General features: G+C 39.5%; 183 protein-coding genes and 3 tRNA genes (1 of these 186 cut by a window edge). 105 read left to right on the forward strand and 81 right to left on the reverse strand.

Going from position 1 to position 230,686, the window contains the following annotated elements:
* The 4 genes from ACE1ET_RS18755 to ACE1ET_RS18770 form a co-directional block, all read right to left on the reverse strand.
* The coding region (locus ACE1ET_RS18755; protein WP_375729960.1) for a LamG-like jellyroll fold domain-containing protein at positions 1-5,813 on the reverse strand (5,813 nt) is incomplete at its 3' end.
* A gap of 611 nt (positions 5,814-6,424) precedes the next feature.
* Complete coding sequence (locus tag ACE1ET_RS18760; RefSeq protein WP_375729961.1) at positions 6,425-7,897, reverse strand: sodium:solute symporter family protein; 1,473 nt, start codon at positions 7,895-7,897, stop codon at positions 6,425-6,427.
* Positions 7,898-7,923: 26 nt separating this feature from the next.
* Positions 7,924-8,850 carry a dihydrodipicolinate synthase family protein gene (locus ACE1ET_RS18765; RefSeq protein WP_375729962.1) on the reverse strand — a complete coding sequence of 309 codons (927 nt, stop codon included), beginning with the start codon at positions 8,848-8,850 and terminating at the stop codon, positions 7,924-7,926.
* Between the two features lie 33 nt (positions 8,851-8,883).
* On the reverse strand, positions 8,884-11,646 hold the full coding sequence (locus tag ACE1ET_RS18770; protein WP_375729963.1) for an alpha-L-rhamnosidase: 2,763 nt from the start codon (positions 11,644-11,646) through the stop codon (positions 8,884-8,886).
* Between the two features lie 316 nt (positions 11,647-11,962).
* On the opposite strand from ACE1ET_RS18770, the gene ACE1ET_RS18775 reads away from it, so the two are divergent.
* From ACE1ET_RS18775 to ACE1ET_RS18825, 11 genes are all read left to right on the forward strand, one after another.
* On the forward strand, positions 11,963-13,564 hold the full coding sequence (locus ACE1ET_RS18775; protein WP_375729964.1) for a CTP synthase: 1,602 nt from the start codon (positions 11,963-11,965) through the stop codon (positions 13,562-13,564).
* Between the two features lie 9 nt (positions 13,565-13,573).
* Positions 13,574-15,454, forward strand: coding sequence for a membrane protein insertase YidC (yidC, locus tag ACE1ET_RS18780; RefSeq protein WP_375729965.1), 1,881 nt, complete (start codon positions 13,574-13,576; stop codon positions 15,452-15,454).
* Positions 15,455-15,469: 15 nt separating this feature from the next.
* Complete coding sequence (locus tag ACE1ET_RS18785; protein WP_375729966.1) at positions 15,470-18,124, forward strand: 4-alpha-glucanotransferase; 2,655 nt, start codon at positions 15,470-15,472, stop codon at positions 18,122-18,124.
* A gap of 449 nt (positions 18,125-18,573) precedes the next feature.
* Positions 18,574-19,530: a PorP/SprF family type IX secretion system membrane protein gene (locus ACE1ET_RS18790; protein WP_375729967.1), complete on the forward strand. Its 957-nt coding sequence runs from the start codon at positions 18,574-18,576 to the stop codon at positions 19,528-19,530.
* Between the two features lie 38 nt (positions 19,531-19,568).
* Positions 19,569-21,557 (forward strand): OmpA family protein, encoded by a 1,989-nt coding sequence (locus ACE1ET_RS18795; protein WP_375729968.1) that lies wholly within the window; start codon positions 19,569-19,571, stop codon positions 21,555-21,557.
* Between the two features lie 21 nt (positions 21,558-21,578).
* Positions 21,579-22,223, forward strand: a complete 645-nt coding sequence (locus tag ACE1ET_RS18800; protein ID WP_375729969.1) for an SPOR domain-containing protein — start codon at positions 21,579-21,581, stop codon at positions 22,221-22,223.
* A 9-nt stretch (positions 22,224-22,232) separates the two neighbouring features.
* Complete coding sequence (locus ACE1ET_RS18805) at positions 22,233-23,051, forward strand: hypothetical protein (RefSeq protein ID WP_375729970.1); 819 nt, start codon at positions 22,233-22,235, stop codon at positions 23,049-23,051.
* Between the two features lie 17 nt (positions 23,052-23,068).
* Entirely contained in the window at positions 23,069-25,096 is a 2,028-nt protein-coding gene (locus tag ACE1ET_RS18810; protein WP_375729971.1) for a dipeptidyl-peptidase 3 family protein, read from the forward strand.
* Positions 25,097-25,318: 222 nt separating this feature from the next.
* On the forward strand, positions 25,319-25,795 hold the full coding sequence (locus ACE1ET_RS18815; protein ID WP_375729972.1) for a nucleoside deaminase: 477 nt from the start codon (positions 25,319-25,321) through the stop codon (positions 25,793-25,795).
* Positions 25,796-26,024: 229 nt separating this feature from the next.
* On the forward strand, positions 26,025-27,749 hold the full coding sequence (locus ACE1ET_RS18820; protein ID WP_375729973.1) for an FISUMP domain-containing protein: 1,725 nt from the start codon (positions 26,025-26,027) through the stop codon (positions 27,747-27,749).
* A 30-nt stretch (positions 27,750-27,779) separates the two neighbouring features.
* On the forward strand, positions 27,780-28,304 hold the full coding sequence (locus ACE1ET_RS18825; RefSeq protein ID WP_375729974.1) for a GNAT family N-acetyltransferase: 525 nt from the start codon (positions 27,780-27,782) through the stop codon (positions 28,302-28,304).
* Positions 28,305-28,316: 12 nt separating this feature from the next.
* Here the strand turns inward: ACE1ET_RS18825 and ACE1ET_RS18830 are convergent, their stop codons facing one another.
* The 4 genes from ACE1ET_RS18830 to ACE1ET_RS18845 form a co-directional block, all read right to left on the reverse strand.
* Positions 28,317-28,760 (reverse strand): nucleoside deaminase, encoded by a 444-nt coding sequence (locus tag ACE1ET_RS18830; RefSeq protein WP_375729975.1) that lies wholly within the window; start codon positions 28,758-28,760, stop codon positions 28,317-28,319.
* Between the two features lie 4 nt (positions 28,761-28,764).
* Positions 28,765-28,989: a plasmid mobilization protein gene (locus tag ACE1ET_RS18835; protein ID WP_375729976.1), complete on the reverse strand. Its 225-nt coding sequence runs from the start codon at positions 28,987-28,989 to the stop codon at positions 28,765-28,767.
* A 93-nt stretch (positions 28,990-29,082) separates the two neighbouring features.
* Positions 29,083-30,444, reverse strand: coding sequence for a histidine--tRNA ligase (hisS, locus tag ACE1ET_RS18840; RefSeq protein ID WP_375729977.1), 1,362 nt, complete (start codon positions 30,442-30,444; stop codon positions 29,083-29,085).
* 7 nt (positions 30,445-30,451) lie between these two features.
* Positions 30,452-30,814, reverse strand: coding sequence for a sulfite exporter TauE/SafE family protein (locus ACE1ET_RS18845; RefSeq protein ID WP_375729978.1), 363 nt, complete (start codon positions 30,812-30,814; stop codon positions 30,452-30,454).
* Between the two features lie 260 nt (positions 30,815-31,074).
* On the opposite strand from ACE1ET_RS18845, the gene ACE1ET_RS18850 reads away from it, so the two are divergent.
* Positions 31,075-32,163: a DUF1573 domain-containing protein gene (locus ACE1ET_RS18850; RefSeq protein ID WP_375729979.1), complete on the forward strand. Its 1,089-nt coding sequence runs from the start codon at positions 31,075-31,077 to the stop codon at positions 32,161-32,163.
* Positions 32,164-32,344: 181 nt separating this feature from the next.
* Here the strand turns inward: ACE1ET_RS18850 and ACE1ET_RS18855 are convergent, their stop codons facing one another.
* The 4 genes from ACE1ET_RS18855 to ACE1ET_RS18870 are packed head-to-tail and all read right to left on the reverse strand — an operon-like array spanning position 32,345 to position 38,035.
* Complete coding sequence (locus ACE1ET_RS18855; protein WP_375729980.1) at positions 32,345-33,892, reverse strand: OstA-like protein; 1,548 nt, start codon at positions 33,890-33,892, stop codon at positions 32,345-32,347.
* Positions 33,893-33,905: 13 nt separating this feature from the next.
* Positions 33,906-35,252 carry a peptidylprolyl isomerase gene (locus ACE1ET_RS18860; protein WP_375729981.1) on the reverse strand — a complete coding sequence of 449 codons (1,347 nt, stop codon included), beginning with the start codon at positions 35,250-35,252 and terminating at the stop codon, positions 33,906-33,908.
* A complete protein-coding gene (locus ACE1ET_RS18865) occupies positions 35,239-36,108 on the reverse strand; it encodes a peptidylprolyl isomerase (protein WP_375729982.1) in 870 nt (289 codons plus the stop codon). The genes ACE1ET_RS18860 and ACE1ET_RS18865 overlap by 14 nt, the downstream gene beginning before the upstream one ends.
* Positions 36,098-38,035 carry a peptidylprolyl isomerase gene (locus tag ACE1ET_RS18870; RefSeq protein ID WP_375729983.1) on the reverse strand — a complete coding sequence of 646 codons (1,938 nt, stop codon included), beginning with the start codon at positions 38,033-38,035 and terminating at the stop codon, positions 36,098-36,100. Before ACE1ET_RS18870 ends, ACE1ET_RS18865 begins: the two co-directional genes overlap by 11 nt.
* Positions 38,036-38,276: 241 nt before the next feature.
* On the opposite strand from ACE1ET_RS18870, the gene ACE1ET_RS18875 reads away from it, so the two are divergent.
* Complete coding sequence (locus tag ACE1ET_RS18875) at positions 38,277-40,175, forward strand: RecQ family ATP-dependent DNA helicase (protein ID WP_375729984.1); 1,899 nt, start codon at positions 38,277-38,279, stop codon at positions 40,173-40,175.
* On the opposite strand, the gene ACE1ET_RS18880 is transcribed toward ACE1ET_RS18875, so the two are convergent.
* The 11 genes from ACE1ET_RS18880 to ACE1ET_RS18930 form a co-directional block, all read right to left on the reverse strand.
* Positions 40,172-41,233 carry a PorP/SprF family type IX secretion system membrane protein gene (locus ACE1ET_RS18880; RefSeq protein WP_375729985.1) on the reverse strand — a complete coding sequence of 354 codons (1,062 nt, stop codon included), beginning with the start codon at positions 41,231-41,233 and terminating at the stop codon, positions 40,172-40,174. The genes ACE1ET_RS18875 and ACE1ET_RS18880 overlap by 4 nt on opposite strands.
* A gap of 366 nt (positions 41,234-41,599) precedes the next feature.
* Positions 41,600-49,603 carry a PKD domain-containing protein gene (locus ACE1ET_RS18885; RefSeq protein WP_375729986.1) on the reverse strand — a complete coding sequence of 2,668 codons (8,004 nt, stop codon included), beginning with the start codon at positions 49,601-49,603 and terminating at the stop codon, positions 41,600-41,602.
* 111 nt (positions 49,604-49,714) lie between these two features.
* Complete coding sequence (gene yidD / locus ACE1ET_RS18890; RefSeq protein ID WP_375729987.1) at positions 49,715-49,957, reverse strand: membrane protein insertion efficiency factor YidD; 243 nt, start codon at positions 49,955-49,957, stop codon at positions 49,715-49,717.
* Positions 49,950-50,330 carry a ribonuclease P protein component gene (rnpA, locus tag ACE1ET_RS18895; protein ID WP_375729988.1) on the reverse strand — a complete coding sequence of 127 codons (381 nt, stop codon included), beginning with the start codon at positions 50,328-50,330 and terminating at the stop codon, positions 49,950-49,952. The genes yidD and rnpA overlap by 8 nt, the downstream gene beginning before the upstream one ends.
* A gap of 23 nt (positions 50,331-50,353) precedes the next feature.
* Entirely contained in the window at positions 50,354-51,103 is a 750-nt protein-coding gene (locus ACE1ET_RS18900) for a uroporphyrinogen-III synthase (RefSeq protein ID WP_375729989.1), read from the reverse strand.
* Positions 51,104-51,130: 27 nt separating this feature from the next.
* Positions 51,131-51,793: a DUF4271 domain-containing protein gene (locus tag ACE1ET_RS18905; protein WP_375729990.1), complete on the reverse strand. Its 663-nt coding sequence runs from the start codon at positions 51,791-51,793 to the stop codon at positions 51,131-51,133.
* 8 nt (positions 51,794-51,801) lie between these two features.
* A complete protein-coding gene (locus ACE1ET_RS18910; protein ID WP_375729991.1) occupies positions 51,802-53,442 on the reverse strand; it encodes a S41 family peptidase in 1,641 nt (546 codons plus the stop codon).
* Positions 53,435-53,875: a deoxycytidylate deaminase gene (locus ACE1ET_RS18915; RefSeq protein ID WP_375729992.1), complete on the reverse strand. Its 441-nt coding sequence runs from the start codon at positions 53,873-53,875 to the stop codon at positions 53,435-53,437. Before ACE1ET_RS18915 ends, ACE1ET_RS18910 begins: the two co-directional genes overlap by 8 nt.
* Before the next feature lie 80 nt (positions 53,876-53,955).
* Positions 53,956-54,945: a calcium/sodium antiporter gene (locus ACE1ET_RS18920; protein ID WP_375729993.1), complete on the reverse strand. Its 990-nt coding sequence runs from the start codon at positions 54,943-54,945 to the stop codon at positions 53,956-53,958.
* A gap of 6 nt (positions 54,946-54,951) precedes the next feature.
* Positions 54,952-55,656, reverse strand: a complete 705-nt coding sequence (locus ACE1ET_RS18925; protein ID WP_375729994.1) for a phosphoadenylyl-sulfate reductase — start codon at positions 55,654-55,656, stop codon at positions 54,952-54,954.
* A gap of 108 nt (positions 55,657-55,764) precedes the next feature.
* Positions 55,765-56,451: a hypothetical protein gene (locus ACE1ET_RS18930; RefSeq protein ID WP_375729995.1), complete on the reverse strand. Its 687-nt coding sequence runs from the start codon at positions 56,449-56,451 to the stop codon at positions 55,765-55,767.
* Between the two features lie 297 nt (positions 56,452-56,748).
* On the opposite strand from ACE1ET_RS18930, the gene ACE1ET_RS18935 reads away from it, so the two are divergent.
* Together ACE1ET_RS18935 and ACE1ET_RS18940 are read left to right on the forward strand one after the other, a co-directional pair.
* Positions 56,749-57,927 carry a GHMP family kinase ATP-binding protein gene (locus ACE1ET_RS18935; protein WP_375729996.1) on the forward strand — a complete coding sequence of 393 codons (1,179 nt, stop codon included), beginning with the start codon at positions 56,749-56,751 and terminating at the stop codon, positions 57,925-57,927.
* Position 57,928: 1 nt separating this feature from the next.
* Positions 57,929-58,669, forward strand: a complete 741-nt coding sequence (locus ACE1ET_RS18940) for a nucleotidyltransferase family protein (protein ID WP_375729997.1) — start codon at positions 57,929-57,931, stop codon at positions 58,667-58,669.
* Positions 58,670-58,671: 2 nt separating this feature from the next.
* On the opposite strand, the gene ACE1ET_RS18945 is transcribed toward ACE1ET_RS18940, so the two are convergent.
* Positions 58,672-59,505 carry a phytoene/squalene synthase family protein gene (locus ACE1ET_RS18945; RefSeq protein ID WP_375729998.1) on the reverse strand — a complete coding sequence of 278 codons (834 nt, stop codon included), beginning with the start codon at positions 59,503-59,505 and terminating at the stop codon, positions 58,672-58,674.
* Positions 59,489-60,976 carry a phytoene desaturase family protein gene (locus tag ACE1ET_RS18950; RefSeq protein ID WP_375729999.1) on the reverse strand — a complete coding sequence of 496 codons (1,488 nt, stop codon included), beginning with the start codon at positions 60,974-60,976 and terminating at the stop codon, positions 59,489-59,491. Before ACE1ET_RS18950 ends, ACE1ET_RS18945 begins: the two co-directional genes overlap by 17 nt.
* 190 nt (positions 60,977-61,166) lie before the next feature.
* Between ACE1ET_RS18950 and crtD the strand changes: the two genes are divergently transcribed.
* The 9 genes from crtD (at position 61,167) to ACE1ET_RS18995 (ending at position 69,784) form a co-directional block, all read left to right on the forward strand.
* A complete protein-coding gene (gene crtD, locus ACE1ET_RS18955) occupies positions 61,167-62,648 on the forward strand; it encodes a 1-hydroxycarotenoid 3,4-desaturase CrtD (protein ID WP_375730000.1) in 1,482 nt (493 codons plus the stop codon).
* Positions 62,649-62,659: 11 nt separating this feature from the next.
* Positions 62,660-63,325 (forward strand): carotenoid biosynthesis protein, encoded by a 666-nt coding sequence (locus ACE1ET_RS18960; protein ID WP_375730001.1) that lies wholly within the window; start codon positions 62,660-62,662, stop codon positions 63,323-63,325.
* Between the two features lie 3 nt (positions 63,326-63,328).
* On the forward strand, positions 63,329-63,955 hold the full coding sequence (locus ACE1ET_RS18965; protein WP_375730002.1) for a 1-acyl-sn-glycerol-3-phosphate acyltransferase: 627 nt from the start codon (positions 63,329-63,331) through the stop codon (positions 63,953-63,955).
* Complete coding sequence (locus ACE1ET_RS18970; protein WP_375730003.1) at positions 63,952-65,046, forward strand: glycosyltransferase family 2 protein; 1,095 nt, start codon at positions 63,952-63,954, stop codon at positions 65,044-65,046. The genes ACE1ET_RS18965 and ACE1ET_RS18970 overlap by 4 nt, the downstream gene beginning before the upstream one ends.
* Positions 65,046-66,356 carry a cryptochrome/photolyase family protein gene (locus ACE1ET_RS18975; RefSeq protein WP_375730004.1) on the forward strand — a complete coding sequence of 437 codons (1,311 nt, stop codon included), beginning with the start codon at positions 65,046-65,048 and terminating at the stop codon, positions 66,354-66,356. Before ACE1ET_RS18970 ends, ACE1ET_RS18975 begins: the two co-directional genes overlap by 1 nt.
* Entirely contained in the window at positions 66,353-67,081 is a 729-nt protein-coding gene (locus tag ACE1ET_RS18980; protein WP_375730005.1) for a tetratricopeptide repeat protein, read from the forward strand. Before ACE1ET_RS18975 ends, ACE1ET_RS18980 begins: the two co-directional genes overlap by 4 nt.
* A 4-nt stretch (positions 67,082-67,085) precedes the next feature.
* Positions 67,086-67,703, forward strand: a complete 618-nt coding sequence (locus tag ACE1ET_RS18985) for a LysE family translocator (protein ID WP_375730006.1) — start codon at positions 67,086-67,088, stop codon at positions 67,701-67,703.
* Between the two features lie 222 nt (positions 67,704-67,925).
* Entirely contained in the window at positions 67,926-68,282 is a 357-nt protein-coding gene (locus ACE1ET_RS18990) for a hypothetical protein (protein WP_375730007.1), read from the forward strand.
* 176 nt (positions 68,283-68,458) lie between these two features.
* On the forward strand, positions 68,459-69,784 hold the full coding sequence (locus ACE1ET_RS18995) for a sigma-54-dependent transcriptional regulator (RefSeq protein ID WP_375730008.1): 1,326 nt from the start codon (positions 68,459-68,461) through the stop codon (positions 69,782-69,784).
* Between the two features lie 25 nt (positions 69,785-69,809).
* On the opposite strand, the gene ACE1ET_RS19000 is transcribed toward ACE1ET_RS18995, so the two are convergent.
* Positions 69,810-72,305 carry a hybrid sensor histidine kinase/response regulator gene (locus tag ACE1ET_RS19000; RefSeq protein ID WP_375730009.1) on the reverse strand — a complete coding sequence of 832 codons (2,496 nt, stop codon included), beginning with the start codon at positions 72,303-72,305 and terminating at the stop codon, positions 69,810-69,812.
* 329 nt (positions 72,306-72,634) lie between these two features.
* On the opposite strand from ACE1ET_RS19000, the gene ACE1ET_RS19005 reads away from it, so the two are divergent.
* From ACE1ET_RS19005 to tsaB, 8 genes are all read left to right on the forward strand, one after another.
* A complete protein-coding gene (locus ACE1ET_RS19005) occupies positions 72,635-72,886 on the forward strand; it encodes a hypothetical protein (protein ID WP_375730010.1) in 252 nt (83 codons plus the stop codon).
* A 183-nt stretch (positions 72,887-73,069) separates the two neighbouring features.
* On the forward strand, positions 73,070-74,197 hold the full coding sequence (hemW, locus tag ACE1ET_RS19010) for a radical SAM family heme chaperone HemW (protein ID WP_375730011.1): 1,128 nt from the start codon (positions 73,070-73,072) through the stop codon (positions 74,195-74,197).
* A 34-nt stretch (positions 74,198-74,231) separates the two neighbouring features.
* On the forward strand, positions 74,232-74,666 hold the full coding sequence (locus tag ACE1ET_RS19015) for a rhodanese-like domain-containing protein (RefSeq protein WP_375730012.1): 435 nt from the start codon (positions 74,232-74,234) through the stop codon (positions 74,664-74,666).
* On the forward strand, positions 74,644-75,015 hold the full coding sequence (locus ACE1ET_RS19020) for a hypothetical protein (protein WP_375730013.1): 372 nt from the start codon (positions 74,644-74,646) through the stop codon (positions 75,013-75,015). Before ACE1ET_RS19015 ends, ACE1ET_RS19020 begins: the two co-directional genes overlap by 23 nt.
* 49 nt (positions 75,016-75,064) lie before the next feature.
* Complete coding sequence (locus tag ACE1ET_RS19025) at positions 75,065-75,286, forward strand: RNA-binding S4 domain-containing protein (protein WP_375730014.1); 222 nt, start codon at positions 75,065-75,067, stop codon at positions 75,284-75,286.
* A 19-nt stretch (positions 75,287-75,305) separates the two neighbouring features.
* A complete protein-coding gene (locus ACE1ET_RS19030; RefSeq protein ID WP_375730015.1) occupies positions 75,306-75,779 on the forward strand; it encodes a DUF6452 family protein in 474 nt (157 codons plus the stop codon).
* On the forward strand, positions 75,754-76,500 hold the full coding sequence (locus tag ACE1ET_RS19035) for a DUF6048 family protein (RefSeq protein WP_375730016.1): 747 nt from the start codon (positions 75,754-75,756) through the stop codon (positions 76,498-76,500). The genes ACE1ET_RS19030 and ACE1ET_RS19035 overlap by 26 nt, the downstream gene beginning before the upstream one ends.
* Before the next feature lies 1 nt (position 76,501).
* Entirely contained in the window at positions 76,502-77,197 is a 696-nt protein-coding gene (gene tsaB / locus ACE1ET_RS19040) for a tRNA (adenosine(37)-N6)-threonylcarbamoyltransferase complex dimerization subunit type 1 TsaB (protein ID WP_375730017.1), read from the forward strand.
* A 181-nt stretch (positions 77,198-77,378) separates the two neighbouring features.
* Here tsaB and ACE1ET_RS19045 read toward each other — a convergent pair whose 3' ends face one another.
* The gene (locus tag ACE1ET_RS19045) at positions 77,379-78,326 is read right to left on the reverse strand and encodes a phosphoribosylaminoimidazolesuccinocarboxamide synthase (protein WP_375730018.1); all 948 of its coding nucleotides are present in this window, start codon (positions 78,324-78,326) and stop codon (positions 77,379-77,381) included.
* Positions 78,327-78,519: 193 nt separating this feature from the next.
* On the opposite strand from ACE1ET_RS19045, the gene ACE1ET_RS19050 reads away from it, so the two are divergent.
* Positions 78,520-80,538 (forward strand): alpha amylase C-terminal domain-containing protein, encoded by a 2,019-nt coding sequence (locus ACE1ET_RS19050; protein ID WP_375730019.1) that lies wholly within the window; start codon positions 78,520-78,522, stop codon positions 80,536-80,538.
* A 174-nt stretch (positions 80,539-80,712) separates the two neighbouring features.
* On the opposite strand, the gene ACE1ET_RS19055 is transcribed toward ACE1ET_RS19050, so the two are convergent.
* From ACE1ET_RS19055 to ACE1ET_RS19085, 7 genes are all read right to left on the reverse strand, one after another.
* Entirely contained in the window at positions 80,713-81,516 is an 804-nt protein-coding gene (locus tag ACE1ET_RS19055; protein WP_375730020.1) for a prephenate dehydrogenase/arogenate dehydrogenase family protein, read from the reverse strand.
* A gap of 58 nt (positions 81,517-81,574) precedes the next feature.
* Positions 81,575-82,645, reverse strand: coding sequence for a bifunctional 3-deoxy-7-phosphoheptulonate synthase/chorismate mutase type II (locus tag ACE1ET_RS19060; protein ID WP_375730021.1), 1,071 nt, complete (start codon positions 82,643-82,645; stop codon positions 81,575-81,577).
* Between the two features lie 11 nt (positions 82,646-82,656).
* Positions 82,657-83,814 (reverse strand): pyridoxal phosphate-dependent aminotransferase, encoded by a 1,158-nt coding sequence (locus ACE1ET_RS19065; RefSeq protein ID WP_375730022.1) that lies wholly within the window; start codon positions 83,812-83,814, stop codon positions 82,657-82,659.
* A complete protein-coding gene (locus tag ACE1ET_RS19070; protein WP_375730023.1) occupies positions 83,798-84,667 on the reverse strand; it encodes a prephenate dehydratase in 870 nt (289 codons plus the stop codon). The genes ACE1ET_RS19065 and ACE1ET_RS19070 overlap by 17 nt, the downstream gene beginning before the upstream one ends.
* A gap of 271 nt (positions 84,668-84,938) precedes the next feature.
* On the reverse strand, positions 84,939-85,877 hold the full coding sequence (locus tag ACE1ET_RS19075; protein ID WP_375730024.1) for a T9SS type A sorting domain-containing protein: 939 nt from the start codon (positions 85,875-85,877) through the stop codon (positions 84,939-84,941).
* A 5-nt stretch (positions 85,878-85,882) separates the two neighbouring features.
* Positions 85,883-86,857, reverse strand: a complete 975-nt coding sequence (locus ACE1ET_RS19080; RefSeq protein WP_375730025.1) for a hypothetical protein — start codon at positions 86,855-86,857, stop codon at positions 85,883-85,885.
* A 265-nt stretch (positions 86,858-87,122) separates the two neighbouring features.
* Positions 87,123-87,197: transfer RNA gene (locus ACE1ET_RS19085), tRNA-Val, on the reverse strand.
* Between the two features lie 331 nt (positions 87,198-87,528).
* Between ACE1ET_RS19085 and purH the strand changes: the two genes are divergently transcribed.
* The 6 genes from purH to rodA are packed head-to-tail and all read left to right on the forward strand — an operon-like array spanning position 87,529 to position 94,762.
* On the forward strand, positions 87,529-89,115 hold the full coding sequence (gene purH, locus ACE1ET_RS19090; protein WP_375730026.1) for a bifunctional phosphoribosylaminoimidazolecarboxamide formyltransferase/IMP cyclohydrolase: 1,587 nt from the start codon (positions 87,529-87,531) through the stop codon (positions 89,113-89,115).
* A gap of 14 nt (positions 89,116-89,129) precedes the next feature.
* Positions 89,130-90,149, forward strand: a complete 1,020-nt coding sequence (locus tag ACE1ET_RS19095; protein ID WP_375730027.1) for a rod shape-determining protein — start codon at positions 89,130-89,132, stop codon at positions 90,147-90,149.
* 35 nt (positions 90,150-90,184) lie between these two features.
* On the forward strand, positions 90,185-91,015 hold the full coding sequence (gene mreC / locus ACE1ET_RS19100) for a rod shape-determining protein MreC (protein WP_375730028.1): 831 nt from the start codon (positions 90,185-90,187) through the stop codon (positions 91,013-91,015).
* The gene (locus tag ACE1ET_RS19105) at positions 91,008-91,529 is read left to right on the forward strand and encodes a rod shape-determining protein MreD (protein ID WP_375730029.1); all 522 of its coding nucleotides are present in this window, start codon (positions 91,008-91,010) and stop codon (positions 91,527-91,529) included. Before mreC ends, ACE1ET_RS19105 begins: the two co-directional genes overlap by 8 nt.
* The gene (gene mrdA, locus ACE1ET_RS19110; RefSeq protein ID WP_375730030.1) at positions 91,522-93,360 is read left to right on the forward strand and encodes a penicillin-binding protein 2; all 1,839 of its coding nucleotides are present in this window, start codon (positions 91,522-91,524) and stop codon (positions 93,358-93,360) included. Before ACE1ET_RS19105 ends, mrdA begins: the two co-directional genes overlap by 8 nt.
* Positions 93,341-94,762 (forward strand): rod shape-determining protein RodA, encoded by a 1,422-nt coding sequence (gene rodA / locus ACE1ET_RS19115; RefSeq protein WP_375730031.1) that lies wholly within the window; start codon positions 93,341-93,343, stop codon positions 94,760-94,762. The genes mrdA and rodA overlap by 20 nt, the downstream gene beginning before the upstream one ends.
* A 66-nt stretch (positions 94,763-94,828) precedes the next feature.
* Here the strand turns inward: rodA and ACE1ET_RS19120 are convergent, their stop codons facing one another.
* Positions 94,829-95,200 (reverse strand): YraN family protein, encoded by a 372-nt coding sequence (locus ACE1ET_RS19120; protein ID WP_375730032.1) that lies wholly within the window; start codon positions 95,198-95,200, stop codon positions 94,829-94,831.
* A 659-nt stretch (positions 95,201-95,859) separates the two neighbouring features.
* On the opposite strand from ACE1ET_RS19120, the gene tnpA reads away from it, so the two are divergent.
* Entirely contained in the window at positions 95,860-96,321 is a 462-nt protein-coding gene (gene tnpA / locus ACE1ET_RS19125) for an IS200/IS605 family transposase (protein ID WP_375730033.1), read from the forward strand.
* A 298-nt stretch (positions 96,322-96,619) separates the two neighbouring features.
* Here the strand turns inward: tnpA and ACE1ET_RS19130 are convergent, their stop codons facing one another.
* The 8 genes from ACE1ET_RS19130 to ACE1ET_RS19165 form a co-directional block, all read right to left on the reverse strand.
* Positions 96,620-98,947, reverse strand: coding sequence for a GH92 family glycosyl hydrolase (locus tag ACE1ET_RS19130; RefSeq protein WP_375730034.1), 2,328 nt, complete (start codon positions 98,945-98,947; stop codon positions 96,620-96,622).
* Positions 98,948-98,971: 24 nt separating this feature from the next.
* Positions 98,972-99,892: a S66 peptidase family protein gene (locus ACE1ET_RS19135; protein WP_375730035.1), complete on the reverse strand. Its 921-nt coding sequence runs from the start codon at positions 99,890-99,892 to the stop codon at positions 98,972-98,974.
* Positions 99,889-101,022, reverse strand: coding sequence for a glycerate kinase (locus ACE1ET_RS19140; protein WP_375730036.1), 1,134 nt, complete (start codon positions 101,020-101,022; stop codon positions 99,889-99,891). Before ACE1ET_RS19140 ends, ACE1ET_RS19135 begins: the two co-directional genes overlap by 4 nt.
* A gap of 11 nt (positions 101,023-101,033) precedes the next feature.
* On the reverse strand, positions 101,034-102,710 hold the full coding sequence (locus tag ACE1ET_RS19145) for a sugar phosphorylase (RefSeq protein ID WP_375730037.1): 1,677 nt from the start codon (positions 102,708-102,710) through the stop codon (positions 101,034-101,036).
* A 16-nt stretch (positions 102,711-102,726) separates the two neighbouring features.
* Positions 102,727-103,938 carry a glycosyltransferase family protein gene (locus ACE1ET_RS19150; RefSeq protein WP_375730038.1) on the reverse strand — a complete coding sequence of 404 codons (1,212 nt, stop codon included), beginning with the start codon at positions 103,936-103,938 and terminating at the stop codon, positions 102,727-102,729.
* Positions 103,939-103,949: 11 nt separating this feature from the next.
* Positions 103,950-104,855, reverse strand: a complete 906-nt coding sequence (locus ACE1ET_RS19155) for an HAD family hydrolase (protein ID WP_375730039.1) — start codon at positions 104,853-104,855, stop codon at positions 103,950-103,952.
* Between the two features lie 155 nt (positions 104,856-105,010).
* On the reverse strand, positions 105,011-106,213 hold the full coding sequence (locus ACE1ET_RS19160; protein WP_375730040.1) for a hypothetical protein: 1,203 nt from the start codon (positions 106,211-106,213) through the stop codon (positions 105,011-105,013).
* 778 nt (positions 106,214-106,991) lie between these two features.
* Positions 106,992-107,357 carry an endonuclease domain-containing protein gene (locus ACE1ET_RS19165; RefSeq protein WP_375730041.1) on the reverse strand — a complete coding sequence of 122 codons (366 nt, stop codon included), beginning with the start codon at positions 107,355-107,357 and terminating at the stop codon, positions 106,992-106,994.
* Positions 107,358-108,524: 1,167 nt separating this feature from the next.
* Here ACE1ET_RS19165 and ACE1ET_RS19170 point away from each other — a divergent pair.
* Together ACE1ET_RS19170 and ACE1ET_RS19175 are read left to right on the forward strand one after the other, a co-directional pair.
* On the forward strand, positions 108,525-111,080 hold the full coding sequence (locus tag ACE1ET_RS19170; RefSeq protein ID WP_375730042.1) for a T9SS type A sorting domain-containing protein: 2,556 nt from the start codon (positions 108,525-108,527) through the stop codon (positions 111,078-111,080).
* 100 nt (positions 111,081-111,180) lie between these two features.
* Positions 111,181-111,253: transfer RNA gene (locus ACE1ET_RS19175), tRNA-Thr, on the forward strand.
* Positions 111,254-112,064: 811 nt separating this feature from the next.
* Here ACE1ET_RS19175 and ACE1ET_RS19180 read toward each other — a convergent pair.
* Positions 112,065-112,430 carry an endonuclease domain-containing protein gene (locus ACE1ET_RS19180; RefSeq protein ID WP_375730043.1) on the reverse strand — a complete coding sequence of 122 codons (366 nt, stop codon included), beginning with the start codon at positions 112,428-112,430 and terminating at the stop codon, positions 112,065-112,067.
* A 449-nt stretch (positions 112,431-112,879) separates the two neighbouring features.
* On the opposite strand from ACE1ET_RS19180, the gene ACE1ET_RS19185 reads away from it, so the two are divergent.
* The 21 genes from ACE1ET_RS19185 (at position 112,880) to ACE1ET_RS19285 (ending at position 142,583) form a co-directional block, all read left to right on the forward strand.
* Positions 112,880-113,398 (forward strand): hypothetical protein, encoded by a 519-nt coding sequence (locus ACE1ET_RS19185; RefSeq protein ID WP_375730044.1) that lies wholly within the window; start codon positions 112,880-112,882, stop codon positions 113,396-113,398.
* 42 nt (positions 113,399-113,440) lie between these two features.
* Positions 113,441-113,962, forward strand: coding sequence for a hypothetical protein (locus ACE1ET_RS19190; protein WP_375730045.1), 522 nt, complete (start codon positions 113,441-113,443; stop codon positions 113,960-113,962).
* A gap of 38 nt (positions 113,963-114,000) precedes the next feature.
* Positions 114,001-114,525 (forward strand): hypothetical protein, encoded by a 525-nt coding sequence (locus ACE1ET_RS19195; RefSeq protein WP_375730046.1) that lies wholly within the window; start codon positions 114,001-114,003, stop codon positions 114,523-114,525.
* Between the two features lie 128 nt (positions 114,526-114,653).
* Complete coding sequence (locus ACE1ET_RS19200; RefSeq protein WP_375730047.1) at positions 114,654-115,106, forward strand: very short patch repair endonuclease; 453 nt, start codon at positions 114,654-114,656, stop codon at positions 115,104-115,106.
* Positions 115,103-116,737, forward strand: a complete 1,635-nt coding sequence (locus ACE1ET_RS19205) for a DNA cytosine methyltransferase (protein WP_375730048.1) — start codon at positions 115,103-115,105, stop codon at positions 116,735-116,737. Before ACE1ET_RS19200 ends, ACE1ET_RS19205 begins: the two co-directional genes overlap by 4 nt.
* Complete coding sequence (locus tag ACE1ET_RS19210; protein WP_375730049.1) at positions 116,721-118,205, forward strand: ATP-binding protein; 1,485 nt, start codon at positions 116,721-116,723, stop codon at positions 118,203-118,205. The genes ACE1ET_RS19205 and ACE1ET_RS19210 overlap by 17 nt, the downstream gene beginning before the upstream one ends.
* A 2-nt stretch (positions 118,206-118,207) precedes the next feature.
* Positions 118,208-121,012, forward strand: a complete 2,805-nt coding sequence (locus tag ACE1ET_RS19215) for a Z1 domain-containing protein (RefSeq protein ID WP_375730050.1) — start codon at positions 118,208-118,210, stop codon at positions 121,010-121,012.
* Positions 120,981-121,982 (forward strand): PD-(D/E)XK motif protein, encoded by a 1,002-nt coding sequence (locus ACE1ET_RS19220; protein ID WP_375730051.1) that lies wholly within the window; start codon positions 120,981-120,983, stop codon positions 121,980-121,982. The genes ACE1ET_RS19215 and ACE1ET_RS19220 overlap by 32 nt, the downstream gene beginning before the upstream one ends.
* Positions 121,983-124,349: an AIPR family protein gene (locus ACE1ET_RS19225; RefSeq protein ID WP_375730052.1), complete on the forward strand. Its 2,367-nt coding sequence runs from the start codon at positions 121,983-121,985 to the stop codon at positions 124,347-124,349.
* A gap of 726 nt (positions 124,350-125,075) precedes the next feature.
* Complete coding sequence (locus tag ACE1ET_RS19230) at positions 125,076-125,555, forward strand: hypothetical protein (protein WP_375730053.1); 480 nt, start codon at positions 125,076-125,078, stop codon at positions 125,553-125,555.
* A 1-nt stretch (position 125,556) separates the two neighbouring features.
* Entirely contained in the window at positions 125,557-125,964 is a 408-nt protein-coding gene (locus ACE1ET_RS19235) for a helix-turn-helix domain-containing protein (protein ID WP_375730054.1), read from the forward strand.
* Between the two features lies 1 nt (position 125,965).
* Positions 125,966-126,424 carry a hypothetical protein gene (locus tag ACE1ET_RS19240; RefSeq protein WP_375730055.1) on the forward strand — a complete coding sequence of 153 codons (459 nt, stop codon included), beginning with the start codon at positions 125,966-125,968 and terminating at the stop codon, positions 126,422-126,424.
* A 1,430-nt stretch (positions 126,425-127,854) separates the two neighbouring features.
* Entirely contained in the window at positions 127,855-130,809 is a 2,955-nt protein-coding gene (locus tag ACE1ET_RS19245; protein ID WP_375730056.1) for a hybrid sensor histidine kinase/response regulator transcription factor, read from the forward strand.
* Positions 130,810-131,299: 490 nt separating this feature from the next.
* Positions 131,300-131,551 carry a hypothetical protein gene (locus tag ACE1ET_RS19250; RefSeq protein WP_375730057.1) on the forward strand — a complete coding sequence of 84 codons (252 nt, stop codon included), beginning with the start codon at positions 131,300-131,302 and terminating at the stop codon, positions 131,549-131,551.
* 646 nt (positions 131,552-132,197) lie between these two features.
* Positions 132,198-135,341, forward strand: a complete 3,144-nt coding sequence (locus ACE1ET_RS19255) for a T9SS type A sorting domain-containing protein (RefSeq protein ID WP_375730058.1) — start codon at positions 132,198-132,200, stop codon at positions 135,339-135,341.
* Between the two features lie 333 nt (positions 135,342-135,674).
* Entirely contained in the window at positions 135,675-137,744 is a 2,070-nt protein-coding gene (locus tag ACE1ET_RS19260) for a CotH kinase family protein (protein ID WP_375730059.1), read from the forward strand.
* A gap of 1,072 nt (positions 137,745-138,816) precedes the next feature.
* Positions 138,817-139,287: a single-stranded DNA-binding protein gene (locus ACE1ET_RS19265; protein WP_375730060.1), complete on the forward strand. Its 471-nt coding sequence runs from the start codon at positions 138,817-138,819 to the stop codon at positions 139,285-139,287.
* A gap of 37 nt (positions 139,288-139,324) precedes the next feature.
* Positions 139,325-140,680, forward strand: a complete 1,356-nt coding sequence (gldE, locus tag ACE1ET_RS19270) for a gliding motility-associated protein GldE (protein ID WP_375730061.1) — start codon at positions 139,325-139,327, stop codon at positions 140,678-140,680.
* A complete protein-coding gene (gene gldD / locus ACE1ET_RS19275; RefSeq protein WP_375730062.1) occupies positions 140,661-141,242 on the forward strand; it encodes a gliding motility lipoprotein GldD in 582 nt (193 codons plus the stop codon). The genes gldE and gldD overlap by 20 nt, the downstream gene beginning before the upstream one ends.
* Complete coding sequence (locus tag ACE1ET_RS19280; protein WP_375730063.1) at positions 141,242-141,874, forward strand: 4'-phosphopantetheinyl transferase superfamily protein; 633 nt, start codon at positions 141,242-141,244, stop codon at positions 141,872-141,874. The genes gldD and ACE1ET_RS19280 overlap by 1 nt, the downstream gene beginning before the upstream one ends.
* Positions 141,864-142,583, forward strand: coding sequence for a phosphoglycerol geranylgeranyltransferase (locus tag ACE1ET_RS19285; RefSeq protein WP_375730064.1), 720 nt, complete (start codon positions 141,864-141,866; stop codon positions 142,581-142,583). Before ACE1ET_RS19280 ends, ACE1ET_RS19285 begins: the two co-directional genes overlap by 11 nt.
* A gap of 106 nt (positions 142,584-142,689) precedes the next feature.
* Here the strand turns inward: ACE1ET_RS19285 and ACE1ET_RS19290 are convergent, their stop codons facing one another.
* Positions 142,690-143,601, reverse strand: coding sequence for a proline dehydrogenase family protein (locus tag ACE1ET_RS19290; RefSeq protein WP_375730065.1), 912 nt, complete (start codon positions 143,599-143,601; stop codon positions 142,690-142,692).
* Positions 143,602-143,814: 213 nt separating this feature from the next.
* Here ACE1ET_RS19290 and ACE1ET_RS19295 point away from each other — a divergent pair, with 213 nt between their 5' ends.
* Positions 143,815-144,678 (forward strand): phosphatase PAP2 family protein, encoded by an 864-nt coding sequence (locus ACE1ET_RS19295; RefSeq protein WP_375730066.1) that lies wholly within the window; start codon positions 143,815-143,817, stop codon positions 144,676-144,678.
* Between the two features lie 188 nt (positions 144,679-144,866).
* Entirely contained in the window at positions 144,867-146,120 is a 1,254-nt protein-coding gene (locus ACE1ET_RS19300) for an arginine deiminase (protein WP_375730067.1), read from the forward strand.
* Positions 146,121-146,246: 126 nt separating this feature from the next.
* Here ACE1ET_RS19300 and ruvC read toward each other — a convergent pair whose 3' ends face one another.
* Positions 146,247-146,804 (reverse strand): crossover junction endodeoxyribonuclease RuvC, encoded by a 558-nt coding sequence (ruvC, locus tag ACE1ET_RS19305; protein WP_375730068.1) that lies wholly within the window; start codon positions 146,802-146,804, stop codon positions 146,247-146,249.
* On the reverse strand, positions 146,805-147,116 hold the full coding sequence (locus ACE1ET_RS19310) for a DUF4286 family protein (protein WP_375730069.1): 312 nt from the start codon (positions 147,114-147,116) through the stop codon (positions 146,805-146,807). It abuts the gene before it with no gap.
* A 58-nt stretch (positions 147,117-147,174) separates the two neighbouring features.
* Here ACE1ET_RS19310 and ACE1ET_RS19315 point away from each other — a divergent pair, with 58 nt between their 5' ends.
* Complete coding sequence (locus ACE1ET_RS19315) at positions 147,175-148,146, forward strand: aminodeoxychorismate synthase component I (RefSeq protein WP_375730070.1); 972 nt, start codon at positions 147,175-147,177, stop codon at positions 148,144-148,146.
* Here the strand turns inward: ACE1ET_RS19315 and ACE1ET_RS19320 are convergent.
* Genes ACE1ET_RS19320 through recR form a run of 4 tightly spaced genes read right to left on the reverse strand, consistent with a single transcriptional unit; the run spans position 148,141 to position 150,912 of the window.
* Complete coding sequence (locus ACE1ET_RS19320; RefSeq protein WP_375730071.1) at positions 148,141-149,316, reverse strand: glycosyltransferase family 2 protein; 1,176 nt, start codon at positions 149,314-149,316, stop codon at positions 148,141-148,143. The two genes, ACE1ET_RS19315 and ACE1ET_RS19320, sit on opposite strands and share 6 nt — an antisense overlap.
* Before the next feature lie 42 nt (positions 149,317-149,358).
* A complete protein-coding gene (locus ACE1ET_RS19325; RefSeq protein ID WP_375730072.1) occupies positions 149,359-149,808 on the reverse strand; it encodes a BT0820 family HAD-type phosphatase in 450 nt (149 codons plus the stop codon).
* Positions 149,809-149,810: 2 nt separating this feature from the next.
* Positions 149,811-150,269 carry a hypothetical protein gene (locus tag ACE1ET_RS19330; RefSeq protein ID WP_375730073.1) on the reverse strand — a complete coding sequence of 153 codons (459 nt, stop codon included), beginning with the start codon at positions 150,267-150,269 and terminating at the stop codon, positions 149,811-149,813.
* A 19-nt stretch (positions 150,270-150,288) separates the two neighbouring features.
* Positions 150,289-150,912 carry a recombination mediator RecR gene (gene recR / locus ACE1ET_RS19335; protein WP_375730074.1) on the reverse strand — a complete coding sequence of 208 codons (624 nt, stop codon included), beginning with the start codon at positions 150,910-150,912 and terminating at the stop codon, positions 150,289-150,291.
* A 587-nt stretch (positions 150,913-151,499) separates the two neighbouring features.
* Between recR and ACE1ET_RS19340 the strand changes: the two genes are divergently transcribed.
* Positions 151,500-151,937 carry a hypothetical protein gene (locus tag ACE1ET_RS19340; protein ID WP_375730075.1) on the forward strand — a complete coding sequence of 146 codons (438 nt, stop codon included), beginning with the start codon at positions 151,500-151,502 and terminating at the stop codon, positions 151,935-151,937.
* Positions 151,938-151,985: 48 nt separating this feature from the next.
* Here ACE1ET_RS19340 and ettA read toward each other — a convergent pair whose 3' ends face one another.
* Entirely contained in the window at positions 151,986-153,671 is a 1,686-nt protein-coding gene (gene ettA, locus ACE1ET_RS19345) for an energy-dependent translational throttle protein EttA (RefSeq protein WP_375730076.1), read from the reverse strand.
* Positions 153,672-153,921: 250 nt separating this feature from the next.
* Here ettA and ACE1ET_RS19350 point away from each other — a divergent pair, with 250 nt between their 5' ends.
* The gene (locus tag ACE1ET_RS19350) at positions 153,922-155,034 is read left to right on the forward strand and encodes an aspartyl protease family protein (RefSeq protein ID WP_375730077.1); all 1,113 of its coding nucleotides are present in this window, start codon (positions 153,922-153,924) and stop codon (positions 155,032-155,034) included.
* A 164-nt stretch (positions 155,035-155,198) separates the two neighbouring features.
* Here the strand turns inward: ACE1ET_RS19350 and purD are convergent, their stop codons facing one another.
* Genes purD through lpcA form a run of 4 tightly spaced genes read right to left on the reverse strand, consistent with a single transcriptional unit; the run spans position 155,199 to position 160,774 of the window.
* Positions 155,199-156,473: a phosphoribosylamine--glycine ligase gene (gene purD, locus ACE1ET_RS19355; RefSeq protein WP_375730078.1), complete on the reverse strand. Its 1,275-nt coding sequence runs from the start codon at positions 156,471-156,473 to the stop codon at positions 155,199-155,201.
* A gap of 3 nt (positions 156,474-156,476) precedes the next feature.
* Positions 156,477-157,091: a polysaccharide deacetylase family protein gene (locus ACE1ET_RS19360; RefSeq protein WP_375730079.1), complete on the reverse strand. Its 615-nt coding sequence runs from the start codon at positions 157,089-157,091 to the stop codon at positions 156,477-156,479.
* A gap of 6 nt (positions 157,092-157,097) precedes the next feature.
* A complete protein-coding gene (locus tag ACE1ET_RS19365) occupies positions 157,098-160,163 on the reverse strand; it encodes a protein O-mannosyl-transferase family (RefSeq protein WP_375730080.1) in 3,066 nt (1,021 codons plus the stop codon).
* 23 nt (positions 160,164-160,186) lie between these two features.
* Positions 160,187-160,774: a D-sedoheptulose 7-phosphate isomerase gene (lpcA, locus tag ACE1ET_RS19370; protein WP_375730081.1), complete on the reverse strand. Its 588-nt coding sequence runs from the start codon at positions 160,772-160,774 to the stop codon at positions 160,187-160,189.
* 133 nt (positions 160,775-160,907) lie between these two features.
* On the opposite strand from lpcA, the gene ACE1ET_RS19375 reads away from it, so the two are divergent.
* Entirely contained in the window at positions 160,908-161,177 is a 270-nt protein-coding gene (locus ACE1ET_RS19375) for a LysO family transporter (protein ID WP_375730082.1), read from the forward strand.
* Positions 161,174-161,773 carry a LysO family transporter gene (locus ACE1ET_RS19380; protein WP_375730083.1) on the forward strand — a complete coding sequence of 200 codons (600 nt, stop codon included), beginning with the start codon at positions 161,174-161,176 and terminating at the stop codon, positions 161,771-161,773. Before ACE1ET_RS19375 ends, ACE1ET_RS19380 begins: the two co-directional genes overlap by 4 nt.
* Before the next feature lie 245 nt (positions 161,774-162,018).
* Here the strand turns inward: ACE1ET_RS19380 and ACE1ET_RS19385 are convergent, their stop codons facing one another.
* The 3 genes from ACE1ET_RS19385 to ACE1ET_RS19395 all read right to left on the reverse strand — a co-directional run bounded on the left by ACE1ET_RS19385 (position 162,019) and on the right by ACE1ET_RS19395 (position 170,736).
* Positions 162,019-164,391, reverse strand: coding sequence for a type IA DNA topoisomerase (locus ACE1ET_RS19385; RefSeq protein ID WP_375730084.1), 2,373 nt, complete (start codon positions 164,389-164,391; stop codon positions 162,019-162,021).
* Between the two features lie 175 nt (positions 164,392-164,566).
* Positions 164,567-165,646 (reverse strand): winged helix DNA-binding domain-containing protein, encoded by a 1,080-nt coding sequence (locus ACE1ET_RS19390; protein ID WP_375730085.1) that lies wholly within the window; start codon positions 165,644-165,646, stop codon positions 164,567-164,569.
* 101 nt (positions 165,647-165,747) lie between these two features.
* Positions 165,748-170,736, reverse strand: a complete 4,989-nt coding sequence (locus tag ACE1ET_RS19395) for a carboxypeptidase-like regulatory domain-containing protein (protein ID WP_375730086.1) — start codon at positions 170,734-170,736, stop codon at positions 165,748-165,750.
* 253 nt (positions 170,737-170,989) lie between these two features.
* On the opposite strand from ACE1ET_RS19395, the gene ACE1ET_RS19400 reads away from it, so the two are divergent.
* The 4 genes from ACE1ET_RS19400 to ACE1ET_RS19415 all read left to right on the forward strand — a co-directional run bounded on the left by ACE1ET_RS19400 (position 170,990) and on the right by ACE1ET_RS19415 (position 175,395).
* Positions 170,990-171,547, forward strand: coding sequence for a cob(I)yrinic acid a,c-diamide adenosyltransferase (locus tag ACE1ET_RS19400; RefSeq protein WP_375730087.1), 558 nt, complete (start codon positions 170,990-170,992; stop codon positions 171,545-171,547).
* Between the two features lie 67 nt (positions 171,548-171,614).
* Positions 171,615-171,836 (forward strand): DUF2795 domain-containing protein, encoded by a 222-nt coding sequence (locus tag ACE1ET_RS19405; protein WP_375719610.1) that lies wholly within the window; start codon positions 171,615-171,617, stop codon positions 171,834-171,836.
* A gap of 142 nt (positions 171,837-171,978) precedes the next feature.
* The gene (locus ACE1ET_RS19410; RefSeq protein ID WP_375730088.1) at positions 171,979-174,477 is read left to right on the forward strand and encodes a TonB-dependent receptor; all 2,499 of its coding nucleotides are present in this window, start codon (positions 171,979-171,981) and stop codon (positions 174,475-174,477) included.
* Between the two features lie 48 nt (positions 174,478-174,525).
* Positions 174,526-175,395, forward strand: coding sequence for a VIT1/CCC1 transporter family protein (locus ACE1ET_RS19415; protein ID WP_375730089.1), 870 nt, complete (start codon positions 174,526-174,528; stop codon positions 175,393-175,395).
* A gap of 40 nt (positions 175,396-175,435) precedes the next feature.
* On the opposite strand, the gene tyrS is transcribed toward ACE1ET_RS19415, so the two are convergent.
* Positions 175,436-176,728, reverse strand: a complete 1,293-nt coding sequence (gene tyrS / locus ACE1ET_RS19420; protein WP_375730090.1) for a tyrosine--tRNA ligase — start codon at positions 176,726-176,728, stop codon at positions 175,436-175,438.
* A 264-nt stretch (positions 176,729-176,992) separates the two neighbouring features.
* Here tyrS and ACE1ET_RS19425 point away from each other — a divergent pair, with 264 nt between their 5' ends.
* On the forward strand, positions 176,993-177,688 hold the full coding sequence (locus ACE1ET_RS19425; RefSeq protein ID WP_375730091.1) for a response regulator transcription factor: 696 nt from the start codon (positions 176,993-176,995) through the stop codon (positions 177,686-177,688).
* Positions 177,689-177,922: 234 nt separating this feature from the next.
* On the opposite strand, the gene ACE1ET_RS19430 is transcribed toward ACE1ET_RS19425, so the two are convergent.
* Positions 177,923-178,534, reverse strand: a complete 612-nt coding sequence (locus ACE1ET_RS19430) for a hypothetical protein (protein WP_375730092.1) — start codon at positions 178,532-178,534, stop codon at positions 177,923-177,925.
* The gene (rpoN, locus tag ACE1ET_RS19435) at positions 178,534-179,979 is read right to left on the reverse strand and encodes an RNA polymerase factor sigma-54 (RefSeq protein ID WP_375730093.1); all 1,446 of its coding nucleotides are present in this window, start codon (positions 179,977-179,979) and stop codon (positions 178,534-178,536) included. Before rpoN ends, ACE1ET_RS19430 begins: the two co-directional genes overlap by 1 nt.
* Positions 179,980-180,430: 451 nt before the next feature.
* On the opposite strand from rpoN, the gene ACE1ET_RS19440 reads away from it, so the two are divergent.
* From ACE1ET_RS19440 to ACE1ET_RS19510, 15 genes are all read left to right on the forward strand, one after another.
* On the forward strand, positions 180,431-181,408 hold the full coding sequence (locus tag ACE1ET_RS19440; RefSeq protein WP_375730094.1) for a DUF6624 domain-containing protein: 978 nt from the start codon (positions 180,431-180,433) through the stop codon (positions 181,406-181,408).
* 71 nt (positions 181,409-181,479) lie between these two features.
* The gene (locus tag ACE1ET_RS19445; protein WP_375730095.1) at positions 181,480-182,772 is read left to right on the forward strand and encodes an alpha/beta hydrolase-fold protein; all 1,293 of its coding nucleotides are present in this window, start codon (positions 181,480-181,482) and stop codon (positions 182,770-182,772) included.
* A gap of 92 nt (positions 182,773-182,864) precedes the next feature.
* Positions 182,865-183,425: a Crp/Fnr family transcriptional regulator gene (locus ACE1ET_RS19450; protein ID WP_375730096.1), complete on the forward strand. Its 561-nt coding sequence runs from the start codon at positions 182,865-182,867 to the stop codon at positions 183,423-183,425.
* A gap of 58 nt (positions 183,426-183,483) precedes the next feature.
* On the forward strand, positions 183,484-183,714 hold the full coding sequence (locus ACE1ET_RS19455) for a 4Fe-4S dicluster domain-containing protein (RefSeq protein ID WP_375730097.1): 231 nt from the start codon (positions 183,484-183,486) through the stop codon (positions 183,712-183,714).
* A gap of 11 nt (positions 183,715-183,725) precedes the next feature.
* Positions 183,726-184,241 (forward strand): DUF4405 domain-containing protein, encoded by a 516-nt coding sequence (locus ACE1ET_RS19460; protein WP_375730098.1) that lies wholly within the window; start codon positions 183,726-183,728, stop codon positions 184,239-184,241.
* A 244-nt stretch (positions 184,242-184,485) separates the two neighbouring features.
* Positions 184,486-185,526 (forward strand): serine hydrolase domain-containing protein, encoded by a 1,041-nt coding sequence (locus ACE1ET_RS19465; RefSeq protein ID WP_375730099.1) that lies wholly within the window; start codon positions 184,486-184,488, stop codon positions 185,524-185,526.
* A 439-nt stretch (positions 185,527-185,965) separates the two neighbouring features.
* Positions 185,966-186,499: an exosortase K gene (gene xrtK, locus ACE1ET_RS19470; RefSeq protein ID WP_375730100.1), complete on the forward strand. Its 534-nt coding sequence runs from the start codon at positions 185,966-185,968 to the stop codon at positions 186,497-186,499.
* Entirely contained in the window at positions 186,483-189,308 is a 2,826-nt protein-coding gene (locus ACE1ET_RS19475) for an MSEP-CTERM sorting domain-containing protein (protein WP_375730101.1), read from the forward strand. Before xrtK ends, ACE1ET_RS19475 begins: the two co-directional genes overlap by 17 nt.
* A 163-nt stretch (positions 189,309-189,471) precedes the next feature.
* Positions 189,472-190,539 (forward strand): hypothetical protein, encoded by a 1,068-nt coding sequence (locus tag ACE1ET_RS19480; protein WP_375730102.1) that lies wholly within the window; start codon positions 189,472-189,474, stop codon positions 190,537-190,539.
* A 209-nt stretch (positions 190,540-190,748) separates the two neighbouring features.
* Positions 190,749-191,297 (forward strand): hypothetical protein, encoded by a 549-nt coding sequence (locus ACE1ET_RS19485; protein ID WP_375730103.1) that lies wholly within the window; start codon positions 190,749-190,751, stop codon positions 191,295-191,297.
* A 264-nt stretch (positions 191,298-191,561) separates the two neighbouring features.
* Entirely contained in the window at positions 191,562-192,752 is a 1,191-nt protein-coding gene (locus tag ACE1ET_RS19490; protein WP_375730104.1) for a low temperature requirement protein A, read from the forward strand.
* A 306-nt stretch (positions 192,753-193,058) separates the two neighbouring features.
* Positions 193,059-193,694 carry a hypothetical protein gene (locus ACE1ET_RS19495; RefSeq protein ID WP_375730105.1) on the forward strand — a complete coding sequence of 212 codons (636 nt, stop codon included), beginning with the start codon at positions 193,059-193,061 and terminating at the stop codon, positions 193,692-193,694.
* A gap of 96 nt (positions 193,695-193,790) precedes the next feature.
* Positions 193,791-194,921 (forward strand): DUF819 family protein, encoded by a 1,131-nt coding sequence (locus ACE1ET_RS19500; RefSeq protein ID WP_375730106.1) that lies wholly within the window; start codon positions 193,791-193,793, stop codon positions 194,919-194,921.
* 1 nt (position 194,922) lies between these two features.
* Positions 194,923-196,155, forward strand: a complete 1,233-nt coding sequence (locus ACE1ET_RS19505; RefSeq protein ID WP_375730107.1) for a 3-deoxy-D-manno-octulosonic acid transferase — start codon at positions 194,923-194,925, stop codon at positions 196,153-196,155.
* A gap of 90 nt (positions 196,156-196,245) precedes the next feature.
* Positions 196,246-197,127, forward strand: a complete 882-nt coding sequence (locus tag ACE1ET_RS19510) for a MerR family transcriptional regulator (protein ID WP_375730108.1) — start codon at positions 196,246-196,248, stop codon at positions 197,125-197,127.
* Positions 197,128-197,301: 174 nt separating this feature from the next.
* Here the strand turns inward: ACE1ET_RS19510 and recQ are convergent, their stop codons facing one another.
* The 7 genes from recQ to rsmA all read right to left on the reverse strand — a co-directional run bounded on the left by recQ (position 197,302) and on the right by rsmA (position 205,358).
* Positions 197,302-199,485 carry a DNA helicase RecQ gene (gene recQ / locus ACE1ET_RS19515; RefSeq protein ID WP_375730109.1) on the reverse strand — a complete coding sequence of 728 codons (2,184 nt, stop codon included), beginning with the start codon at positions 199,483-199,485 and terminating at the stop codon, positions 197,302-197,304.
* A gap of 97 nt (positions 199,486-199,582) precedes the next feature.
* A complete protein-coding gene (gene clpX, locus ACE1ET_RS19520; RefSeq protein WP_375730110.1) occupies positions 199,583-200,800 on the reverse strand; it encodes an ATP-dependent Clp protease ATP-binding subunit ClpX in 1,218 nt (405 codons plus the stop codon).
* A 19-nt stretch (positions 200,801-200,819) separates the two neighbouring features.
* Complete coding sequence (clpP, locus tag ACE1ET_RS19525; RefSeq protein WP_375730111.1) at positions 200,820-201,503, reverse strand: ATP-dependent Clp endopeptidase proteolytic subunit ClpP; 684 nt, start codon at positions 201,501-201,503, stop codon at positions 200,820-200,822.
* A 110-nt stretch (positions 201,504-201,613) separates the two neighbouring features.
* Positions 201,614-202,963, reverse strand: a complete 1,350-nt coding sequence (tig, locus tag ACE1ET_RS19530) for a trigger factor (protein ID WP_375730112.1) — start codon at positions 202,961-202,963, stop codon at positions 201,614-201,616.
* Positions 202,964-203,040: 77 nt separating this feature from the next.
* Positions 203,041-203,122 (reverse strand) — tRNA-Leu (locus ACE1ET_RS19535).
* A 103-nt stretch (positions 203,123-203,225) separates the two neighbouring features.
* On the reverse strand, positions 203,226-204,572 hold the full coding sequence (gene mgtE / locus ACE1ET_RS19540) for a magnesium transporter (protein WP_375730113.1): 1,347 nt from the start codon (positions 204,570-204,572) through the stop codon (positions 203,226-203,228).
* A gap of 12 nt (positions 204,573-204,584) precedes the next feature.
* Positions 204,585-205,358 (reverse strand): 16S rRNA (adenine(1518)-N(6)/adenine(1519)-N(6))-dimethyltransferase RsmA, encoded by a 774-nt coding sequence (gene rsmA, locus ACE1ET_RS19545; protein ID WP_375730114.1) that lies wholly within the window; start codon positions 205,356-205,358, stop codon positions 204,585-204,587.
* Positions 205,359-205,458: 100 nt separating this feature from the next.
* Here rsmA and ACE1ET_RS19550 point away from each other — a divergent pair, with 100 nt between their 5' ends.
* Together ACE1ET_RS19550 and ACE1ET_RS19555 are read left to right on the forward strand one after the other, a co-directional pair.
* Positions 205,459-206,463 carry a lysylphosphatidylglycerol synthase transmembrane domain-containing protein gene (locus ACE1ET_RS19550; RefSeq protein ID WP_375730115.1) on the forward strand — a complete coding sequence of 335 codons (1,005 nt, stop codon included), beginning with the start codon at positions 205,459-205,461 and terminating at the stop codon, positions 206,461-206,463.
* Positions 206,450-207,415: a hypothetical protein gene (locus ACE1ET_RS19555; protein ID WP_375730116.1), complete on the forward strand. Its 966-nt coding sequence runs from the start codon at positions 206,450-206,452 to the stop codon at positions 207,413-207,415. The genes ACE1ET_RS19550 and ACE1ET_RS19555 overlap by 14 nt, the downstream gene beginning before the upstream one ends.
* Here the strand turns inward: ACE1ET_RS19555 and ACE1ET_RS19560 are convergent.
* Both ACE1ET_RS19560 and ACE1ET_RS19565 read right to left on the reverse strand, forming a co-directional pair.
* Positions 207,363-209,267 carry a polysaccharide biosynthesis protein gene (locus ACE1ET_RS19560; protein ID WP_375730117.1) on the reverse strand — a complete coding sequence of 635 codons (1,905 nt, stop codon included), beginning with the start codon at positions 209,265-209,267 and terminating at the stop codon, positions 207,363-207,365. The genes ACE1ET_RS19555 and ACE1ET_RS19560 overlap by 53 nt on opposite strands.
* A 52-nt stretch (positions 209,268-209,319) precedes the next feature.
* Positions 209,320-210,363, reverse strand: a complete 1,044-nt coding sequence (locus ACE1ET_RS19565) for a 6-phosphofructokinase (RefSeq protein ID WP_375730118.1) — start codon at positions 210,361-210,363, stop codon at positions 209,320-209,322.
* Positions 210,364-210,521: 158 nt separating this feature from the next.
* On the opposite strand from ACE1ET_RS19565, the gene ACE1ET_RS19570 reads away from it, so the two are divergent.
* The 9 genes from ACE1ET_RS19570 to ACE1ET_RS19610 are packed head-to-tail and all read left to right on the forward strand — an operon-like array spanning position 210,522 to position 216,407.
* Positions 210,522-211,064 (forward strand): RNA polymerase sigma factor, encoded by a 543-nt coding sequence (locus tag ACE1ET_RS19570; RefSeq protein WP_375730119.1) that lies wholly within the window; start codon positions 210,522-210,524, stop codon positions 211,062-211,064.
* Positions 211,051-211,605: a hypothetical protein gene (locus ACE1ET_RS19575; protein WP_375730120.1), complete on the forward strand. Its 555-nt coding sequence runs from the start codon at positions 211,051-211,053 to the stop codon at positions 211,603-211,605. Before ACE1ET_RS19570 ends, ACE1ET_RS19575 begins: the two co-directional genes overlap by 14 nt.
* Positions 211,606-212,304, forward strand: a complete 699-nt coding sequence (locus tag ACE1ET_RS19580; protein WP_375730121.1) for a hypothetical protein — start codon at positions 211,606-211,608, stop codon at positions 212,302-212,304.
* On the forward strand, positions 212,301-213,179 hold the full coding sequence (locus ACE1ET_RS19585; RefSeq protein WP_375730122.1) for a hypothetical protein: 879 nt from the start codon (positions 212,301-212,303) through the stop codon (positions 213,177-213,179). Before ACE1ET_RS19580 ends, ACE1ET_RS19585 begins: the two co-directional genes overlap by 4 nt.
* Before the next feature lies 1 nt (position 213,180).
* On the forward strand, positions 213,181-213,870 hold the full coding sequence (locus ACE1ET_RS19590) for a hypothetical protein (protein WP_375730123.1): 690 nt from the start codon (positions 213,181-213,183) through the stop codon (positions 213,868-213,870).
* Between the two features lie 2 nt (positions 213,871-213,872).
* A complete protein-coding gene (locus ACE1ET_RS19595) occupies positions 213,873-214,460 on the forward strand; it encodes a hypothetical protein (protein ID WP_375730124.1) in 588 nt (195 codons plus the stop codon).
* An 11-nt stretch (positions 214,461-214,471) separates the two neighbouring features.
* Positions 214,472-214,975 (forward strand): LVIVD repeat-containing protein, encoded by a 504-nt coding sequence (locus ACE1ET_RS19600; RefSeq protein WP_375730125.1) that lies wholly within the window; start codon positions 214,472-214,474, stop codon positions 214,973-214,975.
* Positions 214,972-215,742: an LVIVD repeat-containing protein gene (locus ACE1ET_RS19605; RefSeq protein ID WP_375730126.1), complete on the forward strand. Its 771-nt coding sequence runs from the start codon at positions 214,972-214,974 to the stop codon at positions 215,740-215,742. Before ACE1ET_RS19600 ends, ACE1ET_RS19605 begins: the two co-directional genes overlap by 4 nt.
* 14 nt (positions 215,743-215,756) lie before the next feature.
* Entirely contained in the window at positions 215,757-216,407 is a 651-nt protein-coding gene (locus ACE1ET_RS19610) for a hypothetical protein (protein ID WP_375730127.1), read from the forward strand.
* Positions 216,408-216,445: 38 nt separating this feature from the next.
* Here ACE1ET_RS19610 and ACE1ET_RS19615 read toward each other — a convergent pair whose 3' ends face one another.
* Positions 216,446-217,147: a Crp/Fnr family transcriptional regulator gene (locus ACE1ET_RS19615; protein WP_375730128.1), complete on the reverse strand. Its 702-nt coding sequence runs from the start codon at positions 217,145-217,147 to the stop codon at positions 216,446-216,448.
* 121 nt (positions 217,148-217,268) lie between these two features.
* Complete coding sequence (locus tag ACE1ET_RS19620) at positions 217,269-219,458, reverse strand: glutamine synthetase III family protein (protein ID WP_375730129.1); 2,190 nt, start codon at positions 219,456-219,458, stop codon at positions 217,269-217,271.
* A gap of 391 nt (positions 219,459-219,849) precedes the next feature.
* Between ACE1ET_RS19620 and ACE1ET_RS19625 the strand changes: the two genes are divergently transcribed.
* Genes ACE1ET_RS19625 through ACE1ET_RS19635 form a run of 3 tightly spaced genes read left to right on the forward strand, consistent with a single transcriptional unit; the run spans position 219,850 to position 223,121 of the window.
* Entirely contained in the window at positions 219,850-221,208 is a 1,359-nt protein-coding gene (locus tag ACE1ET_RS19625) for a glutamine synthetase family protein (RefSeq protein WP_375730130.1), read from the forward strand.
* A 9-nt stretch (positions 221,209-221,217) separates the two neighbouring features.
* Positions 221,218-222,261: a hypothetical protein gene (locus tag ACE1ET_RS19630; RefSeq protein ID WP_375730131.1), complete on the forward strand. Its 1,044-nt coding sequence runs from the start codon at positions 221,218-221,220 to the stop codon at positions 222,259-222,261.
* 5 nt (positions 222,262-222,266) lie between these two features.
* A complete protein-coding gene (locus ACE1ET_RS19635) occupies positions 222,267-223,121 on the forward strand; it encodes an HAD-IIA family hydrolase (protein ID WP_375730132.1) in 855 nt (284 codons plus the stop codon).
* A gap of 77 nt (positions 223,122-223,198) precedes the next feature.
* Here the strand turns inward: ACE1ET_RS19635 and ACE1ET_RS19640 are convergent, their stop codons facing one another.
* A complete protein-coding gene (locus ACE1ET_RS19640) occupies positions 223,199-224,218 on the reverse strand; it encodes a glutamine synthetase beta-grasp domain-containing protein (protein WP_375730133.1) in 1,020 nt (339 codons plus the stop codon).
* 515 nt (positions 224,219-224,733) lie between these two features.
* On the opposite strand from ACE1ET_RS19640, the gene ACE1ET_RS19645 reads away from it, so the two are divergent.
* A complete protein-coding gene (locus ACE1ET_RS19645; RefSeq protein ID WP_375730134.1) occupies positions 224,734-225,156 on the forward strand; it encodes a PKD domain-containing protein in 423 nt (140 codons plus the stop codon).
* Positions 225,157-225,159: 3 nt separating this feature from the next.
* On the opposite strand, the gene ACE1ET_RS19650 is transcribed toward ACE1ET_RS19645, so the two are convergent.
* The 7 genes from ACE1ET_RS19650 to ftsH form a co-directional block, all read right to left on the reverse strand.
* Positions 225,160-226,722 carry an Rne/Rng family ribonuclease gene (locus tag ACE1ET_RS19650; protein ID WP_375730135.1) on the reverse strand — a complete coding sequence of 521 codons (1,563 nt, stop codon included), beginning with the start codon at positions 226,720-226,722 and terminating at the stop codon, positions 225,160-225,162.
* 232 nt (positions 226,723-226,954) lie between these two features.
* Positions 226,955-227,239, reverse strand: a complete 285-nt coding sequence (locus ACE1ET_RS19655) for an HU family DNA-binding protein (protein ID WP_375719651.1) — start codon at positions 227,237-227,239, stop codon at positions 226,955-226,957.
* Positions 227,240-227,358: 119 nt separating this feature from the next.
* The gene (locus ACE1ET_RS19660; protein ID WP_375730136.1) at positions 227,359-228,108 is read right to left on the reverse strand and encodes a CDP-alcohol phosphatidyltransferase family protein; all 750 of its coding nucleotides are present in this window, start codon (positions 228,106-228,108) and stop codon (positions 227,359-227,361) included.
* A gap of 2 nt (positions 228,109-228,110) precedes the next feature.
* A complete protein-coding gene (locus ACE1ET_RS19665) occupies positions 228,111-228,767 on the reverse strand; it encodes a phosphatidylserine decarboxylase family protein (RefSeq protein ID WP_375730137.1) in 657 nt (218 codons plus the stop codon).
* A 4-nt stretch (positions 228,768-228,771) separates the two neighbouring features.
* Positions 228,772-229,581, reverse strand: a complete 810-nt coding sequence (locus ACE1ET_RS19670; protein WP_375730138.1) for a phosphatidate cytidylyltransferase — start codon at positions 229,579-229,581, stop codon at positions 228,772-228,774.
* A 3-nt stretch (positions 229,582-229,584) separates the two neighbouring features.
* Positions 229,585-230,226, reverse strand: coding sequence for a LutC/YkgG family protein (locus ACE1ET_RS19675; protein WP_375730139.1), 642 nt, complete (start codon positions 230,224-230,226; stop codon positions 229,585-229,587).
* Positions 230,226-230,686 carry the end of an ATP-dependent zinc metalloprotease FtsH gene (ftsH, locus tag ACE1ET_RS19680; RefSeq protein WP_375730140.1) on the reverse strand. The gene runs 1,666 nt beyond the window's last position, so the window shows 461 of its 2,127 coding nt (coding positions 1,667-2,127); the start codon falls outside the window, past its right edge; the stop codon is at positions 230,226-230,228. The genes ACE1ET_RS19675 and ftsH overlap by 1 nt, the downstream gene beginning before the upstream one ends.

The following is a 230,686-nucleotide window of genomic DNA, read 5'->3' on the forward strand; positions in this document are numbered from 1 at the left end:
GGATCAACTACCAGATACGGAGAATCTGCTACTTCTGCTACGCCTCCTGTGGCTCCTCCACTGAAAGCTTTACCATCCTTCAATGCATATACTTTATTATATACAAACGGAACAGGAATATCAGAAAGTCCAAGTACATTACCTGGTTTCCATACAGCATCTCCTGAACCAAAGGTTTCCTGTGCTACTACAACATCGTATCCACTAAGATCTGTGGTACCGTCTGCTGCCAGCTGAATAACTGTTACTTCAAAGTTATCATCTGCATTCAGCATTTCCACGATCGGATCATTATATGGATCGGCTGCTGTAGAGACTACAGTTTTGCCTTCTTTCTGTACGTAAGCAACCTGTTTTGGTTTTGGAATGAGTTCATCTGCTCTGGCAGCAACAGTAGCTGCATCCATCTCACCTTCGTAAATATTCAACAGGTCTACTGTACCATTCCATAATGGATCACCTGAATAAACAGATTTACCAATGTACGCTGTATCAGCGCTAACATTTGCCAGGGAGTTATCACCGGTTAATGCATCGGAACCAATTTTTACACCATCCATGTAATACTTAATAGAGTCCGCAGTAACAACGACTACGACATGGTGTGTTTGGGTATCTTTGATTTCATTACCCATAACACCATTTTCTGTATTCCATGGGTCACTGGTATTCAGACAAGAGATTGAAACTCTACTCTGGTCACCGTCATTTCTGGTTGGCTGACAAATTATATAGTTAGCACCAACTGTACCACTTGTCTGACCAAAATTGCACAGAACGGTAAATCCGTCGAGACCAGCAGTCTGAGTGAATACCGATTCAAAGGTTAAACCTTTATATACCGGCACATTGATTTCCTTACCAGGTAATGATACAAAACCGCTTCCTGAAAGTGTTACAACACCATCTGCAACAGATGCATCACCTTGCAAAACACCATCTGCTCCGGCTATTACATCCCTTGCGGTACCATCATCAAATGGATATGAGTGATGTAATGTTAACGGAACTATTACAGCTTCCAACATAAACTCACCATTACTTCCAACAGCCTGAGCCGGCTTGTCACAATACAGATTTGAACCACTGGTTACATCATCTGTACTCAGATAACTTTTTGCTACACCAATGTTTTCAAGGTTATCAACCAATTGTAAAGTGATACTTGACAGATCGGATCCGTTCAAAATCCATTCTGAAAGTAATCCGTTTGTACTTTCTGTAAGAAGTGTAGTCCAGTTATTTGTACCTGCCTTACTTAAGTACATGCCTGCTTTATTTTGAATATTATAAGTATTCAATTTACCGGCAACAGGTATAAACTGGAATAACTGATCGTCAGCACCTGTAGGAGTCATAACTGCAGGTTGAGTCACCGGATCAGTATCCGCACCAAATACAAGACCTGAATTCTTCTGAATGATATTATAATAAACACCATCCTTAACGATTGGAGTAGTATATTTCAGTGCCCAATCCAATGAATTCAGTAACAATGGTTTAAAGTCGTCAGTCATATACAATAAACCATCGTTAAATGCATACAACAATACAACATTACTTGTAGTTGTTACATGTTCGTATGTATCATAATCTCCATTCATAGAACGTACATCAGATCCCATAGGAACAGCCCACATCGTTGGATAAAGAGAAGCTTCATTGAACGTTGCCAGTGGTATAGCACCAGGAATACTGTCACTCAGGTTGTACGACTTAACCTCTTTTGGCCAGTCAGCTGAATCAGGTGTACCATCAGACCATGTAATAAGCTGGTCAACGTCATAATCTGCAGTAATAGGATGCATATTGTCAAGAATCTTCATCTGAGCTGTTTCAACAGTGAAATCACTGAATTTAGCAAACTCTGTAGCTTTCTTGTCATTCACCCATCCCCACTTGTTATTTTTAGGTCCGTCATTCTGCATGCTAACACAAGGTATCGGATAGTTGCGTTTTGCATAGTCATTCACATTGGACGAACTTTCTCCGCCACCAATCACCATGCCGGCATAAGGTGTGTAGTCAAACGGTACAATACCATCAGGTGTCCATTCAAAAATAGCACCTTTTTTGGCGAATGTTACAGAATAACCACCTTCAACCAATGCATCATAAACATTTGTATCAAAGGCTTTCGCATTTGCATATACACCTGAAGAAGCTGATACATACAGAATTTCTACCTCAGACTGTACATGTACATATACTTTAAATAATACAGAATCCATACCGATTGTATACACATACATATCGTATTCTGCATTCATGCCATCAGATAATCCGTCGATCACAGGAAGTTTGGCACCTATTCCGGTCACATCAGCCATCAGGTCAACAGATGTAGTACCCTTCGGAACTGTAACCTGGAATGAACCATTACCTGAATCTTTAGCTACCATACCCTCAGCTACAGACAGATCAACATCTGCAGTGTTCACTATTGGGTCTGTCGGTACCTCTAAACCTGCAGCCACATAGAACGCATTTCTCCACATTGTAAGGTTAGCATCTGTCATGTTGCCATCTTTACAAATAGCACCGTAGTTTTGAGATATCGCAATCATCTGTGCTTTAATAGTATCCTGTTCTCCAATGAGAGTTCCTGCAGGAATAATGTTTACACAAACTTTTGCAGTTGCATCTGTTATTCCGGTTATTAAACCTAACATAGAAGTATCGTTTGCAACATTACCCGGGCCAACAATGTCAAGATTTGTAACATATTGCATTGCTTTTGAACCAGCACTACCATCGTCCGCAGCCCCTTCTTTGAATAATAATACTGAATCACCATCAAATGTAATTCCTGTAAACAATGGGTTTGACTGATTATCAGTAGAAACGCTCAGATACGGTAAGAATCCTGGATCAACTGCTGCAGGTTTTGGATCTGTTGCATCAGTAATTGCTAAACCATTTCTCAACGCATAAGCTTTATTATAAATAAATGGTACATTGATGTTTTCAAGACCTAATACGCCACCTGGTTTGTAAATTGCAGCACCAGAACTAAATGTTTCTTGAACAACGACCATATCGTAACCGGAAAGATCCACAACAGAATCCGCGGCAATTACCATGACGTCAATGTCAAAATTCGGATCCATCTTCATCATCTGAACAATCGGATCATAATCCACCTGATTGGTTGATGCCATACCCTGATCTTCATTAACATAAGCTACAGAGACAGGTGCTTCATATAATTCCCAGTTATCGATATAACATAAAGTATTGTTTAAACCGTAGTTATTGAAGTACATTACAGCACCACCAGGAATAGTTGCCTGAGTAGTGAATGTAACATTGATTTCTTCCCACTGATCATTAGTTGTTGATCTGGTTTCAAACGGATCAGGATTAAGAATATTTCCTCCAATACCTATCTGGCATTGACCTGAACCCACTGCTTTAACCATAGCACGTACAACATATTTTGTATTTGGCTTCAGCACATCTGCCAAACCAACATCAATTGATCCACCGTTATTGCCTACAACCTTACCACTACTTGGTCCGCAATAAGCTTCCGGCCCATATAAAATAGATCTGTTACCCCATCCGTTAAACATAGAAATGTTAGTCAATTCCGGATCTGGGACAAGATTTTCAAGATTATACATTGGTGTAAAACAATCCCCACCTTCTACCATAGTGTAAACAGTGTAATCCTGTGAAATTTCACCATTTGGAGAAACCACGTTGATTACTGCAGTATCAGGATCACTTTCTATCGTAAATTCTCCTGCCCCGCTTACCGTTGCTTCAGACATAGATGCTGTAGCTGACAAATTAACAGATGCAGTTCCTGCAGGAATGCTTAGAACATATGTAGTTGTCAGCGAACCAAAATCAGGAAGTAAAGTCCCAGCATCGCTTGATAAATCCGATAACGTTGCCGTAAATGCATCTGTATGTGCTTTAATCTCATCCGGAGTTAATACACCATCATAAATATTAAATTCGTAAATTAATCCCTGCCATGTTGGATCTGCCCATGCATCTGATCCTTTACCTAAGTAGTTTTGCGCCACATCAATTGTGAATCCATTAGTAATGGCTCTTTGATCATAACGTACACCATCACGGTATAGCAGTAACGAGTCTTTAGTTAAGATAGAAACAATGTGGTGTAAATTACCATCATTCTGGTAAACATCATTTCTTAAAATTTCCTGACCTGAGTAGGTTGTACGCATTTCTCTACCCCAATGACTTAAAGCAGTATAAAATGCATCGGTTCCTGCATTACCTCCAAAGTAGCTTGTCCAGGTCCAGCCTGTATTAGCCGTTGTTGAACCTTTGAAAATATATTCTGTGGTAATAGCAGTATAGGAATTCAAATCGAGTGCACTACCATCAAATGATAAATAATCTCCATTTTCATCCAGTACTAATGCTCCTCCTGCCACGGATGCATTTCCGTTCACTACACCATCAACATTTCCAACAGCATCATCCATATTGCTGTCAAAGGGATACGAATGCATTAATATTGGTGCAGATTGATCGGCAATGGATACATCTAACCAGATTCTAGTCCCGCAATCCAGCTCCAGTCTGCCAACTTGAGCCATACCTTCAACCGGAGTTGCTTTCAAGTAGAACATTAATGTGTCACTGGTTACTTCTACAGGGGCATCAACAGTAATTTTTGATTTCCCCCATAAACCAGAACCTGAATCATAAGTTCCTTCTTCAAATGTATAAGGAACATCCACAGTATAATCACCACTGGCATCTTTTGCTTTCAAAGCACCCGTTGCCAAAAATGTGAAAAGTGGAGTCTGTGTGTTATCCTGCAGATCGTTTGTAATCGTCAGGCTTGATATTCTGTTTTTAGTCTGTAAAGGAATAGCAAATGTTGTTTCAACACCGGCATCACCTCTTCTTGCATCATGTAAAATTGCATTCCCCTGAATACCGGCAGGAGGCATAATCCATGCAGGTGAATTGTAAACAACTTTCAAATCGTCGAAAACAATAACAGGATCAAAGGAATCATCGGCAATGGCAGTTCCCGTTCCTGTTGTGGTCAGAAACCAGTATAAATCTGCGTTTGTAAATTCTGAAACCTGAATACCTGCATCAGCTGCCAGTGAAACATTTTTCACCCCACTGCCAGTTACATAAAAGTCAGGAACCGTGGCCACAAGATTTGCATCACCTGTACCCCCAATATAAACGGTCAGTTCATAAGAAGCAGTCTGCCCGGTATTCCCTTCATCATAAGTATCAATACTAAACGTAATGTCACTATCAACAGAGAGTCCATTAAATTTTACATGATACCCATATTCGACCTTTTTGAGTTTGCCGGGCCAGGCACCAAAAGCCTGATCATCATCAGCCTGATCAAATAAACAATGCGCAGGTAATTGCCTTGACTTTGTTGTTGAAGGATCATTAACTGCAAAAGCATCCAGTATGGATACCAGTGAATCAATACTTGCAACGCGAACTGGATTACGATAATTATTATAATCTCTGCATTCAAAATCGCTGTTATAAACTGCAGCATCAGATTCATCAAAAACCTTTACCTGGAATCCTTTGTTCGTTGTACACTTCTGTATACTAATGTCATAATAGGTTTTACCTTCTGCAGCACTGTCTGCATTCAAAACCATAGAACTTACAGATTTGTCAGTGTTGAAGCTAAGATCAAGAACAGAAACTCCGGTGCTGTTATCTACCGTAAGTGTCTGACCAACTGAAGATCTATCTCCAAACTTTAACTGACCAAAACTCAGGCTTGTTACCAGAAGCATACAAGCCATAACATACAATTTGATGTCGATTTTCTTCATATGCACTAAATTTTAGTTAGAAATTGGATTAATCAATATATTAGTTAAATAAATTCGGGATTTTCTTAAATTGCCTGTACCGATTATTTTCAATCAAATAGTACAGGATTAAAAGTTCTTCTCAAAACGCCTAACCTCCTCTTTTAAAATATATTATCAGATTATTTTATATAATACACCCCCGTTTTAATCTGTTAATTCCAAAGTGATTTTCACATTTTATACAGAGAAAAACTTTTCAAATGTAAACGTTTCCATAAAAAAAAACAAATTTATGAGCCTATATTAAAACCCATCTGTATTTAGTTTATATTATCAAAATATTATGCCGGGAACACTTTATACTATAAAACACCTCGCCCAAAACCACTAATTACTGAATAACTGACACTTACAATGTTAACAAACTATAAAATACAACAAAAATCAAATACTGATAATATAAATTATTCGACATTTTTATATTACAAAACATATTTTCAGAATTCAATAATACGCACGCAAATTATGTTGTATAACATCCTGCTTTATGAAAAATAATTACATAATAAATGATATCGTTTTCATAAAATTTTAATGGCTATTGTGTCAGATTATTAAACAACAATGCATCATTTTTTTGAGGATAATTTCAAAAATGTGAATAAAAAACCGGTAATAAAAATTACAATTGTACCCAATACAATGGATAAATAACTATGAAGGTGATTTGTGAATTTTTCAAACGGCGTACCGGGGAAAACCAATGGGGACAGACTCATCCATGCAATCATAATGACCCCGGCTATGACTCCGGCTATGGCCGAAACATTGGTAACACGTTTTGAAATATAACCCAGCAAAAACAGGCCAAGCATACCACCACTAAAGATAGATGCCAGTTTCCACCAGGCGTCCAAGGCACTTTGAACGTTAATCATGGCAACAGCCACACCAATTCCCAATACACTGAAAATGAATGACGCCATGTATAATATTCGCATGGAACGTTTATTGTTTTTCGGATCTGTCCCGGAGAGTTTAAAAAAATCGGTTAAAATAACAGTCGCCGAACTATTTATACTTGTCGAAATTGTGCTCATACCAGCTGCAAATACTGATGCGATTAAAAATCCGGTTAACCCGACTGGTAACTGGTTCACAATAAAATGAGGAAAAACCTTATCTGCCTGTATCCCATCAGGAAGTAAACCAGGACTGGCCTTGTAATATGCAAACAGCGCTGTTCCTATAAAAAAGAAAAGTGCAGATACTGGTACATACAGCAGCCCACCAAACAATGCTGAATTTTTGGCCTCTTTATCTGAACCCGACGTCATGTACCGCTGAATATAATTCTGGTCAATCCCGTAGTTCTGAAGATTAATAAATATACCGTAGATAAGTACGACCCAAAAAGTTGAATTTTTCAGACTCAGGCCAAAACTTCCCAGACTGAACTTATCATTTTGCGCTGCAATTTCGAATATTTGCGACGGACCTTCCGGCATTTTTACCATGATTGTAATAACTGTTATTACTGCACCGGCAATTAAGATGATCGCCTGAATGGCATCGGTCCAAACAACCGCCTGAATACCTCCAAGCAATGAATAAATCATCACACTGAATCCTGTAACTATGATAATTGTAGAAATATTCCAATTCAGTAATGTATGTAAGAGAATTCCCAACAAAAATAATATGGTCCCGGCCCGCATTAACTGGGTCAATAAATACATCACAGAAACGTAGGTCTTTGCCCACGGCCCAAAACGCTGTTCCAGATAGGTATATGCAGACGGACTATTCACAGACCGGTAGAGCGGTACAAAAAATTTCACCGCCATAAATGAAGCAAAAGGTATAGACAGGCTAAATGCAAATGCATTCCAGTTAGTTAAATAAGCCTGTCCGGGCAATGCCAGATAACTGATACTGCTTACAAACGTTGCAAATATTGACAATGAAATTACCCACGAAGGCAGGCTTTTATTTCCAAGCGTAAATGATGATGATGTTTTGTTTTTACGATAAAACGACAGGCCAAATAAAACAATACCCAATAAATATGCTATGAAAATAAAAATATCTAATTTACTCATCTACAACTCCTTTAAAGCGATACCTTTTAACGTAAATCTTTATAATTCAGTTCCTCTAACGCTAGTATTATCCTGTCACGCTCCGGTTCCTTAAACCGGTGAAAAGGTTCGGCCATAAAATCGCTGCAAACACCTAATACATTTAATGCACATTTCAAACCTTTCAAATAACTTGAGCCATATTTCCCTACATTATAAATCGTGGTACTGATTTGCATTACTTTTTCGTGTAGAGGCAGTATTCTTTCAAAATCCCTTTCTACGGAAGCATTATAAAGGTCAACATAAAGCTTCGGAAACATATTGGCACCACCGGTTACACCGCCGTGACCGTTAAGCAAAACAAACTGTGAAATTAACTCTTCGGTTCCCACCATAAATGTAAACCCGGGTCGGTCTTTCAGTAAATAGTTAATCTGATTAAAGTACGCAAGATTAGCCGAACTATCTTTCATCCCGACAATTCCCGGAATATCTGCGGCAGATCTGACGGTTTGAGGTGCAAACATAACCTTGGTATGAACCGGCATATTATAAATAAACAGTGGCAAAGGCATCTGTTTCATAATACGCTCAAGGTATTCCAGCAATTCAGGTTGACTGGCCTCGAAATAATATGGCGGTGTGATAACAACTGCATCTGCGCCATATTGGGCTGCCTTTTTTGCCAGATTCAGACTTTCGGTAAAAGCCGAATCAGATATACCTACCAACACAGGGAGGCGACCATCGACAAACCTGCATGTCAGCTTTATTAATTCTTCTCTTATTTTGTATGATAAACTGGCGAATTCACCTGTAGTTCCTAAAATAAATATACCGTGAACTCCGCCTGCAATAACCCTTTCAATAAGGGTTTCCAGTCCTTTGACATCCAGCGTATCATTATCAATTAATGGCGTCACCAACGGAGGTACAATTCCACGCAATGGGGTTTTAAAATTCGGTGTCATCTGTTATATAATTTATTCTGATTTATTTACAACTTATAATTTTGACTCAAACCTGTATTCTCCTGAACTTATTTCCAGCAGAGCCCTGTTATCATTAAATTCCACAACTTTTACCTCCTTATTTTCAGTAATTTTATCCTTACCTTCTTTTATAGAATTCAACGATTTTGCCGGCACATAGATCCGGGCACCGGAATTAGCCGGAACCGTAATGTTCCAGGTAAATTTTTGCTTACTTCTTGTCCAATTACTTTTTATTTTACCATACGGTGATTCGTAGCTTGCATTCACATAATCCAATCCATCCTGCAGTTCTGGTTTCATAATAATGTTTTTGAAACCCGGATCCTCCGGATCAGACTTAATTCCTGCCAGGTTTTCATAAAACCAGATGATCAAATCGCCCAGCATCATTACATGATTATACGAATTCATATTAGGTGCAGCCGTATTTCCATTCCACAATTCCCAAATCGTAGTAGCTCCGTTTTCAACCATGTAGCCCCAGCCCGGATATGTTTTATTGGTGGCGATCCGGTACGCCAGATCACTTCTGCCATTTTCTGATAATGTCCGCATCAGCCACTGGGTTCCAATAAGGCCCGTACTTAAATGTCCATCGTTTTTTACCTGAATAACAGTAACAATTGTATTCAATACATCATCCCGTTTATTCTCAGGAACCAAACCAAACTGTAGGGCCAGCAGATTATCGGTGAGCGTATTATCGCCGTATCCCATCTGATCTTCCCTGAAAAACACCTGATTAAACCCGGCCTTTATCTTTTCGGCCAGATTTGAATAATATTCCATATCATCATCACATCCGGTTATTCGGGCAAATTTCTGCATTAAACCGGAGTAATAATAGTAATAAGCCGTTGATATAAGTTTGCTGGGATGCTTCACATTGGCACTTTTACCTCTGCCTTGCTCAATGGTTGCAGGTGGTGCGCACCAATCGCCGTAACTATCTTTTGTAAGAATATAATCTTCGGTCATATAGCGGTCCTTCATATAGTCCAACCAACTTTTCATTGAGGCATAATGAGTTATCAAAGGTTCTGTGTCGCCATACTGCCTGTAAAGCATATCAGCTACCATCAGGTAAGTTCCGGGCCAGGTCATGTTGTCGCTATAATACCGCCAGAACGCCGGTGCCACATCAGGTATAGTACCGTCACTTTTTTGCGCATACCCTATATCATCCACCCATTTTGTGTACAAGGTTGAGTTATCGTAAACAAAACTTTCTCCATAGCATCCTGTAGACCTGTCGCCCAACCAGGGCTGACGTTCGTTTCTCTGGGGACAATCTACCGGCATGCCTTTATAGTTACCCTTTATGCTCCAGGTGGCATTTTTATAGATTTTATTTATTAAAGAATTTGACGTTGTAAAAGATCCGGCCTGAGGAATTGCATCATAAACCACTTCTCCAAGAAAATCATCAACCGTGGGGACACCGGGAAAACCTGTAATTTCAACATACCTGAAACCGTGATATACAAAACGCGGCGCCCACTCTTCAATTCCATTGCCTTTCAGCGTATAAATATCAGTACACATGGCATCCCTAAGATTTTCAGTCGCTATTTCACCCTTGTCATTCAGAATTTCAGCAAACCGCAACTTCACCTTTTCTCCTGCATTACCTTCTACCCTTATTTTCAACCATCCTACCATATTCTGCCCCATGTCCAGAATATATTTACCACCAGAAAGTTTTGTGATCCCAACAGGTTTAATTGTTTCCATAACCTTCATATTCGGATTCATCTGTGCTTCATATTTACCATCGGGCTGATCCACATAGTCAACCTGGATCCAACCGTTGTCATTAAAATTCACAGTACTCCAGCCGGGTATTTCTTTACGCGCATCATATTCTTCGCCATCGTATTCATTATTGGTGATGAGTGGTCCGTTTGCAGTACCTTTCCATGAATTATCTGTTTTGATAATCTGTTTTGAACCATCGGCATATTCAATTTCCAGCTGTAGTAATAATTTAGGAAATCCAAAATTCTTTATCTTATACGGCTTATAGTGTTGTCGCATCGTATGATATCTCCCGTTTCCAAGAATCACACCCACTGCATTTTCACCTTCATTTAAAGCACTGGTGACGTCAAACACATTATACTTTATATTTTCATGATAATCTGTTGGTGCCGGAGCCAAAACCTGATTTCCAATTCGATTCCCGTTAAAATAAAGCTCATACATTCCCAGCCCCATCAAATATACCTTAGCCTGCTTTACCGGTTGATCAGCCTTAAACACTTTACGCAGGTAGCGAGCCGACAGGCGTGAATGGAAACTATCATCATCCCATGGGAATGCATAATCAAACCCGATCCATCTGCCATACCAGTCTTTATAATGCAAAAGCCCCATCGACCAGTAAGCTGTTTCACTCCATTCCGATTCCCCTTTATTGGTTATAACCTTTACCTTCCAGTAACAATCTTTCCTGCTTTTTAATTCCGCTCCTTTATATTGCACCAGGTGCGATTGATCCGATTTCACGTCACCCGAATCCCACAGATCGCCAATATTATTATCCAGTCTTTCTTCGGAAGATGCCACAAGTATACGATAAGAAATCTGATACACAGATCTTTCTTCAGAAATAATCTTCCAGCTTAATTCTGGATTTTTAACATCTATTCCAATTGGATTTTCAAGCATTTCACACCTAAGTTCTACAGGCTCTGATATGCCCAAAGCCGGAAGGCTAACAAGAACAATCAGATTAAAAATGAAAGATATTTTTTTACAGACGGTATTCATGTAACAAAAGTTTGCTAACGAGATTTTTGCAATATCAATTTTAAAGTCTTAATTATCTATCATTAAATTTAATATGTACAGATTTAAGACTATCCACAAATATATGAAAACGTTTTCATAAATTAAACAGCCAGCACCAAAAGACCTGTTGAACCGTTGTAACTCCCTCCAAACCAGAGGAAGGTAAAACGTTAAAATCCATATAAATTCAACATCACACGTAATACTAAAAAATCCAACCTTTTAATTCGGTTTTTATTACTATTTTTGTGGACTTTAAAACGAAACGAATTTAAATTCAAAATCTAGGTTTAAAGTGGATACAAAATATATTTTTGTCACAGGGGGTGTTACTTCTTCACTCGGAAAAGGAATTATATCAGCATCATTAGGTAAGTTATTGCAGGCAAGAGGGTATAAAGTTACTATTCAAAAGCTTGATCCTTATATTAATGTTGATCCGGGAACACTTAACCCTTACGAGCACGGGGAATGTTATGTTACCGTTGATGGTGCCGAGACGGATCTTGACCTTGGGCACTACGAACGGTTTCTGAATATTTCAACCACTCAGGCAAATAACATTACCACTGGCCGTGTATATCAGAATGTCATCAACAAGGAAAGGCGTGGTGACTTTTTGGGAAAGACGGTTCAGATTATTCCTCATATTACAGACGAAATAAAACGAAATATCAAATTGCTGGGAAGCAAAAAGCAATTTGATTTTGTGATCACCGAAATTGGAGGTACTGTTGGTGACATCGAATCATTACCTTATATTGAATCTGTTCGTCAGTTGCGTTGGGAACTCGGGAAAAACAGCCTGGTTATTCATTTAACTTATGTACCATACCTGGCGGCATCCGGGGAACTAAAAACAAAACCAACCCAGCACTCTGTTAAAGCGTTGCTCGAAGAAGGAGTTCAACCTGATATTTTGGTATTGCGAACTGAACATGAACTTACCCCTGATATCAGACGTAAAGTATCTTTATTTTGTAATGTCGATCAAAAATCGGTCATCCAGAGTATTGATGTGCCTACAATTTATGAGGTTCCAGTAAAAATGCAGGAAGAAGGTTTGGATACTACCGTGCTCGAGAAGCTTGGACTGCCTGCTGAAGGCGAAGCCAAACTCCGGGAATGGAAAGCGTTCCTTTCTAAACTCAAAAAAGCGCAGAAAACCGTTAAGATTGGTTTGGTAGGTAAATATGTTGAACTGGCAGATGCCTATAAATCAATCATTGAATCGCTGATACATGCAGCTGCATATAATGACCGTAAATTAAAACTTCAATTGATCCATTCTGAAAAGCTGAATGAAAGCAACATGGATGAAACACTGAAAGGCATGGACGGCATACTGGTTGCACCGGGATTCGGTCATAGGGGAATTGAAGGGAAAATTCTGGCATGTAAATATGCCCGCGAAAACAACGTGCCGTTTTTAGGAATTTGCTTAGGTATGCAATGTGCGGTTATCGAATTTGCACAAAATGTACTCAAATTTGAAGATGCCAATTCAACCGAAATGGATTACAATACAAAATATCCCGTAATTGACCTGATGGAAGAACAAAAGGGTGTTTCTGAAATGGGTGGAACTATGCGTTTGGGAGCTTATGAATGCAGCCTCCTGAACGGAAGCAAAGTACATGAAGTTTACGGCGAATCTACCATATACGAGAGGCACAGACACAGATACGAATTTAACAGCGAATATCTTGAAACATTTGAAAATAACGGAATGAAAGCAGTTGGGATCAACCCTGATACAGACCTTGTGGAGATTGTTGAATTACCAGAACATAAATGGTTTGTTGGGGTACAGTTCCATCCGGAATATCGCAGTACTGTTGTAAATCCGCACCCGCTTTTCAAAGGTTTCATTAAAGCAGCATTAAAAGAAGAATAATCAAAAATCATGGATAGAAATAATTTAATTGGATTCAGTTTAATTGGATTAATATTAGTTGCATTTTACTTTTATAATAAACCATCTCAGGAAGAACTGGACAGAATTCAACATCAAAGGGATTCCATTGCCCATGTGCAGCAGGAACAACAACGTTTAAACAGTGCTGCCGAATCAGCGATATATCCGGCTCAAAACGATTCAATTGTAAGCACTGTAAACGATAACGGAAATACAACCGCAAACACAGCAGAACTTTATGGTGATTTTGCTCCTGTGATGACAGGTGACGAAGAGTTTATCACACTCGAAAATAAATATCTCGATATAAAACTGTCAACCCTGGGAGGACGTGTATATTCGGTGGTACTTAAGGATTTTCTGACATACGACAAAAAGCCTCTGGTATTATTTGACGGCGATGATTCTGAATTCGGGTTCAGCTTTTTCACGCAAACAAACAGGCAAATTTCCACAAAAGATATTTATTTCAAAGTTACTGAAAACAATACATTATCAGACGGAACTCAAAAAATCGTACTGACAGCTGATTTGGGTGATGGCCGTTCCATCAGTAATATTTATACCCTGGCTCCTGAAGATTACCTGGTAAATTATAGCTTCAAGGTGGACGGTGTGGATAAAATCCTGCCGCGTTCAGTCAGTAATTTCGATTTGCACTGGCAGGTATTCATGCGTCAGAATGAAAAAGGTGCGACCTTTGAAACCCGTTACTCAGGATTATATTATAAATATTACCAGAATGACGTAGAACATATATCAGGAAATAAATCTTCAGAAGAAACACTTACTACCCGTGTGAAATGGGTTGGTTATAAAGATCAGTTTTTCTCTTCAGTACTTATAGCAGATAACTTCTTTACCTCTGCAAATGTCAATCTTGAAAAGCTTGAAAACGTGGATGGCTATCTGTTCAATATGACATCAGATCTTTCCATCCCGGTTTCACAGGACATTAATTTTAAATACTATTTTGGCCCGAATAATTATAAAATTTTACAGAAAACGGGATACGAACTTCAGAAAGTTGTCAATCTGGGATGGCCGGTTGTTAGTTGGTTCAACAAATATGTGGTCATTAACGTATTTGATATATTGAACAAACACATTGCCAATTATGGTATAATCATTCTGATACTGACAGTGTTTATTAAACTGATCATCTTCCCGTTCACTTTTAAGTCTTATATCTCAACTGCCAAAATGCGTGTATTGAAACCGCAGATTGATGAGATAAATAAAAAAATTCCAAAGGATAAAGCCATGGAGCGACAACAGGCTACCATGGCACTTTACCGAAAAGTAGGTGTAAGTCCGATGGGCGGATGTTTGCCAATGGTATTTCAATTTCCTATATTAGTGGCAATGTTCTACTTCTTTCCTGCTTCTATTGAGTTACGTCAGGAAAGTTTCCTCTGGGCAAAGGACCTCGCATCTTACGACTCGATTTTCTCATGGCAAACGCAGATTCCTGTTTTATCAAATATTTATGGAAATCACGTAAGTTTATTTACCCTGTTAATGGCTATCGTAAATGTGTTTTACACCAAGATAAACTCAGAAATGACCGCATCAACCAATCAGATGCCTGGTATGAAAACCATGATGTACATGATGCCGGTTATGTTTCTTTTCTTCTTTAACAACTACTCAGCAGGTTTGAGCTACTACTATTTCCTTTCAACATTAATCACTGTAGGGCAAACTTTCATAATGAGACGTTTTGTTGATGAAGATGCGCTTCTTGCAAAACTCGAAGCGAATAAAAAGAAACCTGCAAAAAAATCCAAGTTTCAGGAGAGACTGGCTAACATGCAGAAACAACAGCAGGCCCAGATACGCCAAAATGCGAAAAACAAAAAAAGGTAATTAAACTAATTTTTTATGCTGAATGTATTTATTGCAATCCACTATAATACTCAATGGGGAGAACAACTATTTGTAGAAGGAAACTTTAACGGCTCAGAGAACCGTGAAAAAATACCTTTAGTTTATAATCCCAATGGCCTGTGGACTTTAAATACAACTGTTAAACAAAATTTGCTGATTAACTATCAGTATATTCTCCTGACTTCAGACGGCATCAGCAAAAAGGAGCCTGTTAAGAGATATTTTACTGCAGAAGGTAAAAACGATATTTATATTTATGATCAGTGGCTTAGTCCTGATACCGACGACAGTATTTTATACCGTTCCATTTCTAAAAATGCGATTTTCAAAAAAGATGATCTTTCAGGATCCTTAAAAAATAACATTGCAGACGGAATCTATTTCCAGATCAGTGTTCCCCGCGTTAAAAATGGATATAAAATTTGTGTAACGGGAAATATTCCGGAACTCGGCAACTGGGATCAATACAAACCACTGTTACTGGAAAGTGCTGAATTTGCGAATTGGTTTGGTGGATTCGCCAAGATGCCTAAAACCGGTTCTATAGAATATAAATATGCAGTTTACGACCTGCAAAGCAAACGCATCGTTGAGTGGGAAGCAGGAGAAAACAGGAAACTGACTGTAAAGAACCAGAATTGTATTCTCAAAGGGGATTCAGGTTTCAGATTCTCATCCCCGTGGAAGGGCAGTGGTATAGCCATTCCAGTATTTTCAATCCGTACAGAATCAGGACTGGGAATAGGTGAGTTTAACGATTTAAAAACCTTTGGAGACTGGGTGGCAAAAACAGGAATGAACCTGATCCAGATCCTTCCTATCAACGATACCATTTCAAAGTTTGACTGGACCGATTCATATCCATATAATGCAATTTCTGTTTATGCCCTGAATCCTATTTACATCAACCTTGACGAACTTTTTAAGCACGATAACACGGCATTATCTTTTCTTAAAAATAAGAAAAAAGAATTGAACGCTTTTGCTGAAATTGACTTTGAAGCTGTGCTGGATTTAAAAATGGAATATCTTCACAAGGCGTTTGATTTTCACAAAGGGAGTCTTGAACAGGACAAGGATTTTCAGTTTTTCCTTGAAAAAAACGGATTCTGGGTTAAGGCATATGCCCTATTCTGTTGCTTGAGAGACCGGTATAAAACAACGGATTTCAGGCAATGGGGCCAGCATGCAGAGTATTCCGAAGAGATGCTTGATAAATGCTGTGAATCAGGAGAAATTGAAATGTGCGATGCTATGTTTTATGTTTTCATACAATATCATCTTGATAAACAACTTGCATCATCTATTGAATATTTACATAACCATGGCGTTGCTTTAAAAGGCGATATTCCAATTGGAATAAACCGTGAAAGTGTAGATGCCTGGGCGTCTCCTGAACTGTTTCATTTTAACCAGCAAACAGGTGCCCCACCGGATTATTTCTCGACTGTGGGACAAAACTGGGGTTTCCCAACCTACGACTGGGAGCAAATGAAGAAGGATGATTATGAATGGTGGCAGAATCGTTTCAGAAAAATGGCCGATTACTTCGATGCATACCGCATCGATCATATTCTAGGCTTTTTCCGTATCTGGGAAATTCCGTTCAGATTCCAGGAAGGATTAATGGGACACTTTAGTCCTGCCCTTCCATATACTACAGAAGATTTATGGTTCAACAAACTTCCTTTTGACCCCAAATGGTGGTGTACACCTCATGTTTATAAATACGAATCGTATATTTTTGGAGATTATACGGATGAGATCCTTGAACATTTTTTTGAACAGGAAGGCGATCTGTATTACCTTAAAGAAGAACATAACGAAACCAGACAGCTGTTCAGTAAATGTCATGAACTTGGCATTGTGGATGATAATATCATATACAAACTCCGTGATGTTATCTGTGATGTTCTGTTCATGGAAGACGAGAGACAGAAAGGGTACTATCATCCTCGCATAGAATTACAGCGGACCAGAAAATTTCACCGTCTTGCCGATGATGTGAAACATAATCTCATGCTGCTTTATAATGACTTTTTCTATAAACGTCATAATCAGTTCTGGAAAGATAAAGCACTGGAAAAACTGCCGCGTCTCATTCATACTACTAATATGCTGGTTTGTGGTGAAGATCTTGGAATGATACCTGATAATGTACCTGAAGTAATGAATCAGCTGAATATACTGACACTGGATATTCAGAATATGCCAAAAATAAACACCATTGAGTTTTCTGATCCCCGTTGGTTCAAATACTATTCCGTTTGCACGACCTCTACACACGATACTCCGACATTACGTGGCGTGTGGAAATATGACCCTGAAAAAGGTAAACGAATGGTGAATTTATTATGCCATGAAGATGTGCAAACATTTGCTGATTGTCCGGGATGGCTATGTAAAAAAATCATCGAAGTAAACCTTCAGGCTGGTTCAGCACTGACCATTCTTCCGCTACAGGACTGGTTATCCATCAATGAGCGACTGCGTTATCCTGATCCACATGCAGAGCGGATCAACAAACCTGAATATTCGAGGCATTACTGGCGCTACAGAATGCATATTCCGGTAGAAACTCTGCTGAATGAAGATGAACTAACTGATGAAATTCATGAAATGATACGGAATTCTGACCGTATTAGTTAAAAAATCAAACTTTTTTTAACATTATATTTAAAGATATTTATAACAAATTAGTACATTTGTTACATTATTACGCACATTGCTTAATAATATGATAACATTTAAACTTAATCTACTTGTATAATATCTTAAATATCACATGTCCTAAAATTCTTTAAGTCAACTGTATTTCAGCTGGTTAAAAAAGCACAATCTGCATAGAAGTGTTTGCCGGCAGAATAAAGGAAGGCTAAAAAGAACATTTTAACATATGAATGGCAGATGCAGTTAAGTTTAAATCATCTGTATTTTTAACGAAAAGTATTATAACAGGATTCTTAGATAATATAAAATATTTTGCCACATTTGAGCAGAATACAACTAACAGACAAAAAGTACTTCTGTGCACTTGTATATGATAGGTAAAATATGATTAAGTTTTGTTGAATATGACTGGTAATCACAATAAAAAAATGCATAGAACAATAAAACGAATTCTTTTTGTTGTAACGCTTGGGCTGATGACCAGCCTGACCTTTGCGCAGGATTTTCAACAATATACGCAGTATGTCAATATGCAAGGGCTTATTAATCCGGGCTACACCGGAAGCCGCGGCACATACAGCGGATTGATGAACTACAGAAATCAATGGGCAGGATTCGGAGCAAGTCCTAAAACTTTAGGGTTTAACTTCCACGGACCGGTTCCGGTAAATAATCTTTCTGCAGGTCTTGTGGTCATGTCAGAAAGTATAGGTTTGAATTCCAATGTCGATCTGGCAGTAGCATCAGCATATGCAGTCAATATTACACGCGATTTGAAATTATCCATGGGTTTACAGCTGGGATTTAGTTCGCTACAGTTTGATGCAGCATCACTGAACCTGAATTCTGCCAATGATCCGGTTTTCGAAAAATATGCCAACGGCTATTTCAGACCCAATGTTGGCGTAGGTGCTTTTCTGTACAGCGATAAATATTTTGCCGGTTTCTCCATGCCAAAAATGCTGACCCATTCACCTGAAGCCAATACCGAATCCATCAAAACATCTTTCAGCTTTAAAACCATGCATATGTTTCTGTATGGAGGTTATGTAATTGATGTTGATAATGACTATAAGATTAAGCCAACCCTGTTGATGAAAACAATATATGGTGCTCCGCTGACGTTTGATCTGGGAGTACATGGTTTTTACAAGGATTGGGGTTCCGTGGGACTTATCTTCAGAACAGGTTCTGATATCATATTTGCAACCGAGGTAAGGGTTTGGGAACAACTTTATGTTGGATACTCGTTTGACTACCCTATAACGAAACTTAGTAAAGTATCGTACGGTTCACACGAAATAAGCCTGAGAATTGATCTTGAAGATTTACATATCGGTAAAGCACCCGCTTCTCAGGGAGTTAAGAGTATCAGGTATTTTTAAAAATTGGTATATTTACATGTTAGTATAATACAACAGGAATGAAAACAGGCTCACTGATATATATTTTTTTAATCTCATTTAGTTTTCTTTTTGGGAATAAGGACCTTAAACAAGCAGACAAAGCCTATAAACAGGAAAATTACAGCAAGGCGGTCATTTTATACGAAAAATATAAATCTGAAGAAGAGGGACAGCGTGTTGATCCGGAGACAGCTATCCGTATGGCAAACTGTTATTATTTCCTGAATGATTTTGAGAATGCAAAAAAGAATTTTGAACTTGCAGGAGAATCAAATTTAAAAGGTGAAGACCGCATTACATATGGAAAGTTGCTTTTCCTTCAGGGCGATTACGATAAAGCTAAAACATTTTTTCAGGCAGACACTGAATCAACTATCCCGGATCATTACATAGAACAGATCAACTGGATGAAAAGCAGGACAAACGACACGTCATCTTACTCCGTTAAAAAGACAGATATCAATACCTTTGGTCAGTCATTTGGGGTGCAGTATTACCAGGGAGGAATCGTGTTTTCATCATCATCCAATGATGCCAATGTACTGGATTATCATTCCAACCTGAATTCCGAAAAAAAAGTAGACCTTAAAGGACTGGAATTTTTGAATCTGTATTATTCTCCGGTCATAAATAATGGAGAAATCGGACGTCCGGTTTTATTCTCTGAGAACCTGAAATCTGATTATCATATTGGAGCCGTTACGTTTACACCGGATTATAAAACCATGTACTTTACAAAGGTTGTCAAACTTCCGCAGGAACAAACAGTATTAAAAATCTACAGGTCCGACTATAAATCAGGCATGTGGCAGCAAGGCTTTCCACTTCCATTTAATAACGACAACAGCTACAGTTGTGCTCATCCGGCACTGAGCATAACCGGGGATACATTGTATTTTGTATCAGATAAGCCCGGCGGCAAAGGTGGAAAAGACATCTATTTTTCAAGAAAATCCGGTTCTTACTGGCTGGCACCGCAGAATCTTACCGTTGTTAACACCAGTGGCGATGAGCTGTTCCCTTTCGTGTCATCAGACAATATATTTTATTTCGCTTCAAATGGTTATCCGGGTTACGGTGGACTTGATGTATACAAAGTTGATCTGAAATCAAAAGACAAGGAAATCGTTAATATGAAATACGGTATAAACAGTCGTTTTGATGATTTTTCATACGTCGTGAATCCTGAAAACACCAAAGAAGGATACCTTTCTTCCAACAGGACAACAGGTGGCAGATACGATAATATTTACCGCATTATGTATGAAGAACCCAAAGAAATTGTAGAAGATACTGCCAGTATTGAAGTGATTGACACAGTTCCTGAAGTTGAAGAAATTCCGGTTGTTGACATGGCCGTTCAGGTTTCCAATGCCCTTTCAGGAGTACCGATTCCGGAAGTTGTAGTTGTAATGACTGATGAATCGGATAATTCACTCTTATTTGAAGGTGTTACCGATGAGCTGGGTAAAACAGGCTTTAAAATTGAACGCTCAATGATTGATCCGACAACAGACATTCATGTATCAGCAAGAGCTAAGGGGAAATACGAGCCCTATGAACGTACTTTGAAGGGCGAGGATTTCATTAATCTGAACTCAGCTTACACCGATATAAATATCATCCCTGTAATTGAAGAGACGCAAACCATCACCATTCCCCAAAATAAACTTAAATTTGCATTGAACAGCTACGAATTGTCGTACGATGCAAAGAAAATTCTGGAACGCTGGTATGAATACCTCAAATCAAAACCCAATATTCGGTTGCGTTTGAATGCTCATACCGACTCTCAGGGAGATCTGGATTACAACCTTGAATTGTCACAAAAACGAGCTGATAATGCCAAAGCTTATCTGGTTCAGCGAGGCATCAATTCTAACAGGATTGTTGCCAGAGGATATGGAGAACGCTACATTTTGAACCATTGTAAAGATGGAGTAGATTGTACAGATGCTGAACATGAGGTAAACCGACGCATTGAAATTATTGTAATTGTAGATTAGAAAACCCTCAAAATTATTGAAATGAAAAAAACAGGAGTTTTAATGTTTATTATTGCTGTTGTTATATCCTTCACCCAGGCATTAACGGCGCAGGATAAGGTAACGAAACCTGTAGATGCCGAATTCTTTACCATTCAAATCAAAGCATTATCGAAGGAAGTGCCAACCTCATTTTTCAAAGGCCTGGAAGGTGTATGGTCCAAAAAGAATGATGATGGTTTATATAAATATTATTACGGAAGGTATCCAAACTACCAGGCAGCACGTACGGCAATTGAAGATATCAGAAAAAAAGGATATCCGGATGCTTTTGTGGTTTCATCACGGAAAATCATAAAAAATAAGGTTTGGCAGAATGTGGTGGAAGAAAAGTCCACAGAAAAGAAGACAGAAACCAAAGTGAACAAAAGTAGCGTCATAAAAGGAGAAGTTGTGGTTTATACCATTCAGCTTTCGGCTTTTAAATATCCTGTATATAAAGATTTCTTTGCACCACTGACCGGGATCATGGAGTTTCAGCTTGAGGATAAACTGTTTAGATATTGTATAGGCAAATACCTGACTAAGGATGAAGCCGAGGTGGCTCTTGAGAAGTATAAAAAAATGGGCTACGATAAATCCTTTGTTGTGGAGTACGATAAATACGAACCCTACGCGATTGAATAATTTTTTAATATGACATTTCACAAAGTTTTACGGTTGACCCAAACAGCTGTAATATTTTTCTGTATACATTCATTATTTGCCCAGTCACCGTTTGACACTGATTTAAACAGACAATTTAAGGTGCTTGGATCAGAGGCAACGGGTGTACAGAAAAAGGCCGCAAGCGATTCAGTAGAATTTCTTCTGTCATCGTTTTTAAACCAGCCCCAATCGTTTGCGGTCAAACCACAGGTGGAACATTTGGGAAAGATAGCGGCAAGCGATGGCAAACTTAATGTTTATTCATGGAATTATCAGGGGGACGATCTGCTATACCACTACGGATGTATTATTCAGCACAAAACAGATAATGGGATACAACTTACAGTTTTAAAAGACACACGAAATGATATTCCTGTAAATGAAGTGCTGAAACCGGATGAATGGTACGGATGCCTCTATTATGCCGTGATCGTAAAAACAAAACGTAAAAAAACATATTATACGTTGCTGGGATGGGATGGACATAATAATGTCGTGGCCAGAAAAGTTATAGATGTCCTGCTTTTTAAACCAAACAATGAACCTGTTCTCGGAGCATCTGTTTTTAAAATGGACAGAGGAACTCAGAAACGTGTGGTATTCAATTTTTCCGGCACAGGTTCAATGGTACTGGTGTATGATCCCGATTACAAACGCATCATTTTTGATCATTTAAGTCCTGCAAAACCGGAACTGGAAGGACAGTATCAGTATTACGGTTCAGACTTCAGTTATGATGGTTTTAAATTCAGAAGAGGAAAGTGGGAATTTGAAGAAATGCTGGATCCAAGAAATAAAAATGACTAACACAAACACACACTAATATGAGACTCTTGATTTTAACTTCACTTTTAAGCGTTTTTATAATGAACGGATGTACAGATAAAAAAGTAAACGAAACGAAAAACGACACATTTAATTACAATGTTGAGAAATTTGCTGATCTCAAAATCATGCGCTACAAAGTGCCGGGTTTTGATAATCTGAGCCTGAAACAGAAAGAACTGGTCTATTATCTGAGCCAGGCTGCTATTGAAGGAAGAGATATTCTTTTTGATCAGAATTACAAATACAACCTTCCTATTCGTCAGACGCTTGAGGCAATTTATGAAAATTACACCGGCGATAAGGAAAGCGACGATTATAAAAACTTTGTGATCTATCTTAAACGGGTTTGGTTCTCTAACGGAATACACCACCACTACTCCATGGATAAGTTTAAACCGGGTTTCAGTCAGAATTTTTTCGTGACACAGGTAAACGAACTACCCAGTGACAAACTTCCGATGGTAAATGAAGAATTATTGAAAACTCTGGTTCCGGTTATATTTGACCCAAACATAGCTAAGAAACGTGTAAGTCTTGCAGAAGGACAGGATCTTATAAAAGCATCTGCCAATAATTATTACGAAGGTGATTTGTCGCAGGACGACGTAGAAGAGTTTTATGCGCAAATGAAGGACCCGAACGATAAAGAACCAGTTTCTTACGGTTTGAATTCTACGCTGGTCAAGGAAAACGGAAAGATAAAAGAAGACGTATGGAAGATTGACGGGAAATACGGCCCGGCTATCAAACATATTGTTATGTGGCTGGAAAAAGCTGCAACTGTAGCTGAAAATGACGACCAAAAGAATGTGATCAACCTGCTGATTGAGTTCTATAAAACAGGTGATCTGAAGACATTTGACAAATACAATGTAGCCTGGTTAAAAGATCAACAGTCGCGTGTTGATTTTGTAAACGGTTTTATTGAAACCTATGGCGATCCACTTGGATTGAAAGCAAGCTGGGAAAGCGTTGTTAACTTTAAAGATCTGGAAGCCACACACCGCACCGAGATCATCAGCAGCAATGCCCAGTGGTTCGAAGATCATTCCCCTGTTGATGACCAGTTTAAAAAGAAAAAGGTAAAAGGTGTTTCTGCAAAAGTGATTACAGCTGCCATGTTGGGCGGAGACTGTTATCCGGCAACGCCCATTGGTATTAACCTGCCAAATGCGGACTGGATTCGTAAGGAATATGGTTCAAAATCGGTAACGCTTGAAAATATTACTTATGCCTACGACCAGTCGGCAAAAGGAGATGGTTTCCTGCAGGAATTTGCGTATGATCAGGCTGAAATAGATCGGGTTGAGAAATATGGATTTTTGACAGGAAACCTGCATACCGACCTGCATGAATGCCTGGGGCACGGTTCGGGTCAGTTATTACCGGGAGTTGCCGGCGACGAACTGAAAGCATATGGTGCTACCATTGAAGAAGCCCGCGCCGATTTGTTTGGTCTGTATTTTATGGCTGATCCTAAACTGGTGGAGCTTGGATTGCTTCCGAATAAAGATGCATTTGAAGCCGAATACGATTCTTATATCCGCAACGGATTAATGACCCAGCTTACCCGTATTAATTTGGGCGACAACATTGAAGAATCACACATGCGTAACCGTCAGTTAATTGCAAGCTGGGTATATGAACATGGGAAAGATAACAATGTGGTTGAAAAACTTGAGCGTGACGGGAAAACCTACTTAAAGATCAACGATTATAAACAAATGCATAAACTGCTGGGAGACCTTTTGGCTCTGATTCAGAAAATAAAATCAACAGGAGATTATGCAGGAGCTAAAGATCTGGTAGAAACCTATGGCGTAAAAGTTGATCAGCATTTATTAAAAGAGGTCAAAGAACGTTATGCCAAACTGAACCTGGCTCCATATGGCGGCTTTATTAATCCAGCTTATAAACTCATTGAGAAAGACGGTAAGATTACAGATGTGGAAATTAGTTATACGGATGGTTACGTACAGCAAATGCTTGATTATTCCAAAAGCCATGGCTGGCTAACTAATTAATTATGAATTACGAAAGAATGAATCCTTCGCATAAAGCTACGGATCACAAAGGAATTACGAATTATAATTTCTTATAAATCTAATAAAAACAGGTTTCCGTTGGAAGCCTGTTTTTTATTGTAGATTAGTCCCCGGGAGAATCTAACAAAAGCTACTATTATTCACCCGTTGACTAATATTTTGTAACTTCGAAATAAGAAAATCACACGACAAATTATAATCATGACTGAAGCTGATAAACAGTTTATGCAAAGAGCGATAGAAAAGGCAAAAGAGGGAATGGATGCCAATGCCGGCGGCCCGTTTGGTTGTGTTATCGTTAAAGGCGATGAAATAATTGTGGAAAGTCATAACAGGGTAACTTCGACCAACGACCCTACGGCCCATGCTGAAATAGTCGCTATTCGGGAAGCCTGTCAGAAGCTGAACTCGTTTCAGCTGGAAGGATGTAAGATATATACGTCCTGTGAACCCTGTCCCATGTGTTTGGGTGCCATTTACTGGGCAAGGCCCGATGTAGTTTACTATGCTGCCTCTAAAACCGATGCAGCAAAAATCGGATTCGATGACCGTTTTATTTATGAAGAACTCGATAAACCAATTTCTGACAGAAAAATTAAGTTTATAAAAATGCTTCGTGAAGAGGCCCTGCCCGTTTTTGAGCAATGGAATACCAAAAAAGATAAGACGGAATATTAATTTGATTATTCACCGGGTGAATACATACAAAAACATAAGAGACAGCAAATATTACTGTTAAAGCCTATTTACATGTATAAAATCAATTTTTTCAATTGTTTGCGTTTTTAACAGATAGTATTTACATTTACTAATTGAATTATTGTATATACCTGTTTAAACTTTCGATCAAGTAACCATTAACAACACTTCATAACTCAACAAATAAGAACCTAAATCATATCATAACATGAAAAACCTTAAAATTCTCCTCTGGGTACTGGTAGCAATTATCACCTTTTCCTATTGTAAAAAAGAAGAAAACAATACTGCTGTATTAATCAATATTTCGGTAAAGTCTGCACCTGAGAAGATTAACTATTATATTGGAGATACTTTAGACCTAAACGGCCTTGAGGTAACTCTGGTTTTTGATAATGGAACAACAGAAACAATTAGGAGTGAAGATTTTTCTTCCTTAGGTCTCATTTGTTCGCCTGAAAACGGTATAGTGATTAACTCTATTATTAATGAAATTAAAATAACAGATTTAGAAACAAGCATTACGGCAAGTCAGACAATAAAGGTAAATCCTGTAACTGTTAAATCTATTTCGATTAAGACACCTCCTAATAAAATAGATTATTATGAAAGAGACACCTTGGATTTGACCGGGATGGAGATTAAACTTACAATGAATAATGATAAAACGGAAGATATTCCATTTTCTGATTTTCTTGATAGCGGTATATTGTGTTCAATACCTAATGGCACCATATTGAGTTCCGAAATGACATCCATAGCAATTATTCATACTTCATCCGGTTTAGGAACGATTCAGACTATAACTATTAATAATATTATTATATCTGAAATAACATTGATAAACGCACCTCAAAAAATAGAATATTTTGAGGGTGACTCTTTAGATCTTACAGGTTTGGAAGTTGCTGTTATTATGAATAATGCAACATCAAAAAACATACCCTTTTCCGATTTTATAACGAATGAGATTACATGTTTCCCTCAGAATGGTTCTATACTTGATAAAACATCTTCCTCTGTTAATATATCAATTTTAAACTCTGACCTGAATACAACATTTGACATCTCGGTACAAGAGATTTTGATAACAGAAGTTTTAGTAATTAATCCTCCAAATAATATTTTATATGCTACAAACGAGGCTTTGAATTTAGAAGGATTAATAATCAGATTAGTTAAGAATAATAATTCTTATCAAAATGTCTTGTATTCAGATTTTGTTACTGAAGGAATAGTATGTTACCCCCAAAACGGTACATTACTTACTGAATCCAATCTTTCTGTTAAAATTACGCATGAGGAATCAAATAAAAGTGCATATCAGGAGATATTTGTGAAGAACGGACTATACGACATGGATGGAAATTTTTATAATACAGTGAAAATTGGAAATCAAGTATGGATGAAAGAAAATCTTAAAACTACCAAATTCAATAATGGTTTACCGATTGCCAATGCAAGAGTAAGTATTGAATCACCAGAAATAGACACCGCATCATATTGTTGGTATGAGTTTAAAAATGAAAATAAAGCTATTTATGGTGCTTTATATAATTGGCATGCTGTTAAGAGCGGTAATTTGTGCCCTAATGGCTGGCATGTCCCTTCAGATGAAGAATGGTCAATTTTAGTAGAGTTCCTCGGTGGTGAAGATATTGCCGGGGGCAAACTTAAATCAACCGGAACATTGTATTGGAAAAGTCCTAATACCGGAGCTACAAATGAAAGTGGTTTTTCTGCGTTACCGGCAGGAGATCATAGTGCAGATGGTCAATTTTTCAATCTTGGTACAAATTGCAAATTTGCAACCAGTACTCTATATAGAAGTGGAATAATTTGGCAAAGGACATTAAGTCGTTACAGTTCAAGTATTCTACGTGGTAACGGTAGCGATAAAGACGGAATCTCAGTACGTTGCATAAAAAATTAAAAACATTACAGTCGTCTACCGTAAAACCAAATGGGTCGCTACAAGACATATATAACTACCAGGTTACTTATCAGACCTGTTCAGATTGAAGATGCAGATTTTATTCTGGCCTTACTGAATACGGAGAAATTCATTCAATACATTGGTGACAGAAATGTCAGAAGTATAGAAGATGCAGAAAAATACATCAGGGATAAAATGTCAGGCCAGTTTGAAAGACTTGGATTTGGAAACTATGCGGTAATCCGCAAAGAAGATCATAAAAGAATCGGTACGGTCGGATTGTACGATCGGGAAGGTTTGGATGCTGTGGATATCGGCTTTGCTTTTTTACCGGAATATGAAGGCCAGGGCTATGCCCTTGAAGCGGCAGAGAAAATACTGCATGCTGCTTTTTATGACTTTAATCTGCCTTTTGTGTGTGCCATTACTACGAAAGACAATTATGCCTCACAGAAGCTCATTGAGAAACTGGGTTTGAAATATATCGGCACAACTGAAATACCTAATGATGATGAAGAACTGCTGCTGTATGAATTGAAAAAGCCAGATTGATTGGTGATATACCTACCGTTTCCCTTTAAAAAAATCTATCAGTAAATCGGCACATTCATTTTCAAGTACGCCGCCTTTTAGTTCGGTTTTGGGATGAAGCAGTTGGTTCCCGATTTTTGTAAAACCACGTTTTTCGTCGTAAGCGCCAAAGACCACTCTTGAAATCTGTGCCCAGGAAAGGGCTCCGGCACACATTACACATGGCTCAAGTGTCACATAAAGCGTACAATCAGTCAGGTATTTACCGCCCAGAAAATTTGCAGCGGCGGTAATTGCTTCCATTTCAGCGTGAGCCGTAACATCGTTCAGCGTTTCGGTATGATTGAATCCACGAGCTATAATCCGGTTATTCATCACGATAACCGCACCAACCGGTACCTCTTCTGCATCCAAAGCCCGTTTGGCTTCGGCCAGCGCTTTCTGCATAAAATATTCATCGGAGAAAAGTTCAGCCATTGGATCAGCGTTTAACGATCATACGATCCATCTCATCTTCGTCAAAAAGCGTGGGATAATCCAGTTCGAACTTATAAATGAGCTTTGAAAATATGGACTCACGGATGAAGCTTGATTTATTACGCACACCATAATCAGAGCAAAAGCGGGTAAACGATTTCATCTCTTCCTCATTCAGCATGAAAGAGATTCGGTGCTTTCTTTTTAGCGTTTCGCGTTTACGGTCCATATCTGTTTCAAACTTATTAATTTCCTATTTATACAGCTAATAAATAACCTTTTGCTTATTCACAAAATATGAACGTAACCCGTAATCTATCACCTATTTAAGTCTCTCAATTAATTCTTCTGATGAAACCAGCGTCTGCTCACCGGTTTCCATATTCTTCAGTGTGAATTTTCCGGCTTCCATTTCAGATTCTCCGGCAAGAACAACAAAAGGAATAGCTTTACGATTGGCATAAGTCATTTGCTTCTTCATCTTTGTATCATCGGGATAAAGCTCGCAGTTAACACCTGCAGCCCTCAGTTTCCGAAGACCGTTCAGACAATATGCAGCCTCTTTCTGACCAAAATTTATGAATAAAACTTTTGTGGATGCCGAACTTTCTTTCGGATATGCATCAAGCTGATTCAGCACATCATAAATACGATCTGCTCCGAATGAAATCCCTACACCGGAGACACCCGGCAAACCAAAAATGCCGGTGAGGTTATCATAGCGGCCTCCACCACATATTGAACCGATTTCCACATCGTTGGCTTTTACCTCAAAAATAGCACCGGTATAATAATTCAAACCACGGGCAAGCGTCAGATCCAGTTCAACCGGAAGCGTTAGCTTCAATCCGCTGATCCATGAGAATATCTCTTCCACCTCATCCACACCTTTCATAGCAGTTTCAGATCCCGACAAAACATTTCGCAACGTATTTATTTTTTCATTGGCTGAACCGGACAACAGGATGATAGGCTGTAGCTTTTCAATGGCCATATCCGAAACACCTTTCGACTGCAATTCCCTGTTGACATTCTCCAACCCTATTTTGTCCAGTTTATCAATCGCAACGGTTATATCCACAATTTTATCCGCTTCACCAATCACTTCAGCAATACCAGACAATATTTTGCGGTTGTTCAGTTTTACCGTCACATTCACATCAAGTGCACCAAACACGTCACTGATAATCTGGATCAGCTCCACCTCGTTCAGCAACGATTCGGATCCAACTACATCCACATCACATTGGTAAAATTCACGGTAGCGTCCTTTTTGTGGTCTGTCAGCACGCCACACAGGCTGAATCTGGTACCGCTTAAACGGAAATGATATCTCACTCTGGTGCTGTACCACAAAACGGGCAAAGGGAACCGTTAAATCATAACGCAGACCTTTTTCTGTAATTTGATTTGCTAAGCTTAACGAATCATTTTCATTTAAGTTCTCTGAAGCTACTTTTGATAAAAAATCCCCGGAATTAAGAATGCGGAACAACAGTTTGTCTCCTTCCTCCCCGTATTTTCCAAGTAAGGTGGACAGGTTCTCCATAGCCGGTGTTTCGATGGGCAAATACCCATACCGTTGAAAAATTGAACGTATTGTATCAAAAATATAGTTCCTGCGAACCATTTCTTCGGGGATAAAATCTCGTGTACCTTTAGGAATGGAAGGTTTTTGTGCCATTTATTGTTTATTTACTGAATATCATCTTGAGTGCTGCAAGCAGCATAAAAATTCCGAATAGTTTCCTTAACACTCTATCGGGTATATTTACAGAAATCAACGACCCCAAATAAGCTCCCACGACAAAAATAAGGCTGAGGATGATTGCGTTTCTCCAGTTGACATAGCCCATTCTGGAATATTTTAGCGCGGCAAGGATTCCTATTGGCGGAATCATTATTGCCAGACTGGTCCCCTGTGCTTCATGCTGTGAATATCCCAGAATGAAAACCAATGCAGGTACAATTAATACGCCACCACCAACTCCTAAGGTTCCGCTTAAGATGCCTGCGAGCAAACCGATGGCGAGTAATATTAATAGTTCTGACATCCTCATACAGAATTTTGTGCAAAAATAGTCAAGATTATTTATAAATCAGAATCAAACATATTTCCTTAAGCTAAATTAAGTGAACATGTCAATCATAAACATATTTCTTTATTCTAACCTACTGAGTTTTCAGGCAAATCTATATTAAACCATGCTCAATTAAAGAATTTAGGGCTCAGACGTTAAAAAATCTTTAATTCACTGCGAAATTTACATATTTTCAGCTAATTTTGATTTCCTAATCGAAAGAATAGCAGGATATGAAAAAATTCGGACGTACTTCAATTTTATTGACTCTCATCGTATTTACCTCATCTTTAGTTGCTCAGACACTTAGTCCTAAAATTGCGTTTTCTGAAACAGATCATGATTTAGGAAACATTAAGGAAGATGGAGGAAAGGTTGAAACCGTGTTTGAGTTTCGTAATCTGGGGCAGGAACCCTTGATGATTAAAAATGTAACGTCATCCTGTGGATGTACGACACCAACATATTCAAAAGAACCAATTCTACCTGGCAAAAGCGGCCAGATCAGGGCAGTTTTCGACCCAATGAACAGACCAGGTAAGGTACTGAAACATGTCACAGTATATACCAATGCAAGCGCTGAACCGGTAGTACTTACACTGACCGGAAACGTTGAAAAGAAAGAGCCGACCATATTAGATAAGTACCCTTACAGCTTCGGTGATGTTCGGTTGAACAAGTCACATGTGTCATTTCTGAAAATGAACAAAAATGAAGTAAAAGAGTCTACGGTTGATGTTATAAATACAAACCAGTCGAAACCTGTTAAGATAGAATTCGTTCGTGTACCTGAATTCATTACGGTTACAACTGAGCCACAGATACTACAACCTAATCAGAAAGGATTGATACACATAAAATATGATGCATCAAAAGTGAGTGACTGGGGATTTGTACTGAGTGGCATGTTTATGAAACAGAATGGTCAGGTGGATTACAATCATAAGTTATCGGTAAGTGTTACCATTGAAGACGACTTTACAAAAATGACCCCTCAGGAACGCGCCCAGGCACCTGATATCGTTTTTGAGAATACCACATTTAATTTCGGCACAATAAAGCAGGGACAAAAAGTGGAATATGAATTCCCGTTTTCAAATACAGGAAAATCGAACCTCATCATAAGAAAAGTAAAAGCTTCCTGCGGTTGTACTGCTATAAAACCAGAAAAAACAGTAATTGGCGCCGGGGAGAACTCTTCAATTAAGATTGAATTTGATTCAAGGGGAAAATCGGGCAGACAATATAAAACGGTTACAGTAATCACAAATGCACCCAATCACCCAACTGTTGTGCTTAAAATTATCGGAACTGTAAATTAGAATAGTAAAGATAAAAATCTACGTGACCGTTTTTCACACTATGTGGGAGAAGCGATAGCTATCTTCACTTAAGACCTAGAATTCCCATTTGTAATAAAGAAACCTCAAATTACCTAAAAACACAAAGAAATTGAAAAGAGGCGTACATGTCATATTGTGACAAATAAAAATTAAATGGGATTTAAAGTTTTTTCTCTACGGTAGGAACAAGAAGCGGATCCGGTTTAAAAATTTCCCAAGGCGTAAACGGTCGTTCATTTATGCGCCATTTAAAATTCTCCAACGTAAGTTGTCCAGGTGTTACCTTGGTTGGGTCCAGTATTTGCCCTATGGGTTTTGGAGACATAATCACCTTTTCAATCTTATTCCCCTTCATATAAATGGTCAGATACGGACTTTCGGCTTTATTGATACCCACAATATATGGCCCGTCAATCAGATAATAAAGACTTTCTGTATTACCGTCCACATATATTTTACGTAACATATTCCTCTCAATATACCCGCTTATTTTTTTCCCTTTTATCTGGTTGAACCGGATGGAATCCACACGCGAAATTAAAAAGGCGTCGCCAACCATATCTATCTGCTCTACATGGTTATTTTTACTGATCACATGTATTTCATTACCTGTCATCTGGTTATTAAGCGACCACATAATCGGGTTTTTATACATATTTATCACAGAATCATACGTAGAATAAACAATAGAATCGCACTTACCCTGGATATCAAACCTGAAGAATTTCACGTTGTGATAGGCTTTCATCAACCTGAAATCATTGGTGTCTGGCTCAAACGATAAAGTATCAGCATGTAGAAACAATGAATCAAATCCGGAATACTGAATAAACAAAGCAGAATCAGTTACAAAGGCATAATCCGTTGCTTCAGTAAATTTTCCACGTTTTCCTTTTATCTTAATTTGTTGTAATGTGTCAGTAATAACTACCCATTTAAAAGCTTCGCCCTTTTTATCTGTTCCGTCATAAACCAGATGTTCCCCTTCGATTATTTGTGCACCTTTTTGTATAAACGAGTTGTGCTTCAATTCTGAATAATTATTTCTGGGATCATGCCATCCATCCTCAGAGTACAGATGTACGCTGTCTGTGTATATATTGGTTGGCCCCAAAATCGAAATAATTTCTGTATTGGTATCGTACAACAGTGTATCGGTAAAGATATCCGAACCTGAAGTTTTTACTTTTACGTCATTTTTAAAATTTACGATCCCTGTATTAACAAAGTAATATCCTTTAATACTGTTCAATACAAAAGACGTATCGGTAACAGTTCCTCCATCAAAATAAAATCCGATATCGGTATTCAGGTCATAGTCCAGTTTTTCCGTTTCTATGGTAAGCTGACTGTTTTTATTTATCAATTTTACGTTCCTTCTTAGTCTGGCCAATTTGGTATTGCCATCATACAACAGTTCATCGCCATAAATATTAATGCTATCTGCCTTAATTATGTGTACATTCCCGTACGCATTGAACGCATTTTTTTCAGTAAACTGCCGGGCACTGTCACAATACATGGTGGCATCACCATCTTCAAATGATACATTTCCAATCAGGTCTCTAACACCGGGGTTATTGATTTTATCTTCTACCCACCGATCACAATATTTCAGTGTTACCATCTTGCCTTTACCATTTTTCTGGGCAAAAGAGACGGATATTACAAACAGAAACAATGTAACAATCAGATATCTGAGACTCATTTGCAGGTTGGTATTATTTTACCCATCCAGGGTATTCGAATTCACAGTTCCTCCATTTTTCATCAATGGAGATATACGTATCCAGCTGTTGTTCCTGTACCCACTCTTTCAGCTTTTCTTCTTTCTTCTTAGCCAGAACCTCTTCTTTTAAAACCTGATAATCATCTTTTAAGTTTGCCTTATGTGCGTCAATTCTGGATTTAAGTCTGATGATCAGGTAAACCTCCTGTTCCTTGTCATTCATCATTTTAAAAGGTTGTGAAATGCTGTCTACCTGAAGCGTCTGTACCATTTTAGCTATTTCCTGTGGAAGTTGGGTTATTTCAAATTTTGATGCACCTGTCGCTGGATTCGCCATCAGTCCACCGTTACTTCTTGTAGCATCATCTTCTGAATAATACAACGCAGCTTTTTCAAAATTAAATTTCCCTTCATGAATAAAATCTGCGATACTATCCAGACGCAGAATTGAATTTTTCCTTGCTTCATCCGAAATCTGTGGTTTAAGCAATATATGTCTCACATTAACGCGGTTTCCCGTACGTTCTATCAACTGCATAATATGAAATCCATACTCTGTCTCGACCACTTTAGATACTTTATTCGGATCACGAAGATTAAATGCCACATTGGCAAACTCAGGAACAAGCTCGCCTCTGCCACGTAAGCCAAGTTCACCACCTCTTCTTGCGCTTAATTTATCCTGCGAATATAAGATTGCCAGTGTACTGAAGTCAAAACCGTTGTTTACACGATCACGGAACTCCCTTAACTGAGCCTTAACTCTTTCTATTTCTTCCTTTTCAATTTTTGGCTTTACCTCTATTTTCTCTACTTCATACTGAGCCGGAATAACCGGGATGCTGTCTGACGGAAGGCTGTTGTAAAATTTACGAATTTCGGAAGGTGTTGTTGTTATGTTCTCTGTGAGCTTGTTCTGCATCTGACGCGTAAGATCCTCTTCACGCATTACATCACGAAGATCTTCCTTAATCTGTATCGTAGATTTATCAAAATATTCCTCCAGTTTTTCCTTTGAACCGATTTGTGAAATATAGTAATTTACCTGAGCATCAGCCCGCTCTATAATTGCCGATTCACTGACCTCCAGACTGTCCAGTTTGGCCTGATTTAGTAACAATTTCTGAATCATCCTGTCCTCAAGCAATTTACATTTCAGATCTCCGGAATAAGATACACCCTGCGCCTGCAGTCGTTTAAACTGTTCCTCAATATCGGATTTTAATATCGGGTCAGCACCAACAACAGCAATAACTTCATCAATTACATTGTCCTGTGCCTGAAGTGTCATCAAGCCAAAGAGCAGTCCAAGGGTAATAAAGAGTTTATTTATCTTCATAATATATTACTTTCTTATTTTCAATTGCATCATTTAAAATATCTCTTTTGAATGTGGCAATATATTCCAGTCGTTTTTTATGTTGCAGAATCTTAATAATTTGTGGTTGTACATAGATGAGTGGTGCTGTTTCTCCTGCATCCTTTTCATCAAACACCACGAGATAGTACCTCGATAACGAATCTGACTGCTCAATAGTTACACCTTTTATGAGCGCACTATTATTCAGCGCATCAGGCAGATACTTTTCAAGTACCGATGCCGGCAACCATTTTTCGGAAAAGTCTTCATATTTGGAGGCATTCTGAAAACAATAATCTTCAAGCTCCAGCAAGTCATCTTCCGTCCTGTCTTTCATCCAGGATTTTAAATCATCAATACGCGGAGCATCCAACGGAATTTGCAAAAAAATGCCGTTAATGATCTCTTCATTCAGCTTAAAATTCTCAGGGTTGCGGTTATAGAACTCAGCTATTTCAGTTTCACTGATTTCAGTGGAGGCTTTCTGATCTACGAGGAGTTCCATATACTTACTAACAATAAGAGAATTTCTGTAATCCTCCACCATCTTCTCAATGGAAGGATTAGTGCCAACATTAAGTTTTGCCTTTTGAAGAATCAGCTCTTTGTTAACCCACTCCTGAATATATCTGTCCACAATATCGGCACTGTCTGTCGCTTTTGTATTTTGGGGAACCAATGTTTCTATATCCGATTTTCTGAGTACTTTATCATACACTTTCACAATAACATCACCAGATGCTTCGGGTTCGTTATTGCAGGAATAAAATGCTGTAGCAATAATTAACAAAACAAACCATTTCCCAATATCATTTAAAATGGTTTTATTTATCACCGGCCACTTCTTTTAGTACACTTTTATTGACCTTTATCTTGTATTTCTTTTTGAGCGATTTAACCCATTTATCTTCCAGCTCATTCTGATAATCTGAAGTTACTGCACCACGACATTCATTCAGCTTTTTAAGTTCGCCAGCCGGATACGTTTTTCCATCTACGAACACTACGGGAAATTTCTTGTCTGGTTCAACCTTTTCACCATCCCATATAAACTGGTCTACCAATTTATTCTGCCCTTTTGTGAATGAACCCGGTTCGTATTTAAAATTAAGTTTCTTTTCGTTCAGTTTTTTAAATGCATCACGGATTGGCATATCCTCTGCCAGCAACAATTTCACAGAGTCCATCACTGTATCTGATTTACAGTAAATAATATTCCCGCTGAAATGAGGCTCATCCCATTTATAATCTTTTTTGTGCTTTGCGTAGAATTTTTCCAAACCTGTTGTATCCTGAGATGCTTTATCCCAAACCTCCTGAGAACTGATATCAAATAACAGAATTCCATCGTGATATTCTTTCATCAGGTAACGGAACTCCGGATATTTTTTCTCAAGCTGACCGTTTTCATAATCCACCAGTTTTTTATCGTAAAACTGTGCCCACTTTGTTTTAATCCTGTCACTTACATTTGGACTCTCACCTCTGGGATTTGCGATAAGGTAATCTGCAAAATCCTTCTGAGTGTAAATGCTGTCTTCAATTTTAAGCACCGGTTGATCCATACTTCTGGTATCAGCTTTAAACAGACTGTCAGTGTATGCATATTTACCAGACATTGCTACAAACGGCTTAATATTATCGTTGTAAACTTCAATATTATATTCCTTTTTAAGCTTATTAAGAAAACTTTCATGAGCTTTATTTCCCCTGTCATCTTTCAACAGACGCGCCTTAATCTTATCTTTAAGTTCATTGAACGGCTGCACATCTCTTTTATCAATCAACTTAATTATATGCCAGCCAAACTGAGTCCTGATTGGTTTGCTAATGTCGCCCGGTTTCTCCAGAGCAAATGCTGCGGTTTCAAAAGGCTTAACCAGTTGGCCTGTTGAAAACCAGTTTAAACGTCCTCCATTACTTGCTGTTGAATGGTCATCAGAATTCTTTTTTGCCAGATCTTCAAAGTTCTTTCCATCCAATAACTGCTCATAAATTTCATCAATCTCCTCTTTTTTCTGTGCCTTAACATCTGCCGGATCATCATCCCTTGCCACCTTCATGATATGTTCCACCAAAACCTCACCAGGAGACGGCCTTTTATCCGTTACCTTAATGATGTGATAACCGTATGTTGTTCTGATCGGCTTGCTGATTTCACCAACAGGTGTATTGTATGCTGCATCCTCAAAAGGGAAAATCATCTGGAACCCTTTAAAATATCCAAGGTATCCACCATTTTGCTGAGCCGAAGGATCAGCAGAATATTTTTTTGCCAGTTCTGCGAAGTCTGCCCCATGTTTCAACTGATCAATAATATCCAGAGCTCTATTATATGCTTCCAGTGTATCCGCCGGTGTTTTTCCGTTCTTTATGTCAATCAGAATATGGCTTGCCTCAACTTCTTCATTTAACCTGTCATAAGCCTGTTTAATGTAAAATTCATCCACATCGCGGTCAGTCAGGTATGGTTTGGCCAACTGTTCTCTATAGCCACTCAGTTCTTTAACGAATTCCGGTTTCTGATCCATCCCCCTGTTTTCGGCCTCAATTACTTTAAGTTTAAATTTTTCGAAGAGGTCAAGATAATCTTTTACGTCCTTATACGTAATACTGTCCTTATCGTTGTTTTTGTAAAATAAATATTCAAATTCCCCTTTGGTAATATCCTGATTACCAATAGTCATTAATACTTCATCAGACTGGGCATAGCTATTTATCAACAATCCACAGGTAAATAAAACTAAAAGGAATTTCTTCATAATTCTAAAATATTAATATCAAAGTTTAACTTACAGTTTTCAAAAAACGATGACGCGATTAAAATCGTATGATCCGCCAAAAATAAAGCCAAGTAGCCAATTTTTTTTATCTGAGCAAAAGTACAAAATATGTTGAAATAGCAAATTAAAAAGTGTTTACAATCATTAATAGAATAGAAGCTGTTTACAGAACAGTTCAGGAATTAAAAACTGAATTGAAATTATCACCTATATTTGCAGTATGGCATACCCGTTTAAAGAGATATTGCAACGCTTTTGGGGATATAACTCTTTCAGGGATCTCCAGGAAGATATCATCGAATCTGTTTACCTTAAAAAAGATACGCTGGGGCTGATGCCAACAGGTGGCGGAAAATCCATCACATTTCAGGTTCCTGCCCTTGCCATGGATGGAATCTGCATTGTGGTAACTCCACTTATTGCTTTGATGAAGGATCAGGTGCATAACCTTCTTAAAAAGGGTATTAAAGCTGCAGCCATTTACTCCGGAATGCGCCGCGAGGAAATTGCAATTACGCTGGATAACTGCATTTACGGAAATTATAAATTTTTATACCTTAGCCCTGAACGTCTTGAAACAGAGCTTTTTCTTTCAAAACTGGAACATCTCAACGTATCATTTATTACGGTGGATGAAGCACACTGCATTTCGCAGTGGGGTTACGACTTCCGTCCTTCCTATCTTAATGTGGGGAATATCCGTAAACTGAAACCGAATTGTCCGGTGCTTGCACTAACAGCTACCGCAACACTACTCGTTGTAGATGACATCCAGGAAAAGCTGGGCTTTAGCAAGAAGAATGTCTTCAGAAAAAGCTTTAAAAGGGAAAACCTGGCTTACAAGGTTGAATACTCTGAAAATAAATTCAACAGGCTGGTAGAATTGCTTGTGCAACATTCAGGATCAGGCATAGTGTACGTCAGGAACCGGAAAATGACCAAAGAACTGGCCGAATTTCTGACACTAAATGAGATACCTGCTTCGTTTTATCATGCTGGACTGGATAGCTTCGTAAAAGACAAACGGCAAAAAGCGTGGACAGAAAATAAAAGCAGGATCATGGTTTCCACCAATGCCTTTGGGATGGGAATTGATAAACCGGATGTACGCATCGTGGTTCACTTTGATATACCGGATTCGCCTGAAGCTTACTTTCAGGAAGCTGGACGCGCAGGCCGGGATGGAGAACCTGCCACTGCCTTTCTGCTGTATTCCAGAACTGATGTGAGTAACCTGAAAAAAAGTTTCACGAATGCTTTCCCCGAAAAGTCGTTTATAAGAACCGTCTACCATCATCTGATGAATTATTTGCAGGTTGCCATTGAGGATGGAATCGGCAGAACCTTTGATTTTGAGCTTGGAAAATTCTGTAAAGCTTTTGCACTGAATGTGGTTCAGGCTAATAATGCACTTAACATTCTGGAAAGATCAGGCCTCATTCAGAACACGGATACCCGCGAAAATAATTCCAGATTATACTTCCTGGCCGGAAAGGAAGAATTATTCGGTTTTCAGAATCAGCGACAGGAATATGAGGAACTGATAAAAACCATTCTCCGTTCTTATTCAGGATTATTCAGCTCTTATGTTTACATCAGTGAACAAACCATTGCAGGAAGAACAGGGCTAAGCAATGAACAGGTATATCAGTATCTTGTAAATCTTGACAAAGTGGGACTGGTTAAATATATCCCCCAGAAAAAAACACCTACCATAACACTTCTGAAAGACCGTGTTCCTGAAAATATCATAACCATCTCCAAAAGCATATATGAAGAACAGCAGGAACGCATGAAGAGACGCGTGGATGCCATGCTGTACTACATTTCTTCAGATTTAATATGCAGGAGCCAGATACTACTGGCGTATTTCGGGGAGAAAAAAAGTAAGCCTTGCAAAATATGCGATATCTGCACATCAAACAGTCAACAAAAAGACCTGTCCGGTTCAATCCGTAAAGCGGTACTGGATAAACTGAATCTTACAGGATCAATAGATATAAATGAACTGATTAAGGACCTGACATATGATAAAGAAAAAAGCATGGAAGTGATCCGGTTCATGGCGGATAACGGAGATATTCTTTTAGAAGACAAGCAAATAAAAATAAATTCCTAGAAGCGCGTACGCTTACGCACCCGTGTTGAATACCTTCCGTCGCTTCCTTTCGGGAAACAGGCCACGGGATTTTTACCCAGCTTTTTAAATAATCCAATATTACTTAATTCATACGTCAGTGACACCTCATGGCTTCCGTATGCATGTGACGATAAATTGGAAATCGTTATATCATAACTGTATCCGATCTGTAATCCGTCAATTTTATATTTTAAGATAAATACGATGGCATCCCTGTTCAGCCTGGCACTGATCTCATCGCTGAAGTTTGGCACTGCCCTAAGCCAGACACCAAAGTCAAGCGAAGTATTGTAAATATAAGCACCAAGATCTATCTGATCAAAACCTCCCTGATGCATGTAACGGAAATTGGCATCAATTGAACGAACCGGGCCGCGGTTACGATCTGCTGTTTTCCATACATTCATTCCACCGAACGTTACAATCTTCATCGGTAACTTAGACTCCTGGTTCGCAAACGACTGGTTAGGCTGACTAATATGATCTACTGTCACACCAAGCCACATATCGTTGGAATACAGGAAAGCAGAGGCGCCAAAATCGAAATAATTCTTATTCTGAAGGCCATTCATGTAAAGTTCGGAAGTTCGCGCAGATGTATTAGATACATAATCGTTCAGCAAAGCATCGGCAAATTCAAATTTTGAAAAGTCAATGCTGTTCTGACAATAGGCTGCCTGCAAACCAGGAATGATCTGCCATTTGGAATTCATCTGTAAGCGATAAGAATACTGCACTGAAAAATTAGTTTGGGCAAGATCGGTTGAACCGGCTCTGTCTTTAAGAACCATAAAACCAAGACCACTGTTGTAATCATCAAGATACATGTCGTAAGACGCAAGCATTGTTTCGTAGACGGTTCCAATTCCAGGCCATTGATTTCTGTAGTTCAGGGACATTCTGGGCTCACCGCTGGAACCTGCAAGAGAAGGACTTAAATAAGAGGTTGTGGCATAATATTGCGAGAAATGAGGATCCTGACACCAGGCGTGGTATCCGGCAAATAACATTAATATAACAAATGTCAACTTTTTCATCCTGCTTGCCTTCGAAGATCAATTGAAATAAGATGGTCGGCATAATTGCTTTAATTAATGGTTTCGAAACATCAACACATCTTATCACACTTCAAATTTAATGTTTATTTTACATTTAGACAAATTAAGTTAACATTTTATTGCGCCATATTTAATGTTTTCAAACATTTTTATAAAGATATATTTACATTAATTGCAATAATATTTTCAATCGTACGTTTATAAGGGGTTTAAATTCATCATATTTAAGTAAATAAGCTCATAGGGAATGTAAAATAATTTACATTAAGGAAATATTCAGACGCAATAAAAAAAACCTGCCGGAGACTATTGTCCTGACAGGTTTATCATCTTTAAAAATATATACTATTTCAACAACGTTACATCGCCTGTTTTAACAACTTCGTTGCCATCTTCAAATTCTGCATCCACCTTCCACACATAAACACCCTGCTGGCACAATTTACCGTTGTAATATCCATCCCAGCCAACATTCACATCACGGGTTTCAAATACCATAAGTCCCCAACGATCAAAAATGGTTAATCTATATGTCTTTAACATGGATTTATCTACCAGAGGATAAAAGATATGCGTATCGCCGTCGGTATAGGTACCTCCCTGCGCACCACTTTTTATTGGCATAAATACGTTTGGATACCTGACATTATAAACATCAGAAACTTCAAGAGCACTTTTCTGCAACATGGTGTCTCTACATCCCTCCTGAGAGATGACAATCAGACTTATATCATATATTCCTTCATGAGAATACCGCTTTTTAGGCTCGAATTCGTGAGACACATCCCCGTCGCCAAACGACCAGATATAGTCGTAACCGTTTTGCGAGAAGTTACTAAAGGAAATTTCCTGAGAGAATGAATGCACCACATGAGGCGTCATCAGGAAGTCAGCCTTAACACCGTCGTAAACATTAACCCTGCGCACCAAAGTATCTGCATGGCCTACATCATTAAATACGGTCAGCTTAACATCATAGGCACCTGGTCTGTAATAGGTATGACTTGGATTTTCGTCTGAAGAGAGGGTACCATCCCCAAAATCCCACAAGCTGGCCACCATTCCCTGTGAATGGTTCACAAACGACATGGTTACTGGTGTACATCCCACAGTCGGTCCTGTAAATTCCGCAATCGGAACCGAAGGATTAACAACTACGCCCTTCACCTGCAGATCAGAACAACGATCGTCTGTTATATCAACTTTAACGTTATAATTACCCCAATTGTCATACGTATGAACTCCAGGACTCAGACTATCAGAAACTGTACCATCTCCAAAATCCCATACAAACCGCCAGGGACCTTTATTTGCAATACTGGCATTTATTGTTACCTCTGCAGAAGGCAGCGTAACTTCTGCCGGAAGTATCTCGAACGAGAAATCCGGTTCAGGATACACAGCAATGCGTTTCATAAATGTATCGGTACAACCGTAACTTGTTTTCGCAATCAGAATTACATATTCACGAAAATCTTCTGATGTTTTGTTCACATATTGTTTTATCGGCATGGCATCCATGGTTGTTGTTCCATCTGCCAGATCCCAGAAATATTCTGATGCATTCACCGACTTATTCCTGTATGCAATCGTGAACGGACTACATCCCGCCGTATCACAATCAAATTTAGCAACCACGCCCGGCAGTACCTCCAGAGCCTTCTGTGTTCTGCTTGAACAACCATAGCTATTAGAAATTCTGACCGAAAGATTATGATATTCCGGCATCGTTGTCATGTTCTCAAAAGTCTTGCTAAATACAGAATCGCTGCTTTCGAACAAAGTTTCTTCACCCAATTCCCATTGCATTGTACCTGCGCCTTTACACTCATTTGTAATCACCAGATTAACAGGAGAGCAGCCGGAAATAATATTTGCCTTGAAGCCCGAAACCGGAGTCGGATATACTTCAATTACCTTAACAGCGGTATCAGCCATGCCATACTGAGAATAAGAAAGCAGTTTCACCGTAAACTGTTTTACATCGTTCAGTGATTTATTTTCGAACGTATGAGTCGGATTGGAAGCAACCGAAACCGGTGTTCCGTCACCAAAGTCCCATTCAAAATGGGTAGCACCCTGTGACAGGTTTTTAAAGTCTACCGAAAGTGGAGAACAACCGTTTCCTGTATATTCAAATTCTGCTTTTACCAGCGGATACACATCCACCGACTTACTCATTTCTCCCTTACAGCCAAAACTGTTTTCAGCCAGCAGGTTAACCTTTCGTACTGACGGAGCCAGCGTTTCATTAATATAGGTATGTGCAAGATCAGAGTTATCATTCTTAACCACAGGATCACCTTCACCCAGATTCCATGTATAGGTTTGGGCATGATCCGAATAGTTTTTGATCATCACATTAAGCGGAGAAAATCCCTGAGCCGGCTGTACTTCAAAATCTACAATTGGCTCAGGTGAAACCAGTAATGTTTTATTGATAGAATCGGAACATCCATAAGCAGATACAGCCACCAGTTTTATGCTGTGCGAATCGATATTTTCTGTCATATTTTCGAACGGCAGAACCGGATTCTGACGATAATCAGCAGCACCATCAATATACCATACAAAATCGTTGGCATTTTTCGATTTATTCATATAAATGGCTGTCAACGGGCTACACCCAACAGTATCGCCTCCAAAATCAGCTTTTATCTGCGGAAACACCTCAATAATATCGGTTGAGTGTGAAGAACATCCGTAGCCATTGGCTACCTCAAGCCGTACCTCAAAGTATTTAGGCAGAAAAGATGTATTCTCCAATGTCTGTTTAAAATCTGTCACTCCTGAAGTGAAAGTATTATCACCAATAGTCCACACGGATATGCTCTGTCCCTGGGATTTATTTTCAAAATTAACCGTTAATGGTGCACAACCTTCATTGGCGTCCAGTGTAAATTCTGGTATCGGAACCGGATGTACCGTAATATCTTTATACGCTGTATCGGAATACCCGAATTGAGACAGGGCTACCATCATTACACGGTAAACAACAACACTATCCGGATAAGGATTTTCAAATACGTGCACAGGGATTGAACTTTCCAGAATATCGGATCCATCACCAAAATCCCACTTGTACCTTAATGCACCATTTGATGTATTTCTAAACGCTACTGTCAACGGAGTACAACCAACACTGTCGCATTCAAAAGCAGCATTAATAGGAGGAAATACATTTACAGTCTGACTCATTGAATCAAAACATCCATAACTATTCTGTACCAGCTGTACCACATTATGACTCAACGGTGCTGCCGTATTATTAAGATAAGTATGTGTAAAGTTCAGTCCCGGATCATTTAACATATCTCCGTCACCCATATTCCAGACCACACTTACTGCATCTTTGCTCTGATCAGTAATATATGCTTCCAGCGGAGAACCACCCTCAGGAGTAATATCAAACAATGCGTATGGTGATGGATTAACAGTAATTACTTTTTTAACGGTATCGATAAAACCATATTTGGACTGCCCTATCAACTGGACTTCATATTGAACCGGAACCTTAGTATCGTTTTCAAACCGATGGAATGCATTTCGGCTCATCCATTTTCCACTACCGTCACCGAATGTCCAGATAAACAGATCAACGCCGGAAGAAAGATTGGTAAAGTCCACATCAAATGGCGAACAACCAACAGAATCACATTCAAAATCGACCTTCATTGCCGGATAAACCATTACCGTTGACAAAGACGAATCCTCACAACCTTCCGGGGAAATAATATTCAACGTAACATCATAAGCTTCCGGTGCTGCGGCAGCCAGATATTCATGTGCTGTACTCTGTGCACCTGCAAGTATCTCATCAGGACTTACATCACCAAAACTCCAGTGCGATTCCAAAGCATTAACAGAATTGTTTGTCAGCACAGATGTAAACGGAGACATTCCACCAGAAGTGGCATCAAACACAGATTTCACCATCGGCTTGATCCGGATAGTTTTGGTCATTGTATCCCGGAATCCGTAAGCAGATTCAACACTTAACCTTACATTATAAAACTTATCTGCCAGTGTTTCGTTCTTAAATTCGTAATTCAGAATTTTACCGTAGAATGTATTCACACCTTCTATGGTCCATTCGTAAAACAAACCACCAACAGACTTATCAACAAAGGAAACCTGTAATGGAGGACAACCTTCCAGCGGACAATCAAAATCCGCTTTCACTTCAGGATATACGATAACCATTTCCGAAGTGGAATCCACACAACCATAACTGTTTTCTGCTTTCAAATCCACAGAATTAGCCACAGGAAGCTGTGTATTATTTATAAATGAATAATTAACATTGTTGGTTGTATTCATCAAAACAGAATCCGTTGCGCCAAATACCCATACATAAGCATCGCCATTAACAGATTGATTTTCCAGAATAAGATCCAAAGGTGATTTATCATTCAACACCCCTGCCATCCTGGCTACAGGAACCGGATAAACGGTCAGATCCTTGGTAATCTGATCCTGATCACCATATACAGAACGAGCTTTAAGAGTCAACTGATGAACCTGAATCGCGCCTGTATTATTCTCAATCTCGACCGGGAAATGCACATCACCTCTCACAAACGTACCACCATCAAGCGACCATTCATAAAATACTGCACCCGTAGATGTACTTGTTGCAACGGTGCTCATTGGCGAACAGGATACTGAATCAATATCGAAGTCCGCAATAAGTATCGGGTTCACCGTTACATTATCGTAAATAGAATCACGACATCCGTAAGCATTCACTGTCGTAAGACTGATATTTTTGGTAACCTGTTCAGGATTCACATTACCAAACCACTTAATTTTAGTAGTTAATGCATACGTCGTGTCCAGATCGCCATCATCCATATCCCAGTAGTACACATCACCACCGGTGGTTATATTTTCAACATACACTGTGTCATCAGGATTACTTGTAGCCGTAATATTCCATGCAGCTTCAGGAACGGGGAATATAATTATATCCTTATATATGGTATCCTTAAATCCCCACATCGAAGTTCCTGTCAGGCGAACGGTAAATGTATCCGGTTCACCGTTTGACTTGGAATTAACAAAGTTATGAATTGGAAAAAGACGGGTTTCTATTGGCGATCCGTCACCGAAATCCCATTCAAATGTACCGGCAGGTGTTGATGTATTTGCAAACTGAACCTCCACCGGCGAACATCCGTTTGCAGGCATATTAAAGTCCACGAAAAATTCAGGATATACCCTCACCTGCATCCCGGTAGAATCAAAACATCCTGCTTCTGATTCAACAATATAAGTCAGATTAAACAGTTTAGGGAAAAAGTCTTTGTTTTCGTATAAATGCGACACCGGAAAATCATCGTCTATTTCCAAAGAATCAATATTTCCATCACCCCATTTTATATACACGTATTCACCGTTCTTACTATCATCTGTCAGTGTCAGTTTCAGTTTTCCTGCCACCTGATCCTGATCATCAATAAATCCGGCAATAACAACAGGATGTACTGCCAAACTATCCCTGTAGTTGCTACTACACCCGTAATATGAAGTTGCATCAAGATTTACAACAAATGTTGTGTCCGTTATACCATTATTAAAATACTCTGCATAAACAGTTGGATTAGCACCGGAAGCCAGCGTTCCGTTACCGAAGTCCCACTTATATTCCTTGGCACCGCCATCAGCAAAAATGAGCACATTCGAGCTTTCACAAACAGGATTACCTGAGAAATTAAATTCAAAATGAGCCTCGGGATAAACCATCATATATGTGAATGCAGTATCTGTACAGCCATAGCTGTTCTCAGCCACCAGGTTCACCAAAAAACTCTCCACCTGATTGGTGACCGAAGTATTAACAAACTGATGCGTCACATCAGATTTATCCAACAAAACTTCCGAATTTCCATCACCATAATCCCATGTATATTTTACTCCTCCTGCTGAACCATTTTCCAACGTGATATCAACCGGACTACAGGCGGGTTTATATGCCGTGTTTATTTTTGCAATAGGATTTGGATTTACCAGCAAGGGTTGACTGGTTGAAGCTTTACACCCTGCCCCGGAAGTTACCTCAAGTTCTATTACAAAGGTGGTATCTTTATCATCAGGCAGATCAAAACTGTAATCAGGTTCAAATTCATTGGAATAAGATGCACCCTGAAAATGCCATAAATATGTTGCACCACCTACAGAATTATTTTCAAAATGCACGTCCAAAGGCGAACAACTCCCGTTGTGATCCATATTAAAATCAGGCACAGGCACTTTGTTAAATGTAATAGCAACGGTATCTGTTGCCACACAACTGTTATTATCTTCTCTCCAGACCAGCTTATAAGTTCCGTAAGTTGCAGCTGTCACTTCTGTCTCTTCATCAAACTGATCATCAAAAGTCAGCGCCCCGGGTCCACTGGCAATAGTCCAGCTTCCTGTTCCAACACTTGGTTGAGCATCAAGTATAATTTTATTATCACATACCGAAGCGTCATTACCTGCAAAGGGATCCGGATTCTTAGTAAAATCAATCTCAACCTCGTCATATCCATTACAACCATTTTCCTCTTCGCTGAACCGGAATATGTACACGCCTTCCTTATTGACTCTTACTTCCGTCATGTTACTACCAAGATCACCAAAGTGAACATTCCCCGGTCCACTTACCTTGGTCCATGTAAGCACACCTCCTCCCGAAGAAGTTTCAACATCTGTAGTAAGTCCGCAAATAATACGATTTCCACCAACAATAACAGGATCGGGCTTTTTATTTACTCTGATAGTCACAGAATCGTTCATATCACACCCATTGCCATCAATAACACGGCAATACAGCTTAAATGATCCTGTATCAGTAGCTGTGAATAATGGTTTAGAATCCGGGCCACTTAAATAAGCAATATCACCGGACCATACATATGTATATGAACCCGAACCTCCACTTACATTAGTATTAAGTTCGCTGCTTTCACCTTCACATAAGGTCAATTCGTTAATGGCAAAATCAATATCCACATCTGACACAACTATATTCCTGTTGCGCACAGCAGAACACTGATTATTATCCACAACCCTTAGCCGCAAACTGTAAGTATCCGGAATATTGGTCGTAAACTGGGGATTTAAAACATCTGTAGCTGACAAAGGATCAGTGTCATTCTCCCATGTATATGTATATGGTGCTGTTCCTCCCATGACCGTGTTGTTGAATGTAAAACTGGTGCCCGGACACAAATAAGTCGGATCGCCCGTTGCCACAAAAATGGAAGGATTAGGATAAACAGTTACAAATGCCCTGGCCTCTGCAATACAATCCCCGGTTCCCACATAAGTATAAATCATCTCATGCACTCCGGGGCCGGAGATATTGGTATTGAAATTACCAACATTAGGATTTGAAAAACCTCCTGAGGGAGAGCTCCAGACTCCTCCACCCGGATGACCTGTAACCCTGACGGTTGCTCCGAGACAAACATCGGTATCAGCAGGTGTATTAAATGTAATTGACGCGGTAGGAATATCCACCACGACAATTCTTGCTGTTTGCGAAACCGGATCATTCCCGGGATACTGGTTACAGTAGTTCCAGTTATTCAGGGTGACCTCAAATTCCTTACCTACGTCGCCTGCATCTGTAGGCGGCACATAAATCGTTCGCGAACGACTATACGGCAGTTGCGGTTCGGTAACCGGACCAGGCAGTTTGTTTACAGCATCAGAAAAAGTTCCGGCATATGGCACGCCATCAATAAATACATCGGTGAGTGTTGTGGCACCCGTTCCGTATTCCCACTGAATCCATCGGCTCTGGTTGTTAATGTTATCTTCTTCCTCTGGCGGAACACAGTTCCAGTCACTCACATCCCTGAATACTACGGTAGTATCTTCACCAACACAAACATAAATTACCCGTTCAACGATATTCAGTTCACCACCATTGGCATTATCCACATCCCAAACCGTAACGTTCTGCTCCTGCACACTACTGCTACATAAACGGCCATCAATTCGTAACCACACCCTGGGCTGATAATTACAAGATCCATCCACAGCATCAGGATAAATATGCTCAATAGTTGCCTGATAATCATCCCCGCCGATATTCTGAACCATTCCCGGCCCTGCCCCATACGGAATATTAACAACCGTTCCGTCTCCCCAGTCCACATCAAATGTTACAGTAGTCGGATCAGCAACTCCCATTACGCCCCGATAAGTAATTTTCCAGTCCACATGAACCGGAGCACAATATTTATCCGGTGTAATATCGTTTGCTTTGGATAAAACATTACATTCCTGAGCCTGAACTTTGAAGGTGAGTATCAGGATAGAGAAGAGAAGCACACCATATTTAATGGCTTTTTTCAATTTTGATAAGTTAAAATTTAACAATATACTTAAATTATTTAAACTTATGTAAACACAAATTTAAACAAAAAGCGAAAATTACCAAAATTTATGTTAACTTTTTATTGATTTTTATGGTACAGGGTCATACCCGGATCCTCCCCAAGGATTACACCGCAGAATGCGTTTCACAGATAGCCAGAGGCCTTTGAATGGCCCATATTTTTTTAAGGCCTGTACAGAATATTCAGAACAGGTAGGCGTATACCGGCATGAAGCGGGAATTAATGGAGAGATAACATACTGATAAAATTTAACCAGCAGTACAAGAATACCAGTCAGCAACTTCTTCGGTATGTTTAAAACCTTATTCATTTCCCTCTGCCATTTTATCTAAGAGCTTTTTCATTTTTGATCGAATAAAATCAAAGCTATGAATCTCTTTGGATATATAAACCAATCCCACGTCATAATGTTTGTCATTTAAAAGAGCTGCCATTTCAGGTTTTAATATCCGGTAGGCTTCCCGTATTCTTCTTTTTAAAAGATTTCTGTGAACTGCTCTTTTATAATTTTTCTTGGAAACTGTAATCAGAATTCTGTTTTCAGAAAGATTCACAGACGGGTCATGAGAAATATAATAAACAAGAAATGGGTGTAAAAAGAACGACTTCCCGGAAGTAAATAATTTGCTTACAGCTAGTTTACCGGAAAGTCGTTCTTCCTTTTTAAATGTTTTATCTAACATTCTGATCTGAGTTTAACCTCAGTCTATTTCTTTTTGTTGTATTCAGTAATAAACTGATCGAGAGCCATTGCCATAGATGGAGCCTGAGGATTCGGAACCTGTATATCCAGTCTTAATCCGGCTTCCTGCACTGCTTTGGCAGTAGATGCACCAAAACTGGCAATTTTTGTTTCATTCTGTTTAAATTCCGGAAAGTTCTTAAGCAAGGATGCTATTCCCGACGGGCTAAAAAATACAAGAATATCATAATTTACATCAGCCAGGTCAGACAAGTCACTGCTAACCGTTTTGTACATGATGGCCTTGGTATAATTAAATCCGTTTGCGTTAAGCAGTTCCGGTATCTGCGGCTTGTGAATATCGGATAGTGGAACCAGAAATTTTTCATCTTTATGCTTTTGCATCACCTCTACCAGATCCGGAAATTTTCCTGTGCTGTTAAATATTTTCCGTTTCCTGTAAACAATATATTTCTGCAGATAAAATGCAGCGGCTTCCGAAATGCAGAAATACTTCATGGTATCCGGAATAGTCAAACGCATTTCCTGGGCAATTCTGAAATAATTATCGATGGCTGTTCTGCTTGTAAAAACTACAGCAGTATGGTCCAGAATTGACACTTTCTGACTTCTAAAATCCTTTGCTGAGACAGGTTCAACCTGAATAAAAGGTCGAAAATCTATTTTAACACCGGTTTTATCGGCTAAATCGTAGTAGGGCGATTTTCCCGTTGCTGGCTCTGGCTGTGAAACTAATACCTTTTTGATCTTCAAGACTTTATTCCTTTATATTAGACATCTTCACCCACTGTTTAAGGCTAACTTTACGGCTAGCATTAATGGCAAAATTTCGAGGACACAAAAATACAAAATCACATAGATAAATGAACTTAAATTGCTAAAAAAAATATTAACACTCCTGACAAGCAGGACAACAAGGTAAATTGCGAGTAAAAAAATCCCGATATTAAGCCCGGTTTCCATACCCTTATAGGTATACGTAATAACAACAACAACCGGTAAAAGCAAAAGCCCCAAAATCATATTAAAGACCTGGTAACTTTTCAGCCATTCTGAAGTCTTATCCTCCGACCCCAACAGATAGTTCCAGTATCTTACTATTCCAATCTTCAATACATGGTACGTCAAAATCAACACACACAGTTCAAGATAAAATACAAGTCCGCCCCCTACATTAAAGTAAACCGCAAGATGATGCAAAAATAATCCGGTGATTAACACATGAACAATACTAAGAACCAGGCCCATACGAAATTCACTGACGGTATTACTTGCGAACAGACTTTTTCGGTTATGCCCATGCATAACCTCCAACGAACGTTGCTCGAGAAAGCCGCCCGCATTCCGCCACACACTCCAGATAAAAAAACCGGACAATAAAATCACAACCGTCATCCAGTCAGAATGATACAATGGAGCAGCTATGTTATTATCAACCGGCATTTACCGTATTATTTTGCAGTTAATATTGCATTATATTGTACACCCGGTTCATTCAGAACAGCTACTGCAGTATCAATAGTGGCATCCAGCGTATTGAATATCGGATAGAACCCGTCGTTATCAAAAATATTCCGTGCAATATAGGCCTTTACCTGTGTCTCTATTAAACGACCGGAAACCTTTAAATCTTCCGGTTTTATTTTAACGTGCCATTCATTTTTTGCCATGTCCAGAAACATCTCCATCACCGGATGATCCTTGTAATAATCCAAAAGAGCATCCACGTCAGCCAGCTTATTAAGCTCCTGACGATGTTCATCTGTATACCTGAACGCAAATTTATATATCAGGCCTTTTCTAACAAGGTTTTCAAAAAGTGGCGTAATCCCCGTTGTGTCCACCGGGACAAATATATCGGGCATAATACCTCCGCCACCATATACCAGTCTCCCGTTTACAGTGTGGTATTTTTCCGCTTTATTCAGATGGATGCTGTCTTCGCTGTTCATTTCCCCATTCTGATAGCGCTCCATGATATCTTTATAGTAATCTTTATTCCCGTTTTTATAGCTTTTCTGAATACATCTTCCCGATGGCGTGTAATACCTGGAGATAGTTAATCTGACCGCCGAACCGTCTCCAAGGCCCATCTGGGTCTGAACCAAACCTTTACCAAACGACCTGCGTCCTATAATTACGCCTCTGTCATTATCCTGTATCGCCCCGGCAAAAATCTCACTGGCCGAAGCCGACCATTCATCAATAAGAACTGCAAGACGAACACTCTTCATACTACCATGACCATCAGCTCTGTAATCAGTTCGCGGAAATGCTTTTCCCTCAGTATAAACAATCAGTTCACCCCGCTGTAAAAACTCATCAACCATACGATTTACAACTTCCAGATATCCACCCTGGTTTCCTCTTAAATCAACAATTACGGATTTACAACCGGCATACTGAACCTTGGCCAATGCGTTTAAAAACTCTTCGAACGTATTTCTGCCAAAATTCCTGCTCACTTTAATATAACCTGTGGTTTTATTAATCATGTACGATACATCAACACTATAAGTTGGTATATCGCCCCGGATGATCTCAAAGTCAATAACACCATCCATTCCCGGTCTGACAACACCGATTTTTACTTTTGTCCCCTTCTCTCCTCTTAAGGTATTCATTACCTTGGTATTCGATATTTTATCACCTGTAAAAGAAGTGTCATTTACCATTACAATTCTGTCTCCGGCCATTATACCCACTTTTTCAGATGGTCCTCCTGAAACTACCTGGATGACCATAACCGTATCATCCTGTATATTAAACTGCACACCAATACCGCCAAAACTTCCGTTTAACTCTTCGTTTACAGATTGAAGATCCTTTGCAGGAATATATACGGAATGCGGATCCAGCTTATCTAAAATATCAGGTATAACTTCCTCAATAATTTCCTTCTTATTCACTGTATCCACATACTCTTTATCAATCATTTCTATCAGGGTACTCAGTTTATTACCCTGAGACAGGTTAATCAGAGACGCTGGTCTGCTTTCCGAATTTCCGGCCATTCTGTTTCCCAAAATAATCCCAATCACAATTGCGATAGCAATGTAAACCGGCCAGAGTTTTTTTAATACGTTATTCATTTTCCTTTGTATCTATATCAATATATTTTACCTCGATTCCTGCTCTTTTCAACAGGTTGATGCCATCTTTCAGCCTGTATTCTTCCGAATAAATGACCCGCGTTATACCGGCCTGAATAATAAGTTTAGCACATTCAATACATGGAGAAGAAGTCACATAAAGCGTGGCTCCGTCACTGCTGTTATTGGATCTTGCGACTTTCGTAATCGCATTGGCTTCAGCATGTAAAACGTAAGGTTTTGTTGTATTGTTCTCATCTTCACATTTATTCTCAAACCCCGACGGTGTGCCGTTGTATCCGTCTGAAATTATCATCTTCTCCTTTACAAGCAAGGCTCCAACCTGACGCCTTTCACAATAGGAGTTTTCAGCCCAGATACCTGCCATCCTAAGATACCTTCTATCCAGCAATTCCTGTTTTTTTTCTTTCATATTATTATTAGAATCAAGTATCAAGACACAGGAATCAAGATATTTTCATCTTGCGTCTTACATCTTATGTCTTATGTCTTTTAAAAAAGCATTGCAATATAAACGATGTAAAGCAAAAACAACATCACTCCGCCCCAAAAAGATAACATGCCATTTCTTAAATCCGATAAGATTTTGATGTCTCTGTCTGCTTTCCATGCTGTAAGATTTGCCTTGAACGGATAAATAACCAGCATTAGTAATATTCCGAGGATGGCCATCCACAACAAATCAATCCTGAATGCCATATAATCTACCGGTATCGGATGAATGACAGATGTTATGCCGAGTACTACAAGAATATTAAACAGATTAGAACCTACAATATTGCCCACTGATATTTCTGTTTCCTTTTTAAACGCTGCTACCAGAGATGCTGTCAGTTCCGGAACACTGGTCCCGAATGCTACAACTGTAACTGATATCACCCGTTCACTTACGCCCAGTGAAGAAGCTATGTCAGAAGCAGATTTAACCAGCAAATCGGCTCCCCATGCCAGTCCTGCACATGCTACCAGCACAATGACTATTGCCAGCCATACAGGGTATGTTTTATCAACTTTTTCTTCTTCAGTTTTATTTCTTGACATGGATGTTTTGATGGCACGCCAGGTAAATATGATAATGGCCACTACCATAATTACACCCTGATATCTTTCTATGGTTCCGCTTTGAAAAAACAACCACAAAAAGAAATAACTGATCATCATAAACAACCAGTCCGAAAACAATCTTTTTGATACTACAGGAAGTGCAATGACTATCGCTGTCAATCCTAGCACCAGGGCAACATTGGCAATATTAGATCCTACCACATTACCCACAGCTATATCAGGATGCCCATCTATTGCCGCCCTCAGCGAAACAATCAGTTCTGGTGCTGAAGTGCCAAATGCCACAATTGTCATTCCTATAACCAGCGAGGATATATGAAATCTGGAAGCAATGCTTACACTGCCTTTAACCAGTCCGTGTCCGCTAATGATCAGAAGGGCTAAACTTGAAATCAGGATCAGGATTGAAGTAAACATACAAAACTACCGTTTATGCAAACCACATTCTTTTGTTTCGGGATTCTCCCACCACCATCTTCCGGCCCGGATATCTTCACCCTCTGCAATGGCTCGAGTACAAGGCTGACAGCCAATACTGGGAAAGCCTTTATTGTGAAGTGCATTGTACGGCACCCCATTCTTTTTAATATAATTCCAAACATCATCTTCAGTCCAGTTTGCAAGGGGATTAATCTTTAATAATCCGTTGGGTTCATCCCATTCCACCACCTGAATGTTTTGTCGTGTAACTGACTGAGAAGCTCTCAAACCACATACCCAGGCATCGAGTGTTTTAAAAGCCCGTTTTAATGGTTCAATTTTTCTTATCCCACAACACAGTTTACGGTTTTCAATACTGTTATAGAAAAGGTTGATCCCTTTTTCCTTCACCATCTGTTCTACAGATTTATAATCCGGAAACATGACATCAATTTTAATGCCGTATTTGTCGTTTGTTCTTGAAATCAGACTATATGTTTCGGGAAATAACCTTCCGGTATCAAGCGTAAATATTTTCATTCCTCCTGCATGGTGCACAACCATATCCGTCAACACCTGATCTTCTGCACCCAGACTGGATGACAATGCAATTTTGTCCCTGAATTCGTTATAAAAAAAAGATAACACCTCTTGTGGAGTCTTATCTTTCAAAACTTCATTATAATACGTTACCTTGTCTTTTAACATGCAGTTTTTGTTTGAAAAAACAAAGATAACAACTTTTTGACAGGTACAGGTTTAATTAAGATTTGTTATAAAGAGTACTCCTTTTATTTTGGGTTCTTCTCTTAAATCTTAAACCACCATATCATTATTCCACAGTTTTTTCTGCCATGCGGCATAAAGATCCAGGGAATATGTTTTTGCATTGCCTTCGCAGCTTACCAGAAACCTGCGCTGAGCCACTAACACCGAAGAAGAAACCAAACCAAATTTATAATCCAAAGGGGTGATGGAAATGCATAAAATGTTGTATTTCAAAAGTTTTATCTTTAGCCCTTCCAGCTTACCGTAATAATCCACAAGCAAACCAATGTTATACTCGCTCAATAGATCTGACAACTGTAATAATTTCTTTTCCAGACCTTCGATACTTATCAAAGGAAGAATCAGATAGCGTAAACTTTTATTTGCTGCCAGAAACCGTTCAAGTTCTTTTAGCTCCGGTATCTGTGAATCAGCGGAGTACAATTCTTTAAAATGAACCTTATTTATAGCTGCGATCTGCTTCACAAACGTTCCCCTTGATGAATTATTGACAACTGCCAGGCTCTGATCGAAGGATGTACAGGACGTAATCAGTGATTCAATGGCGAGAGATGACACCCCGGAGAAATTCAACACTTCCATTCCAATACTATCTCTTACCGTACATGCTTCTCTAACCTCCTCTTCAAGTTTTTCCACTGATATCATATTCTCTTTGTCAGAAGACAACTTAATCTGCTCCCCCGTATTCCATATTCTGTTTAATCTGTCCATAGCTGTAATTTTATATGCAAATTATTAGTTCAGGATTATAATAAGGTTAAAACGGCATTAAATTGGTATTACAGAAAAAGAATCGGGTACCAGGAATCAAGTATCAGGATAAAAGATTTATTGGTAACTCCTGACCTGTAACCTGTAACACGTAACCTGTAACCTGTAACACGTCACGCATGGTTTCTGAGTATATCGAAGCACAATTTATCATATGGAAAATACTTACACCTTAAAGTAAGATAATGCAACCGTTTTTTACTTTATTTGTACTCACCTGTGTAAAAACAGAACGTTATGAGAAAGACATTTCAAACTCTATTCCCGGATACAGATGAGTCCATTATTCGGCATGCATACAGTCCATACAGGATTTGCCCCGTAGGTGCACATGTAGATCATCAGCACGGCCATGTTACCGGTTTTGCCCTGGATCACGGTGTAGATCTGTACTATATTCCAACAAAAAACGGCATAATTAACCTTTTCAGCCGCGATTTTGAGGGACAGGTTCTGTTTACAATGGACGACCTGGGCGAAAAACCAACCACGTGGGGACGTTATGTCAAAGCAGCCATATATTCCCTCTCAAAAAACTACGAACTTGAGAACGGAATTCAGGGCCTTATTTCAGGATCCCTTCCTGTTGGAGGTCTTTCATCATCAGCAGCAGTGTTGTTGTGTTATATTATGGCGCTGGCTGATGTCAATCACATTTCACTCAGCGAAAAGGAATTGATCCAGGCTGCATTTGAAGCAGAAAAAGAATATATCGGACTGAACCTCGGAACGCTGGACCACAGTTGTGAAGTATTATGCAGGAAAGATAACCTGCTATATCTTGATACACGGGATAACTCATACAAACTGATCCCATCACCGGAAAACATGCCGGAATTTGATCTGTTTATCTTTTTCAGCGGGCTAACCCGGACATTAATCAATACAGGCTACAATACCCGAACTGATGAATGTAAAGTGGCTGCATTTAGTCTTTACGCCTACGAAGGTCTGCCATATACCGTGGTGAAAGATATGCGGCTTCGCATGGTACATAAAACAGTATTTGAAAAGTGGAAAGATAAACTCCCTGAGCCTTTGTCAAAAAGGGCTGCTCATTTTATGTCGGAACACGATCGTGTGGACGATGCGGTGAGAGCTTATGCAGAAGGCGATATCGCAAAGCTGGGAAAAATCATGTTTGAATCGGGCTGGAGTTCGATCACACAATGGGAATCGGGCTGTGAAGAAACCATTGAACTGTATAACATTATGAAAACCACACCGGGAATTTATGGTGGCAGATTCAGTGGCGCCGGATTTAAAGGATGTTGTATTGCCATCGGTGATCCGGCTAAACGGGACGAAATAACAGAATCCGTGTCAAGAAGATACCTGGAGAAGTTCCCTGAACTTACCGGAAAGTATTCGGTTCATGTATGTAAAACAGCCGATGGCGCCAGAAGGATTAAATAATATGGATGCACTGATACTTGCTGCGGGATATGCCACACGCCTCTACCCTTTAACAAAAAATTTTCCAAAACCGTTATTAAAAGTTGGCGGGAGAAGCATTCTGGACAGGCTGGTTGACGACCTGGACCAAATTGCAGAAATCGACCGGATTATTGTAGTTTCCAATGATACGTTTTATCAGCATTTTGTAGACTGGAAAACAAAATCCGGATCCCCAAAAGAAATCCTATTGCTGAACGACGGGACCACCAACAACAATAACCGTCTCGGAGCAGTAAAAGATATACTGTTTACCATCGAAAAACTTCATGAGGTTAAGGATCTCTTGGTTTTGGCAGGCGACAACGTGGTGGATTTTTCATTCGGTGAATTTATCCGGTATGCCATATCAAAAAACCGGAGTTGTATTTGTTGTCACCATGAACCTTCGGTTCCGGCCTTACAAAAAACCGGAGTGCTGGAAGCAGATAATGATTTCAAGGTTATCAAGCTTCACGAAAAGCCAGAGAACCCTCCATCTCACTGGGCGGTTCCACCATTTTATGTATATATGAAAAAAGATTTCCCCTTAATTAAAACTTCTGTGGACAACGGTTGCAAACCTGATGCTCCGGGGAACCTTGCGGGCTGGCTAAGCTCTCAAACAGATGTGTACGCCTGGCCAATGACCGGATCGAGATATGATATTGGAGACCTTAAATCGTACGAAGCTGTGGATGCCATTTTTACAAATAAGGCTTAATATCAGATACTATAAATCTGGTTCTTTACTAACACTTTAAACAGCAACCACATTTTGTATTGATCCGAAATCCTGCAACGCTTGTTCATGATTGCATGTGCCGGTGTTCTCTTAATTTTGATTAACAGTTCATTGTAATATGTATATGCAAGTAAAACCCCAAGCCTGACTGAGGATTGTAATGCCAGAATTCCCTCAAATGCTTCATCGAACTCTTGCTGAATTTCAGTTTCCAACCTGTGTTTGAGATCATCATCGAATCGATTAAAATCCACTCCGGGGAAATAATTACGCCCCCTGTCTTTGAAGTCGTCTTTCAGGTCGCGTAAAAAGTTTATCTTTTGAAAAGCTGAGCCGAGTTTGCGGGCAGGACTGACCAGTTTGCTAAACTTTTCGCGGTCACCGGCACAGAATACACACAAGCACATCAACCCCACAGCCTCAGCGGATCCGTATACGTAAGTATCGAACGAGTTCTTGTCGTGAACGGTCATTTTCAGGTCCATCTCCATGCTTTTCAAAAAGGCATCAATATATGCCTGATCGATATCATATTTGTGAACCACCCACTGAAAACTGTGTAATATCGGATTGGTGCTGAAAGACGCTGTAATAGCTTCATCAGTCTGTTGTACAAAATCACTGAATACAGCTTCCTGATCCTGATCGTAAAAGGTATCAACAATTTCATCTGCGAACCGTACAAAACCATATATAGCATAAATAGCTTTCTGCGTTTCATAGTCGAGAGACCTGACACCCAAAGAAAAAGAAGTGCTGTAATTAAGCGTTGTTTTCCGGCTGCAATCCAGAGCGTTTTTAAGATAAAGATCCATAACGTTTGTCAATTTGTTCAACGGTTAGCGCGGAGCTGATTAAAGTCATTGGCAACCCGGTGCCCGGAATGGTAGATGCACCGGTATAAAATACATTCCTGAATTTCTCATCCCGATTGGCGGGACGCATCCAGGCCATCTGGCTGATTTTATGCCCAAGACCAAGACCACTCCCTCTGAACAGATTAAACTGCCTCTCCCACTCCTCAGGCGAGTAGATGGTCCTGGTTTTTATATGTGGCCGGATATCATATCCGGTTTGTTTTACAAAATCATCTATAATACGATCGGCAAATTGCTCTTCATCTGTCCAGTCGTTTTTGAATCTTAAATCAGGCACAGGACATAAAAAGAACAATGCCTGATGTCCCTCTGGTGCAGCCGTAGGATCACTCATGGATGGGACATTTACATAATAATATGGCTGCTCCCCGTTAAATGCAGATGTAAAGACGGTATCAGCATAATCCCTGAAATCCTGCCCCAAAAAGTAATTATGTTTTTCCAGTCCGGGAACCTCTCCTTCAATACCAACATAGATGGTAAACGGAGCCATGGTCCATTGCTTTTTCACCAGCTTTTCTTCAGAAAATCCGGATCGTTTAAAGACCTGCCCTCTGAAGGCTGCTGCATCGGAATTTACAATCATCAGATCGGCTTCCCATGCTTTTCCGTTCTGATCTACGAACCCATGAAGATTTCTGCTTCCATTGGCTTGATAATCCACGATTTCAGAATTGTATACAATTTCCACATTTAACTTCCTGAGTTCCTTTTCTATCGCCTCTACCAAAGCGTACATTCCTCCTTTTATCCCAAAGTATCCATCGTGCTTAAACTCAGAATAAGACAATATGGAATATAAGGCAGGAGTGTCAAACGGCGTACCGCCCAGAAAAAAAGACACAAGTGAAAAAATCTGCTTAATTTCCTTCGATTCAAACCGCCGGTCCACCTCTTCCCAGAAACTGCGCCTTAACTTAGGCAAATGTTTGGGCGGAACACGTAACAGTCCTATCGCATAAGCTAAGAACGAATTGAAATTCCTTTTAACAATAACATCGAAGGTATCGTGGAATAATTCACCCGTATCCTCCAGGTATTTAATATATTTTTTTTCGAAATCAGGCTCCAGATGTCCGATAGACTCAATCATCTTTTGAGGATCCTTATAGAGTTTATACACCGCTTTTTCATTTCTGAACCGAACTGTATAAAGCGGATCCAAAGGAAACAGTTCAACATCAAGCTGAACACCGGTGTCTTTTTCAAATTCCTTCAGCACGTAGCTCATACTAAAAAATGTCGGTCCGGTATCAAACCTGAAACCATCAACCTCCAAACGATTTAAACGCCCTCCGGCCCGACTGTTTTTCTCAAGAATCTTAACATCATACCCTTTAGATGCAAGACGTAATGCTGATGCCAGTCCAGCCAAACCACTACCTACTATTAATACTTTTTTACTCATATAAAGGTTTTGCTGTTGTAATAAACACTCATATGCACACCTTTGTTAAATCCACAACTTACAATATATCAAATATTTGTAAAATTTGCACCATGTTTTGCAACTATTATGAAATGTTCGGAATTCCTTAAACAAACTTCCAGTATTTTCATCTGTTAAATGTTTATATTTGGATGTCAATCGTAACCTTATGCAAAAAGCACTCGTCATTGGTGGTGGAATAGGGGGCCTTGCCGTAGCCCTGAGACTTAAGAAGGCCGGTCTGGATGTAGAACTTTTTGAAAAGAACTCAACCATTGGGGGTAAAATGGGAGAAATCCGGTCAAAGGAATTTCGATTTGATACAGGCCCGTCGCTTTTTACACTTCCCGAATTAAGTGATGAACTGTTTGAACTTTTTGGTAAAAATCCCCGTGATTACTTTTCGTATACAAAACTTGAAAACTCCTGCCGTTATATTTTTCAGGACGGCACAGTTGTAAATGCATGGGCCGATACTGACCGGTTCAAGAATGAGGTGCACAATGTTTTAAATGAGCCGGAGGAAAATCTAACAACTTATCTGGAACGCTACCGAAAGCTTTTTAAGACTGCTTCTCCGGTTTTTTTGTTCAATGCCTTTCAACGCTGGAAGAATTTTACAAAAAAAGAATTCAGGGGTATGCTATTTCACCTGCATGAGCTGGATTCGATCAAAACCATGCACACGCGCAATAAAAAGGCTTTTAATTCCCCAAAACTTGTACAGATTTTCGACAGGTATGCTACATACAATGGTTCTGACCCATTCAGAGCACCAGCCACTTTAAACATGATAGCCCATTTGGAGCATAATCTTGGCGCATATTTCCCGGACAGAGGCATACGATCGATCGCACTTTCACTGGAAAAACTGGCAATTGAAGTAGGGGTAAGAATTCATACAAACACCCCGGTCGAAAAAATTCTGACCGAAGGCAAAAGTGTATCAGGAATTGTATGCAAGGATCAAAAAGTAGATGCAGATATTATTGTCAGTGATGCAGATGTCAGAACGGTATACATGAATATGTTTGAAGGAATCAGACCACCAAAATCAATTATTAATAAAGAATTGTCCTCGTCGGCGTTAATCTTCTATTGGGGAGTTGATTTTGAAAGCAATCTGGATGTTCACAACATCCTGTTTGCAGAAGACTACAAAGCTGAATTCAAAGCAATTTTCAAAGACAAAACCTTGTATCACGATCCTACGGTTTACATCTTTATCAGTAAAAAAGTTGTCAATGACGATGCTCCTCAAGGCTGTGAGAACTGGTTTGTAATGATCAACGTTCCGGCTAATCAGAATCATAATTGGGATCAATTAAGAGAGGATGCCAGAACAATGATTCAAAAAAAAATTAATAAATTGCTACACGTGAACATAAGCGAACATATTGTGACTGAAAACATTGCCGATCCGGTAACTATTGAACGTAACACCTCTTCTTTCAGGGGGGCGCTTTACGGAAACAGTTCCAACAGCATGTTTGCAGCATTTAACCGGCATGCAAATTTCAGTACGCAGTTCCAAAATTTATGGTTTACCGGCGGAAGTGTTCATCCGGGTGGTGGCATCCCCTTATGTATTGCTTCTGCAAAGATTGTAGCCAGTGAGGTAGAGACATATTTCATAAATCAAAGCATTTAACCAATTTAGTTATGGATGTAAAACGAATAGCTCTTCCGAGACCGGAACCATCGAAGGCCATCCGATCCATTTCATCAGTTTTACTGGTGGGAATAATTGGATTTGCCATCCCTTTTTCCAGACCTGTCTTTCAGGCAATGACACCGATCGTTATCCTGCTGGCAGTTATTGGTTCAATACGCTATCACGATGGAGACCGGAACCTTAAAATGATTTTAGTCTCACTGTTTATACTGCTTGCGGGTTTTAGTATTGAAGTAATAGGAGTGAAAACCGGCATTATTTTCGGAACTTACAGTTACGGAAAAGTATTGGGTCCGAAACTAATGGGAACCCCTGTGATCATTGGATTAAACTGGTTACTCCTCATCTATACTGCCCGTGCAATGGTTGAATACTGGGATACATCGGAATGGATTAAAGTACCTGTTGTTGCCATATTGGTTACAGCATTCGATATTGTGCTTGAACCGGTGGCCATAAAACTTGGCTTCTGGAGCTGGGAAGCCATCCAGGTTCCGCTTCAGAATTATTTGGCATGGTTTGGTATTGCCCTGATATTTTCATCGCTTATGACCTTATCAAAAGTGAAACTGATGAACGAAATGGGTGGTCCGCTCTTTTTTATGCTTTTCCTTTTCTTCCTGGTACTGAATATTGTAATTCTTTTTATCTGATCCATGATAGAAGCCCGTCATCATAAACAATATGAACAATTTTTTAAGTGGTATCTTAACCGCATTCTAAAAAAAAACTTCCATCAGGTCAAATATCTGGATTGCGGATATAGCAGACAAAGTGCGCCCACACTCGTTATTGGAAATCATTTTAGCTGGTGGGACGGATTCTGGATGTTGGAATTAAACCGTAAAAAGCTGCAGAAAAAATTTCATATTCTGATGTTGGATGAGCAGCTTAAACCGCGTATGTTTCTGAATAAACTTGGAGCTGCAGGGATTACGAAAAACAGCAGGGATATCATTACAATGTTGGAGTACTGTTCCAAACTGATGCATGACCCGGAAAATATCCTCTTCTTTTTCCCGGAAGGAGAGATCAGACCACAAAACCAGAACAAATTGCATTTTGAAAAAGGAATTATGCGCATCATTGAACGGTCACCGGATTATCTTCAGTTGATGTTCGTGGTCAACCTGACAGAGTATTTTTCACATAAAAAGCCAACCTTATTCTCCTTTTACAAAAGCATTGAAGCAAAATCGTTTTCTGATATTCGTGCGATGGAAGATGCTTACAGCAGCTTTTTGGCAGAATGCAAAAACCAACTAAAACTATATAATGTATGATTGCTGTAGCTGTAATCATATTATTCTATCTGTTGATCCGCAACGTGGTTGTACTGTATAATTTTGCCGTACAACCCTACCTTATTCGCCTTGTTCCCGAAAATGAACCGCTGATTTCCATTCTGATACCTGCACGAAATGAAGAAGACAACATTGGTTCGCTACTGAAACTTTTAACTTTACAAACATACAGAAGCATGGAAATTCTGGTGTATGATGATCAAAGCGATGACAGGACAGCAGAAATAGTTACCGGTTTTTTAAAAGCTGACAACAGGATAAAACTGATAAAAGGACAAAAACTAACTGAAGGATGGCTGGGAAAAAATCATGCGTGCTATCAGCTTGCCAAAGCCTCCAATGGAGATTATTTAATGTTTATAGATGCCGATGTACGTCCTGAAGCTTATCTGGCCTCCAGCGCTGTCGGCTATTTACAGCACAAAAAAGCAGGCTTGTTATCCATTTTCCCACATCAGATTAAAAAATCCATCGGTGAGCAGTTAACAGTTTCTTTGATGTACGATATACTGTTAACACTGCTCCCCCTTGCTTTTGTCAGGAAAAGCAGACGCCCTGTTTTTAGTGGTGCAAACGGCCAGTTTATGTTGTTTGAACGATTGGTTTACATGGAACACCAGCCACACTGGTGGAAAAAAGATCAGCCTGTGGAAGACATAGCCATTATGCAGCTGTTTAAAAAGTTTAATATTCCCTGCATTACCTTATTGGGTGGAGAAGATATTGCCTGCCGTATGTACAATAACGGAACAGGAGCCATCAACGGATTTGCCAAAAATGTCATCCGTTTTTTTGGCAACAGCATTCCGTTTACCGTGTTCCACGCACTGGTTACAACATTTGGACTTGTTGTCATGTTGATGATGCCTGATTTCAGGTTTTTGTCGATGTACCTCATTGGAGTTCTGGTTTACAAAGCTGTAGTTGGAAGAATGTCACGGGAAAGCATATTAAAAGCATGGCTTCTGATCATTCCCCGCCAGCTTATGTTTATCATAGTCGTGATCCGGGCTCTGATATTCAGGCTCCGTCAAGATTATTCATGGAAAGGGAGAAACATTAAAATCTGATGACACAACAACAAAATATTGCGATATTCTGGTTTCGCAGAGATTTGCGTTTACACGACAACCATGGCCTCTTTAAAGCTCTCAGGTCTGGCTTACCGGTAATGCCACTGTTTATTTTTGATACTGATATTCTGGAAAAACTTGATAACAGATCCGACCGACGTGTAGCGTTTATTCATGAAAAAATAACTGAACTCAAGGCAAAACTGAACAAGGCCGGCTCGGATCTGCTTGTAAAACACGGGAAACCGGTTGAAATTTACAGGGAGCTGTTCAGGGAATATAACATCAGATCAGTTTGGTTCAACCGCGATTACGAACCGGATGCCATTCAGCGAGACAAGGATGTAAAAGAACTTGCAAAGAATAACGGAGCTGAAGTTTTCTCGTTTAAAGATCAGGTAATTTTTGAAAAACAGGAGGTGGTAAAAGATGACGATGCCCCCTATACTGTTTTCACACCTTACAGTAAAAAGTGGTTATCAAATCTGACAGATACAAACCTGGAATCTTTCCCTTGCGAAGACCATACGGATTCATTTTTAAAAATTGAACCAACACCTCTGCCGTCTTTGCATGATATTGGTTTTGAAGAGACTGATCATTTGGTTCTGCCAGCTCATATTGATGAAGATATTATAGGTGGTTATGATAAAACGCGTGATTTTCCTGCGCAGGACGGAACATCGCGGGTTTCAGTTCATCTCCGCTTCGGAACCATAAGCATCCGTGAACTTGCCGGGACTGCTCTGCGATTAAATAAAACATATCTGAATGAACTTATATGGCGTGAGTTTTATATGATGATTTTATGGCATTTCCCGTATGTGGTTGACGGCGCCTTTAAGCCGGTATACAACCATATTCCGTGGCGTAACAATGAAAAAGAATTCGAAGCGTGGCGTAACGGAAAAACAGGTTATCCCATCGTAGATGCTGCTATGAACCAGATAAACCGTACTGGCTATATGCACAACCGGGCCAGGATGATTGTTGCCAGCTTCCTGACTAAACATCTTTTAATTGACTGGCGATGGGGAGAAGCTTTTTTTGCAGAAAAGCTGACAGACTACGAACTTTCGAGCAATAATGGTGGATGGCAGTGGGCGGCAGGAACAGGATGTGATGCAGCGCCCTATTTCAGAATCTTTAACCCTGAATCGCAAACGAAAAAATTTGATCCTGACGGGAAATATATTGAACAGTGGTTAGGTGATGATACATATATGGTTCAGCCAATTGTGGAACATAAGGTAGCCCGTGAAAGGGCTTTAAGAGTATACAAGGAAACACTTGATAAACTAAGATGAAACAGATAACTGCCATATTCCTGCTTTTATATTTTACGTCGTTTCTGAAATCCCAAAATTTCAAAGCTGAGATTTACAACGCTTACATTTCAGGCGATATGACAAAATGGGAGCTTGTTTTAAGTACTATGGAAAAACAATATAAAGCCCAGCCTTCTTACACATTACTTGAAAACATTGTTGAGATTCAGTATGGCTTAATTGGTTATCTGATTGGTGCAGAGCAGGATGATAAAGCCGAACAGATTCTGGAAGTTGCTGAAAAAAATCTGGACCTTTTAATGAACCGAAATGATAAAATTGCCCGGTACTGGGCCTACAAATCGGCTTTTACAGGGTTCAAAATTGGTATTGCTCCCTACAAAGCGCCTTTTCTTGGTCCACGCAGTTTTTCGTATATCAAAGAAGCGATGGTACTGGATGAAAATAATCCGTATGTCCTGATGGAATATGCCAACGGCAAATACTATGCACCTGCTTTTTCCGGAGGAGATAAACCTTTGGCTTTAAAGGCATATGCCAAAGCTATCCTTATTTTGGAAAAAGATACTCTGAACCTGAAAAACAGCTGGTATTACCTTATGGCTAAAACAAATTACGGGACAGCCCTGCTTAAAAAAGGTGATAATTCTGATGCAATTCGTATTTTTGATGAGATTCTTGACTTTGAACCCCGTTACAAGTGGGTCGCAGAAGAATTGAAACCAAATGCATTAAAAAACTGATCTGATGTTCGACCTCGCTTCCCTGCTCTTCTTTTTAGGATCTTCAGTTCTTATAACACTGGCTCCTGGTCCTGATATTATATTTACCATTACCCAGGGATTGTCGAACGGTAAAAAAGCAGGCGCTACAACGGCCATAGGCCTTGCGAGCGGGAACCTGGTTCATACAACAGCAGCGGCATTAGGATTGTCGGTTTTATTTAAAACTTCGCCGCTTGCATTCTGGATTCTGAAAATTGCCGGCGCATTATACCTGCTCTACCTGGCCTTTCAAAGTATCAGACACCGAAACGATACCCTGAATATATCCGCAGCAAATGGGAAAAAAGAGAATCTGTTCTGGCGTGGATTCCTTATGAATATTATGAATCCCAAGGTTGCCCTGTTCTTTATTGCTTTCCTTCCACGTTTTGTTGATCCTGATAATGGCAGGGTTATGCTTCAATTTATTGTGTTAGGACTGATTTTTGCAGTTCAGGTAGTATTTGTGTTCGGTGCAGCCGGTTATTTTGCAGGAGCATTTGGTGAAATGCTTCGAAAACATAAGGGATTTTCACGCTACATGAACATCATTTCTGCAGTCGTCTTTACCGGAATAGCCGTTTCACTCCTATTTTTCTGATCCGGAATTTTTAAGCTGCTTCCTGTAGAAATTATCTACAGGATCATGATGAATCTACAACTGATTGGTTTTTTCTGTATGCCATAAAGACTTCATCAAATAATTTTTAATCCATTGATTTATTACAATTTAATCTCTGCAAGAACCTGAACACTAATTTATGGCACATGCTTTTCATATACCTGATCAAAGAATAACAATTACTAATTAAAAATTTGAGTTATGAAAAAATTAATGATTTTAACAGCAGCTGTGTTAACCCTTGGATTATCAGTACCAACTATAAGCAACGCAATGATTGATGAAAATCCTGTAGCTACCGCACCGGATGAAATAACCTATCAGGAAATTACTAAAGATGATGTTCCTGAAGTTATAACAACGGCATTAAGCGAAAAATTTTCAAACTTCACCATAGATAAATATTATCTGGGAAGTGACGGAAATTACAAAGTTGATGTAAGTAAGGAAGATGCAAAATGGGCCCTTTATTTTGATAAAGAAGGGACAGTTTTTAAGAAAGAAGATTTGAATTCGGATAGTTCTGAAGAAGAACAATCAAACCCAACAGAAGAGTAAACTTCATAAAAAGTACCCAAATCATCTTAATTATCATCAGGATAACAGGTATCCATGACCTCTGACCGGAGCCCTCCGGCAGAGGTTTTTTTGTTAAATAGTGTACAACTATAAATACATATTGTTCTTCTGAACCAATATTCCTAAATTGGTGCATTCTTTATGACCGATACTATATGGCAAATATTTTGATAATTGATGATGATGTTACGTTTTGTTTAATGCTCAAAACCTACCTTGAAAAGCATAAACATAAAGTCACCTCCGTTTTTTCACCCTCAGATCTTAAACAGCTTATTACAAAAACTTTCTTTGATGTTGTTCTCACGGATCTTCGTTTGCCGGACATAAGCGGAATGGAAGTCATCAAACTCATAAAAAGCACCTCTCCCAAAACGCAGATTATCATGATGACGAGCTATGCCAACTATAATACTGCCATTCAATCCATTAAGGAAGGAGCTTTCAATTACATTCCAAAACCATTTTTGCCTGATGAAGTACTGAAACTAATAGCTGAAGCCCTCGAAACTGTAAAGCACGATAAGGTAAGTAAGCCTGAAAATCATAAACCCGACAAAGAATTTATTGAAGGTACAAGTCCTGCATCCAAACGTTTGAAACGATACATTGAACTAGTGGCTCCCACACCTATGTCAGTCCTGATAATTGGGGAGAGCGGAACCGGTAAGGAATTAGTGGCGAGAACAGTTCATAACCTGAGTGAACGAAAAGGGAAGCCTTTTATAGCCGTGGATTGCGGTGCCATTCCGAAAGAACTTGTGGCCAGTGAATTTTTTGGACATATTAAAGGTTCGTTTACCGGAGCAGTGACGGATAAGGTCGGACAATTTGAGGCTGCCAATGGAGGAACTTTATTTCTGGATGAAATTGGTAACCTCTCGTATAATTCGCAGGTTCAGTTGCTTAGAACGATACAGGAACGTGTTATAAAGCCCGTGGGAAGCACAAAGGAAATTAAAATTGATGTGCGCATTGTTGCCGCGACAAACGAAGATTTACGTGAAGTCTGCGAAAAAGGAGATTTCAGGGAAGATTTATTTCACCGCCTGAACGAATTCATGATCGAAGTTCCGGCCTTGAGGGAACGACAGGCTGATATAATGACTTTTGCCAATCATTTTCTGGATCAGGCCAATGCATTTTTAAACCGTAATGTAAGTGGTTTTGATGATGAGGTCAGGGATATTTTCATGAATTATGACTGGCCGGGAAATCTCCGGGAAATGCTGAATGTAGTAAAAAGAACCACTTTGCTAACGGAGGGAGGTATAATAACCAGGGTAGATATCCCCGATGAATTGTATCAAAAACCTGACAGTGAATCAGCATTTTCATTGTACAACAGTCAGAATGAAAAAGAACTGATACTGAAAGCGTTGGATGCAGCCGGGAATAATAAAAGTCAGGCCGCAAGATTACTTAAAATAGATAGAAAAACGCTTTATAATAAACTTAAGCTTTACAATATTGAACCCTGAAAACAAGACTCTGGCAATACCAAATTCAGATGCCTTCATTTTCCCGGATCGATTGAAGCAGGAGATTCATCTTACGGATTCCTTCAAACGTGAGTTCTAATATTTCTTGTTCTGACAACTTAAGTTTTTCATAATTTTCAAGTGAACTGAAAATCTGAATTAATTCCGTTATTTCCATCTGCCTCAGGAAATTCAGCATTTTATGAGCTACCTCCCCTATTTTTACAAAATTTCTTTCTGCAGCATATGACTCCAGGAATGTTATGTGTTCTTTACTTGCAGAAACGAAGGAAGTCAGTAATTCCCGCAAGCTATCTTTATCCTCTCCAACAAAGCTTTTTATCTTATCCAGAGAATATTCGATTTCCGTCTTAAGGCGCGTCTCGTCCTTTTTTATTTTATCCAGGTTTTGATAAATTATCTGCAATAAACCATCGGGGTCAAAAGGTTTCTGAATAAAGGCCAGAAACCGTTCCACTATCTTTTTATTCTCAGACTCGTCCTTTCCCGACATGGCTACTGCGGGGAATTTACCTCCGGACTTTTGCTCGATCATTTTCAGTAATTCCGGGCCATCCAAACCAGGCATCTGGATATCTGTTATTAAAAGATCTGTTGCACCGGTCTCAAACGCATCAGCTGCCTGAACCGGATCATTAAAAGTTTTTACGCTTGCATGTTTTGCTTTAAGGACAGCTTTCAACATTTCGAGCATAATTTCATCATCATCAACAACCCAGATCCGTATTCCACTAATATCCTGCTTATAGCCAGATTCCGAATCTAACTTAACTTTTTTACTGTATTCAGGAGCCTGATCTGTTCTTTCAAGAGGAAAGCTTACCTTAAAATGACTGCCCTTCCCCGGTGAACTTGTTATATCAATTTCGCCTTTTAACAGGTCCACAAGCTTTTTAGTAATTGCAAGGCCCAATCCGGTTCCCTCGAACGCCGCCTTATTAGCTTTCCCTCTCGTAAACTCATCAAAAATGTGCAGCAATTCATCTTTGTCCATCCCAACTCCCGTGTCGATTACATCCAGTGTTATCGTATCAAATGATTCATCCAGTTTATCTTGCTCCACATTTATTTCGACCGAACCCACATTGGTGAACTTTATAGCATTGGATATCAGGTTCACTAAAATTTGGGTTAATCTAACCGGGTCACCTATATAATTTTGATCCGGAAGAATATTATTGTGTACTGTAAAAGCAACGTTTTTATTGGATGCACCGGGCCGGTAATTTTCTGTAACCTCTTCGATCAGTAAGTTTAAATTAACCGGAACCGGATTCATGTTCAGTTTTCCCTGCTGCAAACGGGCCAGATCAAGGAGACTGTTTACCAGTTTTAAAATATGTTTCGAGGATTGATCAATATTTGTAATATACCGTTTAACTTTTGGATTTGGTTTCTCTCCTGCAATAAGGCTTGTGAAACCTGAAATGGCATTCAGGGGAGATTTAAGATCATGCGTTAAACTCAGCATAAACTGTTCTTTACTTTTCAAAACCTTTTCAGTTTCATTTTTAGCCGTTTCAAGACTTTGTCTGTAATGCTGACTTTTAGATACATCGCGCAGTATATTGATTGAAAAAAACAATATCGTAAACAACGACAACATTCCAAGAATAACAATATAGCGCGTGATCATTCCATTATGCTCCTGCTGTTCGTATACTTTAGTAAATGAACGCATTAACTCTTCATTCTCAATCACAGATAAAATCTCCTTAAGCTGCAGCGTAATCGTATTGTCACTTTCCAGAATTTCCTTTTCCTTAAGGCTTATCTGCTTTTCTGCATTCGTGCTTCTACTCTTGATTTCCTTTGCAATGGAATTAAGTAATGCAGCCACAGAATCAGCAGGATTCATATCATTATACAGACTATCTCTCTGAATATATTTGCTTATTTTAACCTGCAAAGATGAATCCTTTGGAGTCGGATCACTAAAAAGACCAAATAAGCGATTAAAAAATTTAGGTCTTTCCTGCTTCACATAGGTTGTATCGTACTTTGTTGTTTGTCGCTGATTGATGGTAAAATAATTAATGATGGAGTCTCTGTTGACTTCCAGATCTTTCAGCGTTTTTTCATAAAGTGCATTAGCCGAATAATTCTCCTTGAGGTATTTAAGTTCCTGGATATTTTTCTTTTTATTCTCCAGAAGGCTCAAAATTGTGTCGGCATGAATCTTTTGTAACGCACTGAACATTAACGTATTTAATGAATCAATTTGTGTTTTAACACTGTCCATTAATTCCAGGTAGCCTGAATAATATTTGTAATCACCCGTTTGTAAGAGATTCCTTTCAAGTCCTTCGGCTGTATACAAATTGGAAAGTATTCCGTTTATGTAGATAATTTTTTCATTTGCAGGACTTAATTCCACATTTTCCTTATCCGACCGTACAAGTTCTGAATATACAAGCCACCCTGTTAAACCTGTAATAATTACAAGAATCAGATAACCCAAAAAAAGCTTAACTTTTATATCCTGTAACGGATTTCTCATATTCTTAATTTTCCTGTTTAACTTTAGAATAAAAGATATAATACTATTAAAACAATCCTATTCAAAAAAAACGTATTTCAAACTTATTCTAACTACAACAAAACCAATACCAAAATATTTTATTCGTTATAGAATGTAAAATCATATTCTCTCACAATAAAATATAACCTACTTATTATGTGTTTTTTATATCCTACTTATTACGTATCATATATAGAATTATATTTGCTTCAAAAATTTTAACAAAATAAATTGCAAATTATATTGACTAAGTCTAAATAAATGTTTTATATTTGCAATAGACATAATCAAAAAAGTAAAAACAAAACATGAAAAACAGCATTAAATTTTTAGCCGCATTCGTTCTTTCGATGATGCTTATGGTTCCGGCAAATGCAGCTGCAACTGTACTAAACGGGGATGAAATCGTAGTTGTTCAGGCACCTGAAAAAGACAAGAAAGAGAAAAAAGAAAGTGCTGACAAAAAAGCATGTGAAAAGAAGTGTTGCGACAAAGAAAAAAGTTGTGACAAGAAAAAAGAAGAATCCAAAGAAGAAAAAAAAGCTGAAAAAGCTAAATAATATTTAAAGCATTGCAGGTTGGAGAGTCCTGCAATAATTGCAAGTGAGTAATAGTGGGGTAAATTGAGGTCTTTTTGACTTGGGGCTAATCGAGAGGTTAGCCCTTTTTTATTGCCATATTTTAACCTCCATTCTTTTCATCTTTCATGCATAGTAATTAATTTCACGCACATTTTATCACCAATGGCAGGACTGTACATTCATATTCCGTTTTGTAAGACCCGGTGTGGGTATTGTGACTTTCATACATCCACCGGTCTGAACCTGATGAAACCAATCACTTCTGCTATTATTACGGAAATAAAAAACAACAAACAATTTCTTAAGGGGGAAACATTGAAAACCATTTATTTTGGTGGTGGAACCCCGTCCCTGCTTTCGGACGAGTATCTTATAACTATTTTTGATACCATCTATTCCGAACTGAAAGTCGATACAGAAGCAGAGGTAACCATGGAAGCCAATCCTGATGATCTGACACCTGAAAAACTAAAGTTCTTGAAAACCTTGCCGGTTAACCGCTTCAGCATGGGAGTACAATCGCTGAACGACGACGAACTGAAATTTATGAACCGGAGGCACAACGCACAGCAGGCAGTTACTGCAATTGAAAATGCGTACAAAACAGGCTTCGAAAATCTTACTATCGACCTTATTTACGGCATACCGGGTCAAACTATGGACAGCTGGACTAATACACTGAATCATGCCCTGAAGCTACCTGTGAAACACCTGTCTTCCTATAGCCTGATGTACGAAAAAGGAACCTTATTTTATAACCTGGTTCAAAACAACAGGATGCACCCCATGGCTGACGAGTCTGTTCTGGAGATGTTCTCTCATTTAATTGAAAGAACCAGTGAAGCAGGACTGGATCAGTATGAAATAAGCAACTTTGCCATACCCGGTTGGGAATCCCAACACAATTCATCATACTGGAATGGAAGCATCTATTGGGGAATCGGGCCGTCTGCCCATTCGTATAATGGAAAGGTGAGGCAATGGAATATAGCTGATAATGCGGGATATGTAACGGCGATTAATAATGGTGATCCGTTTTTTGAATTGGAACATCTGGATGAAGATACACGGTATAATGATTTTGTGATCACCCGCATGAGAACGATGAAAGGATGCAGCCTTGAAGAGTTAGAGCAACAATTCGGGACGCAAAAACGGGACTATTTTGTTAAAAATGCCCAAAAATTTATTCAATCAGGGAATTTGAGCGTTGATAATCAAGTTATCAGACTGAATAAAAGCGGCATTTTCATTTCTGACCATATTATGTCGGAAATGCTTTTCGTTTAAGCATTTATTTACAAATCTTATATATTTGCAGACCATGAAATTTTTAAAAATATCAATCCTTTTATTGTTTGTCATTGCTCCGTTATGTCATGCGCAGGAAGAGGCGGCAGATACTACAAAAGCCATAACAACCCTTTTGCCTGATACATATTATGCCAAACTACAGGAGGTGGCAGATCCGGTAATTATTGATGTGCGTGATATGGGACATTACAAAAAATATAAGCTGTCCGGATCGGTTCATGCAGCCACGAAACAGGACCTGTACAATGCGATGGACACACTGGATAAGGAAGAACCTGTATTTGTTTACTGCGAGGTTGGTTTCAGATCAAATCAGGCTACAAAACTGATGGCAAAAGAAGGATTTACAAATATTTACAATTTAAAAAAAGGAATCAGAAACTGGAAAAAGGAGCATTTTCCGGTAGAAAAAATAAGCCGGCATGAGCGAAAAAAGAATGAATGAAGAAGAACTCCATTTTCTGGGGATAAAGGTAGTTTATAAAGATCTGGTGGATAAAGGACATAAAGTTTTAAACGTCAGAAAAGAAATGGATATTAATCCTCAGATTCTGGCAGAAATTGACGGAAACAAAGCCCTGATTGTGGTTCGAACAGCCAGATATCCACATATGGGTGTTATTCCACCTCATGTTGCCGCCCAGGTTCAGGAACTGGCAGTTAAACACAAAGCAAATATGTACTTTGCCAGTGTTGGCATTGCCAATGCTAACGGGGAAAACGATGAAGAAATGGCACTGCCTGTAGTGGATGGAGAATATTATATTAATTATAAAGGATTAACAAAATTCTGATTTAAACTAAAGGACAGAACCACTATCTTTGCAAATCAAAATTCTGCACATGCTTACATTTCAGTTAAAAACCGAGTACATAGAACTGATAAAGTTGCTTAAGGTAATGCAGTGGGTTCAAACCGGTGGTCATGCTAAAATTGTTGTCGAAGAAGGAGAGGTAATGCTTAATGGTGAGACTGAATACCGTAAACGGGCCAAACTCAGGGATGGAGACATCGTTGAATTTGAAGGACAAAAAGTTAAAATAATTGGTGCGCCTGAAACGTGAATTTCTATCTTTACACCTGATGTTGAAAAAAAAGACACACATATTTTTTGTTGCCGGGATTATTGCCCTGCTGCTGTCGTGTAATAAAACCGACGAATGCAACCACAGTACGGTAGCAGGTGTAAATTATGCCTTGCAAAAAAATTCAACCAGCATAGTCAACACCATTTACATTGCACCGGTAGAAAACCCGGAAGACACACTGTATTACTCCGGTTCTGCATCGAGCTATATTAAAACACTGCCGTTGTCGCTTTCTTCAGATACAACCGCATTTTTATTTGTAGCCGGCGACTCCATTGATACAGCCACAGATGTAATTGTTTTTTATCATTCCATGAAACTGGATTTTCTGGATGAAGCCTGCGGTTTCGTGCCGGAATTTAAGCTGGATAGTGTAAAATATACGGCTCAGAAAATTGATTCACTTTACTGGTTAAACAAAGCCGTAACAACAGATATTGAAATTGAGAATATTAAAATTACATATTAGCCTTTCGTTATTTATTTTATTTTCTTTTCAGCTGTTTTCTCAGGAAATAATGAATTCAGGGACAGGTGACGAAAAAGGAAAGGAAGAAGAGCAACAAAATGAGCGCCCGAAATATGTTGTTCCAGAAGGCAGAACAAGATATCTTAGAATAAGCTTTGATCCAACCCGGTATGTTTATCCATATATAGATGGTATAGCACGTGGCGGAATGGAAGCCAGCATTGACACCGAAGTAAAAGGACGCTACTTTCCTGTATTTGAACTTGGCCATGAATTTGTATCTCTGAATCAGACCAACTATAATCTGAATACTAATGGTCTCTTCTTTCGATTTGGAGTGGACAACAACTTTTTGCAATATGCTGATAAAGATGACCGTGACATGTTCTTTATGGGAATACGGATAGCCTATGCAAATTTCACACAAAGTGCCGACAATATCATTCTCAATAACACGGGGACAGATGTAACATTTAACTTTCCTGACCAGAATTTTCATTCGGTTTGGGGAGAACTCACGGTAGGCGTAAAAACGGAGATTGCAAAAAATCTTTTTCTGGGATGGACTGTCAGAGGCAAAAGAATGATTAAAACATCTTCCAGGGACGTAACACCATATCTGGTTCCCGGGTTTGGAAAATACAGCAATAATGTGAATGTGGCAGCAAACATATATTTATCTTACGCGTTACCTATAAAAAAAGGTTCAGTAACAGAATAACATGGCAAATATTCTTTCAATTGATACTTCTACAGAGGTTGGTTCAGTAGCATTCAGCAAAGATGGAAATGTAATTTTCAATCGTGAAAGTTTTGAAGATCGGTCGCATGCTGTAAAAACCGGTGTTTATGTTGATGAAGTACTAAGTGAAGCTGAAAAGGCTGGATTGAAGCCTGATGCTGTTGCTGTTTGCAGTGGTCCCGGATCCTATACCGGCTTACGAATTGGCGTTTCGCTGGCAAAAGGTTTGTGCTACGGATACAATATTCCATTAATAGCAATTGATACGCATACCGTACTAACTCAGGGATTAATTACCGAAACCACGATATCAGGAAATCCTTTGTTTTGCCCAATGATTGACGCCCGCAGAATGGAAGTTTATTATGCTGTTTTTGATGCAGCCCTGAACCGGATCAAACCAACTGTTGCAGAAGTAATAGATTCGGAATCACTTTTGGAGTATCGGGACAATGAAGTATATTTTTTTGGGAATGGAGCTGAAAAGTGTATGAATGTTCTGTCACTACCTAATATGCAGTTTGTGGATGGTATTCATCCAATGGCAAAATATCTTGCTGTGCTTGCAGAAAAGGCTTTCAACGAAAAACAGTTTGAAAATGTGGCTTATTTTGAACCGTTTTACCTGAAAAACTTTGTTGCCACAATTTCTACAAAAAATGTATTAGGAAAATAATTGTGTTTTTTAATATTTCTCGCGGATTTCCGCAGATGTTTACGCTAAGTTTCGCAGATTTATTGGTGTATCCTAAAGGATTTAATATGGCTTTCTCCTTCCTTTCCAAATCACAGAAAAAAATAGCACGAACCGTATTCCGTGCTATCAATCTTATGTCTTGATTCTTATATCCAGGAGATCACATTCCTTTGATAAAATCGGTCACATTCTTTTCAATACGCGCAGCCACGTCCTCCACTTCCGCTTTTTTGAATTTCTCACCAACAATATGCTCGTAAAGTTCAATGTAACGATCTGAAACCTGGTTCACGAATTCCTCGCTCATTTCCGGTACCTTCTGACCTTCCTGCCCCTGAAATCCGTTTTCGATAAGCCATTGACGCACAAACTCTTTAGAAAGCTGCTTTTGTTTCTCACCATTCTTCAAACGGTCTTCATAGCCTTCAGCATAGAAGTAACGGGATGAATCCGGTGTATGAATCTCATCAATCAGGTAAATCGTATCATCTTTTTTACCAAATTCATATTTGGTATCTACCAGGATCAATCCTTTTTCAGCAGCAAGCTCTGTCCCTCTCTGAAATAATGCCTTAGTATATTTCTCCAGCAAATTATAATCTGCCTCTGAAACAAGTCCCTGTGCCAAAATTTCCTCCCGGCTGATATCTTCATCATGTCCTTCATCAGCCTTGGTGGTTGGCGTAACAATTGGTTCCGGGAATTTTTGGTTCTCAACCATTCCCTCAGGTAAAGGGACACCACAAAGTGTACGTTTTCCTGACCGGTATTCACGCCAGGCATGTCCTGTAAGATAGCCCCTAATGACCATCTCAACCTTAAACGGGTCGCATCGATGACCTACAGTTACAGATGGATCGGGAGAAGCAATTTTCCAGTTTGGAACGATATCCTGAGTTGCATCAAGGAAACGTTCTGCTATCTGATTTAAAACCTGTCCCTTAAAAGGTATACCCTTGGGCAATACCACATCAAATGCTGAAATTCTGTCTGAAACGATCATTACCAGGTATTCACCATTGATATCATATACGTCTCTGACTTTTCCATGATAGACACTCTTCTGTCCGGGGAAATTATAGTCGGTTTTAACCAGTGCTTTACTCATTTTTTTACAGTTTTATTGATTCACACAAAAATAAAAAAAATTGACCTATGAAACGGGATTTTAATATGTATAAAATCTAAATAAATGTAAACAGATCAATATGATTTTTGATCACATATAATCCATAAATCTTTTCAGGATGTATAAACTAAAGTAAAAAAATCTCACTATTTTTATAAAAAATAACAGCATTATGCATTTACCAGGCTTATTAAAACTCGATCCGTGGCTTGAACCGTTTACAGATACCATTGTAGGACGCCACGAACGGGTTATATCCAAACGACTAGAGCTGATACACAAATACGGCAGTCTTCAGAATTGTGCAGCCTGGCATAATCTGTTGGGTTTACATCCAATGAACGATGGATGGGTATTCAGGGAATATGCCCCTAATGCTACAGGGATCTACCTGATTGGTACGTTTAATGACTGGAAGGCATTACCCGAGTACCAGATGAATGGCGTTGGAAACGGTATCTGGGAAATCATACTTGAAAAGGATAAACTCAACCACGGTGATTTGTATAAAATGCTTGTCAACTGGGAAGGCGGACAGGCTGAACGTCTGCCTGCTTTTGCAAAGCGTGTGGTTCAGGATGAAAACACATATATATTCAGCGCGCAGGTATGGCAACCTGAGGACCGGTTTGAATTCACAGCACCCCAACCTTCTCTTAACGGGAAATCGCCATTTATATACGAGTGCCACATTGGAATGGCTACAGAAATGGAACGGGTCGGGTCATTTAATGAATTCAGGGAAAAAACGCTGCCGCGTATTGTTGATCTCGGATATAACGTGATACAGTTTATGGCTATTCAGGAGCATCCGTATTATGGCTCTTTCGGGTATCACGTCAGTAACTTTTTTGCCGTTTCCAGCCGTTTTGGCACACCAGAAGAGCTGAGGCGACTCATTGATGCGTGCCACGAAAATGGGATCCTGGTTATCATGGATATTGTACACAGCCATGCCGTAAAGAATGAAAATGAAGGTATAGGCAAACTGGACGGATCTGGCAAACTTTATTTTCACGAAGACGTGAACAGAAGAGAACACCCTGCATGGGATTCCCTCTGTTTCGATTACGGGAAAGAAGACACCATGCGTTTCCTGCTTTCCAACTGCCGCTACTGGATTGAAACCATTGGCTTCGATGGATTCCGGTTCGACGGCGTAACCAGTATGCTCTATTACGATCATGGACTTGGAAAGGCTTTTACCTCATATTCAGATTATTACAATGGCGGTCAGGATGAAGACGCCATTACGTATCTGGCACTTGCCAATGAACTGATCCATGAACTAAAACCGGAAGCTATAACTGTAGCCGAGGAAATGAGCGGTATGCCGGGTTTGGCCTATACAACAGCCGAAGGTGGAATCGGATTTGATTTCAGGCTGGCCATGGGAATACCGGATTACTGGATTAAAATTATTAAGGAAGTGCAGGATGAAAACTGGAATGTTGGCGGTATCTTTCATGAGCTGACGAATCACCGATCAGAAGAACGAACCATCAATTATGCTGAATCTCATGACCAGGCCCTGGTTGGTGACAAAACCATTATTTTCCGCCTTATCGATAAAGAGATGTACTGGCATATGCAGGTTTTTGATCAGAACCTGACCGTGGACCGTGGTTTAACCCTGCATAAGATGATAAGGCTGATTACTGCATCAACAATCAATGGCGGTTATCTGAATTTCATGGGTAATGAGTTCGGCCATCCCGAATGGATCGATTTTCCACGGGAAGGAAATAACTGGTCCTTTAAATATGCCCGCAGGCAATGGAGTCTTGTGGACAATGAGAATCTGAAGTATAAATTCCTTAATTCATTTGATAAAGCCATGATTCAGCTGCTATCATCTGAAGATGAATTTGCAAATGCCTATACAGGTGTACACAGCAGCAATGAAAAAGACCAGATTCTTATTTTCCAACGCAAGGACCTGATTTTTGTCTTCAACTTTAATCCTAACGAATCCTTTACGGACTATGGGATACAGATTGATCCGGGACGCTACAAAATTATCCTGAATACGGATTCGACAGAATTTGGTGGCTTCAACAGGATTGATGATAAAATGACTTATTATACTTCGGCCCCATCCAGGCTGGAAAAGAAACACTGGCTCCGTTTATATATACCATCACGCATAGCCTTTGTTATGAAGAGACAGGAAACAAAGAAATTGTTCTGATAAAAAAGAGGCTGTCCCAAAAGTAATATCAGGATTATCTTTACTTACGGATTGTGAGTAGTTTTTACAAAATCACCCCTAAATCCCCTGAAGGGGACTTAAAGTCTCCCACTTTAGGGGAGGTTTGGAGGGGTAAAAGAAAGATTGCTTACAATTTATAAGTTCAAAATATTTTTATTTGTCTTTTTGGACAGTCTCTTTTTTATAATTGATATTATTCCGAACCTTTGACAGGAAGGCTTTCATCTTTTCAGAATCCTTATCCTTTATAATATCCAGAAGATACCGGAGTTCCTTCCGTATATTTTCAACCTGCTCATAGGTATATTCATTGAACAGAATTTCGGATAACAGATAATCATCCTCTGAAAGCAATCCCTGAGCAATAGCCATATGTTTTTTAAATGTGGTTCCCGGCGCCTCGATATTTTTCATGCAGGCGGCAAACACCAGCGTTGAAGAAAAAGGTATCGATAAGGAGTATGCCGTAATTTCATCATGCTCCTTAAAGGTGTATTCGTAAATTTTTAGTCGCAGACTTCCGTAAAAATCCTTAAAGAAAGCCTTTCCAAGATGGTCTGATTCAGAAATAATTACGGCATTCTGAGTAGAAAGATCCTGAATATTGGCAAAAGTAGGACCGAACATCGGGTGTGTGGATACAAACCTGAAACCTTTGTTCTTATAATAATCCTTTAGTCCGTTTTTAACCGATGCGATATCGGATAATATACAGTTTTCGGGCAAATATGGAATCACAGTTTCAAATGCCTCAATGGTGTACTTTAAGGTCACCGCATTAATTACCAGCTCCGGTTTAAATGCTTCAATTTCCTTTGGATCAGTCATACGGATTGTATTGAATACAAACCGTAGTTTTTTGTGATCCGGATCAAAAATTGCCACTTCATGATCAAAGCAGAGGCAATCGGTAATCCATGTGCCCATTTTACCGGCACCCAATACAAGGATTTTCATCCGTTTAAAATTTTCAAGTTATTAAAATCTAATATTTTAAACTTCTAAGCGCACATAATCAGTCTTTCGCATTCATTACATCTACCTGATGACGAATGGATTCTTCGTGAACACCTTTTAAAAGTTTAATCATAAAATCGCTACTCAGTCCAAGTTCACTCCCCTGTTCTACTCTTTTCTGTAAAATCTCATCGTAGCGTGCTGTCTGTAAAATAGTCATATTATTCTCTTTCTTAAACTGACCTATTTCACGTGATATCCTCATGCGTTTGGCAAGTACTTCCAACAACTGATCATCCAGCTCATCAATGTTACGACGAAGAATGGATAAATCCTCAGTGGTTTTTTTTGCGTCACGTAATACAAGGGTCGAAAGAATTTCGAATAGTGCTTCCGGAGTTACCTGCTGAGCGGCATCACTCAACGCTTTTTCAGGACAAATGTGACTTTCTATGATCAACCCGTCAAAGTTCAGGTCCATCGCCTGCTGAGAAATCGGAGCAATTAAATCACGCTTCCCACCAATATGACTGGGATCGCAAATAATAGGCAATTCACGTACTTTCCGTCTCAATTCAATTGGAATATGCCATTGAGGTAAATTCCTGTAAATACGTTTATCATACGAACTGAATCCGCGATGTATAGCGGCAAGCCGTTTGATACCCGCCTGATTAATGCGCTCCAGGGCACCAATCCATAATTCCACATCGGGATTTACCGGATTTTTAACCAGAACAGGAATATCCACTCCGTTTAATGCATCAGCAACTTCCTGCACTGCAAAAGGGTTTGCAGATGTTCTTGCGCCAACCCAAAGTACATCTATACCCTGCTTTAAAGCTTCGTATACATGTTTTGCTGTAGCAACTTCGGTGGCAACATACATGCCGGTTTCCTCCTTAACATGTTTCAGCCATTTCAAACCTTTCTCGCCAACGCCTTCAAACATGTTCGGACGGGTTCTCGGTTTCCAGATGCCTGCACGGTAAATCTGAACGCCTCTTGATGCCAGTTCTTTTGCTGTTGCCATAACCTGATCTTCAGTTTCAGCACTGCAGGGGCCGGCAATAACCAATGGTCTTTCTGTATTCAGACCCGGTAACGTGAATTTTTCTAAATCAAGCATTTTATTTCTGTTTACATATTTTTATCAATTCTTCTTAATGCCTCTTTCAGCATGGTCTCAGAGCTACATAACGATATACGGATATATCGTTTCCCATTTTCTCCAAAGATGAAACCCGGTGTAATAAATACATGAGCTTTCATCAGGATTGAGTCGGCAAAATCGGCGACACATTCTATGTGATCCGGAATTTTTGCCCATATGAACATTCCGGTCTGTTTTTCATCATAAGTACATTCCAGGCGATCCATAATGGCATAGGCCAGCTTTTTACGCACTTCGTATGCCGAATTGTTGGAATCGTACCATTCTTTTGGCGCTTTCAGGGCTTCGGCAGCTGCAAGCTGTAACGGTTTATACATTCCGGAATCCACATTGCTTTTAACCCTGATAATATAACTGATCAAGGTGGCATTAGCCGCAGCCATTCCAACACGCCACCCCGCCATATTATGGCTCTTTGACATGGAATTCAACTCAATGCACACATCTCTGGCACCATCAATCTCCATGATACTCATGGGATTGTCGTTCAGGATAAAGCTGTAAGGATTATCGTTCACTACCAGAATATCATTACACTTTGCAAATGCCACAATATCTTCAAACAACTTTTTTGTAGCAGGTGTGCCCGTTGGCATGTTCGGGTAATTGATCCACATTATCTTTACCTTCTCCACACCTTCCGTTTCAAGCTGATCCAGATCAGGGAACCAACCCCTCTCCTCTTTCAGATCGTAAGTCCTTATTTTGGCACCCACCAATTCACTCACAGAACTGTATGTAGGGTAACCCGGATCAGGCACCAACACTTCATCGCCTGGATTTAAAAAAGCCAGCGAAATATGCGTAATACCTTCCTTACTACCTATTAATGGAAGAATTTCAGAGTTCGGATCAAGCGTAACCCCATACCATTTTTTATACCATTCGGCAAAAGCTTTACGTAGTTCGGGAATCCCGTTATAACTCTGGTAACCATGGTCACCATCTTTCGATGAAGCCTTGTGTAATGTTTCAATCGTTGCATCAGAAGGTGGCAAATCAGGATTTCCAATGCCAAGATTAAGAATATCTGTTCCTTCGGACCGCATTTTTGCGATTTCCTTCAATTTTACCGAAAAGTAATACTCCTTAACGTTACTAATTCTTTCAGCTGGTGAAATCATCGTGTGATTGTTTTCCTTGTTTATATTCTCCTAATATTTTCATGTTTTTAGTCAGCGGCTTAATGGCCTCCAGTGATTGCTGATAACGGATGTAATCGTTAAAAGTCAGATCCACATAAAACATGTATTCCCATTCACGGCCTAAAACCGGCAGGCTCTGAATTTTTGTAAGGTTAATGCCATAGAACGAAAGTATGGTTAACACTTTAGAAAGACTTCCTTCCTCATGCGGCAATGCAAATACTACCGACGATTTGTTTACCACTTCTTTTAACGCGAAATCGGCGGAAAGGTTCCACGGGTCACCGATAATCAAAAAACGGGTGAAGTTTTTCTTGTTGGTTTCAATGCTTTCGGCCAAAATATTCAACCCGTAAGTACGGGCCGCCAGATCACTGCAGATTGCCGCCGCACCTGACATTTTATCTGATTGAACATTCTTAGCACTCAAAGCAGTATCATCGGATTCAATCAGGCGCATAGCCGGATACTGATCCAGATAGTCCTCGCATTGCATTAATGCCATCGGGTGTGAATAAACCTCACGAATATCTTCAATTTTCTGCCCCGGCAATGCACAAAGGTTGTGTTTGATTCTGAGTTTGTATTCTCCAATAATACTAAAGTTTGATTCCCTTAGAAGATTGTAGTTTGGAAGCAAACTGCCTGCCAGCGTATTCTCTATCGCAATAATGCCGTAAACAGAACCATCCTTTCTCAGTGTGTTGAACACATCTTTAAAGGTAATACAGGGAATTATATCCACATCGTCGTTTTCGAAATAAGCTTTTGCCGCAATTTCGTGAAATGCTCCTGCAATTCCCTGAATGGCTACCTGTTTTGTTTTTACCATCTTTTATTTTGTATTTACTGTTACAAAAAAAAATCCCGCTTTTCAGCGGGATTCTGTATTATTATATATGTTCAGTTCAATGTATACAAAATCCCACCACCTTTTTAAAGTAGAAATAAAAATAAAAGTTAAAAAAGTAACCGGATTTCATTTTTCCTATTTTTTGTTTGCGCAAATATAACCAATTTTTAATTGATCAAACACAAATACAATAAAAATGTGATTTTTTGTATTAAATCATTAACAAAACTAAACTTTATCATTTTTAATACTAATGATTTATCACCATCGCACGAATCGTTATTCCCTTACTGCTTTTAACAGACATCAGATATAAACCATCAGGCAAATCCGATATGTTCATTTCTGTTACAGAACCGGAGGCTGATTTCAAAACCTTGCCTTTTAATGACAACACAGCCACACTTTGGATAACATCATCTGAATCAAACCGGATTACCTCTGAAGCAGGATTTGGATAAACCTTCAGTCTCATGTTCTCCGGATCATTTATAGCGGATGGACCAACATAGAAATTCTCGCTCCACACCTCACTTAAAGTTCCTTCGGTATTCTGAACCCAAATATGTATGACATGATCTCCGTTGCCAAGAGAACTGATATCAATATCAAAATCTTCATCAACCTCCCACAATTCAGGATTAAGATTCAACTGATATAAAGATTCTTCATCATCAAAAGAATAGAGAACGGCATTTAGTTTTGGAGTCAACGTCTTATAAAATGGATGCCGGAATGTCTCACCCCATGATCCTTCATCCTGCGAGCGGTAAAATAATACGTGATAGCCCGGTTCAATATTTTCCAGTGAAATAACCGAATTGATATCAACTACATCAGCCGAACCTTCAAAAAGACTGATTCCGTTTCCATAACCGGGATCAGCATCGATAAAATACTCCATGCGTGTAATATTCTGGACAGGTAATGACACAAACACATTCTGATAAAAAGTTTGCCCCCAACCATTCACATCATCCTTTAACCTGTAATACAAGGTGTGGAACCCCGGAGAAATAGTCTCAAGTGAAAATTCTGAGGCCAGTGTCAGCGACTCTGTTGGCGTAAAATTCATTAAGTAGCCGTTTCCGTATCCCGGATCATTATCTACAAAATACTCTCCCTGTGTTAGTGTTTGTCCGAAACACAACAACGGGAATACCAGAAAAATCAAACATAATTTTTTCATAGCGCTTATTTTTGACTTCTGGCATTAATTTTTACAACCATACTTCCGGTTGCAGTTGAAGGAATTTCAACATTATAAATAAACGGCATTGGTGGCAAGCCGGACAAAATATACTGATCGTCTCCTCCGAATGGTCCACAATCGACACTACCTTCTCCAGCCTCTTTAGCTACAGAATTTTCAGATAACACATATCTCCCGTCAGTAGATGTATCACCTGTCACAAAAAGATCATCCCATACAACATTTCCAACATTACCTGTTCCTGCCGGAGCATCATGACTTACAACATTAAACTGATATGTGGATCCATCCCTGACGTTCAGGTAACCTGATATATTATTTTTGATAACTGAATTTACTGCAAGGATGTCATTACCTGCCAAATTATTTGTAATCGTTGCAGTTGTTTTAGCATTGAAACCAATTGACCCTGTGGCAATATTATTTGTTATAATTAAACCTGTAGCAAATAAAGTCTCTGAACTCCAACGAGTGTCAATACTGGCCAGGTAGTTTTTTGAGACAATACAGTTTTGAACAGCTTTTTCATAACAGAATGCAATTGTACCATTAATATGATTTCTTTCAATTATCAGGTCACTTGCATCCACTTGCAGTGCATCGAAACCTCCTACGATTGACATCCCAATAATGACAGATCCCCGACCTGCAGAATCCACGTATAGTACACCTAGTTCAGCAGGAAGAATATTATCATTTCCAATTTCATTTTCACCAAGAAAATAGCCAGGACCAATTATTACAAGCTTCTTATATAAAGTATCTTTATCCCCATAGGCTAAATTTGAGCCTTCGAACATTAAGGTATCTCCCGGAGTTGCGGCATCATGTGCTTCCTTAAATGAGGTAAAATCTGCATCAATACCAACCGTATTATTGACCCGCCATTTTGTGGCATTAGAATTAAAACTAAACAAAAGAAATAGAATTAGTGAGGTAAAAAAAAGTCTTTTCATGATCATATAAAATTTAAATGAGTTAAACGTATAATTTCGTACCTAATGGCTTGTAAAAGGTTTAATAACAAATAAAATGACTAGGGACTGAGAACGCTAAATATACGAACTTTAAAATGATATGTCTATTAAAAAATTCTGAATAATGAATTATTTTATTAATAATATAAATTTAAGCTGAACAGGGTTTTGGCTGAAAAATGCTGAATCTCTGTAAGTAAATATTAAGGGCATAAAAAAAGCTTCACATTTTAGTGAAGCTTCGTGGGCGGTGAGGGATTCGAACCCCCGACCCCTTGGGTGTAAACCAAGTGCTCTGAACCAGCTGAGCTAACCGCCCGTGTTACATTTTTTCAAATGCGGTGCAAATATATGCTAAGTTTTTATTCCTGCAAAAAAATTGATGAAAAATATTGCGAATCATCAAATTTAATTCCAATATACAGCGAATGAGCTATGTTTATACTATTGCATGTATGCATTCTCATTTCAGTAATGCACAAAAACACACATACAACCCTTATTTACTGACACTTAACACCAATCATCCGCACATACCAATAATTTCAACAATAAAAAGTTAATAATTCAAAGCACAAAAAAATTAAACAAGTTGAATCAATTGGCTATTTTTTATATTTTTGCATTTAATTATTTTAACAACAGTGTAAATGTCTGAAAATAAAAAAATTAAATCTGCTCTCATTTCTGTATTCCACAAAGAAAATCTGGACGAAATTATTACCAAATTACATAGCGAAGGTGTTAAGCTCATAAGTACCGGGGGAACAAGAAGTTTTATCGAATCTCTGAATGTCCCGTGTACAGCGGTCGAAGACCTTACTTCTTACCCTTCAATACTAGGTGGTCGCGTTAAGACTTTACACCCCAAAATCTTTGGAGGGATACTTTCAAGAAGAGATAACAGCGGAGATAATGACCAGTTAAACGAATACGACATACCGGAAATTGATCTCGTTATTGTGGATCTTTATCCGTTTGAAGATACTGTTGCTTCAGGAGCAGCAGAACAGGACATCATAGAAAAAATTGATATTGGCGGAATTTCATTAATCCGGGCTGCTGCCAAAAATTTCAAAGATGTCATTATTGTTCCTTCTCAGGCACAGTATGGCAAACTACTTGATATCCTGAATTCAAAAGGGGCACAGAGCTCTATTGAAGAAAGAAAATCTTTTGCCCGCGATGCTTTTGCTGTTTCTTCACATTATGATACAGCCATATTCGGATACTTCAATCAGGATGCCGATACCAAACGTATTAGTCTGAATGACGGACACGTGCTGCGATATGGAGAAAATCCGCATCAGAGTGCCACATTTTTTAAGTTCAATAATGTAGACGAAGGAGCTTCCCTGGCAAATGCAAAAATACTTCAGGGTAAAGCACTTTCGTATAATAACCTTCTGGATGCAGACGCTGCATGGAAATCAGCCAGTGATGCTTTTCATTCTGTATCACATCTCAACGTCAAATCGGCAGTTTCTGTCATTAAGCACCTGAATCCCTGCGGATTGGCTGTCACTGACAATATTATGAAGTCGCTGGAGCTGGCCTGGGCCGGTGATCCGGTCAGTGCTTACGGAGGTATTATTTGTTTCACCGGAGAGGTCACAAAGGAGGTGGCAGAATGGTTCAGTAAAAAATTTATTGAAATTATCATTGCCCCTTCATACAGCGAGGAAGCCAAAGAGGTTCTGGCAAAGAAAAAGAATTTGAGAGTTCTTGAAATTCCGGTAAAACCTGAAACAACCGGCGAAAAGCTGTACCGTTCCATCAGCGGCGGAATGTTGGTGCAGGATGAAGATGAAGGAATGGACAGCGACTTTACACAGGTAACCAAGGTAAAATTTGAAGATAACAAAATGAATCTTGCCCGTTTTGGAATTACAGCATGCAAACATTTAAAAAGCAATGCCATTGCAATTGTAACAGAACAGGCAGACGGATCATTCTGGCTGACAGGTGCCGGTATGGGGCAACCCAACCGACTTGACAGTCTGAGACATTTAACAATGCCCCGTTTTAACCTCAAGGAAGGCGTTGAAATAGAACAATCTGTTCTGATCTCTGATGCTTTCTTTCCTTTCAGGGACAGCATTGAAGCTGCCAACGAATACGGCGTAAAATACATCGTTGAGCCGGGTGGAAGCATCCGCGATAACGAAGTTATTGAAGCATGTGACGAATTTGGAATTGCAATGTTATTTACCGGCAGACGCCACTTTAAACATTAAAAAACAAACTTAACATGGGATTATTTTCCTTAACTCAGGAAATTGCAATAGACCTGGGGACTGCAAACACAATTATTATTCACAACGACAAAATCGTTGTGGACGAGCCTTCGGTAGTAGCACTGGACAGAAGGGACGATAAGCTTATTGCTTTAGGCGAAAAGGCCCGTCAGATGCATGGGAAAACACATGAAAACATAAAGGTTATCCACCCGTTGCGCGATGGCGTTATTGCAGACTTCTATGCTGCAGAACTTATGATCAGGGGGATGATTAAAATGATCAATAAAAAACCTCGGCTATTCTCCCCTTCGTTGAAAATGGTGGTTTGTATTCCATCCGGAAGTACAGAGGTTGAGATCAGAGCTGTACGTGACTCCTCGGAACATGCAGGTGGCCGGGAGGTTTATATGATTTACGAACCAATGGCGGCAGCAATCGGGATCGGTATTGATGTGGAAGCACCGGAAGGAAGCATGATCGTCGACATTGGTGGTGGAACAACGGAGATCGCCGTAATTTCACTGGGCGGTATCGTATCCAACAAGTCCATTCGTATTGCAGGTAATGACCTGACACAGGATATTATGGAATATATGCGTCGCCAGCATAACATTAAAGTAGGTGAGCGTACTGCCGAGTTCATTAAAATAAATGTGGGAGCAGCATTAACTGACCTTGAAGATCCACCACAGGATTATATTGTTCGCGGACCAAATGCAATGACAGCACTCCCGATGGAAGTTCCTGTTTCATATCAGGAGATTGCCCACTGCCTTGAAAAGACACTCTCTAAAATTGAGGCTGCGGTTTTAAGTGCATTGGAACAAACACCTCCGGAATTGTATTCCGATATTGTAAACAAAGGGATATTTCTGGCCGGTGGTGGAGCCCTGTTAAGAGGATTGGATAAACGCCTGAGCGACAAGATAAATATACCGGTTCATATTGCAGATGACCCGTTGCATGCCGTTGCCAGGGGCACAGGTATTGCGCTTAAAAACGTGGATAAATTCCAGTTCCTGCTTCGTTAAACTGCCACAAGGCAACAAATATGGGATACTGATTTATGCGGAATTTGATCCGTTTCTTCATACGGTTTCAGAATATTTTCCTCTTTATTTTTCTTGAGGCCGTAGCTTTTTTGCTCATTTTTAACAACAATCCTTATCAACGTGCCACCTTTCTGAACTCCGGAAGCGATATAGCAGGTTACGTTTATGACCAGTCAAAATCTATAAGTAATTATTTCCAGCTGCAAAAGGAAAATAATGACTTATCAGTTGAAAATGCTGCATTAAAGAATCTTTTGTTCTATAACAAAAAGGATTCAGCCTACGTTTCATATTTCAATGATTCCATGCCTCAAACGGAATTTTACTTCATTCCTGCACGTGTTGTTAATAATTCGGTTCACCGCAGAATGAATTACATAACGATAGATAAAGGATGGGCAGATGGAGTGAAAGCAGAAATGGGAGTAACATCTGCCAGAGGACTGGTTGGATCAGTTAAAGGCACCTCGAAGCATTACGCCATTGTAACACCTATTCTGAATACACAACAGGCTATAAGTTCCAAAATAGGGCAAACCGGATTTTTCGGTTCTCTGGTCTGGGACGGTACAGATTATCAGTATGCCAAACTGAAAGCTATTGAAAACCATGCTGATGTGGCTATTGGCGACACAATATTTACTTCGGGATTCGGCTCAATTTTCCCTGCGGGATTAACAGTAGGATACATTCATGATATTGTTTCAGACGAGGATGATGATTTTTATGATATTACGGTTAAACTTGCTGTAGACTTTAAGTCATTATATTTTGTGGAAGTAATAGGAAATGAATTCAAGTGGGAAGTTGATTCATTAAAAGTGCTGGAGGAAAGAGATGATTAGACTCATAGCAAAATATGTTATCTATTTTATTTTCCTGGTTCTGTTGCAGGTAACGGTACTGAACCATATTAATTTTATGGACCATATTAATCCCTATCTGTACATACTTTTTATCCTGGCCCTTCCATTCAGCGTATCAAAATCAGGTGTTCTGCTACTTAGTTTCCTGATGGGTTTCACGATTGATATGTTTGTGGGAACACCAGGAATAAATACTGCAGCTACAGTATTTATGGGGTTTCTCAGAAATATATTACTTCCCTTTCTGGAACCAAGGGATAACTACGAACCCGGAACGCATCCTTCGGTGGCAGAATACGGCTGGGCATGGTATATGCGATACGCGGTTATTCTGGTTGTACTTCACCATGTTGCGCTCTTCTTTCTGGATGCTTTTTCCATGGAAAATTCAGGGATAACCCTACTCTACAGTTTATACTCTTCGGTATTTACACTGATCCTGATAATTTTATCACAGTCGAGCACCTCAAAACGAACTTTGCTCAGTGAATAGTTTCAGAGATACAGATAGCAGAAAATTCATTCTGGGGGGAATCGTATTAATTATTTCCCTTACGTTCATCATATCCTTGTTTAACCTGCAGGTAGTGGACGAAACAGCCAGATTATCGGCAGATGATAATACTATCCGGACTGAGATTGTCTACCCGTCACGTGGAAAGATCTTTGACCGAAACGGTAAACTTTTGGTCTATAATAAGGCGGCCTATGATTTAATGGTTCTACCACGGAAACTGGAAGCTTTTGATACACTAAAACTTTGCAATGCCATAAATGTAACACCTGAGGCGTTGGAAAAACAGATGACAAAAGCTAAAAACTGGTCATGGAACCGGGCTTCCATTCTGTTCTCACAACTCTCAGCGAAAGATTATGCCTTTCTTCAGGAGATACTGTATCAATTCCCGGGATTTTACGTACAACAGCGCACTATCAGAGCTTATAACTATCCAAATGCAGCTCAGGTTCTGGGGTATCTGGGTGAGGTAACGCCTGAAATGATCAAAGATGATCCCTTCTATAAATCCGGTGATTATGCCGGCATGAGCGGCATCGAAAAAACCTATGAAGAATTCCTCAGAGGAGAAAAAGGACAACGCCTGATACTGGTGGATCGCTTCGGAAGAGAAAAAGGATCATACAAAAACGGAGCTTATGACCAGCCTCCGGTGACAGGATCAGACATCACCCTGTCGATCGATATCGACCTGCAAATCTATGCAGAAAAACTGATGCAGAACAAACTTGGCAGTATTGTAGCCGTTGAACCCAAAACAGGAGAAGTTCTGGCCCTTGTTTCAGCACCAACATTTGATCCGGCAGTTTTAACAGGCAGGTTACGTTCAGATGCATTTATTCAGCTCAATACAGACACTCTCAAACCTCTTATAAACAGAGCCATACAAGGAAATTATTCCCCTGGATCAACGTTTAAAATGGTGGTTGGAGCCATTGCACTTCAGGAACAATCCATAAATCAGTACACCCTTTTCAGTTGTCAGGGTGAAGCCTCTAAACCTATTGGATGTTCTCATTCTCACGTATCACCGCTAAATGTAGTTACAGCTATAGAACTTTCCTGTAATCCTTTCTTTTACAAAACGTTTTACCAGACCATAGAAAGGCCTACTCTGGACGAAGTAAAGTCTCAGTATATAAAATGGGCTGATTATGTAAGAAGCTTTGGTTTCGGTAAAAAACTGGGGATTGATTTACCTTACGAATATAACGGCTCTGTTCCCGAAGCTTCTTACTATGACAAAGTCTACCGAAAAGTATGGCGTGCTAACACCATCCGCTCACTGGCAATAGGCCAGGGAGAATTGCTGGTTACGCCTATTCAGATTGCCAACGAAGCGGTTGTAATGGCCAACAGTGGCAAATACTACATCCCTCACATTGTAAAATCAATCGGACATGAAAAATATGTTCGGGAGAAATATACGGAATTGCACTACACAAAAGTTGATTCATCAAATTTCAAACTCATCAGGGAAGGCATGAGAGAAGTTTATTCCGGTGAAGATGGTACTGCAAGATGGTACAGGAACAGATCGATGCAGATGGGAGGGAAAACAGGGACAGTAGAAAACTCACAGGGTGAAAACCACTCTGTGTTTCTTGCATTCGCGCCCTTTGATAATCCACAGATTGCCATATCTACCCTGGTGGAGAACGCTGGATTTGGCTCAACTTACGCAGCTCCGATAACGACATTACTGCTGGAGAAATACATTACCGACAGCATTCCTCCATATCATAAAGCCAAAGAACAAGAGATGTTTGATGCAAACCTGATTGAACATGGACAGGAGACAGAGTAGCATACGGTCACTGGACTGGATAACCATTGCGTTATTCCTGTTTTTCATTGCATTCGGATGGATCAGTATTTTTGCATCCAGCCTTGGTGATGAGCCTTCCATGACTATAGGCCTGGACACGCGAGCGGGAAAGCAATTATTATGGATCGGAGCGTCAGTGGTTCTTGCTCTGGTTGTATTAATTACAGACAGTAAATTTTTTGAAGCTTTTGCATATCCCATATATGCAGCTATTTTGCTGTTACTCGTGGCCGTTCTGCTGGTTGGAGTAGAGGTTAAGGGAGCTACTTCCTGGATTGCCATCGGATCGTTCAGACTTCAACCCGCTGAATTCATGAAGTTTGCCACGGCATTGGCCCTGGCCAAAGTTCTGTCCCGGTTCAATTTTAGTTTTAACCGACTTAAAGATCTGGCTCTGGCCTTTTTTATTACTTTTTTCCCATCTGTACTGATCCTGCTCCAAAACGATACCGGATCAGCACTGGTGTATGCATCTCTTGTTCTGGTAATGTACCGCCAGGGGTTATCCGGAATTTTTCTTACCGCCGCCATTCTGGCTGTTTTGTATTTTATTCTATCTCTTATCTACTCACAAAGCCTTGTGCTTATCATGATATTAGCGTTGGCTGTAATTGGAATTCTGGCTCAGAGAAAATATAAAGTTCTGCTGGGAATAGGGATTACAGCAGCCTCAACAACCGGAATTCTTTTACTCCTGAATGTATTTGGTTTTTATAAACCGGATCTTAAAATTATTCTCTCCATAGTTATAATTTTAAGTGCGTTATATCTTTTCTTCAGAGCACTGGTTGATAAATCAAGGACTTATACACTTGCAGGATTGTTCCTGATAATTTCCATTGGCTACACCTTGTCCACAAACTATGTTTTTGAAAAAGTTTTGGAAGATCATCAGCGCACAAGGATAGAAGTGCTGCTGGGGATAAAAAGTGATCCGAGCGGTGCCGGTTATAATGTCAAACAGTCCCGGATCGCCATTGGATCAGGTGGATTCACAGGCAAAGGATTCCTGAACGGAACCTATACAAAATTCAAATATGTGCCGGAACAAAGTACCGACTTTATTTTTTGTACCGTTGGTGAGGAATGGGGCTTTATGGGAACATTCACTGTTATTGCACTTTTTTCCTTCTTCCTTATCCGTTTGATTTTTCTAGCCGAACGACAACGAAGCATGTTTTCTAAAATTTACGGGTATGGGGTATTTTCAATTTTCCTGTTTCACTTTATCATTAATATTGGCATGACCATCGGTCTGGCACCTGTCATTGGAATTCCACTGCCATTTTTCAGTTATGGGGGGTCATCGTTATGGGGCTTTACCATCCTGCTGTTTATCTTCTTAAAACTGGATTCAAACCGAATGCAGATCTTAGCTTAACGTAAGACACAAGAATCAAGACACAGGAATCAAGACTTTGAGTTACAGATTTTCATGCGTTTACATTTACCAGATGGGGGAAATAAACGCATCCTCAAAATGTTCAATTTCAGGTGCTTTACCGGGCTGAAACAAGACCGCTATGACATCAAACCGCACCTCCATTTCCACGTCATACGTTTCGAGGTACGCTTCAGTAGCATCAATAATCATACGGATTTTCTTTTTTGATACGGCATCCTCGGGATTTTCAAAAATATCAGTGGTCCGGCTTTTCACCTCCACAACCACCAGTAAGTCATCTTTTTCAGCAACAATGTCGAGTTCTTTATGTCCAAACTGCCAGTTGGTATGAAGGATATGATATCCGTGTTGTTGCAGGTGTATCCGGGCCAGTTCTTCTCCCCTGTTGCCTTTTTTACGGTTGTTCTGTGTCATCTGGTTTGAGTTTAAGGAATTATAAAGATACGAAAATTCATAATTGTATAACAGTATCAAGTAATACCACCCGTTCCGGGTTTACAGTACAGTATATTAACTGTCCTTTTTACAATATTGACATCCCTTCGGGATTAAACCAAATTTACAGACCGGCAATAATTACACAACAAAACCCGGAGGGTTGATATTTTTGTAACTGTTATCATACACTGATGAAGGAAAATCCTGAAAGGATGACAGAGTAAACTTTATGTATTCCTGTGAAATTGAAACACACATTTTATAATGCAAACTGTTCTGGGTTTACGATACAGTATATTGGCTGTCTTTATTACAATAATGGCATCTCTTCGGGATTGCGTGCCCCACACGGTTTGCGATCAGTTATGCTACGGGATTATAATAATGAAAGGTAGAGAACAGGTCCATCACTAGCCTTTTATAATAAACCCGAAGGGTTGATATTTTTATAGCTACGATCATGTCCTAATGAAAAAAAATCCCGAAGGGATGACAGAACCCTAATTGACAATATAGGGATAGAATACATTAAATTAAATCAGAGGAGTTATAATAAATTTTCATAATTTTATTATTGATTACTATTGTACTAAACATAATAATTTTAATTACAACAAACCTAAAACGTATAACAAATGCCTGGCACATACTCAAAAATTTACGTGCAATATGTATTTGCAGTATCGGGAAGACAAAACCTTCTCCATAAGAAATGGAGAGCAGAATTATTTAAATACATTGCAGGAATCATTAAAGGGAAAAACCAAAAACCAATCATAGTCAACGGCTATTTGGATCATGTTCATGCATTTGTTGGACTACAACCATCAATGCCAATATCTGACTTGGTAAGGGATATCAAAAACAATTCATCTAATTTTATTAATAACCGAAGGTATGTCCCGGGAAGGTTTAGATGGCAGGAGGGATATGGTGTTTTCTCTTATTCCCATTCGCAAATTGAAAATGTTTATCATTATATCGAAAATCAGGAAGAACATCACAAGATCAGGACTTTCAGAGAGGAATACATAGAATTTCTAAAAGAATATGGAATTGAGTTTAATGAAAAGTATCTATTCAACTGGTTAGAATAATATCACCCGTTCCGGGTTTACGATAAAGCATTTGGGTCGTCTTTTATTACAATAATAGCATCCCTTCGGGATTAAAAAACACCAGCAGATGATCTAAGCTACTAAACCCGAAGGTTGATATTTTTGTAACTGTTATCATACATGGATGAAAAAAAATCCTGAAAGGATGACATAGTAAACTTAAGTATTCCTTTAAAAATTGAAACACACATTTTATAATGCAAACCGCTGGCTTTGGGTTAATATTTCACATGCATTGTACATTAATACTATCCCTTCGGGATTACTGTTGATAATATTATTCAACAATACCCCAATTCTTATTTGGAATTCTATCCAGGTAAATCTCCAGACGACCACCTTCCTCGAATAACCTATGCGGGAACCTGAAATTGTTCCATTCCTTTCCTTTGAGTCTGGCTGACTGAATGTAGATGTTATCGGTAGCGTTATTATGTGTAATTATTTCAAACTTATCTCCAGGATAATAATCCCGATTCAACATAATTTCAATTTTATCGAATATTGGAGATGTAATCTCATATTCTGAATCAACTGAAGCTCCACCGTCTGTCTGAAACAAACCGATGGCCATCAGTACACCCAGTGCTCCCATCTGTCCCTGATCCTCATCCCCATTGTACCCGCCATACGGAGTTACATCACCAAATGTCTCACTTTTAACTGCTCTCACCCATTTCTGGGTCAGCCATGGTGCCCTGCAATAACTAAACAGATGCGCCATCTGACAGGAAGGTTGATTTTCATAATCCACCCAACTCTGAGCATGTTTACCATGAGATGCCACAAATCTGTTTGGCTGAGCCTTTTCAAACGAACTTTCAAGAAAATATCTGTAGCTTTTATCCCCACCAAACAGATTGATTAAACCAGCCATATCATGCGGTACAAAATTTGTGTATATGGCTGCATTGCTTTCGCAAAATCCCACTGTATTAAACCCTTCTCCAACCGGCTTAAAATTCTCTGTCCAGTCACCACCCAAAGTTTTAGGATGGATCAGCATATCTTTTTTATTCCACAGATTTCTGTAATTCAGGGAACGCTTTTTAAAATTCACTTTATCCGAATCCTTCCCAAGCGATTTGGCCAACTGCGACAGGCACCAGTCCTGATACGCATACTCCAGTGTCATTGATGCGCCATCCTGATGATAACCGGTTGTTTCGATACCTTCAGGAACATATCCCCTTTTTATATAGAAGTTCATACCTCCGCCTGTAGGATCCGGACCTGACTCATAACCCGCCCTGTCGCGAATTCCTCCCGGGAATGCATTCTTACGCAATCCCTCATATGCCAGCTTCACGTCATAATTCCGAATACCTTTATTATAGGCTGTTGCAAAAAAAGAAGTTGCCGGGTCACCAATCATTACATAGGTATAGTTTCCCCCGGATGGGCCACGGGGAATCATCCCTCCATCCTTATACATATTCACCATAGAATTGCAGAATCCATCCATAATTTCAGGATATGCCATAGACCACAGGATATTCAGATTCCACTGGCTGCCCCACAACGCATCAAAGTTATACTGAGGGAATACAGGCTGATTATTTTCATCCAGTCGGATTTGTTTTATTTGCGGTATATCACCAGTCATATCACAGTACTGTCCGTTCACATCGCTTACAATCCGACGTCCCAGAAGTGCATGCCACAAGTCGGTATAAAATTTTATGCGCTGATCCTCAGAGCCACCCTCCACACTTATTCCGGACAACATGTTATTCCATTCAATGCGAGCTGCTTTTGCTGTAGCGTCAAAATCCCAGCCAGGCAGTTCCTCCCGCATATTGTTGCGCGCATTTTCTATACTTGTATAGGATATGGCTACCTTCATCAATACAGGTTTCCCATCTGCCTTCATCCTTACGAATGCGCCAATGCTTTTACCGCGTATTTCCTTTTCAATGTACAGCAAACTACTATCCCTCCATCCACCAAATTCTATTACAGGATGATCCAGTTTAGCCACAAAATACACATATGTTGGTTTTTTACGGCGAACGGTGCCGCTCATCACAGAGAAACCCTCAAGCTCATGTGGGTTTATCAGTTTTACATAAGAAGAGTCCACTCCTCCATGTGCAAGAAAAGCTCCTGTGTAAAAACTGATATAAGCACTATCTGTGTCAGGGAAGGTATAGCGGTGAAAACCGACACGTGTGGTTGATGTCAATTCAGCTTTTATATTATACCTGTCCAGTATCAGCTTATGGTATCCAGGCTCGGCAATTTCAGTATCATGTGAAAATGGAGATTTTGCTGCCTCCATGCCCATATTTCCATGGAAGGATCCTGTTGTTGGCATAACCGGAATACCTGCCATCTGCCAGGCATGTATATGACTAAAACACCTTACATATAACGAATCGTACAAATAACCACTTTGCCAACTCCCATTTGTCCAGGTATCCGGACTCAGATTCACCATACCGAACGGCATACTCGCTGATGAAAAGAAAAACCAACGGCTTTTGTGGGTATCAATAAAAGGATTGACATAATCGACCGGCTGTTTTTTAGTGCAACCGGATACAGTAAGTAATCCTATAAATAAAACCAGAATGTTGTTATATCTGACTTTTAGTTTGATCATACCAAAATGAAAGCGTTGACGGAATTAAGTTATGCCAAGAATATTATGCAGGTTATTTATTCCATTGTCACGCATTAAAAGCATCCTCACCCCAAACGGCAATGGATAATTTGGTTTCTGGTGACCAGCCTGAAAACCAAATACAACCGGAATATCTGAATCTTTTGTGACATCCAGTATAATCTCATGTATGTCTTTTCCAAAAGGTGGATCAGAGTCTTTCATATTGGTAAAAGCACCGACAAGTAATGCATTGATACGGTTAAATATGCCTCCCAGTCTAAGATTCTGCAACAAACGATCTGCATGATACAGGTTCTCGTTCAAATCCTCCAAAAACAGGATTTTACCATCGTAAAAAGGTTCATAAAGCGTACCTCTTAAACCAGCCATAACAGACAGGTTTCCTCCCACCAGTTCTCCGCTTACCGTAAATTCGTTATGCGTTGATTCACCCTTCCAGGAATATTCAATACTGCCCTCAAAAAGTAACTGCCTCAGGTATTCCAGTGATTTATCCTCTCTATCCGTAATCAGCGCTTCAAAATTTTTTGGCATAGGCCCGTGAATGGTTGCAATACCACTCCGGTTCAGCATGCTATGCAAAACCGAAATATCACTGAAACCAACCACCCATTTCGGGAAATCACTGATCTCTGAAATCGAAACCCGATCAATATACTGTACTGCTCCGTAACCACCACGCGCACAAAAAACAGCTTTAATGTCCGGATCATCCATGGCTGATTGCAGATCGTTTATACGTTCATCTACTGTGCCGGAGTAAATATGATGTGATCCTGCAGCGTGTTTTCCTGTTCTTACCTCCAATCCCCATTCCGTTAAAAACGATTCGGCTAATTCCAGAATATCTTTTTCAATTCGTCCTGAAGGCGATACCAGGGCTACGGCATCACCTTTTTTAAGTCTGTCAGGGATAATCATTGTATTGTTTTTATTAGTCTGAATATGCGTTCTCCCAGACTTTCGAGGAGTTCCGGCGCCCGCCTGATCGAGTCTTCCACACTTCCCCGTCCGTCGCTAATTGTAAAGATACCACCAAATCCAAACGAAAACAAATCCCTGTAACCATCTCCCAGCTGACCTGCGATGGCAATAACCGGTTTAGTGTATTTTTGAGCCAGCTTTGTAACGCCATATGGTGTCTTCCCGTTTTTTGTCTGTCCGTCCAGTCTTCCTTCTCCGGTGATCACAAAATCAGCCTGTGCAATTTTCTCTTCCAGCTTAACAGTTTTACTGACCAGATCGAAACCTGGAACCAGCTCTGCGCCGGTAAACAGGTATAATCCTGCGCCTATCCCGCCAGCAGCTCCCCCACCTTCAATATGCAAAATATCTGTATCCAAATCATTTTTTACGATGCCGGCAAAATGAGCCAGGTTAGCATCCAGTTGCTGAACCATTTCGGGTGTTGCTCCCTTTTGAGGACCGAAAACTGCTGATGCACCATTTATCCCTGTCAGTGTATTGGTCACATCGCAAGCCACACTGACTTTTACATTTTTCAATCGCTGATCCAAACCGGATATATCAATCCTATGCAATTTGGCAAGTTCGCCTCCCCCCTGAGGAAGTTCAACACCTTCCTGATCGAGAAATTTTGCGCCTAATGCTTTTGCCATTCCTGTTCCGGCATCGTTGGTTGCACTTCCGCCAATGCCCAGTATCATTTCCCTACATCCTTTATCTAAAGCAGCCTTCATCAGCTCACCGGTTCCGAATGTGGTGGTAAGCATCGGGTTGCGCTCGTTTGCGGTCAACCGTTCAATACCCGAAGCCATAGCCATTTCAACTACCGCCAGTTTGCGCTCTTCGTGCCAACCTATTGCTGCCATAACCGGGCGCATCAACGGATCATGTACCTTAACAGGGATTTTCTCTACACCCAAAGACAGGCACATGGCATCCAGCGTTCCCTCGCCACCGTCGGCAATCGGAATTTCATGAATAAGCGCATCGGGATAAACCTTCCGGATCCCGGCAGCAACACGTTCTGCCACGCCAGCTGATGATAAACAATCTTTAAACGAATCGATAGCAATAACGATGTTCATGGTTATTCGTTTTATACCAGCCAAACCGTCTGGTAAGGTTTTAGTACAATCTCCTGTGATCCTATGGACTGGCGGCTCAGCAGATCGTACTTATAATGCTGAATATCTTTTACAGCGACTATTCTGCGTTCTCCGGGTGTAATGTTTGAAATGCACAAAATATGCTGTCCTGTTTCTGTGTTAGAACGAATGAAGGCGAAAAATGACATGCCAATATCAAGGATTTCCTGTCCTGCATCCGGATGGAAAGCCGTCTGTTCTTTTCTGAGTTTAATAAAATGCTGTAACGATCCAAAAACACCAGCCTGATATGATCTGCCTGAAATCAATGATTCAATTTCATATAACCAGTATTTTCTGCGGTTAATGGCCCGGTTTTTAATCTGCATGGCAGCTGCATTGTAGTCGTTCGGTGTTCCAAACATGGAGTGAATATAAAAAGCCGGCACACCTTTCAGGCTCATCATAATCAGCTGAGAACAGAGGAAACGGTCCACCTGGAAATTATCCGGTTTATTGCCGATACCTTTCATGGCATCAAAATAAGTAATATTGATCTCATATGGCTCTTCAGTTCCATCCGATCGTCTTCTGTTAGAGATCAGCGCACCAAAATTGATCATATTATCTACCATGCCATTGATCTCCGCACGGCTCACCAGACCTTCCAGCGGACGAACACCGATGCCATCGTGTGATGCCGTGAAGTTGAACCATGTGCGGTTTTCACCCGGATCTGACAATGATGAGGCCCAACGGGTTAGCGCACCTGCATTGCCCATATTCATGGTAAACAACAGTAGTGGAGGTAGCGGAAACTGATAGACCATGTGTGCTTCATCACCCCGCCCGAAGTAGCTGATATTTTCCAGATGCGGCACATTGGTCTCCGTGATCAGAATCACATCCGGTGCACAGTAATCGATAACCTGACGCAGCAACTTAATGATCTCATGCGTCTCGAATAAATGCACACACGGCGTTCCACTGGATTTCCAGATAAACGCAATGGCATCAAGCCGGATCACCCTGGCACCGTTTTTAATGTACCAAAGCACAATTTTTACAACTTCCAGCAACAACATCGGATTATGATAATTCAAATCCACCTGATCTGCGCTGAAGGTCGTCCAGGCTCTTTTTACACCGTTTACCGACTGGTAGTTTGTAACAAGCGGAGTACTTCTGGGTCTTACAACAAGCCGGCTGTTAAAATCCTCCTCCGGCACAAAAAAATAGTCTTTTCCCGGTGCCTCTCCCATCAGAAATTGCCTGAACCAATCACTCTGACTGCTGGCATGGTTCACCACCAGATCGGCCATGAGTCTGAAATCGTTACTGATCTTTTGTATATCTGACCAGTCACCAAGCTCCGGGTTCACTTTGTAGAAATCCTTTACTGCAAAACCGTCGTCGCTGCTGTAAGGGAAAAAAGGTAAGATATGAACCGTAGAAAATATATTTTTAAAATGCCTGACAAGAAAATAATGCAGGGTTTTAAGTGGTATCTCTTCTTCCTTCAGAAACGTATCACCATAGGTTATCAGAAAAATGTCCTTTTCATTCCACAACTCATTCCGTTCCCTGTCAATCCGGGTCTGATCAATGAGATCCTCAAATAATTTAAAATAATTGTCGTCCACAGCCGCCCCGTACACTGCGTACAGATGCGCCTTCATCTCCTCCATCAACATATTATTTCTCTTAAGCGTTATCTTCCTCTACCGCATCGTAAAACATATCTGAAAATTCCGGTATCGCACTGATTACCCGCTTCCATGAAGGGATATAAGGAACCAGATCAGGATAATCGAGAAACTCAATACCGGCACGGTAAATATTTTGTGCAAACAAGTCAACCGTCTGTTCTTCGGCGTCACGATCGATGGACAATCCGTTAATGACCGCATCGGCAGTATACCGTTCTACAAAATCGATGGCGATACGTGTATAGGTCGCTTTTATGGAACGGAACGTCCCTTTAGTGAAAATGCGGCCGTTAATAGCCATTTTCACGAACAGATTACGTGCAATATCAAAACTCATTTTTGAAAGACCACTGTTCGGGTTATCCTGTGATACAGGCTGATGTTTGTGATCATATGAGTCTGCAATCTCAACCTGGCAGATCCTGTTAAATGAGTTATTGCGCTGAACCTCTGATAAAATACCAACTTCCAGTCCCCAGTCGAACGGAATACGAACCGTTTTCATAACGTCTGCACGCATGGAGAATTCACCTGAAAGAATGTAACGAAAACTATCCATAAATTCCAGATACTCATCATCGGGAAAGAACTTTTTCAGGGTCCGGATCAGTGGTGTAACCAGTAAACGCGTAGCTCTGCCGTTTATCTTTTCGTCATCAGCCCTGAAATAATACCCTTTACAGAATTTGTAATTAAATGTCGGATCGGCTACCGGATAATACAAACGGGCCACCATGTCGCGCCCATAAGTAATGATATCAGCATCATGCAATGCTACAGCTTCCGATTTTCCTGAAGCTATCATATACCCAAAGCAGAACCAAACATTCTGGCCCTTTCCGGCATCACCATAATGAATTTTTTTACTGATCAGCATTTTACGCAATTCCTGCAACCTCGGACCATGATTCCACAGGATACGGTGATGCTGAGGCAGTACACTGAAATATTCTTTCGCATGTTCAAACTGCTTTTTATCTGCAGCATCCAAACCAATCACAATTTCCGAGATATACGGTATATCTTTCAGTGTATCCACAATCTTAGCCAGTGCAGGTTTTTCCAGTTCCGAATAAAGAGCCGGAATAATAAGGCCCATGGGACGGCGTTTTGCAAATTTCACCAGTCGTTTTTCCAGTTCTTCAACCGGTGTTTTTCTGAAATTGTGCAGGGTTGTTACATAACCGTCCTGATAAAAATCGCCCATAACGTAAAATTTTAAATTATTTCGAGTAATTGAGTTAACGATGTGATAATATGATCCGGTTTGGTCAGTGATGCCTGGGGATGATCTTCACGCAAACGGTAAGCCCGTTGATCGCCTGCATAAAACACAGTTTTAAACCCCACCTCGTTGGCCGGCCAGATATCTTTCAGCATGTCGTTGCCCACGTATAATATTTCTGAAGGTTTGATACCCTGTTCTTCCATTCCGGGAAATAGTGCTTTATATATGGCTGTATCAGGCTTTCCTTTCAGAAGCTTATACGAAAACACCGATAATTCCTCATCAAACTTATCGAGAAAAGGCTTCCCTTCTATCTTGTGGTACAAAAAATAATTCATGATGACCGGCGTATAAAACTGTGCATTGGAAACGATTCCCATTTTATAACCTTTCTTCCTTATTCCTTCCAACGCTTCCTTTAATCCCGGCATTGGCCACACTTTATTGCTTTTCAATTCGAACACAAATATAAACGCGCGCAAATCGTAGGTATCATTAAGTTTTATTAGGCCAATCTGATCCGCATCAGCGAGTACATCCGTCCATACTTTTTCAATATCAACCTCAGGGAAAGGAATACCTTTTTTACGGCTTCTCTCTTTGTGAACCTTAACCATGAGTTCGTAAATATCGTGCATGTAGATCAGTGCCTCATCCTCGTTGGTAGTGATTTCAATTCCTGCTGCAATACAGGCGTCCTTATACATATCGGCCGAATATTCAGCCTGCATCACATCACCGGATGCAGACATGATCAGAGTCCCGTAAATATCAAATACCACGGCCTTTATTCCCTCCTCCTTTGAATAGGACGGCTCAGCACCGGTAGGACGTAGTTCAAGAGGTTCAATACGTTCCAGCCAGGATTCAATCTTCTCCAAATACGGTTCTGTCATGTTTATGCTTTTAAAATTTTTGTTCCAATAAAGAAACAAGCTAAAAATAACAAATGTTCTCCAATTGGCAAAACTAAGTTTTCAATATGACAGAATTATTGATGTTTTACTTCAATTATGTTAATATTATTGCGACTTTATTTTTAAGAAGTTAGTTATTCCTGTTTAGTATGGTATTTCTGTTCATAAAAGAATTTGTACTGCTGATATTTCCCGTTTGAAAAATTCCAGCGGATACTTTCAGGAAAACCATTTGAATTCGGAGTAAACATTATTTCAGCATCCGGACCTTCTTCGCTTTTGAAAATTCCGGTTTTCAACCATCCCGCTTCATCAACCTTAAAGATTACATTGCCAGTTAACCAGCCATCAAAATTTCTCAAATAAGCTTTGGTCAGCATACCATCAGAATCATACAGGTAAGCTTCATATGCTATAAGGGAATCTCTGTCATAACAATTCCGCATTATCAGATGATTATCCTCATCATATTCGTAAGTGAACCTTAAAGTCTTTCCTGTTGCATATTGCCGGGTAGATGCAACCAGTTTTTTGTCAGCATCATATGTGTAATTTGTGATCGTTTTAAGGCCATCGCTTCGCGTAAATACCTTTTCCTCCAGCAATCCATCGCTGTAAAAATATTCGGATGGTCCTCCGGTTTCGTTGTTGTACGTATAGTCTTCCCTTATTATTTTATCTGGTGATCCGGATAAAAACGGACTGGCATAATAATATACAGGGCGGTTCTTATTTTCGTAACTATACGTAAATGTCTGACTCCATTTCCCGTTAAAATCCCAAATCTCGCAGATCAGATTTCCTGCTTTATCGTAGGAATAGCTTATCGTTCCAATCTCTTCGTCACTACGGGATATATTAGCTTTTTGTCGCTTGCCATTTACATAAATATAGGTAACATCACATTTTAACCAGCCCTTATAATTTTTATAACCGGCACTCTGCAGTATTGTATCATCATATGTGTATTCTGCTGATCCGGTTTTTCCATCAGAGCGGGTGAATAGCTCAAACATCTTATTTCCTGATTCATCGTAAGAGAATTTTTCAAATGAGGTAAGATTATCGGAAAAATCCCTGAACGCAGAAACAAGGTTCCCGTTGTTATCGTACTCATAATAATTTACGGAATAACGCGAACTGTCATCCAGAGTCCAGAAAGCCTTATACATAGTACCCTTATGGTTGTAAAGAAATACAGTATGAGCAAATTCACCTGAACTGTTTTCGTAGTTCTGACGAACAATACGGTAATCCGGCGCTGCATCGCCAAACGGCTGAGCAACTAAAATGGTATGCAAAAACACAAATGCAATTGAAGGAATAATGGTTTTCATAATAATGTTTTAAATTCATACGTTAACACAAAATCAGATCATATTCTTTTAAAACATTGAACGGGAAGGATGATAACAAAGATAATAAATTATTGAGTCCTATGCGTATGCTCAAAAGTAAGATATTAAGAAAAGGACTAAAATATAACAGGGGTATATTTGCAGAAAAGAATTTCTTATACTTTTTGCATTGAAAATGCCATGGCCTGGAATTTAGATGTATCCTAAACCTCAATAAATATTTTACGTATTTCGACTTATCACCAGAAGCCGACAACAACGCCCATTCATACATCAACTTTTGTGCGCGGCTTCGGATTTACATGACTTATAAACCCATGGCCTCGCCATGGGCTGAATTGCTATTTGCCTTTCAGGCAAATTATTTTCCGTAACCTAACAAAAATCATTTGTCAAATCACCCTCCATGGGCACGCCCCCGATGAAGTCGGGAGAAGTATTTAGGGAGGGCTGTTAATCTGAAATTTGCAGGTTTGCCAAAAGCCAGGGAGGGTCATGAAATTTGACTCACCCCAGTTCACAGTTCCTGCCCGTTCCTTTCAAAATAACCCTCTCTTTCACTGCGTGACAAAGAGGGACAGTTTGGACCAGCAAATTTGATTCAATCACATCCCAAAGAAAATCACTTGTCAAATACCCTCCATGGAACCGATTGAAAATCGGGTTTAGGGAGGGCAGTAAATCAGTAGCTTGCAAGTTTGAAAGAAGCAAGGGTGGGTCATGAAAGTTTGACTCATGCCAACCTGTATTAATTGCCTTAGTTATTCAGGAATTCCTGAATTCGTTCAATCAGCTTGTTAATATCCTCAACTTCATCATTTTTAAACCTGATAACTTTATAACCTCTTTTTTGCAATTCGAAATCTCTAAATACATCCCAATCCTTTTGGGTCTCATGAATACCTCCGTCAATTTCAACGACAAGCTTTTTAGCGGCACAATAAAAATCTACGACAAAAAATTTTACAGGTGTTGCAGATGCATCATATATAATTGGATGTTGTCTCAAAAACTTTACTCCCAGTTTCTTATTTCTAAGTTCATCCCAAAGAATTCTTTCTGATGGAGTCATGTTTTTTCGTAATTCACGGGCAACCTGTATAGGTGTAAGTCTTTTTTCCATAGGGTTTTATTTCAAATTTAAGGAAAATTGGTTTATTTGACTCACCCCAGTTCACAGTTCCAGCCCGTTCTTTTCAAGACAACCCTCTCTATCACTTCACTGCATTCCGTGACAAAGAGGGCCAGTTCAGACATGTAAACCGATTAATTCCAATTACAAAAACCTGTTCAAAGCACCCTCCATGTCCCGACCGTAGAGTCGGGATAGGGAGGGCAGTTACTCCGGAACTTGCTGGTTTGAAAGAAACCAGGGAGGGTCATGTATTCATAATTGCCTCAACGTGCGGCCTCGTATGATTTCTTTCATCAGCAGATTCGTTCTCCGGCCTTGATTTGCATGGCGCTTATAGCCCGGGGTTGCATTCACTACGTTCATTTACCCCGGGCTACCAATGTAGCACCCCTCCGGGGTTAATTTCCATCATGCAACAGGGTTTTGCTTCGCTTAAGGTTGTTGAAAAGTCCAAATGGTCAAAAGGTCATCCACCTTCGCTTAAGCTATGGCTGACAAAGAAAGTCGAAAACTATCTCCAGCATACCGTTAGAATTTAATCGTCCATTTTTCATTCCTAATTCCCTTGTGCCCCGAAGCCTTAAGTGAAGGGGCAGTAATTCGTAATTGATTAGCCAGAGTGGATCATGTATTATTTGACTCACCCCAGCTCTCAGTTCCAGCCCGTTCTTTTCAAGACAACTTCTCTATCACTACACCGCATTTCGTGACAAAGAGGGCCGGATTCCACATGTACACCGATTAATCCCAGTTACAAAAACCTGTTCAAACACCCTCCCTGGGAACGACCGAAGAGAGTGTTTAGGGAGGGCAGTTACTCCGGAACTTGCTGGTTTGAAAGAAACCAGGGAGGGTCATAAAGTTTGACTCACGCCAATTCTCAGTTCCAGCCTGTTCTTTTCAAGATAACCCTCTCTATCACCACACTGCATTCCATGATAAAGAGGAAATCCGTATGAAAATATTCTCTTAACATCTGATGCTTACAAATTTGATACAAATACTTCCGCAATTTTGCAATTTCAACTTTTTATACGAAATTTGAATATACTACTGAAGCGGTTGCATTTTATCCTCCTGACTAAAGACTGTTTGCTGATTCGTTCATTTGCAAAAGACAAACTATCATAACTTATTAATTTAAACTCATTAACTATGAAGATGAACTTTACTCATAAAATTGCATTCCTGTTTGTTTTGGTGGCCTTCTCTGCCGTTGGTGTTGTATCGGCCCAGCCTATTATCCCGAACGGAAGTTTTGAAAACTGGTCAACAAATACACTGTTCTCTGCACCCGAAGTGTGGTTGAGTTCTGCAGAGACTGACGGTTCCCTTATGTCGACAGAAAAAATAACGGATGATGCTACAGACGGGACCCAATCCATCAAACTTTTAACAGTAGTGGATAACGGAGAATTATCCGAGGGGCTTGTTATACTGGGCGAACCAAGCGATGAGGGTGTAAATGGCATCCCGTGGACACAAACGTTTACAAACCTGCATGCCTCACTAAAATACAATATCCCGGAAGGAGATGCGGGCGTTATTTTATGTGATCTGTACAATGCAGATACAATATCAGCAACACTGTTTTACCCGGTGACAGGTAGCGCTGCAGAATGGGTGGATATGAACCTCCCCCTTGTATTTAAAGGTGATGGAATACCGGTTCAGCCCGAAAAAATGTTCGTGGCTTTTGTCAGCAGCTATCCTGATGATATTCCACCTGAACTTGTTGATGATTCTTACGATCCTGAAGCATACACCGGTACCGAAGGCAGCTGGCTAATTGTAGACAATGTGTATTTTACCAATGGAGATGCTCCTGATAATATTTATCCCGAAAATTTTAGTTTTGAGAACTGGTACGAGGCTGTCCTTTCTGACCCGGACAACTGGCAGAGCAACAACCGCGATTTTTTGAACGGAGACAACAAACCTGTGTTACGTTCGGAAGATGCTGCTGATGGAACTTACTCAGCCAGACTTGAGGTAATGAATGCCTGGGGATGGAGTGAAGCCTGGTTGAGCCTCGGTTCACCCGATACAGGAATTGTATTTACAGAAAAGCCCAGGGCGGTTACTTTCTCTTATAAATATGTTCCCATAGATGGCGATATGGGTGGAATGAATCTTAATTTCAGAGGTACCATTGATGGCGTTTTCTCTGATTATTTTGGAGGAACCGGGTACCAGTTTGCCAAGGCGACGAATGGTTGGGTCGATGTATTCCGGACACTGGATTACGATTATGAAGGCCTTTTTCAACCCGACCATATGAGGCTTCATTTTATGGCAGGCAATAAAGATGGATCTGTGCTATACATCGACAATCTGAAATTCGTAGATGTAACGCCAACTTCCATCATTGTAAGAGACAGTGAAACAGGCAACCCGGTGAATTATGCCCAGGTTACCATCAGCGGATTTGAATACAACATTCAACTGGATGAAAACGGTATGGCAGAAGTATCGCTCCCCGATGGAGACTTTACATATAAAGTTGCGGCTCAGGGCTACAATACGTCTACAGGAAGCTTTACGGTTCCGGCAAATGGGGATTCTATTAGTATTCAACTTTCTCCTTTTGTTCCTGATCCGACAAAACCGGTACTAAACATTATTGATGACGATGAGGATAAAGTTTACTTTGACGGTGATACCTTATCTGTGGAGATTAAGTTACCGGATTCCTATCCGATACCTAACGGTTTGCAGGTTATGGTAACGCAATATTTGTATCCTGATGGCTCAACAACACCAGAGCCTTACGCTATATTCCGCGAAGGAACAATGGAGGTATCAACGGTAACAAATAATACCGTAATTGTTTCCGGAACCGTTGGTGTGATCGGCAAACCCGGTATAATAGGCCTTAATGCAAAAGTGAACATCGGTGTGGAATATGATATAGGAACCTATCCTGTCATTGACACCTATCGGTTTAATCCGGATCTCAGCAGTTACGGACAGGCTCTTGCAGGTATTTCCATTCCTGATGATGCCGGCATAACTACTGAACCGGAGCTTAGCAAACTTAGCAATCTCTTTGGGTTTTCCTCTGATCCCGAAAATGATGTACCGATTGCTTTTGTAAAAGATGGTCAGGGGTACATCCTGTACAATCCAGGACTTAATTTTATCGATCACAGAGATGAACTGAATAACCTTAAAGATGGTATGCATATCATGGCATCACCGAAAACAGGATACTATGCAGAGGTTAATCCCGTAATGCTGCCGTTCCTCAGCAACACACCGGCGACCGTGACACTGGAAAATATTCCGGATGGCATCCCGGCTTCTGAGATTGAGATCGTACAAACAAATTTCGGCATCATGCCAGATGAATATTCATTCGGTTACACTGATGGTTCAGCCAGCATTGTAAACGGAGCATTTACCTTTAATGTTTGGGGATTCAGCCGCTATTCGTTAAGGCATGAAGGTTTAATGGCTACACTAAAACAGCATGTGGACAGACCATCGATTCAGATTTATCCTAATCCTGCCGGTGATTATCTCAGTATTTCAGCACCGGATAATATTCTGTCTTTATCTGTTGTTAACCTTAGCGGACAGCAGATTATTGAAGAAACCAGAATCAATAATCAGTCCCTGGATATTCGCGCATTACCTTCGGGATACTACCTGCTGAATATCACAACTAAAGACGGAGATAATATCATAATGCCGTTTATTAAAAAATAAAAGAATTTATTATAAATTAGCCCCTTCAGAAATTCTACCTCTGAAGGGGTTTTTAATGCAGAATACTTCAGCTTAATAACTGATTCAGGTTGTGAGTTTTGCCACCTTAGCTCAGTCGGTAGAGCAACGCATTCGTAACGCGTAGGTCGTGGGTTCGATTCCCATGGGTGGCTCATTTTTAGTGAGGGTGCGACTTCTGGTTGTGCCCTTTTTGTTTATTTAAACCCGCCCTGGTTGATATTATATGACATAACCGGTCTTTTATTTGACTCTCCCCGGTTCTCAGTTCCAGCCCGTTCTTTTCGAGACAACCCTCTCTATCACTTCACTGCATTCCGTGACAAAGAGGGACAGTTCATACATGTAAACCGATTAATCCCAATTACAAAAACCTGTTCAAAGCACCCTCCATGTCCCGACCGTAGAGTCGGGATAGGGAGGGCAGTAAATCAGTAGCTTGCAAGTTTGAAAGAAGCCAGGGTGGGTTATGTATTATCTGACTCACCCCAGTTCTCAGTTCCTGCCCGTTCCTTTCAAGACAACCCTCTCTTTCACTGCGTGACAAAGAGGGACAGTTTGGACCAGCAAATTTGATTCAATCACATCCCAAAGAAAATCACTTGTCAGAATACCCTCCATGGACACGAACGAAGAGAGTGTTTAGGGAGGGCAGTAAATCAGTAGCTTGCAAGTTTGAAAGAAGCCAGGGTGGGTCATGTATTATTTGACTCACCCCGGTTCTCAGTTCCAGCCCTTTCATTTCAAGATAACCCTCTCTTTCACTGCACTGCATTCCGTGACAAAGAGGGCCGGATCATATATATAAACCGATAAAATCCCAATTACAAAAACCTGTTCAAAGCACCCTCCATGTCCCGACCGTAGAGTCGGGTTTAGGGAGGGCAGTAAATCAGTAGCTTGCAGGTTTGCCAAAAGCCAGGGTGGGTCATGAAATTTGACTCATGCCAACCTGTATCAATTGCCTTAGTTATTCAGGAATTCCTGAATTCGTTCAATCAGCTTGTTAATATCCTCAACTTCATCATTTTTAATCCTGATAACTTTATAACCTCTTTTTTGCAATTCGAAATCTCTTAATACATCCCAATCCTTTTGGGTCTCATGAATACCTCCGTCAATTTCAATGACAAGCTTTTTAGCAGCACAATAAAAATCAACGACAAAAAATTTTACAGGCGTAGCTGAAGCTTCATAAATTATCGGATGCTGCCTAAGAAACTTTACTCCCAGCTTCTTATTTCTAAGTTCATCCCATAGAATTCTTTCTGATGGAGTCATGTTTTTACGCAATTCACGGGCAACCTGTATAGGTGTAAGTCTTTTTTCCATAGGGTTTTATTTCAAATTTAAGAAAAACTGATTTATTTGACTCACCCCAGACTCCAGTTCCACTCCGCTCTTTTCAAGACAACCCTCTCTTTCACTGCGTGACAAAGAGGGACAGTTTGGACCAGCAAATTTGATTCAATCGCATCCCAAAGAAAATCACTTGTCCGAATACCCTCCATGGAACCGATTGAAAATCGGGTTTAGGGAGGGCAGTAAATCCGAAACCTGCAAACTTGGAAGGAGCCAGGGTGGGTCATGAAGCCGGGTGGGTCATAATATAAATTCCGTATAAATAACACCTCCCCGGATTTTATTACCTGCCTTTTTCTTACTTTAGCGAGTTGTTTGATCAGTGAGACTATAATTACAGGAACTATTGAACTGTAATTATTCAGACGAACTGATCCCGACCGTAGCGTCGGGATAATTAAACCTTTAATTTTACCTGTATGAAAAAGCAATTCTTATTTATCCTGGTATTATCAGGTCTCTTTCTTACATCTGTATGGTTAAATGCACAAACAAAACCGTCACGCAGTAATATGACATTATATTATGAATTATGGGGTAACGGACTGACCAGTACCATTAATATGGACCTGCTGTTCCGGATGGATCACGACCTTGTTATTGTGCCCCGTATAGGTATTGGCACCAAAGATAATTTTCTGGGCAGGGGCTATACTATTATATCTGTGCCTATGGAATTTACAGCCATGATGAACCTGAATAAAACCCGGCATTTTCTGGAAGTAGGGCCCGGTCTTACCCTGGCAAATATGGATGGTACAAACGTTGGATTTATGACAGTTCGTGCAGGATACCGGTATCAACCCGAGAGAAGCTGGTTTGTATTTCGTGCCGGTATCATTCCCATGCTGGACTTCTATTCCAGTCGTCCCGGTATAATAAATCCACATCATTCATGGAACCTGATGGCCGGACTAAGTGTAGGTGTAGCACTATGAAAACAGAAAGGATGGAGTAATAACGGATTTAAAACACAATAAATGAAAAGACTTGTACTATATCTACTGATCAGTGCAATTTCTGCAACGGGGTCATATCTGCATGCCCAATCATTGCTGCCAGAATGTAACAACAGTATTTACGTGGAACTTGGCGGAAACGGCATGACCTACACATTTAATATGGACCACTGGTTCAGGATGGAATCCGGAGTAGCCATTGCGCCACGTGCAGGCTATGGTTACACACCATCAAAACTATTTAACGGTGAAGACAGCTTCTTTGCGTTCCCGTTTGAGCTGTCCTTTTTAATGCCCTTTAAAAACTATAACAATTACCTGGAAGTAAGTCCCGGAATTACATTTATAAGAGCCTTTGGAGAGTACCTTACCAACGATAAAATGAAAGCCCTGACCATACGGGCGGGGTACCGCTATCAAAAACCGGAAGGCGGATTTCTTTTCAGGGCAGGCCTGCTTGGTATTTACAATTTTTATACCGGCAGCTCAGGCCGAAGCAACTGGCAACCCTGGATCGGACTTAGCTTTGGCTATGCCTTTTAAATCTGAGTTTTCATAATAAATAAAAACAAAACACTTTTATGAAAAAACTAACATTACTATTTATCTTCTTAACTATTTTAATAACCTGTGCAAGATCATCCTTTGCACAACCCCGCATTTATGAAACCAATTCGGCGTACTATCTTGAAGCCGGTGGTAATGCCTATTCCTATTCCATAAATGTGGATCACATGTTTCGCATAAATCCAACCTTTGCCATTGCACCACGCATTGGGTTTAGTTACACACCCAATTTACTGGATAAGCACTATGGCATAAGCTCTTTTCCGTTTGAGCTGAATGCTCTTATTCCGGTATCCGGGCGTAGCCATTATTTTGAGCTGGGACCCGGTTATACCTACCTGCTTATTTTTGGCCGGACCAATATGAAAGACAATGGCGGCATGCTGACCTTCCGGCTGGGTTACCGCTACCAGAGAACTGACGGCGGAATGGTATTCCGTGCCGGACTGCTCTATCTGACCAATCGCAGTGGCGACTTTAGCTTTAGCGGCAAATCTTCGCTAATCTGGCCGGGAATAAGTTGCGGCTTCGCATTTTAAGACGGGATAGTTTGGATTGCGTTTAAATTAATTAGGCTGTTTTACAAGTGCAATAATTTTGTAAATTAGCTGAGTTTTTGACCTGTTTTAAGATGTTTAAAAAACCATCATCAGAAAAAATTATTTAAATGGCTGATGTTCATGATAAGAAAACCAGAAGTTATAATGCTTCTCGCATAAAGGGTAAAAATACAACTGCTGAATTGATTGTTAGGAAATTTCTTTTTGCAAATGGTTTTCGTTATCGTTTACATGCTAAAAAATTAGATGGAAAAAAAATCAATGGAAAGCCTGATATAGTATTGTCAAAATATAAAACAATAGTTGATGTAAGGGGCTGTTTCTGGCATGGACACGAAAATTGTAAATTCGGAGCAAGTACAGATTCTAAAGGATATCAAAAAAGAATTGCTGATGCTAAAAAACGTGATGCCCGCAACATCATTGAATGGGAAAAGGCTGGATATAAAGTTTTAGTTATCTGGGATCGATGTCAGTTGGAAGATAAAAAGAAGAAATCAACAGTTAGAAAAAAAACACTTTTAAAACTTAAAGAAGATATTTTGAATAGCATACCATGAGTATCCCGATTATAGATTTATTTGCCGGACCCGGAGGATTGGGTGAAGGGTTTTCTTCAATATTTGATGAAGATGGCAAGAGGGTTTTTGATATAAAACTCTCAATAGAAAAAGATGAGCATGCTCACAAGACCTTAAGATTAAGAAGTTTCTTCAGACAATTTCCTCCTTCAAAAGTTCCTGAATTATATTATGATTATGTAAAAGTGAATGAAGTAGAGAAGCAGAAAGAATTACTCGAAGAAATAAAGGTACAATATCCAAAAGAATGGAAGGCCGCTGAAGAAGAAGCATGGCATTTCGAGCTGCCATATCCGCTTGAGACAAAAAGAAGAGGCGAAAAGTATTATACGATTGGTTACACAGATGAACAAATTATACAAAGACACAATCTAATTGATGAAAGAATAGAAAAGAGTTTGAAACGCATAAAAGATTTTTTACTCATAGGAGGACCTCCCTGCCAGGCCTATTCCGTAGTTGGCAGGGCAAGAAACAAAGGAATCTCGAAGGAAGATCATCGGGTACATCTTTATAAGGAATACCTACGAATCATTGCAAAACATCAACCCGCAGTTTTTGTAATGGAAAACGTAAAAGGTTTATTATCTGCGGAAATAGATGACGTTAAGGTTTTTGATTTAATTAGGGCGGACCTACAAAATCCTGACAGAGTCTTTCCTGATCTGAAATCAAAGGAATATAAAATATTCTCTTTTGTTAAAACCCCTGATGAGTTTGATGAAAAAGGATTTCCTGTTTATAAAAACAATGCTGGTTATCTCATCAAAACAGAAAAATTCGGAATTCCACAAAGAAGACATAGAGTCATTTTATTAGGTATTAGAAAAGATATTGATCTTAATGATTATACAACTCTTCAAAAACAAAAAACCGAAACTACACTCAGACAGGTCATTGGGGAACTTCCAAAATTAAGAAGTGGTATTGGTAGAGAAATAGTCGGCACAAATAAAAAGGGAAATCATATTTACGGTAAACTCGACAATAATTATAGTACCTGGAAAAATTCAATTAGTGAATATCAAAAAAAATTTAACAAAGAAATTGTCAACACCTTTGTTGGTCTTACAGATACGGACATCCAGGGGGATAATTATCTCAAAATAAAGTTGAAGGAAAGTTCTAATCCATTATTTGAAAACTGGTATAAGGACAAATATCTGGAAGGGGTTTTAAACCATGAAGCCAGAACCCATCTGAAGGAAGATCTTGGTAGATATCTATTCTCGTCACTTTACTTGAAAACAAAAGGAGAATTTCCCCGATTACCTGATTATCCTGAATGGTTATTGCCAAAACATAAAAATGCTAAAGATGGAGATAAATTTGCTGACCGTTTCAGAACTCAAAAACCCGATCAGGCAGCTACAACTGTTACCAGCCATATATCAAAAGATGGGCATTATTTTATACATTATGACCCTTCACAATGCAGGAGTCTAACTGTAAGAGAAGCAGCACGTATCCAAACATTCCCGGACAATTACTATTTCTGCGGAAGCAGAACACATCAGTATCATCAGGTTGGAAATGCAGTTCCACCATATTTGGCAAAGCAATTAGCTTTAATAGTAAATGAAATTTTAAATAATGTCAAATTTAAGTAACTATATATCAGAGGAAACGCCACCAAAAGCCAGTGCAATGATTAATACATTCAGGGCTTTTGGTTATAATCTACAAACTGCAATTGCTGATATAATTGATAATTGCATTTCTGCAAAAGCTCAAAACGTTTGGGTAGATTATGCATGGAAAGGCTCGGAATCGTTGGTGTGTATTTCAGATGATGGTATAGGTATGGATAAAGAAACACTTGTTTCTGCCATGACACCAGGTAGTAAAGACCCAAATGAAGAGCGTGAATTAGCAGACCTTGGAAGATTTGGTTTAGGACTTAAAACTTCTTCTTTTTCTCAATGCAAAAGACTAACTGTCGCAACCAAAAAGCAAGACTATTCTATTCTTAAACGTTGCTGGGATTTGGATTTTGTAAATGAAACTGGGAAATGGTCATTACTTGATTATATTTCAAACGAAACATTAATTGAAAAACTTAATGAATTAGCCAGTGGCACTATTGTATTATGGGAAAATCTTGACAGACTTGTTGGCAATTCGCATATTGAGAATGAGGCAGCAAGAAAAGTATTCCTTGAAGAATTTGCATTAGTAGAAGAACATCTTAGCCTGGTTTTTCATAGATATATTGATAAACAAAAGATAAAGATTTTTATAAATGGCATTGAAATAAAGCCATGGGATCCATTTATGAAAGAATATATCGGACAAGGTGGACAGCTTTTGTGTACTGAAAAACTTGATGATGATTCTGTGAGTGTTAAATGCTATGTACTTCCTCATTTATCTAAAATTCCTGTGGATAAAAGAAACTCAGCAAAGACAGAAAAATGGTATGGACTTCAGGGGTTCTATGTTTACAGGAATGAAAGGTTGCTGTTATATGCTGATTGGTTGGGTTTATTTAATAAAAATGAACATTATAAAAATGCCAGGATATTAATTGATATTTCTAACCAGTTAGACCATGAATGGAAAATTGATATAAAAAAGGCTACGGCATCTCCATCTCTTGCAGTAAGAAAGGATTTAATCCGATTGGGGAAAATGACAAGACTTGCAGCTGGTAATGTTTATCGTTTTAGAGGAAACCAGGTAATGCTCGATGATTCAATAAAAAGCTTTGATTTTCAGCCTGTATGGAAAGCCACAAAAAAAAGAGATGGAGCTTTTGACTACTACATAAATGAAGAGCATCCAATTTTAAATAATATTCTAAGCAAGGATGTAATTGAAAAAAAAGATTTAAAATCAATCTTTAAGCTCATTGGTGAAACAACTCCTGTTGAAGCTATTATCCAAAATTATAGTGAAAATCCTGAAAGCGTCGAACTTCGAGATGAACATAAAGAGCTGGAACAAGGTACAATTCAGTTAGCAAAATTAATGTATGACTCATTGTTACAGTCAGGAATTTCAAAAGAAATCGCTGTAAAACAAATCCTGAACATTGAACCCTTTAATGAATATCCTCAACTAATAGAATATTTCTAATTATGGACATATATAAAAGCGCATATCAAATTGCTCATGGATTACTAGCAAAATATAAAAAAAGAGATGATGTAACTACGGAAATCATAGAAAAGGAGATTTCAAATATATATTTGATGCCTGGGTTTGATACTGTAGATAAAGAAGAGCTATTAGCACAGTTAGAATCAGATTTCGGTGTTAGAGACCCTAAAGCTACTCAATTAACAGATGATGTCGAACCTTGGTTGTATAAAACACAAATTGACTATAAATATTGGAGTCGTTATGAAAGCTTAATTCGTGTAGAAAAGCCTTCTTTCCCAATCATTGGTCTTGATGACAAAACCAATCAGATTTTGGACAATTGTATGAATCCAAAAACATCTGGTAGTTGGGCTAGTAAAGGAATGGTAGTCGGAAATGTACAATCTGGAAAAACTGCAAATTATATAGGTTTAGTTAATAAAGCTTTAGATGCAGGATATAAATTGGTTGTAGTTTTTGCTGGTATCCATAATACTCTTCGAGCTCAAACTCAGGATAGAATAGATGAAGGAATTATAGGAAGAAAAAGTGTTGATTTAATACAGAAAAGACCTACTAATAAATACGGTGTAGGTTATTTCTCAAAAGAGAATACAAAACCAATTTATGCATATACTTCAACCCCGTATTTTGTCAGGGAGGGAGCTAAAGCAATGAAACATGGTGATTTTGACATAAATAAAGCCCGAGAATTAAATGTTCCAATTGATGGAGATTCTCCAACCATATTAGTTATCAAGAAAAATAAAGCTATCCTTGAAAACCTTATTACATGGTTAGCTCCATTTTGTAACAGCAATATTGATGGCGTGAATAAAATATCGGGAATTCCATTATTTGTAATTGACGATGAGGCGGATAATGCTTCTGTGAACTCTGGCGATAAGTATGATATAAAAACAATTAATAAACTAATAAGAACCCTTATTAATCTGTTTAATCAAAGTACTTTTATTGGATACACAGCAACTCCTTATGCTAATCTATTTATTCCAGAAGATTGGGTAGAAGAACAAATGGTTAATATAAAAGGGCATAATTTCCAGATTGGGCCTGATATTTTCCCAAGAAATTTCATTGTTAATATACACCCTCCTTCAAATTACGTTGGAGCGCTTAATATATTTGGATTTGAAAATCCAATTACAGGGGAAATTAAAGAGCCATTAGATTTAATACGTATAGTAAATGACCAAGAGCCTTGTTTTCCTACTAAATTAAACAGCAATAACAAAGACAATATTCCTGAAGATATTTTTGATTTGCCTTACTCTCTTAAAGAAGCGGTTAAGTCATTTATATTAAGTTGTGCTATAAGAGAAGTTAGAGGGCAAACCAAGAAAGATAATTCAATGTTAATTCATGTTGCAAGATATGTAAAATGGATTGATAGAGTTGCGAGCATTGTAAATGAACTTATGTATGATTATAAAAATCAAATAAAATCAAAACAAGGGTTTTTATTAGAGGAACTAAAACAACTTTTTTTAACTGATTTTGAACCAACAACAATAGATGTAAAACAAAACCTTAATTATACCGACCCTAAAATATCTACTTGTTCTTGGAGTGATGTTGAAAAGCGACTTCGTTTTGTTGCAGAGAGAATTAAAGTAAAAGCTGTTCATGGTAGTAAAAAAGGATTAGAATATGAAGACTATGGTGATATTAATTATAATGATTATGATGAAGGTTTGTATGTGATTGCTGTTGGTGGAGATAAACTAGCCAGAGGATTAACACTTGAAGGATTGACAATCAGTTATTTTTTAAGAACTTCAAGAATGTATGATGCATTAATGCAGATGGGACGTTGGTTTGGATATCGTCCTGGATATGTTGATTTATGCAGATTGTATACAACTGAAGAAATTAGATTATGGTATAGACATATCACGATGGCAACAGAAGATATGAGAGCTGATTTTGATGAAATGGTACAATACAAAATGAAACCATATGAATATCAACTAAAGGTTATGAGCCATCCAGGTATGCTTTCAATAACTTCAGCAAATAAAATGAGAGAACATACTAAGCTCACCGTTGGTTATTCAGGGAAATTAATTCAAACATATTCTTTTTCAAAATCTAATGAATACCTGCAAAACAACTGGAATAGTTTCAACTCATTCATTAAACAGCTTGCTTCACCAAAGAAAAATCGTGTTAGTAATAGAATTAAAGATTTATTCTGGGAAAATATAAATTCAAAATTTATTATTGAATTTATCAATAGCTATATGTCAGATCAGCCATTGAGACTTGATACTATAACTTCCTACATTGTGTTGCAAAATAATACTGGTAAACTGTTAGATTGGGATGTCTCAATAATAGCTAATTCCAGAAAAACAGTTATAGTAAAAAGAATATCAAATACTGAATCGGTTGATGTTTATACTAAAAAACTAATATGTGAAGATATTGAAATAGGTTTGCCAGTTAGAAATATGATTGATGTTGGTAATCATATTGAGGTTGGTGGAAATAAAATGGCAATTTTAGATAAGCATGCTCGAATGATTGGCTTAGGTATAGATGACAGCCAGTTGAAAGAGAAAGAAATTGAAAATCGAAGAGCGGAACTAGGTAGGCCACTTCTAGTAATTTATCCTATTGACCCTAGGGTTATTCAAAATAACGATATACCAATTCTTGGCTGGGGTATTGTTTTTCCAAAGTTTGAGAATGAAAATAAGGTCGAATATGCTTTACGACCAATTCCTGACTTATTTGAAAACCCACATGAAACAGACGAAGAAGAAGATGAAGAATAATCAATTAAATACTATTTGGTTCAATGAAGATGCTTCTTCTGAAAATATCTATTATAAGCGAATTTCTTCTATTGCAAATTTATCTTGTTATGCTGGTAAGATTACATATACTGATACTAAATTCTTTACCTTAAGGCTTAATGGCTATACAAAGTTGTCAGATAGGTATATAAAACGCTTTTCAGGTGTTGAGATTCAGTATATGCCATTAACTTCTGAAGAAGTTGAGTTAGTAGTCCTGTTGTCAGAAAATGATTTGTTGGATATTTTCACACTCTTTATTGAAGATTTAATTGCATCACTAATGTCGATTTGCGAAGTCGAGGAAGCTTTAACGGTTATTTCTTTAAGAATATCTTATTGGAGGACATTATTTGGTAAAATAATAGGGGGCTTATTGACATCGCAACAGCAACAGGGTCTATATGGTGAATTATTAATTCTTGAATTTTTATTGAAAGAAACAGACAACAATGCAAAAATAATTGAATCCTGGCAGGCTCCTGCCGGAACAAATCAGGATTTTTATTTTGGAAAAACCGCTATTGAAGTTAAAACATCAAAATCAAATCATCCATCAATAAAAATATCTAATGAATTTCAGTTGGATTTCAGCATGTTTGATAATTTATTCGTTGCTTTTATTCGTCTTGCAGAACAACAGGGAGGAACAGATACTTTATTACAGAAAATAAATGATATAAGGGAGATTCTTCAATTACAACCTTTGTTAGTTGATGATTTTAATTTAAAATTATCATATTTAGGTGTTACACCGGATTTAGAAAGCGATTATGATAAAACTTCATATAAAATTAGGTGTGTTAAATATTTTCAAGTTACCGATGATTTTCCAAAGATAATTCCATCAATGGTTAATACGGCTGTAACACATATTTCTTATGAGATAGCACCAAATGAATGTTCTGAATTTGAAGTTTCTTCTGAAGATGTTTTAAAAAAGTTATAGATGCAAAATAACAATATTGACTTTGAACTGGATGCTTTTATACAAAACCTCTATCATGAGGTTCAGTCTCTGGTTTATGCTGATGAAAATGGTGATTCCAAAGAAAATAAGTTTACAGAATATGTAATGGAAACTCTTGCTGAAGCAGGAGAAACAGAGGGAATCAGACTTTGTAATTACATAAAAGAAAATAAAAACGAAAATATTCAGTTCAAGATAAATGGTTATGCCTTGGAAGAAGGCTACGAAAACATTGATATTTTTATTTCTTCATATAAAGATACGAATCAGTCATATCGTTTAGCAAAAGCTGATTTTGATAAATTAATTAAGTGGTCGACAGGTTTTATAAATGCAGCATTAAAAGGGTATCTTGAAGATATTGAACCATCAACTGAAGCTTATGGTTTAGCTTCAATTCTACATAAAAACAGAAATGATATAATCAGAGTGAATATTTTTATTCTATCCAATGGTGATATTCCTCATGAACCACCAAGCAACTTCAAATTAAAGAGCCTTGATGAAATTCTAATTTCTTTTAAGATTTGGGATATTGAAAGATTGCATAGATTAAACCAATCTCAAGGAAACAGAGAACCAATAGAAATTGATTTTGAAGAATTAATGGGGGAGGTAATTCCATGTCTCGAAATGCCAACTCAAAATGAACGCTACGAATGTTATCTTGCAATTGTACCAGGTACTATTCTTGCAAATCTGTATAGAAATTATGGGACTCGTCTTCTTGAAAGTAACGTTCGTGCTTTCCTTCAACAAACAGGGAAGGTAAATAAAGGGATTCGTGATACTATCAGGTTTGAACCTTATATGTTTTTGCCGTATAATAATGGATTGGCTACAACTGCACAGGAAGTAAAAACAAAAATAAATGGGAATGGTCATAAAGTTATTTCAGCAGTTAAAGATTTTCAAATAGTTAATGGAGGTCAAACCACTGCTTCATTGTTTCATACAGCAAAAAAATATAAAGAGGCTGATCTTTCAGATGTTTATGTTCAAATGAAGCTGACAGTAATAAAAGACGAAGAAAAGAAAAATGAGACTGTCCCTTATATATCTCGTTATGCAAATAGTCAAAATAAAGTTTCTGAACTTGATTTAACATCAAACAGCCCATTCTTACAACGATTGGAGGAACTTTCAAGAACTACTTATTCAATTGATCCTGAAGATAGAAATAAACAAACAATCTGGTTTTTTGAACGTGTAAAAGGTCAATATAAAGAAGCCTTTAATAAAGAACCAACAAAAAGTAAACAGAATGCGTTCAAATTAAAATATCCGCGTAATCAACTAATTATTAAGTCTGATGTAGCTAAATTTATTAACATTTGGCATTTGAAACCATTTCATGTTGCTAAAGGTTCACAAAAAAATTACACATCATTTATGCGTGATGTAGAGAAAGATTTTTCAAAAAAGAAACCAGGCAGGGTATATTGGGAAGATATTATTGCAAACGCAATATTATTTCAGACAGCAGATAAGATATTTGGTCGTAAAAACCAAAATCCAATTGGAGATACAAATATTAAAGCCCAAACCGTTGCGTATTCATTGTCATATTTTCATAGTCTAACAGAAAATAAACTCAATCTGGGTCAAATATGGAATAGGCAACTTATTGAAGAAGATTTACAAAACGAACTTAAAAAACTTCTCATTTTTGTATATAGTTACTTTACAAATCTGGATGTTGCCCTAATAAGTGAAGCTGCAAAGAGTGAAAAAACCTGGAAACAATTACAACAGATTACCCCTTGTCCAATTAATATGGATATCGTAAAAAAATATTTAATATCTAAACAAGAATTTAAAAAAAGGTATGAAACTGATGTAGATGAGGTTGAAGAATTGAATAGATATAATAATGTACAAAAAATTACATCGTTAGGAATAAAGTTCTGGGATGGACTATGGTATTATTCAACTCGCATTAAAGGTTTGACTCCACATGAGCAAAATTATGTTATTGCAATAAGTAAGAATCTTATTAATAATGGTAATTTGACAACTTCTGAAATAAATAATGGGATAAGAATTATTGATAAAGTTAGAAATGCTGGAATTGATTTTTCTGAAGTTGAAAAGTTTAGTAATGTTGAGGATCTTAATATTATTGATCCGACAGTAATATATAATAGGATAAAAATAATTGATATTGAAACTTGGAAAAGAATAATCGCATTAGGAGAACAAACAGGAAAATTAGATACTAAACAGATCAGTGTAATAAAAACTGTCATCCAGAGAATTCATAAAAAAGAAAATATAGATCTTAGGAGATTACAGATTGTTGACGATTGTTTAAACAAAATTAGAAAGTTCGGAATAGGTGTATAACTTACTCTAGTAGCCAACTACGCTTCCCCATATGCTATTTTAGACAACCTAGCAAGACCGATTGTCATATATACTTATAATTTTCATGCATGAAATACAATCTCAAATCAGAGTGGGCTGCCCTGCCCCTTTTCTCCCCTCCCGGTGCCAGATTTTTAACTTTCTGCGCCTGATTAACCCGGCCTGCGGGGAAATTTTTTCGATTTTGCAGCATTTTTCGGCGGTCTGCGGGTCTGTATTGCAGTTCTGTGCGGCAGGACATCAAAATTATATTGCAGGGAGGTTTCAGAAGTAAAAGGATGGGATAAAAAAAGTAGCCACAACAGGAATCACAATACAAACGCAAATTTTCCAAAACACATCGTATTCGGGGAGTATTACACCAATTGTTTTTCAAAATGAGCCTTAAGCGATATTTTGAGATTACAATGGTTAATGCCGATAGACAATTGACAAGGCTTAAAGAGTGAAACGATTTTAAGACTCAATTCAATTGCTAATCGGTATTACTACGCAAAACAGACGAAATCCAATAATCAATTAAAAATTACGTATCTTTGAATCTGCCCGAAGTATTCAGAATACTACTTGAACATTATGAGAAAAACACAGTAATAGATTCGAAATAAATATTTTAGTCAAAATCCTTATTACAAACTTTGTTAATAAGTTTTGAAATATTTTGGCAGGAAAAAAAAATCCGTTTAATTTGTAATTAACTTATAAGTGAAGTTAAAACTTAAAATAGAGCTTTTTGAACAACATGATGAAGTAAACTTTTATACTTTACGTTTTGAAAAAGATGAAACTGAGGTTGATAAGTTTTTAAATAAATTCCCGGAAGGTTGTGAATATGACGAAGACATCGATATTTTAATTAAATGGATTGATCAAATCGGAGGAAAAGGAGCTTTAGAAAGATATTTCAGACCTGAGGGGAAATACACAGATTATGTATATGCAATTCCAATTGAAACCTGTAATTTAAGACTATATGTGATTAGACTTTCAGAGAATGTGGTAATTCTAGGAAATGGTGGAATTAAAACTACTAAAACATATAATGAGGATAATGAATTAAACACTCATGTCGAACTATTACAAGAAATTAGCGGTTATATTAGAAACAGATTGATTAATAAAAAGATAGTCATCCACAATAAAACTTTAAGTGGAAATCTATCATTTTACCTAAGTCAAAAATAAAATGAAAAACAGACGTCTCGAAGAGAGAAGAAAGAAGATATCAAAGGATATTGATATCTTCGTTAAAAGATCTTTTGATATTGTTGACAGAATCTATGAGATTCTCGAAAAACAAGGTAAAGAACAAAAAGATCTTGCTTTTGCATTAGGGAAAAAAGAAAGTGAGATTAGCAAATGGATGACAGGAACACACAATTTTACAATCAAAACAATAAGTAAAATAGAATCAGTGTTGGGAGAATCTATACTAAATGTATCAAATCATAAAAAAGCGGGGCAATCTACTGTCATTTATATCAGAGAGCGAGGAATAACCTTTGAATCAGAACCAGATTCAGCCTGGGTACATCCCAAGTCAAATATGAAATATGTTCCACATTCTTTCACACAAGGAAAAATTCTGAATTAGAATGGAAAAATCTCCGGAAGTATATGTGAGTATTGAAAAGATAAAAGAAGTTTCATTTTCTTTTAAACCTTTTCCGCTACCTATGGAAGAAATAACACTTGGAGATAATCTTAGTTTAGGATTAAGTTTCTCATTTAAGATTGATAAGGAAGCTGAGCTTTTTTTCATGCAAACAACAGTAAATTATATCTTTAAAAATGAGGAGGACCCATCGTTAGAATTTACAAATGAAATTACTTTTAATGTAAAAAACCTTAAAGAGGTAGTTACAGAAAAAGAAAATAATGGTTTGGAAATTAAAGATGAATTTGTGGTAATGCTAGCGGGCATTTGTATAGGAACAACAAGAGGTCTATTAAGCTCAAATACCAAACGAACCGATTGGGATTGTTTCCCACTTCCATTACTTAATCCAAAAGAAGTTGTAGATAGTATGAATGCAAATTCTGAAGAGGAATAAATATTTCATATGTCCAGATTGCAATTCATAATTCGTAATTGATTTTGCATGCTCTTCTATCATTTACCCCGGGCTACAAATACCACCCCTCGTGGTTAATCATTCATTGTTCATTGTTCATCTTTCATCGATTGTCACCCGTAACCTGTCACCCGTAACACGAAACGTTCAGCGTAGGGGCAATAATTCGTAATTGTCTTAACGTGCGGCCTCGCATGATTTCTTTCATCAGGAGATCCGTTCTCCGGCCTTGATTCCCATGGCGCTTATAACCCGGGGTTGCATTCACTACGTTCATTTACCCCGGGCTACAAACATACCACCCCTCCGGGGTTAATTATTAATTGTTCATTGTTCATCTTTCATCGGTTGTCACCCGTAACCTGTCACCCGTAACACGAAGCGTCAAAAGAGTCCAATGGTCAAAAGGTCAAAAAGTACTTTCAGTGTATCGTAGAGTTTAATTGTTCATTATTAATTTTTAATTGTTAATTGAAAAACGTGCGGCCTCGCATGATTTCTTTCATCAGGAGATCCGTTCCCCGGCCTTGATTCCCATGGCGCTTATAACCCGTGGTTGCATTCACTGCGTTCATTTACCCCGGGCTACAAACATATCACCCCTCCGGGGTTAATCATTCATTATTCATTATTCATTTATAATTCCTTATCATTGATGTCCAGACAAAAAATCAATTCTACTTAAAGATTCTTCGCTTCATTTCATTACGCTCAGAATGACAGTCTTTAGGTTCATACGGGGCTGGAGGATGGGTAAGTTTGTGAATCTGTCGCAAACCAACCCAACCTCCAGCCTAACAGCCAGCAAATGCCTGTCATTCCGAGTGCAGCGAGGAATCTCTGAAGCTATAACCGGACATTAGACACAAGAACCAAGACGCAAGACACAAGAATTTCAAATTGTTCATTATTCATTGTTCATTATTCATCAATTTCACCTGTAACCTGTAACCCGTAACTTGTAAACCTTATCACGAAGCGTCAAAAGAGTCCAATGGTCAAAAGGTCAAAAAGTACTTTCAGTGTATCGTAGAGTTTAATTGTTCATTATTAATTTTTAATTGTTAATTGAAACAACGTGCGGCCTCAATATTATTTATTTGACACAAGAACCAAGACGCAAGACACAAGAAATTCCAAATTGTTCATTATTCATTGTTCATAGGTTGTAACCCGTAACCTGTAACCCGTAACCTGCAACCCGTAACACGAAGCGTCAAAACAGTCCAATGGTCAAAAGGTCGAAAAGTACTTTCAGTGTATCGTAGAGTTTAATTCTTCATTGTGCATTGTTCATTATTAATTTTTCACTATTCATTGGTAATTCGTAATAAATCTAAACAACACTCACCTGCCAGTTGTTTTAACTATACTCTCCACAGATTAATAAAAATCATCACCAGTTAGACATGCAAAAAACATTACGGATTAGTATTGTATATCTGTTTCTGGCACTGGGATTCAGCGCATTCGGACAGTCTGCCATTACTGACAGCCTGAAGACCGGATTGCAGCATGCCAAAACCGATTCCATGCGTATTGTCTACCTGATGGCCCTTTGCGATCATACCACCTATACCAATGGTGAGGAAGCGCTGGGTTACTGTCGCCGGGCCCGTGATCTGGCCATAAAAAACAACTTTGATCTGGCCCTGGCCCGCACCTGGGAACGCGAGGGCAGCGCCCTGTTTCACATGGGCAAAAAGGACGAAGCCCGCCAGAGTTATCTGAAAGCCTACGAAGCCAATCAAAAACCACAGAACTACGAAATTTTCGGATCGGTATACTATAACCTGGGCAACATCTATTACGAACTCAGCAAGTTCGATTCCACCCTGTATTATGCCGATAAGGCGGCTGCCCTGTTTTTAAGTCACGGTGATTCCATCGGGTATGCGGCCACGCGCTACCTGATTATTGGCATGTATGCCGATCTGGGTCAGTACACCAAGGCCATGGAAACCGGATTGGAGGCACTACGCATCTTTCAGCGGCATCATGTGCAGCAGTGGGAGATGTTCACCCTGAATAACCTGGTGGATATTTACAGTCTGAAGGGCGAAAAAGAGAAGGCGCTGGAGATGATCAATACCGTGATCGCCAACTATGAGCGCTCCGACAACCAGAAGTTTCTGGCCGTGGCCTACCGTTATAAGGGAGATATTCTGAATGACCTTGAACGCTACGATGAAGCCGATACGGTGCTGAACCGCTCGTACCGGATAGCCCTGGATGGGAATTTTGTGCCCGAACAGGCCAAGACACTGTTGTCGCTGGGAAACCTCCGGTTCAACATGAAAGATTATGTGCAGGCCGAAAAGGACTACCGGCAGGCCCTCCGGATCAACCGTGAACAGAAGGATCGTTATTATACCGGAACCAACCTGCTGGGCATGGGAAAATCGGAGTACGAACAGGGGAAGCTGCGTGAGGCTAAAGCCAACCTGACGGAGGCCAATACTATCATGAAGGAGTTCGATGAGGATAGCTACATGAAGGACATCACCGGTTACCTGGCAAAGGTTTACGAGGCTGAGAACGATTTTAAAAATGCGCTGTCCTGGTACAAACTCTATGCGGCATACAGCGATTCGGTGACCAGCGATGAGAAGTCGAAAGAGCTGGCCGAGGTGACCGCAAAATATGAATCTGAAAAAAACAGGGCCGTCATTCAGCAGCTTCAGACCGAGAACGAACTGGCTGGTAAAAACCGCCGCAACCTGCTGCTTATTGCCATTCTAGTGGTGACCCTGACCCTTGCCGTGGTGGTGATGCTGTTTATGCGGAACCGGAAAAACCGGCAGCTCGTACAGAAAAGTGCAGAGGTGGACCGCATGAAGACCCGCTTTTTTGCCAACATATCGCACGAGTTCCGTACACCTTTAAGCCTGATCCTGAGTCCGCTGTACGAGTTGAATAAGGAGATGGAACTGAAGAAATTCAAACCGCTGCTGTCAGTGATCGAACACAACGCGCGGCGCCTGCTGAGCCTCATCAACCAGATCCTGGACCTGGCACGGCTGGAGTCCGGAGGCGTGAGCACGCGGGTGGTCCGTCAGGATCTTGCCGTGTTCCTGAACCGCATTACGGCATCGTTCCGTTCCCTGGCCGAATCGCGGAATATCGCCTTTGAAACCGATACCCCAACCGACAAAACACTGTTCAACTATGATCCGGAAAACCTGGAGGTGATTCTGAATAACCTGCTGTCCAATGCCTTTAAAAATGAACCGGACAACGGGAAAGTCATTTTCAGTGCAGCTGTTCCGGGCGACGCACAGAAAGCAACCTTCCGGGTGAGAAATACCGGATCCTACATTCCTCCGGAACGGATCGCGCAGATCTTTAACCGCTTTTATACCGGAACCGAAACGGACAACGGCAGTCACAGCAGCGGTACCGGCATCGGACTGGCACTGACCAGCGAACTGGTGAACCTGGCCAAGGGAAGGATTACCGTGGAAAGTAGCGAAGCCGATGGCACGACCTTTATCCTGGTTCTGCCACTAAACGAAGTAACCGAGTATTCGCCGGTTGAAGTTCCGGCTCAGGAACGGCAGGAACTGGTGGGTCCAACCACCATTCCGGAAAATTCCAGAACACCGGAACATGCCGAAACGGCGCTCATCATCGAAGATAACCACGAACTAAGGTCTTTCATTAAGTCGTGCCTGACTCCATCGTTTAAAGTCATCGCTGCAGAAGATGGCATTAAGGGTGTGGCCACAGCACTGGAGCAGATTCCCGATATCATTGTGTCGGATGTGATGATGCCCGGGATTGATGGCATGGAAGTCTGTTCCACTTTGAAGAACAACGAAAAGACTTCGCATATTCCGATCATCCTGCTGACCGCCAAAGCATCCCAGGAGAGTAAACTGGAGGGCTTAAAAGCCGCTGCGGATGATTACCTGCTGAAGCCCTTTCAGCCCGATGAGCTGGTACAACGCATGCAGAACCTGATCGCTATCCGGGCTCAGCTCCGCGAGAAATTTTCCAAAGACCTGCTCTACAAACCCGGCGAAAACAGTGTAAGCTCGGTGGATGACCGCTTCTTCCAAAAGCTGACCCGCATTATCGAAGAGAATATTTCGAACGAAGCCCTGAGCATCGAAGAGCTGAGCAGTGCCGTTAGTATGAGCCGCAGTCAGCTGCACCGCAAACTGCATAACCTCACCGGGCTCTCTGCCAGTCAGTATGTGCGCAACTACCGGCTGAAACGCTCCAGGGAGTTTCTGTCCAACAAAGCCGGAACCGTATCAGAAATCGCCTATATGGTTGGCTTCAGCAGTCCCGCCTATTTCAATAAATGCTTCAAAGCCTATTTTGGCATTACCCCCGGCGAACTTGCCCACCCGGTGTAAATGACTCAGCCCGGACCTCAGTATCTCTATGTCAATCTCAAGACAACCCTCTCTATCACTACACTACATTCCGTGACAAAGAGGGACCGTTTAGACCAGTAAATTTGATTCAATCGCATCCCAACGAAAATCACTTGTCCGATCACCCTCCATGAACACGACCGAAGAGAGAGTTTAGGGAGGGCAGTAAATTCGAAACTTGCAGGTTTGAAAAGATCCAGGGAGGGTCAGGAATTATATATTTGACTCACCCCAGTTCACATTACCTCTCCGTCAATCGCAAGACAACCCTCTCTTTCACTGCACTGCATTTCGTGACAAAGAGGGACAGTTTAGACCAGCGAATTTGATTCAATCGCATCCCAACGAAAATCACTTGTCCGATCACCCTCCATGGACACGACCGAAGAGAGGGTTTAGGGAGGGCAGTAAATACGAAACTTGCAGGTTTGAAAAGATCCAGGGAGGGTCATGAAATATTAATTTCAACATGCTACAAAAAGCCGACATAAACGATCTTCAATTTTTCAACTGCTCTGCGCGGCTTCGGATTTACATGACTTATAAACCCATGGCTGCGCCATGGGCTGAATTGCGGTTTGCCCTTCAGGCAAAATATTTCCTGCATCCCAATGAAAATCACTTGTCCGATCACCCTCCATGGACACGACTGAAGAGAGTGTTTAGGGAGGGCAGTAAATACGAGGCTTGCAGGTTTGAAAAGATCCAGGGAGGGTCATGAAATATTAATTTCAACATGCTACAAAAAGCCGACATAAACGATCTTCAATTTTTCAACTGCTCTGCGCGGCTTCGGATTTACATGACTTATAAACCCATGGCTGCGCCATGGGCTGAATTGCGGTTTGCCCTTCAGGCAAAATATTTCCTGCATCCCAATGAAAATCACTTGTCCGATCACCCTCCATGGACACGACTGAAGAGAGTGTTTAGGGAGGGCAGTAAATTCGAAACTTGCAGGTTTGAAAGAAACCAGGGAGGGTCAGGAATTATATATTTGACTCACCCCAATTCACATTACCTCTCCGTCAATCGCAAGACAACCCTCTCTATCACTGCACTGCATTCCGTGACAAAGAGGGACAGTTTATACCAGCAAATTTGAGTCTAGCACATCCCAACAAAAACCACTTGTCCGATCACCCTCCATGAACACGACCGAAGAGAGGGTTTAGGGAGGGCAGTAAATACGAGGCTTGCAGGTTTGAAAAGATCCAGGGAGGGTCAAAAAAAAACCACTTCCCCTCGCTGTAAATGCAGTGCATTAAACCAAATTGCAACATAATTACAACACAATGCAACATACGATCAACCCATTTATTTAATCTCATTCTAAATTTGTAAGAGGTCGTTAAAAATAAAATATCATGAAAAATTTTCTACGTTTTACAACATTGTTCATCTGTCTGGGATTTATGGCCGAGGGAACCTCGAGTGCTCAGGGACCCATCACACCTACAGACGGATTTATAGGTAAGAGCGAAATGGCTGTTATTTGGGAAAACAGCGGGTACAATAACAATGGTAAAGGCATTACATTCACGCACAGTGCGTACCGCCTGAAAGATGACTACGAGCTGATTAGTGATGTTAATCTGCGCCTTAATGAAGGGGACACCTCTAATGTGATGGATAACCTGGGGAACGCCATTATCACCGGTACGGAAGGTGATTTTGATGGTGACGGCGATATTGAGTATATCGTGTTCAGTCACGGTGAAGGCGATACCATTCACTATGCACTGCCCGGTCTTACAGGTCTTAAGTACGACACCGTAGTTACCGGTACATTGAACGAGGGACCGGTGAGTAATCTGGGTGATGATTTTAAAAATCATATCTACACCTCATCCGGTGATCTGGATGGTGATGGCAAAGCAGAGTTTGTGATCACCTATGCTGATAAGGATAATAACATCGTCAATTCTGTCTATACAATTAATGCCATGTATGAACCGGAATTACTGCTCACATTTTCGGATGAAAAGCTCAGCATGAACATGAATTCCGAAATGCTCAGCAGCAAACTGGCAGATCTGAATATGGATGGGAACTCCGAATTGCTTTCCCTGTTTTATTCAGAAGATCCCAGGCCCGGATTATATCTGAAGATTTACTCATTCATGGCTGATCCCGATCTGATGGTAACGCCCCATGCCCGGCAGCTACTGGATACGGCTGTTACAAAAAACTATGTCGACAACGAGATCGATATGACAGTGGATGTCACTTCAGGTGACTTCGACGGCGATTCCATTCAGGAGGTGGCTGCAGGCCTTTCTGTTTACAATGAACCAGGCGCATTGTATGTGTTTCCTGCCAAGGTGGGTGATGATCCGGAAACAGATTTCGATGATCCGTTTGAGGTCATCATGTACGATGTAAAAAATATGTTTTACATGGAACAAAACTGGAATGGTATGAAACTGAATATGGTTTCCGGTGATTTAAGCGGTAACGGGAAAGATGAAATTGTAACCACCGGAACCGAATGCCAGATTCTGCATCTTGACAATGACACTTCACTGATGTTCACCACCACTTATCTGGATTATATCTGGGGAAATGTAGCCAGATACGTGAACATTGCAGAGATCAATAACAATACAGCCGATGGAAAAGAAATCGTATTACTGCACGATATTTCCAGCGATTTTGTGTTGTCAGTCTACAAGGTGGATGAAAATAACAATCCGACCATGATCGTGGAACACTATCTGAACCTGTGGGGTAAAAATCCTGGATCAGCCTACCTGGCAGTGGGAGATTTCGATGGGGACATGTTCCGGATCGGTCCGGGTAAAAAATATACCAAAACAGATGTGGTTCAGCCTTTGGTGATCCTTAATGCACCGCCCACCCATTTCGATATGTTCGATGAAATACCGTACGATGTGAACAATTGTCACGAAGGAGATGGCTGTGAAAGTTATGCCAATTACACGACCTCCTCATCCACCGAAGTGGCTGTAAGCACCACAGTGCAACAAAGTTGGGCTGTCAGTGCCAAAGCAAAAGCCGGAGGCAAAATTTTTGGCGCCGGAGTAGAAGGTTATGTGGAAGGCAAATACGGTAAGCATTTTGAGAAAACTACAGGAAGTTCACAGACGGTAATGATCACACAGTCCGTTACGGCTACCTACGATGACCAGATCTATGCCACCGTATGTGATTACGAAATATGGGAATATGTGGTTTACAATGTGCAGAATAAACCCACCGGCAATATCATTACACTGAAACCAAAACTGACAGAAAACCGTTGGTTCCCGAGTAAGGAACAGAGCGCATCCGGATACATCCCCAAACACGAAGTGGGCAACATCCTGTCCTACACACCATATAAAGATCTGATCAATCCCGACGGTGAAGACAAAGTACGCGGTTCATACGGAAGTGACAGTTATGATCTTGACGGCAACACCGATGTCACCTTTTCTGTGAACCTGAGTAACACCTTCAACGATGAAGTAGTCGAAGAACGCGAGGTGGGTGTGGAAGTCGGAGGCAGCATCAGTAACTGGGGTATTGAGCTAAGTGGTACAGCCAGTTATGATCGCAATGATCTGAGCACGCATTCGGTATCTGTGGGAAAGGCCCTGGACATTACTGTCCATCTTGGTGGCGTGAACCGTTCCATCGGTGAAACCGGTTATAATGTAACACCATATATTTACTGGTCTAAAAATGGTGCGCTTGTTGTTGACTATGCAGCACGCCCCATCATGCCCGAACCGGGAGGAACAGATACCTGGTGGAGCTCCAACTACGACATTCCTGATCCTGCATTCATATTGCCATGGCGCCTTGATCCTGAAAAAGGACTTAAGCTTGAAGATGAAACCAAACGCACACGGACTAAATCCATTACCTTCTCTCCGTCTGACCCGAAAGCCGGTGATGTAATTACCGTAAAAGCAGTTATCAACGATTTCAGTCCGTATCCTACTGCTGGAAAAATTCCGGTGAGCTTTTATGTGGGTGATCCGATGAATGGCGGTCAGCTGATTAAAGATATCAACGGAGAATCGCTGTTTTACACTGACGATCTTATCACTGAGCAATCCTTTAAAACAGTCAGCATGAAATGGAAAGTGCCGGCCGGACTGGCATCATTCCCACGCATTTATGCCTACATCGATCCGCAGAATGTACTGACCGAGGTTCATGAAGAGAACAACATCGGTTGGGCCATCCTCGGAAAATCGGAAGAAGGCGGTTCTACTCCGGTTCAGGATCTGCAATATGAGACAGGGATGCGCACAGTCATCTATCCGAATCCGTTCAGCAATACCGTTGCATTGAACTACAGTCTGGACAGATCGTCGGATGTCCGGGTCAGCATATACGATTTACAGGGACAAATGGTCTATACAACTACAAAATCAGCAGTGGTTGCAGGTGATCATGATTTACAGTTACCACTGAATGACCTGAGTGCAGGCATGTACCTTTACAAGGTTAAAACAGCGGAATTCACCGAGACCGGCAGATTAGTTAAAACGGAATAACACATCATCCTGACAATCTGTATACAAGCTAAGGGTCCCTTACATCTCCCCTGAACGCAGGGGAGATGTATTCTGATGGTTAAGAAAAATAACGGATAACTTTTACGTCATTGCGATCCTCTGCAGTAAAGCCTAACAATGACTGCGGTAAAACTGCTGCTTACGGGCCGGATTAACGACCTTATTCAGGGTGCTCCGTCAGGAGGGTTGCAATGGCGTTTTAAAAAAGTTTTTTTCAATTTAAAATGAAAATAATCCCTGTGTATTGCGTCCCCAAAGGGACTTCAATGTGTTCTGTTCGACATCAGTTTACCGATATTACATCCCTCCGGGATGGCCAATTTAAAAGAAAATCTCCGGCAAAGAGTAAGAGATCAAAATCAAATTTCATCATTTCATGCAGTGAAACTTAAATTTCTCATATCAACTTTCCTATTTGCCTTGTGGAGCTTTACCACATCTACCCAAACCGTGGTATGCTCTGTCAATGGGGGAATCTACGCCGAACCGGTAAGCGTCAGTCTGACTTCCACCGATCCGGGAGGAACCATTTATTATACCACAGACGGATCAAAACCCGATGAAACAGACAAACTTTACACCTCGCCTTTAACTATTGACAGTACTGTAATTTTGAAGTCTGTTACAGTAAGTACCGAAGGAATGCATTCTTCAGTTACAACCAACTCCTATCTGTTTACCGGCAGGCACCATACGATTCCGATCCTTTCTCTTTCTGCTGATCCGGAAGATCTGTTCGGCGATTCCACCGGAATTTATGTGGTCGGCAAAAACGGCATCACGGGGTATTGCAATAACCAGATCAAACGAAATTTTTGTCAGGATTGGGAAAGGGCGGCGTTCTTTGAATATTTTGCACCGGATGGCTCTCTTCCGTATAAAGCCAATGCAGGCCTGAAAATCCACGGCAACTGCAGCCGGAACTTTCCGCAAAAATCCTTTGCGCTGTATGCCCGTAAAAAATACGGCGATAAGAATTTTAAATATCCGTTCTTTACATCCAAAACCATTGGAAAATTTGAAGCATTCATTTTACGAAACTCAGGCAATGATAACGGACATTCCATGATGCGCGATGGTCTGATGAGCCGTCTCATAGAAGATGATTCGGGTGTTGATTACCAGGCTTACGAACCCGTGACCGTCTATCTGAACGGAGCATACTGGGGTCTGTACAACATGCGGGAGAAGCTTAACGAGCACTATACGGCTGAAAATCACGGTACAGATCCGGATAACATCGACATGCTGGAAAATCTGGATGAAGTGAAACATGGTGATACCATCAACATTACTCAACTGATCGGTCTGGTTAAATCATCTGACCTAAATGATTCCCTGAACTGGCAAAACCTAGAGCAGCAAATGGATGTGGATGAGTTTATCAGGTACATGGTGGCGGAGATCTATAGTGGAAACACCGACTGGCCCGTCAACAATGTACGCTACTGGCGGGAACGTTCTTCGGATGGCCGGTGGCGCTGGATTTTGTACGATACCGACTTCGGCTTTGCCTTCCGTCCGGGCGGCGAAGGCAACAACCTGTTTACAAAACTTCAGTCCATATATGATGATCCGGATATCAATACGTCCAACACCGTTTTGCTGTTTATGAAGCTGATGAAGATCCGGACATTCCGGGAACAGTTCACCGACCGTCTCTTTTATGAACTGAATACCCGGTTTTCTGCATCACATGTGCAATCTGTGATCACAGCCACAGCAGCATCAATTGCGGATGAAATGCAATGGCATGCCGGTCGTTGGAACATGGATTATGCAACCTGGGAAAACGATATTAACCGCATGAATTATTTTGCTGAAAAAAGGGCAGACTTCGTCACACAACAGTACCGTGAATTTATGGCAGACTACCAACTCTTTGAATTAGCTTTAAAAAATGATTCTCTTCATCCTCTCGCGCTTTATATCAATGGGAAACCATTCAGCGGAAATACATTTGAAGGACTTTATGAAATGGGATCTGAAGTGAAGCTTACAATTGATTCTGCGTTGGCGGATACCTTCGATCACTGGGAAATTAACGGAGTGTATTACAGCAATACCCTGACCCTGAAACTGAAGGTCACCAGGAACATGATTATACAACCGGCTTTAAAAGCAACAAGCACCAATACAATCCAACCCGGAACTGAAAATGTATGCCTCTACCCTAATCCGGCACAAAATGCGTTGAATATCCAGGCACCCGAACGGATTCTTTCAGTCACGCTGACTAAGCTGAATGGCAAACAGGTCCGTGTTTTTGATCTCAGTCAAACCAATACAATTAATCTTGATAATCTGGATACGGGAATGTACCTGGCACATATTAAATTTTTCAGTGGAAAAACCACTACGAGGATATTACTTAAGAATTAGAACTGATCCCTGGTTGTTACAAGGGTGCTTTATTCAGAATTTATAATTCCGTTTATTTGAACCTACATTAAGAATTCAGACCTACGCCTACTACTCTTCGATTCCTTAAAGGGAAGACTGAACTTGCAGGTTTGACAAAAGCCAGGGTGGGTCATGAAACATTAATTTCAACATCCTTCAAAAAGCCGACAAGAACGATCTTCTATATATTAACTGCAATGCGCGGCTTCGGATTTACATGACTTATAAACCCATGGCTGCGCCATGGGCTGAATTGCTGTTTGCCCTTCAGGCAAATTATTTCCCGCGTCCCAATAAAAATCACATGTCAAGGCACCCTCCATGAACATGACCGAAGAGAGTGTTTAGGGAGGGTAGTAAATACGAAGCTTGCAGGTTTGAAAAGATCCAGGGAGGGTCATAGATTTTATTTGACTCACCCCAGTCCACATTACCTCTCCGTCAATCGCAAGAAAACCCTCTCTATCACTGCGCTCCACTACGTGACAACGAGGGACAGATTAGACAAGCAAATTTAATTCAATCGCGTCCCAATAAAAATCACATGTCAAGGCACCTTCCCTGGGCGCGATTGAAAATCGGTTTTAGGGAGGGCAGTAAATTCGAGGCTTGCAGGTTTGAATGAAACCAGGGAGGGTCATGAATTTTATTTGACTCACCCCAGTCCACATTACCTCTTCGTCAATCGCAAGACAACCCTCTCTATCACTGCACTCCATTTCGTGACAACGAGGGACAGCAAAGACAAGTAAATTTGATTCAATCGCGTCCCAATAAAAATCACATGTCAAGGCACCCTCCATGGTACTGACCGAAGCGTCAGTATTAGGGAGGGAAGTAAACATGAAACTTGCAGGTTTGATATATCCTTGGGAGGGTCATGAAGCAATCAGGTAAGGTCATGAATTCTATTCAACTCACTCTGGATTGCCATTGCGACTTCCTCCTGTACTCTCGCTAAAACCCTCAATAACGTTTTTTAAACTTTAAAAAATTTCAAAGCCATTAAAAAATACGTATTTTTACAACCAATCATTTTAAACCTCAGATTATGTCAGTTAATAAAGTTATTCTTGTAGGAAACGTGGGTAAAGACCCTGATATCAGATACATCGATCAGGACCTTGCTGTTGCATCATTTTCACTGGCTACTACCGAACGCGGTTTTACAAGGAGAGACGGTACACAGGTACCTGATTCCACCGAATGGCACAATATTGTAGCCTGGCGTGGACTGGCAAAGCTGGCGGAAAGCTATATTGTTAAAGGAACCCAACTTTACATAGAAGGTAAATTACGTACCCGTTCGTATGACGATCAGAACGGTGTAAAGAAATATACGACTGAGATTGTAGCAGATACCATTCAGCTTCTGGGTCGTAAGGCTGATAATCCTGCCACAGACTCAGGATCAACATCTGCACCGGCACAGGCCAAACAGACAGCCGGAAATTCTTCTCAGCAGGAAAATTCCCAGCCTTTCGAGGCAGACGATTCCTCTGAAGATGATTTGCCCTTTTAATGTTTAAGGGCATATGTTGAATTTAAATTGATAACCGTTGGAACCAGACCCTTTTAGTTGCCATTCAATTTTACTACTTACGGGAACCATTCATCTGCACCCGCTGACAGTCAGCGCTGTTATTAGTCTTTTGCTATCCATTGTTCTTCTTGGCATGTCAGCACTCATTTCGGGTTCTGAAGTAGCTTTTTTTTCACTTGAACCAAGAGATATTGAAAAGCTGAGAGTAACTGATACAGATTCAAAGAACAGGCAGATTCTTGATTTTCTGAAACTGCAGGACCGATTGCTGGCAACCATACTTATCGCCAATAATTTTATAAACGTAGGCATCGTTATTCTGCTCTCCTACTTTAGCAACAGAGTGTTCGATTTTTCATCGGCACCCATCCTTGGATTTATACTCGAGGTAGTGGTCATCACCTTTTTACTGTTATTGTTTGGAGAGATTATGCCCAAAATCTACGCCACCAAACATGGCATGAAGATGGCAAGGTTTATGGCTCTTCCTCTCAGGTATACCGAAAAAGGATTCGGCCCTTTTGTCTCCTTTCTGGTAAATTCAACAAATTTTGTCAATAAACGCATGGCGCGTAAGTCAGGAAATATCTCTATGGATGATCTGTCTTCTGTTCTTGAGCTTACCTCTGAAGAACTGACGGAAGATAAGGAAATGCTGGAAGGCATAATAAAATTCGGGAATATATCGGTAGAAGAAATCATGACTTCCCGGATCGATATGATTGATCTGGATATAAAAAGCAACTATAATAAGGTACTGGCAGTAATTGTGGAATCAGGTTTCTCCCGTATTCCGGTATATCATAATTCTCCGGATAAAATAAAGGGGATCCTATACATCAAGGACCTGCTGCCTCACTTAAGTAAAAATGAAAATTTCCGTTGGCAGTCACTGATCCGGGCGCCCTATTTTGTTCCGGAAACCAAAAAAATAAACGATTTGCTGGAGGAATTTCAGACCAATAAAATACACATGGCCATCGTTATTGATGAATACGGTGGTACTTCCGGACTGGTAACACTGGAAGATATTCTGGAAGAGATAGTGGGTGAGATCAGTGACGAATACGATGAAGATGAAACATCATTCACCCAGGAAAGTGACGGGTCGTATATTTTTGAAGCTAAAACACTGCTGAATGATTTCTTTAAGATTACAGGTGTCGATGAAAGTTATTTTGAAGATGTTCGTGGTGAAGCCGATACGCTGGCGGGTCTGATCCTGGAAGTAAGAGGTGAGATCCCTGATAAAAATGAAGAAATAAGTATTGCACACTGCAGGTTTAAAATATTGTCAGCTGATGACAGGAGAATCAAAAAAATCAGGGTCTATATTGAACTGGAGGAAGAGGATGAAAAGAACGAAGATTAGTATTTTTATTCTTTTACTTTTGACAGTAATGGCGTCCTGCAAGGATAATCCTGTTCCACGTCAAAGGGGGATTCTTAGGATCGATGTTCCTTCGGATCATGTGTACAAGGAAACTACAGTTCCTACGCTCTTTTCATTTGAATCATCGGATTATGCATCAGTCACTGATCCTAAAAAGAAAGGATCCGGTACATGGCTCAACATCAATTATCCGGAGTGGAAAGGACGAATCTATCTGACTTATTTTACTTTGAATGATACCAGCCTGCAACCTCTGACCGAGGATGCAAGGCGTTTTGCGTACAAGCATGCTGTATTAGCTACATCCATTGATGAATCAGTTTTTGGATTCGCCGATAAAAATGTATACGGCATGTTGTACGATATCGGGGGAAATGCCGCATCAGCAGTGCAGTTTTTTGCTACCGACAGTACCAATAATTTTTTACTGGGCTCACTCTATTTTAATGCGGTACCGGACCGCGACAGTCTGAATCCTGTCATAAATTACGTGAGACAGGACGTGCTTCATCTGATAGAAACCCTTAACTGGGAAAACTGATGGCTCTTTGTTTCAAACATAAGGACGACCATATAAATCTGACGCTCTGGAAGATAGAAGAGCCGGTCCAGTATTTTCTGGAACGGATTATTCTTTTCCCAAGTGAAGTTGAACTGTTCCTTAGTCTGCAAAGTGACAGAAGGAAGCTAGAGTATGCTGCTGCGCGCTTTTTACTTCGTGTGATGACTGGCAAAAGGGAGCCACTGCTTTATGAAGAGTCTGGCCGGCCTGTTTTAAATACAGGAAATCAAATCAGTATTTCTCACTGCGAAGGGTATATTGCAGTTATGCTGACCGAAGAAGGACAGCCCGGTATGGATGTGGAAATGATATCTCCGCGTGCCGGAAGGGTAAAATCGAAATTCCTGAGCATAAAAGAACTGGAACTGGCAGGAAACGACGATAAGTTGCTGACTCTCTTATGGAGTGCCAAAGAAGCACTGTTTAAAATGTGTATCCGACAAGGCATCAACTTTAAAACTAACCTTTCTATTGAATCGGAAAACATCACGGATTCAGGCACGTTAAAAACTGCCATTAAAAAAGAAGATCAGGAAGCAGACATTGCTCTGTCCTATAAAATATTTGAAGATATCGTACTGGTTTGGGGAGTTAATAATAATGATATTTGAACTGATAAATGATAAAATAAAAGCCGGCAAAAAGCAGGTTGCAGTGCTGGTTGATCCTGACAAATTCTCAGGGGAACAGCTTAATGCGCTGCAGTGTCATGAAAAACGGATCGATCTGATCTTTGTGGGAGGCAGCTTCACATTCAAGCATATCGGAGATGTGATTGCCCGTATAAAAGAAATGGTCAGCATTCCGGTTATACTTTTCCCGGGAGACGTCACCCAGCTTTCTGCCAACGCCGATGCCATGCTAATGCTCAGCCTTATCTCTGGCAGAAATCCTGAATATCTCATCGGCAACCACGTACTGGCCGCACCCCGCATCATGGAGTATGGCCTGGAACCTATACCTACCGGGTACATTGTATTAAATGGCGGTAAAAAAACTGCTGTTTCCTATATCAGTAATACGAATCCGATCCCTTCGGAACAACACGATATTATTGTGGCTACTGCCCTTGCTGGGAAATACCTCGGATTGAAAATGATCTATCTGGAAACCGGAAGTGGAGCCACACATACGGCATCTCCCGAATTGGTAAAAAAAGTAAAATCAACAGTAGATCTTCCTTTAATAGTTGGCGGAGGCATAAAAACAGCGGATCAGCTTACATCCCTGTTTAATGCCGGAGCTGATATTGCTGTAATCGGCACACTATTCGAAAATAATCCGGATGCGCTGCAGAATATTTTAGACAGAATTCATTAGAAACACATCGGCCAGATCAGCAATTACGGGTGACATTAAATGAATAATGAACAGTGAAAAATGTATCTTGATTCTTGTGTCCTGGATCTTGTGCCTGTATTTTTTACTACCCTTTTACAAAAATCCCTTTTATGATGTCGCTTGTCATTTTGGGATTTTCTTTCAGGCGCCGGGTACAATAGCCAAACCAATCCTGACCATACGGAACATAGATCCGCATTCGGTTTCCGTTAGCCACAATTTCGTCCCTTAAATTTGGTGTCACACCATACAGCATCTGAAATTCATACGCTGTTTTGGGAAGCTTATATTTGTCAATCAGATTAATCGCACCTTCTACCAGGTAACGGTCGTGAGTTGCAATGGCAACATAATTACCAGCCTTAATCATTTGTTCCAGCAATGCCAGATAATTATCGCGGACCCTTTGGTAGTCCTTATAGGCTATTTTTTCCGGTTCAACATAAATGCCCTTACACAACCGAAAATTTAACGGCGTGCCGTTCATCTGTATATCCTGTAATGCCAGAACATCATTTGTGGTACGCTTCAGATAAGCCTGCACTACCAGTCCTACATCTTTGGGAAACTCGGCCTTAAGTTTTCTGAATAATTCAATTTCATCCGTTGTACATTCAGAATCTTCCATATCAATCCGGACAAAACATGATCGTTCTGCGGCATATTTGACGACATTGCGGATAAGCGTATAGCTCTCCTCCTTATCAATAGTAAGTCCGAAGAATGTTGGTTTCAATGAAACACCACCTTTAATCTTATTGGTCGTTATTGCGTCAATAATACCGTAATACGATGTTTCATGGTCCCTGGCCTCATTCATATTTTTGATAAACTCTCCCAGCATATCAATGGTTACCATCATGCCTTTTTCATTTAATTCCCGGGAAACCTGCATAGCTGTTTCAAGTGTTTCACCTGCCACGTATTTTTTAGAAAATTGCCATATAAATGGTTTCGGAAACCATGGAATTATATTTGCTATGAGTTTGTTTATCATTGCTTTTATGATTTAGCATAGGCTAAAATACGGCACGATATGACCTTGAAAAAATGAGAATTCTCACAAAAAAACGGTCAATTCCATGATTTTTATCACAACGAAAACCGACTATATAAACCTTGAATTTATTGTAAATCAATCCGGTTCATGCGGTATTTGATTTGTTTTAAATGATATATTCCATACTTTTAAGCCACAATTTTGCTGACTATGACAAGAGGAATTTTAGCTATCGTATTACTCTGGTTTTCTGTTAATGTACTTTCCGAAGATCCAACACGTAATGACACCACAGTTAATGTAAAGGCAGACGTTTGTTTGAATAATAGCTTATCATTCCGGCTCAATGACCTTCACTCTCCCCTGAATATTTATCGTAAATCACTTTCTGATTTGGGGCAAATCTTTGCCTCACCGTTTCAATGGAATAAAAGTCAGTTCCTAAAAGCAGGTGTTATTCTGGCAACAGGCGTTACAATTTACAAACTTGATGAACCGATTTATACCTTCATCAACCGAAACAAAACACCATTTACAGAATTTACATCCAAATATTTTCTTGAGCCACAGGGTAACTATGCCACATTTGCATTGCTGGCCGGAATGGCCGGTTACGGACTGGCATTTCATAAGGAAAAGCCTGTAACAACTGCTGTCCTTGCTGCAGAGAGTTATCTGATAACAGGTGTTTTTACGTTGATCCCCAAAACACTGGCAGGTCGCGTCAGACCCTATCATACCGATCCGTTGAACCCAAATGTATGGAATGGTCCTTTTGGAGGTCGCTCGTTCTGGTCAGGGCATACCGCCACGGTATTTGGTGTAGCATCTGTAATTGCAGAAATGTACAAGGATCATAAAGCAATTCCGATCATCGCATATACAAGTGCTACGCTTACAGGGTTATCAAGAATCCATGACGGGAAACACTGGCCTTCTGATGTTTTCTTCGGCGCCGTGGTTGGAACCGTTATTGGAAAAATGATCGTAAAAAGTTATCAATCAGCCAATCTTAGTTTTATTCCGGTTTTCACACCTCAGTCACAGGGCTTTCATCTAGCCTATACGTTTTAAACTTTGGTGCTGGTATAAATCCGGATTATGACATGATTAAATTTAGCATTTATATCTTGCCTTTTCCGTATATTTGATAGCCGATTTATTAGACACACAAAACAATAACAATACTCAGGATCACAGACAAAACTTATGCTTGCATCTGATGTTTCGGATCTTAGAACAAAATCAAAAATTAAATGCAAATGAACAAACGCCTGACAATAAACGTCAACTCTGAAATTGGGAAATTACGCGGGGTTATCCTTCATAAGCCGGGTCATGAAGTGGAAAACATGACGCCTGAAAATGCACAACGTGCTTTATACAGTGACATTCTGAACCTTTCTGTGGTTAACGAAGAATACAAGCAGTTCGAAGATGTACTGAATCATGTGACCGACGTATATTACGTAAAAGATTTGCTATGCGACCTTTTGCAGGAAGATGCCATAAGAAAGGATCTTGTTAATGATATTCTCACTGCAGAACGGGCACCTCAGTACCGCGATGAATTACTGGATATGACCCCGGAAAATTTATGCAACACGCTGATTGAAGGATTACCGTTAAAAGATAACAGCCTGACAAACTACCTGAGTAAAGAGAAATTTGCATTGCAGCCACTACACAATTTCTTTTTCACCCGCGATGCTTCCGTGAGTATCTGGAACAATGTGCTAATCTCTAAAATGGCCAATAAGGTTCGTGAACGTGAAACGCATATCATGAACTCCATTTTTAACCATTCCTTTTCAGCACGGGTCGTTAATTCTGCCAAAGGCATTACCCCGAATTACTGTATGAATATTGAAGGCGGTGACGTCCTTATAGCTTCCGATAATGTTCTGGTGATCGGTATCGGAAAGCGAACTTCCACAACAGGTGTGGATAACCTGATCAGTCAGCTGACGGCATCAAAAGACCGCACATGGCATGTTATTGTTCAGGAGCTACCGGATAGTCCAGAATCTTTTATCCATCTTGATATGGCATTTACCTTTTTAGATGAAGACAGGTGTATGGTATATGAACCGTTGATCCTGAAGCGCAATAAATACCAGACTATCCATATAAAAATAGATCCGGATGGTTCCAAAAAAATAGAAACCGTAGAAAACCTGGTTTCCGCATTGAATTCCATCGATTTTGACCTTAAACCACTGTACTGCGGAGGACGGAAAAACTCATGGATCATGGAGCGTGAACAGTGGCACAGTGGGGCCAACTTCTTTGCCTTGGCCCCGGGGAAAGTTATCGGTTATGCCAGAAACTCCTATACAATGGAAGAACTGAGCAATGATGGTTTTGAAATCCTGAGTGCCGACAAAGTAATTTCAAGCAGTCAGTATCCAACGGATTATAAGAAATGTATGGTAGCGCTCGAAGGCAGTGAACTTGCCCGAGGTGGCGGCGGTGCACGTTGTATGAGTATGCCGGTACTGCGTGATCCGTTGTAAAATAACGCCTTTTAAATTTTCATGAGAGCGCGGGTTTAAGCCACACACTCACCTGTTGATATTGTTACAAACAAGAATCATGTGTCTTGATCCAAAAATTATCGGGACTATGTCTTTATTTACCAGCTACTTTTTAACCCGGTTCGGGTTTTTATTCATGAAGTCTTTCCAGCTGTTATAGGACTTGTCCTTTTTTAACCCCTGATTCTGAAAAAAGTGACAAACCGCAGCTGCCAGGCCATCTGTCGCATCAAGGTATTCAGGCACATCGGTGAGACTAAGATAGTTTTTTACCATATAGGCTACCTGTTCCTTGCTGGCTTTACCGTTCCCTGTAAGTGCCATTTTAATTTTCAAAGGAGCATACTCAAAAATTGGTATATCGCGCGATAATGCGGCTGCCATAGCCACCCCCTGGGCCCGGCCAAGCTTGAGCATACTTTGTACGTTCTTCCCATAAAAAGGGGCCTCAATAGCAAGCTCATCGGGTTTATACTGGTCAATTAGCTGAACCGTACGTTCAAAAATGCGCCTGAGTTTTACATAATGATCCGAAAGCTTTTTTAGGTCGAGTACACCAAGTGTGAGACATTCCGCTTTTCGGCCGTTTACCTTAATAATGCCGTATCCCATGATGGTGGTTCCGGGATCAATGCCTAATATGATGCGTTCTTCGCTGTTCAATTAATCCAGTGTTGTCTCTTTTAAAGGAGTGGCAAATACAACTACCTGCTCCCCAAATGTATGAATAAGTTCATCCTGAAAATCGGGGAAAATTTCTCTGAGGTAATTATCAACTTTAATAGGATTCTCTGACATGAACTGAACACTGTATGTTTGTGCGCCCATTTCCTCATCCACAAGAACCTTTATAATTTTGTACTCAGAAAATCCACCATCTTTCATGGACTGGGGAATAAAATACTTTGTCACATATTTTCTCCAGGTTTCAAATACCTGAATTGAAGCGTTAAATGTGATATTTACTATAAACATGGATGATGTTAGTTAGTCTAATCCGTACAAAATTAATCTTTTTATATAATTTTACGGCATGTTTCGAAAGTACGATGAGATAAGATCGAAAATGAATGAGATGGGTCGAACAGCTCCTTTCCTGTTTATTTTGGATTTTGAACTTGAAAAGCCCGTCATGTTTTATCTTGACGAGATAGACAAAAACCAGCTCCTGTATAATTTTGATGGCATTAAAAATTATCCTGATGAAGTAAAGGTTAAGCCTAATCACTCATTCCACAGAGCACCGATTTCGTATGAAAAATACAGAAGTGCTTTCGATATTGTGATGCAGAATCTGGAATACGGAAATTCCTATCTGTGCAACCTTACAATGGCAACTGCTGTTTCAACAGATATCAGTCTGAGGAATATCTTTTTTAAAAACAGGCAAAAATTCAGGTTATGGATGAACCGTAACTTTGTGGTCTTTTCGCCGGAAATCTTTGTAACGGTTAAGGATGGCTACATTCATTCCCACCCCATGAAAGGAACCATTGATGCGAAGGTCCCTGACGCGTTGCACCGGATCATGAGCAATAAAAAAGAAGAAGCTGAACATGCTACCATTGTAGACCTTATCCGAAACGATTTGAGTATGGTTGCCAGTGAAGTTACCGTTACAAAATACCGCTATGTGGATGAAATAAATACCTGGACGCACGACCTTCTGCAGATCAGTTCTGAAATAACGGGGAAGCTGCCTTTAGACTGGAAAGACAATGTTGGTGATATATTGCTCCCGATGCTTCCCGCGGGCTCAGTGAGTGGCGCACCAAAGAGACAGACGGTTGACATTATCAGAAAAGCTGAATTTGGTCCGCGAGGATATTACACGGGCGTTATGGGAATCTTTACAGGAGAAGAACTGGTTAGTTCTGTAATGATCCGGTTTATAGAAGACAACGACGGGAAAATGTATTACCGTAGCGGTGGCGGCATTACTCATATGAGTAATTGCGAAGACGAATACAACGAAATGCTGGCAAAAGTGTATTTGCCTTTATGATTCAGTATCTTTTAACTGCCATACTTTCCCTGGGAAATCTTTATTCGGACTATCAAGAATAAAACTTCTGTCGCCCGACATGAAAAAGAATTTAGCTTTGGTAGCATTGTTCGATACCCAGTTGATCACATCCTTATAGGCCAGACGAGGTGAAAATATGATGCCTTTCCCTTCATCCTTAAGTTTTAATCCATCAACAGATTGCACTTCTTCAAAAGTATGATCTTTTGAAAATGTATTTTTTATTAATTCAATTTCTCCGGGGCTCCCGCCACATATAACCAGACTCTTCGGCAATTCGGAACTAACCGGTTCTGAACGCCGGATAATCAGTTTTTTCAGAACTTTTTTTGTTTTAATGCCCCAATGAATCAAACCGTTGATCCAGACTGACATACTACCTGAAAAATGTTTCTGATAAAAAATCTCCATAGCGCCAAAAAAGCTGTTCAGATATTTATCGCTTTGCTTGCTGGTACTTTCTCCTTTAAAATGAATAATGGAAGCCAGGCCAAAATAGCTGTTGGTAAAACCTCCTCTGTCAATCCGGTACGAAAGGTCAATATCTTCTCCATACATGAAATAATCCTCGTCCAGCAATCCACAGGTGTCGAGTGCAGTTTTTCGGATCATCATAAAAGCTCCGGCCAGAATAGGCACTTCTGCATTCCGGTTATTTACAAGATGCCCTACATAATAGCGCGCAAATATTTTTGATTTTGGAAAGATATATGACAATCCGGCAGCCCTGAAAATAGCTGTCATCGGTGTTGGCAAGCCGCGTTTCGATTCCCTCAGGTACTCACCACTCCCATCAACCATACGAATTCCGAGTGCTCCCACATAATCATTTTCATCCAGGTACAGCAAACATTGTTCATACGTATCTTCAGCCACAATGGTATCAGGATTCTGAAGCAAAACAAACTGTCCCTTCGCTTTCTTTATGGCAATGTTGTTGGCCTTTGAAAAGCCGCAATTCTCCTTATTTTCGATCAGGTTTACCCAGGGAAATTTCTCCTTAACCATGCTCACAGATGTGTCTGTTGACGCATTATCTACCACTATAACTTCCGTATCGATGCCCTGCATTGCCCTTTTTACAGACTGAAGACAAAGATCCAGAAAATATCTGGCGTTGTAGTTCACAATGATTACGGAGAGCTTCACGTATTTTTGTTTTTATAGATTTATCTAACGGATGAATCTTTATTATTGTTCTCTTTCAGTATTTACATCACCCTTTAAACGCTCCATTTTTTCTCCCAAACGGATGAGCCAGTTTTTACGCTCGACAGCCTGACGCATTTCAAAATCCATCTCACCTTTACCTGTAATGAGCTGGTAAATAACACCCCAGTCCGGAAGGCCGCCAACATTACGGTCGTCAATATAAATATCTGCTAATATTTTCCGACTGTTATATGCATCCACTTCATCACCCGGATAAGCTGCATTGACAGCATAAAATTCTAATCCCTCGCTTTTGCAGTAGTCCACTGCTTCATCCAGCTCCTTTCCTGCCCTGTAGGTCCACAATACCAGATCATGCCCCTCTTCCTGCAACTTTTTCAAGGTTTCAATGGCAAACGGGATCTCCTTACCTATGGCAGGATAATCGTGTTCAACAATGGTTCCGTCAAAATCAACAGCAATCAGCATACTTACAGTTTTGGAAAATCGTTTAATTCATTCTTTAATGTATTTGCCGATGGACGACAGTACATAAAAACAAATGCTGCAATGGCTACCATAAACGCCATAGACTTATCTATAATTAATATATATGCAGTAACAACAAATACAAGCACAATAAAAACAACCAAAGCCCTAATCTTCCAAACTTTTTTATAATTTTTAAGTTTTTCTTCTTTCCCTTCCACGACTTTAAATTTCCTTACCTTCATGGTATACCACCCAAAAACCGCAGGAATTGTTGCCAGCAATAAAATTGTAACCGCCGTTTTGATATAATCACTCACGGGACTAACGAAAATTGCAGTTCCGTCAAAGACTGTCAAAAGCAATACTGCCGTATATCCGAGAAGAATCAGCCACAACAGATTAAAAAAACGTCTTAGAGGTTTTATGTCAGTGCTTGTAAATTCTACAATCTCATTCATTATCTTTGGTTGATATGTTTCAGTTAAAATTATCTTCAAAAAGGGTCCTGTTCTTTAAAGAACGTCCCAGAGTAACCTCATCAGTATATTCCAGTTCGTCACCTATTGAGACTCCTCTGGCCAGTGTTGTTATCTTTACGCCAGTTTCTTTCAACTTTTTGTAGATGTAAAAATTGGTCGTATCCCCTTCCATTGTGGTTGGTAAAGCCAGAATTAACTCGCTAATACTCCCTTCCTCTACCCTTTGTAACAATGACCCCAATTCTATATCATTCGGACCTATACCGTCAACCGGAGATATGATACCACCCAGCACATGATAAACGCCAAAATACTGCATCGTATTTTCAATGGCCATTACATCCTTTATGTTTTCCACCACACAAACGATAGAATGGTCTCTCTTTGGATGTGCACAGATGCCACACACTTCAGTATCCGAAATATTATGACAGTGTTTGCAGTAACAAACTTCATCTTTTAACCGGATCATGGCATGGCTAAAAGCCTTAACCTGTTCTGAATCACGCTTAAGCAGAAATAGCACAAGCCGCAACGCAGTTTTCCGGCCTATTCCGGGTAACTGTGCAAACTCATTCACTGCCTCTTCCAACAATGCCGAAGGGAATTGTGCCAAATTCATGCTTTAAAAAAATTTCCTCAAAGATAAGAATTATTAAAGCCCTGCAACAGAAGAGCCGCTTAAATATGCCGATCCTAAAAACATGAACGGGAAGATTAGTTAAAACAGAATAATTACAAATTCAATTGAAAATCCATTTTTTCGGACAAAATTTTCGCTCATTATTAAAACAATGAACCTAATTAAAAAAAGTAGCAACTTTTATAATTTTTTTACGCAATTCTTTGTCCTCATAAAAACCTGTAATACTGCACATTACGGTTCAATATGTCTGAATTTATTGATTATTTTAGCATAATTATATGTTTTGTAACATATTTTTAACATCAAAAGCTTGTTTTATAACATATTTTCGACTTATCTTTGCAGTGAGGTTTTTTTCATAGGTATTGGTAATTTAGTTAATTAATGTTGTGGTAAAAAGGATGGCTCCCGCCGTCCTTTTTTTTATTTACTTACTCTAAAGCTTTATTTAAGCTGCTTAACATATATCCAAACAGTATTTCACACGCCTTATTTTTATTTATTCTTTTTTAAGATAATTTTTATTCCTAATTTTAACACATTATTAATTAAAATCTTTCATCATGAAAACTATCGTTCTCTCATTAGTCTTCATGTTTACCCTCTCTCTCGCGTACTCTCAGGATGAACCACCCAAACCCGAAAAATGGAAAGATGTAACCTGGCACGAAGTAGTTATGGTTAAATACCAGGCCGGAACATTTAAACGTGTCAATGAAATATTGGATATGTTCAAGGAAGCCGGTAAAAAGTCCATGAGTGAAGGGCCAAAAATTTATTGGATGATGTCCGGGGAATATGATGCTATGTTTATCTGGCACCTCAAAAACGGACCAGCAGATCTGGAGTGGAAGCGTACCGAAGATGGCATTAAATGGTGGAAAGCCTTTATAGAGGTTGCAGGTTCTAAAGAAAAAGCAGAGGAACTCAATAAAGAGTACTCCTCGTATGTAACCAATTCAACCAGTTACATATCCATGAAAGAAATGAATAAAATGTAAATGAGAATTTATTTATGACAAAAAAACAGGCTTTAAAGCCTGTTTTTTTTATTTGGTAAGTTTTTTATACTTAATGCGTTTCGGACCTTCGTCGCCCAAACGTTTTTTACGGTTGACCTCGTAATCGGAATAACCACCTTCAAAATATACAACCGACGAATTCCCTTCAAAAGCCAGAATATGTGTTGCAATACGATCCAGAAACCATCTGTCGTGAGAAATAACCACCGCACAACCGGCAAAATCCTCCAGACCTTCTTCCAGGGCACGTAAGGTATTTACATCAATATCATTGGTTGGCTCATCGAGAAGTAACACATTGGCTTCAGATTTCAGGGTCAGGGCAAGATGTAACCTGTTGCGTTCACCGCCGGATAACACACCACACTTTTTCTCCTGATCCGAACCGGTAAAGTTGAACCTGGCCAGATAAGCACGCGCATTAATCTCACGTCCACCCATGCGAATAAATTCGGCTCCACCGGAAACAACCTGAAATACAGACTTAGCCGGATCAATATCTGCATGAGCCTGATCGACATAGCCAATTTTTACCGTTTCGCCCACATTGAATGACCCCTGATCTGCTGTTTGCTGTCCCATAATCATTCTGAACAGGGTTGTTTTTCCTGCTCCATTGGGTCCTATTACACCCACAATACCATTCGGAGGAAGGGTAAATTCCAGATTTTCGAATAACAATTTATCCCCGAAGGCCTTCGAGACGTCATGGGCCTCTATCACTTTATCACCTAGTCTCGGGCCATTGGGAATAAATATCTCTAATTTTTGTTCTTTCTCCTTAACATCCTCATTCAATAATTTATCATAGGCCGATAAACGTGCCTTAGACTTTGCCTGACGTGCCTTAGGCGACATCCGTACCCACTCCAACTCACGTTCTAAAGTTTTACGGCGTTTACTTGCCTGCTTCTCTTCAGATTCCAGTCGCCTGGCTTTTTGTTCCAGCCAACTGCTGTAGTTTCCTTTCCATGGGATTCCTTCGCCACGGTCCAGCTCCAAAATCCAGCCAGCCACATTATCCAGAAAATAACGGTCGTGCGTAATGGCGATAACGGTACCTTCATACTGCTGTAAATGCATCTCAAGCCACTGTACTGACTCAGCATCCAAATGGTTAGTAGGCTCATCGAGTAACAGCACATCCGGCTGCTGTAACAACAGTCGACACAAGGCCACACGACGTCGTTCACCTCCACTCAGTACCTTTACGTTTGTATCTTCGGGAGGACAACGAAGCGCATCCATTGCTCTTTCCAGTTTGGCATCTATATTCCAGGCATCAAGTTGATCAATTTTTTCCTGCAAACGAGCCTGTTCTTTCAGAAGTTTCTCCATTTTATCCGGATTTTCATAAACTGCCGGATCCTCAAATTTCTTATTAATCTGTTCAAAAGCCTCCAGGACATCGGTTACCTCTTTCACACCTTCTTTTACTACCTCCTTTACAGTTTTCGACTCATCCAGATGCGGTTCCTGCTCCAGATAACCTACAGAATATCCCTGAGACCACACGACCTCACCCTGATATTCCTTTTCTGCACCGGCGATTATTTTCATCAGCGTAGATTTTCCGGATCCGTTTAATCCGATAAATCCGATCTTCGCACCGTAAAAAAACGACAGGTAGATATTATTCAGTACTTTTTTTTGTGGCGGGAAAATTTTTGAAACCCCGACCATTGAAAAGATAACTTTCTTATCGTCTGACATATTCTGTATTTTGGCGCAAATGTAGTACAAAGTTATGACAGGACTAAAGCATTCATTAAGAATTCACGGGATTTTTTTGCATCAAAATGACCAACACAACAACTTCATTTTGAACCTATTGTTAATGTAATGAATATTTTATTATATTTAAGTCATGAGAAACCTTATAGTTACGATTCTACTATTTGTCCTTTATGAGGGATCCGTACAGTGCATTAACAATAAACCTGAACATATTATAAAATTTGAAATGATTGGAACAAACATCATCGTTCCTGTCAGGATTAACAGTTCTACTCCGCTCAACTTTATATTCGACACAGGCATCAGGCATACCATAATCACAGAACTTTGGCCACAGGATTCACTGGATTTACGTTATGCACGCGAAGTGGTTTTATATGGATTGGGTGACGGAGAACCATTATCTACCTACCTAAGCACACTTAACAGCATGAAAATAGAGTCTCTGAGAGTAGACACCATTTCTCTTTATGCGCTTAAACAAAATATATTTCAACTATCAAAACACCTTGGATCAAAGATTAACGGAATGATCGGTTATGATATGATTAAAGATCACGTTGTTAAGATTGATTACATCAAAAAGCTAATGTACTTATACAATCCTGACACATTCAAAGTCCCCTCTTCTTTCAGAGAGGTACCAATTACGATTGAAGATCATAAAGCCTACATGACGGCAGATGTTACCCTGAGCGGGCAGGAGCACAAAGTTAAACTTCTTGTTGATACAGGGGCAGAACTGGCACTATGGCTCGTAAACTCGAATTTTAAACACTATGAAATACCTGAAAAATCAATTTATACATATATTGGCCAGGGACTGAACGGTGAAATTTTTGGTTCCGTTGCCAGAATTGATCAGGCTGAGATTGGTGGCTACCACTTTAAAAAACCAATTGTAGCATTTCCGGATTCAGTCGCTATTGAAATGATCATCTCGAGCAATGAACGGGATGGAACCATAGGTTCAGAACTGCTTCGCCGGTTTCATGTGATCATCGATTATCCGGACTCGAGCATGTATATTAAGCGCAACTCACATTACAACCAGCGTTTTACATATAATACCACGGGTATAGAGATCGTACAGCCTTATCAGAATTTGCCATTTTTCGAAATTGCTGAATTATGGGACAAGTCCCCTGCTGCCGATGCCGGTCTTAAAGTAGGCGACAAAATAGAAAGTATCGACGGACAGTCCGTATCCAACTTATCGCTGATACAGGTTAAGGACATGCTTCGCAAACCTTCAGGCAAAATCAAACTTGCTGTTACCCGTCAGGTTGGAGAAGAACTTGTACGCGAAAAAATAAAATTTAAGTTATTTAAACTATAGTATCAGGTATCAAGACACAAGATTTAAGATATAAGACTTAAGATACAGCTTAGTACGTTTTTTTGTATTGCAAGTCTTCCGCCCTCATACAAAATGCCTGACGCCACCTCAAAAGAAGGACAATCCTTTTTATCTTGTGTCTTAAGTCTTATATCTTTTATCTTTTAAAGATCAAACCCCAGGTCTTTGCGGTAGTATTTCCCCTGGAAATTTATTTTCCCGGCATTCTTATAGGATGCTGCAAGTGCAGACTTCATATCTGTTCCATAGGAGCTAACGGCTATCACCCGACCACCGTTTGTAACCACCTTATCTCCAACAAATTTTGTTCCGGCATGGAAAACAACGCTTTCCTCAACATCGTCAATTCCTGAAATCTCATCCCCTTTATTATAAGCTTCGGGGTAACCACCGGCGACCATCATCACAGTTACTGCTGTACGCTCATCAAATTCCAGTTCTCTCCCTCCAAGATTACCTTCAGCGACACCCTGCAGCAGTTCCACAAAATCGGATTTAATGCGCAGCATTACGGCTTCAGTTTCGGGGTCACCCATACGAACATTATATTCAATAACTTTCGGCTCGCCATCGCAGTTAATAAGCCCTAAAAAGATAAAACCCCTGTACGAAATATTATCTTTTTTCAACCCTTCAACGGTAGGCTTCACAATTTGGTCTTCTATTTTTGCCATGAATGCTTTGTCGGCAAACGGAACAGGCGAGATAGCTCCCATACCACCGGTGTTCAGCCCGGTGTCACCTTCGCCAATGCGTTTATAATCCTTGGCTTCCGGCAGAATTTTATACGATTCCCCATCTGTCATTACAAACACGGATAGTTCAACACCCGACAAAAACTCTTCGATGACAACGGTAGAACTGGCATCACCGAATTTACCTGACAACATTTCTTCAAGTTCCTGCGTGGCCTCCTCCAGATAATTCAGGATCAAAACACCTTTGCCGGCAGCCAAACCATCTGCTTTTAAGACATAGGGTGCCTTAAGTGTTTTCAAAAATGCCACGCCATCATTCAGCGTTTCTTTGGTAAAACTTTTATATGCAGCAGTTGGAATATTGTGCCGTATCATAAATTCTTTGGCAAACTCCTTACTGCCTTCCAAAGTAGCACCCGTTGTTCCGGGACCAACAATACCAATGGATTTCAGGTCATTGTCCGATGCAAAAAAATCGGCAATACCGTCTACTAAAGGAGCTTCGGGTCCAACCACAACCAAATTAATATTTCTAGTCAGAACCAGTTCTTTAATGCCGGCAAAATCATTCATCTGCATGGATACATTCGTACCAACTTCTGATGTTCCGGCATTACCCGGTAAGATATAAAGCTCGTCAGTTTTATCACTCTGACTGATCTTCCATGCCATCGCATGTTCTCTTCCTCCTGAACCTAACAATAAAATATTTATTCCCATTGCTTATATAAGTGTTTTAAATTTCCATCCCTGATCTAACAGATATTCGATGGAGAGCGGCAGGGCTTCCATCAAATTTTTTTGCGCTTTTAACGAATCGTGAAATACTATGATTGAACCTGGCCTTGTTTTACGCTTCACCGTATCAAAACACTGTTGTCCGGTTCTGTCTTTATCATAGTCCGCCGGTAACACATCCCACATTACAACTTTGAATTTATGAGCATGTAGCCATTGGATCATCGACCTGTTGATCTGTCCATGTGGCGGACGAAACAGAGAGCTTTTATTGGTTAGTGCTGCGTCTTGAATATTCTTTCTGTATATACCCGGCTCTGTTTTATACAGCTTCAAATGGTTATATGTATGATTTCCCACTGAATGGCCACATTCCTGAAGCTTCTGAAATAACTCCGGATATTTTGCCACATTCTCTCCAACACAAAAAAAGGTAGCCTTTACATCATACTGATCCAGAACATCCAACACCCAAGGTGTTACTTCTGGAACCGGACCATCGTCAAATGTCAGATAAACCTCCTTATCCGCTGTATTTACCCTCCACAACAAAGATGGAGTTACCCATTGCAATAATAATGGTGACCTCTCAATCAGCATCAAAAATTAATCCATTGACTCTAACTGCCCGTAATATACCTTAAATGCATCTTCTGCTTTTTTAGCCAGATCAGTTTTATTGTTACGGTCAGCAATAATGTAAATCTGTCTGATCACACCAAGTTCCTGCTGAATATCCCGTAGCAGTTCCCTCTTGAATTTCGGCTGCATTGACAAATAATAGTCCAACGTTTCGATAGAACGATCAAAAACTTCGTTCAGCACATAAACAGCGTCATCATCCAAACCTGCTTTCATCATCATTTCAGCGTACGGCATCGAGTACATATTATGAGGAACATTTTCTTCAGGCAACACCTCTTTGGCTTTTAGCAGAACTTCCTGAGCCTTTTCTTTATCACCTTCCTTTAACAGGTCACCGGCCAAACGCGTAAAATTATTCCGGTAATTATAACACATCCTCAGAATGGTCTGATCCATCCATATTCCTGGTGTATCAACACCTCCCCACTTGAATTTATTCATCATGTTATCGTACATGATATCTGTTGCCACACGTCCCTGAATATCATCTTTGCTATTGGTGACAGGAACTACACGATAAGCCAGCCCTTCAACCTGGAAATGGTCATTCATATCAATATAGTTTTCGTCGGGAACGGTAACTGCAAAGTAAACCGGACGCTGCCATTGATTGGTAGCCAGAATGTCGAGCACCATTATTGAGTTTTTACCAACATATCGGCTGATACCACTCAGATCAACGATAAATTCCTTATCAATGCGATTGGCATCCTGAGGACGGACAGTTCCGTTATCAACGACATAAGCTGAATCCACCGGAATAGAAAATTTGGTTCCCGGGAAATAATCATATCCTGATCTGCTTTCTTTGGTTTCAGAATTATTGCTTCCAACAAATTCAATCGCCCGTTTTAAATCTATGACCTTATCCTTATTATGCACTTTATCTATCAGAGCCAGGTTACGCTGTCCTTCCCTGGTTTGATCTGCATCAAGTGTAAATTTCACCGGATTGGAATCATAAGCCCGTTTCCTCATCTGATCTATATACCAACCTGTCTGCAGATAACTCAGGTTACACACACGCACATCGGTCCTTGTACCTTCAACCTCCTGCACATACCATAAGGGGAATGTATCGTTATCACCGTTGGTAAACAGCACAGCCTCCTTATCTGTAGACTGCAGATAATTCCACGCAAAATCTCTGGCTGCATAGCGACCAGAACGGTCATGATCGTTCCAGTTTTCTGCTCCCATGATGGATGGAATAGCCAGACCTGCAATGGTTGCAATAGCTCCCGCAGCAGGTGAACCTGTTAATTTTTTAAGCATATCCCATATAAAGAGCACACCAATACCAATCCATATGCTGAAAGCATAGAACGAACCGGCATAGGCATAATCACGCTCCCTGGGCTGATAGGGATACTGGTTCAGATAAATTACAATGGCAATACCCGTCAGTATGAACAGCATTGCCACAACGGCAAAATTTTCAAATCCTTTGGTATTCTTTTTATTCTTATCACTTCCAAACAACTGGAAAGCAATGCCAAATAATCCAAGAAGTAAGGGAAGCATATAATATTCATTACGTGCCTTATCGTTCTTCATGTATTCAGGCAGTTTTTCCTGATTCCCCACGCGTGGATTATCTATAAAGTTAATTCCTGATACCCAGTTACCCTCCTGTGAGCCTCCGTTACCCTGAATTTCATTCTGACGACCGGCAAAATTCCACATAAAATAACGCCAGTACATGTGCCCCAGTTGATAACGGAACAAAAATCGCAGATTTTCAGTGAAGGTAGGCTTGACATGCATCTTACCGTCACGCCCTTTCATTTTAATACCTTTAATCTTTGCCCACGATTTATATGCACTGATGTGACTTGGCTGATTTGACCACATTCGGGGAAATACGCCCTCGAATGTAGGATCGTATACGTATTGTAATTTGTGGTCAATTATTTCGTAACGTCCGTTAATCTGATCGCGAACGGCTGAAGTCTGTTTGGTATCAATAATCGGAGTATCGTAATATTGTCCGTAAACCAGGGGACGATCTCCATACTGTTCCCTGTTAAGATACGAAAGAAGGGAAAACGCATCGTTCGGATCATTCTGGTTCATTGGAGGATTGGCATTACTACGGATTAACACCATGGCAAAAGCCGAATAACCAATGATAATCACCGCCAAAAATGTCAGGATTGTATTCCACAATACCTTCACTTTTATATAAGTATAATATATACCATAAGCCAGACCGGCTGCCAGCAGAATTATAAAGAAAATCATTCCGCTATGGTACGGCAAACCTATACCGTTTACAAAAATCAGTTCAAAGACAGATGCCAGCTTCACGATACCCGGTATGATACCGTACATGATAATCATAAGCACGAAAAAGGAAATAACCAGAGCCAGGAGTGTTCCCTTTATGGTTGGCGTATACTTCTTGAAATAGTAAACCAGAATAATGGCCGGTATTGCCAGGAGGTTTAACAGGTGAACGCCAACAGACAGACCGATTAAAAACCCAATGAGAATTATCCAACGGTTGGCAAATGGTTTATCTGCTTCGTTTTCCCATTTCAGAATTGCCCAGAAAACCACAGCGGTAAACAGGGATGACATGGCATAAACCTCTCCCTCAACAGCTGAAAACCAGAAGGTATCTGAAAATGTGTACGCCAGTGATCCAACAAGTCCGGCTCCCAGAACTGCAATACTCTGTCCCGCTGTAATTTCGGATCCATTATCAACGATAAGCTTTTTAGCCAGATGTGTGATAGTCCAAAACAGGAATAATATGGTAAATGCGCTGGCCAGTGCTGACATGGAGTTCATCATCACGGCTACTTTGGACGGATCCGGAGCAAAAAGCGTAAAGATTCTTCCAATCATCATAAATACAGGTGCTCCTGGAGGATGACCCACAAGCAACTTATATGACGATGCAATAAATTCACCACAGTCCCAGAAACTGGCTGTAGGTTCTACTGTTGACAAATAAGTAAAAGCTGCAACGGCAAATGCGCCCCAGCCTAAACCAATGTTCCAGATTTTATAATTCTTCATCTCTCTAGGATTTTCTGAACATCTCACTCCTGACCAACGCCGAGCTTTGTCTCGACATAATCGATGAGTGTATGAATTATTTTAATATGTATTTCCTGAATTCTGTCGGACCACCCCAAATGATCCACCCGGATCTCCACATCACAAATACCGGCCAGTTCCCCTCCACCTTTTCCTGTAAGACCAATGATCTTCATGCCTTTGGCTTTGGCTGCTTTAGCTGCATTTAAAATATTTGGAGAATTTCCGCTTGTGCTCAAGGCCAGTAAAACATCACCATTGCTACCAAACGCATCCACATAACGCGAAAATATGGCATCGTAACCGTAATCGTTGGCCGCACAGGTAATATGCGACGCATCAGCCATTGCAAACGCAGGCAATGCCTCCCTGTTTCTCCGGAAACGACCAGTCATTTCTTCTGCAAAATGCATGGAATCACACATAGAACCTCCATTTCCACACGACAAAACCTTATTGCCATTCTGAATGGATTCTGCGATGATCTCACCTGCATTTAATATGGATTCAAAATTTTTAGGTTCTGAAATAAAATTGTTTAACACCTTCTGCGCTTCAACAAAATTATTTCGGATAATCTCAATCGACATTTCTGATGTTTCTAAAAACCGGTTAATTAATACAGCCTTTTTTGCAATGCAACAAAAGTACAATAAAAATATAATTTTGGTACTTTTGAGGGCTAAAGCTCGACTTTTATTGCAGATTTTAGATTATTTAACCATGCTGACTATTCTACTGATATTTGTTGCAGGAATTTTAACAGGCCAATTTGTAAAAAAACAGAAGAAGATCATTAAAACCAGTAACTGGCTGACCTTTATCAGTGTGCTGGCTCTTCTTTTTCTCTTAGGTTACGAGGCAGGACATAATCCTCAGGTGCAGGCTCACTTCGACACAATAGGCATAAAAGCACTGGTTATCAGTCTTCTTTCAGTAGCCGGCAGTATTATCTTCATTGTAATATTTAACCGGTTGATCCTGAAAAAATGAGAGACATCATCATCATAGTACTCATCTTTATAACCGGGATCATTCTTGGCATATTTAACATTTTACCGGAAGGTTTTAATGCCGGAAGCTGGTCGGAATATGCTTTATATGCCTTGCTTTTATTTGTCGGCATTGGCATTGGCAGCGATAAAGAATCGCTGATGGCATTAAAACGCATGCGCGGCTGGCTTATCTTAATTCCGGTTGTATCTGTTATCGGATCGTTACTTTTTGCACTTCTGGCCTTACCCTTTTTTAGTGATCTGAACCTGAGAGAAGTACTTGCTGTTAGCGCCGGAATGGGGTATTACAGTTTATCTTCCATCCTGATCTCAAAACTTCATGGTGAAACACTTGGAACCATTGCGCTGGTAGCCAATCTTATCCGGGAAATTTTCACATTGCTTATTACTCCATTCATGATAAAATACACCGGGAAACTAACACCCATTGCTGCCGGAGGAGCAACTTCCATGGACACCACACTTCCGGTGGTTATCCGGTTTTCAGGGAAAGAATATGTGATGATTTCTATTTACAGTGGTGTGGTGATTACCTTTCTGGTACCTGTATTGGTGACCTTTATTTTATCATAATGTCGCTTCTGAAAGGCTACATGTTTCTCGCTTATTATCGCTGATATTAACTCTCAGGGAATGATATTTTTCTGCCCTTATAACAAATCCGTGGTATAATGATAATTTAATCAAAGCAATACAGTAAAATAAAAGTATTTGAAACAGCTTTTCACTGCCATTGCAGATTGCTATTGTTCCCCACCAGTATTCCTGAATTTCTGCGATACTCTGCGAAATCATCTGCGTTAATCTGCGAGAACAATTTATGATGATCCGAATTGCAATTGTCCGCTATCATTCACATACAGATAACCCTCCGTTTCGGATCCGTTAATTACAAATCCTTTCATCTTTCTGGTTTTTCCTTTCAGCACTATTTGTTGCATGCTGCTTTCCTGAATCTCTTTTTCATGAATAATGAACGGAATCACAAACCGGCATCCATCCCTAAATGCAGAGCATCCCCAGGCCTTGTTACCTTTTATAATCTCTCCCTTTTTACAGGCCGGACACACCAGCTTTTCTGGTTCCTTTTCCATAAATTCCGGCACAAATTCGTTGTTCAGCATAAAATGTCCTTCGGTAGATTCTTCGCCCAGCGTAATTCCTTTTATAAGTGGCGACTTACCTTTTTCGATGAGTGTTTCAGCCTGTTTTTCGGTCAGTTTCTTACCCGATAAAATAAACGGCAATCTGAAATCGCACCCTTCATTCCAGCGTGAGCAACCATATGCTCCCTTGCCTTTAAGTATTTTACCTTTTTTACACTTCGGACAATTCAACTCATCCGGTTTGCTTTCTGCTTTTTGTACCGGTTGTTCTTCGTGAACCGGAATCTGTATATTTGATCTGTCCTGCTTGACTTCCCGAACCACATCACCTACCATTTCTTTCAGTTCATTGATAAAGCCGGTCACATCATAGGCTCCGTCTTCAATCTGCCTTAGTTTCTTTTCCCACATTCCGGTAAGCTCAGCCGATTTCAGCAGATCGTTCTGAATGGTATTGATTAGCTCTTTTCCTGTTTCTGTAGCCAGAATACGCTTTTTATCCCGAATTATGTAATGCCGTTTAAACAAAGTCTCTATAATTCCGGCTCGTGTGGAAGGACGGCCAATACCATTTTCCTTCAACGCATCACGCAAATCATCATCATCAATTTGCTTGCCTGCCGTTTCCATGGAGCGCAACAGAGAAGCCTCTGTAAAATAGCGTGGCGGTTTGGTTTCCTTTTCCTGCAAATCAGGTTCATGTGGCCCTGATTCTCCTTCATTAAATTCGGGCATTATCTGATCTTCATCGGTATTATCGGAGGCATTGGTTTTGAGTACTAACCTCCATCCCGGTTCAACAATCTGTTTCCCGGTTGCTTTAAAACCGTATTGCTCCACCTGCCCCGTCACAGTTGTTTTCAACACCTTACAATCGGGATAAAATGCCGCGATGAATCGCAGCGTCACCTGGTCGTACACCAGTTTTTCATCCGGAGAAAGGTTATTTGCCGGTATGCCGGTCGGAATGATGGCATGGTGATCGGTCACTTTTTTATTATCAAAAACCCGTTTTGTTTTCCGGATTTTTTGCTCCAGAAGCGGAGCTGTAAACTCTTCGTATTGCTTTAAACCTTTTAATATGGACGGAATTTTCGGATAAATATCATCGCTCAAAAACGTAGTATCAACCCTGGGATAAGTAGTTACCTTTTTCTCGTAAAGCGACTGGATGAGTTTTAGCGTTTTATCGGCTGTAAATCCGTAACGCGTGTTACATTCCACCTGAAGCGAGGTAAGATCGAATAGTTTTGGAGCGAACTCGTTGCCTTCTTTGGTTTCTGATGAATCAATGACAAATGGCTTTCCTGTGATGTCGACCAACATTTGATCAGCATCTTCCTTTTTGCTGAACCTGCCATCTACATAGCTGAACCACACTTCGCGGTAATGGGTTCGCAATTCCCAGTACGGTTCCGGTTTAAAATTGTCAATCTCCCTTTGCCGTTCCACAATCAACGCCAGTGTAGGCGTCTGAACACGACCGACGGATAACAACTGGTTGCGCTGACCATATTTCAAGGTGTATAAACGCGTGGCATTGATTCCGAGAAGCCAGTCGCCTGTAGCCCGCGACAATCCCGCATAATACACACTTTCAAACTCTTTCTGATCGTAAAGCTTTTCAAAACCTTCCCTGATGGCCTCATCGGTAAGAGATGAAATCCAGAGTCGTTTAACCGGACATTTACACTGCGCTTTCTGCAGCACCCAGCGTTGAATCAATTCTCCTTCCTGCCCGGCATCACCACAATTGATAACCTCTTCCGCATTTTGAACCAGGGATTCGATAACAGAAAACTGCTTTTTAATGCCTTCATCATCAATCAGCCTGATGCCAAATCGTTGTGGCACAATAGGCAAATCGTAAAGGCTCCATCGTTTCCAGCCGGGATTATATTCATGCGGCTCTTTCAAACCACACAAATGGCCGAATGTCCAGGTAACCTGGTATCCGCTGCCTTCAAAATAGCCATCCTTTCGTGATCCGGCTCCTAAAATGCGGGCCAGGTCACGTGCTACGCTGGGTTTCTCTGCTATACAAACGATCATCTTTTTAGATGTAAGATGTAAGACGTAAGACATAAGAACCAAGACAAATTTAATCTTAAGTCTTGTGTCTGAAATCTTAAGTCTGAATTAAAAATCCTTCAAAAATAAAGATAATGTAAGAGGCATAAAAAGGAAATAACGGATTGTTGATAATAATTTAGTCATACAGAATTTAAGTCAAACTCTACCTTGCAGTTGTAATACCTTATCAACTTGATATATTAAAGCTGCTCAATCCTAAAAACTTAGCATATGCCCCAAATGACTTCTCTGTTTTCTTTTGCAAATTTTTGTGAGCCGATGTAAAAAATTCAGTTTCCAATGAAACCTTATCCTTCTTCAGGATGCGCTTCCAGATTCCGATGACTGCTCCATTCTGGACAATAACAGGTCTGAACACACCATTATTTGATACAGCTTTCGTATGATCCTTGCTCAGTATTGCCGCAGTCCTGTCCCGGTAACTGATTATAAATTCATCAAATGCCGGCAGTAAATGAATGCTTTGCTTACTTGTTTTATAGGGTATCGTGACATTTGAAAACCAATAGTTTTCATCTTCAATTTTGTCAAAAATAAACTCTGATTTCACACTTTCAAGCGCCCGTTTTGCTTCTTTTACAGCAAGACCTGACCACCAGATAAAATCCTTTAATGTTGCAGGTCCATGGCTGGTAAAATATTTTAGTGCCAGTTCTGCCAGTGCTTCATCCCGGGTCATAATATCTGGTTTTTCTGCCCGCTCAGAAAGCAGGGCATAGGATGGCTGTTTTCCCTTAATTTTACCACTACAAATAATTTTATCAACTTCTGCCCGGACCAGCATATGTCCTAACCTGCTGCTATCAAGAGATATTCCTGACTTTTCAATTTCGTCTCCCAGCTCAAAACGGGTTAAATGGTTGCCTCCACTTAATACCTTTTCAATTACTGCATTGCTTTTAGCGAAAACAGCATCATCCAACTCCAGTTGCTTATCGCGTGAACGCATCGCTGTCTTGATGTGCTCTGCTGAAAGATCAAGCATCCAATAAATGTCTTTTGGAGACACAAAATGCCAGGTTGGCCGCAATACATGCGTCCGAAGGATATCTCCATTATCAATGGCAGCAGTAACATCATTTTCAGTTGAACCGGGCAATCGCACTCCAAGTGCCCATTTTGCCATACTCAGATCCTGAGCCTGCATCATACCCATCCATTTCACCAGTTCGCTGGCCGAAGGGAACCGCGGATCCACAACCTGCTGATTAATTAAACGAAGTTTTGAAATATTTTTTTTGTTCATGCTTATAATTTGAACCTCAAAAGACAATTTACGAAGGTATCTTTACCCTGAAATTAGTAAGATAATTGTATCAGTACAAAAAGTCAATTCTAATTCTTTAACTACCTATGTTTATATACAGTCTGTAAGTGAAGTTGTTTAATCTGATCCTGCAATTTAACATCCGGCAGAAGCACATCGCTGTTTCTCCATCCGGAAGGATCATAATTGATCACGTTCAGATTTTTTTCCTCTTTTAACAAATCACGAAAGTTTATTGCTTTAAACCGTTTTATTTTTCTTTCCGGGAAATCCGTACTAACCATTTCACTTACAACCGAAAACCCTTCATCATTGTATGTAAAAGCCAGATTTTGCGTAGCACAATTTAATTTCCAGTCTTCACCTTTAAGAACAAAGGTTGCAAAATGCTGATCCTGAACTAACGAAAACTGTCCGGGATCTTTTTGAGGAAACAGATAATAACCTGCAACAGCCAGTTTCTTTTTATCGGATGCCACATGCCACTGAACGTGCGCAATACCTTTGGTTTCTTCATCGATAAGCATTATACCGGAATACAAACTCTGGGAATAACGGCTAACAGCTTCAAATTCAATAATTGTCGAGAGACGTCCCTTGAAATACTGCTGACCTGCATATTTCCATTCATACCCACTTGTACGATACATAAATGTGAGGTATGCTGCCATAGGATTTAATTCAGGTATGATATTTACAGAATCATACTTCAGACTGAATGGCACCTCTTCTTTAAAATCAGTGATATGATACTGATGTAGTTCAGATACAGATTGCCTGAATTTTCTGACTACATTATCCATACCTTCAAACCGATGGGTGAATCCAAAATCGGTTAATCGTACCAGCTTATTCTCTTTATGAATCAATTGGCGAAAAACACCTTCTACATCGTATCCTGTTAATTTAATATTCCACGGAACTTTCAGAAAAACACTGTTCATGAATTCTGATGTAATAAATGCCGAATCGACAGCAAAAACCTGATGAGGTATAGTCAGCCTGTAATCTTTTCCTTTCATTTCGTCCGGTGTTACAAACAGGTTTCCCCATCCGGGCACAGATATTAATAATGTGTCGCTTTCTATTAAATTCTTTCTAAGCAAAGTTACTGATCCGTTTGTTACAGCCTGATCAGGAAAGCTGTTTTTGAGTGAACTGATTGTTGCAAAATCCACCCGTTGTCCATTTTCTGTTACTACAGTAACTTTGATTAAAGTATCGGTTTGCCTGACATCCATATTTTTGTTGTCTGATCCTAATTCTGCATATTTTACCGCATTCGGAATAGTATCAAATTCATCTGAATCAGGAAGTAAAGCATATGCCCCTGTTTTGAAATCATGACTAAAAAAACCAGGGATAAAACCGTCCGACAAACCACTGACCTGAAGCTTATAATCCTCCAGCGGAATATCTTTGGGTAATTTAATCATTATCTCTCCAGGAATATTGGTTGATCGGTCCGGAGACCAGTACACAGTTGAAAATCTGTTACGGTTACCTGAGGTATTGGTATATTTAGGTGTATAAAATTTTCTTGTGGGCGTGAAACCAATCATATTCGTTTCTGCTATACCAATAAAATAATGATTTGGTCTGAGTTCTTTACCTGTTATCGTTTGTATGGAAATAATATATTCCGGACCGGATTTTTCCTCACATTCAACCCCTGGGTCCAAATCCATTGCCAAAGCAATCGGACTTGACTTTGGGTTTTCAATAACCTCAACACTTTTTATTTCGCTTATATCCAGTTCACCTAAAATTTCAATATACCACTCCAACCAGGGTGACGGGGATCTACTTGGAACGCAAAATGGGATGCGTGGCCTGTGCGTAAAATAATGTAACTTCCCATCAACAAATATATATATCCTGCCAATATCGCTTAAGTATCTGTAATCCGGTATAAGTTTAAAGATATAACTCCATACGCCTGTGCCCCACAAGTTACTTTCCTCCACCATATGCAATTGTTCTGCACCCATCGTCCTTGAAGCTAAACCGTACTTTTTACGCATTTTTTCCATCGGGGTCAGAATACGTTCTGCATGTACACTGATCTCTTCCAGAACAACATCTGTTGTATCCGGTAATGGCTGTAGCTTATCGGGCATTTGCCTTTCTTTCATAACAGAAGACACCTGTTGTCCTATAGAATCAACTAATCCCGTTCCGTTACCGGATAAATATGCTAATGCATTTAATTCCGTATTTTTTTCAAACTTAAAACTCCTCTTATTCATAGGAATGGTTGGAATCGGTTCATTTGTGGATCGCATGGTCAACTGATCGTGCATAAATTTGAGTCTGTTGCTTTGTGCATCGCCCATGTTTGTGGTTAAACTAATATTATAATTCCATCGTACATTAGCCCGGTTTTTGGTTTGGATGAAGAAATCCATGGTATCTGTAAAATAATCCACCATGAACATGAACTCGCCCTGTATGTTGGTTTTGGTTTGACCGCCAATTGTGTCTGAACCTATTCCAACCATAGTGACATCAATATTTTTTGCCGGGTTATTTTTTCCTGATCTGGTTATCTTTCCCGAAATATAGAATCTCTGTTCTAAGGGAAAGATAGGTTTGTGAATTGAATCGGCCAGTACTTCCTGCCAGGTAAACCGGCGCCAGCCATTGGTCATCATTGTCAGATCGGTGATCCATTTCGACACCGGGTCAGTTTTATAAAAGTAACTGTAATCCTCATCAATGCCCGGAAGTTCAGACTTCAACAAAAGATAATTAACCATATTCGAAGTTGAACCTGCCTGCTCAGAACCGAGAAGTGAATTTCCGGTTACTGATACAGCAAAGCAACCGCTGACAGGTTTGCTGTTTTTATCCTGAACCCTGACTGTGTAGCAAATTGAATCGTTACTGCTATGGATTGAATCTACAGAAAAATGTAAATAATCATTGTTATTAATAAAAACAAGGCGTTCACATAGCGGCACATTTCTATGATTAAAGAGTGTAATGATAGCAATTCCTGTGGTTAGCAAAGATTTATTTAACAACACCGTATTTTTTTGTTCATCCGGAACGAATGAAACTGTTTGCACAATATTGTGATGTTGGGTTATCGTAAAGTATAGAAAATCATAGTTTTGTGTGGCATCCGATCTGTTAATCTCAATCTTAAGCTGATTTGAATGGATGCCGTCTTTAACAGACAGAGTATAACCTTGTTTCTGTGCCACAGGCAAATCAAACCTGGTTTTATTGCCATATTCATCTTCAATAATAGCATGATAAAGGGTATTGGGTTCTGGCCGAATAAAAAACACACCTTTCCCCTTATTCTGCGGTTTAAAAACGGTGATGTAATTGTTGCTCTGGTCATAAATAATACCATTAAATTCAGGCGGTCTATCACCAGGACATGTTGCAGCAAAGGCCATCCTGCAAGGTATGCTTTCCACCCAGTTACCCCCTTCGGGTAAAAACTGGACGTCTAACGGTATAACATTAACACCGTCTGAATCGGTGGCACCAAAGACATTACCTGTTTGTTTATAAAGGCCGGATGAAGAAACTGATTCATTTTCCTGGTCTGTTTGGGGTTTATAAAATGACGAGTAAATTAAGACTGGTTTCTCAAACAGAAATTCAGGTCCACTATTACGCAAAAAATTTGTATACGCTCTTAACCTGAAATGGCCGGTTTTAAATGCCTCTTCCAGCACAAACTGTCCGAATGCCCTCCCATTCTGAATTTCAAATAAATGATTTGACACCGTTTTTCCATCGGGACCAATCAGATCAACATACAATATCTTTTCAAGTTTTTCCGGTGTAAAATCAGTTGAATTCAATACCCAGGAACTGAACCAAAGGGTATCTCCGGAGAGATAAATATCCCTGTCTGTAGCAAGAAAAAGTTTCTCAGGATGTGTTTTGTGATTAAATTCTGCAAGCTTTTGAGCAACAGGTTCCGGAGAAAAATGCTGATCTTCCAGTTCATAATTTTCCGGCAGAAAACTTCCGACTTTTTTTGTAGCGATTGCTCCCCCAAACATAACATCATTATTCGAAACCGTTCCTTCACGGTTAATAAAACACGTATCTCTCAGAAAATAAAGTGTTGATCTCTGGCAAATCCCGTTTTTTGACTTTTTTGTAAGATCAACAGGTGAACCATTAATCTTTGAATAATAGTTGATAGTCAGTTTCCTGTTTTTTAATCCTGTAATCCGCATCCTGTTTCCTGATATATACGTTGTGCAGGTATCAGGTTCAAACGGTGTTTTAACCCCAATACCGGATTCCTTATCATAAACCAGGATCTCTATCTCATAACCATTTTCATCCAGCGTTCTTTCATAAAGCGACCTCAGAAAATGAAGACCTGAATTATAATAAACTGACCGTCTGTTTCTTCTGTATTTTCTGACTTTTGACTTCCTGAGGGAATCATATGGTTGAAAAAAATAATACCCAAGAAAACTGCATTTCTTTCCGGGTGAGCTGAGGTCAAGATCAAAGTCCACAAGGTCAACCTGTAGTTTATAACCCAAAAGCGGCATATCCAAAAGAAGCGGAGTTCCTGCAACTGCCTTAAAAGAAGATAATTCAGGTATTTTCAGGAATGCACTATCCTCACTTATCTCAGAGGTATTCAACATACGCCCCATATCTATTTCATTCCTGACCGAATCTGTCAGCCTGACCTTAACCGTATCATACACATTATAAAAGAGCAAAGTACTGTCGTTATATAAAGTAACCATACTTCCCCAGCGGTCAGATCCTAAAAAATATGATTTAAACATCGCAAGGTTTTTGTCCCTTTGATTTTCCGCCTGAACTTTAACTTCTGATAAATCAATTTTTTTCTCTCTCAGCAAAATGACAAGGTCGGAGGGAATTTTCCCTTCTATCTCTAATGCCTTCGGCTCATAACTTGCATGACTAACAATAAGGGTCGATGAAAAAGGGATATTATTAAGCGTGAATGTCCCATCTAAGCCTGTAGTGGTACCATATGTTGTGCCACTAATGTATACCGTTGCAAAAGGGACTGGCCTTTGAGTCACAGCATCTAAAACTGTTCCGTTCATACTGTTTTGGGAGTGTGCAATCAGACTAACACAAAAGGTCATAACAAAAAACATCAGGTAATTCCTGAGATATTGTTTTGTTGAGGCGGTCATAAGTTATTACAATAATGAAGTATGTATTTCAGTTACAAACTGAAGCAAAAAAGATGCCACGAATCAGTATAATTCACCTGAAAAAATTACTTCATAATCTGAGAATTCTGTACCTTCGGGAACATTTTGGCTAAAATCAGGTTTAGCATAAAAAGTATTAATGAAGAAAAGTAACATATATACAAAAACCGGTGATTCAGGAAAGACTTCGCTTATTGGAGGCACACGGGTTTCAAAAGGTGATATCAGGCTGGAAGCATATGGCACCATTGATGAACTGAACTGCCATTTGGGAATGATCCGTTCCTATCCGATGGAGGCACAGGACCACGATTTCATTATATTTATCCAGAAAAAGTTTTTTTCTGCCGCAGGAAACCTTGCCACAGATCAATCGGTATTTCCTTTGAAAGATGCAACCATCATCACTGAAGAAGATATTGAAAGTATAGAAGATGAAATTGATCGTCTTGATAATTTACTGCCTCCTCTGAATCATTTTATTATCCCGGGCGGTGATCCGCAAATCAGTGCATGCCACATTGCAAGAACCGTAACGAGAAGATGCGAGAGAGCCATTGTCAGACTGTCAGAAATTGACGAAATCGACGAACACATCACCATATTTTTCAATAGAGTTTCTGACTATTTGTTTGTATTAGGAAGAAAATTATCACAGGATCATAATTTTGACGAATTATCTTGGATCCCCTCTTGATTATATGGAATTTTATTTTACTTTTGCGCAAAATATAAACAGGATTTAACTAGCTAAACCAACTATTATGTACTGGACTCTAGAATTAGCTTCGAAACTTGAAGATGCTCCATGGCCGGCTACTAAAGACGAACTTATCGATTTCGCCATGCGTTCGGGTGCACCACTTGAGGTTATTGAAAACCTGCAGGAAATCGAAGATGAAGGTGAAATATACGAGAGTATCGAAGATATATGGCCCGATTATCCGAGCAAAGATGATTTTTTCTTTAATGAAGATGAATACTAAGATGAGCCGCTAATGCGGCTTTTTTTACACCTCCTTTTCCTGGCCAATTTGTAAAAATTTCCCAAAAAACTTAAAAATTGTAACATTAATGGAATAACCATTGTTTTATGGTTGTCAAGTGTGAAACTGAATAAGAATTAATATGCGTTATACATTGTTGCTTTTGCTGATCACCATGTCAGGTCTTCAGCTGAAAACCTACTCACAACCCGCACCGGAAATGACAGAAGTGGAGACAGCGGGTGTCTTAACCGGAAAAATTGTGGATGAATCCAATAATCAACCCATTGAATATGCCAATGTGGCAATTTACAATAAGAACGGGGAACTTATAACAGGTGGTATTACTGATGCCAATGGTAATTTCTCCATCAAAAATCTGGATCCCGGCGAATATTATATCGAAGTTAAATTCATTGGATTCAATGAAACCCGCATCGAAAATTTTGTGATCACCACTAATTCACGCAGGTTTAATACCGGCGTGATCAAACTCACACCATCGGTCTCGAATCTTGAAAGTGTGGATGTTGTAGCGGAGAAGAAGGCTATTCAATACAAAATAGATAAAAAAATAGTGAACCCAAGCCAGTATCTTACATCTGCCGGTGGTTCAGCAGTAGATATTCTGGCCAACACACCTTCCATTACAGTTGACGTGGAAGGCAATGTAACCTTGCGTGGAAGTTCAAACTTTACGGTTTTGATTGACGGAAAACCAACACCATTCGAAGCTACCGATGCACTGGAACAGGTTCCTGCCAGCCAGATTGAAAATATTGAGATAATCACTAACCCATCGGTAAAATATGACCCGGACGGAACAGCAGGTATTATTAACATCATAACCAAAAAGACCAGATTAAAAGGTTTGAACGGTATTGTGAATCTTGATGCTAATTCGATCGGAAGTGTAGGCGGCGACTTTTTGCTGAATTTTCAACGCGAGAAATACAGTTTTTACGTTGGAGGCAGTCGTTCTGACCGCAAACGTAAGGGGCATTTCGAAGGACTTACAGAGACCTACAAAGACGATACCACCTTCTTTAACACACAAATTGGTGATGGTGGCCGGGGCTTCTCTTCCAACAATCTTAAAACCGGTTTTACACTTACACCCGATACTACATCATCGCTGGCTTTTAACCTTAACGGTGGAATTAACCAACGTAAATTTACAAATGATGTGGATTACGAAACATGGGAAGAAGTAAACGGCACCGTAATTAACCATGAAATATCCACGAGTACAAGCCTGAATAAAGGAAACGGGAAATATGTGAGTGGTGATTTAACCTATGATAAGAAATTTAAAGGTGATGGTCACAAACTCATATCCACCTTTTTTTATCAGTATCAAAAATCAGATGAAGAAAATATTAACGAACAGGTAGGTGCCAACTTTTTGAGCGGACTTAAATCCTGGGAAGTTGGAGATGGAACAGAGATGCGCTTTAAAACGGACTACACCCTTCCGGTTTCAACCAGGTTCAGTCTCGAAGCCGGATATCAGTGGCGCTATGATAAGGACTATGAATGGTATGATCGGATAGATTATTCAGATGCTAATTATACTTATAATCCGGGACCATCGTCACTCAACTATAAAACGTCAGAATTTTTCAGACAGATTCATTCTTTATATGTTACCCTCGGTGGTGAGTTCGGAAGGTTGGGATATAAAGCAGGACTACGCGGAGAATATACTGACCGTTCCATGGACTTTAATTATTACGATGCATCCGAATCGTTCAGAGATTCAAGCTTCACAATTAACAGACTTGATCTTTTCCCGAGTATCCATTTTTCATATTCACTACCGGCAGATTTTCAGGTTATGGCCAGTTACTCCAAACGCATTGAACGTCCGAGAAGCTGGTATCTTGAACCGTTTGAAACATGGATGAACGCTTATAACGTCCGACAGGGAAACCCGAATATTCAACCCGAATATATTGATTCTTATGAGTTGGGCTTCCAGAAAACATTCAAGAAAGGATTCTTTTCGCTGGAAGGATTTTACAGAATGACAGAAAACAGGATCGACCGGATTCAAAGTGTTTATGTTAATCCTGTAACCATGGATACTGCCACGAACATCATCCTGATGAAAACAGAAAATTCAGGCAAGGACTTTGCTCTTGGTGTAGAAGGAATGCTTAATTATGACGTTGCTAAATGGTATAGCCTGAACCTGAACGGTAGTCTGTTCAATTACAAAATTGAAACCAATATTGAAGGGATACCAGTTACAAGGGAAAGCCAAAACTGGGGTATGCGTATGAGTAACACATTTAAGCCTTTCAAAAATAACAGAGTCCAGATGGATATCATGTACCGCAGCCCTTCTGTTTCGGCTCAGGGTGAACGCGACGGTTTTGCCTTTACCAATATTGCTGTACGTCAGGATCTAATGAAACGAAAACTCAGCGTTACCTTATCTGTTAACGACGTGCTGAACACGGCTAAATTCCATATGCGCTCTTCAGGCAGTAACTTCAAAAGTGAAAGAACATGGGATATGCAATCACCTATCGTTCAGTTACAACTGTCCTATAAGCTGAATAATTTTATGCCGGACAGAAAACAGAATCAGCAGCAGGAAAATGGTAACGGCATGGATATGGATAATTCATTTTAATAATGAAATCCGGGAAAAAATAGTTTTATTTACATAAAATTTGTAGCAATGGAACTAACCCGGGAACAGGAAGGTATTATCCATTCCTTTCAGCGCAATGAACTTACTGAATATCTGATTTATAAGAAACTGGCTGCGCATACCAAAAGCCAGGAAAACAGCCAGGTTTTATCGCAGATTGCAGAAGATGAGCAACGACATGCAATTATATGGGGAAAGTATCTGAAAAAGCAGGCTACTCCAAACATGTTTAAGGTAAAGTTGTTCTATTGGATCTTCAAACTGTTCGGTATCACATTTGCCATCAAGCTGATGGAACGCGGTGAAGAGAATGCACAGGATTCATATTCCACCATTGACAACATTCCCGAAGCTGCAACTATTCAAAAAGAAGAAAACATTCATGAAAAGGCCCTTATCGATATGATCGATGAGGAGCATCTTAAGTATATGGGCTCCATCGTTCTTGGGCTGAATGATGCCCTGGTGGAACTGACCGGTGTTTTGGCCGGCTTAACCCTTGCGTTGCGGGATCCAAAACTTATTGCACTCACCGGGGCCGTTACCGGAATTGCCGCAGCACTTTCAATGGCTGCATCAGAATATTTATCCACCAAATCGGAAGAAACTGATAAGCATGCCGGCAAAGCGTCAATTTATACCGGTATAGCATACATATTTACGGTGATTGCTCTTGTGAGCCCTTTCCTTGTTTTCAGCGATATTTACTTTTCACTGGCACAAACATTCATTGCTGCAGTACTTATTGTCGCTGCCTTCAACTATTACATCTCAATAGTTAAAGAAGTAAATTTTAAACGGAGGTTCCTTGAGATGATCGGGATCTGTTTCGGAGTGGGCGCCCTGAGTTTTCTGATCGGTTATATACTAAGAATTTTCTTTGGTGTAGATGCATAAAAGAAAAGGCCTCAGCTGAGGCCTTTTTATATTGATGTTTCTATTTTGCGATGAGAATAAAATAATTTTTCTTCCCCTTTTGAATTAACAAATATTTATCATTTAACAGAGAATTAGCATTGACCACTAATTCACTATCCGTTATCTTTTCTTTGTTAATGCTTGCACCTCCTCCCTGTACCAGACGCCTCAATTCACCCTTTGATGCAAAGACAGATGCCTTTTCAACCAACAGTTCAGGAATAGCTACTCCGTTATCAAACAATGCTTTGTCCACCTCAAAAGTAGGCACGCCATCAAAAATTGACAGAAAAGTCTTCTCATTCAGTTTCTTTAATGAATCGGTCGTTCCTTTTCCAAACAGAATCTGCGACGCCTCCACAGCCATGTTGTAGTCATCTTCGGAATGAACCATAACGGTAATCTCCTGAGCCAAACGTTTTTGCAATACCCTTAAATGTGGTGCTTCCCTTTGTTCAGCTATTAATGCATCGATCTCATCCTTGCCTAAAAGCGTAAATATCTTAATGTATTTTTCAGCATCCTCGTCCGAAGTATTCAACCAGAACTGGTAGAACTCATAGGGTGTTGTCCTGTCGGGATCGAGCCAAACATTGCCTGATTCGGTTTTACCGAATTTACCTCCGTCGGCCTTTGTCACCAACGGAATAGTCAATGCGAAGGCTTCGTTTCCGGTTTTTCTCCTGATCAGCTCGGTACCGGTAGTAATATTACCCCATTGATCCGAACCACCCATTTGCAATTTGCAGTTCATATTCTCGTTAAGCCACAGAAAATCAAAGCCCTGCACCAGCTGATAGGTAAATTCCGTAAAAGACATGCCCGATTTTGACTCTTCTCCCAGTCTTTTCTTAACACTGTCTTTGGCCATCATGTAGTTTACGGTGATGTGTTTTCCGATATCGCGGATGAAATCCAGGAAGCTGAATTCCTTCATCCAGTCGTAATTATTGACCATCAATGCAGCGTTCGGTTCATCCGAATCAAAGTCGATAAACTTCATCAACTGCTTCTTAATTCCATCCAGATTTTTCTGAAGGGTTTCCTCATTCAGAAGGTTTCGTTCCTGGCTTTTCCCTGACGGATCACCTATCATTCCGGTTGCTCCGCCCACAAGAGCCACGGGCTTGTGTCCCGCCATCTGAAAGCGTTTCAACAGCATGATTTGTGCAAAACTTCCCACATGAAGAGAATCAGCTGTCGGGTCAAAACCGATATATGCTGTTGTCATCTCCTTGCTTAACTGATCATCTGTTCCGGGCATCATGTCATGCAGCATGCCACGCCATTTCAACTCTTCAATAAAATTCATAATTCTTAATTTGAGCCACAAAGATAATAAGCAAATTTGAATAACAGGTCTACAAAAAAAATTTACATAATCAGGGCTAATCTATAATTAAAATCATTCAAAGATTAATTAACTATTATTAGAGATTATAATGTAAATATGAACTAAAATAAACATACCATATGGGTAGAATTCCCCATTTTTACTAAGAAAGTTCAAAATATTTAATAAAAAATTAACAGATATAAAAAAAAATATCTAAATTAGCCCCAAAATACATAGGCCATGAGTGAAACTAACTTTAAAGTCCTTATTGTAGATGACGAACCAGATATCCTGGAATTCTTAAAATACAACTTAATTAAGGAAGGATATCAGATCTTTGCTGCCGGAAATGGATTAGAGGCAGTTGAGATTGCAAAACGCGAACATCCGCAATTGATTATTCTTGACGTGATGATGCCGGAAATGGACGGTATTGAAACATGTGAGGAATTAAGGAAAACACCGGAACTGGATGACACGATTGTTGTATTTTTCACCGCCCGTGGAGAAGATTATTCACAGGTTGCAGGTTATGAAGCAGGCGCAGATGATTACATCACCAAGCCAATTAAACCTAAGGTACTGAAAAGCAAGGTATCTGCTTTATTAAAACGTCATCATCATTCAGAAGCAGGTGGAACAACCGCTACAAAACTTGAAATTGGCGATCTGATTATTGACCGCGAAAGATATCTTGTTATACATGACGGAGAAGAGCTTATTCTTCCTAAGAAGGAATTCGAATTGTTAATGCTGCTTGCATCAAAACCGGAAAAAGTATTTACAAGAGAAGAAATTTACCGTACGGTATGGGGCAACAAAATTGTTGTCGGCGATCGTACTATTGACGTGCACATCAGGAAATTGCGTGAAAAAATCGGTGATGACTTCATCAAAACTATTAAAGGTGTAGGTTACCGTTTCGTAGAGCAATAAAACCATTTAACCATTATTATACCGGAGCTATTCATTAATGAGTAGCTCTTTTTTTACCCCTCCAAACCTCTACATCAGCTGGAGGAAGGCTATAATTCCTAATGGGATTTGGGATTATTTTAAAAAGGCTACTTAGAATTCGAAAATATAAAATAGCTTAATCCAAAAATATTGTAATTACGTAATCTTCAACGCCAGCGCAAAGTGCAAAAATGCTTATTGACATTTTGGGGTTTATGCAATACTCCAGAATACGGCTATCATTGTAAGAAATCCAAGCCAGAATCCGGCTGTAACCTGTAAAAGTGTGTGCGCTTTAAGTTGCATTCGTGCCCAACCAAGGCTTCCTCCCATAAGAATGATAAAGCTAACCATTGGCGACAAATTCTGGTTCAGCACCAGGGCAAACATAAAAACAGCACCGGCAAAACCACCAATCCCGGTCATATGTGCACTGATTTTCCAGAACGGTGTAATAGTGCCGGAGATCAGCAGGGTCAGTACACCTCCAAGTACAAACCGGGTCACAATCTGCGGCACTTTAAACCGCAGCAACAATATATAAGCAGCGGCATACGACAGGAATGTCAGGATCATCGGAACAAGCCGCTCGTTTTTATCACGGATGTTAATGTCAGAGATCTGGCCGGTTTTCATCAGGATCCAGAATGAGATCAATGGGATCAGCAAGGTAAACACAACAATAACCAGAATATTAAACCATTTGTAAACTGGTGGAAAAAATCCATACAGGTTATCAAAACTAAATAACAGTATTAACCCAAACGTCGGCATAAAAAGCGGGTGAAACAAGACGGACAGGGTCTTAGCTAACTTCTCCTTCATTATAATTCCTTCCTTAAACGGGCCACCGGTACCCCCAGCTGTTCCCTGTATTTAGCAACGGTTCTGCGGGCAATGTGGTAACCTTTATCGTTCAGCAGCTGAGCCAGCTTATCGTCGGTCAAAGGTCTGCGTTTATTCTCCGCCTCTATCGCTTCACTTAAAATTGTCTTTATCTCCTTGGTCGAAACTTCCTCTCCTGAATCCGTTTGCATCGCATCAGAAAAGAAATATTTAACGGGAAAAATCCCAAAATGCGTCTGAATGTATTTGCTGTTACTAACCCTTGAAATGGTTGATATATCGTACCCGGTAACAGCCGCAATATCCTTAAGGTGCATGGGTTTCAGTCTGGTCTCATCACCATCGGCAAAGTACTCGTGTTGCATGTCAACAATGGCCTGCATGGTTGTCATCAGCGTGTTGTGGCGCTGCTTTATGGCTTCGATGAACCACTTGGCAGAATCCAGCTTTTGTTTCACAAATAGCACGGCATCTTTCTGTTCGCGCGACTGCTTGCCTTTTGATGACGCATAGGTCTCAAGCATATCAGCATAGGTCTGGCTCACCTTTAAATCGGGTACGTTCCTGTTATTTAAGGATAAAACCAGTTCGTCATCTTTCAGATCCAGTATAAAATCGGGCACAATTTGCTGAACCGATTTAACCTGCTGGTTGCTGTAAGAACTGCCCGGTTTTGGATTCAGTTTCTGAATCTCATCCAGTGCTTCCTTAAACTGCTCCTGTGTCCAACCGGTTTTCTTGAGAATCTTTTCATAATGCTTTTTAGTGAACGCATCAAAATGCTCATCCACGATCTCCTCGGCACGCAAAATCACATCCCGTGACCGGTCCTTGCGGCGAATTTGAAGTATCAGACATTCCCTCAAATCCCTGGCTGCAACGCCCGGAGGATCGAATTTCTGAATCCTCTTGAGAATCTTCAAAAGATGGGCATCCTGAACATCCAGGTTCATGATAAATGCCAGATCGTCTGACATGGCCTCCACATCGCGACGAATATATCCGTCTTCATCAATATTACCAATGACGTATTCAGCCAGTTGATGATCCTCTTCGCTGAGATCAATCTCACCCAGCTGATTCAGCAGAAATTCGTGAAACGATTTCCCTACCGAAAACGGGATCTCTGTCTTCTTATCGTCTTTGGAATAATTCCTTGACCGCAATTTATACGCCGGAATATCATCCTGGTTAATGTATTCATCCAAAGAGAAGTCGTCATCCACGCCACTCTCCTCATATGGATCCTCTTCCTTCACAGAAAGGTCCTCGTCTTTTCCTTCCTCCAGCACCGGATTTTCCTCCAGTTCCTTCTTTATACGCTGCTCCAGCTCCATAGCCGGCACCTCAAGAAGCTTTATCACCTGAATTTGCAGTGGTGATAATTTTTGCTGAAGTTTTTGTTGTAACGTTAATTTTTGCATCTCTCAGAGTTAACAAACCAAATTTAACAAAATTGAATCAACCGGAATAAAAGAACAGACTAAAAACAATAAAATGTTTAAAAACTCTTTGAATAAAGCGAGGCTTAAATATATTTCCAGGAAACGAAGACAAACTTTTCCAAATCCTTATTAAGATTTTTCATGATATAGACCAATGCACAATATTTAACCTAATCACAGGTGTAATCCATAATAAATTTAATCGCTTTGATATTTTCTTTAACTTTATTTTTAAAACGGACAAAGTTCCTTTTCGTGATGGAAAGGCTCTGAATTTAATATTGTTGAAAGTAAAGCCAAGCAAATATCAATTTTTCATAAAGAACAAAAAATGCGATTAACTTACTAATGATGAATGACTTTAATGTCAATCAACATAAAAAAGTATGTATATTCATATCCGTTACCACACATTTAAAAATAAACGACAATGAAGAAATTAACAGTATTGACAATACTAAGTCTATTTGTATTCAACTATACGTTTGGACAAGACAGTGAAAAATATTCCGAACTAATAAAAACGGCTTTGAACTTATATGAAAGCAAAGACTTTTTAAAATCAGGAGAAAAGTATTCAGAAGCTTTTGTCGCTCTCGGTGGGAAAGGAATGTTATATGACAGATACAATGCTGCTTGCTCATGGGCTTTGGCAAATAAACCTGACTCTGCTTTTGTTCAACTGTTCAAAATTGCACACAATGGTAATTATACCGATTATGGGCATATAACAACAGATACAGACTTGAATTCACTTCACAATGATGAACGGTGGACTAAGGTTATTGAAATCGTAAAAACAAATAAAGAAAAAACAGAAGCTAACCTAGATAAGCCATTAGTTGCAATACTTGACACAATCTATCAAGAAGACCAAAAATACCGACAACAAATAGAAGGAATAGAAGAAAAATATGGTTGGGAGTCCGATGAGATGAAAGTGCATTGGAAAACAATCAATGAGAAGGATTCAATAAACTTAAGTAAAGTAAAAAAAATACTTGATGAACGTGGATGGCTTGGGCCAGACGTAATAGGAAACCAAGGGAATGCCACTTTATTTTTGGTAATACAACACTCTGACATTGAAACTCAAGAAAAGTATTTACCAATGATGCGGGAAGCAGTAAGCAAAGGAAATGCAAGAGCAAGCAGTTTGGCTCTTTTAGAAGATAGAGTAGCGCTAAGAAAAGGTAAAAAACAGATTTATGGTAGTCAGATCGGTCGAGATCAGGAAACAGGTGAATATTATGTTTTACCTCTTATTGACCCTGACAATGTTGACAAAAGAAGAGCGGAAGTTGAGCTCGAAACCATACAAGAATATATTTCAAATTGGGGTATGACCTGGGATATTGAAGAGTATAAGAAGAAGTTACCTGAAATAGAAGCGAAACGGAAACAATAAAAAACGTTTTGGAGCATCGTGTATTTGCCATAGCAGGCTATGGGCACATACACATACCGCTAACCTCAATTATGAGAAACAAAATAAGAATGATTAAGGACAATAAAATGATTAAAGGATTAAAACTAGTACTGACAATAGGACTCATTATTTTCATTCAGCAATTTGTAAAAGCTCAGGGAAATCAAAATCAACAGTTTTTACAGAAAGTAGGCGTTTGGGATAGCCTCTATTCCAAAATACTAAACGAGACAAGAAAGATTTATGTGCAATTGCCTGTAAGTTATACCCCTGAGAAAAGTCAAAAATACCCGGTAGTCTATATTCTAGATGGAGAAGTTTTTCTTCCTACGGTAAATGATGTGCAAAATTATTACAGCGGTGGTTTTACGCCTGAAATGGTACTTGTCGGTATCTCGAATGATAAAAACAGAGTAAGAGATCTAACCACGTCATCTATAACTACTAAATACGGGATGCCTTTTAATGAAAAAAATGGAAAAGCTAATAACTTTAGAAAATTTATCGCAACAGAACTAATTCCTTTTATAGAAAACAAATATCCGGTTACCAATTACAGAACACTAATTGGTCATTCCTATGGAGGTTTGTTCACTATATCCACATTAATTAATCAACCCAATTTATTCGCGAATTATTTAGCCATTGACCCCAGCCTGGATTGGGATGACCAAAAACTATTAAACGAAGCGCGGGAAATAATTCCTAACAGGAAATATGAAAACAAAGCTTTATTTATGACATTAAGCGGACAATTGCACATGCAGAACTCGCAAATAACGATAGACAATGTAATGCAGGACACAACAGATTTCACATTGTTCGCCCGTTCGAATATTGCCTTTTCAAAATTGGTAAAGCAAAACGCTAAAAACGGATTGTCGTTTGAATGGAAATTTTACCCCGGAGATATACATGGTACAATTCCTTTTCCGTCTATCATGGACGGTTTAATTTCACTTTTTGGATGGTATCAAATGGAAAATACTGATAAAATAAATTCATTTGACACACCAAAAGAAGAGCTTTTTCGCATCATAAAACACAGAGAAAAGAAGCTCAAGGAACATTTTGGTTATCCTGAACCGCCTTATCCGGAAGAACTTTTAAACATGTCAGGTTATATGAATATGGACATGCAACAACCAGAAAAGGCGAAAATGTACTTTGAACTTGCCACTGAATATTATCCTGAAAGTGCAAATGCTTATGATTCTATGGCTGATTATTATGAAGCACAAGGCGACTTTGATAATGCAATCAAATATGCAGCTAAAGCTTTTAATTTAAGTGGTAATGATTTCTACAAGAAAAGAATCGAAAGACTTAAAATGAAAAAATAACTGAGGCTAATATTTTGTAAATTGCATTGCGGCGTCCGGGGTATGTTGTCGTTGTAGTACAATATTAAAAAGTCCGGTTCATTCCAGAAAAAATGATAGATAAGTTGATAAATACAATACAACAAAATGAGGATAACTGGGAACAGTTTCAGGATTTGTTTATAGAAGATGAAGTTGCATCGAAAACTGTTCTGTTGAACGAAGGAGAGATTTCAAACAATATTTATTTTATTAAAAAAGGCTGTTTACGTGAGTGGTTCAATAAAGACGGGAAAGATATAACATTCCAGTTCTTTTTTGAAGGACAACCAGTTGCATCAATTGACAGTTTTATGAATCGGGAACCCAGCCTTTTTACAATTGAAAGTATTGAACCAACTACTATTCACACAATTGGCAAAGCAGACTTTGAAAAATTATTAAATATCTACCCTGCATTTAAAACCGGATTTCAGGATTTCATTTTTCAACGATTCAGAAATTATGGACAGCTTTTCCTTTCAAGGATAAAGGATACACCAACAGAACGATATCAGGATCTCATCAATAATCACCCGGAAATAATTAAACGAATACCACAACATTATATCGCGTCGTATTTAGGGATAACATCCATTTCGCTTAGTCGTATTAGAAACAGAAAACCAAAATGATTAATTAACAATTGTTATCGTTGAATGGAAAACCATTGAAGAACTTTGCTCAAAAAATATGAGACAAAACTTCTTCAAAACAGAATCGAAATCTACTTCATTTTTAGGTCTTGATACACGGAAGTGTAACGCATGCTGGAAATGCATAAATATATGTTCCAAAAATGTGATTGGCCGTATTAATCTGCCATGGCATAAACACGTTAAGTTTGTTAACCGTTCTGAATGCATTGGTTGTATGAAATGCGTTAATATATGTACCGCAAGTGCCATTTTTAAACTGTCCTAAAAGTAATTCAGATGAAAAAATATCTTAACAAGCTCATTATAAACTTTGGATTACTTTTTTGGGGGTTCGCAACAGTGTTTTCAGGACTTTTAATTCAAGTGCAATATCATATCGGTAATCATGGTAATGACATAACAAATAAATATTCATTAGGACTGGATTATTCTACATGGTCGGTGATTCATAAGATCTCAATTATTATGCTTTCTGTTTTGGCTGCTTTTCATATTTCACGGCATTGGAAATGGTATAAAACAGTAATTGCAAAAAGATTGGTAAATAAAAATAAACAAGTGTTTACATTATCGGTAATTTTTGTTGTTGTTGCAATTACCGGATTTATTCCATGGATTATAGATGTATTGGAAGGAAGTGAAGTGAATCGCAAAGCTTTCATCGAGATTCATGATAAAATTGCAATTATTCTTTCAGTATACTTTACGCTGCATATTATGAAACGATTGAAATGGTTCTTAGCTACAATAGAAAAAATAAATAAAAAAACGACACACAACCCACGGTCATAAAACAACTGGTTTCACTGGCATGCGGGGCTTAGTTCCGCATTAGCTTCTGTCCAGGTAAGCAGTACCAAACTCTGCAAACCCACCCCTTGCACCTAATTTATATCACCCATAATGAACATTTAAGGATAAAAAATATGTTGTATGTTAGTATGAAAGCTAAAACAGCTCTGGTATCCGGTAGTAGAGAAACATGGATACTATCGGAAATTATCGTTTGGAAAAAGAATAGATTAATAACGAACCAATGAATAAACCAACAAAACGAATCGTCAGAATAGCATTGCTGGTTGGAACAATCGCCTCCATGTTCTTTGTGCCGTGGATTTTAGTTAAGGCCTGGATTTTACCACTACCTGACACGGTTCAGGAACAATTGGATGAAGCTGTTGACCTTGGATTTGATGGCATTATTGTCTATGTTGACGAAGCTGGTAAGCAACCTGCATTTTTTGCTGCCGGATTAAACAACCGCGAAAACAAAACACCAGCCAACCCACACGCCTTATTCAAAATCGGAAGCATCAGTAAACTTTACAATGCTGTTGCTGTCGCAAAACTGGTACACAGCGGACGTTTATCACTGGATAAAACGTTGGCTGATTATTTACCCGAACTTCAAGGGCGGGTTGAAAATGCTGAGAAAATTACACTGAGAATGATGATTAAGCATCGCAGTGGCATACCTAATTATACCGCTACCCCGGGTTATTGGGCAACTCCGCCAAAAAGCAACCAGGAAAACCTCGAATTAATTCTTGATCTGCCCGCTGATTTTGAGCCGGGCAAAAAGTATGAATACTGCAATACGAACTATTTGCTCCTTTCCGAAATTATGGATACCGTTCTGGGGTATCCTCATTATCAGTTTATTCAGGAGGAAATTTTAAACCGGCTTCATCTGAAAAACACCTTCGCTTCGGTTAATGAAGTCAATACCGATAGTGTGATGAGCGGCTACCATGTTGGCTATCCCCTGGATTTAAAAACCGACGACCGGGGAATGGTAGCATCAGCCGAAGATGTCGGCATATTTTTGCGTGCCTTAAACGATGGAACAGTGTTTGATGAAGGAGAACAGGACATTTATTCGTCCATATATGAGTATGAACATAAAGGTTGGGTTCCGGGATATCAAAGCATTGCCAAATACCACAAAGACATTGATGCAGTGGTTATTCAATTTACGAATACAACTGACCCTAAATTATACAACTGGAATTTAGCTGATATTGAATATGGTCGTTTATTGAAGATAATAAGAAAGACCAGTCCTAAGGTTTTGTAAATTTTATTGCCGTCACAGCGTATTATTAACACCCGGCTATACACACAAGATTGTCCGGCAAGCAATGCACGGACTATACCTCATAATCCAAAATGACACCTTATCAGATTTACTGAATAAAAACCAGAACAATATGCCCTGAAACCAAAATTATTTAAACATAATGCTCCACGTATCCTAAAGAATTACAAAAGAGCTTTTTGTGGGGTTTATCCTCTCCCCTTATACCATGATATCACTTTTTTATGTATTTTAGTCTCACCATAATGAAAAGAACCTGTATCGTTTTGATGCGCTCTGATATAACCTGTCATGCAAAAGAATCATCATAAGACACAAAAATTAAAGCAGATAATACCTGGGCTTTACATCCCAAATAAATGCGTAAAGCCGAATGAATGTCGGGATATATACTAGTTACCACTCTACTAAAAATATAGTGCAGACAAACAAGAATATACCGTATTATTTGACAGCAGCAGGCCTTTTTATCTTGCTGAAATTTGCCTTTACACTTGCTGACAATAACGATTTGATTTTTCTTCTCAAACCGACCGACAAACTTGTTGGACTTTTAACAGGTTCGCCTTCTGTATATCTTTCGGATAGCGGATATTTCCACGAACAACTCAACATCATTATTGACAAATCCTGTTCAGGTTTTAACTTTTGGGTTTTAGGTTTTCTGCTCTTTACTTATCTGACCGTAAGGCATTTTGATAAAGCAATAATTAAAATCCTTTCCATTCCGACAGCTTTAACCGGAGCATATATCCTGACAATTTTTGTAAATACATCGCGGATTATTGCTTCAATGGTTGTACAAACACAGACAAAAAATATTTTCCAGAACCAGCAACATATCATACACGAAGCTATTGGAATAATTACAAACCTGACATTCCTTATTTTGGCTTATATTCTAATTGAAAAAAATTTTATAACTAAACGAAACCATGCGAAATTTACTTAACCCGAAATGGCTTTTTATTCTAAACACCTTACCGTTAGTGGTCCTGTTTATTCTTTTCTTTGGTCAGTTCAATATCATTAAAACTTTATTGGATGATAACAGTATCCAGCTTTGGAAAACTTTCGGACTGTCGTTAGGAATTCTTGGCTTACTTAATCTTTCTTATACGGTTTATTTGACTTTAAAAAAGAAGAGTATTTCTGTTTGGTATGGTTTAATTGCCCTGCTTTGTTATATACCTTACATTTACCTGTACGGCTATCATTTAGACCATATCTTTCCGTTTTCAATTCCGTCATGGATGCTTTCGGGTAACATCTATTTATTCGTTGGAACATTCCTGATGCCAACGCTTGTCTATTCTTTATTTGTTTTAGTTTCTCATTTCACACCTGAGAACAGGGAACACAAAGCCTGGGTTAATTTTCTAATTGCAATTGGGATTCCTGTTTCAGGGTACTTATTTTCACAAATCATACTTCCGTTATGGCAACGTGTTGAGGGTGATTTTTTTATTCATACGATTGTGGTTCTTGTTATTGCTGCCACATTAGCTTTTCTCTTTTTCTTAATCAGGGGTGTTTTTATACTTGCGTCTAAAAAGACGGAAATTTGGCAGAAATACCAGTTAGCCTGGAAAATTCCAATTGCACTGATACTACCATTGCTGGGATTATCAGTAAACAATGGTTACCTGTTTAATAGTTTCGGTCCGGGTGGATCCGGAATTTTTGGAGATTTCAATAATGCCTGGTTTTATATTCTGGCCATTGTAAATGCTATAATGCTTTGTTTACCGAACCTTGAAAATAAGTTATACCGATTACTTGTATTTATTGGCCGAAGCATAACATTTGCTTACACATTCTATTTCTTTTTGGTGTTTCTCCCTTTCCTGCCTCTATCAGTAGTTGCAATTATTGTGATCGGATCAGGTTTTTTAATGTTATCCCCTTTACTCCTTTTCGTTATTCACATCAACGAACTTTCAAAGGATTTTACCTTCCTGAAAACGCAGATTTCAAAAAAACTTATTATCGGAATTTCGATATTGGGCATTCTGGTCATTCCGGCAATAATTACCAAAACATACCTGAAAGATAAAAGCGTTTTAAATGAAACACTATCTTATTTATATAGTCCTGACTACTCAAAGCACTATGACATTGATAAAGTTTCGCTTCAAAAAACACTCAATGTTATAAAAAGTCATAAAGACCACAGAGTTAGCACGGGTGGAATTTTTGGCAACGGGATTCCCTATTTGTCATCGTATTTTAACTGGCTGGTCATGGACAATCTTACCTTGTCTGACGCTAAAATTAATACAATTGAAAAAATATTTTTCGACACCCCAACTTTTGAGTTACCGCCTGAAAATATCCAGAATTACAATGTTCAAATCAGTAATATCAGCACAAAAAGCACTTACGACAAAACTCAAAAAACGTGGAAAAGTTGGGTTGATTTAGAAATTACCAACAAAAACGGAAACCCCTGGCTATCTGAATATGCCACAACGATAGATTTACCTCATGGTTGTTGGATCAGCGATTACTATCTTTATGTTGGAGACGTAAAAGAGCCGGGTATTTTAGCAGAGAAAAAATCAGCAATGTGGATATTTTCAAAAATCCGAAATGAAAACCGAGATCCGGGAATTCTATATTATCTGACAGGAAACAGAGTTGCTTTCAGAGTATTTCCGTTCGCAAAAGATGAAGTAAGAAAAACAGGAATTGAATTCTTACATAAAGAGCCTGTAAAACTAAACATTGACCATAATGTCATTGAATTAGGAAACATTGATGAAACAATTTATGAAAACATTGAAACCGAAAATATGGCTTATGTTTCAGCACAACAAAAACAAGATTTGAAGTCTGTTAAACGCAAATCCTATTTTCATTTTTTGGTTGACGCATCTGAAAACCAAAACAATAAGTCAACAGATTTCATCAAAAGAATTGAAAAGGTTTTAGCAAACAATAAACCACTTTCGGAGAACGCAAAAATCAGCTTTGTAAATATTTACGTAACGACTACAACGTTAGGTAATGATTGGAAAGAACAATATAAAAATCAAACTTTTGAAGGCGGTTTTTACCTGGAAAGAGCAATAAAAACAACATTGGTTAATGCCTATCAGGACAAATCAGAAACATATCCTGTAATTGTGGTCGTAACCGACAGTATTCAAAATGCCGTTTTGGACAGAGATTTTGCAGACTTCAAATTCACATATCCTGAAAATGACTTATTTTTTTGCCTTGATAAGAACGGAGATTTAAGAGAACATTCCTTAATGGAAAATCCAAAAAAAGAACTGCCGGAAACATTAAGAGAATGTATGTTTTGCGAAACAGTTTTGGAATACAAGCTATCAGACAATTCAATTGCCTATTTAAGAAACAACCATGAGCCAGATATCATTTTGAAAAAGGATGTATTTGATGTCAGGCAAACGGATGTTAAAGAAAGGGATTGGAAAACGGCCTTGACCATGCAGGGACTATGGAATTCGCAAATATTGCATCCTGAAAACTCAGACAGGGAATGGTTGAATCTGGTAAAATACAGTTTTATCTCAAAAGTAATGACACCTGTAACATCCTATTTGGTTGTAGAGAATGAAGCGCAAAAGGCTATGTTAAAAAAGAAACAGGAACAAACTTTGGCAGGCAACAAATCATTAGACCTTGATGAAGACACGCAGAGAATGAGCGAGCCCGGTTTAATACTAATGATAATCCTACTCGGACTTGCTTTATGGTACAAAGAAAAAAGAAAAAAACGGTGGACAGAATAAAAAAGGTCGAGTGATAACATCAGAGATATAACATTGGCAGTAAGTGGTTAACAGAACGTTCCGGCCCTTTTCTCCGGTAGTTGTAACCTGACAGGAAAGCACTCCGCAGTCGGCTACTATTCTTATACTCACCGTTGCCAACAATTTTAAAATACATATGAACATGAAATTAAGATTTTCAATTACTTTAGGATTAATAATTTTTGGTTTTCAATCACTATTTTCTCAATCTGAGTTTTCCCCTTCACTAATAGTGAATCTACAAAATGATACTATTTATGGCGTTGGAAATGTTAGTAAAAATCAAGAATACTGTTTATTTAAGAAATTTGACGCCAAAGAATTTACTAAGTATTTTCCTAATGAAATTAAAGCCTTTAGAGTAATTGATGGAAAATATTTTGTGTCAAGAGAAATAAAGGAATCAAATGGTAAAGTGAACTGGTATTTTCTCGAATTTTTAGTGGATGGTGAAATTGATCTGTTTTCAATAAATAGTTCTGATAGATATTTTATCAAAAAGGAAAATGAGGAATTTTTAGAACTGGATGACAATAACAAATCTATCCAAAATATAGACGGTAAGGATTATATGGTACAAAATAAAAAATATCTTGGTTATTTAAGGGCATATATGTCTGAAGCCCCAGAGCTTTTTCCTGAAATTGATAAAATGGATAGATTAGACCAACGAGATTTGGTTAATTTATCAATTGATTATCATAATGCAATTTGTAATGACAACGAGTGTGTGAATTACACAAAAAATATTCCAAAGGTAACCTATAAATTTGAACTAATGTCTGGAGTAACATATCACAACAATTATTATACACCTCAAGTTGGATTTTTAGTGCATATATGGAGACCATTAAAAAATGAGAAACTTTATTTGAAAACGGGAATTATATATTCCGATAGACCATATTTGAAAAAAGATTATGATAAAGAAGATGAATATGATTATAGTATTAAAATTCCATTAAGTTTTCAATATGTTTTTGGCAAAAGAGATTTAAAACCAACAATTGCTTTAGGCTGGCCAACAGGGATTTTTCTAATTAGTTCATTCCAAGGTGGATTTATTTATTCATTTTCTGAAAAATTTGAATTGAGTTTTAACGCTTCAATTGATGGATTAATAGCACTCCCTATGGATTTGCATAAAGAACTATATAATAATTCCTTAGGACATTCTTTAAATATTGGATTGATTTACAATTTAAAATAAACTGTTGGCAACACATGGTATAGTGCATGCGGGTTTCAGTGGTTTGCAAGCGTTTGTGGCTCATAAAAAAGTCGGTGTAAACTGATAGGAAAGTAACTTCGAACTCCCGCACGACAGCATAACGTGGGAACGTAAAAGACTACGAGTTTTATTGCAAAGAATATTATTTTTAAAACGTATTGAGAAATTTATTGATTTTTATACTAATAATGAAAAAAATTAAGCCTTATCTAATCGAGTTCACAATAGTTACTGCTGGTGTTTTGCTTGCATTATTTTTGAATAACCTTAAAGAAAGTAATCATGCGCGAAAATATCACATTGCATCAATGAGAACCATAAATATGGAAGTGCTAGACAATTATTCTAACTTAAAAGGAGTAATTGAGAAACAAACTAATTTATTAGACTCTCTGACCAAATACACAGAATCTTCCAGAACACTTCTCAATCTATTCCAGGAAAAAGGAGGTTTAACAATTGCCACAGTAAGCAATGCAGGATTAGATTTTTATAAAAAAGACCAGATTAACTCTATTGACTTCAAGATGATGTCGAAACTTATCCTTATGAATTATTTATCAGGTATGATTGATACCAAAATAGAAAAACTTAGTGATTTTATTTATCCAAATATGTTTAACAATTCAAAAGAAAGTAAGCAGATGGTAAGCTTTTATTTAAAGGATGTTTTAGGCACAGAGAATCAACTTATTACTACCTACGAAGATTTTATTAAAGAATATGTTGAAAATTGAAAACGAAATAAATCTACATACAATACACGGCAGTAGCGCATCCCGATATACATCGGAACGACACTATACTACCGAAACACCAGTAAAAAAATATATGCAATGAAAAAGTTCCTTATAAGATTAGGTTTTAATGGGAAAACTGGATGGATAGTATTAACACAATACGTAAGGAAAAAAGACTGATTGCAATGCTGTTCGACTGATGTATTTGTATTACAGAGAAATCATCGTATATTTATCTCATCCCACGGCAAACATAGTATTATGCGATTACCTACAACTTCTGCATCATGGTGGGGGCCGCCAAAAAAATTTGACCGCCCGCAGGAAGAAAGACGGGTCAGCTGGCTGGAGCTCTTTTACGACCTGGTTTATGTGATTGCCATTTCGCGGATCACCCATCACTTTTCTTTGCATATCACCACCGAAAGTTTTTTTGAATATGCTGTTATGTTCATCCTGATCTACTGGGGCTGGGTGAACGGAAGCCTTTACCACGATATTCACGGAAATGATGGCTTAAGAACCCGACTCATGACACTCTGGCAAATGGTTATTATTGCTGCACTGGCGGTTGTTATCGATCAAACCCAGGAGAACCGTTTTTTTAATATCATGGTCGTTTTGATGATCATGCAGCTGTACATCACCTATATGTGGTGGAGTGTTGGGTTTTACGATAAATCACATCGGCGCTACAACAGGCCGTATACCATTCTTTACCTGATTTCGCTCGCTTTGATGGCACTGACACTGTTTTTAAATTCAGAATGGCAGAAGCTCCTTTTCCCGCTGATCATTGTATGCAATTATGCCCCTCCAATGTTCTCTGTGGTATTGCTGCACCGCGACAGATCAGATATCGCACTGTCATCAAGCATGTTCGAACGCATGGGATTGTTGGTAATTATAATGTTTGGTGAAGTAGTTCTGGGTGTGGTAAACGGCATTACGCAGACAAACGCCTTAGGGTTCTCAACCTGGCTTAATTTTACGCTTGAAATTGCAATTGTATTTGCCCTCTGGTGGATATTTTTTACGATCGTTGCACAAAGAGATGCTCAAAAAGGATTTTTAAAAGCCTCGTTACTTGAATACTTATTTATTCCCTTGCTTTTATCGCTTGGCCTGGTAGCTGTAAGCTTTACCGTATTCTTTGATACACACCACGAAATTCCGCTTCAAAAGCTTGGTTATGCCATTGCCACATTCCTGGTCTGCATCAGACTGATGATGCTATTTCTAGTATTGCCGGAAGGCATGCGTCCTCTGAAAAAGCCAATAGATTTTTCATTACTGATCACTGCTGCCGTATTTCTAATTTCAACATTTATCACGTTGCACATCAACAGGTTGTATTACCTGGCAGGTGTACTTATTGTTCTGGTGAGCGAAATCTTATTTCTGAATTTAAGGTATATGGCACTTCAGAGAAAGAAGGAAGCATCAAATTGAGTCTCCTTCCATTAAAGGCTGTCTCTAAACATAACATTTCGAACACTTTAGTTGGAAATATAACAACTATAGAATATCTTCGTATGGTGTTTGAAAAAACATAACCTGAAAATCATGACATGAACCTGTTTAAAAACAAATGTCATAGAATTATTAAGGGGCACAAAACATGCTAATTGCCTAAGGCTAAAGATGTGTCGGTCCCAGAAATGAAAGTGAGATGCTTAAATTTTAAAGAATCCGGCAGATAAATTACATGTAGAATATCAATGATACGATATATTACAAACTTAAGTTCCTGATAATATGAGAAAACGGGATTCAATCTGGCTTTTAGTCTTTCTATTACTATTAAGCTGTGAGTATATAAATACATCTGAAGATATTCAGTCTGAATTTATTCTTGCAGGAATTAATTCAGAGAAACTTGATACGCATACATATCCATCAGTACAAAAGATAACTTTCGAAAACGAAACTGCTGCCGGATATCCTTCAACAGTATATTCCGGTACAATATCACTCGACCTCAATTCTGATGGCACTAATGACATTAAATTTTATTCATATTATGGTTATGCCTGCTCAATGGCCGGATGCTTTAAACCAACAAAAGCCTGTAAGGTTTTGAATATCGGCAATAACGAAATTGAAATAAATCTAAACCCGTTGCACCTGAGAGACACAATAGACAACAAATTAGACTGGAAAATTCTGGGCCCCGATTCAGATGGAGAACACAAGTTAATTTCAGCTATACTGAGTTCTTATACTCCGAAATGGACAAATAGCGCAGAAATTGCCAATAATATATGGAATTCAGGTGATTTGTACCTGGCCATAAGAATCAGGAAAGGCGACATCTATAAATATGGATGGATCAGGTTATATATTACTGATTATTATGACTTAAATATCAAAGAAACAGCCTGTGAAAAATAAACCCTTAATTTAAAATCTATGAAATGAGTACTTCTGCAGGCATTTTTGAAAATAAATTCACATCTTTGTTTGATGTCTTACATGGAGTGAACTGTTATGACCATATTATTAGTACTGTTTTTTCTTATTCTTCCCTTAATCATTTCCTATTTAACTCAACGGTACCGCGTTCTGAATAAAATCGGTGCAGTACTTATCTGCTATGCCATCGGTATGTTGCTGGGGCATACGCCCATGTTCAACGAATCAACGTATGCGCTTCAGGACAATATTGCATCCGGAGCTATTCTGCTGGCGCTACCCATTCTTTTGTTTGACGCCAATCCAAGGCACTGGAAAGCAACAGCAGGCGTGACCCTGAAATCCATGATCATTGCTGTTTTGGCGTTGATGTTGGTAGTAGGAGTAGGACACGCCATGTTCGGATCAAAAATTGCAGAAGGCTGGAAAATTGGCGCCATGCTCATAGGTGTTTATACAGGAGGAACACCAAATCTGGCTTCCATAAAAACCGGACTCGATGTATCAAACGATGTATATATCGGCGTGCACACCATGGATACAATCCTGAGTGCCATCTACCTTTTATTCCTGATGACCATTGGGAAAGTCTGGTTCAGAAAAGTGCTGAAACACTATCCTGATGCCCAGACTACGGATCTTACAACGGATCAGAAACCCAAAACACTGAAAGAATGGTTTGTAACATTTGATTATAAATATGCAGCTCTGGGACTTCTTATCAGCATCGGTATTGCAGGTGTAAGTGCCTTTACCGGCCTTAGTTTGCACGAGAAATATCAGATGATCGTAATCATTCTGATGATTACGACGCTGGCCATTGCCATCTCCATGTTTAATTTTGCATCCAGCCTTAAAAAAGCTTTTCCTGCAGGTATGTACTTCATTTATGTATTCAGTCTGGCCATTGCCACCCGGGCTAATTTTTATGAGATTGCACACCTCAGCAGCACCATCTTCTACTATGTAGCCTTTGTAATATTCTCTACCTTTGTGTTGCATTTTATTTTTTCAAAGGTATTCGGGGTAGATGCCGACACCATGATGATCACCTCCACAGCGCTCATCTGTTCTCCACCATTCGTACCCGTTATTGCAGGAACACTCAACAATAAAAACCTGCTCATACCGGGAATAACAGTTGGGGTTATTGGTTATGCTGCAGGAAATTATCTGGGATTTTTATTCGCTTATATATTACATTAGAATGAGAATACTTTATTCATTGGGAATCGCTTTATTCAGGTTTTTCCTTGTCCTGCTTTCACCATTCAATCCAAAACTCAAAGGAATGATCGCGGGCAGAAAAAACTGGAAAGATAAACTTACTGCCGGTATTGATCCAAACGGCCAATACATCTGGTTTCATTGCAGCTCACTGGGTGAATTTGAACAGGGACGCCCTTTGATTGAAGCGTATAAAATGTCGCATCCCGGTAAAAAAATTGTGCTTACCTTCTTCTCTCCATCCGGATATGAAGTCAGAAAAAACTATCCCGGAGCTGATCTGATTTTATATCTGCCGTTTGATACCAAATCCAATGTGAAGTTCTTTTTAGATACAGTGAAACCAGAGAAAGCCGTTTTTGTAAAATACGATTACTGGTTCTGGTTTCTGACCGGACTGAAGAAAAGAGCTGTTCCAACGTATCTTGTTTCAGCCATTTTCAGGGAGAACCAGTTGTTTTTTAAGTGGTACGGAGGCTGGTATCGTAACATGCTAAAACAGTTTACAACAATCTTCGTACAAACCAATGATTCCGTTAAATTACTTGAATCCATCGAAACAGAAAATGTAATTAAGGCCGGAGATACAAGGTTTGACAGGGTCACATCGCTTCCCGAATCGCAATTTAGCGATCCTCTGCTGGAAACTTTTGCAAAAGATTCCAAAGTGGTGGTTTGCGGCAGCACCTGGCCACCCGATGAAGAACTGATATCACAATACATCAGAGAAGAAGTAAAAGACAGATATGTAAAGTTAATTATTGCCCCGCATGAGATTCATGATAAGCATATTCAGCAGATACAGGAAAGGCTGGAAGGCATTCCTGTTTGCCGTTACACAGATCCGGGAAAAGTCAACGTTTCAGAATCCAGGGTCATGATTGTGGATACCATCGGTAAGTTATCCTATATCTACCGGTACGGCGTTCTGTCGTATATTGGCGGTGGCTTTGGTGTTGGGATCCATAATACGCTTGAGGCAGCCGTCTATGACCTGCCGGTTATTTTTGGTCCGAACTACCTGAAATTTAATGAGGCCTGCGATCTGATTAATCTTAACGCAGCGTTTTCCATAGCCAATTACAATGACCTGAAACTTAAACTGGATCAATTGCTACATGATCCTGAACGATGCAAAAAGACAGGAAAAGTTGCCGGAAACTATGTCAGAGAAAATGCCGGTGCAACACAAACAATTCTACAAACTATTTAAGTCTGAACTGCTCACGATGGATCAGTATTAATTAATTATTTTGTTTAATTATTTCTTATTATAATTAAACATTCTTATATTTGCATAAGAATGTCAAAGACTTATACCATAAAAGATATTGAGGCCTTAACCGATATTAAGGCACATACCATTCGTATATGGGAACAGAGGTATAAAATTGTTCATCCTGACAGAACGGAGGGTAACTCGCGAAGATATTCAGATGAACAGCTGAAAAAAGTAATGAACATCGCGTTTCTGAATAAGCGCGGAACAAAAATTTCCCGCATTTCCAGAATGAGTACGACGGAAATAGCTGAGAAAGTCAGGAACTTCAATAAACCGGATTCTTCTGACATTGACACCATTGACCAGATAATTGGTGCAGTTCTTGATCAGGATGACATGTTACTGGAAGTTTTATTCAATCGATCCGTTTCAGCAATGGGGATGGAAGAAACCATTAACCTGATCATACGTCCGGTAATGAAACAGATTGGGGTATTGTGGCAAACCGGCACCATTGACACCACACAGGAACATTTTCTGTCGAACTTTGTACGGCAGAAAATCATAACCGCTATTGATGGCCTTCCTGCACCAACTAAAAAGCATACATTTATTCTTTTTCTACCTGATGAGGAACTTCATGAGCTCGGTCTGTTATTCTATAATTACATTCTCAGGAACATGGGATATAAAGTAATATATCTTGGGCAGTCTGTTCCGCTGGAAGATCTGAAAATATACCACCATATCCGCGATTTTGATCTGCTGCTTACGACTAAAACCTCTTATATCCTTGAAGAGGAACTTCAGAAAATTGTAGATGACATTAGTCAGACTTTTAATAAAAAAATATTGCTTATTTCGGGATTACAATTTGAAAACAAACAAATAAAGTTTCCTCCTAACACGAAATTTTTCAGGAGTGCAAACGAACTAAAGGGATTAATCAAACATTTACAGTAAAATCCAATTTACAACGAAAACCAAAGCCTCCCGAAAGGAGGCTTTATTTTTTTAATACTATTACACCTGTTGCATTGTCCGCTAAAGATTATGAATGAGATGTCCCTCTTTTTCAAAGGAGGACCGTATTAGCCTAATGCACGCTTATCTGGCTTAAAAAATTCAGTTTGATTCTTAGTTTCCTAATTCCGAGAGGAATTTTATTCTGATCATCCGAATATCCTCTTCCGAATATTCATCTTCACCCAACTCATCCAACGCAGCCTGAATATCATCCGATTCTGCATCTTCCTTAAAGTAAAGAAAGGCATCTTCCACATGATCTTCATCCATGACTTCCTCTATGTAATAGTTTATATCGAGTTTAGTGCCGGAATAAACAATGGATTCAATCTCTGTTAAAAGATCTCCGATTTCCAATCCTTTGGCGTCTGCTATCTCATCCAGCGGAAGTTTTCTGTCGATGTTTTGTATGATGTAAACTTTCAGTTTACTTTTATTGGCCACGCTTTTTACCACAAGATCACTGGGCCGTTCTATTTCGTTCTCCTCTACATGCCGCTTAATCAGCTCCACAAACTCCTTTCCGTAACGTCTGGCTTTACCGGCACCAACTCCAGGCATATTCTGCAATTCTTCTATGCTGATGGGATAATTGGTTGACATGGCTTCCAGAGAAGGATCCTGGAAAATAACAAAGGGCGGCAGCTGTTGTTTTTTGGAAATCTGCTTTCTGAGATCCTTCAGCATTGAAAACAGCACAGGGTCAACCGATGAAGTACCGGCACCACGCATACCCGGCTCATCGTCATCATCGCTATATTCGTGATCCTCCACTATTTTAAATTCATATGGGTTCTGTAAGTACTCTCTCCCTTTCGGCGTAACCTTTAGCACGCCGTAGTTTTCAATTTCCTTATCAAGAATTCCTTCTATCAGTGCCTGACGAATCGTTGCCGCGAATAACTTTGGCTCGGTGTCACCGGCAGAACCATAAATATCCAGTTTATGGTGTTTAAATGATTTTACAGCTGCATCGTCTTTCCCTACCAGTACATTAATGACATGCTCTGCCTTGTACCTTTCGTTCAGTTTAATAATGGCATTGATGACCTGAATCAGATAGCCCTGTCCGTCAATCTGTTTTTTCGGGTTGATACAGTTATCGCAGGTATGACAGTTTTCCTCTTCATATTTTTCACCAAAATAGTGCAAAAGAACTTTTCTGCGGCAAAGCGATGATTCAGCAAATGCAGACGTCTCAAGCAGTAACTGCTTCCCAATTTCCTGTTCAGCCACAGGTTTACCCTGCATGAACTTCTCCAGTTTCTGAATATCCTTGTAACTGTAAAATGTAATACACTGCCCTTCACCACCATCACGGCCTGCACGACCTGTCTCCTGGTAATAACCTTCCAGACTTTTTGGAATATCATTATGGATCACAAATCGTACATCGGGCTTGTCAATTCCCATTCCAAACGCGATGGTAGCAACAATCACGTCCACCTCCTCCATCAGGAAAGCATCCTGATTAGCGGAACGTGTGGCAGGATCAATGCCTGCATGATAAGGAAGTGCCTTAATGCCGTTTACCTGCAATGTTTCAGCAAGCTGCTCCACTTTCTTACGGCTCAGACAATATATAATTCCTGACTTACCATCGTTGTTCTTTATGAATTTAATGATCTCTTTCTCTGTATTAACCTTAGGCCGTATTTCGTAGTACAGGTTTGGACGATTGAATGAAGATTTAAAGACCTTCGCATCCAGCATTCCCAGATTCTTTTGAATATCGTGCTGAACCTTTGGTGTAGCTGTTGCCGTTAATGCAATGAGCGGCGCCGTACCAATTTCGTTTATAATTGGTCTGATCCGGCGGTATTCAGGTCTGAAATCGTGCCCCCATTCAGAAATACAGTGAGCCTCATCAATGGCGTAAAACGAAACGGTCACATTTTTCAGAAATGAGATATTATCTTCTTTCGTTAACGATTCCGGAGCTACATACACCATTTTGGTTTTGCCCGACAATATATCTGATTTAACCTGTTCGAGGGCGGAACGGGAAAGTGAGGAATTCATGAAGTGAGCCACACCATCTTCAGAGCTGAAATTACGCATGGCATCAACCTGGTTCTTCATTAGAGCAATTAAAGGAGATATAATAACAGCCGTCCCTTCCATCATTAATGCAGGCAGCTGATAGCATAACGACTTTCCTCCACCGGTTGGCATCAACACGAATGTATCGTTCTTATCAAGTACATTGTGAATAATCTGTTCCTGGTTGCCTTTAAATGTAGAAAAACCAAAATGAGTTTTTAAAGCAGTATAGAGGTCTCTATTTTCACTCATTCCAAAAATTTAATTAAAGCTTTAAAACAAAGTTAAAAAAACTATGGTTATATGCAAGTTTTCAAGATATTAATCGTCTTATAAATAATACCTTACATTAAGCCACTTTCAGCCTGTTTTTATTGAGATTGCCAAGCATCTTTCGGGCAAGTGCAACAGTTACTTTAAGTGTTTTCTGAGGTTTGGAAGGAATCTCAAACATCGCGTCCATCATAATTGTTTCAGCGATGGAACGCAGCCCCCTGGCGCCCAGTTTAAACTCAATAGCCTTATCAACAATATAATCCAGAGCAGCTTCTTCGAAAATGAGTTTTACACCATCCATCTCGAACAACTTGGCATATTGCTTGGTAATGGCATTTCTGGGTTCAGTTAATATTTGTCGTAAGGCATCTCGATCCAAAGGATCAAGATAGGTGAGCACCGGCAAACGGCCAATTATCTCCGGGATCAGCCCGTATGACTTTACATCCTGAGGCGCAATGTACTGCAACAGATTACTTCTATCTACTGTTTCATTACCCTTTGCAGCAGCATAACCAATTGCCTTGGTATTTAAGCGGTTTCCAATGTGCCGGTCAATTCCGTCAAATGCACCGCCACATACAAAGAGTATGTTCTTTGTATTAACGGGTATCATTTTCTGATCCGGATGTTTTCTTCCGCCTTGCGGTGGTACGTTCACAACAGAACCTTCCAGCAGTTTCAGCAGTCCCTGCTGTACACCTTCACCACTCACATCCCTTGTAATAGAAGGATTATCACTCTTGCGGGCAATTTTATCAATCTCATCAATAAATACGATACCCTTTTCTGCAGCTGCTACGTTATAATCCGAGGCCTGCAAAAGCCGTGTAAGTATACTTTCAATATCTTCGCCCACATATCCTGCCTCAGTAAGAACAGTTGCATCCACAATGGTAAACGGAACTTTAAGCAATTTGGCAATAGATCTGGCCAAAAGCGTTTTCCCGGTTCCTGTGGGTCCGACCATTAGGATATTGGATTTTTCAATCTCCACCTCGTTATGCTCAGATTGCATTATCCGTTTATAATGATTATACACAGCAACAGATATATATTTTTTTGCTGCTTCCTGCCCGATCACATAACCATCAAGAAAACCTTTAATTTCAGCAGGTTTTGGCAGGTCCTCTCTGTGAAGATCGAAATCGCCTCCCGAGTTTACCTCTTCTTTTATTATATCGTAAGCCTGTGTGATGCAAAAATCACAGATATGTCCGTCGACTCCTGCAATCAACAGATTTACATCTTTCTTCGGTCTCCCGCAAAAAGAACACTTCTCTACTGCCATAATCTAATTTTCCTGTTTATTACTTCTTATCCTTTAAACGAAATAAAACTTCGTCAATCATTCCATATTCCTTTGCTTCCTGAGATGTCATCCAGTAATCACGATCGGAATCTTTCTCAATCTTTTCGTATGGATTTTTAGAGTGATCTGCTATGATCTGGTACAACTCTTTTTTAAGCTTTAGTATTTCGCGGGCGGTAATCTCAATGTCCGATGCCTGCCCCTGTGCTCCTCCCATTGGCTGGTGGATCATGATTCTGGAATGCTTGAGGGCAGAACGCTTGCCATCTGATCCTGCTGTAAGTAAGACTGCTCCCATGGAAGCTGCCATCCCGGTACATATGGTTGCAACATCCGGTCCGATAAACTGCATGGTATCGTAAATGCCTAATCCTGCGTATACCGATCCTCCCGGAGTATTCAGATAGATTGAAATATCGCGTGTGGAATCGGTAGAATCCAAATATAATAACTGTGCCTGAACCACATTGGCGACATATTCGTCTATTGGCAAGCCAAGAAAAATAATCCTGTCCATCATTAAACGTGAGAATACATCCATAGATGCCACGTTCAATTGTCTCTCTTCAATAATTGTGGGAGAGATATAACTACTGGTAACATCTGAATATTGGTCGAACGCCAGTCCATTCATTCCAAGATGGCGGGTAGCAAATTTTCTGAAATCGTTGTTTTTATCCATTTTTTATCTTTTTTCCGAAACTCAAAGTTAACTATCTTTTCTCAGAAAAATAAAGGGTGCTCTTATTTAGAACACCCTTTAAGATTAATTTGCATTTAAATGCTGTGTTTTTATTTTACAAGTTCGTTAAAAGCATCGAGAGAGATCTCCTCCACTTCCAGCTTAACCAACTCTTTTACCTTATCGAGTATTTTGTTTTCAAATGCCCTTTCGCTGATATTTCGGCTCTGATCCTCATTCTTCAGGATCTCTTTGGCATAATTTTCAAGATGCTCATCCGGAACATTGGTCATGCCGTATTGTGCAAACTGTGACTGAGCTACCTTCTTAGCGTAAGTCATGATATCAGCTTCTTCCAGTTTAATTTCATTGGCTTTAGCGATAGACCCTTTCACCATATTCCAGCGCAGATCATCAAGGAACATCGGAAATTCTTTCTCCAACTGCTCATCGGTAAGTTCTTTATTCGTGGCCACGACCCATCTTTTCAGAAAAGCTTCCGGTAATTCTATGTCCTTTACCTTTTCTACCAGCTTGTCTTTGGCATCCAACAGGAATTTGTAATCACTGTTACTTACCAGATTTTCCTTTATCTCGTCAGCAATACGCTTGCGCATATCTTCTTCAGTGGTCACCTCATCTTCAGGATAGATCTGTTTGAAAAGTTCTTCATTAATTTCTGCCTGCTCAAAATGAGAGATCTCATTAACGGTAAAACTGAAATCGCTATTCAGATCAGCAACTTCTTCCTTTTTGATGTTGAGTAAAGAACTGACTTCTGTATCGTTCTCAAAAGCCGTTTTAGGATTGAACCTGATCGTTTTTCCTTTAACCTTACCCAGAAATTCCTTTTTCAGCTCCTCAACAACTACTCTTTCTGGTGAAAGCACCACGCTTTTGCCCTCTATGCCTCCTTCGAGCGGATTACCTGCATCATCAAGCTGAACCAGATCACCTTTCAGCAGATCCTTTTCTTCTGCTTCTTCCACGTCAACCTGTTTGCCAAAACGTGAACGGTAATAGTCAACCTGTTTATTGATCAGTTCATCGTCAACCTTAATATCGTAGTATTTCAGTTTTTCTCTTTTTGTAAGTGATATTTCCACCGCAGGAGAAATACCGATATCAAATTTGAACTCAAAAGTATCCTGATTGTCAAAATCAATAGTTTCCTGATCTTCACTTGGCAACGGATCGCCCAATACCTGAAAATCAGCTTCTGACAAGTATTTGTTCAGCTCGTCAGACATAAGCTTGTTGACTTCGTCGAACAAAACTGCCTTACCATACATCTTTTGAATAAGCGATGCAGGCACTTTACCCGGTCTGAAACCCGGCACATTGGCTTTTTTGCGATAGTCTTTTAATACACGGTTTACGTTCTCCTCGTAATCAGATTTTTCGACGTTGAGTGTGATCACTGCATTAACGTCATTGATGTCTTGTTTTGTGATATTCATCAGATGATAGTTATTATAAACAACCGTAATGTAAAAAAACCGCCTGATAACCATACAGGTAAGGCGATTTTTTCATGTGCGGACGAAGGGACTCGAACCCCCACACCTCGCGGTACTAGATCCTAAGTCTAGCGCGTCTACCAATTTCGCCACGTCCGCAAATTTTCGGAGTGCAAAGATAGATTTTCTTTGCTGAAATATGCAAATTTTACTGCACTTATTTTTCGAAATTATTCCGGATTCAAACCGGTGTATCTGACTGCTAACCAAAAAACTGACCGCTGATAGTCATATAAATAAACAGACCCACAATGTCGTTCATGGTCGTTATAAACGGCCCGGTAGCCAATGCCGGGTCAATTTTCAGCTTGTGCAGTGTTAACGGAACGATTGTTCCGGAAAGTGATGCAAAGATAATAACAGAAAATAATGAGATACTGACTGTCAGTGCAAAATCAATTCCTTCATTAAAAAAGAAATTGTAACTGAATATAAGCGATGAAAGAATAATGGCGTTGATAAGAGCCACAGATAACTCCTTGAACAACTTTAAAAAGGTGCGGTCGAAAATATTTACACCTGCGGCAATATCTTTAACAATAATAGCTGAAGATTGTATCCCTACATTACCTCCCATAGCCGCAATCAATGGAATAAAAAATGCCAGGCGATGATCAAGATGAAGATTCCCTTCGAACAGACTAATTACAAGTGCACTACACACCCCTCCAAATAATCCGATCAACAGCCATGGAATTCTTGCCTTGGTCAGTCGTATTACTTTATCCGATGCTTCCACATCCTGAGAGATACCCGATGCCATCTGATAGTCCTTGTCTGCTTCTTCGCGGATCACATCCACCACGTCATCTACCGTAATCCGTCCAACCAACCGGCCAATACTATCCACAACAGGCAGGGCTACAAGGTCGTAACGTTCTATAATCTGGGCGACCTCTTCACTTGGGGTATCGGTCTTTACGCTTATCGGATCCTTCTTCATCACATGCCTGACCTTTGAAACAGAAGGGCTGAGCAACATTTTTTTCAGGGGTAATACACCGGTGAGTACATTGGCGTCGTTTACCACATAAATGTAGTATACCTCGTCCACCTCTATCGCCTGTTTCCGCATCTCCTTCAAACTGGTGGGCATACTCCACTCCTCGTTGACCGCAATCAACTCCTTGGCCATCAAACCACCGGCAGTATCCTCATCGTAGTTCAGCAGGTCCACAATATCACCGGCCTGTTCCAAATCGTCGATATGTGAAAGGATCTCTTCCTGCCTGTCCTCTTCCATCTCGCCGATAATGTCAGCAGCATCATCGGAATCCATATTGTCGATAAACTGTTTGGCGATCACCTCACTTGGCAGAACCTTCAGGAATTTCTGGCGATCGTCATCGGTAAGTTCAATCAGTACGTCGGCAGCCTTTTCTCCATCAAGCAACAGGTAAAGAAATTTGGCTTCTTCAATATTCAGTTCATCATAGATATCTGCAATATCAGCCGCATGCAACGACTCCATCATCTGAAGCGCCTGTTGTTCGTCGCCCGCCTCAATAATCTCTTTCAGTTTATCAATGTATTCCCTGTTTAATTCCATGCTTATTCCTTTTTAAGCCTGTTTTTCGACCTCGGTCGTTAAAAATACAAAATCATTTACAGTTAATTGCTCGGGGCGAAGATTAAAAATTTCATTTTCTGTTATCCGGTTATCCGGTTTAAAGAATGATTTTAAGGAATTTCGCAAAGTTTTTCTACGTTGATTAAAGGCTGCTTTTACAACTTTCACAAATAATTCTTCTGAACATTCCAGTGCTTTTACATCATTCCGGGTCAACCGTATAACGGCTGATTTAACCTTGGGAGGCGGCGTAAAAACCCCTTCGTTTACCGTAAACAAATATTCAATATCGTAATATGCCTGAAGCAGCACACTCAGAATTCCATAATCCTTATTTCCCGGACCTGAGGCAATCCTTCTGGCTACTTCCCGTTGCAACATACATACCACTTCGGGCACGCTGTCTTTTGCGTCAAGCACCTTAAACATAATCTGTGATGAAATATTATAAGGGAAGTTTCCAATAATAGCATAAGGTTTTTCGAACAGTGTAGAAATATCCAGTTTTAAAAAGTCATCGCTTATGATGTTTCCCTGCAGATCCGGATAATTTTCTGACAGGTACCGTACCGACTCACTATCGATCTCTACAACTTTCAGGATACGTTTACCCGCAAGGAACTGCGTTAAGACACCCATGCCCGGACCTATTTCCAGCACCGGAACATCGGCTGTTGAGTTCAGACTGTTAACAATGCGTTCTGCAATGCTGATATCATTTAAAAAATGCTGACCCAAATGCTTTTTTGCCCGGACTTTCTGCATTATCAGTTATTCGATTAGGACGATTAATAAGAATTCTTAATTTTGTGGCGTGGTGTACCTTGGCAAAGGTATACAGATTATTAACTAAAGCTGTATAATTTTGAAAAAAAGACTACTGAATGCACTTAAATTCATCATATTTCTGGGAATAGGTGCCGGTCTTCTGTGGCTCTACTACCGCGATGCCAACAAGGAACAAATGCTGGCAATTATAAAAAACGAGTTTAAAGTTGGGTGGATTATTGTTTCATTGCTTCTGGGGCTAATAAGTCATATCAGCAGAACCATCAGGTGGAAACTACTCATTGAGCCAACCGGATCGAGCCCGAAACTTAAAAACACCTTTTTAGCTGTAATGATAGGATACTTTGCCAATCTTGGGCTTCCCAGAATGGGAGAAATTGCACGTTGCGGTGTGCTCAGCAAATACGAAAAAATTTCATTTTCCACACTCGTGGGAACTGTGATGTTTGAACGTGCAATAGATATGATCATCCTGCTGATTATTACGCTGATTGCAGTTGTTTCACAACATTCTGTGTTTATCCGGTATCTTGATGCCCATCCCGCAGTAAAAGAAGCAATTTCGGGATTTGTATCTTCTCCATGGCTATGGGTATCCATTGCGGGTGTAATTCTTGCATTTGTAGCAGCACATTTTTTCCTTAAAAAATCGAAAGGCTATACCCGGATCAAACAAATTATGCAGCAAATATGGGAAGGTCTCAGCTCTATAAAAAAGATGGAAAAAAGAGGGTTATTCATCTTCCATTCCATTTTTATCTGGGTATGCTACTACCTGATGAATTATGTATGCTTCTTTGCCTTTGATTTTACATCGTCGTTTGGTCCGATGGTCGGATTATTCGTATTTGTAATGGGCAGCTATGGGATGGTAGCTCCGGTACAGGGCGGTTTTGGTCCGTGGCACGCGCTCACCATTTCAGCACTGGTTCTTTTTGGCGTGAAAGAAACACCTGCCGAAACATTTGCCCTGGTTGTTCACTCTTCTATGACCCTTATGATTATCATCGTAGGGTTTATTTCAGTCATTGTACTTCCACTGGTGAACAATAAAAAGACAAAGGAAATTGCAACGGCTTAAAACCAGCAGCTATTTAAAAATCTTTATCGCTATTCTTGCCTGGTCGTTTCTTGGCTATAAAACGGCGACCTTTCAGCACTGGGGCCAGTTAAATCTATTCGACAAAACCGTCACCCAAAGCACAATGCTTATACTTGTGGTTCTCCTTATGCCCCTGAATGTAATACTGGAAGCATGGCACTGGAAGTTTTCTGTTTCAGGGATCAAAAAAATAAACCTTCATTCTTCTCTTAAAATGGTTTTAGGCAGTATGATACCTGCCATGATAACGCCTCTGAAAATTGGAGAATGGCCTGGCAGAGCGAGCTTTTTTCCTTTGGAACACAGAGGTGAAACAACCATTGCCGCTGCGTTGGCCGGCATCGTTAAAACCATAACACTCAGCCTCTGGGGAACCTTATCCCTTCTGCTCGTTTTGTTATATCATGAAAATCGATTCGGTTATCTTTTACCGGTTGCAGGAATCACAATTGTGCTACTTTTATTTTTTGTTTTTTTCATTTCAGGCAAATCCTTCAGACGGTTTATAAACCGTAAATTTCTTAGCAGGTTTAATAAAGGAGAGAATAGGCTGGATTGGCTAAATTCAGGTTTTACTGTTAAAAGCATTGCCATTGCCAGCTTAAGGACGTCCGTGTTTTATATTCAGTTTGGTTTAATGATCCTGTTTTTTATTCCCCACACTAACCGTTCAGAAATCATCTTTTATATTCCGGTTTATTTTATGATCCTGACTTTTCTTCCGGCGTTCTCCATTGCTGATCCGGCCCTGAGAGGTTCCGTGGCAATTATATTGTTTTCAGGATTGGCAGAGAATGTTCCTTTGATTGGAATAGCAGGTGTTATGCTTTGGTTTATAAATAACTTACTCCCAATGATCAGCGGTTCTGTTATCTGGTTCAGGAAACCTGAGTTTTCTTATCAAGTTGTTCGTAAACGGAATTCTTGCTGATAAATTCAGGAACAATTTTTTTCATCGATTTCACGATATCCATTGTACTTGCCTTTTCTGTTACATCATAAAGTTTATGTAAATCGCCTTTTGCTTCTTCAAAGGAGTACTCCCTCACTTTGGCTATCATAATCCTTGAATGATAGGTTGGAAGGGTATTTTCACTTACATTGAGCAGTTCCTCAAAAAGTTTTTCACCAGGTCTCAAACCCGTATATTCAATTTCGATATCCCTTCCCAATACCAACCCGGACAACTTGATCATCTTTTTAGCCAGCTCTGCAATTTTGATGGATTCACCCATATCAAAGATAAAGATCTCACCACCCTTTCCCATTGCTCCGGCTTCGAGCACCAACTGACATGCCTCGGGAATCGTCATAAAAAAGCGTGTTATCTCAGGGTGTGTTACGGTCACCGGTCCTCCATTTTCTATCTGCCTTCTAAACCTGGGAATAACAGACCCATTCGATCCCAGAACGTTTCCAAAACGGGTGGTGATATAACGTGTTTTACTGAGCTTGTTCAACGACTGTATGTAAATTTCAGCAATCCGTTTGGATGCTCCCATTACATTGGTTGGGTTCACGGCTTTATCCGTTGAGATCATCACAAACCGGTCCACACCGTATTCATTGGCAAGATCAGCCAGTATCTGTGATCCAAGTACATTATTTTGCACAGCTTCTACCGGATGAAATTCCATCATCGGGACATGCTTGTATGCCGCCGCATGATATACCACATTAGGTTTGTATTTGGCAAAAATCTTGCGCATCATGGGTTCACGGGTAATATTCCCGATAACAACTTCAAATTTTTTAAACCTCAGCTGTTCTTCCAGTTCAAGCTGAATATCATATAACGGTGTTTCTGCCTGGTCAACCAGAATTATCTTTTCCGGATTGAACCGGGTCAGTTGCCGAACCATTTCACTACCTATGGATCCGGCAGCACCGGTTACCAAAATGCACTTCCCATTAACCTGCTCCGAAATATTGGATTCATCCAGTTTTATCGGATCCCGTTCCAACAGATCCTCGATTCTTATTTTTCTGATTTGGTTGTAACTGAGCTCTCCCTTGGCCCAGTCACTGGCTTTTGGAACCGTAAGTGTTTTAATATTAAGTGAAAGCGCTTTTTCTATCAGTTCCTTTTTCAGGTGTTTGTCAATAGTATCGTCAGCGAATAAAAGCGTATTTATGTCGTATTCTTCAGCAATAGATTCAAAACTGGAGTGATGAAAGATCTCAACCCCGTCAATTTTCTTTCCTACATTCCGGCGATTATGGTCAATAAAAGCCACAATATTGGCAGCCCCACCCAACTCACGTTCATAGGTCTGTTTTACAATAACGCCTGTCTGCCCGGCACCAAATATCACTACATCCTGATGCCGTTCCTCACTTGCCATAAGTTTCCAGTATACACCTTTGACCATGACCCTTGTTGAGATCATTAAAAAGGCAACCAGTAAAAAGTCAATCAGAATTACTGAAAAGGGAAATAGAAATTTTCCTCCGAAGACTCCGTTGGAAAGAACGTTTAAAAAAAGGATTGAGGCTGAGCCGATCAGCAGTACAAGCAAAATACGCTCGGTATCGCGGAATGTGGCATATCTGACTATGCCTGCATAAATTTTTGAAATAACAAAGCTGATGGCCCTGATCCCTGTTACAACAAGGATTCCATACAACATATATGAATCCTGCTGATCCGGAATCTGGAAATTATAGCGCAGCAAGTATGCAAATGTAATTGCAAAAACACTTAAAAAAACATCAAAAACAAATACAATCCATCGTGGTGTATTTGTTTCTGAAAGGTTCATATTACCGGGTAAAACCATCATTTCCTTTTAGTGAAACAGCGCTACAAAAGTAATATTAATCCGGTTAAACAGGTTATTCTTTAACTTTTTCACCCGATTTTACCTTTTCTCCAAAGCAAACACCCATCCTGCGCCCCTGCTCCACAAGCGGATCATCGTGTTGAACCAAATGGAGTTTGCCTGCGACTTCACTCAATGGCACAGAAGTAATTTTACCGTCTATCAGAGCAACCATTTGTCCGAATTTCTTTTCATGAATCAATTCAGCAGCATGGCCTCCGAATTCGGTTGACAGAATCCTGTCATATGGCGTAGGCGATCCTCCTCTTTGAATATAACCCAACACGGTTTCCCTGGTTTCCAAATGAGCTTTATCTGTAATCTGTTTTGCAATATAGCGTCCGGCTGGTTTCCCATTGGGCGTTTTAATACCTTCAGCGACGACCACAATTGAATATGGTTTTCCCTTTCTGGAACGTTCTTTCAACGTTTTACAAACGGTATTTATATCGTACTGTATTTCCGGCAAAAGAATAACATCACCTCCTCCGGCCATTCCTGAATGCAAAGCTAACCATCCGGCATGGTGACCCATAATCTCGATTACCATTACTCTTTTGTGTGAATTGGCAGTAGTGTGTAGTCTGTCAATGGCATCTGTAGCTATATTAACGGCAGAATCAAAACCAAAGGTAACATCCGTTCCCCAAATATCATTATCAATTGTTTTGGGAATTCCAATCACGTTTAATCCTTCTTCGGCCAAAAGGCTGGCTGTTTTTTGAGTTCCGTTACCTCCGATGCATACCAGACAATCCAGGCCAAGCTTTTCATAGTTCTGCTTGATGACCTGAGGTTTATCTGCAACAATGTCATCTTCCATCTTCTTAAAAGGTTTTTCCCTGGAGGTTCCCAGAATCGTACCTCCAAGTGTCAGAATACCTGACAACTGCTTCTCGGTAAGTTCAACATAATCATGATATAATAATCCGCTGAAACCATTTGAGATTCCGATAACTTCCATGCCATATTCTACAATGGCAGTCTTTCCAACACCCCTTATGGTGGCATTAATTCCGGGACAATCACCACCTGCCGATAAGATTCCTATCCTCATAACTTATTATTTTAACAACACAAATTAACAAATAATGATTTATCTTCAAAACTAATTATTATGGTTTTTTGTGAAACCTTATTTAATTAAATTGCACTAATTTAATTCTGCATGCAACGGTTTTGACTATATCAACCTCTTTTGACTGAATTAATCGAATGAAGGAACCTGGTGACAAAGAGAAATACCTTATTGAAGGGGCATTAAAAAACGACAGGAAAGCTCAGTATGAACTATTCATGTCGTACAAAGATGCCATGTATTCTATTTTGTACCGGTTTTTAGGAAACGCTCAGGACGCTGAGGATGCTTTGCAGGAGGGATTTATTAAAGTCTTTACAAAGATTGAAAGCTTCAGTGCAAAATCAACACTCGGAGCCTGGATGAAAACGATCTTTATCCGTACAGCTTTGGAAAAAGTAAGAAAGCGCGTATATGTTTCTGACATAGAGGAAGCTTATTCGTACGAACCATTTCATCCTGATGATGAACTGACGGGTGAAATGCTTGAAAACGCCATACTTTCACTGGACGAAGGTTACCGTACAATCTTCCTGCTGGTGGAGGTTGAAGGCTATAAGCATAAAGAAGTTGCCGAAATGCTGAACATCAGTGAAGGAACAAGCAAGTCTCAGCTATCGAGGGCCAAAAAAAAATTACAAACAACGCTTAACGATTTGAATAATATTGAAAGGTTATAACAACATAAAAGATAAACTGTCGCAACTGCCAACTCATTCTGTGGATGAAAAGTTGTGGGAAAGCATTGAAGAAAAACTGCCACTTGCAATTTCTTTCGATAAACTGCCTGAACACAAAGCACCGGAAAATATATGGAATAACATTACTGAGGCTCTACCTCAAAGAAAGACCCGCAGGTTAGTGCCTTACTGGGCAGTTGCAGCTTCCGTAATTATTCTTTTTTCACTAACATTGTTATTAAGAACAGGATCGCAAAACGAGCAGATTCTGGTTGCTGAAGAAATCATAACTGAAGATGTAATACCGGAACAGGCTCCGGAAATGAACAAGGAAATAACCATCTATTGTGATCAGTATCCATCCGTTTGCAGTTCAGACAAATTTGCAAAGCTTAAAAAACAACTGGATGAACTGAAAGCACAGAAAAGTGAATTGAATACATTGAAATCATACGATTCTGATCCTCAGATTGATGTTTACATTGAACACATCAATCTGGAACTGTCAACCATTCAACGCAAATTAATAGCTATGTTCTAAATGAGATCTGTTGTTACTGCCATATTATTTGTAATTGTATTTGCTGCATCAGCACAGGAAACCCGTGTTTTGATAACTGAGGACAGTTCGTTGCAAACCAGTGAATACGACCGGCTTTTCAACCTGCTATCGAGCGACAAGACTCAAATTAACAGTTTATTTAAACTGAATGCGGTAGATTGGGGACAATTGATCCCTTCTTTCGTTTATGAACAACGTATCTATAAGAGTTTTACTGTTGAACCGGGAGTAAGAGTCGATGGTTTTGGTGTATCACAACAAAATGGATTAAAGTACATGGTCACCCCGGAGGTACGATTAAAATACTACCATAATTTCAGGTTCAGGGAACTTCGCGGTAAAAATACCAACGGTTTTTCCGGAAACTACTTTATGGCAGGTATTGCATTTCCTTTTGGCGATACACCATCTTTGCTGGAATCGCAATTGAACCGGCAGTATTTTTATGAATATGACCTGAGCGAACTTCCGGTTAACGAGATCCAGGCATTAGGACTATTGCAACTTGGGTATGGCGTTCAGCGAAGGTTTCTGGATATCGGCTATTTTGACATGTCGTTTGGCATAAACATGCAGATATACCACGATTTGATCCCCAAAAACAAATTGCTGCCTTTTATTAAAATTGGTATTGGCTTCGGGATCACACCTAAAAAAGCAAAAGAACTGACAGAGTGAGATTAAAATTATACATAGCGCTTATTTTGGGCATTTTCATGCTTTCGGTTCAGGCCCAGACAAAGGTTAAGGTCCTGACCCGGATTATTGAAAAGAGCTATACTTACTCCGATGAATTTTTGCTGGAAATTGATGCTGAAAAGGCTGATATCACAATAGAAACTATTTCCGGCAATACGGTTGAACTTCAACTGAAACAGATTGTAAAAAATTCAAGTCAGGAAATTGCGGAAGATCATTTGAAAGCTCAGAAATTTGTGGAGAACAGCACAAAAGAGCGGCTGTTCCTTAAAAACTACATTCTTTTTAACGACGCCAATGATAAATCAGGATCGATATTTAAAAATGAATACATTCTAAAGGTTCCGGAATGGTGTCACGTCAAAATAAAAAATCAACTCGGAAATATTGTTTTAAAAAAATTAGACAAAGGCATCATGCTTGATCTTGAATATGCCAAAGCAGAACTTGATGATTGTACATCGCAACTTAACGCAAACATTTCGCTTGGTGAGCTTACTGTTATCAAAGGCACGATAACAGGAAGCATCAATACACGAAACACACGCATCAAACTGCAATCGGTAAGCGGGGATATATCAGGAACCACAACCCTTGGTAATATTTCGCTATTTTTGAACGGGAATCCTTTGGTAACAGATCTGCAAACCAACTATTGCGAAACAACAATCATTAATAAATCGGAAGGAAGCTACTCTTTTGATCTTGAAACAAAAGGAGGAAAAATTAACAGTATAGAACATGAAGCTAAAAAAACCGATCTGGGCGAAAAGCTTGTGATCGCACCTGAAACTGATGGTGTTTTACCTCAGATTAAAATTATATCAACGGACAACGACATTAATTTGTATTAAGATGAAGCAATTAATTTATTATATAAACCTTCTTGCAATACTCGGTTTTATTTCATGTGCGCAAAGTGATCCCGGAGAAACAGCGTATTACATGGATGGAATTCCAACGGACAACGAAATGGTATTTGACCAGTATGTGTCAGTAACACCGCAAGGAAATGTGCCATCAGGAGACACCTTATGGCTGAATCTGACTATTAACAATGAACTATTCACAGATAAAATATCAGGACAGGGTGTATATATTCCGCTGGATCAGGCCAAATTTACCTGCCAGTTCAAAATCACAGACCTCATTGAAACAACCTCCCCTGCATATAACATGATCATTAATTCGGGGAAGCTTGTATCGAAAAAAGGTGACCTGATAACTGTATCATTCGGCTATCCGGACAAGCTTCCGGAACTCCAAATCGGATTGCAGTTTCCGGATATCGGTAAATATTCCATCAACTTTATTAATTATCCGAATCCCGATAATGAGGAACAGCTTCGTAATCCATGTACAGACAACTGCGAAAATTATTGGTATGATCTGGATTTCTATTTAAATAGTGATAAGAGTTTCGAATACCAGGCATTTGTTGAATATCATTTTAACATCACGGACAATGTCAATTCATATGACAACAAAGATTTTTCAAATGCCAGTATTTACGATAATGCGGTATATACATTTATAGTGAAATAAATATGGTAAAAAGGTTACTCTATATAGTAATACTGTTTACAGTTCTGATTCCGGTTCAGGCGCAACTGATATATAAACCTGTTAAGCTTGATATTGGGATGGCATTTGGGGAACTGACCGGTCCGCATGCCGGGTTCATTACGCCTTATGCCGAATTAAAACTGAACATGACCAACAGAATTACCATTGGAGGCCGATATGAATACGTCTACTTTTCTCAAAAAGATCAATCCATTATAAATTCAGCAACCGCTAATGGCCTTTACTGGAGAAATATTGAAAGCGATGGCTATATATCCTCTATCACAGGAACATGTGATTATTATTTTAACACCCATAAATTAAGACCATTTGCCGGAGTGGGCCTTGGTTTATATTATGCATCTCTAAACGAACAGAATGTATTTATTAACAACGACGAAACACTGCTTTTGCCTGGTGCCATGCTCCGCATGGGTTTCAGTGTGGAACATATTCGTTTTGGTATAGAATACAACCTGATCCCAAATGATGTAACTAAACTCAATTATCTTTCTTTCAAACTTGGTTTTGAAATAGGAGGAGGGAAAAAAGTATTTATTAAACCGTAAGATTTAAAAATATGAGAAAGTATGCTTTTCTGCTCGTAGTGGTAACTACGTTATGGGGATTCTCTGCGGATAATTTATCGAATTACAGTGACTATTCCCCGGTATTAATGGAACGTTCCAACCTGGAAAAATCGATCCATTCAGTTGATCCGGTAACAATGGAAAATCCGGGAAAGATCTACATCAAGGATTCCCTGCTTTTCATCGTGGAGAAATTTAAAGGTGTGCATATCATTAACGATTACAACCCTTCAAGTCCGGCTAACCTGGCCTTCATTACTATTCCGGGCGTTGTTGATATAGCCGTTAAAGGCAACATTCTGTTTGCTGATAATGCTGTAGACCTGGTCTCAGTAAATATTTCTGACCTGAATAATGTGCAGGAAGTAAAACGGGTCAGAAATGTATTTCCTGAACTGTATCATCCTGAACTGAGGTATATACCGGATCAGTTCAGGAAAGGACACCGCCCTGCCAATACCGTAATTGTTAACTGGATAAAACGTGAGTCATGAAAAAGCAACTATACATCATAAGCATAGTATCGATAATAATTTTCGGTTCATGCGAAAACAGCGATATTAACTTTACCTACAGCGATTCTGAATATAGTACTGATGGCGGAACCGGAACCGGTGGAAGCATGGCACGATTCACCATTATTGGTGATCAGCTTTATACGGTTGACGGATACAGCCTCAAAACATTTGATATCACAGATGAAGGTACCATAACTCAGAAATCGAACTGGCAGCTTGACTGGGGAGGAGGCATCGAAACAATTTTCCCGTATCATAACAAGATTTTCCTTGGAACCACAACAGGTATGCATATCATCGATGTGTCCAATCCGGATCAGCCACAATACCTGTCGAAATACGAACATGTGGTAAGCTGTGATCCCGTGGTTGTAAATGGTAATTATGCCTATGTAACCCTGAGTTCAGGAAGTAACTGGTGCAACAGATCTGTAAACCAGCTCCAGGTGATTGACATCAGCAACATCTATAATCCTAAGCAGGTAAGAACCTACAACATGAGTAATCCTAAAGGTCTGGGCACGGACGACGGACTGCTTTTTGTTTGTGATAACGGCCTGAAAGTGTTTAAAATGAATACTGCTACAGATCTGGTCCAAATCAATACGTTTACGGATATCAACGGGGCTTACGACGTAATTCCTTATGATGGCCTGCTCTTACTGATCAGTACTGATGGACTAAGGCAATATTCATACGAAAACGAAAGCCTTGTTTTAATCAGTTCAATACTTATTAACTAAAAACGTAAATCATTATGAAAAATCTGATTCTAACAACAATATTATGTTTATTCATCCTGCCCTTACACGCGCAGACCGAATCTGATAATGTGACTCAAAATCTGGACTGGCAGTTCAGCATCGGAATAGTACCACAATATGCCATCATAAGTGGCATGCGCCTCGACTTCGACCTTAAACTAAAGCAGACGCAATATCTTACGCTTGCACCTCAGATGTATTACAATGAAAATTACACCTTGTTTTATCCTGAAAGCACAGATATGAAGGGTGCCGGATTAAACGTTAATTACAGGTATATCTTTTCACAAAACGGAAAGCCGGAAGGACCATATGTTGGTGCCGGATTAGTTTATAAATATTATACCTTAAAATACTGGGGCGATGAATGGGTAGATTATGTTGAACTCGGAAATACTTATTCAGAACAGGTTAATCATGAGATCAACCAAAGGTTTAACCAATTTGGTTATGACCTGCTAATCGGTTATCAGGGCACACTGGATCGCTTTTTCTTCGATATGTATCTTGGTTGGGGATTCCGTTTAAGTGATTTTGATAAAGACAAATCAGGAGATGATTTCTGGAGCGAAACAGTTTTTGATCCGGGGTATTCAGGCTTTCTTCCGACCATAGGTTTCAGGGTTGGACTATTCCTTAAATAGCATAAATAAAAAAGGAGGCTTAAGCCTCCTTTTTTATATTATCCTAAATTACTGATTCGCTTTAGCGCCTCTTCATTTAATATCTTAACCTTTCTGCCATCCACTGAGATGACCTTCTCTGTTGCAAAATTTGAGAGTGTTCGGATGGCATTTGATGTTGTCATATTTGACAGATTTGCCAGATCCTCACGTGAGAGATAAATATTAAGCGTCACTCCATCACTTTCAAGACCGTACGTTTCTTTCAGGAACAGAAGGGCTTCTGCCAATCTTCCACGTATGTGCTTCTGGGTAAGTGATACCGTCAGGTTATTTGAAAAACCTAACTCTTTAGCTAAACTCCCAAGAAAGAATAAGGATAATTCTACATTATGATGTAAAACCTCCATCAGAATATCCTTGTGAATGGTAATGATTACTGACTCCTCAATACAGATACTGCTGGTTGTATACTCCTCACCCGCAAATAAGGCACGCTTCCCAAAAATCCCAGGCGCTTTCACCATACGAACAATCTGCCCGCGGCCACCTACACCTTCCTTAAAAATCTTTACTTTACCTTTTACCAAACAGAGTAAATAGTCAGGCTGCTCACCCTCCTTGTAAATAATCTGATTTTTCTTAAAATGATGAACCTGATAGTTTTCACTGACGAAAACTTTCTGTTCTTCATTTAATAATTCCCATAGTTGCTTCACTAATGAAATTGAAGCTTCATGTAAAATGCTTCTCTCTGCCATTTTACTGCTTTACAACATTGTTATAAAACACAAAGGTATTAAAAAATATTAAATAAAAAAGCAGGTCCTAAAAAGAACCTGCTTTAGCCCCTAAAATAAAGATTATGAACCTAACGGATCACTATCTCGCGAACAAAAGTTCACGATATTTTGGTAAAGGCCACATCTCATTATCCACTATCAGTTCCAGCTTATCGATATGATAGCGGATCAAATCAAGATATGGTCTTACTTCCTTGTCATAAGCAAATGCTTTCTCCTTTTCACCTTCAATACTATTACACTTTTTGCGAGCATCAATCATGTTTTTGACTTCAGCCTTTATGGTAGAAATATGTACTGATATTTCTTTTATCAATTCCATGCGGGATCCGGCAAGTGATGCAAACTCCCTGGCATCAAAAATCTCTTTCAGACCTTTAACATTTTTAATCAGACTGCTCTGATATGCAATTGCGGTTGGAACAATATGATTAGCAGCCAGATCACCAAGCACACGCGCTTCTATCTGTATCTTCTTGGTGTATTTTTCCATTTCAACTTCAACACGGGCCTCCAGTTCTTTCTCGCCCATTATACCGCTATCAACCATTACTTTTTTACCCTGATCAGACAAATACGTCATCAGCGACTCAGGCACACTGGTAATATTGGTAAGACCTCTTTTGTGAGCCTCTTTTAACCATGCTTCAGAGTAACCATCACCATTAAATTGAATCGGCTTCGATTCAAGGATCAGCTTTTTAATCATTTGAAGAATTGCCTCATCCTTTTTGATTCCCTTTGCAATAAGTTTATCAACATCTTTTTTGAACTCTTCAAGTTGAACGGCCACAGCAGCATTAAGTGCAGTCATTGCCGGAGCACAGTTTGCAGATGAACCAACCGCCCTGAATTCAAACCTGTTACCAGTGAATGCAAACGGAGAGGTTCTGTTACGGTCCGTATTATCCAGTAAGATTTCAGGAATTCGTCCAATGCCAAGCTTTAATGCTGTTTTTTCTTCGGGTGACATTTTTTTGTTGGTCACTTTTTCCTCAAGATCTTCCAGCATACCTGCAATTTGTGATCCCGTAAATACAGACAGAATAGCAGGAGGAGCTTCATTTGCTCCTAAACGATGGCTATTTGCCGCATTTAAAATAGATGCTCTCAACAAATCCTGATTTTTATAAACAGCTGCCATGGTGTTGACGAGAAATGTAAGAAACTGCGTATTGCTCTTTGGATTTTTACCCGGAGAGAACAGGTTAATCCCGGTATCTGTTGATAAAGACCAGTTATTATGTTTACCTGATCCATTAATTCCCTTAAACGGTTTTTCGTGGAACAGAACCTGGAACTTATGCCTTCGCGCAACCTTTTTCATGATATCCATCAAAAGCTGGTTGTGATCATTTGCCAGGTTCGTTTCTTCAAATATTGGGGCAACCTCAAACTGGTTTGGTGCAACCTCATTATGTCTTGTTTTAACAGGAATACCAAGTTGGTGCGCTTCAATTTCAAGTGCCATCATAAACTTGGCCACTCTTTCAGGAATTGACCCAAAGTAATGATCATCAAGCTGTTGGTCCTTGGATGATGAATGTCCCATTAAAGTTCTTCCTGTAAGTACCAGATCAGGCCTTGCATTGTATAATGCTTCGTCAATCAGAAAGTACTCCTGCTCCCAGCCCAGGTTAGAGTTTACCCTTGTCACATTTTTGTCAAAATACTGGCATACATCTACTGCTGCCTTATCTACTTTAGCCAGAGCTTTTAACAGAGGAGTCTTATAGTCCAGTGCTTCTCCTGTATAGGAAATAAAAATTGTAGGGATACACAATGTTGTACCAACAATAAAAGCAGGTGATGACACATCCCATGCAGTGTATCCACGAGCTTCAAAAGTTTGACGGATCCCACCGGAAGGAAAAGAAGATGCATCAGGTTCCTGCTGAGCCAAAAGCTTTCCGCTGAAGTTTTCAATCATTTCGCCTCCATCTCCAAATTCAATAAAACCATCGTGTTTCTCAGCAGTACCATCTGTTAACGGCTGAAACCAGTGCGTATAGTGTGTGGCTCCCTTTTCAATGGCCCAGCCTTTCATGCCGGCAGCAACAGCATCGGCCATTTTCCGGTCAATTGGTTCACCTTTATCAATAGCTGCTAAAACAGCCCGTAGAGCATCTTTGGGTAAATGTTTCCGCATCGATTCAAGATTGAAAACATACTCTCCATAGTAATCCGTAACTTTGTTGGATGGAAATTTTACATCCATAGGCTCCCTTCTGAACAACTCGTCCAAAGCCTGAAATCTTAAAACTGCCATAATGTTCTTTTAAGTCAATTAATAATCTATTTTTTAGGGACGAATTACACCCCATTTTTATGCAGTGTAATCCGGATGCAAAAATACAATATTTTACAATACACCCCCTTACAATTCATATCATTAATCAAATAATTTGCACTATTTTTAAATCTACCCCCTTCAAAAAAACAAGACCATACAGAAAAACATACGTAAAACTGGCTGTTATTAAATTTTTCATTCTTTCTATCTGGAGTGGTTTAAAGAGTGATCCTTATGAAAATGTGTAATTTTGTTTGAAGATTCCGATTATTGTGAATAATTTAAAGCACGATAACATAAATTTTAAAGGGTGGAAATTTGATATTTACTGAAACAACAACTACTTTTCTTCCAATTTAATTTTCCTATGGACAAAGAAAAAATCATACAAAGCATTACAGATTCAAAAGAATCGAAAGTCAAAATAGCCGTAGCAGATATCGATGGTGTATTACGCGGAAAATACATTCATAAACATAAGTTCCTCGATTCTCTGGATAAAACAATTGGCCTTTGTGATGTTATTTTTGGATGGGACTCAGGTGATGTGTGTTATGACAACTCGGAAGTCACCGGATGGCATAGCGGTTATCCGGATGCAAAAGCCAAAATAGATATAACAACCTTTCGCCAAATTCCATGGGAAGGTTCTACGCCATTTTTCCTGGCAGATTTTAGCCAGGATAAAAAATATGCTGAAAGTACCTGCCCCAGAAGTCTGCTGAAACGGGTAAACGAAGAATGTGAGTCCATGGGATTTAAAGCCATGTTTGCGCAGGAATTCGAATGGTTCAATTTCAAAGGCAAACCCGATGAAATGCCACAATCAGGATTTCAGCAACCAGAACCTGTTACACCCGGGATGTTTGGCTATTCGGTTCTGCGAACATCGCTGAATCAGGCATACTGTAACGACATATTTGAAATGATGGAAGCCTTCAATGTTCCTTTGGAAGGCATTCATACAGAAACGGGTCCCGGTGTTTATGAAGCAGCTATTTTATACGATGATGTCATATCTGCTGCAGATAAGGCCGTACTTTTCAAAAGTGGCGTCAGGGAAATAGCTTACCGGCATAACATGATGGCATCATTCATGGCAAAATGGAACATACACCTGCCGGGATCAGGTGGACATATACATCAGAGTTTATGGGACAAAAAGGGTGAAACAAACCTGTTTTTTGATGGGAACGGATCGAATGGAATGAGCGAAATCATGGAGCATTATATTGCCGGTCAGCTGGCCTGTTTACCTGATATACTTCCCATGTTTGCCCCAACCGTTAACAGTTATAAGCGGATCAGCCATGGCGACTGGGCACCTTCAACTGTTACCTGGGGAATAGATAACCGCACAACAGCTGTTCGGGTCATTCCCTTAAACAAAACAAATACACGTATTGAATCCCGCGTTCCGGGTGCCGATACGAATCCCTATCTGGCCATCACAGCAGCTCTGGCATCGGGCTTATATGGTATCAAACACCAGTTAAAACTTAGTATTCCCCAATCAGTTGGGAATGCATACCAGGATAAAAATCGTGAAGAACTACCTGATAGTCTTTTAAAAGCAACTGAAAAAATGACCACTTCAAAAATAGCCAAAGAACTTTTCGGCGATGCCTTTGTAAATCATTTTACGAAAACACGGGAATGGGAATGGCGACAATTCATGAATCAGGTCACAGATTGGGAACTGAAACGTTATTTTGAGATTATTTAATAAAAATCAATGCAGAAGATAGATTATATACAAATTATAAAACATGCCTGGCGCGAATTCGATGACCGCCATGAAATCCGTGGCATTTATGATGTAAGCGCCTATGTTTCAACAAATCAGGTATATAAAATTTCGTTTTACAAACGCGAACCGGTTTTTGCTAAACTTTCGGATTACGGACGTTTTGAGGATTTCAGGGAAGATCATATTATCATTAACAATCTTGCCAACAATCTTGAACGACCCTATGAAAATTTTCTGGCCCAATCGCTGGTAAAAAAGAATGAACTATTCATTTATCTTTTTCATCAGGAACATCACAGCGCATGGGTTGTATTCTACAATCCTATCCGAACTATGCATAAGCTTCCCCGCAGGCTGGACGAAAAACAGATCCGAAAGATGGGGAGGGAGCTTGCCAGATTTCATCTGGCCTGCACTAACGTGTGTAACCAATTACCAAATCCCTCAAAAACCACCGTTACCGATATTCATAACCTTTTAAAAAGGATTAACAGGGACGAAATCAAGATGTGTGAGCATCACAAAGACATGGTAAAGAAGCATTGCGAATATTATCTGAACAATGCTGATAAGGTTAATTATACAACCGAATTCGAAACGATCCCCGTATTCGTTGATTGGAACATTGGAAATTTTTCCATTAGTGGCGATGGCAAGTTTTATTCACGCTGGGATTACGACTGGTTCAGAATGTCGTCTCGCGTGATGGATTTCTACTTTTTCAGCAGGGTTGTTTCTGAGGTGGGTGATCGCACAGTTTTTAGTTACCTGGTAGACACATTAATGGAAGATCGCTTTATAATCTTTCTGAAGGAATACCATAAAGTCTTTCCTTTAACGGAACCGGAAGTAAGATTTATAAAAGAAGTCTATCGGTTTTTTATTCTGAATTATGTTATTAAGGATGGCCCTTACTTTTTCAGAGAGATATATTCATCGAAATTAATCAACGAAGCATATCAAACTTATTTCCCTGCGATGGACGCCAATTATAAGGTAGAAAAAATTTTAAATGCATTAAAAATCTGATTCAAATGAGAACGAAGAGTTTCCGTAGTGTTGTAAAAAACTACAAGGCAGTATTTTTTGATGCTTTCGGGGTATTGAAAAACCATAAAGGTCTGATTCCCGAAATTGAAAGAACATTTGAATATTTAGAACACAAAGGAATTTACTACTATGTTTTAACCAACGATTCATCACGAAGTCCCGAAGAACTTGCAAACTGGTACCAGAATCACGGAATAAAACATATTACTACCGACAAGATCCTTTCGTCGGGAATGCTGGCTATGGAATTTTTCAAAACCAAACTAACAAACGGAAATTCGGTAGCATACCTGGGCACACCAGCCTCAGCACATTACATTGAATCAGTAGGTTTAAAGACTGTACCTGTAAATGATGTTGATTTGGACAACCTGGATAAGATTGAATCATTTGCTTTTCTCGACGATGAAGGTTTTAACTGGAACGATGATATCAATAAAACCATAAACCTGCTGCGAAAGAAAAACATGACAGTAGTGGTTGCCAACACTGATATTAATTATCCGGTCAGCAGAAATGATATTTCTGTTGCCATTGGTGCACTTGCGGATATGGTAGAAAATATTATCGGTAAAAACTTTATTCGTTTTGGCAAGCCCGATGCCCAGATGTTTCTTTTGGCATATGAACGGGCACTACAGGATATTCAGGTTAAGAGAAAAGAAATCCTGATGGTGGGAGATACACTCTATACTGACATCATTGGCGGCAACAAATTCGGACTGGATACGGCTCTGGTTTTATCCGGGAATACACTTCCGGAAATGGCCAGCATAAGAATAAGCGGATCCGGAATTATTCCAACCTACATTTGTGAGTCTGCAGTTATAGATTATTAGAATCTGAGATATATGACAAAAACAAAAAGCTGCCTCAAAAGGCAGCTTTTTTACTTTTATATCGACTAATAACTTAATTACAATCCTTTAACCGCTTTGCTGGTAGTTTTAATAATTACAGCAGCAATTTTGTATGGATCACCATTTGAAGCAGGACGACGGTCTTCTAAACGACCTTTCCATCCATTTTCAATTGTTCCAACCGGAATACGAATTGAAGCACCGCGGTCAGAAACACCATAACTGAAATCAGTAATTGCAGCTGTTTCATGTTTACCTGTCAAACGTTGATCGTTGTGCGCACCGTAAACATCGATATGCTCTTTAATGTTTTTACCAAATTCTTCACAAATTGCAGTAAATACATTTTTGTCTCCACAAGATCTCATTAAACCGTTAGAGAAGTTAGCGTGCATACCTGATCCATTCCAGTCAAGATCTTTACCTAATGGTTTTGGATGCCAGTTTACAACAACACCATATTTTTCTGCAATTTTTTCCAGGAAATAACGTCCGAGCCAAATCTGATCCCCGGCACTATGTGCACCTTTTGCAAATATCTGGAATTCCCACTGTCCGGCAGCAACTTCAGCGTTGATACCTTCAATATTCAAACCAGCTTCTAAACAAACATCAAAATGCTCTTCAACAATTTCGCGACCAAATGCATTCTGAGCACCAATACCGCAATAATATGGTCCCTGGGGCGCAGGATAACCATCAGCAGGAAATCCAAGAGGTTTATTGGTTTGCGGATCCATCAGGAAATATTCCTGCTCAAATCCGAACCAGAAGTCTTCATCGTCGTCATCAATATGAGCACGACCATTAGACTCATGCGGAGTTCCATCAGCATTCAGCACCTCAGTCATAACAGCGTAAGTATTTTTACGTGTTGGGTCAGCGCAAATTGCCACTGGCTTAAGTAAAAGGTCAGATGAGCCACCAGTAGCTTGTTCTGTAGATGAACCATCGAAGGACCATACGGGGCAATCCTCCAATTTACCGCTAAAGTTTTCTTCTACTCTCGTTTTAGCCCTTAATGACTGAGTTGGCTTGTATCCGTCAAGCCAGATATACTCCAATTTTGTCTTCATAATCTTTTATTTTATGTCATTTTAATATCTGGATGCAAAAATAGATATTTTTTTGTAAATACATAAAATTTAAAATACTTTATGCAAATTTCAAGGTTCAAATTAAAAAAACTGTCTTTAATCCGCCATACACCCTATATTTTTTAAGCAGCACTCATTCTTTAAATACAGTTTTTTCAAATTCTGCCAGGTATCCATTACAATGTTAACCATTAAAACCACGACTATATCAATGTCATTTTTCAAACTTTAAAGCAAATTAATTATCAATATGTCACCAAAATACATCTTTCTGATAGACTGAAGAATCAAAACTCTTACATTTTTCAACTCCCCCATTATTTTGTAAGAATAATGCAATCTTGCATGCTTTCAAAACAATATATCACGATACAATTAACACAATAGAAACAAACATATACCTAATTCATAATTTAGAGTTAATTTAACATGTATTTCTATTGCATTTAATAATATTTTTTGATAATTTTGAGCAACACTTAATACTGACGCACATGCATAGATTATACCTTATTATTATTCTCTCATTAATAGCTCTATTGAAGGTTTCCGGCCAAATTAACTTTAATGCATTTATGTACAATGATCAGGAAACTGTAAAATTCATTAATCTAACACAACATGAAAGCTCAGATCCATACATGTTGTTTTACTGGAAATTAGGTGATGGAAATGAAGGATTTGCAGGCAGTGAACTTATACATTTCTATGAGGCTGCAGGAATGTACAAGGTGACACTTATTGGCATAAAAAAAAGTGGTATAAGAGATACATTTCAACAGGAGTTTAAGATCCCGGGTGGTCTGGAACTTTTATCCGAAGAAACTGAAATTAAAAAACGGAGTATCGCACAGGACTTATCAAACCTGAAACAGATTGACCTGATTAAAGAAGAGAATAATGAAACAGATCTCTGATTGTTAATCCATCTCTTCCTTCAAATCAATATCTTCCATATTTTTATCGTAGAATTTATACTGGAGAAATGCAAAAGATTCTATAGGCTTAACTTTAATCTTTGATGTATATTTTTTTCTCCAGTTTCTGAGGACCGAAAAGAATCCTTTTGTAATGTATGCATAAACATACGGATGAATTTCCAGCTGAAACTCTTTTACTTTGAGCGTATTTACAAGATAATCAATTTTGCCTTCCAACTGGTCCACAAATAAGATAGATGGCCTTATCTCTCCTTTTCCAAAACAACTCGGACATGTTTCGTCAGTTTCCTTATGCATTTCAGGTCTTACACGCTGACGCGTTATTTGCAACAAACCAAATTTGCTTAAGGGCAAAATCTGATGCTTTGTACGATCCTGAGCCATGGCAGTCTTGATACGCTCAAAAACCTTCTGCTTATGTTCAGAACCGTGCATATCAATAAAATCAACCACGATAATACCGCCCATGTCTCTTAATCGCAACTGACGTGCAATCTCATCTGCCGCTGCAAGGTTTACCTCAAGGGCGTTTGTTTCCTGATTCTGTCCGCTACGGGATCTGTTACCACTATTGACATCTATGACATGCAATGCCTCGGTATGCTCGATGATAAGATATGCACCGTTTTTAAAGGAGACGGTCTTTCCAAAAGAAGACTTGATTTGCTTGGTGACACCAAACTGATCAAAAATGGGAGCATCTCCCTTATAGAGCTTAACAATCTTTTCCTGTCCTGATGATATTATGGAAACAAAATCCCTAACCTCGTTATAGACAGCTTTGTCATTTATATAAATATTGGAGAATTCAGGATTAAGAATATCCCTCAGGATTGCAGATGTTCGACCAACCTCTTCATAGATACACTGTGGCGATTTAGCTTTGGTGAGCGCCTCTACAGTTTCTTCCCAACGTTTTACAAGCGTTTTCAGCTCTTTATCCAAATCCGCCACCTTAATACCCTCGGCAACTGTCCGTATAATAACACCAAAATTGTTGGGTTTAATGCTTTGAACCAGTTTTTTTAACCGACTTTTCTCCTCCACAGAATTAATCTTCTGTGAGACCGATATCCGGTTCGAAAAGGGCATTAAAACCATGTATCTTCCGGCTATTGATAATTCTGACGTAAGACGCGGCCCCTTGGTAGAGATAGGTTCTTTGGCAATCTGAACAACAATCTCCATTCCATTCTTCATCACAGAGCCAATGGAACCATTCTTATCAATATCTGATTCGTTTCTGAATTTCTGAAGCGACGGACCTTTTTTAGAGCCTGACTGCAGGGAGATAAATTTTTTAAGTGAACTGAACTGAGGTCCGAGATCGAGATAATGCAAAAATGCATCTTTTTCGTAACCCACATCGACAAAAGCAGCATTCAATCCAGGCATGATCTTTTTAACCTTTCCAAGGTGTATATCTCCCACCGAGAATTTTACATCTCTTTGTTCGGTACTGAGTTCAACCAGCCTTTTATCTTCTAATAATGCTATTGATATGTCTTTTGACGATACGTCAATTATGAGCTCACTGTTCACGTTTTAATTTTTCAGCCGTTTTAACAAATGGTTCGACTACTTAAAAAAAGAACAAACTCTATGCATAAAGTTTGTTCTTAAGATCTTTATCTCACATAAGAGAAATAACAGGAGTTATTTCTTCTTCTTATGTCTGTTTTTTCTAAGTCTTTTTTTACGCTTATGCGTAGACATCTTATGTCTTTTCCTCTTTTTCCCGCTAGGCATAGCTTATACTTTTAACTTGAAATAATTACTTTACTGTATCTTTAACCTGTGTAATGAAAGTCTTTGCAGGTTTGAAAGAAGGTACATAATGAGCAGGAATCTTAATCGTAACACCTTTTGAAATATTACGGGCAGTTTTCTCAGCTCTTTTCTTAACGATAAAGCTACCGAATCCCCTTAAATATACGTTATTTCCGTCAGCCAGGGAACCTTTTACAGTTTCCATAAAAGCCTCTACAGTTTTCAAAACTGTCATCTTCTCAATCCCTGTATTTTTTGAAATCTCGTTGACAATATCAGCTTTAGTCATCTTTAATAATTTTATTTAGTTATACTTACAGATTCCTGTTATTTTTGAGCATGCAAATATATATCTTTTATCCTACAGCACAAAAAGTAAATCCTTATTTTTTTACAAAAACAAAAAAATCAGCCATTTAGCCTACTTTCTTTGCTAAAAATATTTAAAATCACAGATAATATTATATAAAACGGAATAATTACCGTAAAACTCTTCAGTCCCCAAAACATAAGTGCAAAAAGACCAGCGATTAGCAAAAGAAACCGATACCAGTTTTCACTGAAGCGAAATGATTTAAATTTTAAAGCAAATAAATTAATTGGTAAAACCAGCATGATGGCAGAAAACAAAAAAACCACAGCCAGCAAGCCCTTCAAAAACATGCCATTATCTGCAAAAACGGCTCCCTGTGATTTAATAAATAAAATAAATGCAATAACAAATAATGTATTCGCCGGTGTTGGTAATCCTATAAAATGTGATTTCTGGTTCTTGTCTATATTGAATTTTGCCAGTCGTAAAGCAGAACCCACCGCGATTAACAACGGCAAACATATGACTGCCAAATCTATAAACCTCATAAGTGATACCTGGTCAATGTCGTGCAAGCCAATTACACTGGCAGTAAAAACTGTTGCTGCAGCGGCAGGCACAACCCCAAAACTTACCATATCCGACAGGCTGTCGAGCTGAACGCCAAACTCAGAAGTTGCATGCAGTAATCTGGCTGCAAAGCCATCGGTAAAATCAAAAAATGCAGCCACCAATATTGCAATCATTGCACTTTTAAAATCGGTATTGAACACAAAAAACAATGCTGTAATACCTGACAGCAATGAAAACATGGTTAGTATGCTTGGAATACTTTTACGTAACATTTTCAGAATTTTGTAATTTGGCTTATGCCTCCTTTAACACGATCACCAACAGCAACATCCAGCGGTGTACCTACCGGTAGTATCAAATCTACCCTTGACCCGAACTTAATAAAGCCCATGTCCTTATTCTGCACCGCTATTTCACCTTCTTTGGCATAGGTAACAATGCGTCTTGCCATAGCACCTGCAATCTGACGAATCATAACCTCCCTGCCCGGTTCAAATTCCAGTACAATCGTGGCGCGTTCATTCTCGGTGCTGGCCTTAGGTAAAAATGCTGCATAAAATCGTCCTGAATGATGCCTGTAATAACGCACGAGTCCGTTTATAGGCCACCTGTTAACATGCACACTTGAAATGGACATAAATATAGATACCTGTAACCGTTTATCCTTGAAATATTCAGGTTCAAAAACCTCTTCGATTACAACAACTCTTCCGTCAGCAGGCGAGATAAGTTTTTGTTCGTGGTGCACAAAATCCCGGTTTGGATTTCGAAAAAAAAGAGATACAAATATGAAGAATAGTATTGATGCCGTTGTGGTCAATGATTTAGCCACCTCATTGGATGAATAAATGGCAATGGCCAGATTGACCATTAATAGGATCAACAAAAACACCAGTAAAATAGTCCTTCCTTCTTTGTGAATCTTAATCATTCCTTCACTGAATTATTACCAATAACATTGAAACAGCCGGTAATGCAAAAATAAAACTATCCAGCCTGTCAAGTATTCCCCCGTGCCCCGGTATAATGTTACCAGAATCTTTTATACCTGCTTCTCTTTTGAACCTTGACTCAACAAGGTCTCCTAAATTTGCTGCAATTATAGCAATTAAAATAAATATCTCAAACTCAACCAATTCAAATCCGTTTACCCAATTGAACCTGTGAACCAGAATCCCTGCAATAACAGACATTACAGCACCACCAATCAGCCCTTCCCATGATTTTTTAGGCGAAACGGAAGGCATTAGCTTATGCTTACCAAAAGATACCCCGAAAAGATATGCAAAAGAATCATTTACCCAAATGATAATAAACAACAAAAGCAGGTTGTTTGATGTAAATCCCCACTGGTTTCCAAACCATACCGGAATAAGCGCAAAGGGAATACCTACATAAATGATTGAAAATGTAAGCAGAGACTTATTCGGTTTCATATGAGGACGTGTAAATAAGAAAAGGGACAGCATGATTACAATGGTACCAGCTCCGCCAGCTAAAAAACTTACTATATCCGGATCATGACGCATTAAATGCATGGCCACAAAAAGCACAAGTGCCAACAATGAAGTTGATATAAACGTTCCCCGGGAAAAAGTTTCATCAGACATTTTCTGAAACTCCCATATCCCAAGGATCATAAGCAAAGGAAAAACAATATAGCCTACCTGATAGTACCGGGTGGCCAAATAGATAATCGCAACATATACGATACCGGAAAGTGTCCGGACCAATAAATTTTTCATTTGCTAAGCCTGTTTTGAATGGTTTGAAATCATTTCATTATCAGGCAACAAAAATACAATTAGTTTTTTTGGTCCGTGCGCTCCAAGCACTAAAGTTTTTTCAATATCTGCGGTTCTGCTGGGGCCTGTTATAAGTGAAATCATGGATGGCAGGGCTTCATGTTTCATCTTTATTGCATCCAAACCATCTTTAATAAAAGGAACTAACTGACTGGAGTAAGCAACAACAAAAAGCACCGGAGGGAAAACGTGGTTTCTTCTGTTTCCACCACTTTTTGAAGAAACCAATACCGATCCGGTGGATGCAATCAATGCTTCACAAGGCACTATAAATGCATCATCATTATCAGCCGTTGATTTATATGATAATCCGGTTTGACTGGCTAAAGTTTCTGAACTACATGTAACGTCAGCTATTTCTTCCTCACTCAAATGAGATTTAACCTTTTCAACCAGTTCTTTATAGGACGATAACTTATAAAAAACCCCACTGACTTTCTCAATCTGTTTTTTAAACTCTGCACTTAAATCTTCATCAATTGATACAAGCTCATTCTTATTCCAGTCCGGTTCCTCAACATCAAAAAGCTTTTTACCGGATGAAACCTGACGGATACGATTTAATATGCTGTCTTTGGAACTCATCAGGATTCAGCAGTTTTCTCCTTTCCTTCCTCCTTACTTTCTTCAAGTCCCGGTGTTTCTTTAACTGTACTGTCTGTTTCTTTTGGAGTCTTTTTTGCAGCAGAAGCCGTCTTCAATTTTTTTGTCTTAGAAGTGCTTTTACTTACACCATCAATTTCCTTTTTTGGTGAGGAATACTTCACCATTTCTTTTTTCCATGGGCGTTCTCCAAATATCTCCACCATATCTTCAGTAAAGATTACTTCTTTCTCAAGTAACTTTTCTGCCAGCTTCTTGTGTCCTTCTTTATTTTTGGTCAAAATATCCTTTGCTCTCTGATATTGCTCGTCAACCAGCTTTTTAACCTCAACATCTATTGATTCAGCCGTTTTCTCACTATATGGTTTTGTAAAGCTGTATTCACCACCCATAGAATCATAGTAACTGATGTTACCTATAATATCACTCATTCCAAGATAAG

Source organism: Quyinboa mangrovi, from assembly GCF_042219825.1.
GTDB lineage: Bacteria > Bacteroidota > Bacteroidia > Bacteroidales > UBA5342 > JBHJHP01.

Excerpts from the sequence above, each read along its gene's own strand:
- ACE1ET_RS18760 (WP_375729961.1), bottom strand. The coding sequence starts at position 7,897 with ATGAGTAAATTAGATATTTTTATTTTCATAGCATATTTATTGGGTATT.
- ACE1ET_RS18765 (WP_375729962.1), bottom strand. The coding sequence starts at position 8,850 with ATGACACCGAATTTTAAAACCCCATTGCGTGGAATTGTACCTCCGTTG.
- ACE1ET_RS18770 (WP_375729963.1), bottom strand. The coding sequence starts at position 11,646 with ATGAATACCGTCTGTAAAAAAATATCTTTCATTTTTAATCTGATTGTT.
- yidC (WP_375729965.1), top strand. The coding sequence starts at position 13,574 with ATGGATAGAAATAATTTAATTGGATTCAGTTTAATTGGATTAATATTA.
- ACE1ET_RS18785 (WP_375729966.1), top strand. The coding sequence starts at position 15,470 with ATGCTGAATGTATTTATTGCAATCCACTATAATACTCAATGGGGAGAA.
- ACE1ET_RS18790 (WP_375729967.1), top strand. The coding sequence starts at position 18,574 with ATGCATAGAACAATAAAACGAATTCTTTTTGTTGTAACGCTTGGGCTG.
- ACE1ET_RS18795 (WP_375729968.1), top strand. The coding sequence starts at position 19,569 with ATGAAAACAGGCTCACTGATATATATTTTTTTAATCTCATTTAGTTTT.
- ACE1ET_RS18800 (WP_375729969.1), top strand. The coding sequence starts at position 21,579 with ATGAAAAAAACAGGAGTTTTAATGTTTATTATTGCTGTTGTTATATCC.
- ACE1ET_RS18805 (WP_375729970.1), top strand. The coding sequence starts at position 22,233 with ATGACATTTCACAAAGTTTTACGGTTGACCCAAACAGCTGTAATATTT.
- ACE1ET_RS18810 (WP_375729971.1), top strand. The coding sequence starts at position 23,069 with ATGAGACTCTTGATTTTAACTTCACTTTTAAGCGTTTTTATAATGAAC.
- ACE1ET_RS18815 (WP_375729972.1), top strand. The coding sequence starts at position 25,319 with ATGACTGAAGCTGATAAACAGTTTATGCAAAGAGCGATAGAAAAGGCA.
- ACE1ET_RS18820 (WP_375729973.1), top strand. The coding sequence starts at position 26,025 with ATGAAAAACCTTAAAATTCTCCTCTGGGTACTGGTAGCAATTATCACC.
- ACE1ET_RS18825 (WP_375729974.1), top strand. The coding sequence starts at position 27,780 with ATGGGTCGCTACAAGACATATATAACTACCAGGTTACTTATCAGACCT.
- ACE1ET_RS18830 (WP_375729975.1), bottom strand. The coding sequence starts at position 28,760 with ATGGCTGAACTTTTCTCCGATGAATATTTTATGCAGAAAGCGCTGGCC.
- ACE1ET_RS18835 (WP_375729976.1), bottom strand. The coding sequence starts at position 28,989 with ATGGACCGTAAACGCGAAACGCTAAAAAGAAAGCACCGAATCTCTTTC.
- hisS (WP_375729977.1), bottom strand. The coding sequence starts at position 30,444 with ATGGCACAAAAACCTTCCATTCCTAAAGGTACACGAGATTTTATCCCC.
- ACE1ET_RS18845 (WP_375729978.1), bottom strand. The coding sequence starts at position 30,814 with ATGTCAGAACTATTAATATTACTCGCCATCGGTTTGCTCGCAGGCATC.
- ACE1ET_RS18850 (WP_375729979.1), top strand. The coding sequence starts at position 31,075 with ATGAAAAAATTCGGACGTACTTCAATTTTATTGACTCTCATCGTATTT.
- ACE1ET_RS18855 (WP_375729980.1), bottom strand. The coding sequence starts at position 33,892 with ATGAGTCTCAGATATCTGATTGTTACATTGTTTCTGTTTGTAATATCC.
- ACE1ET_RS18860 (WP_375729981.1), bottom strand. The coding sequence starts at position 35,252 with ATGAAGATAAATAAACTCTTTATTACCCTTGGACTGCTCTTTGGCTTG.
- ACE1ET_RS18870 (WP_375729983.1), bottom strand. The coding sequence starts at position 38,035 with ATGAAGAAATTCCTTTTAGTTTTATTTACCTGTGGATTGTTGATAAAT.
- ACE1ET_RS18875 (WP_375729984.1), top strand. The coding sequence starts at position 38,277 with ATGGCATACCCGTTTAAAGAGATATTGCAACGCTTTTGGGGATATAAC.
- ACE1ET_RS18880 (WP_375729985.1), bottom strand. The coding sequence starts at position 41,233 with ATGAAAAAGTTGACATTTGTTATATTAATGTTATTTGCCGGATACCAC.
- yidD (WP_375729987.1), bottom strand. The coding sequence starts at position 49,957 with ATGAATAAGGTTTTAAACATACCGAAGAAGTTGCTGACTGGTATTCTT.
- rnpA (WP_375729988.1), bottom strand. The coding sequence starts at position 50,330 with ATGTTAGATAAAACATTTAAAAAGGAAGAACGACTTTCCGGTAAACTA.
- ACE1ET_RS18905 (WP_375729990.1), bottom strand. The coding sequence starts at position 51,793 with ATGCCGGTTGATAATAACATAGCTGCTCCATTGTATCATTCTGACTGG.
- ACE1ET_RS18910 (WP_375729991.1), bottom strand. The coding sequence starts at position 53,442 with ATGAATAACGTATTAAAAAAACTCTGGCCGGTTTACATTGCTATCGCA.
- ACE1ET_RS18915 (WP_375729992.1), bottom strand. The coding sequence starts at position 53,875 with ATGAAAGAAAAAAAACAGGAATTGCTGGATAGAAGGTATCTTAGGATG.
- ACE1ET_RS18920 (WP_375729993.1), bottom strand. The coding sequence starts at position 54,945 with ATGTTTACTTCAATCCTGATCCTGATTTCAAGTTTAGCCCTTCTGATC.
- ACE1ET_RS18925 (WP_375729994.1), bottom strand. The coding sequence starts at position 55,656 with ATGTTAAAAGACAAGGTAACGTATTATAATGAAGTTTTGAAAGATAAG.
- ACE1ET_RS18930 (WP_375729995.1), bottom strand. The coding sequence starts at position 56,451 with ATGGACAGATTAAACAGAATATGGAATACGGGGGAGCAGATTAAGTTG.
- ACE1ET_RS18935 (WP_375729996.1), top strand. The coding sequence starts at position 56,749 with ATGAGAAAGACATTTCAAACTCTATTCCCGGATACAGATGAGTCCATT.
- ACE1ET_RS18940 (WP_375729997.1), top strand. The coding sequence starts at position 57,929 with ATGGATGCACTGATACTTGCTGCGGGATATGCCACACGCCTCTACCCT.
- ACE1ET_RS18945 (WP_375729998.1), bottom strand. The coding sequence starts at position 59,505 with ATGGATCTTTATCTTAAAAACGCTCTGGATTGCAGCCGGAAAACAACG.
- ACE1ET_RS18950 (WP_375729999.1), bottom strand. The coding sequence starts at position 60,976 with ATGAGTAAAAAAGTATTAATAGTAGGTAGTGGTTTGGCTGGACTGGCA.
- crtD (WP_375730000.1), top strand. The coding sequence starts at position 61,167 with ATGCAAAAAGCACTCGTCATTGGTGGTGGAATAGGGGGCCTTGCCGTA.
- ACE1ET_RS18960 (WP_375730001.1), top strand. The coding sequence starts at position 62,660 with ATGGATGTAAAACGAATAGCTCTTCCGAGACCGGAACCATCGAAGGCC.
- ACE1ET_RS18965 (WP_375730002.1), top strand. The coding sequence starts at position 63,329 with ATGATAGAAGCCCGTCATCATAAACAATATGAACAATTTTTTAAGTGG.
- ACE1ET_RS18970 (WP_375730003.1), top strand. The coding sequence starts at position 63,952 with ATGATTGCTGTAGCTGTAATCATATTATTCTATCTGTTGATCCGCAAC.
- ACE1ET_RS18975 (WP_375730004.1), top strand. The coding sequence starts at position 65,046 with ATGACACAACAACAAAATATTGCGATATTCTGGTTTCGCAGAGATTTG.
- ACE1ET_RS18980 (WP_375730005.1), top strand. The coding sequence starts at position 66,353 with ATGAAACAGATAACTGCCATATTCCTGCTTTTATATTTTACGTCGTTT.
- ACE1ET_RS18985 (WP_375730006.1), top strand. The coding sequence starts at position 67,086 with ATGTTCGACCTCGCTTCCCTGCTCTTCTTTTTAGGATCTTCAGTTCTT.
- ACE1ET_RS18990 (WP_375730007.1), top strand. The coding sequence starts at position 67,926 with ATGAAAAAATTAATGATTTTAACAGCAGCTGTGTTAACCCTTGGATTA.
- ACE1ET_RS18995 (WP_375730008.1), top strand. The coding sequence starts at position 68,459 with ATGGCAAATATTTTGATAATTGATGATGATGTTACGTTTTGTTTAATG.
- ACE1ET_RS19000 (WP_375730009.1), bottom strand. The coding sequence starts at position 72,305 with ATGAGAAATCCGTTACAGGATATAAAAGTTAAGCTTTTTTTGGGTTAT.
- ACE1ET_RS19005 (WP_375730010.1), top strand. The coding sequence starts at position 72,635 with ATGAAAAACAGCATTAAATTTTTAGCCGCATTCGTTCTTTCGATGATG.
- hemW (WP_375730011.1), top strand. The coding sequence starts at position 73,070 with ATGGCAGGACTGTACATTCATATTCCGTTTTGTAAGACCCGGTGTGGG.
- ACE1ET_RS19015 (WP_375730012.1), top strand. The coding sequence starts at position 74,232 with ATGAAATTTTTAAAAATATCAATCCTTTTATTGTTTGTCATTGCTCCG.
- ACE1ET_RS19020 (WP_375730013.1), top strand. The coding sequence starts at position 74,644 with ATGAGCGAAAAAAGAATGAATGAAGAAGAACTCCATTTTCTGGGGATA.
- ACE1ET_RS19025 (WP_375730014.1), top strand. The coding sequence starts at position 75,065 with ATGCTTACATTTCAGTTAAAAACCGAGTACATAGAACTGATAAAGTTG.
- ACE1ET_RS19030 (WP_375730015.1), top strand. The coding sequence starts at position 75,306 with ATGTTGAAAAAAAAGACACACATATTTTTTGTTGCCGGGATTATTGCC.
- tsaB (WP_375730017.1), top strand. The coding sequence starts at position 76,502 with ATGGCAAATATTCTTTCAATTGATACTTCTACAGAGGTTGGTTCAGTA.
- ACE1ET_RS19045 (WP_375730018.1), bottom strand. The coding sequence starts at position 78,326 with ATGAGTAAAGCACTGGTTAAAACCGACTATAATTTCCCCGGACAGAAG.
- ACE1ET_RS19050 (WP_375730019.1), top strand. The coding sequence starts at position 78,520 with ATGCATTTACCAGGCTTATTAAAACTCGATCCGTGGCTTGAACCGTTT.
- ACE1ET_RS19055 (WP_375730020.1), bottom strand. The coding sequence starts at position 81,516 with ATGAAAATCCTTGTATTGGGTGCCGGTAAAATGGGCACATGGATTACC.
- ACE1ET_RS19060 (WP_375730021.1), bottom strand. The coding sequence starts at position 82,645 with ATGCTTGATTTAGAAAAATTCACGTTACCGGGTCTGAATACAGAAAGA.
- ACE1ET_RS19065 (WP_375730022.1), bottom strand. The coding sequence starts at position 83,814 with ATGATTTCACCAGCTGAAAGAATTAGTAACGTTAAGGAGTATTACTTT.
- ACE1ET_RS19070 (WP_375730023.1), bottom strand. The coding sequence starts at position 84,667 with ATGGTAAAAACAAAACAGGTAGCCATTCAGGGAATTGCAGGAGCATTT.
- ACE1ET_RS19075 (WP_375730024.1), bottom strand. The coding sequence starts at position 85,877 with ATGAAAAAATTATGTTTGATTTTTCTGGTATTCCCGTTGTTGTGTTTC.
- ACE1ET_RS19080 (WP_375730025.1), bottom strand. The coding sequence starts at position 86,857 with ATGAAAAGACTTTTTTTTACCTCACTAATTCTATTTCTTTTGTTTAGT.
- purH (WP_375730026.1), top strand. The coding sequence starts at position 87,529 with ATGTCTGAAAATAAAAAAATTAAATCTGCTCTCATTTCTGTATTCCAC.
- ACE1ET_RS19095 (WP_375730027.1), top strand. The coding sequence starts at position 89,130 with ATGGGATTATTTTCCTTAACTCAGGAAATTGCAATAGACCTGGGGACT.
- mreC (WP_375730028.1), top strand. The coding sequence starts at position 90,185 with ATGCGGAATTTGATCCGTTTCTTCATACGGTTTCAGAATATTTTCCTC.
- ACE1ET_RS19105 (WP_375730029.1), top strand. The coding sequence starts at position 91,008 with ATGATTAGACTCATAGCAAAATATGTTATCTATTTTATTTTCCTGGTT.
- rodA (WP_375730031.1), top strand. The coding sequence starts at position 93,341 with ATGGACAGGAGACAGAGTAGCATACGGTCACTGGACTGGATAACCATT.
- ACE1ET_RS19120 (WP_375730032.1), bottom strand. The coding sequence starts at position 95,200 with ATGACACAGAACAACCGTAAAAAAGGCAACAGGGGAGAAGAACTGGCC.
- tnpA (WP_375730033.1), top strand. The coding sequence starts at position 95,860 with ATGCCTGGCACATACTCAAAAATTTACGTGCAATATGTATTTGCAGTA.
- ACE1ET_RS19130 (WP_375730034.1), bottom strand. The coding sequence starts at position 98,947 with ATGATCAAACTAAAAGTCAGATATAACAACATTCTGGTTTTATTTATA.
- ACE1ET_RS19135 (WP_375730035.1), bottom strand. The coding sequence starts at position 99,892 with ATGATTATCCCTGACAGACTTAAAAAAGGTGATGCCGTAGCCCTGGTA.
- ACE1ET_RS19140 (WP_375730036.1), bottom strand. The coding sequence starts at position 101,022 with ATGAACATCGTTATTGCTATCGATTCGTTTAAAGATTGTTTATCATCA.
- ACE1ET_RS19145 (WP_375730037.1), bottom strand. The coding sequence starts at position 102,710 with ATGGAGGAGATGAAGGCGCATCTGTACGCAGTGTACGGGGCGGCTGTG.
- ACE1ET_RS19150 (WP_375730038.1), bottom strand. The coding sequence starts at position 103,938 with ATGGGCGATTTTTATCAGGACGGTTATGTAACAACCCTGCACAATTTC.
- ACE1ET_RS19155 (WP_375730039.1), bottom strand. The coding sequence starts at position 104,855 with ATGACAGAACCGTATTTGGAGAAGATTGAATCCTGGCTGGAACGTATT.
- ACE1ET_RS19160 (WP_375730040.1), bottom strand. The coding sequence starts at position 106,213 with ATGAAAACCATTATTCCTTCAATTGCATTTGTGTTTTTGCATACCATT.
- ACE1ET_RS19165 (WP_375730041.1), bottom strand. The coding sequence starts at position 107,357 with ATGGAAAAAAGACTTACACCTATACAGGTTGCCCGTGAATTACGAAAA.
- ACE1ET_RS19170 (WP_375730042.1), top strand. The coding sequence starts at position 108,525 with ATGAAGATGAACTTTACTCATAAAATTGCATTCCTGTTTGTTTTGGTG.
- ACE1ET_RS19180 (WP_375730043.1), bottom strand. The coding sequence starts at position 112,430 with ATGGAAAAAAGACTTACACCTATACAGGTTGCCCGTGAATTGCGTAAA.
- ACE1ET_RS19185 (WP_375730044.1), top strand. The coding sequence starts at position 112,880 with ATGAAAAAGCAATTCTTATTTATCCTGGTATTATCAGGTCTCTTTCTT.
- ACE1ET_RS19190 (WP_375730045.1), top strand. The coding sequence starts at position 113,441 with ATGAAAAGACTTGTACTATATCTACTGATCAGTGCAATTTCTGCAACG.
- ACE1ET_RS19195 (WP_375730046.1), top strand. The coding sequence starts at position 114,001 with ATGAAAAAACTAACATTACTATTTATCTTCTTAACTATTTTAATAACC.
- ACE1ET_RS19200 (WP_375730047.1), top strand. The coding sequence starts at position 114,654 with ATGGCTGATGTTCATGATAAGAAAACCAGAAGTTATAATGCTTCTCGC.
- ACE1ET_RS19205 (WP_375730048.1), top strand. The coding sequence starts at position 115,103 with ATGAGTATCCCGATTATAGATTTATTTGCCGGACCCGGAGGATTGGGT.
- ACE1ET_RS19210 (WP_375730049.1), top strand. The coding sequence starts at position 116,721 with ATGTCAAATTTAAGTAACTATATATCAGAGGAAACGCCACCAAAAGCC.
- ACE1ET_RS19215 (WP_375730050.1), top strand. The coding sequence starts at position 118,208 with ATGGACATATATAAAAGCGCATATCAAATTGCTCATGGATTACTAGCA.
- ACE1ET_RS19220 (WP_375730051.1), top strand. The coding sequence starts at position 120,981 with ATGAAACAGACGAAGAAGAAGATGAAGAATAATCAATTAAATACTATT.
- ACE1ET_RS19225 (WP_375730052.1), top strand. The coding sequence starts at position 121,983 with ATGCAAAATAACAATATTGACTTTGAACTGGATGCTTTTATACAAAAC.
- ACE1ET_RS19235 (WP_375730054.1), top strand. The coding sequence starts at position 125,557 with ATGAAAAACAGACGTCTCGAAGAGAGAAGAAAGAAGATATCAAAGGAT.
- ACE1ET_RS19240 (WP_375730055.1), top strand. The coding sequence starts at position 125,966 with ATGGAAAAATCTCCGGAAGTATATGTGAGTATTGAAAAGATAAAAGAA.
- ACE1ET_RS19245 (WP_375730056.1), top strand. The coding sequence starts at position 127,855 with ATGCAAAAAACATTACGGATTAGTATTGTATATCTGTTTCTGGCACTG.
- ACE1ET_RS19250 (WP_375730057.1), top strand. The coding sequence starts at position 131,300 with ATGCTACAAAAAGCCGACATAAACGATCTTCAATTTTTCAACTGCTCT.
- ACE1ET_RS19255 (WP_375730058.1), top strand. The coding sequence starts at position 132,198 with ATGAAAAATTTTCTACGTTTTACAACATTGTTCATCTGTCTGGGATTT.
- ACE1ET_RS19260 (WP_375730059.1), top strand. The coding sequence starts at position 135,675 with ATGGCCAATTTAAAAGAAAATCTCCGGCAAAGAGTAAGAGATCAAAAT.
- ACE1ET_RS19265 (WP_375730060.1), top strand. The coding sequence starts at position 138,817 with ATGTCAGTTAATAAAGTTATTCTTGTAGGAAACGTGGGTAAAGACCCT.
- gldD (WP_375730062.1), top strand. The coding sequence starts at position 140,661 with ATGAAAAGAACGAAGATTAGTATTTTTATTCTTTTACTTTTGACAGTA.
- ACE1ET_RS19280 (WP_375730063.1), top strand. The coding sequence starts at position 141,242 with ATGGCTCTTTGTTTCAAACATAAGGACGACCATATAAATCTGACGCTC.
- ACE1ET_RS19285 (WP_375730064.1), top strand. The coding sequence starts at position 141,864 with ATGATATTTGAACTGATAAATGATAAAATAAAAGCCGGCAAAAAGCAG.
- ACE1ET_RS19290 (WP_375730065.1), bottom strand. The coding sequence starts at position 143,601 with ATGATAAACAAACTCATAGCAAATATAATTCCATGGTTTCCGAAACCA.
- ACE1ET_RS19295 (WP_375730066.1), top strand. The coding sequence starts at position 143,815 with ATGACAAGAGGAATTTTAGCTATCGTATTACTCTGGTTTTCTGTTAAT.
- ACE1ET_RS19300 (WP_375730067.1), top strand. The coding sequence starts at position 144,867 with ATGAACAAACGCCTGACAATAAACGTCAACTCTGAAATTGGGAAATTA.
- ACE1ET_RS19310 (WP_375730069.1), bottom strand. The coding sequence starts at position 147,116 with ATGTTTATAGTAAATATCACATTTAACGCTTCAATTCAGGTATTTGAA.
- ACE1ET_RS19315 (WP_375730070.1), top strand. The coding sequence starts at position 147,175 with ATGTTTCGAAAGTACGATGAGATAAGATCGAAAATGAATGAGATGGGT.
- ACE1ET_RS19325 (WP_375730072.1), bottom strand. The coding sequence starts at position 149,808 with ATGCTGATTGCTGTTGATTTTGACGGAACCATTGTTGAACACGATTAT.
- ACE1ET_RS19330 (WP_375730073.1), bottom strand. The coding sequence starts at position 150,269 with ATGAATGAGATTGTAGAATTTACAAGCACTGACATAAAACCTCTAAGA.
- recR (WP_375730074.1), bottom strand. The coding sequence starts at position 150,912 with ATGAATTTGGCACAATTCCCTTCGGCATTGTTGGAAGAGGCAGTGAAT.
- ACE1ET_RS19340 (WP_375730075.1), top strand. The coding sequence starts at position 151,500 with ATGAAAACTATCGTTCTCTCATTAGTCTTCATGTTTACCCTCTCTCTC.
- ettA (WP_375730076.1), bottom strand. The coding sequence starts at position 153,671 with ATGTCAGACGATAAGAAAGTTATCTTTTCAATGGTCGGGGTTTCAAAA.
- ACE1ET_RS19350 (WP_375730077.1), top strand. The coding sequence starts at position 153,922 with ATGATTGGAACAAACATCATCGTTCCTGTCAGGATTAACAGTTCTACT.
- purD (WP_375730078.1), bottom strand. The coding sequence starts at position 156,473 with ATGGGAATAAATATTTTATTGTTAGGTTCAGGAGGAAGAGAACATGCG.
- ACE1ET_RS19360 (WP_375730079.1), bottom strand. The coding sequence starts at position 157,091 with ATGCTGATTGAGAGGTCACCATTATTATTGCAATGGGTAACTCCATCT.
- ACE1ET_RS19365 (WP_375730080.1), bottom strand. The coding sequence starts at position 160,163 with ATGAAGAATTATAAAATCTGGAACATTGGTTTAGGCTGGGGCGCATTT.
- lpcA (WP_375730081.1), bottom strand. The coding sequence starts at position 160,774 with ATGTCGATTGAGATTATCCGAAATAATTTTGTTGAAGCGCAGAAGGTG.
- ACE1ET_RS19375 (WP_375730082.1), top strand. The coding sequence starts at position 160,908 with ATGCTGACTATTCTACTGATATTTGTTGCAGGAATTTTAACAGGCCAA.
- ACE1ET_RS19380 (WP_375730083.1), top strand. The coding sequence starts at position 161,174 with ATGAGAGACATCATCATCATAGTACTCATCTTTATAACCGGGATCATT.
- ACE1ET_RS19385 (WP_375730084.1), bottom strand. The coding sequence starts at position 164,391 with ATGTCTTACGTCTTACATCTTACATCTAAAAAGATGATCGTTTGTATA.
- ACE1ET_RS19390 (WP_375730085.1), bottom strand. The coding sequence starts at position 165,646 with ATGAACAAAAAAAATATTTCAAAACTTCGTTTAATTAATCAGCAGGTT.
- ACE1ET_RS19395 (WP_375730086.1), bottom strand. The coding sequence starts at position 170,736 with ATGAACGGAACAGTTTTAGATGCTGTGACTCAAAGGCCAGTCCCTTTT.
- ACE1ET_RS19400 (WP_375730087.1), top strand. The coding sequence starts at position 170,990 with ATGAAGAAAAGTAACATATATACAAAAACCGGTGATTCAGGAAAGACT.
- ACE1ET_RS19405 (WP_375719610.1), top strand. The coding sequence starts at position 171,615 with ATGTACTGGACTCTAGAATTAGCTTCGAAACTTGAAGATGCTCCATGG.
- ACE1ET_RS19410 (WP_375730088.1), top strand. The coding sequence starts at position 171,979 with ATGCGTTATACATTGTTGCTTTTGCTGATCACCATGTCAGGTCTTCAG.
- ACE1ET_RS19415 (WP_375730089.1), top strand. The coding sequence starts at position 174,526 with ATGGAACTAACCCGGGAACAGGAAGGTATTATCCATTCCTTTCAGCGC.
- tyrS (WP_375730090.1), bottom strand. The coding sequence starts at position 176,728 with ATGAATTTTATTGAAGAGTTGAAATGGCGTGGCATGCTGCATGACATG.
- ACE1ET_RS19425 (WP_375730091.1), top strand. The coding sequence starts at position 176,993 with ATGAGTGAAACTAACTTTAAAGTCCTTATTGTAGATGACGAACCAGAT.
- ACE1ET_RS19430 (WP_375730092.1), bottom strand. The coding sequence starts at position 178,534 with ATGAAGGAGAAGTTAGCTAAGACCCTGTCCGTCTTGTTTCACCCGCTT.
- rpoN (WP_375730093.1), bottom strand. The coding sequence starts at position 179,979 with ATGCAAAAATTAACGTTACAACAAAAACTTCAGCAAAAATTATCACCA.
- ACE1ET_RS19440 (WP_375730094.1), top strand. The coding sequence starts at position 180,431 with ATGAAGAAATTAACAGTATTGACAATACTAAGTCTATTTGTATTCAAC.
- ACE1ET_RS19445 (WP_375730095.1), top strand. The coding sequence starts at position 181,480 with ATGAGAAACAAAATAAGAATGATTAAGGACAATAAAATGATTAAAGGA.
- ACE1ET_RS19450 (WP_375730096.1), top strand. The coding sequence starts at position 182,865 with ATGATAGATAAGTTGATAAATACAATACAACAAAATGAGGATAACTGG.
- ACE1ET_RS19455 (WP_375730097.1), top strand. The coding sequence starts at position 183,484 with ATGAGACAAAACTTCTTCAAAACAGAATCGAAATCTACTTCATTTTTA.
- ACE1ET_RS19460 (WP_375730098.1), top strand. The coding sequence starts at position 183,726 with ATGAAAAAATATCTTAACAAGCTCATTATAAACTTTGGATTACTTTTT.
- ACE1ET_RS19465 (WP_375730099.1), top strand. The coding sequence starts at position 184,486 with ATGAATAAACCAACAAAACGAATCGTCAGAATAGCATTGCTGGTTGGA.
- ACE1ET_RS19475 (WP_375730101.1), top strand. The coding sequence starts at position 186,483 with ATGCGAAATTTACTTAACCCGAAATGGCTTTTTATTCTAAACACCTTA.
- ACE1ET_RS19480 (WP_375730102.1), top strand. The coding sequence starts at position 189,472 with ATGAAATTAAGATTTTCAATTACTTTAGGATTAATAATTTTTGGTTTT.
- ACE1ET_RS19485 (WP_375730103.1), top strand. The coding sequence starts at position 190,749 with ATGAAAAAAATTAAGCCTTATCTAATCGAGTTCACAATAGTTACTGCT.
- ACE1ET_RS19490 (WP_375730104.1), top strand. The coding sequence starts at position 191,562 with ATGCGATTACCTACAACTTCTGCATCATGGTGGGGGCCGCCAAAAAAA.
- ACE1ET_RS19495 (WP_375730105.1), top strand. The coding sequence starts at position 193,059 with ATGAGAAAACGGGATTCAATCTGGCTTTTAGTCTTTCTATTACTATTA.
- ACE1ET_RS19500 (WP_375730106.1), top strand. The coding sequence starts at position 193,791 with ATGACCATATTATTAGTACTGTTTTTTCTTATTCTTCCCTTAATCATT.
- ACE1ET_RS19505 (WP_375730107.1), top strand. The coding sequence starts at position 194,923 with ATGAGAATACTTTATTCATTGGGAATCGCTTTATTCAGGTTTTTCCTT.
- ACE1ET_RS19510 (WP_375730108.1), top strand. The coding sequence starts at position 196,246 with ATGTCAAAGACTTATACCATAAAAGATATTGAGGCCTTAACCGATATT.
- recQ (WP_375730109.1), bottom strand. The coding sequence starts at position 199,485 with ATGAGTGAAAATAGAGACCTCTATACTGCTTTAAAAACTCATTTTGGT.
- clpX (WP_375730110.1), bottom strand. The coding sequence starts at position 200,800 with ATGGCAGTAGAGAAGTGTTCTTTTTGCGGGAGACCGAAGAAAGATGTA.
- clpP (WP_375730111.1), bottom strand. The coding sequence starts at position 201,503 with ATGGATAAAAACAACGATTTCAGAAAATTTGCTACCCGCCATCTTGGA.
- tig (WP_375730112.1), bottom strand. The coding sequence starts at position 202,963 with ATGAATATCACAAAACAAGACATCAATGACGTTAATGCAGTGATCACA.
- mgtE (WP_375730113.1), bottom strand. The coding sequence starts at position 204,572 with ATGGAATTAAACAGGGAATACATTGATAAACTGAAAGAGATTATTGAG.
- rsmA (WP_375730114.1), bottom strand. The coding sequence starts at position 205,358 with ATGCAGAAAGTCCGGGCAAAAAAGCATTTGGGTCAGCATTTTTTAAAT.
- ACE1ET_RS19560 (WP_375730117.1), bottom strand. The coding sequence starts at position 209,267 with ATGATGGTTTTACCCGGTAATATGAACCTTTCAGAAACAAATACACCA.
- ACE1ET_RS19565 (WP_375730118.1), bottom strand. The coding sequence starts at position 210,363 with ATGAGGATAGGAATCTTATCGGCAGGTGGTGATTGTCCCGGAATTAAT.
- ACE1ET_RS19570 (WP_375730119.1), top strand. The coding sequence starts at position 210,522 with ATGAAGGAACCTGGTGACAAAGAGAAATACCTTATTGAAGGGGCATTA.
- ACE1ET_RS19580 (WP_375730121.1), top strand. The coding sequence starts at position 211,606 with ATGAGATCTGTTGTTACTGCCATATTATTTGTAATTGTATTTGCTGCA.
- ACE1ET_RS19590 (WP_375730123.1), top strand. The coding sequence starts at position 213,181 with ATGAAGCAATTAATTTATTATATAAACCTTCTTGCAATACTCGGTTTT.
- ACE1ET_RS19595 (WP_375730124.1), top strand. The coding sequence starts at position 213,873 with ATGGTAAAAAGGTTACTCTATATAGTAATACTGTTTACAGTTCTGATT.
- ACE1ET_RS19600 (WP_375730125.1), top strand. The coding sequence starts at position 214,472 with ATGAGAAAGTATGCTTTTCTGCTCGTAGTGGTAACTACGTTATGGGGA.
- ACE1ET_RS19605 (WP_375730126.1), top strand. The coding sequence starts at position 214,972 with ATGAAAAAGCAACTATACATCATAAGCATAGTATCGATAATAATTTTC.
- ACE1ET_RS19610 (WP_375730127.1), top strand. The coding sequence starts at position 215,757 with ATGAAAAATCTGATTCTAACAACAATATTATGTTTATTCATCCTGCCC.
- ACE1ET_RS19615 (WP_375730128.1), bottom strand. The coding sequence starts at position 217,147 with ATGGCAGAGAGAAGCATTTTACATGAAGCTTCAATTTCATTAGTGAAG.
- ACE1ET_RS19620 (WP_375730129.1), bottom strand. The coding sequence starts at position 219,458 with ATGGCAGTTTTAAGATTTCAGGCTTTGGACGAGTTGTTCAGAAGGGAG.
- ACE1ET_RS19625 (WP_375730130.1), top strand. The coding sequence starts at position 219,850 with ATGGACAAAGAAAAAATCATACAAAGCATTACAGATTCAAAAGAATCG.
- ACE1ET_RS19630 (WP_375730131.1), top strand. The coding sequence starts at position 221,218 with ATGCAGAAGATAGATTATATACAAATTATAAAACATGCCTGGCGCGAA.
- ACE1ET_RS19635 (WP_375730132.1), top strand. The coding sequence starts at position 222,267 with ATGAGAACGAAGAGTTTCCGTAGTGTTGTAAAAAACTACAAGGCAGTA.
- ACE1ET_RS19640 (WP_375730133.1), bottom strand. The coding sequence starts at position 224,218 with ATGAAGACAAAATTGGAGTATATCTGGCTTGACGGATACAAGCCAACT.
- ACE1ET_RS19645 (WP_375730134.1), top strand. The coding sequence starts at position 224,734 with ATGCATAGATTATACCTTATTATTATTCTCTCATTAATAGCTCTATTG.
- ACE1ET_RS19655 (WP_375719651.1), bottom strand. The coding sequence starts at position 227,239 with ATGACTAAAGCTGATATTGTCAACGAGATTTCAAAAAATACAGGGATT.
- ACE1ET_RS19660 (WP_375730136.1), bottom strand. The coding sequence starts at position 228,108 with ATGTTACGTAAAAGTATTCCAAGCATACTAACCATGTTTTCATTGCTG.
- ACE1ET_RS19665 (WP_375730137.1), bottom strand. The coding sequence starts at position 228,767 with ATGATTAAGATTCACAAAGAAGGAAGGACTATTTTACTGGTGTTTTTG.
- ACE1ET_RS19670 (WP_375730138.1), bottom strand. The coding sequence starts at position 229,581 with ATGAAAAATTTATTGGTCCGGACACTTTCCGGTATCGTATATGTTGCG.
- ACE1ET_RS19675 (WP_375730139.1), bottom strand. The coding sequence starts at position 230,226 with ATGAGTTCCAAAGACAGCATATTAAATCGTATCCGTCAGGTTTCATCC.